Source organism: Rhodococcus sp. KB6, from assembly GCF_001445685.1.
Lineage (GTDB): Bacteria > Actinomycetota > Actinomycetes > Mycobacteriales > Mycobacteriaceae > Rhodococcus_F > Rhodococcus_F qingshengii.
The window spans coordinates 655-167,998 of the sequence record NZ_LNAK01000156.1; the positions used below are offsets into that span (position 1 = coordinate 655).

151 protein-coding genes and 2 pseudogenes are annotated in these 167,344 nt (G+C 62.5%); 78 read left to right on the forward strand and 75 right to left on the reverse strand.

The genetic code is table 11. The annotated features are described in order from the left end of the window. Nucleotides 1-1,456, forward strand: a 1,456-nt coding sequence (locus tag ASU23_RS30150) for an isopeptide-forming domain-containing fimbrial protein (RefSeq protein WP_156423210.1), incomplete at its 5' end; no start/stop codon positions are given. Nucleotides 1,457-1,534: 78 nt separating this feature from the next. Here ASU23_RS30150 and ASU23_RS30155 read toward each other — a convergent pair. Then, nucleotides 1,535-3,616, reverse strand: coding sequence for a PhoX family phosphatase (locus ASU23_RS30155; protein WP_058039323.1), 2,082 nt, complete (start codon nt 3,614-3,616; stop codon nt 1,535-1,537). Between the two features lie 234 nt (nt 3,617-3,850). Here ASU23_RS30155 and ASU23_RS30160 point away from each other — a divergent pair, with 234 nt between their 5' ends. The 7 genes from ASU23_RS30160 to ASU23_RS30190 all read left to right on the forward strand — a co-directional run bounded on the left by ASU23_RS30160 (nt 3,851) and on the right by ASU23_RS30190 (nt 9,338). After that, nucleotides 3,851-4,087 carry a hypothetical protein gene (locus ASU23_RS30160; RefSeq protein ID WP_228401538.1) on the forward strand — a complete coding sequence of 79 codons (237 nt, stop codon included), beginning with the start codon at nt 3,851-3,853 and terminating at the stop codon, nt 4,085-4,087. After that, nucleotides 4,084-5,022, forward strand: coding sequence for an ABC transporter ATP-binding protein (locus tag ASU23_RS30165; RefSeq protein WP_058039324.1), 939 nt, complete (start codon nt 4,084-4,086; stop codon nt 5,020-5,022). Before ASU23_RS30160 ends, ASU23_RS30165 begins: the two co-directional genes overlap by 4 nt. Then, nucleotides 5,019-5,810: an ABC transporter permease gene (locus tag ASU23_RS30170; protein ID WP_003946064.1), complete on the forward strand. Its 792-nt coding sequence runs from the start codon at nt 5,019-5,021 to the stop codon at nt 5,808-5,810. The genes ASU23_RS30165 and ASU23_RS30170 overlap by 4 nt, the downstream gene beginning before the upstream one ends. Before the next feature lie 21 nt (nt 5,811-5,831). Then, the gene (locus ASU23_RS30175) at nt 5,832-6,974 is read left to right on the forward strand and encodes a sensor histidine kinase (protein WP_007735262.1); all 1,143 of its coding nucleotides are present in this window, start codon (nt 5,832-5,834) and stop codon (nt 6,972-6,974) included. Further along, entirely contained in the window at nt 6,971-7,585 is a 615-nt protein-coding gene (locus ASU23_RS30180) for a response regulator transcription factor (RefSeq protein ID WP_003946002.1), read from the forward strand. The genes ASU23_RS30175 and ASU23_RS30180 overlap by 4 nt, the downstream gene beginning before the upstream one ends. A 152-nt stretch (nt 7,586-7,737) precedes the next feature. Beyond that, entirely contained in the window at nt 7,738-8,145 is a 408-nt protein-coding gene (locus tag ASU23_RS30185; RefSeq protein WP_003945999.1) for a YciI family protein, read from the forward strand. Nucleotides 8,146-8,153: 8 nt separating this feature from the next. Beyond that, the gene (locus ASU23_RS30190; RefSeq protein WP_054187259.1) at nt 8,154-9,338 is read left to right on the forward strand and encodes an RNA polymerase sigma factor; all 1,185 of its coding nucleotides are present in this window, start codon (nt 8,154-8,156) and stop codon (nt 9,336-9,338) included. Here ASU23_RS30190 and ASU23_RS30195 read toward each other — a convergent pair. The 11 genes from ASU23_RS30195 to ASU23_RS30245 all read right to left on the reverse strand — a co-directional run bounded on the left by ASU23_RS30195 (nt 9,324) and on the right by ASU23_RS30245 (nt 21,511). Next, the gene (locus ASU23_RS30195; RefSeq protein WP_003946070.1) at nt 9,324-10,070 is read right to left on the reverse strand and encodes an amino acid ABC transporter ATP-binding protein; all 747 of its coding nucleotides are present in this window, start codon (nt 10,068-10,070) and stop codon (nt 9,324-9,326) included. The two genes, ASU23_RS30190 and ASU23_RS30195, sit on opposite strands and share 15 nt — an antisense overlap. Before the next feature lie 4 nt (nt 10,071-10,074). Next, complete coding sequence (locus ASU23_RS30200) at nt 10,075-11,892, reverse strand: ABC transporter substrate-binding protein/permease (protein WP_003946057.1); 1,818 nt, start codon at nt 11,890-11,892, stop codon at nt 10,075-10,077. Nucleotides 11,893-12,043: 151 nt separating this feature from the next. After that, nucleotides 12,044-12,958 (reverse strand): SMP-30/gluconolactonase/LRE family protein, encoded by a 915-nt coding sequence (locus ASU23_RS30205; protein ID WP_042924343.1) that lies wholly within the window; start codon nt 12,956-12,958, stop codon nt 12,044-12,046. 31 nt (nt 12,959-12,989) lie between these two features. Then, the gene (gene zigA / locus ASU23_RS30210) at nt 12,990-14,189 is read right to left on the reverse strand and encodes a zinc metallochaperone GTPase ZigA (RefSeq protein WP_058039325.1); all 1,200 of its coding nucleotides are present in this window, start codon (nt 14,187-14,189) and stop codon (nt 12,990-12,992) included. Nucleotides 14,190-14,287: 98 nt separating this feature from the next. Next, nucleotides 14,288-14,926, reverse strand: coding sequence for a nitrile hydratase subunit beta (nthB, locus tag ASU23_RS30215; protein WP_058039326.1), 639 nt, complete (start codon nt 14,924-14,926; stop codon nt 14,288-14,290). A 26-nt stretch (nt 14,927-14,952) separates the two neighbouring features. Continuing rightward, nucleotides 14,953-15,576, reverse strand: coding sequence for a nitrile hydratase subunit alpha (gene nthA, locus ASU23_RS30220; protein WP_042450854.1), 624 nt, complete (start codon nt 15,574-15,576; stop codon nt 14,953-14,955). A gap of 73 nt (nt 15,577-15,649) precedes the next feature. Beyond that, nucleotides 15,650-17,215 carry an amidase gene (locus tag ASU23_RS30225; RefSeq protein ID WP_058039327.1) on the reverse strand — a complete coding sequence of 522 codons (1,566 nt, stop codon included), beginning with the start codon at nt 17,213-17,215 and terminating at the stop codon, nt 15,650-15,652. A 114-nt stretch (nt 17,216-17,329) separates the two neighbouring features. Then, complete coding sequence (locus tag ASU23_RS30230) at nt 17,330-18,736, reverse strand: substrate-binding protein (protein WP_054187255.1); 1,407 nt, start codon at nt 18,734-18,736, stop codon at nt 17,330-17,332. Between the two features lie 44 nt (nt 18,737-18,780). Next, on the reverse strand, nt 18,781-19,149 hold the full coding sequence (locus ASU23_RS30235; protein ID WP_007735244.1) for a helix-turn-helix transcriptional regulator: 369 nt from the start codon (nt 19,147-19,149) through the stop codon (nt 18,781-18,783). Nucleotides 19,150-19,264: 115 nt separating this feature from the next. Next, the gene (locus ASU23_RS30240) at nt 19,265-20,326 is read right to left on the reverse strand and encodes a phenylacetaldoxime dehydratase family protein (protein ID WP_058039328.1); all 1,062 of its coding nucleotides are present in this window, start codon (nt 20,324-20,326) and stop codon (nt 19,265-19,267) included. A 204-nt stretch (nt 20,327-20,530) separates the two neighbouring features. After that, nucleotides 20,531-21,511 carry a helix-turn-helix domain-containing protein gene (locus ASU23_RS30245; protein WP_047270147.1) on the reverse strand — a complete coding sequence of 327 codons (981 nt, stop codon included), beginning with the start codon at nt 21,509-21,511 and terminating at the stop codon, nt 20,531-20,533. Between the two features lie 176 nt (nt 21,512-21,687). On the opposite strand from ASU23_RS30245, the gene ASU23_RS30250 reads away from it, so the two are divergent. The 3 genes from ASU23_RS30250 to ASU23_RS30260 are packed head-to-tail and all read left to right on the forward strand — an operon-like array spanning nt 21,688 to nt 25,567. Next, the gene (locus tag ASU23_RS30250; RefSeq protein WP_058039329.1) at nt 21,688-22,323 is read left to right on the forward strand and encodes a TetR/AcrR family transcriptional regulator C-terminal domain-containing protein; all 636 of its coding nucleotides are present in this window, start codon (nt 21,688-21,690) and stop codon (nt 22,321-22,323) included. Between the two features lie 36 nt (nt 22,324-22,359). Continuing rightward, entirely contained in the window at nt 22,360-23,865 is a 1,506-nt protein-coding gene (locus tag ASU23_RS30255; RefSeq protein WP_030537646.1) for a class I adenylate-forming enzyme family protein, read from the forward strand. A 10-nt stretch (nt 23,866-23,875) separates the two neighbouring features. Further along, nucleotides 23,876-25,567, forward strand: a complete 1,692-nt coding sequence (locus ASU23_RS30260; protein ID WP_050655941.1) for an acyl-CoA dehydrogenase family protein — start codon at nt 23,876-23,878, stop codon at nt 25,565-25,567. Here ASU23_RS30260 and ASU23_RS30265 read toward each other — a convergent pair. After that, a complete protein-coding gene (locus ASU23_RS30265) occupies nt 25,564-26,442 on the reverse strand; it encodes a LysR family transcriptional regulator (RefSeq protein WP_003946037.1) in 879 nt (292 codons plus the stop codon). The genes ASU23_RS30260 and ASU23_RS30265 overlap by 4 nt on opposite strands. 146 nt (nt 26,443-26,588) lie before the next feature. Between ASU23_RS30265 and ASU23_RS30270 the strand changes: the two genes are divergently transcribed. The 3 genes from ASU23_RS30270 to ASU23_RS30280 are packed head-to-tail and all read left to right on the forward strand — an operon-like array spanning nt 26,589 to nt 30,900. After that, the gene (locus tag ASU23_RS30270; RefSeq protein ID WP_058039330.1) at nt 26,589-27,959 is read left to right on the forward strand and encodes an MFS transporter; all 1,371 of its coding nucleotides are present in this window, start codon (nt 26,589-26,591) and stop codon (nt 27,957-27,959) included. After that, nucleotides 27,959-29,674, forward strand: a complete 1,716-nt coding sequence (locus tag ASU23_RS30275; protein ID WP_058039331.1) for an acyl-CoA dehydrogenase family protein — start codon at nt 27,959-27,961, stop codon at nt 29,672-29,674. The genes ASU23_RS30270 and ASU23_RS30275 overlap by 1 nt, the downstream gene beginning before the upstream one ends. After that, nucleotides 29,671-30,900 (forward strand): CaiB/BaiF CoA-transferase family protein, encoded by a 1,230-nt coding sequence (locus ASU23_RS30280; RefSeq protein ID WP_058039332.1) that lies wholly within the window; start codon nt 29,671-29,673, stop codon nt 30,898-30,900. Before ASU23_RS30275 ends, ASU23_RS30280 begins: the two co-directional genes overlap by 4 nt. Here the strand turns inward: ASU23_RS30280 and ASU23_RS30285 are convergent. Next, a complete protein-coding gene (locus ASU23_RS30285; protein WP_030537640.1) occupies nt 30,822-31,616 on the reverse strand; it encodes an LLM class F420-dependent oxidoreductase in 795 nt (264 codons plus the stop codon). The two genes, ASU23_RS30280 and ASU23_RS30285, sit on opposite strands and share 79 nt — an antisense overlap. Before the next feature lie 268 nt (nt 31,617-31,884). On the opposite strand from ASU23_RS30285, the gene ASU23_RS30290 reads away from it, so the two are divergent. Next, a complete protein-coding gene (locus ASU23_RS30290; protein WP_058039333.1) occupies nt 31,885-32,493 on the forward strand; it encodes a ClpP family protease in 609 nt (202 codons plus the stop codon). Nucleotides 32,494-32,497: 4 nt separating this feature from the next. Further along, nucleotides 32,498-33,085 carry an ATP-dependent Clp protease proteolytic subunit gene (locus ASU23_RS30295; RefSeq protein ID WP_003945993.1) on the forward strand — a complete coding sequence of 196 codons (588 nt, stop codon included), beginning with the start codon at nt 32,498-32,500 and terminating at the stop codon, nt 33,083-33,085. Here ASU23_RS30295 and ASU23_RS30300 read toward each other — a convergent pair whose 3' ends face one another. From ASU23_RS30300 to ASU23_RS30310, 3 genes are read right to left on the reverse strand one after another with little or no spacing between them, the layout of a single operon-like run. Further along, the gene (locus ASU23_RS30300; protein WP_003946041.1) at nt 33,086-33,454 is read right to left on the reverse strand and encodes a helix-turn-helix domain-containing protein; all 369 of its coding nucleotides are present in this window, start codon (nt 33,452-33,454) and stop codon (nt 33,086-33,088) included. A 58-nt stretch (nt 33,455-33,512) separates the two neighbouring features. Continuing rightward, nucleotides 33,513-34,010 (reverse strand): TIGR04338 family metallohydrolase, encoded by a 498-nt coding sequence (locus tag ASU23_RS30305; protein ID WP_054781392.1) that lies wholly within the window; start codon nt 34,008-34,010, stop codon nt 33,513-33,515. Next, nucleotides 34,007-34,831: a DUF2786 domain-containing protein gene (locus ASU23_RS30310; RefSeq protein ID WP_030537724.1), complete on the reverse strand. Its 825-nt coding sequence runs from the start codon at nt 34,829-34,831 to the stop codon at nt 34,007-34,009. Before ASU23_RS30310 ends, ASU23_RS30305 begins: the two co-directional genes overlap by 4 nt. A gap of 114 nt (nt 34,832-34,945) precedes the next feature. On the opposite strand from ASU23_RS30310, the gene ASU23_RS30315 reads away from it, so the two are divergent. The 6 genes from ASU23_RS30315 (at nt 34,946) to ASU23_RS30340 (ending at nt 42,045) form a co-directional block, all read left to right on the forward strand. Further along, the gene (locus ASU23_RS30315) at nt 34,946-36,019 is read left to right on the forward strand and encodes an ABC transporter ATP-binding protein (protein ID WP_003946073.1); all 1,074 of its coding nucleotides are present in this window, start codon (nt 34,946-34,948) and stop codon (nt 36,017-36,019) included. A gap of 170 nt (nt 36,020-36,189) precedes the next feature. Next, the gene (locus ASU23_RS30320; protein ID WP_007735225.1) at nt 36,190-37,479 is read left to right on the forward strand and encodes an ABC transporter substrate-binding protein; all 1,290 of its coding nucleotides are present in this window, start codon (nt 36,190-36,192) and stop codon (nt 37,477-37,479) included. Between the two features lie 20 nt (nt 37,480-37,499). Beyond that, complete coding sequence (locus ASU23_RS30325) at nt 37,500-38,675, forward strand: carbohydrate ABC transporter permease (protein WP_007735224.1); 1,176 nt, start codon at nt 37,500-37,502, stop codon at nt 38,673-38,675. Beyond that, the gene (locus ASU23_RS30330) at nt 38,672-39,508 is read left to right on the forward strand and encodes a carbohydrate ABC transporter permease (RefSeq protein ID WP_058039334.1); all 837 of its coding nucleotides are present in this window, start codon (nt 38,672-38,674) and stop codon (nt 39,506-39,508) included. Before ASU23_RS30325 ends, ASU23_RS30330 begins: the two co-directional genes overlap by 4 nt. Before the next feature lie 25 nt (nt 39,509-39,533). Then, nucleotides 39,534-39,743, forward strand: a complete 210-nt coding sequence (locus ASU23_RS30335; RefSeq protein WP_019746112.1) for a hypothetical protein — start codon at nt 39,534-39,536, stop codon at nt 39,741-39,743. Nucleotides 39,744-39,855: 112 nt separating this feature from the next. Then, on the forward strand, nt 39,856-42,045 hold the full coding sequence (locus tag ASU23_RS30340; RefSeq protein ID WP_058039335.1) for a transglycosylase domain-containing protein: 2,190 nt from the start codon (nt 39,856-39,858) through the stop codon (nt 42,043-42,045). A 24-nt stretch (nt 42,046-42,069) separates the two neighbouring features. Here ASU23_RS30340 and ASU23_RS30345 read toward each other — a convergent pair whose 3' ends face one another. Then, nucleotides 42,070-43,368, reverse strand: coding sequence for a hypothetical protein (locus ASU23_RS30345; RefSeq protein ID WP_058039336.1), 1,299 nt, complete (start codon nt 43,366-43,368; stop codon nt 42,070-42,072). Nucleotides 43,369-43,507: 139 nt separating this feature from the next. Further along, nucleotides 43,508-44,566 (reverse strand): SDR family oxidoreductase, encoded by a 1,059-nt coding sequence (locus tag ASU23_RS30350; RefSeq protein ID WP_042926153.1) that lies wholly within the window; start codon nt 44,564-44,566, stop codon nt 43,508-43,510. A 91-nt stretch (nt 44,567-44,657) separates the two neighbouring features. Between ASU23_RS30350 and ASU23_RS30355 the strand changes: the two genes are divergently transcribed. Together ASU23_RS30355 and ASU23_RS30360 are read left to right on the forward strand one after the other, a co-directional pair. Then, on the forward strand, nt 44,658-44,969 hold the full coding sequence (locus ASU23_RS30355) for a helix-turn-helix transcriptional regulator (RefSeq protein WP_007735219.1): 312 nt from the start codon (nt 44,658-44,660) through the stop codon (nt 44,967-44,969). 150 nt (nt 44,970-45,119) lie between these two features. Then, a complete protein-coding gene (locus tag ASU23_RS30360) occupies nt 45,120-46,511 on the forward strand; it encodes an amidase (RefSeq protein WP_058039337.1) in 1,392 nt (463 codons plus the stop codon). Here ASU23_RS30360 and ASU23_RS30365 read toward each other — a convergent pair. Then, nucleotides 46,503-47,234, reverse strand: coding sequence for an MBL fold metallo-hydrolase (locus ASU23_RS30365; protein ID WP_003946042.1), 732 nt, complete (start codon nt 47,232-47,234; stop codon nt 46,503-46,505). The genes ASU23_RS30360 and ASU23_RS30365 overlap by 9 nt on opposite strands. A 97-nt stretch (nt 47,235-47,331) precedes the next feature. Between ASU23_RS30365 and ASU23_RS30370 the strand changes: the two genes are divergently transcribed. Then, complete coding sequence (locus ASU23_RS30370) at nt 47,332-47,877, forward strand: hypothetical protein (RefSeq protein WP_230691665.1); 546 nt, start codon at nt 47,332-47,334, stop codon at nt 47,875-47,877. Here ASU23_RS30370 and ASU23_RS30375 read toward each other — a convergent pair. The 3 genes from ASU23_RS30375 to ASU23_RS30385 are packed head-to-tail and all read right to left on the reverse strand — an operon-like array spanning nt 47,845 to nt 50,391. Further along, nucleotides 47,845-48,504: an enoyl-CoA hydratase-related protein gene (locus tag ASU23_RS30375; RefSeq protein WP_007735215.1), complete on the reverse strand. Its 660-nt coding sequence runs from the start codon at nt 48,502-48,504 to the stop codon at nt 47,845-47,847. The genes ASU23_RS30370 and ASU23_RS30375 overlap by 33 nt on opposite strands. Then, on the reverse strand, nt 48,501-49,160 hold the full coding sequence (locus ASU23_RS30380) for a TetR/AcrR family transcriptional regulator (RefSeq protein ID WP_003946066.1): 660 nt from the start codon (nt 49,158-49,160) through the stop codon (nt 48,501-48,503). The genes ASU23_RS30375 and ASU23_RS30380 overlap by 4 nt, the downstream gene beginning before the upstream one ends. A 43-nt stretch (nt 49,161-49,203) precedes the next feature. Next, on the reverse strand, nt 49,204-50,391 hold the full coding sequence (locus tag ASU23_RS30385; RefSeq protein WP_003946016.1) for a CaiB/BaiF CoA-transferase family protein: 1,188 nt from the start codon (nt 50,389-50,391) through the stop codon (nt 49,204-49,206). A 282-nt stretch (nt 50,392-50,673) separates the two neighbouring features. Here ASU23_RS30385 and ASU23_RS30390 point away from each other — a divergent pair, with 282 nt between their 5' ends. The 3 genes from ASU23_RS30390 to ASU23_RS30400 all read left to right on the forward strand — a co-directional run bounded on the left by ASU23_RS30390 (nt 50,674) and on the right by ASU23_RS30400 (nt 55,117). After that, entirely contained in the window at nt 50,674-51,789 is a 1,116-nt protein-coding gene (locus ASU23_RS30390) for an XdhC family protein (RefSeq protein WP_007735213.1), read from the forward strand. Between the two features lie 102 nt (nt 51,790-51,891). Continuing rightward, nucleotides 51,892-53,535, forward strand: a complete 1,644-nt coding sequence (locus tag ASU23_RS30395) for a PucR family transcriptional regulator (protein WP_007735212.1) — start codon at nt 51,892-51,894, stop codon at nt 53,533-53,535. A 148-nt stretch (nt 53,536-53,683) separates the two neighbouring features. Beyond that, a complete protein-coding gene (locus ASU23_RS30400) occupies nt 53,684-55,117 on the forward strand; it encodes a uracil-xanthine permease family protein (RefSeq protein ID WP_058039338.1) in 1,434 nt (477 codons plus the stop codon). Nucleotides 55,118-55,204: 87 nt separating this feature from the next. Here ASU23_RS30400 and ASU23_RS30405 read toward each other — a convergent pair whose 3' ends face one another. The 4 genes from ASU23_RS30405 to upp all read right to left on the reverse strand — a co-directional run bounded on the left by ASU23_RS30405 (nt 55,205) and on the right by upp (nt 60,642). Further along, nucleotides 55,205-56,716 carry a carboxyl transferase domain-containing protein gene (locus tag ASU23_RS30405; RefSeq protein ID WP_007735211.1) on the reverse strand — a complete coding sequence of 504 codons (1,512 nt, stop codon included), beginning with the start codon at nt 56,714-56,716 and terminating at the stop codon, nt 55,205-55,207. Beyond that, on the reverse strand, nt 56,713-57,939 hold the full coding sequence (locus tag ASU23_RS30410; protein ID WP_030537716.1) for a CaiB/BaiF CoA-transferase family protein: 1,227 nt from the start codon (nt 57,937-57,939) through the stop codon (nt 56,713-56,715). Before ASU23_RS30410 ends, ASU23_RS30405 begins: the two co-directional genes overlap by 4 nt. 289 nt (nt 57,940-58,228) lie before the next feature. After that, complete coding sequence (locus ASU23_RS30415) at nt 58,229-59,926, reverse strand: PucR family transcriptional regulator (RefSeq protein ID WP_003946020.1); 1,698 nt, start codon at nt 59,924-59,926, stop codon at nt 58,229-58,231. A 92-nt stretch (nt 59,927-60,018) separates the two neighbouring features. Then, a complete protein-coding gene (gene upp / locus ASU23_RS30420) occupies nt 60,019-60,642 on the reverse strand; it encodes a uracil phosphoribosyltransferase (protein ID WP_007735207.1) in 624 nt (207 codons plus the stop codon). 223 nt (nt 60,643-60,865) lie between these two features. Here upp and ASU23_RS30425 point away from each other — a divergent pair, with 223 nt between their 5' ends. Then, entirely contained in the window at nt 60,866-61,975 is a 1,110-nt protein-coding gene (locus ASU23_RS30425; protein WP_007735206.1) for a ring-opening amidohydrolase, read from the forward strand. On the opposite strand, the gene ASU23_RS34080 is transcribed toward ASU23_RS30425, so the two are convergent. Next, entirely contained in the window at nt 61,969-62,109 is a 141-nt protein-coding gene (locus ASU23_RS34080; RefSeq protein ID WP_155277953.1) for a hypothetical protein, read from the reverse strand. The two genes, ASU23_RS30425 and ASU23_RS34080, sit on opposite strands and share 7 nt — an antisense overlap. On the opposite strand from ASU23_RS34080, the gene ASU23_RS30430 reads away from it, so the two are divergent. The 10 genes from ASU23_RS30430 (at nt 62,101) to ASU23_RS30475 (ending at nt 76,570) form a co-directional block, all read left to right on the forward strand. After that, nucleotides 62,101-63,579, forward strand: a complete 1,479-nt coding sequence (locus ASU23_RS30430; protein ID WP_007735205.1) for an amidase — start codon at nt 62,101-62,103, stop codon at nt 63,577-63,579. The two genes, ASU23_RS34080 and ASU23_RS30430, sit on opposite strands and share 9 nt — an antisense overlap. Before the next feature lie 40 nt (nt 63,580-63,619). Beyond that, entirely contained in the window at nt 63,620-64,843 is a 1,224-nt protein-coding gene (locus tag ASU23_RS30435; protein WP_058039339.1) for an aspartate aminotransferase family protein, read from the forward strand. Between the two features lie 292 nt (nt 64,844-65,135). After that, on the forward strand, nt 65,136-66,575 hold the full coding sequence (locus tag ASU23_RS30440) for a uracil-xanthine permease family protein (RefSeq protein ID WP_003945984.1): 1,440 nt from the start codon (nt 65,136-65,138) through the stop codon (nt 66,573-66,575). A gap of 89 nt (nt 66,576-66,664) precedes the next feature. Beyond that, the gene (locus tag ASU23_RS30445) at nt 66,665-67,567 is read left to right on the forward strand and encodes a xanthine dehydrogenase family protein subunit M (RefSeq protein WP_047271858.1); all 903 of its coding nucleotides are present in this window, start codon (nt 66,665-66,667) and stop codon (nt 67,565-67,567) included. A gap of 2 nt (nt 67,568-67,569) precedes the next feature. After that, nucleotides 67,570-68,214: a (2Fe-2S)-binding protein gene (locus tag ASU23_RS30450; RefSeq protein WP_058039340.1), complete on the forward strand. Its 645-nt coding sequence runs from the start codon at nt 67,570-67,572 to the stop codon at nt 68,212-68,214. Then, entirely contained in the window at nt 68,211-70,733 is a 2,523-nt protein-coding gene (gene cutA / locus ASU23_RS30455) for an aerobic carbon-monoxide dehydrogenase large subunit (RefSeq protein ID WP_058039341.1), read from the forward strand. Before ASU23_RS30450 ends, cutA begins: the two co-directional genes overlap by 4 nt. Continuing rightward, the gene (locus ASU23_RS30460) at nt 70,730-71,401 is read left to right on the forward strand and encodes a carbon monoxide dehydrogenase subunit G (protein WP_007735490.1); all 672 of its coding nucleotides are present in this window, start codon (nt 70,730-70,732) and stop codon (nt 71,399-71,401) included. The genes cutA and ASU23_RS30460 overlap by 4 nt, the downstream gene beginning before the upstream one ends. Nucleotides 71,402-71,682: 281 nt before the next feature. After that, the gene (locus tag ASU23_RS30465) at nt 71,683-73,782 is read left to right on the forward strand and encodes a hydantoinase/oxoprolinase family protein (RefSeq protein ID WP_007735491.1); all 2,100 of its coding nucleotides are present in this window, start codon (nt 71,683-71,685) and stop codon (nt 73,780-73,782) included. Continuing rightward, nucleotides 73,782-75,722, forward strand: a complete 1,941-nt coding sequence (locus ASU23_RS30470; protein ID WP_058039342.1) for a hydantoinase B/oxoprolinase family protein — start codon at nt 73,782-73,784, stop codon at nt 75,720-75,722. The genes ASU23_RS30465 and ASU23_RS30470 overlap by 1 nt, the downstream gene beginning before the upstream one ends. A gap of 14 nt (nt 75,723-75,736) precedes the next feature. After that, nucleotides 75,737-76,570, forward strand: coding sequence for an NmrA family NAD(P)-binding protein (locus ASU23_RS30475; RefSeq protein WP_058039343.1), 834 nt, complete (start codon nt 75,737-75,739; stop codon nt 76,568-76,570). A 6-nt stretch (nt 76,571-76,576) separates the two neighbouring features. Here ASU23_RS30475 and ASU23_RS30480 read toward each other — a convergent pair whose 3' ends face one another. Genes ASU23_RS30480 through ASU23_RS30500 form a run of 5 tightly spaced genes read right to left on the reverse strand, consistent with a single transcriptional unit; the run spans nt 76,577 to nt 81,001 of the window. Continuing rightward, nucleotides 76,577-77,587 carry a YdcF family protein gene (locus ASU23_RS30480; RefSeq protein WP_050656900.1) on the reverse strand — a complete coding sequence of 337 codons (1,011 nt, stop codon included), beginning with the start codon at nt 77,585-77,587 and terminating at the stop codon, nt 76,577-76,579. A 22-nt stretch (nt 77,588-77,609) separates the two neighbouring features. Further along, the gene (locus ASU23_RS30485) at nt 77,610-78,419 is read right to left on the reverse strand and encodes an ABC transporter ATP-binding protein (protein WP_058039344.1); all 810 of its coding nucleotides are present in this window, start codon (nt 78,417-78,419) and stop codon (nt 77,610-77,612) included. Continuing rightward, nucleotides 78,419-79,201: an ABC transporter permease gene (locus ASU23_RS30490; protein WP_202426591.1), complete on the reverse strand. Its 783-nt coding sequence runs from the start codon at nt 79,199-79,201 to the stop codon at nt 78,419-78,421. The genes ASU23_RS30485 and ASU23_RS30490 overlap by 1 nt, the downstream gene beginning before the upstream one ends. A gap of 2 nt (nt 79,202-79,203) precedes the next feature. Beyond that, nucleotides 79,204-79,986 carry an ABC transporter permease gene (locus ASU23_RS30495; RefSeq protein WP_007735497.1) on the reverse strand — a complete coding sequence of 261 codons (783 nt, stop codon included), beginning with the start codon at nt 79,984-79,986 and terminating at the stop codon, nt 79,204-79,206. A 10-nt stretch (nt 79,987-79,996) separates the two neighbouring features. After that, nucleotides 79,997-81,001 (reverse strand): ABC transporter substrate-binding protein, encoded by a 1,005-nt coding sequence (locus ASU23_RS30500; protein WP_050656902.1) that lies wholly within the window; start codon nt 80,999-81,001, stop codon nt 79,997-79,999. 195 nt (nt 81,002-81,196) lie between these two features. On the opposite strand from ASU23_RS30500, the gene ASU23_RS30505 reads away from it, so the two are divergent. Genes ASU23_RS30505 through ASU23_RS30515 form a run of 3 tightly spaced genes read left to right on the forward strand, consistent with a single transcriptional unit; the run spans nt 81,197 to nt 83,217 of the window. Then, on the forward strand, nt 81,197-81,979 hold the full coding sequence (locus tag ASU23_RS30505; protein ID WP_003946023.1) for an IclR family transcriptional regulator: 783 nt from the start codon (nt 81,197-81,199) through the stop codon (nt 81,977-81,979). Continuing rightward, nucleotides 81,976-82,788 carry an alpha/beta fold hydrolase gene (locus tag ASU23_RS30510; protein WP_050656903.1) on the forward strand — a complete coding sequence of 271 codons (813 nt, stop codon included), beginning with the start codon at nt 81,976-81,978 and terminating at the stop codon, nt 82,786-82,788. Before ASU23_RS30505 ends, ASU23_RS30510 begins: the two co-directional genes overlap by 4 nt. Nucleotides 82,789-82,830: 42 nt before the next feature. Beyond that, nucleotides 82,831-83,217, forward strand: coding sequence for a RidA family protein (locus ASU23_RS30515; RefSeq protein WP_050656904.1), 387 nt, complete (start codon nt 82,831-82,833; stop codon nt 83,215-83,217). Between the two features lie 13 nt (nt 83,218-83,230). On the opposite strand, the gene ASU23_RS30520 is transcribed toward ASU23_RS30515, so the two are convergent. The 9 genes from ASU23_RS30520 to ASU23_RS30560 form a co-directional block, all read right to left on the reverse strand. Next, a complete protein-coding gene (locus ASU23_RS30520) occupies nt 83,231-84,481 on the reverse strand; it encodes a reverse transcriptase family protein (RefSeq protein ID WP_082661502.1) in 1,251 nt (416 codons plus the stop codon). A 240-nt stretch (nt 84,482-84,721) separates the two neighbouring features. Continuing rightward, the gene (locus ASU23_RS30525; protein WP_054187226.1) at nt 84,722-85,663 is read right to left on the reverse strand and encodes an ABC transporter substrate-binding protein; all 942 of its coding nucleotides are present in this window, start codon (nt 85,661-85,663) and stop codon (nt 84,722-84,724) included. Nucleotides 85,664-85,704: 41 nt separating this feature from the next. Beyond that, complete coding sequence (locus tag ASU23_RS30530) at nt 85,705-86,412, reverse strand: class II aldolase/adducin family protein (RefSeq protein WP_054187225.1); 708 nt, start codon at nt 86,410-86,412, stop codon at nt 85,705-85,707. Then, complete coding sequence (locus ASU23_RS30535; RefSeq protein ID WP_007735501.1) at nt 86,409-87,563, reverse strand: LLM class flavin-dependent oxidoreductase; 1,155 nt, start codon at nt 87,561-87,563, stop codon at nt 86,409-86,411. Before ASU23_RS30535 ends, ASU23_RS30530 begins: the two co-directional genes overlap by 4 nt. Continuing rightward, nucleotides 87,560-88,669, reverse strand: coding sequence for an LLM class flavin-dependent oxidoreductase (locus ASU23_RS30540; protein ID WP_058039345.1), 1,110 nt, complete (start codon nt 88,667-88,669; stop codon nt 87,560-87,562). Before ASU23_RS30540 ends, ASU23_RS30535 begins: the two co-directional genes overlap by 4 nt. Continuing rightward, nucleotides 88,666-89,706, reverse strand: a complete 1,041-nt coding sequence (locus ASU23_RS30545; protein ID WP_007735503.1) for an ABC transporter substrate-binding protein — start codon at nt 89,704-89,706, stop codon at nt 88,666-88,668. The genes ASU23_RS30540 and ASU23_RS30545 overlap by 4 nt, the downstream gene beginning before the upstream one ends. Continuing rightward, a complete protein-coding gene (locus tag ASU23_RS30550; RefSeq protein WP_030537943.1) occupies nt 89,690-90,532 on the reverse strand; it encodes an ABC transporter ATP-binding protein in 843 nt (280 codons plus the stop codon). Before ASU23_RS30550 ends, ASU23_RS30545 begins: the two co-directional genes overlap by 17 nt. Next, the gene (locus tag ASU23_RS30555; protein WP_058039346.1) at nt 90,529-91,386 is read right to left on the reverse strand and encodes an ABC transporter permease; all 858 of its coding nucleotides are present in this window, start codon (nt 91,384-91,386) and stop codon (nt 90,529-90,531) included. Before ASU23_RS30555 ends, ASU23_RS30550 begins: the two co-directional genes overlap by 4 nt. Nucleotides 91,387-91,390: 4 nt before the next feature. Then, nucleotides 91,391-92,443, reverse strand: coding sequence for an NrtA/SsuA/CpmA family ABC transporter substrate-binding protein (locus tag ASU23_RS30560; RefSeq protein WP_058039347.1), 1,053 nt, complete (start codon nt 92,441-92,443; stop codon nt 91,391-91,393). A gap of 247 nt (nt 92,444-92,690) precedes the next feature. On the opposite strand from ASU23_RS30560, the gene ASU23_RS30565 reads away from it, so the two are divergent. The 4 genes and pseudogenes from ASU23_RS30565 to ASU23_RS30580 all read left to right on the forward strand — a co-directional run bounded on the left by ASU23_RS30565 (nt 92,691) and on the right by ASU23_RS30580 (nt 96,137). Next, nucleotides 92,691-93,440: an IclR family transcriptional regulator gene (locus ASU23_RS30565; protein WP_058039380.1), complete on the forward strand. Its 750-nt coding sequence runs from the start codon at nt 92,691-92,693 to the stop codon at nt 93,438-93,440. A 118-nt stretch (nt 93,441-93,558) separates the two neighbouring features. Continuing rightward, on the forward strand, nt 93,559-94,029 hold the full coding sequence (locus ASU23_RS30570; RefSeq protein WP_007735511.1) for an NfeD family protein: 471 nt from the start codon (nt 93,559-93,561) through the stop codon (nt 94,027-94,029). Further along, nucleotides 94,026-94,841: a slipin family protein gene (locus ASU23_RS30575; RefSeq protein ID WP_003946040.1), complete on the forward strand. Its 816-nt coding sequence runs from the start codon at nt 94,026-94,028 to the stop codon at nt 94,839-94,841. The genes ASU23_RS30570 and ASU23_RS30575 overlap by 4 nt, the downstream gene beginning before the upstream one ends. 58 nt (nt 94,842-94,899) lie before the next feature. Then, a pseudogene (locus ASU23_RS30580) lies at nt 94,900-96,137 on the forward strand (DUF222 domain-containing protein). A 65-nt stretch (nt 96,138-96,202) separates the two neighbouring features. On the opposite strand, the gene ASU23_RS30585 reads toward ASU23_RS30580, so the two are convergent. Then, nucleotides 96,203-96,910, reverse strand: coding sequence for a pyridoxamine 5'-phosphate oxidase family protein (locus ASU23_RS30585; RefSeq protein WP_007735513.1), 708 nt, complete (start codon nt 96,908-96,910; stop codon nt 96,203-96,205). 97 nt (nt 96,911-97,007) lie between these two features. On the opposite strand from ASU23_RS30585, the gene ASU23_RS30590 reads away from it, so the two are divergent. After that, nucleotides 97,008-98,393: a PLP-dependent aminotransferase family protein gene (locus tag ASU23_RS30590; RefSeq protein ID WP_007735514.1), complete on the forward strand. Its 1,386-nt coding sequence runs from the start codon at nt 97,008-97,010 to the stop codon at nt 98,391-98,393. Between the two features lie 59 nt (nt 98,394-98,452). After that, the gene (locus ASU23_RS30595; protein WP_058039348.1) at nt 98,453-100,570 is read left to right on the forward strand and encodes an FAD-dependent oxidoreductase; all 2,118 of its coding nucleotides are present in this window, start codon (nt 98,453-98,455) and stop codon (nt 100,568-100,570) included. A gap of 7 nt (nt 100,571-100,577) precedes the next feature. Here the strand turns inward: ASU23_RS30595 and ASU23_RS30600 are convergent, their stop codons facing one another. From ASU23_RS30600 to ASU23_RS30625, 6 genes are all read right to left on the reverse strand, one after another. Further along, nucleotides 100,578-101,636, reverse strand: a complete 1,059-nt coding sequence (locus ASU23_RS30600; RefSeq protein ID WP_253741551.1) for an isopenicillin N synthase family oxygenase — start codon at nt 101,634-101,636, stop codon at nt 100,578-100,580. A gap of 143 nt (nt 101,637-101,779) precedes the next feature. After that, nucleotides 101,780-102,883: an inositol-3-phosphate synthase gene (locus ASU23_RS30605; protein WP_003945979.1), complete on the reverse strand. Its 1,104-nt coding sequence runs from the start codon at nt 102,881-102,883 to the stop codon at nt 101,780-101,782. After that, on the reverse strand, nt 102,876-103,439 hold the full coding sequence (locus ASU23_RS30610) for a PadR family transcriptional regulator (RefSeq protein ID WP_003946014.1): 564 nt from the start codon (nt 103,437-103,439) through the stop codon (nt 102,876-102,878). The genes ASU23_RS30605 and ASU23_RS30610 overlap by 8 nt, the downstream gene beginning before the upstream one ends. Nucleotides 103,440-103,555: 116 nt before the next feature. Then, entirely contained in the window at nt 103,556-104,326 is a 771-nt protein-coding gene (locus ASU23_RS30615; RefSeq protein ID WP_054827438.1) for a DUF1707 domain-containing protein, read from the reverse strand. 9 nt (nt 104,327-104,335) lie between these two features. Next, nucleotides 104,336-105,157: a DUF1707 domain-containing protein gene (locus ASU23_RS30620; protein ID WP_058039349.1), complete on the reverse strand. Its 822-nt coding sequence runs from the start codon at nt 105,155-105,157 to the stop codon at nt 104,336-104,338. Between the two features lie 9 nt (nt 105,158-105,166). Continuing rightward, nucleotides 105,167-106,006: a DUF1707 domain-containing protein gene (locus ASU23_RS30625; protein ID WP_058039350.1), complete on the reverse strand. Its 840-nt coding sequence runs from the start codon at nt 106,004-106,006 to the stop codon at nt 105,167-105,169. Nucleotides 106,007-106,134: 128 nt separating this feature from the next. On the opposite strand from ASU23_RS30625, the gene ASU23_RS30630 reads away from it, so the two are divergent. The 3 genes from ASU23_RS30630 to ASU23_RS30645 all read left to right on the forward strand — a co-directional run bounded on the left by ASU23_RS30630 (nt 106,135) and on the right by ASU23_RS30645 (nt 110,881). Beyond that, the gene (locus ASU23_RS30630; protein ID WP_042448217.1) at nt 106,135-106,554 is read left to right on the forward strand and encodes a DUF5318 family protein; all 420 of its coding nucleotides are present in this window, start codon (nt 106,135-106,137) and stop codon (nt 106,552-106,554) included. Nucleotides 106,555-107,116: 562 nt separating this feature from the next. Beyond that, a complete protein-coding gene (locus tag ASU23_RS30640) occupies nt 107,117-109,264 on the forward strand; it encodes a transglycosylase domain-containing protein (protein ID WP_007735524.1) in 2,148 nt (715 codons plus the stop codon). A gap of 39 nt (nt 109,265-109,303) precedes the next feature. Continuing rightward, on the forward strand, nt 109,304-110,881 hold the full coding sequence (locus ASU23_RS30645; RefSeq protein WP_030537124.1) for a glycosyltransferase family 87 protein: 1,578 nt from the start codon (nt 109,304-109,306) through the stop codon (nt 110,879-110,881). Between the two features lie 2 nt (nt 110,882-110,883). Here the strand turns inward: ASU23_RS30645 and ASU23_RS30650 are convergent, their stop codons facing one another. Next, nucleotides 110,884-111,183: a LuxR C-terminal-related transcriptional regulator gene (locus tag ASU23_RS30650; protein WP_003941253.1), complete on the reverse strand. Its 300-nt coding sequence runs from the start codon at nt 111,181-111,183 to the stop codon at nt 110,884-110,886. Nucleotides 111,184-111,369: 186 nt separating this feature from the next. Between ASU23_RS30650 and ASU23_RS35010 the strand changes: the two are divergent. Together ASU23_RS35010 and ASU23_RS35015 are read left to right on the forward strand one after the other, a co-directional pair. Continuing rightward, nucleotides 111,370-112,715: pseudogene (locus tag ASU23_RS35010) on the forward strand (helix-turn-helix domain-containing protein); the annotation flags it as partial. 3 nt (nt 112,716-112,718) lie between these two features. Further along, nucleotides 112,719-115,211, forward strand: coding sequence for a WD40 repeat domain-containing protein (locus ASU23_RS35015; RefSeq protein ID WP_234552212.1), 2,493 nt, complete (start codon nt 112,719-112,721; stop codon nt 115,209-115,211). 6 nt (nt 115,212-115,217) lie between these two features. Here the strand turns inward: ASU23_RS35015 and ASU23_RS30660 are convergent, their stop codons facing one another. Genes ASU23_RS30660 through ASU23_RS30670 form a run of 3 tightly spaced genes read right to left on the reverse strand, consistent with a single transcriptional unit; the run spans nt 115,218 to nt 117,982 of the window. Further along, on the reverse strand, nt 115,218-115,997 hold the full coding sequence (locus tag ASU23_RS30660) for a DUF4190 domain-containing protein (protein WP_003941240.1): 780 nt from the start codon (nt 115,995-115,997) through the stop codon (nt 115,218-115,220). Between the two features lie 45 nt (nt 115,998-116,042). Next, nucleotides 116,043-116,627, reverse strand: a complete 585-nt coding sequence (locus ASU23_RS30665) for a GNAT family N-acetyltransferase (RefSeq protein WP_058039352.1) — start codon at nt 116,625-116,627, stop codon at nt 116,043-116,045. Next, nucleotides 116,627-117,982, reverse strand: coding sequence for a glycosyltransferase family 87 protein (locus ASU23_RS30670; RefSeq protein WP_058039353.1), 1,356 nt, complete (start codon nt 117,980-117,982; stop codon nt 116,627-116,629). Before ASU23_RS30670 ends, ASU23_RS30665 begins: the two co-directional genes overlap by 1 nt. Nucleotides 117,983-118,192: 210 nt before the next feature. Between ASU23_RS30670 and rpsF the strand changes: the two genes are divergently transcribed. From rpsF to dnaB, 5 genes are all read left to right on the forward strand, one after another. Then, a complete protein-coding gene (rpsF, locus tag ASU23_RS30675) occupies nt 118,193-118,480 on the forward strand; it encodes a 30S ribosomal protein S6 (protein WP_003941237.1) in 288 nt (95 codons plus the stop codon). A gap of 64 nt (nt 118,481-118,544) precedes the next feature. Beyond that, nucleotides 118,545-119,069: a single-stranded DNA-binding protein gene (locus tag ASU23_RS30680; protein ID WP_003941248.1), complete on the forward strand. Its 525-nt coding sequence runs from the start codon at nt 118,545-118,547 to the stop codon at nt 119,067-119,069. A gap of 39 nt (nt 119,070-119,108) precedes the next feature. Then, the gene (gene rpsR / locus ASU23_RS30685; protein WP_003941245.1) at nt 119,109-119,351 is read left to right on the forward strand and encodes a 30S ribosomal protein S18; all 243 of its coding nucleotides are present in this window, start codon (nt 119,109-119,111) and stop codon (nt 119,349-119,351) included. 18 nt (nt 119,352-119,369) lie between these two features. Continuing rightward, on the forward strand, nt 119,370-119,825 hold the full coding sequence (gene rplI / locus ASU23_RS30690) for a 50S ribosomal protein L9 (protein ID WP_007735531.1): 456 nt from the start codon (nt 119,370-119,372) through the stop codon (nt 119,823-119,825). Nucleotides 119,826-120,333: 508 nt separating this feature from the next. Further along, complete coding sequence (gene dnaB / locus ASU23_RS30695) at nt 120,334-122,991, forward strand: replicative DNA helicase (protein WP_058039354.1); 2,658 nt, start codon at nt 120,334-120,336, stop codon at nt 122,989-122,991. A gap of 98 nt (nt 122,992-123,089) precedes the next feature. Here dnaB and ASU23_RS30700 read toward each other — a convergent pair whose 3' ends face one another. The 7 genes from ASU23_RS30700 to ASU23_RS30730 form a co-directional block, all read right to left on the reverse strand. Continuing rightward, nucleotides 123,090-123,431 carry a hypothetical protein gene (locus ASU23_RS30700; RefSeq protein ID WP_233272429.1) on the reverse strand — a complete coding sequence of 114 codons (342 nt, stop codon included), beginning with the start codon at nt 123,429-123,431 and terminating at the stop codon, nt 123,090-123,092. 163 nt (nt 123,432-123,594) lie between these two features. Next, nucleotides 123,595-124,056, reverse strand: a complete 462-nt coding sequence (locus ASU23_RS30705; protein WP_042448063.1) for an Hsp20/alpha crystallin family protein — start codon at nt 124,054-124,056, stop codon at nt 123,595-123,597. A 1,254-nt stretch (nt 124,057-125,310) separates the two neighbouring features. Beyond that, the gene (locus ASU23_RS30710; protein WP_024487875.1) at nt 125,311-125,751 is read right to left on the reverse strand and encodes a DUF1931 family protein; all 441 of its coding nucleotides are present in this window, start codon (nt 125,749-125,751) and stop codon (nt 125,311-125,313) included. Between the two features lie 13 nt (nt 125,752-125,764). Further along, nucleotides 125,765-126,619, reverse strand: coding sequence for an NAD(P)/FAD-dependent oxidoreductase (locus tag ASU23_RS30715; protein WP_301336409.1), 855 nt, complete (start codon nt 126,617-126,619; stop codon nt 125,765-125,767). 49 nt (nt 126,620-126,668) lie between these two features. Next, nucleotides 126,669-128,261, reverse strand: a complete 1,593-nt coding sequence (locus ASU23_RS30720; RefSeq protein ID WP_058039356.1) for a succinic semialdehyde dehydrogenase — start codon at nt 128,259-128,261, stop codon at nt 126,669-126,671. A gap of 38 nt (nt 128,262-128,299) precedes the next feature. Beyond that, nucleotides 128,300-129,211, reverse strand: coding sequence for an acetoacetate decarboxylase family protein (locus ASU23_RS30725; protein WP_058039357.1), 912 nt, complete (start codon nt 129,209-129,211; stop codon nt 128,300-128,302). 125 nt (nt 129,212-129,336) lie between these two features. Beyond that, on the reverse strand, nt 129,337-130,629 hold the full coding sequence (locus ASU23_RS30730) for an NADH:flavin oxidoreductase/NADH oxidase family protein (protein WP_058039358.1): 1,293 nt from the start codon (nt 130,627-130,629) through the stop codon (nt 129,337-129,339). Nucleotides 130,630-130,690: 61 nt separating this feature from the next. Between ASU23_RS30730 and ASU23_RS30735 the strand changes: the two genes are divergently transcribed. Both ASU23_RS30735 and ASU23_RS30740 read left to right on the forward strand, forming a co-directional pair. After that, a complete protein-coding gene (locus ASU23_RS30735) occupies nt 130,691-131,266 on the forward strand; it encodes a TetR/AcrR family transcriptional regulator (RefSeq protein ID WP_058039359.1) in 576 nt (191 codons plus the stop codon). Between the two features lie 35 nt (nt 131,267-131,301). Continuing rightward, nucleotides 131,302-131,994 carry a type 1 glutamine amidotransferase domain-containing protein gene (locus tag ASU23_RS30740; protein WP_054827898.1) on the forward strand — a complete coding sequence of 231 codons (693 nt, stop codon included), beginning with the start codon at nt 131,302-131,304 and terminating at the stop codon, nt 131,992-131,994. 1,003 nt (nt 131,995-132,997) lie between these two features. On the opposite strand, the gene ASU23_RS30750 is transcribed toward ASU23_RS30740, so the two are convergent. The 6 genes from ASU23_RS30750 to ASU23_RS30775 form a co-directional block, all read right to left on the reverse strand. Further along, entirely contained in the window at nt 132,998-133,981 is a 984-nt protein-coding gene (locus ASU23_RS30750; RefSeq protein ID WP_058039361.1) for a nitronate monooxygenase family protein, read from the reverse strand. An 80-nt stretch (nt 133,982-134,061) separates the two neighbouring features. Continuing rightward, nucleotides 134,062-135,198 carry a CaiB/BaiF CoA-transferase family protein gene (locus tag ASU23_RS30755; RefSeq protein WP_007735579.1) on the reverse strand — a complete coding sequence of 379 codons (1,137 nt, stop codon included), beginning with the start codon at nt 135,196-135,198 and terminating at the stop codon, nt 134,062-134,064. Next, nucleotides 135,195-136,292, reverse strand: a complete 1,098-nt coding sequence (locus tag ASU23_RS30760) for a hypothetical protein (protein ID WP_054188348.1) — start codon at nt 136,290-136,292, stop codon at nt 135,195-135,197. The genes ASU23_RS30755 and ASU23_RS30760 overlap by 4 nt, the downstream gene beginning before the upstream one ends. A gap of 51 nt (nt 136,293-136,343) precedes the next feature. After that, nucleotides 136,344-137,300 carry an ABC transporter substrate-binding protein gene (locus ASU23_RS30765; protein ID WP_054188347.1) on the reverse strand — a complete coding sequence of 319 codons (957 nt, stop codon included), beginning with the start codon at nt 137,298-137,300 and terminating at the stop codon, nt 136,344-136,346. 90 nt (nt 137,301-137,390) lie between these two features. After that, nucleotides 137,391-138,164, reverse strand: coding sequence for an ABC transporter ATP-binding protein (locus ASU23_RS30770; protein WP_037126877.1), 774 nt, complete (start codon nt 138,162-138,164; stop codon nt 137,391-137,393). A gap of 11 nt (nt 138,165-138,175) precedes the next feature. After that, nucleotides 138,176-139,048: an ABC transporter permease gene (locus ASU23_RS30775; RefSeq protein ID WP_058039362.1), complete on the reverse strand. Its 873-nt coding sequence runs from the start codon at nt 139,046-139,048 to the stop codon at nt 138,176-138,178. 234 nt (nt 139,049-139,282) lie between these two features. Here ASU23_RS30775 and ASU23_RS30780 point away from each other — a divergent pair, with 234 nt between their 5' ends. From ASU23_RS30780 to ASU23_RS30790, 3 genes are all read left to right on the forward strand, one after another. Next, nucleotides 139,283-140,173 carry a LysR family transcriptional regulator gene (locus ASU23_RS30780; RefSeq protein ID WP_058039363.1) on the forward strand — a complete coding sequence of 297 codons (891 nt, stop codon included), beginning with the start codon at nt 139,283-139,285 and terminating at the stop codon, nt 140,171-140,173. Beyond that, nucleotides 140,170-141,096 carry a LysR family transcriptional regulator gene (locus ASU23_RS30785; RefSeq protein WP_058039364.1) on the forward strand — a complete coding sequence of 309 codons (927 nt, stop codon included), beginning with the start codon at nt 140,170-140,172 and terminating at the stop codon, nt 141,094-141,096. Before ASU23_RS30780 ends, ASU23_RS30785 begins: the two co-directional genes overlap by 4 nt. 186 nt (nt 141,097-141,282) lie before the next feature. Further along, the gene (locus ASU23_RS30790; protein WP_021346076.1) at nt 141,283-142,143 is read left to right on the forward strand and encodes an acetylxylan esterase; all 861 of its coding nucleotides are present in this window, start codon (nt 141,283-141,285) and stop codon (nt 142,141-142,143) included. Between the two features lie 63 nt (nt 142,144-142,206). On the opposite strand, the gene ASU23_RS30795 is transcribed toward ASU23_RS30790, so the two are convergent. Together ASU23_RS30795 and ASU23_RS30800 are read right to left on the reverse strand one after the other, a co-directional pair. Then, nucleotides 142,207-142,695 (reverse strand): hypothetical protein, encoded by a 489-nt coding sequence (locus tag ASU23_RS30795; protein ID WP_007735590.1) that lies wholly within the window; start codon nt 142,693-142,695, stop codon nt 142,207-142,209. Between the two features lie 67 nt (nt 142,696-142,762). Continuing rightward, nucleotides 142,763-143,662, reverse strand: coding sequence for a LysR family transcriptional regulator (locus ASU23_RS30800; RefSeq protein ID WP_058039382.1), 900 nt, complete (start codon nt 143,660-143,662; stop codon nt 142,763-142,765). A 119-nt stretch (nt 143,663-143,781) separates the two neighbouring features. On the opposite strand from ASU23_RS30800, the gene ASU23_RS30805 reads away from it, so the two are divergent. Together ASU23_RS30805 and ASU23_RS30810 are read left to right on the forward strand one after the other, a co-directional pair. Beyond that, complete coding sequence (locus ASU23_RS30805) at nt 143,782-145,008, forward strand: MFS transporter (protein ID WP_058039365.1); 1,227 nt, start codon at nt 143,782-143,784, stop codon at nt 145,006-145,008. A 38-nt stretch (nt 145,009-145,046) separates the two neighbouring features. Further along, on the forward strand, nt 145,047-146,510 hold the full coding sequence (locus ASU23_RS30810) for an amidase (RefSeq protein WP_058039366.1): 1,464 nt from the start codon (nt 145,047-145,049) through the stop codon (nt 146,508-146,510). 1 nt (nt 146,511) lies between these two features. On the opposite strand, the gene ASU23_RS30815 is transcribed toward ASU23_RS30810, so the two are convergent. Beyond that, nucleotides 146,512-146,928: a VOC family protein gene (locus tag ASU23_RS30815; RefSeq protein WP_003943122.1), complete on the reverse strand. Its 417-nt coding sequence runs from the start codon at nt 146,926-146,928 to the stop codon at nt 146,512-146,514. Between the two features lie 323 nt (nt 146,929-147,251). On the opposite strand from ASU23_RS30815, the gene ASU23_RS30820 reads away from it, so the two are divergent. The 8 genes from ASU23_RS30820 to ASU23_RS30855 all read left to right on the forward strand — a co-directional run bounded on the left by ASU23_RS30820 (nt 147,252) and on the right by ASU23_RS30855 (nt 159,279). Further along, complete coding sequence (locus tag ASU23_RS30820) at nt 147,252-150,590, forward strand: DUF4132 domain-containing protein (RefSeq protein ID WP_172827112.1); 3,339 nt, start codon at nt 147,252-147,254, stop codon at nt 150,588-150,590. Next, nucleotides 150,587-151,675 carry an AAA family ATPase gene (locus ASU23_RS30825; protein WP_058039368.1) on the forward strand — a complete coding sequence of 363 codons (1,089 nt, stop codon included), beginning with the start codon at nt 150,587-150,589 and terminating at the stop codon, nt 151,673-151,675. Before ASU23_RS30820 ends, ASU23_RS30825 begins: the two co-directional genes overlap by 4 nt. Next, nucleotides 151,630-153,882: a DUF5682 family protein gene (locus ASU23_RS30830; protein ID WP_156423207.1), complete on the forward strand. Its 2,253-nt coding sequence runs from the start codon at nt 151,630-151,632 to the stop codon at nt 153,880-153,882. Before ASU23_RS30825 ends, ASU23_RS30830 begins: the two co-directional genes overlap by 46 nt. After that, complete coding sequence (locus ASU23_RS30835; protein WP_003943008.1) at nt 153,879-155,096, forward strand: VWA domain-containing protein; 1,218 nt, start codon at nt 153,879-153,881, stop codon at nt 155,094-155,096. The genes ASU23_RS30830 and ASU23_RS30835 overlap by 4 nt, the downstream gene beginning before the upstream one ends. Next, the gene (locus ASU23_RS30840; protein ID WP_037130464.1) at nt 155,093-157,018 is read left to right on the forward strand and encodes a hypothetical protein; all 1,926 of its coding nucleotides are present in this window, start codon (nt 155,093-155,095) and stop codon (nt 157,016-157,018) included. The genes ASU23_RS30835 and ASU23_RS30840 overlap by 4 nt, the downstream gene beginning before the upstream one ends. A gap of 198 nt (nt 157,019-157,216) precedes the next feature. Next, complete coding sequence (locus tag ASU23_RS30845; protein ID WP_058039370.1) at nt 157,217-157,735, forward strand: MarR family winged helix-turn-helix transcriptional regulator; 519 nt, start codon at nt 157,217-157,219, stop codon at nt 157,733-157,735. A gap of 121 nt (nt 157,736-157,856) precedes the next feature. Next, the gene (locus tag ASU23_RS30850) at nt 157,857-158,357 is read left to right on the forward strand and encodes a hypothetical protein (RefSeq protein ID WP_058039371.1); all 501 of its coding nucleotides are present in this window, start codon (nt 157,857-157,859) and stop codon (nt 158,355-158,357) included. A 10-nt stretch (nt 158,358-158,367) separates the two neighbouring features. Continuing rightward, nucleotides 158,368-159,279, forward strand: coding sequence for an NmrA family NAD(P)-binding protein (locus tag ASU23_RS30855; protein ID WP_253741554.1), 912 nt, complete (start codon nt 158,368-158,370; stop codon nt 159,277-159,279). Between the two features lie 42 nt (nt 159,280-159,321). On the opposite strand, the gene ASU23_RS30860 is transcribed toward ASU23_RS30855, so the two are convergent. Then, complete coding sequence (locus tag ASU23_RS30860) at nt 159,322-159,567, reverse strand: DUF3253 domain-containing protein (RefSeq protein WP_021346052.1); 246 nt, start codon at nt 159,565-159,567, stop codon at nt 159,322-159,324. Between the two features lie 108 nt (nt 159,568-159,675). Between ASU23_RS30860 and ASU23_RS30865 the strand changes: the two genes are divergently transcribed. Beyond that, entirely contained in the window at nt 159,676-160,302 is a 627-nt protein-coding gene (locus ASU23_RS30865) for a class I SAM-dependent methyltransferase (RefSeq protein WP_007735599.1), read from the forward strand. A gap of 128 nt (nt 160,303-160,430) precedes the next feature. Then, the gene (locus ASU23_RS30870; RefSeq protein ID WP_020971317.1) at nt 160,431-160,898 is read left to right on the forward strand and encodes a hypothetical protein; all 468 of its coding nucleotides are present in this window, start codon (nt 160,431-160,433) and stop codon (nt 160,896-160,898) included. A gap of 19 nt (nt 160,899-160,917) precedes the next feature. On the opposite strand, the gene ASU23_RS30875 is transcribed toward ASU23_RS30870, so the two are convergent. The 3 genes from ASU23_RS30875 to ASU23_RS30885 form a co-directional block, all read right to left on the reverse strand. Beyond that, entirely contained in the window at nt 160,918-161,355 is a 438-nt protein-coding gene (locus ASU23_RS30875; RefSeq protein WP_007735601.1) for an SRPBCC family protein, read from the reverse strand. A 96-nt stretch (nt 161,356-161,451) separates the two neighbouring features. Next, nucleotides 161,452-162,138, reverse strand: coding sequence for a hypothetical protein (locus ASU23_RS30880; RefSeq protein ID WP_058039373.1), 687 nt, complete (start codon nt 162,136-162,138; stop codon nt 161,452-161,454). Continuing rightward, entirely contained in the window at nt 162,135-163,055 is a 921-nt protein-coding gene (locus tag ASU23_RS30885; RefSeq protein WP_058039374.1) for a LysR family transcriptional regulator, read from the reverse strand. Before ASU23_RS30885 ends, ASU23_RS30880 begins: the two co-directional genes overlap by 4 nt. A 95-nt stretch (nt 163,056-163,150) precedes the next feature. Here ASU23_RS30885 and ASU23_RS30890 point away from each other — a divergent pair, with 95 nt between their 5' ends. After that, complete coding sequence (locus tag ASU23_RS30890) at nt 163,151-164,290, forward strand: YbfB/YjiJ family MFS transporter (RefSeq protein WP_058039375.1); 1,140 nt, start codon at nt 163,151-163,153, stop codon at nt 164,288-164,290. Between the two features lie 284 nt (nt 164,291-164,574). On the opposite strand, the gene ASU23_RS30895 is transcribed toward ASU23_RS30890, so the two are convergent. Beyond that, a complete protein-coding gene (locus ASU23_RS30895; protein ID WP_156423208.1) occupies nt 164,575-164,781 on the reverse strand; it encodes a hypothetical protein in 207 nt (68 codons plus the stop codon). 110 nt (nt 164,782-164,891) lie between these two features. Between ASU23_RS30895 and ASU23_RS34550 the strand changes: the two genes are divergently transcribed. Both ASU23_RS34550 and ASU23_RS30905 read left to right on the forward strand, forming a co-directional pair. Further along, a complete protein-coding gene (locus ASU23_RS34550) occupies nt 164,892-165,509 on the forward strand; it encodes a Fic family protein (RefSeq protein ID WP_058039376.1) in 618 nt (205 codons plus the stop codon). Beyond that, the gene (locus ASU23_RS30905; protein WP_058039377.1) at nt 165,506-166,069 is read left to right on the forward strand and encodes a recombinase family protein; all 564 of its coding nucleotides are present in this window, start codon (nt 165,506-165,508) and stop codon (nt 166,067-166,069) included. The genes ASU23_RS34550 and ASU23_RS30905 overlap by 4 nt, the downstream gene beginning before the upstream one ends. Nucleotides 166,070-166,447: 378 nt before the next feature. On the opposite strand, the gene ASU23_RS34095 is transcribed toward ASU23_RS30905, so the two are convergent. Next, on the reverse strand, nt 166,448-166,993 hold the full coding sequence (locus ASU23_RS34095) for a putative Ig domain-containing protein (RefSeq protein WP_058039378.1): 546 nt from the start codon (nt 166,991-166,993) through the stop codon (nt 166,448-166,450). Nucleotides 166,994-167,344 lie beyond the last annotated feature (351 nt).

The window sequence follows — 167,344 nt, forward strand, 5'->3', positions numbered from 1 at the left end:
CGATCCTGCGTCGGGTACCAATGTTGCTGCGGGTCAGACGATCACGTATACGGTGACGGGTGCGAACACGGGTAACACGACTCTTGATCCGGTGGTGTTGACCGATGATCTGTCGAAGGTTCTCGACAACGCGACGTTAGTGGACGGTTCGCTCAAGGCGACTGTCGACGGTGTCGACGGTGCTGCTCCGACCCTGTCGGGCACCACGCTCACCTGGACCGGTGCATTGGAAGCCGGTAAGTCTGTTGTCCTGACCTACCAGGTGAAGATCAACGACGGTGTTGCCGGCGGGGTTCTGATCAACAACAAGGTCACCGGTACTGCGAAGCCGCCGACCGGTCCGGAGATCACTCCTCCGCCGGTGACGACCGAGCATCCGGTGGATGGCACACCCGCGATCGAGGTACTGAAGTCCTCTGTTCCGTCCACCACGAACCGTGTGGTTGGCGGCCAGGAGATCACGTACACGCTCACGTTCAAGAATGTGGGCACCGCGGATGGTGAGATCAGTTTCTACGACGATCTCACCGACGTTCTCGACGATGCAGTAATGACGAAGGATCCGGCTACCACTTCCACGCTGGTTGTTTCGGGTGTCGTCGACAACGTCTTCACGGTCACCGGAAAGCTGGCCAAGGGCGAGACCGCGACAGTGACGTACACCGTCAAGGTCAATCCTGAGATCGGAACGTTGTCAGGTCCCGGATACACTCCGGGTGTCCTGAACAACTACCTGGTGGTTGGTGGCGAGAACCCGCCAGTGGACTGTGTCCCGGGCGACGCTCTCTGCACCGAACACCCGATAGACCCGCCGGAGACCACCACTACGGTGCCGCCGACTACCACCACGACGCCGCCGGTCACGACGGAGCCCTGTGTTCCTCCGACGACGACCACGCGGATGGTTCCGACGACAACGGTTGCGACGACGACGGCTAGCGCGATCACTGCCGGTGACGCTGATGTGACCGGTACGGAGGAATCCACCACCGCGGAGGAGACCACCACAGAGGAGACCACGACAGAAGAAGTTGTCGCGGAAGAGATTGTGGATCCGTGTGGCGTGACGACAACGACGCCGCCGACGACAACGCCGCCGGTCACGACAGTTCCGCCGACCACGACGGTTCCGAACACGACGGTGCCGGTTACACCGACGATCATCATTCCCCCGATCGTCGTTGTGCCTCCGATCGTCGTACCGCCGACGGTTCCGGGTCAGCCGGTTCCGAGCACGGTTCCGGGACAGCCGAAGCCGCCGACAGCAAACCCGGGTCAGCCGGGTCAGCCGAAGCCGTCTGCTCCTCAGGGCGGGACGATCAACTCGGGTGGTGGCGCTGGTGAGAGTGGCGTGAACACCGGGTTGCTCGCAGCAGGTGGATTGGTTCTGCTGCTGGCGCTGGGAACGGGTGTTGTTCTCCTGACGCGTAAGCGTCGCGAGGACGGTGACAACTGATTCTCTTGAGAATCTGAGGTAAACGACGTGGGGCAGATCGCAGAGTATGCGATCTGCCCCACGTCGTTTTCATGTGTGTTACGAGCCGAGCCGAGATCCGTCCTTCTTCCAGGCTGCAACTACCGACGGGCGAGGCTGGGCGGAACCACCGTCGGGCCAATGGGATGCGGGGCTTTCGATGCTGGCGTCGTCGGTCTCGCCGGGGTGCTGGACGCAGACGATGACGCGCTTCTCGTCCACGATGGGGCCGCAGGTTTCGGCGCCGACGGGAACGGTGAGGAACTGCTTTGTCTCACCGCGGTTTTCGCCTTCGAGGACAACGCTGAACAGCCCGTCGTTGGACTTGAGTGCGTTGCCGTCGGTGGAGATCCACAGATTGCCGTGCGGGTCGAAGGCAAGGTTGTCCGGGCATGAGATGGGGCTGACCTTGCTCTTGTCGAACCCGCCGAAGTAAGTATCGGCTGTGGCCGGATCTCCGCAGACGAGAAGAAGATTCCAGCCGAAGGTGGTGCCGGCGTGGTCGTCGGTGATTTCGAGGACCTGGCCGTTCTTGTTGTTGTTCCTCGGGTTCGCCTCGTCGGCCGCGGCGCCACCGTCGACTCCGCGCTTGGTGTTGTTGGTCAGTGCGACGTAAACCTTGCCGCTCTTCGGGTTTGCCTCGAAGTCCTCGGGGCGATCCATCTTCGTTGCCCCGACCTTGTCACCGGCCTGGCGGGTGAAGACGGCGACCTCTTCGGCGCTCATACCGTCTACCAGCGATTCGCCCTTGCCGTCTTCGCCGGTGCGCAGGATGGCTACCCACTCGCCGGTTCCGTCGAACTTGCCGTCCGACGGAAGTTTGCCGCTGCCGTCGATCTCGCCGGCGGAGTTTCCGCTGAGCTTTGCGACGTACAGTGTTCCGGCGTCGAGCAGAGTCATGTTGTGGCGCATGGCTGCTTGACTCTTGCCGTCCTGCATCTTTCGGCTGGAGACGAACTTGTACATGTAGTCGAAGCGCTCGTCGTCGCCGCTGTAGGCGACGACGGTGCCGTCCGCCGTGATGTAAATGGTGGCGGCTTCGTGCTTGAAACGTCCGAGCGCTGTGTGCTTGATCGGAGTCGACGACGGATCCCAGGGATCGATCTCGACGACGTATCCGAATCGGTTGACCTCGTTGGGTTCTGCGACCAGATCGAACCGCTTGTCGAAGCGTTCCCACTTGCGCTCGGAAGCGGCACCGGCAAGACCGTAGCGCTTCAGCCGTGCTGCCACCGTGGGATCGGTGACACCCTCGGCGTTCGCGAAGTACTGGTTGAAGTTCTCTTCGCCGGAAAGCACTGTGCCCCAAGGGGTGACGCCGCCGGCGCAATTGTTGAGGGTGCCGAGCACTTTGGTTCCCGTGGGATCGGCACTCGTCTTGAGGAAGTCGCTACCTGCAGCGGGGCCGGTCACGACAAATTCCGTGGTTCCGGTGATGCGGCGGTTGTTCGATCCGATCTCCGGTACCAGCTTGCCGTTGTCGGATTCGCCCTTGACCTGCACGACCGACAGTCCGTGGCTGGCGAGGCCGATCTTGAACTGCTCCTCGGTCGGGTTCTCCGCATCGTAGCCGCGGAACATCGCCGGCTCGGTGGAGTATTCGTGATTGACCACGAGTAGGTAGGTGTTGGGCTGCCCGTCGACCGGGAGCAATCCGGCGAAGTCGTTGTTGAATCCGAACTGCAGTTCCTGCGCTGCCGCAGTCTGCTTGTCGAAGTCGAAAGCCGGGGCGCCGGCGAGAACGGCGTCACCCCAGCGAATCACGACGGCTTGATCGTATCCGTCAGGGACGGTGACCTTGTCTTCCTTGTTGGGCGCGACGGCGCCGAAGTTCGTCCCCGCTGGTGTCGATCCGCTGCTGCTGCCGCTCGTCGATCCGGTTCCCGGTTCGGCACTTGCGGATTCGTCCGAACAGGCAACGAGGGCGCTGCCCGCTCCCACCGCGAGGACTGCCATGCCGCTGCCCCGGAGCAAGCCGCGACGACTCAGCGCTGTGCGTGCGATGTCGCGGAAGTACTCGCCGCCCGAGGTGTTGGGGACCTCGTGAGAGCACGCGTTTCCGCACTTGTACTGGCAGGTGATCGACGCGCGCGCAGACACGCCGTCGTGTTTGACGAACAAGGCCAAAGGCTTGATAGCCACCGTGAACTCCCGAGATTCGATGTACGGACTTCGGGAACCGTAGAAGCTCTAAGCAAGGGTAAAGGAACGTAAAAATGAACGGCAAAACAACGAGGTGACCCTTACCCGCGGTTTACGACGCGTCCCCGCGGGGACGTCGCATGACATTTGTCATCGCTGATCCGTGACGGTGTCACCGCAGGTGATGACGCAGTGCACTGTTTTCGGCTCTGACTTCCGGCGAAGCTTGGATGCATGAGAGAACCACATGAGGGAAGCCTCCTGACGGACCTGATGGACATCGGACCCGCACCCACGATGGGCCGCGAACTTGTTGTGATCGTCGTGAATATTGCGATCATCGGAGTGCTGTTCGCGATCATCGGCTCCAATCCCGTGTTCTGGATTCTTGTTGCCGCTCTCGCTGTCTATGCGGGTATCCGATTCGTGATCGGACTGCGCGGCTGGAACCGAGCGGAGGCGCAGCGATGAAGGGCGATCCCGTGATCGACGTAGTCGGAATGTCGCGGCGTTACGGCTCCGGTAAGGAGGCGTTCGATGCTGTTCGCAATCTGGATCTGAGTGTTCAGGAAGGCGAGCTGTTCGGCCTCCTCGGAACCAATGGTGCCGGCAAGACGTCCACTCTCCAAGTGATTCAGGGTCTTTCACGATCCAGTGCCGGAACGGTGCGCGTTCTGGGCATGGATCCGGTGCGCAACCGCAAGCAGATTCGCCCGTCGCTTGGCATCATGCTCCAGAAGGGTGGCTTGCCCCAAGACCTGACTGCTCGTGAGAGTTTGGCGATGTGGGCCGGAACCTGCTCGAATCCGCTGCCCGTGGACGAGGTGCTCGAGCGCGTGGACATGCGTGACCGTGGTGATACCCGCGTGAAGTTCCTCTCGGGAGGTGAGGCGCGGCGACTGGATCTGGCGTGCGCGATCATCGGCCGGCCACTCGTCCTGTTTCTCGACGAGCCGACTACTGGTTTGGATCCCGAAAGTCGACGTAACACTTGGCAATTGATCGCTGACTTGAAAGCGTCGGGCGTCACCATCATGTTGACGACGCATTACCTGGACGAAGCCGAGTCCCTGTGCGACCAGTTGGCGATCATGCACCGAGGATCGGTGGTGCGCAGCGGAACCGTGGCGGACGTCGTTGCGGATCATCCCGCTCAGATCAAACTGCACCGTCCCGGTCTTCCGCTCCCGGCCCTGGCCGGCGCCGAGGTACGCGTCGAAAACGATCTGGTGGTGATCACCACTCGCACAGTGCAGGAGACGCTGACGGAACTGCTGCTGTGGGGACAGCACAACAACATCCTGCTGACCGGACTGGATGCCCGCGCGGCATCCCTGGAGACCGTATTCCTCTCCATTGCAGACCAATTCGATCATCACGCAACTCTCGAAGGAGCGTCGGCATGAACCGCATAGCAACCCTGTCTCGTTCGGAGTTTACGCTCCTGGGACGAAATCGACTGTTGCTCTTCAACGCAATCGTCCTCCCGTTGATCTTTCCCGTGGGGATGCTGTACCTGTCGCGCGATGGCGGGTTGTCGGACAAGTCGGTGTCGGCAGGCCTCGAGGTGTTTGCACTCTTCCTGCTCGTGTTCGTGGTCTTCTACAACCTCCTGTCGGTGTACGCGACGCGTCGTGACGAGTTGGTTCTCAAGCGACTACGGACAGGGGAATGCAGCGACGCCGAGATCCTCGCGGGCCCGGCAGTGCCGTCGTGGGTTCTCACCGGCCTGTTGACGGTGGTGATCGGAATCGCCGTGATGGTTCTGGGCGGTAGTGCTCCGGTCAATCCGGTCCTGGTGCTGGTCGCGGTGATCGGCGGCGCCGCGCTCTTCACGGCGCTGGCGTTGATCACTTCGGCTGTAACGCGAAATGCAGAGGCGGCGCAGATCACCTGCATGCCGATTCTGATTCTGGCGACGGCAGGTATGTCTTCGATCAGGAATGTCGTGCCGGACAACGTTGCTCGCATTCTCGATTTCACTCCGCTGGCCGCGGTAGTCGACCTTCTCAATCTCGGATGGCTGGGGCGGACCACTGGCGAACTGGCTGATCTGGGCGATGCGCCCGGTGCGGCAGCGGGATTTGTCGACACCTTCGGTTCGGCTGCGCAACCGTTGTTGGTCATGCTGGCGTGGATCGTCGGTTCGGTTCTGATCGCGAACGTCCACTTCCGCTGGGAACCGCGTTCGTAGAACTCTGAGAAGGTAATGGGCATGATCGCGCAGAACTTCGGACGCTGGAATCCGAGACGGACGTGGCGAACCGCGTCGAACGTCGACAAGGTTCGCCTCTACACGCGGCAATCGTTCATCATGGTCGCAGTGGTTTTCGGTGGCTTCGGTGCGGTCACCGAGATAGTTGCGGATCGGTACCTGTCGGGTGTCTTCCTCGGAATCAGTGCCGTTGCGTGCGTCATCGCCGTGTCTCGGATGCCTGATCTGGGCGGAGTCGTGGCCAAGCCCGTCCAGATTCCTCTTGCCGTGATGACGTTGTCGGCGTTCTGCTCGGCGGGAATTGCCTTGGGAAGCAATGGCGAGAACGGCCCGTACTTCTGGCTGGCGGCAATCCTTGTCGTGCCCCTTGCGGGGTTGACGTCGTTGCGCTGGCTGATCGTGGGCTCGGTGGCCGCCGGGGTTGTACTGGGACTGCTTGCGGGTCCGGAAAGCGGCGTGTCCGTCGGAATCGTCGCCGCCTTCATGGGGCTGACCGTCTACATGTCGGTGTGGCTGCTGCGGATGGTCACCGAATTGGACGAGGCACGCGGAGCCGCTGCCGCTCTGTCCGTCGCCGAGGAACGGTTGCGATTTTCACGCGATCTCCATGACGTCGTAGGGCGGGCACTGTCTGCAATTGCGGTGAAAAGTGAACTTGCAGCTACTCTTTCACGACGCGGCGACGATCGTGCCGCCGCGCAGATGGACGAAGTACGCGAACTTGCGCAAGATTCACTCGACGAAGCGCGCGAGTTGGTTCGGGGATACCGGTCCATCGCCTTGGCGTCCGAGCTGGCCGGTGCGCAGTCTCTGCTCGAGGCCGCCGGAATCTCCACCGCGATACGTGGATCGGCAGATCAGCTGCCGGTGGAACTGGCCGAAGCTGCCGCCTGGGTCGTCCGTGAAGGCGTCACCAACATTCTCCGGCACTCCAGTGCCGAGAATTGCAGCATCGAAGTGTTCGCGGACGGCGTCGTGATCGCCAACGACGGCGCACGGATCGCAGAGCCGAACAACGGAACCGGCCTGAACGGATTGCGCGAGCGCGTCGGCGCCGTCGGAGGAATTGTCGAAACCGTGCAGGACGAAGATCGCTTCACCCTCACCGCCCACTTTCCGTCCCGAACGAAGGAGTCTCGGTGACCGAGCCGATCAAGGTACTGCTGGCCGACGACGAGAACCTGATCCGCTCGGCTCTGGCCATGATGTTGTCGCTCGAGGACGACATCGTTGTCGTCGCGGAAGCCGAATCCGGCGAGGATGCCGTGGTCGCTGCTGCAAAACATCAACCTGACGTAGCCGTGCTCGACCTTCAAATGGCAGGTATCGACGGCATCGAGACGGCGCAACAGATTGCGCAGACGGTCTCGGGGTGCGTCTCGATCATCGTGACGAGCCACGGGCGTCCCGGGTATCTGAAGAAGGCACTGTCAGCAGGCGTCCGAGGATTTCTGCCGAAGACGACGCCTGCGGCGACGCTCGCCGAGGTGGTCCGCAGCGTCCACGCGGGCGGGCGGTACGTCGATCCGTCGTTGGCTGCCGAGGCGATCGGCGCCGGCGACTCACCGCTTACTCCGCGCGAGGCGGACGTACTCGAATACGCGGCCGACGGGGCATCCATCGAGCAGATCGCTTCCCGGGCACACCTGTCTGCGGGTACCACCCGAAACTATTTGTCGTCAGCTGTCACCAAACTCGGTGCTGCCAACCGGCACGAAGCAGCGGTGATCGCCCGCCGGCAGGGGTGGATTTAGGGCCCTCGGCCCCGTGCGCCTTTCTGGTTGCGGGCACTACCAAAAAGGCGCACAGGGCCGAAGGCCCCGCGATGTCGAGAATCCCCGACTTGCTTCGTCCCTGTAGTGAAGTGCGACCAGAATGGGTGGCACCGACACAGAGGAGATTCACGATGGCCAAGTACTTGCTGCTCAAGCACTACCGCGGCGCTCCGGCTGCAGTCAACGACGTGCCGATGGACCAGTGGACGCCGGACGAGATCACTGCCCACGTGAAGTACATGCAGGACTTCGCGGATCGGCTCGAGAAGGCGGGCGAGTTCGTCGACGGTCAGGCTCTCGCTCCTGAGGGCACCTTTGTCCGATACGACGGTGAGGGTCGCCCCCCGGTCACCGACGGTCCGTTCGCGGAAACCAAGGACCTCATTGCCGGCTGGATGGTGATCGACGTCGACAACTACGACCGTGCCGTCCAATTGGCCGGCGAGCTCTCGGCCGCGCCCGGCGCAGGCGGGAAGCCGATTCACGAATGGCTCGAACTGCGCCCGTTCCTGACCGAGCCGCCGACCATCACGGACTGAAACCTGTCATGGACGACGCCCTGCTTCGGAGTCTGACTCCGAGCGTGCTCGGCATCCTCGTCCGCCGCGGAGCAGATTTCGCGTCGGCCGAGGACGCCGTGCAGGACGCTCTGCTCGAGGCGGTCAGGGTCTGGCCGGACAACCCGCCGCGGGACCCGAAGGGCTGGCTGGTCACGGTGGCCTGGCGGCGGTTCCTCGACGGGATCCGTTCGGATGCGGCTCGCCGTAAGCGGGAGTTTCTGGCTGACGAGCAGCCAGGCGAGCGGCCGGTCAGCGGGTCGGTGCCGGGCGTGGACGACACACTCCAGCTCTACTTTCTGTGCGCGCACCCGTCGTTGACGCCGTCGTCCGCCGTCGCACTCACGCTGCGCGCTGTCGGCGGGCTGACCACCCGCCAGATTGCGCAGGCCTACCTGGTGCCCGAGGCGACTATGGCTCAGCGCATCAGCCGAGCCAAGCGCACGGTCTCCGGCGTCCGGTTCGAGCAACCCGGCGATGTCGCCACCGTCCTGCGTGTCCTTTATCTGGTCTTCAACGAGGGGTACTCCGGCGACGTCGACCTGGCTGCCGAGGCCATCCGGCTCACCCGGCAGTTGGCGGCCGCGATCGATCACCCCGAAGTCGCAGGGTTGCTCGCACTGATGCTGCTCCATCACGCTCGTCGAGCCGCGCGAACTGCCGCGGACGGCAGTCTGGTTCCGCTAGCCGAGCAGGATCGCAGCCGGTGGGACACCGATTCGATTGCCGAAGGAGTCGCAATCCTCCAGTCAGCTCTCGCCCGCGACCGGCTCGGTGAGTTCCAGGCCCAGGCCGCCATTGCCGCACTCCATGCCGACGCTTTCACAGCAGACGAGACCGATTGGGTGCAGATCGTGGAGTGGTACGACGAACTCGCAGCCCTGACCGACAGCCCGATCGTCCGGCTCAACCGAGCGGTGGCGGTCGGCGAGGCGGACGGGCCACGCGCCGGATTGGCAGCTCTTGCAGCGCTGGACGATTCACTTCCACGCCATGCCGCAGTCGAGGCCTATCTGCGTGAACGCGACGGAGACCTGGAGTCGGCGGCGAGGTTGTATGCCGATGCAGCGCACAAGGCATCCAACCTCGCCGAACGCGACCATCTGATGCTTCAGGCGTCGAGGATCAACGCCCGTCGATCCCCTGCAAGCGCCCCTGAGTCAGAGAACCTGTGAGAGGAACGCCTGCAGTCGATCTGTTTCGGGATCGTCGAAAAGCTGTTCCGGAGTACCGGTTTCGACAACGGCGCCGCGATCCATGAACAGCACCTTGTCGGAAACGGAACGCGCGAAACCCATTTCGTGCGTCACGACGACCATGGTCATGCCGGACTTCGCGAGATCGGCCATCAATGCCAGAACACCCTTGACCAGTTCGGGGTCGAGAGCTGACGTCGCCTCGTCGAAGAACATGACCTCGGGCTTCATCGCCAGGGCGCGGGCAATGGCGACGCGCTGCTGCTGACCACCCGAAAGGTTGCCGGGCCGCGAGTCGGCCTTCTCCCTGAGCCCCACCAGATCCAGCTGCTCGAGCGCGAGCGCCCGAGCTTGCTCCTTCGACAAACCCTTGAGCTTGTTCGGCCCGAGTGCGATGTTCTCGGCGACGGTCTTGTGTGGGAACAGGTTGAAGTGCTGGAACACCATGCCGATCCGCTGGCGTAGCTCGTCGGGGTTGTCCTTCAGGACGGACTTCCCGTCGAGCAGCACGTCACCCTGCTCGGGCTCGTGCAGACGGTTCAGCACGCGCAGGAGCGTCGACTTGCCCGAACCGGAGGGCCCGATGACGGTGACGGTGTTTCCGGCGTCGACGTGCAGGTTGACGCCGCGAAGCACCTTGTTGGTGCCGAAGGACAGATGCAGGTCCTTGCCGGTGAGCGATACGGACTTCAGTTCAGAGCTGGTGGTCATGTCCTCAGCCCCTTTCCACGACGATGGCCTGCTCGAGCGGATCCAACGTGCCTGAAGTGTCGGCGCGTCCGGTCCGGAGTCGGTTGTCGATGTAGTTGACGAGGTGCGTCAGCGGGATGGTCAGAGCAAGGTAGAACAAGCCTGCCGCAACGAGCGGGGACAGGCTGCCGGTCTGGGCGTTGAGATCACGTCCGACGGCAAAGAGTTCCCGCTGGGTGACGAGGAGACCGAGGAAGTAGATCAGCGACGAGTCCTTGATCAGCGAGATGAACTGGTTCATCAACGCCGGCAGAACGCGTCGTACACCCTGCGGGATGACGACCAGCGACATGGACTTTCGGTAGCTGAAACCGAGGGCACGTGAAGCCTCGAGCTGCCCGGACTCGACGCTCTGGATTCCGGATCTGAAGATCTCACCGATGTATGCCGACGCGAGCAGTGACAGCGCTGCGACACCGAGCCAGTACGGATTGCTACCGGTGATTCCCTTGACGATCGGTCCGACGCCGAGCCCGATGATCAAGATGATGACGACTGCGGGCAGGCCACGGAAGATGTCGGTGTAGACGCGGGCCGGCCAGCGCAGCCAACGGGTGCGCGAGATACCGGCGACAGCGAGCAGCATGCCGAGGATCGTGCCGATGATGCCGGACGCGAGCGCAAGGATCAGGGTGTTGGGAAGACCGGTCTTGAGGAGATCGGGGAATGCCTTCTTGTACAGATCCCAGTCGAAGAACGTGTCCTTGAGCTGTTCGAGCGTCGACTTCGGTTGGTACGACGCGGTATCGCCACCGTCGCCGTTTGCTGCGTTTTCCGCGGCAATGGCTGCGAAGTCGGGCAGTTCCGGAGTGGCCGCGGCCTTGGATCCGGGCTTCCAGCCTTCAGGGAGTTGGCGCGGTACCCAGTCGGCGTACAGCTGAGACCAGGTTCCGTCGTCGATGACTGCGTCGAGGCCGGAGTTGAGGGCGTCGATCAGCGGCTGGTTTTCCTTGTTCACCGCCCAGCCGACGAAGTTGTTGACCGAGAAGGTGTTCTGGATGATCGAGGTCGGATCACCGGGAGCGATTGCACCTTCGGCCTGCTGAGACGGAGCTACCCAGGCGTCGATCTGTCCGGACTTGAGGTTCGCGTACGCCGTGGCGTAGTCGGGAAACTTCACGGGATCGAGCTTGAGCGTGTTCACGACGTAGTCGTCCTGCACGGTTCCCTGTACGACGCCGATGCGCTTTGATGCGTCCAGGTCTCCGAAGCCGGTGATCGGGCTGCCGTTAGGCACGACGAGGGAGAAGTATCCGAAGTCGTAACCGTTGGTGAAGCCGACGGTGTTGCGACGGTCGTCCGTGGTGGTGATGGACGACGAGCCGACGTCGAAGCGTCGACCGGCAACCTGGGCGAGAAGCCCGGCGAACTCGGTGCCGACGAACTCGACCTTCAGGCCCAGCTTGTCCGCGACGGCCTTCAACAGCTCGTTGTCGTATCCGGTGTACTGATTCTCGGAGTTGACGCAGATGCTCGGGGGCGCGTCACCGAGCGTGCCGACCGTGATGACCCCGGGTTTGATCAGATTCAGCTTCGAGGTGTCGATCTGATCGACCGGGGTGACGGTGGCCGTGGTGTAGCGGTCTTCGGCGCCCGCACCCGCTGCCGCGTCCAGATTGGTGGGCGCCGCGGTTGCAGCTCCCACTCCTGGAGGTGCACACAGGTCTGTGGGGGCTGCCGACGAATCCGAGCCACTCGAGCACGATGACAGAGTCAGCGCCAGGAGGGCAGTGAGGAGCAGTGCCACCACCAGGCGGATCTTCGCTGCGACGGAAGAAAACATGCGTGCAGCGTAAACCTAAGGGTAGCCATTTCTCCGTGTAGAACTGTTGACAGTTTTCGGACAAGGGGCCGTTGCGCTGCGGGCATGCCTTCAAATCAGCGTGATTTTAAGTATCGCCAGGTCGGGGAATCTCGTGCCGAAGAGATCGGCGTCAGCGGACGGGTGCGAGTTCGACGCCCGACGGAGGTACCAGGCGACGCAGCGTTCCGTCGAAGCCGGTGACGTAGAGCGCCCAGCCGTCGCCGTCCTGTCCTATACGCACTGAACTCGGCCCGTTCCACCCATTCGACAGACCCGAAGCGACGACGCAGGAAGTGCCGGTTTCAGGGTGTACGCGATAGATCGAGCCTTCGACGTGAGCAGCGGCGTAGAGCATTCCATCCTGCGACATGGTCAGATCGTCGAGTCCGGGTATCAGGCTCGGGACCGTCGCTACAACTGTCCACGCGTCAGGGGTATCCAAGGGCACTCGAATGATCTGACCGGTGAACAGGTCATCGGTGTACACGGCTCGATGATCCGGACTGAGCGCGAGTCCCTCCGAACGCGGCACTGTCGACCAATTGGGAACGACGGCTCCGGAGTCGTGCAGATAGCGCGAGACGCCCTTTGGCGGACCGCCTTCTGTTCCGACCCACGTGGTCAGCAGATCGCCGTCGGGAAGCCGGAGCAGGCCGTTGCCCGCGAAGTCGACGGGTGCGGACAGCTGATCCGTCGAGGTGTCCAGGTGCCACAGCTTGCCGTCCTGTCTGGTGAGGAAGGACAGCCTCGAACCGTCGAGTTGCAAACCGCCAGGGGCAGCCATGTCGTCGAGGACAGTTCGTACCTGTCCTGCGGCGTCGACGTGATAGATCTTCGACTCGCCGGAGAGGTAGAACCCGCCGTTGTCATCGGGCTCGAGGTTTTCGAGCTGTTCCAACCCTTGCGCTACGGTTTCGACCCGCCACTCGCCGCACATCGGCGCGGTTGTCCAGGTGGCCCCCGCCGGCGTCACCGCGGCCACGGTCCCGGCTGCGATCGCCGCGACGATCAACAACGCCCGAGTTCGGTTGCGTGATACCCCCATTGCGCACAACTTACGGCAAACCGGACCAATATCAAACGGTCTGGTCGGTATAGCCGCCGCCCAGGGGGTCGCTCCAGGTGGTCCACACGTCTGGCCCGAGTTCGATCTCGGCTGTGGTGAGTAGACACGCGTCGAGTTCTCGGTGCAGTCGAGACGGGTCGATGGATTGGCCGATGAAGACGAGTTCTTGTCGGCAGTCTCCGACGGGTTCTTCCCACTTGTCGAGGATTCCGTCACGACGGTAATCGTCGGCCGGCCACTCGTCACGGGGTAGAAACTTCCACCAACGGCCGACGTATCCGTGGCGAATGAGATGACCGGCCTGAGAAATACTCCCGATCTCGGTGAACCGACCGGCATTCCAGTAGTAGCCCTTGGCTCGAAGCAACTTTCCGTTGGTCCACTCGCTGCTGAGGAAATCATGCAGGCGTTGGGGGTGGAAGGGCGCGCGCTCGCGGTACACCACCGAACCGATTCCGTACTCTTCGGTTTCGGGGGTGTGTTCACCTTGGAGTTCTTGTAACCATCCGGGGGCCTGTGCAGCCTTTTCGAGCGAGAACAAACCGGTGTCGAGAATCGTGTCGAGTGGGATGCGACCGAGCGTCATCGGAACTATCGCAGCGGATGCGTTCAAAGAGCGCAGGACTGCGGTCAATTCGACCAGGTGCTGGTGCGAGACGAGATCGGCCTTGCTCACCAGGATGACGTCGGCAAATTCGATCTGATCGACAAGCAGATCCGCGATGTCTCGTTCGTCTTCCGGGGCATCGGCTTCGACGCGGCCCCCAGCCGTGTAGTCGCGCAGAAAACTGTGGCCGTCGACGACGGTGACCATGGTGTCGAGTCGGGCGACGTCGGCGAGGGCGTGGCCGTCGGTATCGATGAATGTGAACGTCTCTGCGACGGGAAGCGGTTCGGAGATGCCGGAAGATTCGATGAGTAGGTAGTCGAATCGGCCATCGGCGGCCAAGGCACTGATCTCGGAGAGAAGATCCTCTCGCAGAGTGCAGCAGATGCAGCCGTTCGTCATCTCGACCAGTTTCTCCTCGGAGCGACTGAGCGAGATCTCACGCTCGACTTCTGCACTGTCGATGTTGATTTCGCTCATGTCGTTGACGATCACCGCGACCCGCCGACCCTCTCGATTTCGCAGGATCTCGTTGAGTAGTGTCGTCTTCCCGGCGCCCAGGAAACCTGACAGCACCGTGACCGGAAGTCGTGTGTCGACCATGATTTCCAGTGTCCTTCCGAATGAGAGAATTGCTGTGATCAGGCGGCGGTCACGCGAAACGCTGTGATCGCGTGACCGCCGCCCGGAATGTTGGACGATCAGGCCGCAGGCTCGAGGTAACCCTCGAAAAGGTCGACTACGACGCTGCCGCCGTCGGTGTCGCTACCGAACAATTCCTCGGCGGCGAACTTCACGTGGTACGTCGGTTCTTCGCCGGCGTCGTTGCGCCCGTGGCCGATTGCGTCGGGAAACGGCCACTTCTCGCTAGTCCGATGAGAGATGGTTCCCACTCGTCCGCGGCAGTACGCAGGCATTCGAATATGCCCCGGAACGTACTCGTCGCGCACGCGTACTCGCTGACCGATTTCGAAGGTGGTCGTCTCGGCGGGTGCCGGCCGCCCTTCGGATTCGCTGGGCCGCGACAGTGGGAACGGTCCCCCTGCAAGGCTTTCGAGTTCTTCCTGCGTCAGGATTCCCTTTTCGACCATCAGTGTCGCGACGCCGATGACGTACCTCTCGTAGTACGGGGTCATCATGTAGTGGCGTGGTTCCATCCGCTCGACGACGTATCGAACTTCGTCGACGCTGAATGCCCCGAGTTCGGCGACACCGGCGAACATCAGGCTGTACGGCAGGTGTTCCCACTCGGCGTGGAAGGTGGGGCCGATGTCGGCGTTGACGGTATGCGGGACTTTGCCGAAGCCTTGAACTCCGGCAAGATCGTGTACTCCATCCATGGTGTGCTTCTTTCTTGTCGGGGTGATCAGACGGTGGGGACCTGCGGGACTGCGACGCCGATCAGGCAGTCCTTGGTGACGATCTCTTGAAGCTGTTCCTGGCTCCAGCCTTCGGTGCCTGCGGGACGTTGCGGGAGAACCATGTAGCGAGTTTCGGCGGTGGTGTCGTAGACGCGGATCTCGACGTCCGACGCGATCTCGGTTCCCATCTCGGAGAGAACCTTCCGTGGCTCACGTACCACTCGCGCACGGTATTCGAAACTCTTGTACCAGGTAGGGGGCAGGCCGAGAATGGGCCACGCGGTGCATGAACACAGCGAGCACACGATCACGTTCTTGAGGGTCGGGGTGTCTTCGACTGCCACGATGTATTCGCCCTGGGGGCCCAGATATCCGTACTGGGCAACCGCGGCGGTACCGTCGGTGAGAAGCAACTGCCGGAACTCGGGGTCGGTCCACGCCCGCGCGACCAATTCCGCTCCGCGCCTTGGACTGAAGTCCTCCTCGAAGGTTTTCTTCCATCCTTCGACGTAACCGTCGGGTACCAATCCCTTACCGTCGAGTGCGCGGAACAGTGCCCACGCCCGGTCGGAGACCGGCGCCTGGGCCGGTGCGGCGTTCTCCGTTGTGTGGTCGATCGTTACTGACATCTGGTTCACCTTTTCTATGCGGGCTGATCATGTGTGAATCGGTGGAATTTGTTGTGCAAGTGCGGATACAGAACTAGGTGAGGCTGAGTTGTGGTGCAGAGTCGGAGATGTGGTCGGCAGGCGTCGGAAACGCGCCGCGAAGCTTTTCGAATGCGCGCCCGACCCGGAGGACCGTCGCATCGTCGAAGGTCTTGCCGGTGATCATCATTCCGACCGGAAGCCCGTTCACCAGGCCGGCGGGAACGGACAGGGACGGATGTCCGGTCACGTCGAACGGTGCTGTGTTGGCGATCATCCCGAGAGCCTTCGTGATGAAGGTTGCACGATCCACGTCGTTCGCCGGCAATTCGGATGCGACGTAGGGCAGTGTGGGCATCACCAGGACGTCGAATTGTCTCAAGGCAGTGTCGTAGGCGGCGCGGGCGAGCGGTACGAGGTTCCGGGCTTTGCCGTAGCTCGCGCCGCCGAGGGTGGTGATGCCGTGGTGGCCGGTCAGAGCCACCAGTTTGACGGTTTCGGACAGAGCGTCGGCGTGCTGAAGGCGTCGAGAAGCAAAGTGTGCCATCAGTTCCGGATCGTACAAACCTTCGGCGTTCATGCCGTATCCGTTGCCGTCCAACATCTGGTAGGCACCACCGTCCGTGGCGATCACGTTCCAGATGTGGAAAGCATGTAGGTGCCACGGGATGTTTACTTCCTCTACCGTGCAACCGATTTCGGCCAGACTGTGTGCCGCTGCGCGGACTGCGTCGTCGACCTCGGGCTGTGAGACCGCGTGCCCGAAACCTTCTCGAACGATCCCGATTCGCAGACCATCCACATCGGAGTCGAGGGTGGACAGATAGTCACCTGCTTCGACGCTGTCGGCTTGGCGTGGGTCGTTACCGTCGCGACCGGCGATGACCGAGAGCATCAGTGCGGCATCGTGGACCGTGCGTGTGATCGGGCCGAGATGGTCGATTGTTCGCTCGATGGGAAATGCACCGGTATACGGGACGAGCCCGAACGTCGGCTTGTGTCCGACGACGCCGCAGAATGCCGCCGGGATCCGGATCGATCCACCCTGATCCCCGCCGATGGCAAAATCGACGTCACCGTTTGCGACGAGAGCCGCACTGCCACCGGATGATCCACCTGCTTCACGCTGTGGGTCCCATGGATTGCGGACCGGTCCGCTTGCCGGTGTGAAGCTCGAACCGGAGAAACACAGGTCCTCACACACAGCTTTGCCCGCGACGGTTGCACCGGCCGCCAGTAGTCGAGTGACCACAGTCGCGTCGCGAGACGGAGTGAACCCCTCTACTGTCCGAGACCCGTTCATCATCGGAACTCCGGCCACGGTCACGTTGTCCTTGATCGCCACGCGTCGGCCGGTCAGGACGCCGTCCGACGTCGGCGGGATGCTTGTGGTCACATACCAAGCGCTCAAAGGATTTTCGCTCGCTGTTGGCACCGTGTGCTCACGTGACGTGGTCGGCGGGGTTGCCTCGTCGGCGTACAACTCGTCGACGACGTCGTAGGAGCCCAGTGCTCCGTCGATCAGTGCCGGCCACTCGAGCCGGGCTGACTGGTCGAGAGTGATGCCGTAATGCCTTGCGGCGGTGTCTATTGCATTGTCGTCAGGTCGGATTGTCGCCATGAGAAGTGTGCTCCTGATGTGATCGGCTTCACTTGTCTTTCAGACTAGGGCCGGATCCATAATTGCGTCAATAGGTATCGACATATTGACTCGTTAAGTTCGGGTTACGCGCGCTCAGAGAGAGCGGGGGTACAGGCGCCCACGGCGTGATTCAGCGAGCAGAATCGGTCGATGCAGTGGAACGCCGTTGTTCGTAGAGCTTTTCGATGTCGTGACAAGCTGCCGAAGTACTGTTTCCGGATCGCCTGCCGACGTTCGTTCGACTGCGCGTGCGTAAGCGACGATCGCTTCGTACGTTGTCTCCGACAGGGAACTGAGCGGAGGCAGGAGTTCGTTCGAGCTCGCGCTGTATCGCTTTTCGAGGTCGTGATCGCCGGCTGCGGATTGAAAGTAGCCGAATGCCGCCCAGACTCCGTCGGCATCGGAATTGCCGATGAGCTGCTGAGTGGCCTCGTCGAGGACCAATGCAAACGTCCGCGTGGTGGCCCGCAGTCCGTGCTGGGCGCATTGTCGTTCGAAGAAGACCTCGTCATGGCCCACCAGGGTGGAAAGAATCAGTTCGGCCCCGGAGTCGGCTATCGACTCGATGATGCGTGAGAAGTCGGTTGTCCCCAACGGTACGTAGACTTCGCCGGCCACCGAACCTGTGGATTCGGCGATCACACGCCGGGCCGCCCAATGCGCTCCGAACGACCACGAATACTGCTGGCCGACCAGGAACCAAGTGCGAGAACCGGTCTCGGACATCATTGCGGGTATACCTGCTCGCGTCTGGTCGAGTGGTCGCTCACCCAATCGAAGGACTCCCGGACGCGATCGACCTCCCTCGTTGAGAACTGTGTGCACCAACAGCACACCGGTGTTCTGCAATGCAGATGCAGCGGCATTGAAGGTCGACGATGTCACGCACGCGAAAACGGCGCGACATCCGCTTTTCACCAATCGCAGTGCGGTCGCCGCTCCGGCCGCCGAGTCGGAAGCGTCATCGCCGATCACCAAGTCGACGAGAACGCCGCCGATGCCGCCGTCGGCATTGATTTCTTCCACGGCCAGGGCTGCGAGTGTTTCTGTCGCCTGGGCGAATACAGCTGCCGGGCCGGATTTGCTGACCAGCAGCCCGATCCGATGTCGGTCGGAACGCGGAGGTTCGGGTGGAGCGAATCCGCGCTTGTTGGCAAGCCAGGAAATGCCGTCCTGATCGAGGCTGGACTCGAGAACGATCCGGGTCCCGGCGCCGTCGGGAAAGAACCGGATCGTCAGGCGGCCGCGCCACGGTTGGTGGTGCACGATCACGACCGATCGGCCCCGCTTCACGCCGGCGACGTATCCCAACAGCGTGATCGGCATTCCGACTGGATCTGCGCGTGCGCCGTCGCCGACGGGAAGGGAGATGGCGGCAGCGGCCCCGACCGTCAGTTGCTCACATTCGAGTTCGAGCAGTTGCCCCGTTTCGAGGCGCTCGAAGGCTGACCCTGGTGGGTCGGTCGTTACGATCTGTGCCGTTACGGAGAGACCTGGCACGTTCTACTTCCTGCCTGAAATAGGTGCTGGGGCTCAACAAGGCCTCACGCTCGGCGACGCACCGATGCGACGTCTGAATCCTCAGTCGCAGTGGCCGGCAACTCGGAGGCGTTCGAACCTGCTTCCAGCGCTCGCCCGAGGACGTCGCGCAGGAACTGGAGTGCATCGTTGGCGGGCCCCGATGGATCTATCGAGAACAGGCGATGACGTCCTTGACGCCGTTCGACGATCACGCCGGACAACCGCAGCGCCTTGAGATGTGTGGATACCGTGGTGCGACCGACCGTCGAAATTTGATCGCTGATGAAGCCCGCGTTGCACTCGCCGTGTGTAGCCAGCGTGTCGAGAATCTGTCGACGCACTTGGTCGGCCAGCACAGCGAACGCCAACTCTTCGTTTCGTTGAGTAGTCACTGTCTGCTGTCCGCGCTTCCTCGATGGTCTCTACTGAGATATGTCGACACCCGTCAACATATCTCGAGTTGCCTCCGAGGGAAAGAATGTGGCCGAAGATTGCCGGCGACTTCGGTCAGTGCTCGGCGGTGATCACGGCGTCGCGCAGCATTCCGGTCCCGGGATGGCAATTGATGTACTCGTAGAGCTGATCGGCGGCATCGAATACCGAGACCTCATGGTAGAGACGCAATTTCGACAGGCCCTCGGCCACCCGGAAGAACGTCGTGAAGATCCGTAGATGGGTCGGGTGGGATTCCGACCACCGTTCGAGTTGGTCGAGGGAGGCCCAGTGGCCGATGTTGTAGCTCAAGTCGAGGAAGTTTCCGTCGATGTCGATATTGCGTACGAATCGGTTGCTGTAGCACCCGACGGCCGGGCCGTTGTCGCGGAGGAAGTCCATGCCCGATTGAAGAGTGGGCAGGATTTCGTCCAGGTAGAGGCTGCGCTCGTCTGCTTCCGCGTCGGCCCAGTCCTGCCCGGACCTGATCAGTGCGATGTTGTCGTGTCCCTGCACTACTACGCGTCCACCTACGGCGGGGTCACCGGCGACGACCCGCAGTTCGCCCGAGGCCTGCATCCAGTCGGTTTGGGAGATCGGAAACCGCTCGCGCATCGAACCCCAGTAGCCGTGCTCGTTGATTTCGCCGCTGACACCGTCCATGACAGCTCCCACCCCGGGGAGGTCGTCTTGGAACGCGTAGAGCGTTTCGAATTGTTCGGCTCTCGGTGCCACGATCTCGCGGAAGAACCCCAATCCGTCCGACAGGCGGTCTTCGGACTCCCACCAGGAGGACACTGGAGGTGATGTGCTCCAACGATGTTGGGAAGAAACATCTTTCCAGTAACCGACCACGATCAGGTTCTCGTAGCCCTGGTTGTCGATGTGATGGGTGAGATCGTGGTGTGCCGGTCCGTCCGGCAAGTCGAAGCCGGCGACGATATCCCGCATCGCCCGCAGTGCTGCCGGGCGCTGATCCTCGCCGCGGAACTGCACGCCGAGATAGCCCATCACGACCTGGTGCAATGTGTCGTCTGCGCGCCCGACCCACATGGGAAACGGTGGCGTATAGGTATCCGGGACCCGCCTGGTCAGAGTGCGCGGGCATTGAAGGTGTTCGCCGATTGCAGATTCCATGAGTGCTCCCTGTGATGTAGGTGGTCGAATCGGGTGCCTGGCACTTGGCAACGCCGTGCCGAAAATCTACGCCCGCTCAGCCGAGCAAACTTGGCCGTCAGCGCCCGATGCTTGGCCTACCGTGCCAAGAACTGTGGATACGCTTCGGCGACAGAAAATTTTGAACACCATGTTCAATGGGTAAGTGTCCGAAGATGTTACAGATCAGCGGGTAGTACTTGTGGGGGCCGCTGCTTGCGACCGGTACCGCCGCGGGCTGATCCCGAATTCCGCCTTGAAGGCTCGACTGAAGGCGGCCAGGTCGGTGAATCCCCAGCGGTGAGAAATCTGGGTCAGCGACCGCTCTACTCCGTGTCGTTGCACGATCTCACGACGGCAACCGTCGAGTCGACGGCTGCGAATCGACCGTGACACCGTCGTGCCGTGTTCGGCGAAGGCTCGGTGCAACTGCCGAATGGAGACTTTGACCGATCCCGCGATGTCCACCGGAGACAGGGCCGGGTCTGCGATGCGGGCGTCTATGACCGACAGGGCGGATTCGTAGAGGCTGGTTCGCCGCGAGGTGATCGGTCGCGCAGTTGTGTGAAGAACGGACTTGACCAGGTTGCCGATCTCGTTGACGACTTCCTCTTCGTCTCCGCTTGCGTCGGACGTCATGCGGACGGAGGCAAGATCGTGAAGAAAGCGACCGAGCAGGCCACTCAGGCCCGCGTGTCCGTCGAAGGCGATGGCGGTCAGGCTCGTGACCTCCGCGTCGCTGAGCGACAGGTACGACCGTGGCCAGGTGAACACCTCGAGTCCCCAGATGCCGTCGTGTGCGTGTCCCTCGATCTGCCAATCGAAGGGGCGCGTGGTGTCGTACAGGACGTAGTCGCCACGTCGCAGGACGCATTCGCGGTCGTCTTGGCGCACTACCGCGCTACCGCGGCGGATCATCCCGATCTGCAGATAGTCCGCGCCGTCGCTTTTGATGAGGCTGTTGCTACGGACTATTCGTTGTTCCATCGATTGAACTGCGGATACCCGAACGTGTGCGAGTTGGGCCGAGTGGACGGCCCCGCTGAATCGATCGCCGTCTCCGATATCGGATACGTCGAGCGCGACAAAATGCTCGCGCAACAAATCTGCCCAGTCGCCCGTGAGAGTCGTGCGTGTGGGCAGGGAGAAGCCGGATCGCGCGAGCATTGCAGGGCGCCTCCTCGCAGAAAAGCCGAAGTTCTCGGGTGCTCGATGTTCAGAGAGTAATCCCGCACATCAGACATGTCGATAGAAGTCGACATGTCATCGCGTCGGGAAGAAATTGTTTGCCATACAAACAACGCCGAGTTATTGTTTGTCGTACAAACAAGTAGGAGTTCGTGATGGCCACCGAGGCAGTTCCCGCAGCGCGCGCGACGCGTGAGTCGGGCAATCAGACGCGCATGGCGCTGTTCAACGCCGCAACCGAGCTGTTCCTCGAGCACGGCGACAGCGTCTCCATCGCGCAGATCTGCACGGCCGCCGGCGCCCATCCCAACCAGGTGACCTACTACTACGGCTCAAAAGAGAAGCTCTTCGTCGAGGTGGCGTGCGCGGCCGTTCTGCGCGCAGGCAAGCGTGCCGAGGTCGATGCCGCCGACGCCGACACCGTGGGCGACTACACCAAGAAGCTGGTCGGATCACTCCTCGGCTCGGGCGCTCCCAGTGTCGAACTGTTCGTGGAAGCGATGATGATGACGGGTCGTCGTGGTGAACTCCGCGATCTGATCTCCGAGACGCTTCGCACTCTGCATTCCTCGGGCGAAACCGCCCTCCTCCGTACCTTGATCCGCACCGGCTGGCAGCTGCGCGCGGGCATCGACGTCGAGTCCAAGGCCTTCTGGTCTGCGATCTTCGGGCTCGTCATCCAGAAGACTGCCACCGGCGAGAGCTTCGGCTACTCCCTCGAGGAGGCGGTTGCCGTCATCTTCGCCACCCTCCAGATACCCGACGCCGTACTCAACAGCTCGATGGAATGAACTCTCTTCGAGCGTGATTCTCCGACAAGGACTTCGATGAATATCGTTCGCGTATTCGACAGCAACGTCACCAAGACCCCGGACAAACCCTTCCTGATATTCGACGGTCACGATCACACGTACTCCCAGGTTCAGGACGGAAGTCGACGCGCCGCAGGCTATTTGCAGTCGCTGGGCGTGCAGCCGGGCGACCGCGTCGCGCTGATGTGTTACAACACTCCGGGATTCGTGTACGCGATGCTCGGTGCCTGGCGCTTGGGCGCCGTCGTGGTCCCCATCAACCACAAGATGCAGACTCCGGAAGTTGCCTACGTGCTGGGACACGCGAAGGTGTCGGTGTGCGTCTTCGACGGTGAGTTGGCGCCGGTTGTCGGTCGACTGGAGACAACGGCCAAGCTGATCAGCACGGACTCTGTCGCAGACGGTTTCGACTTCTTCGACGACGCCATCACCCGCCAGGACGGCGTTGACGGTATCGACATCGACGAGAACGATCCGGCCGAAATCCTCTACACCTCGGGGACTACCGGCTCGCCCAAGGGCTGCGTCCACAGCCACCGCAACGTCGTCGGTGTTGCCGTCACCGCGGCCCTCGCCGTGTCGACGACTCGGGACGAGCGACTGCTCATGGCCGTCCCGATCTGGCACGCTTCCCCGCTCAACAACTGGTTCATGTCCACGCTCTACATGGGCGGAACCGTCGTGCTGCTGCGCGAGTACCATCCCGTCAAATTTCTGGAAACAGTTCAGGAACAACGCATTACCCTCTGCTTCGGCCCGCCGGTCATCTATACCACCGCACTCAACCTCGTGCCGAACTTTGCCGACTACAACCTCGGAAGCGTTCGTGCGTGGTTGTACGGCGGGGGACCGATCGGCGCGGATGTCGCTCGGCGACTGGTGGAGTCGTACGGCACCACCGAATTCCGGCAGGTCTACGGCATGACCGAGACCGGGCCAGTGGGCACCGTGCTGTACCCCGAAGAGCAGTTGAGCAAGGCGGGCTCGATCGGCCGCGTCGCGCTGGCCGGCGTCGACCTGCGCCTGGTTGCCGATGACGGCACCGACGCGGAGCCCGATCAGATCGGTGAGATCTGGCTGCGCGCCGACACCGTCATGCAGGGGTACCTCGACGACCCCGCTGCCACGAAGGCTGCATTTGCCGACGGCGGTTGGTATCGCACCGGCGATCTGGCGCGCAAGGATGCGGACGGCTACCTCTTCATCGTCGACCGCGCGAAGGACATGATCATCACGGGCGGTGAGAACGTCTACTCCAAGGAGGTCGAGGACGTGATCTCCGGCCACCCGGACGTCGTCGACGTCGCCGTTGTCGGAAAACCCAACGAAGAATGGGGCGAGACCGTCGTCGCGCACGTCGTCTGGCGTGAACCGGATGTCATCAGCGCCGACGACATCAAGGACTACCTCTCGGACAAGTTGGCGCGCTACAAGATTCCGCGTGAAGTGGTGTTCGCGACGATTCTTCCGCGTACACCGACCGGCAAGATCCAGAAGCACCTCATCCGCGCAGCGAGCTGAAAGGCCTGTCATGACTGATATTTCCGAGAAGACCGTCACCCACCCGGCTCCGCATCGCACCCATGCAGTGCTCAACCAGTCGGTACCGCGCACGGACGTCAACGAGTTCCTGCTCGATACGGTCCTGGCCGAAGGCGTCGCGCGTCACGACGCCGATTGGGCCACCAGTGAACTCACCGATATCGGTGAACTGGTCGGCAGTGCCGGGTTCCAGCACGACGCCGAGCTGGCCAACACGGTGATCCCCGAATTGAAGACCTTCGATCGCTGGGGAAACCGCATCGACGAGGTCGAATACCATCCGTCGTATCACCGGATCATCTCTGCCGCCGTTGCGCACGGTGCTCACACCTCTGCCTGGGCTGACCCCAAGCCGGGTGCCAACGTGGCTCGGGCCGCGGCATTCATGCTGTTCTCCCAGGTCGAACCGGGCCACGCGTGCCCAATCTCCATGACGCACGCTGTGATCCCCTCGCTCGAGCTGCAACCCGATGTAGCCGCCATCTGGACCCCGCGTGCCCTTTCTCGGAGTTACACCCCCGAGTTGGATGCTCCCGGAAAGGCATCCGCGATCTTCGGAATGTCGATGACGGAAAAGCAGGGTGGCTCCGACGTGCGAGCCAACACGACCATCGCCAAGCCGGCCGGACGTGGCGGCCCGGGTGCGGACTACCTCCTCACCGGACACAAGTGGTTCTGCTCCGCGCCGATGTCCGACGCCTTCCTGGTTCTCGCTCAGGCCGAAGGTGCTGCCGGCGAGGGACTTTCCTGCTTCCTTCTCCCCCGCATCCTGCCCGACGGCACACGCAACGTCTTCCGTATCCAGCGTCTGAAGAACAAGCTGGGCAACAAGTCCAACGCGTCGTCCGAGATCGAACTCGACGGCACCGTCGGCACCATGATCGGCGAACCGGGTCGTGGCGTGCGGACCATCATCGAAATGGTGTCCCAGACGCGACTCGACTGCATCCTCGGCAGCACGGCAGGTATGCGTCAGTCGGTGGCCGAAGCGGTGTGGCATGCACGGCACCGCAGCGCTTTCGGTGCCGTCCTGGCAGATCAGCCGGCGATGACCTCGGTGCTTGCCGATCTGGCTCTCGAATCCGAAGCCGCGACCATCACCGCACTGCGATTGGCCCGTGCGCAGGACGAGGACGCGAATGAGCAGGAAAAGGCGTTCCGCCGACTCGCGACGGCTGTTGCGAAGTACTGGATCTGCAAGCGCGGCCCGCACCACTCCTACGAAGCCCTCGAGTGCCTGGGCGGCAACGGTTACACCGAGGACTTCCCGCTTGCCCGTCGCTACCGTGAGCAGCCCGTCATGGCCGTGTGGGAGGGGTCGGGCAACGTCATCGCGCTCGACGTCCTGCGCGCGATGACCCGTGAACCCGACTCCGTTGCCGCCTTCGACCACGAGATCAACCTCGCCCGCGGCAACAACCCGGTCCTCGATCAGCACCTCGATCGGGTACGACGCCAACTCGGTGAGCTCGCCACGATGGCACCTGCCGACGCTCAACTCCGCGCTCGGACCGTCGTCGAGGCTATGGCGTTGGCACTGCAGGCTTCGCTCATGGTGCGCCACTCCCCGGCCGCCTCGTCCGATGCGTTCATTGCCGCTCGCCTCGGCGCCGACCGTGGTCACGAGTACGGAACTCTGCCTGTGGGAACAGATTTCGCCGGAGTTCTCGCGAGAGCCTAAGGCTGCTCCCTCAGTACCCTGGTGACGGTGTGTACTGCCGGCGTCGGATTGTTGGGTCGCCATGCCATCGCGATTTTCAGCGTGGGCGTGGCCCCGGCGATCGGCAGGTACACGACCCCGTCCATGGACAGATGCGCCGTCGACTCCACGACGACGGCAATCCCGACCCCCGCTCCGACCATGGCCAACAGGCTGTACGGATCGGGGGCTTCGTGCGCGACGGTGGGCGTGAAACCTGCTGTGGCGCACACGGACAACGTCGCATCGCGCACCACCGAGCCGTGCTCGGCGGGATACATCACGAATCGCTCGGTTGCCAGGTCTTCCGGTGACACCGAGTCATGCGCACCGAGGTGATGCCTGGCAGGAACCGCGACCATCAAGGTTTCCTCCCGCACAGTGTGAGTCTCGAATCCGCGCGGAATGGGCAGGCCGACTATGCCCATGTCCAGTGCTCCGCGTCGGAGAGCGTCGAGCACCTCACCCGAGTACATCTGCGGCCGTAGTTCCAGTTCGATTCCCGGATGGGAGTCGGCCAAGGACCGTGTGAGGGCCGACAGGACGGTGTAGCCGCCTGTTCCGCCGAAACCCACTGTGACACGGCCCGTCTCGCCAGTCGACGCGGCCGATGCGATTTCTCGTACCACGGCGATCTGCGCTTCGATGATCCGTGCGGGCGTGACCAAGGCTTCGCCGGCGGCGGTCAGTTGCACTGATCTGGTGGTCCGGACGAACAGGTCGGTGCCCAGTTCACGCTCGAGCGCCCGAATGGTCTGGCTGAGCGGGGACTGCCCGATGTGGAGTCGCTCGGCGGCCCGGCCGAAATGAAGTTCGTCGGCGACTGCGAGAAACGCGCGCAGTTGACGCAGTTCCACGTCGCTCCTCCCGGGTTTCATTATGTGGGTCTCCCACATAAATAAGTCGAACTAAGTCTTGGACTCTACATGGATTTCGGACGATAGTGATTCACGCCTCACATTGCATCCCTTGGTGATGCCCGACGCGAGAATCAGGGAGAACCGTGGATCAACACCCAGGTCAAGACACCAATCCGCCTGAATACAACACCAAACAGGCACGCAAGGCCGGAATCACGGCGTTTGTCGGAACGACCATCGAATGGTTCGACTTCTACATCTACGGAACCGCATCCGCCTTGGTGCTCGGCCCGCTGTTCTTCCCGGATGCGTCGCCGGCGGTGGGGACACTCGCAGCCTTCGCGACTTTTGCCGTGGGATTCGTGGCTCGTCCGGTCGGCGGAGTGGTGTTCGGTCATTTCGGAGACAAGTTCGGTCGCAAGAACGCCGTGATCATCACCCTCGCGCTCATGGGCTTGGGAACTGTCGGTGTCGGCCTCCTCCCTACGTACTCCCAGATCGGGATCTGGGCGCCGATACTGCTTGTGGCACTGCGTGTTCTCCAGGGCATCGCCATGGGCGGCGAATGGGGTGGCGCCGTATTGATCGCCACCGAGTTCGCTCCCCCGAAGAAAAAGGTGCTCTACGGTGCGTTTGCGCAGCAGGGTTCACCGGTCGGCAACCTGCTCGCGACGCTGGCCTTCCTCGGCCTGACGTTGATGTCGGATTCCGTGTTCGAGTCGTGGGGTTGGCGTCTGCCGTTCCTCGGATCCGCAGCTTTGGTGATCGTCGCTCTCTACATCCGTCTGCACATCTCCGAGACACCCGAGATGAAGAAGGCTGTTGCGGCACAGGAGCGTACACGGATGCCGCTGGTCGAAGTGTTGCGGTCGCATCCCGTCGAACTTGCCCTCGGCGTCGGCGCTGTGGTTGCCGGTGTTGCCATCACGTACGTCAAGACAACCTTTGCGCTCTCTTGGGCGACAACGGATCTCGGCTTCGAGCGTAGTGACTTCCTCCTCGTGATCACCGTGGCACTGGTAGCCCAGGCGCTCGTACAGCCTTTCGGCGCTGTGCTGGCCACGCGGATCGATCCGTCGAAAGCGGTCCGTTGGATGCTGCTTCCGGAGATCGTGCTCCTACCACTGATGTTCGTGCTGGTTCAGACGGGCTCCGTGCCCTTGGCGATTCTGGGTATGGTCCTCGCGACGGCGCCTCACGCAATGTATTACGCCGCGTTGGCCGGCATCCTGGCGCAGGTGTTCCCCACCACTGTTCGGTATACCGGCATCTCTCTGTCGTACCAATTGTCGACCGCCATTTTTGCCGGAACGGCCCCGATGGTCAGCCAGTATCTGCTGACGCGAACCAACTCGATCTGGCCGGTCGTAGCTCTAGGGCTCGTGTATGTCGTTCTCTCCCTTGTCTGTATGACTGCATTGTTGCGCAGGAGTGCGCTGCACGGGCAAGGGCTGGAGTCGACGAGCTCCTCGAACATGACCGATGCTTCCACCCTGAAAGGCGTTGACCACTGATGAACTTTGCACACACCGACCCCGCTCTGACAGCGGTAGTGGACAGATGGACCGCCGGGGCGGACCGAGAGACGTTGAACGGATTGCTCGACCGACTGGGCCGAGATGCAGCCGGCCGTTTGTCCGAGCTTGCCGACATCGCAGACAAGAACCCGCCGGTGCTGCAGCAATTCGAGAAGGCCGGTGACCGCGTCGACCGGATTTCCTATCACCCGGCCTACCTGGAACTGTGCCGGGCGGCGTACAACGAGTACGGCCTGTCCGCCATGTCGCACCGAAAAGGGTTGCACGGATGGGACTCCGTGCATCCGCCACTCGCGAAGTACCTCGCGTCGTACATCTTCGTGCAGGCAGAGTTCGGGCTGGCCTGCCCGGTGTCGATGACAGATGCTGCTGCGCGGACCCTGCGTATGTTCGGTGATCCGGCCGTGTTCTCGCCCTGGATCGACGCGTTGACGTCGACGGACCCCGAGCAGGCGAAGACGGGTGCGATGTTCATGACCGAGATTCAGGCAGGCACCGACATCGCCTGCACCGAAACACGCGCCGAGCGCGACGGTGACGGATGGGTTCTGACGGGCAAGAAGTGGTTCGCCTCCAACCCGGATGCCGATGTGATCATCACCCTCGCGAGATTCCCGGGCGGACAGGATGGTTCGACGCGTGGAGTCGGAATGTTCATGGTGCCCAAGACCTTGGGATCCGGCGAGCGCAACAACCTCACGATCGATCGTCTCAAGGACAAGCTGGGTACGCGTTCCATGCCGAGCGGCGAGGTGACGCTGAACCGCGCGCACGCACTCCAGGTCGGCGAACTCGATCGAGGATTCCGCCAGATGGCGGAGATGGTCAACACGTCTCGCCTGTCCAATGCGATGCGTTCGAGCGCTCTCATGCGCCGAGCAGTCCGCGAAGCCGTCGAACATTCGAAGAGTCGAGTCGTGTTCGGTAAGAAGCTCTTCGACCAGCCGCTGATGCGGGCGACGCTTCTTCCCCTTGCACTCGATGCCGAGGCTTCGCTGGCCCTGGTCGCGTACAGCGCACAGTGTCTTCAGGCAGCAGACGGCGGCGACGAACAGGCGCGCGCACTGATCAGGGTGCTGACACCGATCGCCAAACACTTTGTCTGCAAACGCGCGCGGGTGGTCACCGGCGAGGCCATGGAGGTGCGCGGAGGAAACGGCTACATCGAGGAATGGGCCAACGCGCGACTAGTGCGGGATGCCCACTTGGGCTCGATCTGGGAGGGCTCGAGCAATGTCATTGCGCTGGACGTACTTCGGTGCCTACGCAAGTTCAACTCGCACCGCACGGTCGCGGAAGCGATGACGGACATCTTGTCCACCGTCGGACCGGATTGCGAAGCCGGGGCCGGAGTTCTGTTGCGGCGCTGGGAGGAACTGGTAGAGGAAGGAGATCGTCTGATCTCCGGATCTGACGATGCCGCGCAGGCTGCGAGTGCAAGGTACTCCGACGAGTTGGCTCGTACCGTCATGGCGACCCTGCTCTTCGACCTTGCGGATCACGGCATCCGACACGGTAATGGGTACCGGTCACTGCTGGTGGCGAATTCCTACCTGGCCGGTCTTGTGGGGAAGGTGCCGTCGGCTGCACTCGGCAATCTCGACGTGATCACCGACGGCGGTGACGTCGAGCTGGATGATGCACGTGACGTCGTAGCCGAGTTCCTCTCCGTAGCAGGGGTTCACCAGTGAATTCTCCAACAGGCCCCACACCCTTGGCTGGTGTCCGCGTGCTCGATCTGTCGAAGATCCTTGCCGGGCCGTACGCAACCATGTCGCTTGCCGATCTCGGAGCCGACGTCACCAAGATCGAACACCCTGAAGGCGGCGACCCCACGCGTTCGTGGGGGCCTCCCTTCGTCGGCGTAGATGCCGCCTACTACCTCGCGATCAACCGCGGCAAGAAGTCGGTCACGATCGACCTCAAGTCCACCGAAGGACAGGAGATCATCCACCGCATGCTCGAAGAGACCGATGTGGTCGTGGAGAACTTCAAGCCGGGCAGCGGATTACAGAAGATCTTCGACTACCAGGCACTGTCCGAGCGATACCCGCATCTGATCACCCTGCACATCTCTGCCTTCGGTGAAGAAGGACCGCTGCGCGACGAACCGGGGTACGACATGATCGCGCAGGCCGCGGGTGGGCTCATGTCGCTCACCGGTGAACCGGGTGGTGCTCCGATGAAATCCGGGTTTGCGTTGGGAGACTTGGGCGCAGCGCTGTTCGGACTGGTCGGTGTCCTGGCTGCATTGGTCGAGCGAGGCCGGACCGGGCGCGGACAGTACGTGACCACGTCGCTGTACGAGTGCCAACTCGCGATGCACGTGAACTGGGCGACCAGTTACTTCGCCACCGGTGAGCGCCCGACTGCGTTGGGCTCCGGTCATCCGAATCTTGCTCCGTATCAAGCATTTCCTGCCAGCGACGGGTACTTCGTCGTCGCTGTCGGCAACGACGCGATGTGGGCGTCGCTGGCCGAGGCCATCGGAAGGAGTGAACTGGTCACCGATCCGCGTTTTGCCCACAACCGCGACAGGGTGGAGAACCGCGAGAGTCTGGAACGAGAACTCGCCAGCGCCTTCGCATCGGAGACCGTCGAACACTGGTGCGCTCTTCTCGCCGAACGCGCCGTACCGGTCTCACCGATCCGGCATCTCGACGAGATCTACTCCGATCCCCACACCGCCGCGCTCGGCATGGTCGGAACCGTCGACCATCCGACGCTCGGACCGTTGAAGCAAGTGGCCTTTCCGGTCAACTTCTCCGGCCAGAGGCCACGTCTGACGTCGGCGCCGCCCGTTCTCGGCGCCGACAACGACGAAGTCCTTGGTACCGCTCAGGCCAGCCCGCTCAACGCAGGCGGCGTGTTGTCGTCGCGCCAACCGATGGCCTCGGCAAGCGTCGTGAGGTCGTAGTCCGGTCCGCTGACGCCGACGGTGAAGAGTGAGACACCGTCGGCGACCAGGTCGGCTGCATTTTCGAGCCCAGGCCACGGAACCGAGTGCTCTACTTCCAGCGGGTTCCGGCCCACGTCGGCGCAGTGGTCGGAGAGGATGTCTGACTTGCGCAGGTGTGTCTCACGGTCGCCGAAGCTGTGCCAGACGTCGGCGTACTCGGCGACCAAGCGCAGGGTCTTCTTCTCGCCGCCACCGCCGATGAGGACCGGGATGTTGCGCGTCGGCGGCGGGTTGCCCTTCGCCAGGCGGCCCGTGATGCGGGGGAGGTATTCGCCAAGCAGTTTCAGCCGTGAACCGGGAGTGCCGAAGTCGTATCCGAACTGGTCGTAGTCCTTCTCGAACCAGCCGGCACCGATACCGAGGATCAGGCGCCCACCGCTGATGTGGTCGACGGTTCGCGCCATGTCGGCCAGCAGATCCGGATTGCGGTAGCCACCACCGGTGACCAGGGCGCCGATCTCGACGCGTTCGGTCTGCTCCGCCCAGGCGCCGAGCATGGTCCAGCATTCGAAGTGTGCGCCGTCGGGATCGCCGGTCAACGGGTAGAAGTGGTCCCAGTTGAAGACGATGTCCACCCCGGCGTCCTCGGACCGCAAGACGGCGTCGCGTATCAACCCGTAATCGGGTGCGTGCTGGGGTTGGAGTTGAACACCGATGCGTACCGGACGAGTCATGCCACGCTCCTGACGAGAGGAATGGTTGTCTTCTCCCATCATGGCCGGGTGTGCGCGGTACCGCTACCGCCGCCGTCGGTGACGGGTTTGCCCGATCTTGTGCCCACCCCTTTTCGAGCGAACGGTACTTTCGGAGCCTTAGATCGACTGAACGTGCCGTTCGCTCAAACAGGGGGGCAGGCAACAGGGGGGCGGGTAAAAACAGGGGTGGTCTGCCCACAGCAGACAAGCGGGGCCGCGGCACTGCCGCGCCGGTAGGAATGGATTCATGACTACTGAAGCGCCCACCGATACCGGCTACCGTGACCTGTTGACAGACAGGCTCTTCCGACAGCGAACCATTCTGCTCACCGGCGAGGTCAACGACGCCATGGCCGAACGTGTGTGTTCGGAACTGGTGCTCCTCGCCACCACCGACCCCAAGCGCGACGTCGTGCTCTACATCAATTCACCTGGCGGATCGGTGTTTGCCGGCCTGGCCATCTACGACACGATGAAGCTCATCCCCAATGACGTCGTGACGGTCGCGATGGGCTTCGCGGCCAGCATGGGCCAGGTGCTCCTCTGCTCCGGCACCCACGGCAAGCGAATCAGCCTGGCGCACAGCCGCATCATGATGCACCAACCTTCGGCAGGTATCGGTGGCACTGCGGTGGACATTGCGATCCAGGCCGAGAGCCTCGAGCTGATGAAGCGTCAATCGCAGGAAATCCTCGCCGTCGAAACGGGCCGGACCGTCGAAGAGATCGAGACCGACAGCGATCGGGATCGCTGGTTCACCGCCGAGCAGGCGCGCGAGTACGGAATCGTCGACCGCGTCGTTACGTCCTTCGCCGAGATCGCACCGCAAGCCACCTTCCCCAAGATCGGATTGTGACGTCATGTCCCAGTACACGATTCCCAGTGTCATCGAGCGAACACCAACGGGTGAGCGATCTTTCGACATCTTCAGCAGGCTGCTCAACGAGCGCATCGTCTTTCTCGGCACAGAGATCGACGACGGCGTCGCCAACGTCGTGATGGCTCAGATGCTGCATCTGCAAGCCGACAACCCGGATCGCGAAATCGGTTTGTACATCAACTCTCCCGGCGGTTCCACCACGGCGATGCTCGCGATCTACGACACCATGCAGTTCTTGAAACCGACGATTTCGACGTACTGCATGGGTCAAGCGGCTTCGGCTGCTGCAGTGCTTCTGGCCGCCGGCACTCCAGGCCATCGGCATGTTCTTGCCCATTCGCGGGTGCTGCTGCACCAACCGTCGACGCAAGGTAGCGGCACCATCTCGGACCTCGCGCTTCAAGCAGCCGAGATCCTGCGAATCCGGGAGCAGACCGAGGCGATTCTGAGTAAGCACACCGGTCAGAGCGTCGAGCGGCTCCGTAAGGACACCGATCGCGACAGGATCTTCACTGCCGACGACGCTATTTCCTACGGACTGGCCGACACCCTCATCGAAGGGAACTGACTAGGCCGCCATCAGGACGGGACCCGAGATCGGTGCGGGAGAGTGCCCGAAGGTGAGGGAGTTGAGTGCAACGATCCGGTTGCCCGCTCGGAACAGTAGATGCTCGAGCGGCATCCCGAGCGCTTCGCAGATGGCGCGCAGAATTTCCGACGACGGTTCCTTCTTGCCCCGTTCGATCTCGGAGAGGTATTGCTTCGACATCCCGACCTTTGCGGCTACGTCGTCGAGAGTTCGGTCCTGATCGCGTCGAACCTCCCGCAGCACTCGTCCGTAGGCTTCACGAATCAGTGGGGGTTTGCGCACGGCAACAGCCGGATCGGGGAGTTCCGACTCACCCTTGACCAGGACCAGTCTGCGCGGCGCATCCATAGGCCGAGTATTCCAGCCGACCGGTACGGACACCACCGGGTTCGCCGAGGGCTGACATCTAGTCCGTTCGAACACCACCGGCAAGGAACATCGCTCGAAGAACGAAGGCCGCCTCGGGCCCGATGATCTCGCCGACAAGGCTCGTGTAGCGGTCGACGAACTCGGGCCCGTGGGAAGCCTCGTCGGAGGCGGGGTCGCCGAGGTGGTGCGCAAGTTCGTGCAAGACAACGAATTCGCGTAGCGCCCACCGGCCGTCACGGTCGTCCGGGACGGCGATGACGTCGTTCGAGTAGTGAGCGGCGGCATTGCCGCCGCGGGAGCGTACGGACACTGGAATGGTTGCGCGAGTCCAGGTCTCCCGTACCCAATTCAGCCCGAGTAGCTGATCGCAGTACGCCTGGACCGACTCCACGGAACCGAATTTGCGCTCGACCGGCAAGGTGATGGTGGAACCCATGACCTCGACGCTCCGAAGTCCACGCTCGTCGGCGCGATCGAACATGGTGCGCACCAACGTCTCTGCCTCGTAGACGGCGCTCCGCTGCGTATCCCTCACGAGTCGAGCTGCCCGCGTACCCCGCCGATCTCCGGAAGGTTCCCCAGACGTGCGGAGCGCGCCGCCCGATCACCCGCTCGTCGAGCATGTGAGGAATGCCCGGCGCTTGCGCGGCCGCCGCCCCGCCACGTCCCACGCGCTTTGGAGTTGGACGAGTAGTAGTCCTTCAGCTCGATTTCCTTGTTACGCAGCACGAGTGCGGTTTCGGAAGACGACGTGGCAGATTCTGCGATCGCGGTCTTCTCCGTCTCCTGCTTCGTCTCGGCCAACCGCGCGCCGATGCGGGACGCGTACGCCATCTGGAAGTTCAGGCGCGCCGTCACTCCGGCCACCGGCTTGCGGACCTGCGTGCTGACGCGTCGTCGTCCACGAGTTTCGACGACGGTCCGCACGGACGTTTCGCCGCGGTACGCCCCGGAACGCACGTACGCGTCGGAGTCACGCACCATCTGGAAGAGCAGGCTCGAATACAGGGCCTCGCACACGTCGATGTCGCCGGCGAACCCGTAGGCGTAGATGACGGCCGACGTCTGCGCGATGTCGCATTGCACGTCGTTGGCAGCGGCGATGGCGATGAACAACTGGGCGTACGTTCGCAGCCCGCGCTTGCCCGGTTCGCCGATGGTGATGAGCCGTTGAGTGGGCGTCGCACGCTTTTCCGAAGACGCGGTGTGCGCACGCGCGACCGCCAGGTCGATCGCGGAACTGGTGGCCAACCGCTGAGCGGCAGCCATGAAGGCTTCACCTTCGTGTGGATTGTCGGTGGACTCCGCTTGGCGAAGCAGCGCACCGATGCGGGTCAGCATCTTCTCCGAACTCACCGTGAAAGACTACGCTCGCGCGCCGACACGGACGTTTATGCTGCTAGCGCACACGCTCACCCTCGACTTGGATCGTCCGGCACGTTCCTGCCGGTAGAAGGGATCAACCCCGTCATGGCTTCAGTGACTTTCGAGAGCACCACCTGCCTGTTCCCCGGATCGAACACTCCGGCAGTGGACAAGCTCGACCTCGAGATCGAGGACGGCGAGTTCCTCGTCCTCGTCGGACCCTCCGGCTGCGGAAAGTCGACCACCCTGCGCATGCTCGCCGGGCTCGAAGACGTCCACAGCGGACGGATCCTCATCGGCGACCGCGACGTCACCGGTCAGGAGCCGAAAGAGCGCGACATCGCGATGGTCTTCCAGAACTACGCGCTGTACCCGCACATGTCGGTGGCCGAGAACATGGGTTTTGCGCTCAAGCTCGCCGGAACCAACAAGACGGAGATCCGCGCCCGCGTCGAAGAGGTCGCGAAGATGCTCGATCTCGAGCCGTACCTCGATCGCAAGCCCAAAGCGCTGTCCGGTGGACAGCGTCAGCGAGTGGCGATGGGCCGCGCCATCGTCCGCCAGCCGCAGGTCTTCCTGATGGACGAGCCGCTCTCGAACCTCGACGCGAAACTCCGTGTGCAGACACGTACGCAGATCGCTCAGCTGCAACGACGCCTCGCGACGACGATGGTTTACGTGACCCACGACCAGGTCGAGGCCATGACGATGGGCGACCGCGTCGCCGTCCTCGAAAAGGGAATCCTGCAGCAGTGCGCCTCGCCGCGCGAGCTCTACAACAAGCCGAAGAACGTCTTCGTCGCCGGCTTCATGGGTTCACCCGCGATGAACCTGTTCACCCTCCCCGTCGTCGACGGCGGCGTCGCATTCGGTGACGGGATCGTTCCGGTTCCGCGCGAGACGATGAACGGTGTCGTCGAAACCGAGGTTGTTCTGGGTATTCGCCCCGAGCACCTCGAGATCGCCGCCGAAGGCCTGCCGATGGAGGTCGACGTCGTCGAGGAACTCGGTTCCGACGCCTACGTCTACGGCCGGACCACGATCGGCGGACGGTTGCAGCAGATCGTCTCGCGTGGTGACTGGCGCAATCCGCCGCAGAAGGGCGAGCGAGTCAACCTGCGCGTGGACCCCGAGAAGGTGCACATTTTTGCCACCACCGACGGGCGTCGCCTGGGTTAGGTGGACCTGTCAAACGACACATGACCGATTCAGGTTCGGCGTAATACCCACAAGTAGGGGTGTCTCGTGCCACAGTAGGGGCCGATGCCGGGAGCCGGCACCCATGGCGCATGCCGTGAGCCGGCTCTCGGTGACCGTCTATTTGTCATACACATACGGGGAGCGAATCCATGGTTCTGAACTCGAAGGCGATGCGCCGCGCTGCAATTGCAGCCACGGCAGCGTCCATGCTGGTACTGGCAGGCTGTTCGTCCGATTCGGACAAGGACAGCGGAACCAGCACCACGGCCGCATCCGGGGGATCGTCCTCGAGCGAAGGCCGCGGACCCATCACGATCGTCGAGGGGCAGGATGCCCTGAACGAGGCGCTCGAAAACATCATCTCCGACTGGAATGCCGAGCATCCGGACGAGAAGGTCACGCTCAAGCCGCTGGCGAAGGAAGCCAACGCGCAGGTCGACGACATCACCCAGCGCATGCAGGCCAAGAGCGACGAGTACGACCTCATCGGCGTCGACGTCGTCAACACCGCCCAGTTCGCCGCAAACGGTTGGCTGCTGCCGCTCGAGGGTGACCTCGCGATCGACGAGTCCGGCCTCCTGCCGTCGACCGTCGCTTCGGGCACCTACAACGGCAAGCTCTACGCAGCGCCGAAGAACACCAACGCCGCATTCCTGTACTACCGCAAGGACCTCGTCGAGAAGGCCCCCACCACGTGGGCCGAGCTCAAGGAAAACTGCCCGAAGGCTGTCGAAGCCGGCATCTCCTGCTACATCGGTCAGTTCAAGAACTACGAGGGCCTGACGGTCAACACCACCGAGATCACCAACGCCTTCGACGGCCCGTGGGTCGGCCCGGACGGACTCACCCCGGCCATCGACGACAAGACGAAGGCAGGCGTTCAGTCGATCGTCGACAACTTCGCCGACAACACGATCCCGCAGGAAGCGCTGACCTACTCCGAGGGCGAGTCGCAGACCGCGTTCGGCGACGGCAAGGCACTCTTCATGCGCACGTGGTCCGGCTTCTCGGTCGACGGTGAGAAGACCTCGGTTGCCGGCAAGTACGGCTACACCGTTCTTCCGGGTGTCGACGGACCGGGCGCTTCGACCGTCGGCGGCTACAACGTCGGCATCAGCGCGTACTCGGACGCACCCGCCACGGCTCGTGACTTCCTCGAGTTCATGCAGACCAAGAAGTCGCAGACGTACTTCACCGAGGTCGGCGGCGCACCCGTCCTCTCGGCTGTCTACGACGATCCGGCAGTGCTCGCTCAGTTCCCGTACTTCGCGACCCTGAAGGAAGCACTCGCCACCGCTCAGCCGCGCCCCGTCACGCCGTACTACACGCAGGTGTCGAAGTCGATCTCCGACAACACCTACGCTGCTATTCGCGGCGAGAAGACCGTCGAGCAAGCCTTGGCGGACACCAAGGCCGGCATCGAAACCGCCGGTAACTGATCTACCAGGAGCAATAAGCAATGGCAGAACCGCAGGATCCTTCCGCGGCTGTGCCTACCAACCCCACGGTCGGGGCCGGTTCAACCGGTCCCGACCGTTCGGGCGTTGGTGGGAGACACCGTGCACCGGAACCGCTAGAAGAGCCGTCGGCATCCGAGGCAGCAGGGACATCTCTGACCAAGGTTCTGCCTGACCTTGCAGCTACTCCACCCCCGCCGACCTCGCCCCCGCCTGCGTCGGCCGACAAGCCGAAGAAGCGTCGACGAGTTCCGGTGTGGGCGTTCGTCGCACCGTCGCTGATCGTTCTCGCCGTCATCATTCTGTATCCGCTCGGACGAGCGATCTGGATGTCGATGCACAGCGACGGCAAGAAGCTCGATCCCGAGACCGGCATGTTCGTCACCGGTCAGTTCACGTGGTTCGACAACTACAAGAACTGGATCACCCAGTCCTGCAACACCGCCAACGGCTCGATTCCCTGCCCGCCCGGCACACTCGGATCGCAGTTCTGGCAGTCGATCGGAAATACGTTCGGCTTCACCGTCGTCACCGTCCTGCTCGAGACGGTGATCGGTCTGTCGATGGCGTTGATCATGGCCAAGACGTTCCGCGGACGCGGTTTGCTCCGCGCTTCCGTGCTGATTCCCTGGGCCATCCCCACCGCCGTCACCGCGAAGCTCTGGTTCTTCATCTTCGCCAACGACGGCATTGCCAACAAGATCCTCGGCACCAACATCCTGTGGACGGCGGACCCCTGGCCGGCGCGATTCGCGATCGTCGTCGCCGACGTCTGGAAGACCGCGCCGTTCATGGCGTTGCTGATCCTCGCGGGTCTTCAGATGATTCCCGCCGACGTCTACGAGGCCGCCAAGGTCGACGGTGCGACGGCGTGGCAGCGGTTCCGCATGATCACGCTTCCGCTGGTCAAGCCCGCACTCATGGTGGCGGTGCTCTTCCGCACGATGGACGCGCTGCGCATGTACGACCTGCCCGCGATCATGATGGGATCCAATCCCGCCACCTCCACCATCTCGGTTCTGGTGGTCGATCAGATGCGCGTCGGCGCCAATTCGGCGTCGGCACTGTCCACCATCACGTTCCTCATCATCTTCGCTGTGGCCTTCATCCTGGTCCGATTCCTCGGAGCAAATGCGGTCAGCACGCAGGAAAAGCAGCGGAAGGGGGAGCCGGTATGAACAAGGCACTACGCGGCAAGATCGGCACCTACATCGGCGTCGTACTGATCATCGTGTGGGGACTCGCTCCCTGCTATTGGATGATCGTGACGGCGCTGCGCGACCCGGCGGACACGTTCTCGACGTCGCTGTGGCCCACCAATCTCACGCTGTCCAACTTCACCGCGGCGCTCGATCCCGACGCGAAGGTGAACTTCACCCGTGCACTGATGAACAGCCTCATCATCGCGGGCGCGACCACGCTGATCGCCTTGGTCATCGGCGTGTTCACGGCGTACGCGCTCTCGCGTTTCGACTTCCGTGGCAAATACTTCGTCACCGGAATCATCCTCGGCGCGTCCATGTTTCCGGTTGTCGCCCTCGTGACTCCGTTGTTCCAGTTGTTCACCGACATCGGCTGGATCGGCAGCTACAAAGCGCTGATCATCCCGAACATCTCGTTCGTGCTGCCGCTGACGGTCTACACGCTGACGTCGTTCTTCTCCGAGCTTCCGTGGGAGCTCGAGGAGGCGGCGCGTATTGACGGCGCCACCCGTGGCCAGGCCTTCCGTCTGATCATGCTTCCGCTCGCCGCGCCGGCACTGTTCACCACCGCGATCCTCGCCTTCATCGCAACGGTCAACGAGTACCTGCTCTCGCTCCAACTCTCGAGTGACAAGACCGCACCCGTCACCGTGGCGATGGCCAAGTTCTCCGGAACGGACCCATTCGTCACGCCGTACACCTCGATCATGGCCGGCGGAACCCTCGTGATGGTCCCGCTGGTCATCATGGTTCTCATCTTCCAGCGACGCATCATCGCCGGTCTGACCGCAGGCGGCGTCAATTCGTGATGCGGGCTTCGGGCGCACGGTTTCGATGAGGCGGGCTTCGCGCGCCCAGCGCATGGAGCTGATTGCCGGCTTCATCTCGGTCTTCGCCCTCATGGCGTTGATCGGCGCTGTGGTCGCGATCGTCAAGGGAGACCCCGGCGTGATGCCGTCTTTGGTGCTGCTCGGTTGCGTCGTCGCTCTCGGGCTCGCGTTCCGCGGATATCGGAACGCGGTCCGAGCAGAACGTCGCGAGTAGCCAGCCCGGTAGGGTGACATTTCGGTATCGCAGTTGCCGGGAGTTATCTGATCGAGATATCACCCTGGTGGAATGGTGCCGGTAAGTCCGGATCCACGACCGGGAGTGTTGAGTGAGTCCATCGAACAGATCGAGTGCGACGGGTGGCGATCAGTCGTCGGCTCGATCGGGCAAGTCGGCTAATTCGCCCCGGTCGAACAAGTCGGCCAAGCCCGCGAAAAAGCAGCGCTCGAAGTGGCGGTTCGTCCGGCGGACCATCTACGTGCTCGTGCTCCTGATGGTCATCGTGCCCGCGTCGGTTTTTGCTGTCGCGTACAGCCGGACCGACGTCCCGCGCCCCTCTGACATGCAGACCAATCAGGTGTCCACCATCTACATGGCCGACGGCACGACCGTGCTCGGCAAGGTAGTGCCGGCGGAGGGAAACCGCACCGAGGTCGCGTTGTCGGCCATCCCGATTCACGTCCGCGATTCGGTGCTCTCGGCGGAGGATCGTAACTTCTACACCAACCCCGGATTCTCGATCTCCGGATTTGCTCGCGCTGCCCGCGACAACGTGATGGGCAAGGAAAGCGCCGGCGGTGGTTCGACGATCACTCAGCAATACGTGAAGAACGTCTTGGTCGGTGACAAGCGCAGTATCGACAGGAAGCTGCGTGAGCTCGTCATCTCCGCCAAGATGGCGCGCGAATGGTCCAAGGACGACATTCTTGCCGCGTATCTCAACACCATCTACTTCGGTCGCGGTGCGTACGGCATCGCCGCCGCGTCGAACGCGTACTTCGACAAGCCGGTCAGTGAGCTGAGTGTCGAGGAAGGCGCAGTTCTCGCGTCCGTCATCCAGAGCCCGTCGTTCCTGGACCCCGAGACCAATCTGTCCGCGCTGCAAGCGCGCTGGGACTACGTTCTCAACGGCATGGTGGAACTGGGCAGCCTGACCAAGACGGATCGCGACGCGATGCAGTTCCCGGTCGTCGCCCCCGCCAATCGGCCGACCGATCTGAACCAGGCGCCAGGACCCGAAGGCCACATCAAGACCCAGGTACTCAAGGAACTGGCCGAGGCCGGTATCAGCGATCAGACGCTGAACACCGCTGGTCTGCAGATCACGACGACCATCGACCCGGTTGCGCAGGAAGCTGCGCTGAACGCCGTCAGGCGGAATCTCGAGGGCGAGCCGGAAGACCTGCGGACCGCAGTAGTGTCCATCGACCCCAAGACCGGTGGCGTCGACGCCTATTACGGCGGTGACGACGGAGCCGGCTTCGACTACGCCCAGGCGCCGCTGCAGACCGGTTCAGCGTTCAAGGTCTTCGGTCTGGTCGCAGCATTGATGGAAGACATTCCGCTGTCCGCACGGTTCGACAGTTCACCGCTCACGATCAACGGCGTGACCATCGGAAACGTCGGCGGCGAATCCTGTGGTCGATGCACCATCGCCGAGGCACTCAAGCGTTCGCTGAACACCAGCTTCTACCGGTTGATGCTCTCGATGGAGAACGGTCCCCAGAAGATCGCCGACGCCGCCCACCTGGCCGGCATCCCCGAGCACATTCCCGGACTCGACTACCCGACGCTCACACAGGAGGGTGGTCCGCCGGAGAACGGTATCGTGCTCGGCCAGTATCAGTCTCGCGTTATCGACATGGCGTCCGCTTACGCGACGCTCGCCAATTCCGGTGTGTACCAGCAGCCGCACTTCATCCGGAAGGTCGTGACGGCCGAAGGTGAAGTCCTGCTCGATCGCCCGGTCTCTCCCGGTGAGCGTCGTCTCGATGCTGCCGTTGCCGACAACGTCACGCAGGCAATGCTCCCGATCGCGTCGTACTCGAACGGTCACGCGCTTGCCGGTGGACGCCCGTCTGCTGCCAAGACCGGCACCGCGCAGTTGGGTGACACGGGGCAGAACAAGGATGCGTGGATGGTCGGTTACACGCCGTCGCTGTCCACCGCGGTGTGGATCGGAACTTCCGACGCTCAGGCCATCACCAACTCCTACGGTGGTTTGATCTACGGCTCCGGAGTGCCTGCGGACATCTGGAAGAGCACGATGGACGGCGCGCTGAAGGGATCCGACTGGGAGAGCTTCCCGTGGCCGGACCCCATCGGCGGGCAGGCCGGCGTTCCCGCGAACTCCGGCGTGACCTCGGGGGACGGGACGGGCACGCCCACGACGGGCGCGGTCGCTCCCCCGGCGCCCATCGAGGTGCCCGGCCTACCGCCGATCGAAGTGCCGCCGCTCCCCCAGTTGCCGCGTCAGATCGAGATCCTGCCGGGCATCGTCATCCCACTACCGGGCTGACAAGCAGCGCTCGATTTCCGGTTCTCAGGCCTGGTCGTCGAAGAGACCGAGTTGGGTGGGCGCTGCATCCTTGGCGGGCAGTACGACGACGCGCAGTCCGCGCCTGAGGTTGCGGATCGCGTGCGTCCACGCGCGCTTCTCGCCCGCACACAGGTCGGTGTCGTCGTCCTTGCGCCGGATGGACTCGGTCAACGCCTCGTGCCAGGCAGTCTCCTGCTCCTGGCTGATCCGCAGGTAGTCGAGAATGGTGTCGCGGTCGTGCTCACAGATCACGGCAACCTCTTCGGCGCTGAGCTCGCCCGTTCCGTCTGCGTCGAGTTCGAGGAGCGCCATGAGAGCCGGAGGAAATTCGTGGCACTCGTGTGACTCGTATTCGGCACCGGGATCTTCGTGCTCGGAGGCCATGCCGTCGTTGAAGGCGGTGTCTCCGGTTGCGCGGATGGGTTGCCCGCCCAGTTCTTCGGCGAGTTCGTCGGATGCTTCGGCCAGTTCGGCGAACGAGCGCAGAGCCCGCAGCAGGTGCTCGGCGACGAAGGGTGCGCCGTCCACGCGGACCACGCCCAGCACACTCTGCTCGACGAGAATGAGCTTGATGGTCGGCCATTGCCGATTGAGCTGAGCAAGAATTACAGCAGCGTTCTCGAGGTTCTCCACCGAATGCACGACCCGCGAGAACACCTCTACGTACTCGTCGTCCTCGAGGACACGAACATAGGTGACCTGCTCACCGCGGACCAGCGGGATATCGCCGTCGTCGTCACGCTTGGGCGGATGACCGAGAAGGCGCTCGACGGCCCCGTCGACCAGGATCCGCAGCATGTCGCCCGAACCCGAGGGAGCGTGAGACGGCGTCGTGGCGAACGCCGGCGTCGACTCGCGCCCACTGGCGCTGGCACGCAGGAACGACGGGTGCGCAATGCTCCACATTTCACGGAAGACGCGCAACACCTTTGTCACCAGCTCCTCGGGACGAGCGCGGTCGACGTCGATGTAGAAGGACATGGACCCATTGCCCTCGGGTTCGTGCTCGCACAGATCGGGAGCGTTGAACCCCATGTCGAGCAGCGCTGAATGGTCTTCCGGTTCGAGCATCCGCAGTGGATGCAGAAACCTGTTGGAAGGAACTTCACAGCGCACGGAGGTCTGGTTCCATGCGAAGAACTGGATGCACGCGGGCGCGTCGGCCAGTTCGTCCATGCTGTCGTAGTGCGACTCCACCACGAGGGTGTCGTCGTCCTCCATCACGGAGATGTAGCGAGCGAGATGAGTCTCGAAAGTAGTCCAGGCACTCAGGATTTCCAGATCGAAAGTATTGTCCGACATCGTCGCTCCTCTGGTCCGGGGGCGCATGGGGCCCTACCGACGACTCGCCGAAACCCCTGCTTTTCAAACCCCGCCTACGACGTTAGTCGTGGGGTCCGACAGTGACAGTGTTCGTAGGATCCGGGTGACCGTGTTTCAGTCAGGGGATTATCTTCCGAGCTTGCAGATTGGCGAAGATGTCGAGGAACATCGCTTCGGTGTCGACGTGGCGGTGAAATCCGAACCGCCGAGCTTTCGATCCGTCAGCGAAAAAGTCGTAGTCCCATCCGAATACGAAGTCACCGAACCCCCAGGACGAGACATCGGAATACGGGGTCCGAGCAAGTTGGTGTTCCTCGACGAGTTCATCCCACACCGACTCCTTGTCCGCCATTGCGACGTCGAGGGACATCGGGAGCGGAGGCGCGACGTCCATGTCGAAGAAGGCTGCGATCTTCGGCCACATCTCCTGCCAGCGGAACAGGTCGCCGTTGTTGATGTTGAACGCCTGATTTGCGCACTCGGGGTTGGTCGCGGCCCAGACCGTCGCTTCGGCCAGGAGTCCGGCGTCGGTCATCTCGATCAAGCTGGTGTACGCGCCGGGTTTGCCGGGGAATCGGAGTGGGACACCCAGTTTCTTCGAGATGGTCGCGTAGACGGCGATGACCATCGCGAGGTTCATCGGGTTACCCAGTGCGAATCCGGAGACGACCGAGGGTCTGATCGCCGACCATGTCCACGACTTGCCGAGCTGCCTGCGTTCGAGGAACTGCTGTTGGTCGACGTTGAACTCGGGTGGCATGTGCGGTGGATCGCTCTCGCGGGCCGGAGTTTTGAACGGTCCGAGGTGTGCCCCGTAAACCTTGTAGCCCTGCATCAGGCTGACGTGCTCGAGTCCGCCCGCAACGGGCTCGATGGCGTCGAGAGTGTTGACCAGCATCGCCAAGTTGGGCGGAACCAGCTCGGCCCATGTCGGGCGGTCTTGATAGGCGGCGTAGAAGACGTGAGTGACGTCGCCCAGTCCGCTCAGTGCCGCTGCAGTCCGGTAAGGATCGAGCAGGTCGACTGCGATGTGTTCGACCCGGTCGGTGTCCGTACCGCCTCGCCGCGAGAGTCCGATGATCTTCCATTCTCCGGTCGACTCGAGGTGATCGATCAAGTTCCCACCGATCACGCCTCGGGCTCCGACCACGAGTGCCACTTTGTCGTGCTGCACCATTTCAGCCTCCCATTGGTATATCGCGATGTTGCGATATAGGGAGTGAACCACACATATCGGCATTTCGCGATCTAGCGGTATGCTCACGAACATGGAAGACGCAACAACCGAGTGGGAAACGGCGTTCAAGGCGCTGGCCAACCCGATGCGTGTGCAAATCCTGCAGTGGTTGAAAGACCCCGGGAGCTTTCCCCCTCAGCTCGAGCCTGCTGAGGAGGTCGGAGTGTGCCTCAAGCACATTCAAGCGAGGGCGAAGGTGTCGCAATCGACGGCGTCTCAGTACATGGCCGCACTCCAGGCCGCGGATCTGGTGACCACCACACGAATCGGTCAGTGGCGGCATTACAAACGAAACGAGCAACAGATCGAGAAGCTTGCAGCATTCATCAGGCAGGGTTTGTAGGTACCAGCACCTGACCGATCCCTCCGGGGCAGCCAACGTTGTGGCAAAACCTCACATCGCCGAAGCCGTCGGTATGTGCATTGTGGTCGTTTCTCGGGTTGCTCGTTGTCCTTACGCTCGGCAGAGGGTACTGGCAAGGAGAGGCGTGCGATGAGTCGTGAGAGCTGGGTGGGCCGTGATGCCCGATCCATCGCCGAGGCCGTGCGGTCGGGTCAGGTGTCGGCGCGGACCGTCGTCGAAGAACATCTCGCACGGGTCGACGAATGCAATGTCGAACTCAACGCACTGGTCACCGTGTGCGCCGAGGAGGCTCGCACGGCCGCGGATGCCCTGGACGAGCGACGCCTTCTCGGTGAGACACTCGGCCCCCTTGCCGGGGTTCCGTTCACGGTCAAGGACCTGATCGCCACTGCCGGCGTGCGCACCACTGCCGGTTCTCGCACTCTGGCGGACAACGTCCCGGCCGTCGACGCCCCGGCCGTCGCGGCATTCAAGGCTGCCGGTGCGATTCTGATCGGCAAGACCAACACCCCGGAATTCGGCGCGTGCGGCCTGACTCGAAACGAACTGTTCGGAACCACGGCCAGTCCGGTGCGACCGGACGGCGTCGTCCGGTCCCCCGGCGGATCGAGTGGCGGCGAGTCCGCGTCGGTTGCTGCCGGAATGAGCGTGCTCGGACTCGGTACGGATTTTGGTGGCTCGGTGCGTTGGCCCGCCCACTGCACCGGCCTCACTTCGGTTCGCCCGACGCTCGGCCGTATCGACCCTGAAGGGCAATACCCCGGCGTGCTTTCGGATGGACGGGTACTCGCCAATCCTGCGACGATGCACGGCACGATCCAGACCATCGGCCCACTGGCCCGCAACCTCGGTGATGCGGCGCTTGCGTTGCGCGTCCTGTCGATGCCGCATTTCTCGTGGAGCGAGCCTGATTCGGTCGACGTCGACGACCTCGACATCCGCTGGGCCACCGGCGAGGGAACGATTCCCGTCGACGAAGAAATCCGGTCAGCGGTTCGGACGGTGGCGATCAGCCTGGACGCGAGCGAGTACGACGGTCTGGCCCTGTCGCGGGCCAACGCGCTTTTCGGTGCGTTGCGATCGGTCGAGACCCACGCGGACATCTACTCTCTCGCCGCAGGTTCAGCGCACTCTTTCGACGCGGACATCACCGCCATGCTTGCGGCAGGCCGTGATCGCAGTTCCGCCGAGGTGGAAGCGCTGTGGGCGGATCGTGCGATGTCGATCGCCGACTTCCTCGGCGAGATGGGCGACGTCCTGATTCTGCCGGTTGCGTCGGTGCTCGCTCCGCCGCTCGGTGTGGAGAGCTTCGAGGTGGGCGGTCGCAAACTCACGTGGATGGACGCGCTCGCGAGTTGCCGGGCGATCAGTGTGCTCGGCCTTCCGTCGGTCGTGGTTCCGGTAGGACTCTCCCGCAACGGTTTACCGGTCGGAGTGCAAGTGGTGGCCCGGCCGTTCCACGAGCATGTTGCGCTGTCCGTGGCGGCGCGAATCACGTCGAATGCGCAAGCTCTAGTCTGACTTCCATCTTTCGGTTTCGGCTGCGAAACGTGTTGCGTACGAGTCGGCCAGGTCGTGAAGCGTGGTGACGCAGTCGCCGTAGTACGTCGGTGCATGCATGGTAGCCAGAATCCGCGGCTCGAGGTCGGCCAGGGCGCGGATCGTGGGTTCGAGATCCGGGGTGAGGCAGGTGGCGTGGCCCAAGTCCTCGGCTTCCAAAGCGGGACCGACGATTTCGTGCTCGGTGGTCGCGGGGTGGTGCCCGAACGCAGTGAAGAGATCTCCGCAGAACAGCGTCGACGTCGTCTCCTCGAACATCAGACCCGCGTCCCAACCGTGTGGGACGTGTGGGGTGTCGATGTGCCGGACTCGGCGGCTGCCGGTTTCGAGTACGTCGCCGTCCTGCAAGGGAAGTGGCGCCCGATCGGCCAGATCGTTGACCTGGACGAAGCACCCCATCGCACCGTGTGCAACTTGCGCTTCGGGGGCCGCCGCAAGCCAGGAGTTCATGGACCCGCATTCGTCGGCCTCGACGTGACCGAACGTGATCCATTTCAGACGGTCGATGTCGATCAGCGTGGAGAGTGCGTCGGAAGCCGAGGTGAACAACGCTCGCTGCCCGGTGTGGAAGAGCAAGGGTTCCTCGCCGTCGACGAGAAACTGGTTCATCGTGAGGTTCGCTTCGTCCACGAAGGTCGACAGTCGGTAGATGTCCGGCGCGATTTCGGTGATCGTGGTGGTCATCGCTGTGCTCCGATCAGGGCTGTTGTACACGTCAATCTGTCTTCTTCAGCCTTCTCGCCGCCCCGCGCCTGCACAAGGCTCTGGAATAGTGGAGGACGTGTTCGTACTACTGCTGACAGGCCCGCCGGGCGCGGGGAAGAGTTCCGTGCTGACCGCGCTTCACGATCGACTCGGCGAGGCCGGGGTGAGCAACGCGATGATCGAGGTGGACGAACTCGAGCGGTGCTATCCGCCGCTGGGGGCCGAACGGGCAATCTCACACGTCGGGATGCTGTCCGCGTCGTACCGGGAAGCGGGGTACGGACTCCTGTTTCTCACGGCGACCGTCGAAGACGACGACTACGGGCGCGCCCTGCTGGCCGCGACCGGCGCCGAGGGGCACCTGCTGGCGCGCCTCGAGGCCGATCCGGATACGTTGCGTACCAGAATCATCGAACGTGAACCGGCCGGCTGGGCCGGGTTGGACGAGTTGGTGGAGGCGTCACAACTGCTGGCCGGTTCGATGCCGACGCTCAGTGGAGTCGACGTGGTTCTGAGCACCGAAGGCCGCGATCCCGAGAGTGTTGCCGACGATCTGGAAGCGGCTCTGCGAGAACACAGTCCGTCGCTTCTAGCCGTCGGTGTTCAGAGCGGTGACCACTGAAGCGAACATCGTCGACTTGATTGCCCCCAGTGTGCCCGCATTCTTCGGGCCGATCGGTGCAACCATTTCGATGGCCTTGGCGGTCAAAGCGTCGACGGATGCGGTGAAGTCCACCAAACCGGCTGCGAATGCGTCACTTCCGCCGTATCGCCGCCCCGTGGTCATGGCGACGATTGCCGACGCCGGGCTGAGCTTGGCCTGGATGAGAGCTGCCATTCCTTCGGTGAAGGGGATGTTGATGTCCACCTCCGGGAAGCAGTAGTAGCCGCGATCATCGCGCATGACGCGGTAATCGTGCGCGATGCCGAGCATGGCGCCGGCTCCGAAGGCGTGGCCGTTGATCGCCGCGACGGTGGGCATCGGGAACGTCAGCATCCGAGCGAACAGCGACTGCACCTGCTGCACATACCACTTCGCCTTGTCGCCGTTCGCGCCCAGCCAGTCGAGGTCGAGTCCGTTGGAGTAGAACTTGCCCGTCGCCGTGGTGACCAGGGCATGTGCGCTTTCGCTCAAAGCCTGGTCGAGTAGCTTGTCGACGGAATCGAGCCACTCCGGCGAGAATCGATTCTCGTCCTCGCCGAGATCGAGAACGGCGATCTTGTCTTCGAAGCGCAGAGTTGCGGTCATGATTGGCCTTTCCTGTTGCGTGGCTTGGGCAGTGGTGGGTCGAGATGCAGAACCGCTCGAACGGCGGCATCCAACCGCGCGCGTGCTGCGGCGTCGGGGACTCGCCAACCGTCGGCGCGTTTGGCGGGATGGATGAGCAGTCCGGTAGGCAGGCCGACAACACAGGCCTCGATTGCCTCGACGGCTCTGCCGTCCTTGCGGCCCCAGAGCGCGGTCGACAACCGGATGAACAACTCGACCAGAGACCGGTCGAGTTGTGTGAGTTGCTCGGCGATGTCGGCAGGGACGTCGGTGCCGAGCAGTTCGTCGCGCTGGATCGTCAACAGCAGCAACGCGGATTGTGGGTAGTCGAGCGCGAAGACAGCCGGAACTTCGGCGGCCGCGACGACGGCGGAAACCGCCGAAGTCGGCGACGGGTCCGCGAGAGCGTCGTCCACTCTCGATTGTTGAAGCGCGAGAAATCGTCGCGCAGCACGCAGCCAGGCGCTACCGACCAGTCCACTGCGAGAGCCGAATGCGTGATAGATCGCCCCGTTGGATACACCGGTGGCGTCGGAGACTGCCCGGACCGTGACAGCGCTCGGTCCGGCAGTGGCGGCAAGTTTTTCGGCAGCGTCGAGCAGGGTGTCGAGGTCGTGGACGCGTGGCCGAGGCATGAACGCACAGTAACAGAGCGTCTGCTCTGTTACTAGGCTGCGGTCAGATCACCGAATTTGCGCGAAGATCCTCGATCTCCTCCGGGCGCAGGCCGAAGTCGGTGAGTACGTCGTCGGCGTCACCGCCGAGAGTCATGGGTGGCGCATTCCTGACGGGAAGGGTCTTGCCGTCCACCCAGAACGGTCCGCGGACAACGGGAATCGACGTTCCGTCGGCGCTCTGGGTCTGCTCGACCATCTGCAATGCCTCGACCTGCGGGTCGGAGAACACCTGATCGATCGAATGGATCGGGCCGCAGGGGATTCCGGCACCGCGGATCTCGGAGATCCATTGCGCCGCGCCCTTCGTGGTCAGTAGGTCCTCGAGTTCTTTGGTCAGTTGGTCTCGGTGCGCCAAACGTTCTTTACCCGTGGCATATTCGGTACGGAAGGCGAGCTCGGGGTCACCGAGTACCGAGCACAGTGCGATCCAGTGCTTGTCCGAGCCGGTGGCAATGTTGATCGGGAAGTCGGCAGTGTCGAAAGCGCCGTACGGCGTGATCGTCGGGTGCGTATTGCCGTTCGGCGTCGAAACCCGCCCGGTGCTCAGGTAGTCCTGCGCCTGGAAGGTCATGATCGAGATCGCGGATTCCAGCAACGAGGTCTGCACGCGGTGCCCACGACCGTCGCGTCCGCGCGAAGCCAGTGCCGCCGTGATTCCCAGTGCCGCGTAGATGCCCGAGACCGTGTCGATGATGGGGATACCGACCCGCATCGGGGTCTGTTCCCCGGCACCGGTGACCGACATCAGCCCGGACATGCCCTGGGCCACCTGATCGAGTCCGGGCGCGAACTGGTCCGGGCCCACCGGGCCGAAACCACTGATGCTCATCACGACGAGCCCTGGATTCTCCTGCTCGAGCGAGTCGGGATCGAGCCCCATGTCGGCCAGTACTCCCGGACGGAAGTTCTCGACCAGCACATCTGCGTCGAGGGCCAGGCTGCGAAGCAGTTTCCGCCCGCGGTCACTGCGCATGTCGATGGCGATCGACCGTTTGCCGCGGTTCACGGAAGCGAAGTAGAGGCTTCGATCGCCGTCGAACGGCGGCCACTGACGCGAACTGTCGCCGGAGCCACGGGTTTCGACCTTGACCACGTCGGCGCCGAAGTCCGAGAGCAGCGACGTGCACAGAGGCCCCGCGAGAGCACGGGTGAGGTCGAGAACTTTGATACCGCTGAGCAATTGGTCCATGGGAGAAACCTCGGTTCTGTGGTGTGCAACGTCGCCCACTCGATCCGTCGCACCATCTGCGTGAATTGCCGCTGCAGTGATCGTCGGAGAGGGGAAGAATGAAGGTCAGGCCTGCTTTCGGCTGGGCTCGGTGACAACACTGGTCGAGAGCGCACGGTGATGCGACGGCGACATTGCACAACTGCAGGGCCCGGATTTAGGCGCATTGTGTGACAGGCAGGATTGCGGTGGGCCGATACCGTGAACTCTCTACGGACGGCGATGCAAGCGGGAGGCGAGGCGATGCGCGACATTTCCACTCAGCTGGCGCAGTGGCACGCCCGCGGCGAGGATTTTGCACTGGCGACGGTTGTCCGTACCTGGCGATCCTCACCGCGCATGCCCGGTGCTTCGATGGCCGTCTCACGCTCCGGCGAGGTGGTCGGCAGCGTCTCGGGCGGGTGCATCGAGAGTGCACTGTACGAGATCGCCCAGGAGGTTCTCGCCGACGGCACCAGTCGCGTCGAGGTCTTCAGCGTCTCCGACGACGACGCCATCGGAGTAGGGCTGACCTGCGGCGGAACCATCGAAGTGTTCGTCCAGGCCGTCGGAGCCGATTTCGTCGAGTTCGGTCAGGTTTGTGAACGGATCGAGGCCGATACGCCCGTCGTCGTGGTCACCGAAGTGCGTCCGGGAGCACCGGCACGGCACCTCGTCGTCGAGCACGGCCGACGCAGCGGAGATCTGGATGCCACGGAGGACGAGGTGTCCATCCTGCTGCGCACGATGGACACCGGTGAGTCCGTCGCTTTTGTCGCGCCGGCGGGAACTCTCATCGATTCGCAGCACGACCTGCTGGTCGAGATCTTCGCGCCACTACCGCGGATGTACGTGTTCGGGGCCATCGACTTCGCGGCATCGATGTGTACATTGGGCGCCTTTGCGGGTTACCGAGTGACCGTCGTGGACGCACGGCCGGTCTTCGCGACACGGGCGCGTTTCCCCGACGCCCACGATCTGGTCGTCATGTGGCCACACAAGTTCCTCGAAACCGCACCGATCGACAACAAAACCGTCCTGGCCGTGCTCACGCACGACGAGAAGTTCGACATCCCCCTGCTCGAGATCGCGCTGCGTTCGCCGGCTGCGTACGTCGGCGCGATGGGAAGTCGTGCGACGCATGAGCGTCGGGTGGCGCTGTTGAAGGAGCGAGGCGTCACCGACGCCGAGTTGGGGCGTCTGCACTCACCGATCGGGTTGGATCTCGGCGCGAGGACACCGGAGGAGACTGCAGTGTCGATCCTCGCCGAGATGACCAAGACCCTTCGCAATGCCTCCGGTTTGGAACTGCGGGATCTGCAGGGGCCGATCCACCCGCCACCTCAGGAGAATCCGACCGCCCTGCATCGAACGGCCTGAGTCGACTGCGCTGAATTCGGACATCTTGTGTTCGGTGGGGATAGGATCGTTTCTTTCGTGAACCATCTTCCGTGATCCGAATGAAATCGAGGTGCCTGCCAAGTGGCAAACCCGGCCGTACCGGCATCCGAGGTGAATGCTGTTCTCTCCGAACTTCTTCGAACCCAGCTCCTTCCTGGTGTTCGAAAGGTCGCCGGCGGCTGCGAAGACCCGACGGTAGCCCGGGTGGGATTCATGGCGGTTCCGGACATCGGACCGTGGCTGCGGCACGGACAGTTGCTGATCACCACGCCGGAAACCCTCGCCAGGGTCACCGAAACCTTCAAAGCATTTGTCGGACGGTTGTCGACGCGAGGTGTTGCGGCACTTGCCGTCCAATTCGGCGCAGACGGGGACACTCTCGCGCCGGAGCTGGTCGACGCGGCCGAAAGCGCCGGCTTCCCGCTCCTGGTTTTTCACGGTGCGTGTGATCACCCTGCGGCGAGAGACCGTGAGCAGACGGAGTCGGCCCAGATCGACGCCATGTTCGGGGCCGAGCGCTTGCGACGGCTGCTGGTCGACGTCGTGATGGGCGGCGGCGGCCTCCCGCAATTGACCGAAGTCATCGCACGGGAGATGAAGGGCGCCGCCCTGATCACCACCTCGGACGGACGCGAGATCTGCCGCGCCGGGGACGCCGCGGAGCGCAAGCATCTGTCTGCCTGTCCCGCCGTCGATTCCACCGGTCGTCTGCGGACCGACACCGTCGAGGGCGGATTGGGTCTGCACGAGTTCGACGGTCAATTCATCGCGGTGTCCGCGATTTCCGCCAATCACATCGACCACGGGCGTCTCGCGTTGTTCACCGGTGAGCGCGTGATGACGAGTTACGACCAGTACCTGGTCGAGCGGGCCGCGTCGGTGTGTGCGTTGGTCATCACCCGCGAACAAGCCGTGGCGTCGGTGGAGGAACGCCATCGCGCCAACTTCGTTCACGACCTGCTCCTCGGTCGGGCCGGGGACCACGATCACGTTGTCTCCCATGCCAAGACATTCGGTTGGGACTTCGACCGCCCGCTGGTGATCGTCTCGATCGAGCCGGACCCGATCGACGAACCGGCCTCGGCGGCGCCCGCTCGGCTGCCCGTCGTCGATCGCCAGGCGATGGCGTTCTCCGGGGCGATCGCCCACCGTGATCCCGGTGCGGCGGTGACCGCGCTGACGGGCGAGACGGTGATCGTGATGGGCGTCGGCACTGACACGATGGCATTGGTGCGGGACCTCGTCACGGTCGTTCGCGGTGAAGGTGGCGGCGGGAGAAGGCCGTTCAGTGTCGGGGTGTCCCGGCCGACAGCGGCGATCGACGCCGTCCCCGCGCTCTACAGTCAGGCGCGCACCGCACTGACCGTCGGACGCCGGATCTCCGGTCCGTGGACGGTGACTCAGTTCGACGATCTCGGTGTGTACAGACTGCTCAGTCTGGTCGAGGACGAAAACGAGCTGGAGACGTTCGCGCGGGAGACACTGCGGGAACTGACGGAGGAAACTGCCGAAGCGCAGGACATGCGCAAGACATTGGAAGTCTTGCTCGCGACCAACATCAACATCGCCGAGACAGCGCGCAAGCTCCACTTCCATTACAACACACTGCGTTACAGGGTCGTTAAGCTGGAGAAAATGCTTGGACCCTTCACGGCGCAACCCGAGCTCCGGCTGGATCTGTCTCTAGCACTGAAGATAACCGCGATGCGCGGCATCAATCACTAATATTGCCAATCCGAGTCCGTGGGTTCTGGCAGATTGTCATCACGTCGATACCCCTGCGCTGTAATAGCGTTTCACTCCAGTCACGGTGTTTTGTGAGCTGGAGCACACTCAGCGTTCGGACACCTTCCTCTGCACGAAAGGTCCCATCATGCCGATTTGGACGTTGCACGGAGATGGAAAGAACATCAGACCGGGTGAAGTGGTCGCTCCCGGCGAGCGGCTCAGCTGGGGAAGAACCATCGGGCTGGGCAGCCAGCACGTGGTGTCGATGTTCGGCGCGACGTTCGTCTTCCCGATCATCATGGGGCTCAATCCTCAACTTGCCGTGATGATGTCGGGCTTTTGTACGCTCTTCTTCCTGCTGGTGGTCAAGGGACGCATTCCTAGCTACCTCGGTACGTCGGCGGCCTTTGTCGGCGGTATCGCCGCCATTCGTGCCCAAGGCGGAACGTCCGCAGAGGTGACCGGCGCGATCCTGGTGTCCGGACTGGTCCTGGCAGCCATCGGTATCGCGATCCACTTCCTCGGTGGCCGGGTCGTATTCAAGGTTCTTCCCCCGGTGGTGACCGGCGCAGTGGTGATGCTGATCGGATTCAACCTGGCACCCGTCGTCGCGGGGCTGTACTGGCCACAGGACCAGTGGGTGGCTCTGATCGTCATGGTGGCCCTGATCGTCATGAGTATCGCGCTACGAGGCTTCATGGCGCGCATCGCCATCTTCCTGGCGCTGATCTTCGGTTACGTCCTCTCCTGGATCCTCGACCGGGTCTCGGGGACGATCACCTCCTACGACGCAGGCACCGGTCAGATCACCGAGCACTTCCGCGTCAACTGGGATTCGGTGCAGTCGGCGTCGTGGTTCGGCCTTCCCCCGTTCTCGGACGAGGCCAACGGAATCGTCGGCATCCACGCTCCGTCGTTCAGCCTCACGTTCATCATCCTGGTCCTTCCGGGTGTCATCGCGTTGATCGCGGAGAACGCGGGCCACGTCAAGGCCGTGGCCGAGATGACCGGGGACGACCTCGACCCGTACATGGGACGTGCGCTCGCCGGTGACGGTTTCGCCACCGCTATCGCCAGCAGCGTCGGCGGTTCGCCCACCACTACGTACGCCGAGAACATCGGTGTCATGGCAGCGACCCGTGTGTACTCCACCGCCGCCTACGCGGTTGCCGGCATCGTCGCCATGATGCTCGGCTTCTCCCCCAAGTTCGGTGCCGTCATCTCGGCGACGCCCGGCGGTGTTCTCGGCGGAATCACCGTGGTGCTCTACGGCATGATCGGCCTTCTCGGCGCCAAGATCTGGAAGGAGAACGGCGTCGACTTCGGCAATCCGCTCAACCTCATGCCGATCGCGGCCGGCCTCATCATCGGTATCGGCGACACGGCCCTGAAGTTCAGTGACACGTTCTCGCTCAGCGGCATCGCGCTCGGCACCATCGTCGTGATCGGGATGTACCACCTGTGCCAGTTCATCGGTTCGAAGAACCCGGAACTGAATGCGAAGAATCCGGAACCGAACAAGCCGGATTCGAAGACTCCCGGCGGCGAGCGGGAGGAACCCGCCAAGCAACTCACGTGACGCTTGGCTGAGTGTGCTCGATCGACGAAGGCCGGACATCCTCCGCGGAGGATGTCCGGCCTTTCCGGTGTTCTGGGTACTGATCGATCAGACGGAGGTACTGGCTTCGACCAGGCCGATACGGTCGATGCGTTCGGTGCGGGTGTTGAGCCGTTCAGTCGCATCGGTAGCACTGAGCACGCTCAGCTCGTAGTGCAGTACCGCTCCGACTCGAGTGCAGAAGGCGGCGGATTCGTCCGCGGCATCGGGAAATTCGGGGATGACCCGATCGACGATGCCGCCCGCGAGCAGATCGAAGGACCTGATCCCTTGACTGGCTGCCATGTCCGGCGCGTGCGTGACGTCGTGGAACATGATCGCGCTCGCACCTTCGGGAGGTAAGGGCGAGAGCCAACCGTGGCGGGCCGCCAGCACTCGATCGGCCGGAATCAGTGCCAGGGCGCCGCCGCCCGTGCCCTGCCCGAGCAGGAGGGAAATGGTGGGGACCTCGAGTGAAATCATGTCGGCTATGCACCGAGCGATCTCGCCCGCCAGTCCGCCTTCTTCGGCCTCCTTCGACAGTGCCGCGCCCGCTGTGTCGATGATCGTCACCAGCGGCAGGTCGAGTTCTGCGGCCAGCCGCATACCTCGCCGAGCCTCCCGCAGAGCGCCGGGGCCGAGTGGGGAGTGAGCAGTCTGTCCGCGCCGGTCCTGTCCGAGAAGGACGCAGGGCATGTCGCCGAAGCGAACGAGCGCGAGCATGATGCCGGGATCGTTCTCGCCTTGGCCGGTTCCGTTGAGCGGGAGCATGTCCGAGGCGGAATTGAGCAACACTTCCCGTATCCCCGGTCGGTCTTCGCGTCGGGATGCGACGACGGATTCCCACGCCGACGTATCGGGTGGGCAATCGTACGAGCACGGGTCACTGGGCAATAAGTACCCACGATGCGCCCCGGTGATGATGCGCAATGCGCGTTCGACGATTTCGGCGAGCTGGTCTGGCGGCCTCACTGCATCGATGAGTCCGTGCTCGTGAAGGTTCTCCGCTGTCTGGACACCGGCGGGGAAAGGTGAGTTGTACAAGGCCTCGAACACTCGAGGGCCGAGGAATCCGACGAGGGCCCCCGGTTCCGCGATCGTCACGTGACCGAGTGATCCCCAGGACGCGAATACGCCTCCGGTGGTGGGGTTTCGGAGATAGACGATGTAGGGCAGGTGCGCTTCTTTGTGCTTGATGAGCGCCGCGGTGATCTTGACCATCTGCAAAAACGCCGTCGTCCCCTCCTGCATACGCGTTCCCCCGGACGTGGGAAGCGCAAGAAGGGGCAGCTGCTCTTGGGTGGCTCGACGGATGGCGACGACGAGGCGTTCTCCCGCCGCCACGCCGATCGAACCACCGAGAAAACCGAACTCGCAGACGATGATTGCCACACGGCGGCCTCGGACGGAGGCGCTTCCGGTCAGGACGGACTCGTCGAGCCCGGTCTTCTCCTGGGCCCGCAGAAGTGCTTCGGCGTAGTCGGAGTCGGTCGCGACGGGAATCGGAGGGGTATCCCACGATTCCCAGGTGCCGGCATCGATCACCAGGTCGAGCAAGTCGCGAGCCGTCAGGCGGTTCATCGGGTGAATCCTTGTAGCCACGACATGATTTCGTCAGTGTCTTCACCGAGAACCGGAGGTGCAGTGTGGCGGGTCTCCGTCACCTCGGTTCCGTCCGGATCGAAAAATCGTAGCGGTGGACCGGGCAGTGTGATGTTTCCGAGCGTGCTGTGGTCGACGTCGACGAGCAATCCCTGTGATCGGGTCTGCTCCCATTCGTACACTTCGGAGATCGTCCGAACCCGTCCTGCCGGTACTCCGATGCGGTCGAGTTCGGTCAGAAGCTCGTCACGCGAGTACGGCTTGAAGGTACGTTCGATCAATTCGACGACCTGGAAATGATTTTCGACGCGTTCGGCGTTTGTTGCCATACCCGGGGCGTCAGGGTCGAGGTCGAATCCTTCGCAGAATCTTCTCCACAGGCTTTCGCTGCCGACCGAGATCTGCACTGCGCCATCGCCGGTACGAAAGAGTCCGTACGGTGCGATGGAGGGATGGTGGTTGCCCTGCGCTGTGCCTACCTCGCCGGCGACGGTCCACTTCGTTCCTTGAAACGCGTGAACACCGACCACGCTGGCCAAGAGCGACGTTCGGACAACGCGGCCTCTCCCCGTCTGCTCGCGTTCCTTCAAAGCCGCGACGACACCGAACGCCCCGTACATTCCGGCGAGAAGATCGGCGATCGGAACTCCGACTCGTTGAACGTCGTCCGGACTCGAGCCGGTCAGCGACATGAGTCCGGCTTCCCCCTGGGCGATCTGGTCGTAGCCGGCGCGACCGCCTTCCGGGCCGTCGTGGCCGAAACCGCTGATGGACAGAACGATCAGTCGAGGATTGAGTTCGGCCAGCCGCTCGGTCGAGAATCCGAGTCGATCGAGAACTCCGGTGCGGAAGTTCTCCATGAGAACATCGGCGCGGCAGACGAGATCTTCGAGGGTCGCGCGCCCACTGTCGGATTTCAGATCGAGCGTGATCGACTTCTTGTTCCGGTTCGTGGACAGAAAATACGTCGATTCCCGTTGCGTGTTCGGTGGTTCCAACGTGGGCTCCACAAAAGGCGGCCCCCACCCACGGGTGTCGTCGCCGCCGTGAGGTGATTCGACCTTGATCACGTCGGCACCCAGATCGCCGAGCATCATTGCCGCGTGAGGACCCGCGAGTGCGCGCGTGAGGTCGACGACTATCACGTCGTGTAACGGACCACTACGAGCACTTGTGTTGTGAGGCTTCGAAGTCGAGTTCATGTCGCACCGCCGTGTTCTGGTGTAATTGGCTGAGCCAGTTGGTGGTTGAGGCCTCCGTAGTTCGGTCGACTCCGGTCCGCTGGACCGAGAAACCGGCCAGGGCCACCGAAGGAGGTATGTGCGGCCCGTCTTTCGAACCGTAAGCGGGCACCGGTGAACGGCACATGGGTAACCTTGCCGACGACGGGTGTCAGTGGTGGGTAAGAAGTGACGAACGCTCACCGGGCGGCGCGATTGCGGTTGTATCGAACCGTTATCGGGACGTTCTGTCAGCTCATATCGTGCGAAGTCATGACATTTCGTGCATCTTCATGACCTGCAGGGCGAGTGAGACGTTCAATCGAAGGACGGGGTCGTCGGTGAACGATCCGACGACGCTCTCCAGCTTTCCGATTCTGTATCGCAAAGTGTTGTAGTGCATGTGCAGCGCCCGGGAGGCCTCGGCGACATTGCAATTGCAGTCGAGCAGGGTCTGGAGTGTCAGACGCAGGTCAGCGGCTTCGGCGTTGTCCGCCGACAAGGACTTCAGAACGTCATCGGTGAACGAACGCAGTTCGCTCTTGTCCGTCTGGAGCGAGAGGAGTCGGTGTACACCGAGTTCGTCGAAGTGTGCGATCTGCCCCGGCCCGTTGATACGTCGGCCGACGACCACGGCTGTACAGGCTTGGTCGTAGGCCGCGGGTAGATCGGCCAGGGAGTAGATCACCCGGCTCACTCCCGTGCTGAAGGATCGGCGGCCGCTGGTGCGATCGCCGGCAACCTTGCGCACCAACCCTTCGATGTCCCGAACCGCACGGTCGGTGCTGGTCGGGAAAAGCGTGACCACCTCGTGTCGAAACCCGACGGACGGCGCCGTCCGCTCGTGTGTTCGTACCACTTGTTGCCAGCCGTCGCTGAGTCGATCTTGGTCCGTGCGAGTGGAATTCGCGTGCTGGGATTCCGGGTGATCGACGTCGAGTTCTGCAACCACAACGGCAAGTGGACGAGTGACATCCCACCCCAACTGGGTGAAGTGCGCGCTCACTTCCGCCGGCGAGCCGGCTTCGCCTATCAGTGCGTCGCGGAGGAAGTCGCCGCGGAACTTGGATTCCACTGCCGCAACTGCCAGCTGTTTGGTGACGGCCAGCGCGGCAACGGTGGCCGCTCGCTCCAGCGCTTGAACGACAACTGCGCCGAGTTCGTGGGTGCCGGCGTACGCCACCATTCGGCCGTGGTCGGTGCCGCCGGCCACCACCCGGGTGAGCGCCAACTGACCAGGAAATCCTTTGGGCGCGTTCTGTAAACCGACAGCGACCCGTTCGGTCAGGAACCGACCGGTGCTTTCGAACAACGGAAGCGCGTTCAGCGCGGCTGAATCTCCGGCCTCCGTCAACACTCTTCCGTCCGGCGAGCAGATGAGAACGCTGACGTCGAAAAGCGCGGCGAATTCTGCGGCAATCTGAGGTAGATCGCCACCTTCCAAGACGATCGACGTCAACGAGCGGTGAAGTCGATCGGCAATGTCGAGTGCCGCGGACTGCTTCGCCACCAACTTGGTGAAGACCTCCGAGATCACCTCGTCGAATCCCGCGGTGACGGGAAGAACCAACAGCGGAAGCCCTCGCTGCTCTGCCATGTGCAGCATCGCCTCGGGCAGCTCGTCGAGATAACGGCCCGTTTTCACGGCAAGTGCCGCGACTCCTCGACGTGCAAGACCGTCGACGAGGTCACTGAGATCTGTGTCGTCGAGAAGCTCGCCGGTTCGCCCGTAGCGCAGCGGGAACCCGGTTGTCACCAACAACTCGTTCGGCTTCACCCAAGCGAGGATGTCCGGTACTTCCATCACGTTCACCGATTGAACGAGGTGGCGCAAGCCCCCGTGCCCGGCAAGGACTTCGGCTCCACGCAGACTGGGCAGCTCGAGGACATCCCGAACTGTGAGTCTGTAGTCGCCACCTTCTGGCAAATGTTGAAGCTCTTCGCTCGAATATTTGGCAGATCTATCCATGTCGCGAGACTACGCTCGATCACGCGACGAACATTGTCAACAGTTGACGAAAATAGCCTCTCGGAATGAGCGGTTCTCCGTATGTCTGCCAACTACCGCGGCCCGAATTGGCGATCGCCCGCGTCTCCGAGTCCAGGTATCAGGAAAGCATTTTCGTTCAGGCCGTCGTCGATGCTCGCTGTGAGGAGCCGGACCGGATGTCCGGAGTTCTTCAGTGCTTCGATCCCTTCCGGAGCCACGACGACACATATTGCAGTCACATCGGTGGCTCCGCGTGCAATGAGCAGATCGATTGTGCGGACGATGGATCCACCGGTCGCCAACATCGGATCGAGGACGTAGACGGGGGTGCTCGACAGATCAGCTGGCAGGGACTCGAGATACGGAACCGGCTGGTGTGTCTTCTCGTCTCGTGCCATTCCCACGAAACCGACGCCTGCCTGCGGAATAAGGGCACTCGCCTGTTCGACCATGCCGAGGCCCGCTCGCAAGACCGGGACCAGGAGCGGTGGATTCGCCAGCCGCACCCCCAGCGTCGGAGCAACTGGCGTCTCGATGTCGAACTGTTCCAGTTCTGCGCCGCGCATGGCCTCGTAGACCAACATATGGGTCAGTCTGCGCAAGGCGGACCGGAACGTTGCGTTGTCGCTGCGAGCGTCGCGCATGGTCGTGAGCAGCGATGCCGCCAGCGGATGGTCGACAACAGTGGTGTCCATGGTCGAATCGTAAGTGAGAACCGATGTGGCGGCGCACAACCGGTGAATCGGAGTCGAAATAACCAATCGCGGTTTTCGTTTGGGCAAGTATTGACGATGCCGATGGGTTCGAGTCGTCATAGCGTGGTCGACACGGCAGTTCCGAACCGCTCGGCTGGACTGAGCGCCCGGAGCTGTCAAGGCCCAATTTTGCCTCCACGATTCCCTATACAAGGAGATGCCAATGCCCGAAGCAATCGAGGTCCGTAAGGTTCCGCTACACAGCGTCTCCGACGCCAGTGAGCTCGCCAAGCTGATCGACGACGGTGTCCTCGAGGCCGACCGCGTCATTGCAGTCATCGGCAAAACCGAGGGTAACGGCGGCGTCAACGACTACACGCGCATCATCGCGGACCGAGCGTTCCGAGAGGTTCTCTCCGCCAAGGGTAATCGCAGCCCCGAAGAAGTGGCGGAGGTGCCGATCGTCTGGTCCGGCGGCACGGACGGCGTGATCAGCCCGCACGCGACGATCTTCGCGACCGTGCCGGCAGACAAGGTCACCAAGACCGACGAGCCGCGACTGACCGTGGGTGTCGCCATGAGTGAGCAACTGCTGCCCGAGGACATCGGCCGTACGGCCATGATCACCAAAGTTGCTGCGGCAGTGAAAGACGCGATGGCCAATGCCGGCATCACCGATCCCGCCGACGTGCACTACGTACAGACCAAGACTCCGTTGCTGACAATTCACACCATCCGTGACGCCAAGAGCCGCGGCAAGACTGTGTGGACCGAACAGACTCATGAGTCGATGGACCTGTCCAACGGCGGAACGGCTCTGGGGATCGCGGTTGCGCTCGGCGAAATCGACATGCCGACCGACGAGGATGTCATGCACAGCCGCGAACTCTTCTCCTCTGTCGCATCCTGCTCGTCCGGCGTCGAGTTGGACCGCGCGCAGATCGTCGTCGTCGGTAACGCACGTGGCGTCGGCGGACGCTACCGGATCGGCCACAGCGTGATGAAGGATCCGCTCGACCAGGACGGCATCTGGGCGGCGATCCGTGACGCCGGACTCGAACTTCCGGAGCGGCCGCACTCGAGCGACCTGGACGGTCAACTCGTCAACGTGTTCTTGAAGTGCGAGGCCAGTCAGGACGGAACGGTCCGTGGCCGTCGTAATGCGATGCTCGACGACTCCGACGTGCACTGGCACCGCCAGATCAAGTCGTGTGTCGGCGGAGTCACGGCAGCTGTCACCGGCGATCCGGCAGTGTTCGTCTCGGTATCGGCAGCGCACCAGGGTCCCGAGGGCGGCGGCCCAGTCGCTGCCATCGTCGATCTCGGTCAGTAGTAGGCAAGAACCTCGCTGGAAACCTCGACAGTCGCGCCGCCACCGGCAATTCGTCCTCGAATCAGTTGCCGGTGGCGGCGAGTCCGCCGCGGCGTACCCCACTTCACTGCTTGAAAGGATTCACGATGGTTCATGCTGCTGACCCTGTCGACGAGAGCGTTTCCGGTGCGCCCGAGAATCGCGAACTCGTCATGGCCGATGCGGTCACGCTCAGTGGTCTGATACGCAGGCGTGAAGTGTCGTGTGTCGAGGTGATGGACAGCTTCCTCGATCAGATCGAATTACATAACCCGGCGGTGAACGCGATTGTCGCATTGCGGGATCGGGAAGCGTTGACGGCGGAGGCGCGCGAGCGTGATTCGCAGTTGGCGAGTGGGGAGTATCTCGGTTGGATGCACGGGTTTCCGCATGCGGTGAAGGATCTTTCGGCGGCCAAGGGTCTGCCGTTCACGTCCGGGTCGCCGATGTTCGCGGACCGAATCGCCGAAGATGACGAACTGTTCGTCAAGCGGATCAGGTCTGCCGGTGCCATTGTGATCGGCAAGACGAACACACCGGAGTTCGGGCTCGGATCCCAGACGTACAACCCGGTGTGGGGTACGACGGTGTCGCCGTACGACAATTCGCGCACTGCCGGCGGTAGCAGCGGTGGCGCCGCAGCGTCGTTGGCGCTCCGCATGTTGCCGGTGGCTGACGGAAGCGATTACATGGGTTCGCTCCGAAACCCGTCGGCATTCAACAACGTTGTTGGGTTTCGACCATCCTGGGGTCGGATACCGGAGACGGGATTCATCGCTCAGGGCGCCGTTGTGGGCCCGATGGGCCGAACCGTCACCGACGTGGCTCACCTGCTTTCCACGATGGCGGGGCCGGATGCTTATGCACCGTTGGGGATTCGTGAGGATCCCGCGGTATTCACCGAAAGCCTCGCACGTGATCTGAAGGGCTCTCGGATCGCATGGGTCGGTGACTGGAACGGTTACCTGGCAACCGAACCTGGAGTTCTCGAGTTGTGCGAATCCTCGTTCGAGGTCTTCGAACAGTTGGGGTGCCGCGTCGAGGCGGCGCTTCCCGACTTCAAACCCGAGGACATCTGGCAACTGTTCTTGCGGTGGCGTTGGTGGGCACAGCTCGGCTTGATCGATCAGTACAACGATCCGAGCTTGCGCGAGTTGATGAAGCCCGAACTGTTGTGGGAACTCGAGCACGCGGTCACACTGTCGGCTCTCGACGTGACCAAGGCCGCGGAGGCCCGCAACGGCTGGCTGTCGGCCATTACCAAGATGTTCGAAACCTACGACTACATTCTTGCGCCCAGTGCCCAGGTGTTTCCTTTCGACAAGAACACTCACTGGCCCGAGACCGTCGACGGCCGATCGATGGACACGTATCACCGGTGGATGGAGACGGTTGTTCCCTGGACGATGGCCGGGGTTCCGGTTGCGGGGATGCCGGTCGGCTTCGACGATCGTTCGCTTCCCATGGGTATCCAGATCATCGGTCGGCACGGAGCCGACTTGGACGTACTCCAACTCGCCTACGCATTCGAGCAGGCAACCCAGTGGGTCGAGCGGGTTCTTCCGCCCGCACTCCGCGTGAACTGACCGATCTATTTCGAACGTATCCAGTTGGGAGAGAAAGACGATGGCTTCGGCATTGTGGCACGGGTTCGCGGACATGGGCGCTGTGGAGAAGAACGGCGCGTTTGTCGTCTCTCGCGGTGAGGGCGCGTACATCTGGGACCGCGAGGGCACGCGGTATCTGGATGCGACGGCGGGCCTGTGGTTCACCAATGTCGGGCACGGGCGCACGGAGATCGCGGATGCGGTAGCGGCTCAGTTGTCGAAGATCGCTCATTTCTCCAACTTCGGTGATTTCGTTCCCGAAACCACGCAGGTGTTGGCCGAGCGGTTGGCGGCCATCGCGCCGGTTGCCGGGAGCAAGATCTTCTTCACCTCGGGTGGTTCGGATTCGGTGGACACTGCGGCGAAGCTGGCTCGCCGGTACTGGCACGAGGTGGGGCAGCCGGAGAAGACGATCATCGTCGGACGCCAGAAGGCGTATCACGGAATGCACGTTGCCGGAACGGCTCTCGCTGGTATTCCGGTGAACCGTGAGGGGTACGGCGAGCTGATGGCGGATGCGGCGACCGTCGGCTGGGACGATGCGAAGAGCCTGCTCGAGTTGATCGAGAAGATCGGTGCGAACAAGATCGCTGCGTTCTTCGCGGAGCCGATCATCGGTGCGGGTGGGGTGTATCTGCCGCCGGAGGGGTATCTGGCCGAGGTGCGTGACATCTGCCGTGAGCACGACATTCTGTTTGTCGTCGACGAGGTCGTGACCGGTTTCGGCCGGATCGGTGGTGAGTGGTTCGCGTCCACCCGTTTCGATTTGCAGCCCGACATGATGACCACGGCAAAGGGTTTGACGTCGGGTTACGTTCCGATGGGTGCGGTGTTCATCGCGCCGCGGGTGGCGGAGCCGTTCTATGCGGGTTCGTGGTGGCGCCATGGGTACACCTACGGCGGGCATGCCGGTGCTGCTGCGGCGGCGATGGCGAACCTCGACATTCTCGAGCGTGAGAATTTGCTCGCGGAGTCGAAGCGTTTGGAGGCGTCGTTGCATACGCATCTGCAGCCGTTGGCGGAGCATCCGCGGGTGGCGGAGGTTCGTAGTGGGCTCGGTGCGGTTGCTGCGGTGCAGTTGGCTGATCCGGCGGAGGCGTTGCCGTTCGTGAAGACGCTTCGTGAGCACGGTATTTCGGGTCGCGCGGCGGGTCAGGGTGCGATGCAGATTTCGCCGACGTTTGTGATGACCGATGATCAGGTCGCGGAGATGGCAGCAGGAATCCTCGCAGCCCTCGGCTAGGTACCTCGTTTTCCGTTGACAGACATCGTGTTACGGAATCATTAAGCCGAAGAAAATGTTTGGGCCCTTCGTGGCGTGGTCCTCATTTCGGTCGAAACTGCCTCCAGCACTGACGATGACCCCTGCCCGCATCATCTGTCACCATTGTTGCCAATCTCGGTGAGTGGGTTCTGGCAGATTGTCATCACGTCCAAATCTCGGTCCTGCATTAGCGTTTCACTCCAGACACGGTGTTTGTGAGCTGGGGCACAAAGCATTTCGAACACCTTCCTCCTTTGCGAAAGGTCTCGTCATGCCGATCTGGACGTTGCACGGAGACGGAAAGAACATCGGAGCCGGTGAAGTGGTCGCTCCCGGCGAGCGACTCAGTTGGGCGAGAACCATCGGGTTGGGCGGCCAGCATGTCGTGTCGATGTTCGGCGCGACGTTCGTCTTCCCGATCATCATGGGCCTCAATCCTCAACTTGCCGTGATGATGTCAGGCTTTTGTACGCTCTTCTTCCTGCTGGTGGTCAAGGGGCACGTCCCCAGCTACCTCGGAACATCCGCAGCTTTTGTCGGTGGCGTTGCCGCCATTCGTGCCCAAGGTGGAACGACGGCCGAAGTGACCGGTGCGATTCTGGTGTCGGGGTTGGTTCTGGGATTCGTCGGCATCGCCATCCACTTTCTCGGCGGTGGCGTCATCAGTAAAGCGCTACCGCCGGTGGTCACCGGCGCTGTGGTGATGTTGATCGGCTTCAACCTGGCGCCTGTGGTCGCGGGGTTGTACTGGCCGCAGGATCAGTGGGTGGCACTGATCGTGATGGTTGCCCTGATCGTGATGAGCGTTGCGCTACGCGGCTTCCTGGGACGTATCGCCATTCTCGTCGCCCTGGTTTTCGGCTACATCTTCTCGTGGGTCCTCGACCGGCTCTCCGGTCCGATCACGTCCGCCAGTGGTAGTGGCGCACCCACCGAGCACTTTCGTGTCAACTGGGATTCGGTGCACTCGGCGTCCTGGTTCGGGTTGCCGCCGTTCTCGGACGAAGCCAACGGGATCGTCGGTATCCACGCTCCCTCGTTCAGCCTCACGTTCATCGTTCTGGTGCTTCCCGGTGTCATCGCACTGGTCGCGGAAAACGCCGGACACGTCAAGGCGGTCGCCGAAATCACGGGCGACGATCTCGACCCGTACATCGGACGCGCCATTGCCGGTGACGGTTTTGCCACCGCCATCGCCAGCGCAGTAGGCGGCTCCCCCACTACGACGCATGCCGAGAACATCGGTGTCATGGCTGCCACGCGGGTGTACTCGACCGCCGCGTACGTGATTGCGGGTTTCATCGCGATCCTGCTCGGCTTCTCGCCCAAGTTCGGAGCAGTCATGGCGGCGACGCCCGGTGGCGTCCTGGGCGGAATTCTTGTGGTTCTGTTCGGCATGATCGGTCTGCTCGGCGCCAAGATCTGGAAAGAGAACGGCGTCGACTTCGGGAACCCGCTGAATCTGATGCCGATTGCCGCCGGTCTGATCATCGGTATCGGCGACACGGCGCTGAAGTTCAGTGACACGTTCTCGCTCGGAGGTATCGCGCTCGGCACCATCGTCTTGATCGTGATGTACCACCTCTGCCGGCTCGTAGGGTCCTGGAACCCTGAACTGAACAGGCCGAAGTCCGGCAGGCGGCCGGGCGCAACGCCGGGGGCGAATGCGTCAGATGACGAACGCGAAGAGCCCGTGGCGCAGCTCACGTGATGCCAAGTTGAATGTATGCCAGGTATGACCCGTGACCGTTGTCACATCTGCACAAAACGTGAAGTGACTCATAGAGGCAGGATTGAGTAATGAAACCGTCGCCGCTGACTTATCACCGACCGTCCTCGGTCGAGGACGCGTGCCGAATCCTCTCCGAGGTCTCTCACGAGGGGAAGGTGCTCGCCGGTGGGCAATCGCTTGTGCCGCTGCTGTCCATGCGCCTCGCCGCGCCCGCCCACATCGTCGACATCGGATCGATCCCGAACCTCGCCTCGGTGACCTCGTCCGAAGACGAAGGAGTGCGGTTCCAGGCCCTGGCCACGCACTCGGTGCTGGCGGCCGACGAAGGTGCTCGTCGAGTCCAGCCTCTGCTGAACCGTGCTCTGCAGTTGGTAGCGCACCCCACGATCCGTAACCGCGGGACGAGCGTCGGCTCCATCGTCCATGCCGATCCGTCGGCGGAGATGCCGGCAGTCCTGACGCTGCTCGGGGGCAGCGTGACCGTCCAGTCGGTGCGTGGCACCCGCGAGATCGCGTCGACGGATCTCTTCGCCGGCCCTCTCGAGTCGAGCCTGGAATCAGACGAGATCGCGGTGTCGGTGTCGGTGCCCGCCGCCGAACCCGGCGTGGGAACCGCCATCGACGAGATCGCGCGTCGTCACGGTGACTATGCACTGGTCGGCGTCGTCGCCCGGATTCGCGTGGTCGACGGTCTGGTGGCCGAAGCGCACATGACGTACGTGTCCGCCGGAGAGCTGGGGCAGGTCGTGGACTACACGAACGTGCTGGCGGGGGCGTCCGCGACGGATCAGCGAGACCCGCGGTGGCGCACCCTCGGGGAATGCGCCCGCGCGCAGATAGATACCGAGGCAGACATTCACGGGACGGCGGCGTACCGCTCGCAGTTGGTGTCCGCGCTCACGGCGCGGGTCGGCTTCGCGGCGGCAACGGATGCTCTCAGTGAGAACGCAGTACTGGCAGGAAAGTGGTGACAATGTCCAAAAACGATCGCTCCATCGATGATCAACTTGCCGAGTTGGCAGCAGACACCGGTGAGCACCATGTAGCTGTCACGTTCACGCTCAACGAGGTGACGAACACCGTCGTTCATCCCTCCCGCACTCTGGCTTCGGATGCCATTCGTCACCACCTCCGTAAGACGGGCACGCACGTGGGTTGTGAACACGGCGTGTGTGGTGCGTGCACCGTGCTGCTCGACGGAAAGCCTGTTCGATCCTGTCTCGTCCTCGCGGCCAGCCTCGAAGGTCGATCGATCACCACCGTCGAAGGCCTCGTCGAGCCGGACGGCACTTTGCATCCGGTTCAGCAGGCGTTCAAGGATTGTCACGGTCTGCAGTGCGGATTCTGCACTCCGGGATTCGTGACGACCATCGCGGCATTTCTCGAGGAGAACCCCAACCCCACGCGGGAGGAAGCTACCGACGCGATAGCGGGAAACCTCTGCCGTTGTACGGGGTACCAGAACATCAGGGCGTCGGTTTTGCGCGCAGCCGAGATCAAGCGTGAACGGGCCGGGCAGTTCCCGCTCGGAATCGACGACGCGTCCACTCGGGAGGCGTTGGATCGCAAGGTGCGGGGAACAACGAATCCTGTCGGAGGACGGGCGGGTAAGGCATGAGTACTCCGGTCAAACCAGCAAAGCGCAACGGGGCGAAGCACCCCGCTTCCGATCATTCGACGGCCGATCATTCGGTTGCCGACGACGGCAAGTTCTTCGGTAAACCGATTCCGCGCGAGGAAGATACGCGTCTGCTCAGCGGTCAGGGGCGATACCTCGACGATCTGGGCCACAACGCGCTGATCGCGGCATTCGTCAGGTCGCCGCACGCTCATGCGCGAATCATCGACATCGACATCGACCAGGCGCTGGAAGTGCCTGGTGTGCATGCCATCTACACCTACGAAGATCTCCTGGCCGACACGCCGGAAATGGCGGAGAACCTGCCACTGCTCATTCCGCATCCGGGAATCATCGCTCCGCGCAACGGGTATCCCCTCGCGAAGGACGAGGTGAAGCATGTCGGCGAAGCCATCGCCATGGTGGTCGCCGACAACCGGTACATCGCCGAGGACGCTTGCGCGAAGATCGACGTCACCTACGAGGCGCTGAAGCCTGTAGTGGGGATCGACGTCGCTCGCACCGCCGCGAACGCCGTCCACGCAGACGTTCCGGACAACGTCGCCGCTCACCTGCAGCACGGGTTCGGAGATCTGGATGACGAACTGGCCGCCGCGCCGCACCGACTGACGCTGGATCTCGAAATCGAGCGTTCGGCTTCCATGCCGATGGAGGGCAAGGGCGTCTACGCACGTTGGGACGGTGACGAGAACACCCTCACGTTCTGGACCTCCACCCAGACGTCCACGTCCGCCCGCGCCGCAATCGCCGCGCGATTGGGGATGGCGCTGAACAAGGTTCACTGCATCGCTCCTGACGTCGGCGGCGGATTCGGCGTCAAGATCGTTCACCCGTGGCCCGAAGAAGTCATGATCACGTGGGCCGCTCGACGCCTCGGCCAGGCCGGTATCTCCTGTGAGGTGAAGTGGGTCGAGGATCGCCGTGAGCACTTCATCTCGAGCGCACACGAGCGCGGGCAGATCCAGAAGGTCGACATCGGATTCGACGACGATGGTCGTCTGTTGGCGTTCGACTTCACGTTCTGGCACGACAACGGTGCTTACCTGCCGTACGGGATCATCGTCATGATCAACACCGCGACGCAGGTTCTCGGGCCGTACAAGCCGAAGTCGTTCCGGGTCAACGCCTATTCGCTGTACACCAACACCGTGATCGTGACCCCGTACCGCGGCGCCGGACGTCCGCAGGCCGTGTTCGCGATGGAGCGATCCATGGACGCCATCGCCAAGTACCTGAACAAGGACAAGATCGCGGTGCGGGAGGCGAACTTCATTCGCCCCGAGGACATGCCGTACGACTTCGGCCTGATGTTCCAGGACGGACGCCCGTTGATCTACGACACGGGCGACTACCAGGCGGGCATCGACAAGCTCAAGAAGCTCATCGACTGGGACGGATTTCCCGAGTACCAGAGGAAGGCTCGTGCCGAAGGTCGGTCGGTCGGCATCGGTATCGGCGCGTACGTCGAGGGAACCGGACCCGGACCCTACGAGGGTGCGCACGTCGTGGTCGAGACGTCCGGAAAGGTCAAGGCCGCAACAGGCCTGACGACGCAGGGTCAGGGCCACCAGACCGCGTTCGCCCAGATCGTTGCGGACGACCTCGGAGTCAAGGTCTCCGACGTCGAGATCGTCACGGGTGATACCCGCCGGTTCGGTTATGCCGTCGGCACTTTCGCCTCGCGTGGTGCGGTCATGTCAGGTTCGGCCTTCCACGTCGCAGCGCAGATGGTCGCGGAGAAGGCGAAGAAGATCGCGTCCGGAATCCTGGATCTGCCGGAAACCGAACTGGAACTCCGGGAAGGCCACGTGTGCAAGATCGGCACCGAAGCCGGAGTGGAGGGTACGTCCGTACCGCTGAGTGTTGTTGCCGTGCTGTCGAACCCGCTACGATATGCGTTCGACCGTGAGTCGAAGCTGGCCACCGGTTTCGCCAAGACCGACACGGACATGTCGAAGCCGCCGATTCCCGAGGGTGAGCAGCCCGGTCTGGAAGCAACCGGCTACTACTCGCCGCCCAGTTCCACCTTCGCTTCGGGAGTGCACGCGGCGATCGTCGAAACCGATCCCGTGACAGCCGAGATCACGGTCCGTCGTTACGTTGTCATCCACGACTGCGGAAACGTGATCAACCCCCGCATCGTCGAAGGTCAGGTCATGGGCGCCGTCGCGCAAGGTATCGGCGGCGCACTCTACGAGCGGATCGTCTACGACGAGCACGGGCAGATGCTCAACGCGTCGTACATGGACTTCTTGATGCCGTTCGTCACCGAGATGCCGGATTCGCTCGAGATGGATCACACCGTCACGCCGTCGGGACTCAACCCACTCGGAATGAAGGGTGCCGGTGAGGCGGGTGTGATCCCCACCAGCGCCGTCATCGCGGCTGCCATCGAGGACGCCGAAGGAATCTCGATCACGTCCATGCCCATTTCACCGTCCGAACTGTTCGAACTTCGACTCGCACACGCGGGTTCGTCATCAGAGGAGAATGCATGAGAATCGCCGGCACCGCGCAGCTGACGGCACCTCGCGAAGAGGTCTACGACAAGCTCCAGGACGGTCGTGTACTGGCCGCGACCATTCCCGGTGTGCAGTCGCTCGAGCAGCTCACGGACAATCACTACAAGCTCTCCATCATGGCGGGGGTCGCGTCGATCAAGGGCGTCTACGACGGCGAGGTTGTTCTGTCGCAACAGAATCGGCCAAATTCGTTTGTCATGACGGCTTCGGGGGCGGGTGCTCCCGGCACGGTGAAGGCGGACGTCACGGTCACCTTGACGGAGAACGAGGGTGGCACGCTGCTTTCGTATGACGCCGACGCCGTGGTCGGCGGGATGGTCGGCGGCGTCGGGCAGCGCATGATCACCGGTGTAGCCAAGAAGATGGCCGGGGTGTTCTTCAAGAGCATCGACGGCGTCATTGCCAACGGCATCCCCGAGAAGGTCACTGCCGCCGTGGCGGCGGCGGTACCGGCAGTGGCGGTCGAAGGCGCGCCGGTAGTTTCCGGAGCTGTCGCGGCACCGGCGGTTCTCCCGGCCGCTGCACCGACAGCGGGCGGCACAGATGCTCGCACGGTGATGGTCAGCGCCGTCGTCGGCGCAGCCATTGCTTTGTCAGGTGTTGCTATAGGCGGATTCCTGGCGCGTTCTGGTTGTCGCGAGTAGTTCACTCAGGTGTCAACAGCTGATTTGCGATGAGGGAAACGCCCCGAACCGACCAGGTTCGGGGCGTTTTTCACGTCCGCGTAACCCACTGGGGCGCCGGCGAAGATCCGCTCGTGATCGTGCGCCGAACCTTGGTCCCCCGATTCGGCGAATTGTGACAAAGAATCCGCTCTTCCGAACCTGTGGAATAGCTCTACACGTCAGGTACGAGCCACTTACCGGCTAGGCCGCAACCGTCGATCGGTACCAGACGAGACGAGCCAAAGATCTCAGGAGGAAGCGTGGAACCCAGGAAGATTCGGGTCGGTATCGATACCGGCGGAACGTTCACCGACATCGTGGCAGTGGACGACGAAACCGGCGCCATCGTCACCACCAAGACCCCGTCCACCCCGGCGGACCCCGCCGAGGGCTTTCTCGCCGGTATCGAGAAGGTACTCGCCAAGCTCGGTGAGAGTGGCGACTCCATCGGTGCGGTCAGCCACGGCACGACCGTAGCGACGAACAAGCTGCTCGAAGGCAAGGTCGAGAACCTCGGCTTCATCACCACCGAGGGCTACGAGCACGTTCTCGAGATCGCTCGTCAGTCGGTGCCGGACGGTTACGGCAACTCGTACTTCTGGGTCAAGCCCGAACGCATCGTCCCCGCCGATCGTGTACGCACCGTCGGTGGACGCCTTTCCTTCGACGGCAGCGAGATTCGTCCGCTCGACGAAGAGAGCGTTCGCAGCGCAGCGCAATTCTTCAAGGACCGCGGGATCCGGACCATCGGCGTCTGCCTCATGCACTCGTACGCCGATCCGACGCACGAGGAGCGCGTACGCGACATCCTCTTCGAAGTTTTCCCCGATGCGACGGTGAGCATCTCGAGCCAGGTGCTGCGTGAGTACCGCGAATACGAGCGGTCCATCACCACACTCGTGGACGCCGCGGTCAAGCCGAACATCCGCAACTACGTGAACAACATCGCGAATCGTCTGCGTGAGTTCTCGACCACCGACGGTGAACCCCGCGACATCCCGTTCTACGTCATGAAGTCCAACGGCGGTGTCCTGTCGGCCAAAGAGGTTGTTCACCAGCCTATTACGACAGTCCTGTCGGGACCGGCCGCCGGAGCCCTCGGTGCTGCGCTGATCGCCGACGCCGCCGGCGTCGAGCAGGTGTTGACCTGTGACGGCGGCGGAACGTCGACGGATGTCACCGTCGTGGTTCGCGGCGAGCCCGCGCTGACCACCGAAGGGCGAGTGGGCAACTACCCGTCGAAGATCCCGATGATCGACGTCGTGACCGTCGGCGCCGGTGGTGGGTCGATCGCGTGGATGACGCCGGAACACACCCTCCGAGTCGGCCCTCAGTCGGCCGGCGCCGATCCCGGACCGTTGTGCTACGGCAAGGGCGGCAGCGAACCGACCATCACCGACGCGCACGTCCTGCTCGGTCGCATCCCACCCCACCTGCTCGGTGGCGAGATTCCTCTCGACACGGAATTGGCACGCAAGGGCCTCGAAGAGCTTGCAACACAGCTCAGTCTGGGCTTCGAGGAGTGCGCGGTCGGCGTCCTCGAGGTCTCGGCGTGGAACCAGGCCAACGCCCTGCGTCAGATCACCGTCAAGCGTGGCCTCGACGTTCGCGACTTCACCCTCGTGACGTTCGGCGGCTCCGGCTCCTTGCTCGCCTGCCGTCTCGTCGACATCCTGGGTCTGAAAGACGTTCTCGTCCCGCTCAATCCGGGTAACGTCTCCGCGTTCGGTCTGCTGACGGTCGATGTCCGCAACGACTACGTCCAGACGCATGTCAGTCGTCACGACCGGTTGAAGGCTGAAGACCTGCAGAGCCAGTTCGACGCGCTGGCCGGCGAAGCCGAGATTGCGCTTGCCGAAGAGGGTTTCGACGAGACGCAGCGTAAGTACTCTCGTACTGCGGATCTGCGCTACCTTGGTCAGGCATTCGAGGTGCGCGTCCCGGTGGCGGAAGGTACCGTCACGACGCAGATCATGGACGACGCGGCCGAGGCGTTCCACCAGGCGCACCGCGAGCTGTACGGCTACGACTTCCGGGGAGACCCGTCGCAGCACGTGGAATGGGTCAACCTGCGCGTGAGTGGCATCGGCCCGATCAAGCGTCCGACGCTCAAGGAGATCCCGGCCGGCACCGGCGCCGACACCGCTCGAACCGGTTCGCGTCAATCGTATTTCGACAGCTGGGTCGAAACGGCCACCTACGATCGCACACTGCTCGGTGCGGGTGACGTCATCGAAGGACCGGCCGTGATCGAGGAGTTCAGCTCGACTGTCCCGATCCATCCCGGATTCTCGGCACGTATCGACACCTTCGGGAACATTCGTATCTCGAAGTCTTCCGACTCGAACGGAGTGAAGTGATGACCGCCATTCTCGATGCTGCTGCTGCCACCGCGGCCAAGCCGTACCGACTCACCGCTACCGACGGCACGTCACCTGATCCGATTCTGGTCGAGATCGTCGCCGGTTACCTCGCCAGCGTGGAAATGGAAGTCGAGACCTCCATTTCGCGCACCTCGCGTTCACCGATGATCCGTGACGCTCACGACTTCCGCGCGGGTATTCACGACCGGAACCTCCGCAAGCTCACGGGCCGTTCGTATTCCGCACTGGTTCATCCGATCGCCCGGGACTTCCCGCTCGAGACGATGAAGCCGGGAGACGTGTACTTCCACAACGACGTCTACCTGTCCGAAGGTGGCATCGGCCATCTCCCCGACCTCTGCGTCACGGTGCCTGTCTTCGCCCGCGTCACTCCCGATGCCGAGCCGAAGGTTGTTGCGTTCGTTCAGGCATTCGGTCACCACGACGACATCGGCGGTTGCTGCCCCGGCTCCATGCCGTCCGGCGCGACCACGGTGTACGAAGAGGGACTGATGGTTCCGCCGATCAAACTGTGGGACCAGGGAGTTCCCAACGAGGCGGCGCTGCGCATCATGACGCGTAACTCCCGCATGCCCGACGCTCTCGCAGCCGATCTCGACGCCGAGTGCTCGGCGTGCCTGATGGGTGCGCGTCGACTCACCGAATTGTTCGAGCGCTACGGCGTCGACACCGTCGAGTCGTGCTTCGACGCGATGATGGACGCGACCACCGAGACGTACCGCCGCGAGATCCTCAGCAAGATCCCGGTCGGTGAGTACACGTGGGAGGACTACGCCGAGCACGACGGCGTCGACGAGCCGATGCTCCACATCCAGCGCATCACGCTCACGAAGACGCGGCCGGAGGACGAGGGTGGCGAGCGACTCATCCTGGACTTCAACGGAACCGGACCGCAGGCAAAGGGCCCGATCAACCACTGTGGTGACTACGCGGACGGAAACTTCCTCATCAAGTGGTTGGCCCCGATTCTGCGTAACCTCGCGGACACCCCGGAGCGCATGGCCGAACTGGATGTCAACGAGGGCGTCGTACCGCTGATCGAGATGAAGTTCCCCGAGAAGGGAACACTGATCACCCCGATCTTCCCCGCTCCCACCAACGCTCGCACGTTTGTCATCCTCCGTCTGCTCGGAGTGCTGGCCGGCGTCGTGGCCAAGGCTGTGGACGGCAACATGCCCGCCGATCAGGAGACCATCAGGTACACCGGTGTTTACGGTGAGGACTTCGAGGGTCACTCGTATCTCATGCGTGAGGTGCTCGGCGGCGGTTCGGGCGGACGCTACTACGCCGACGGTGAGGACACGATTCACGTCGTTCCCGATTCACGGAACCTGCCGACCGAGTTCACCGAGAGCCGTTTCCCCTTCATCGTCGAGAAGCTCGGTCTGGCCATGGATTCGGGCGGAGCCGGACGTTACCGCGGCGGTCTGGGATACGAGAAGCACATCCGGATGCTCAAGGATGCTCACTTCATGTCCATTGCGGATCGTTCGATCCTCGCCTGCTGGGGAGTCAAGGGCGGCAAGGCCGGTCGGCCGTTCTCCGTGGTCCTGGATCCGGGTGGACCGAACGAGCGTGAGTTCGACGCGCTGACCGATGCCGAGCCGATCAAGGCCGGCGAGGTCGTACGGATTCGCACCACCGGTGGTGGCGGTTGGGGAGATCCACTGGAGCGCCCGATCGAGGAGGTCTTGCGAGACATTCAGTGGCGCAAGGTTTCCGTAGAGGGTGCACGCGACGACTACGGTGTTGTCGTGATCGAGGGTGACGAGCCGACCGTCGACGAGGCTGCTACCACGGAGTTGCGGGATCAGTTGCGCTCGGAGCGCGGTGAGAACGAGCCCTTCTTCGATCGGGGTCCGGGCTACGCGCAGCTTTCCGGTGGCGCCACCTCAGCGGTCTACGACTACGTCTAGGACGGAAAACTCTCATGGAGAACGGAATTGCTCGCGGCGCCGACATCGCGGTGATCGGCGCCGCGGGTAAGACCGGTGAGGCCGTCGTCGCCGCACTGCCGCCGAGCGTGACAGTTCGGCGACTGGTGCGAAAGGCGCGTGTCGACGGGGACTTCGAGGTAGAACTGGAAACCGGAAGCGGACTGCGCAAGGCGCTCGCCGGGTGCCGAGGCGTGTACTTCATTGCCCCGAACGTCCATCCCGACGAGCCCGCACTGCTTCGCAATGCGCTGACGGCAGCGGCTTCGGCGGGAGTGGAGCACTTTGTCTATCACTCCGTCGCGTGGCCGTTCAGCCCGTCCATGCCGCATCACCTGGACAAAGCCAGGTGTGAGGACGAGCTGCATCGTTCACCCTTGAAATGGACTGTGCTGCAACCGTGTGCGTACGCGCAGAATTTCGAGGCGGTACTCACGGGCCGATCTGACACCATCGTCCTGCCGTACAGCGCGGAAACGAAGTTCTCGTTCGTGAGTCTGGCGGACGTGGCGGCTGTTGCCGCGGTCGTACTGAGCGAGGGCTCGGGTGAACATCACGGAGCGACGTACGAGGTGGGCGGCCCGCAAGCTCTGAGCGTCATGGAGGTGGCACAGATGGTGGAAAAGCAGACGTCACGGACCGTCGCGATAGATCAGATCAGCGTGGATCAATGGCGCGAACAGATCGGCAGCAGCCTTGGCGTCAACGCCAGCTCGCGTCTGGCGGCGATGTTCGAGTTCTACAACCACCACGATTTTCTTGCCGGCAGCGCGGCCGTCGAACTGCTTCTGGGTCGCCGACCGATGGCCGTCGAGAACCTGATTCGCTGAATCCGGCTACGAAATGCCTCCTGCCGCCCAGACCACCAGTGGGGGCAGGGCGGCCAGGATCAGGCAGACCGTTCCGTTGAGCCACTTGTGCTCCACCGTGACGGCGGCGAACTCGCGCAGAATGGCGCTCGGCAGGTAGTACCGGGCGGTGTGGGAACCGATGACTTCCGCATCCAGATCGAGGCTTCGGGCAAACGTCGCAGTTCGGAGGATGTGGAAGTTGCTGGTGACCAGCACCATTCGAGGCTTCGTGGTGTTGGCACGGAGAAGGTCCCTGGTGTACTCGAGGTTCTCGAGCGTGGTGGTCGAGCGGTCCTCGAGAATCACGCTCTCGCGCGGTATCCCGTGATCGACGAGGTAGACGCACATTGCCTCCGCCTCGCTGACCACCTCGTCCGAACCCTTCCCACCGCTCACGACCAACAGTGGTGAACGTCCTTCGCGGACCTCGGCGCGAAAGACGTCGGCCGCCTTGTCCAGACGGCTGGCAAGCAGGGGTGTCACGTCGGCGCCCGAAAGCCCGGCGCCGTGCACCACTATCGCGTCCATCCCGGGCTGGTACTTCTGGCGTCCGTAGACGTAGGAGTAGAGCAGAAAGCTCGTGAACAGAAACCCCAGGTACGACGCGACCAGGCTGAACGAACCGAGAACGACTGCGAGCCAATATCTCTGCGTAAGCAGCGCTGATGCGAGCAACACGTAGGGAACGAGCAGGCCGAGTCCGGCGACGAGTGAGAGCAGATTCGCGACGCTGAATCCCTCGCGCCGCAGCATCGTGACTCCGTTGACGATCAGGAATCCTGCAAGCATGAGCACCAGCAACGGCGAGAGCAGAGCGATCGTCGCGATGACGAACGACGGGACCTCGGTTCCCGGCGCACCCGACTGCAACATCCACAGACCGGTGAAGATCAGTCCGAGAAGTAGGTAGACGCCGTTGCTCAGCCTCCGTCGATCCTGCCTGAACCGGTAGCCGCAGAATCCGAGCAGCGCGAGGCCGATGAGGAGAAGGATCACGGAGCCAGCCTAGGCGAGGCGCTTACGACACGGGCGCCACCACCTTCGACTGCTGGATCGCGGACAGGACCCTGGTACGGCACTCGATGAACAGTGGGTCTGCCTTGGTGGTCAGTTGATCTCGAGCTCCGGTCAACGGGACGTCGACGATGTCCTGCGTCAATGCCGGAGTTCCGCCGAGGACGACCACTCGATCGGACAGGTACACCGATTCGTCGACGTCGTGGGTGACGAGGAGGACGGTGATGCCAAGATCACGCTGAAGCGTCAGCAGCAGGTCTTCGAGTTCCGCGCGGGTCTGCGCATCGACCGACGCGAAGGGTTCGTCCATGAGGAGTACCTGCGGCCGATAGGCGAGAGCGCGAGCTATCGCCACTCTCTGCTGCATTCCGCCGGACAACTGCCAGGGGTAGGAACGCGCAGCACCGCCTAGACCGACAACGGCAAGTGCATCGCTAACCCTCTCGTTCTGAACCTTCCGCGCCAGACCGTTGCCCCGTAGCGGCAGGCGAACGTTCTCGCCCACTCGAAGCCACGGCATCAGTGTGCGTCCGTAGTCCTGTGACACGAGAGCCAGCGTGGCCGGCGGTGCATCGATCGCGATCCCGGCGATGCGGACCTCACCAGTGGTCGGCTTCTGCAGACCGGCGATGCAACGAATCAGCGTGCTCTTGCCGATGCCGGAATGGCCGACGATGCAGACGATTTCTCCGGGTGCAACGGACAGATCGATGCCGCGGAGCACTTCGCGGCCGGTGGGACCGCCGTAGGTCACCCCGAGGCCGCACAGTTCGACTGCGGGTTTCGATGCCGCAGATTCTGTGGATGACATCAGTTTCCTTTCACTGCGAGAGCGTCGTGGGTCCGCGGCTGCCATCTGAGCAACCATCGTTCGATCACGCCGTATCCGAGGTTGAGCACGTATCCGATGATTCCCAGCAGGAGAATTCCGGACCACATGTCGGCGATCGCGAAGGTCTGTTGCGCGACGATCACGAAGTGACCGATTCCTGCAGTGGAGACGTACATTTCGCTTCCGACCATGATGACGACACCGATCGCGAGACTGGTGCGGATACCGACTGTTATCTGCGGCATCGCTCCGGGGAGGAGTACCTGCGTCACGAGGAGGGGTGTACGGATCCGGTAGCTGCGCGCCACCAATCGGATACTCGGGTCGATGGAGCGAATGCCGTCGAGGGTGTTGAGGAGTATCGGCCAGACCGCGCCGAAGGCGATGGCGGCAACGTTACCCGTCGAACCGGTTCCGAAAACGATGAAAAGTGCGGGTAATACGGCCAGCGCCGGAATAGCGCGGAAGAACTGGAGAAACGGATCGGCAATGTCGGCAGCCAGCGGGAACAGCGCCAGCAGGAGACCGGCACCGACGCCGACCGCCAGTGCCACGGCGAGACCGAAGGCAAGGTTGGTCAAGCTCGGTACGACGTCGTGGGCGAATCCCGGACCGAACCAGTTGTCCACAAACGCTTTCCAGATACGTGACAGCGGCGGGAAGTAAGGCGACTTGCTCGACTCCGAACCGAAGTACCATACGACGACGATCAAGATCGGCAGCCACAACTCCCACGCGAGGAGTCGAAGTCCTGACATCATCTTCACGTCGTCATCCTCCTCGGGATGTAATGCCAGGCAAGTAAACGATTCTCGATCGCCATCACGGCGAAGGCGAGCAGCATTCCGAGTAGTCCGGCGACGATGATCAGTGCGAACATTCGATCGGGAACGGATTGGCTCAGCAGGATCTCCTTACCGAGTCCCGGCACGCCCGCGATCAATTCTGCACCGATGGTCAGCAGCAAGCTCAGTGTTGCCGAGATGCGAATCCCGGTGAAGATGTAGGGCATCGACGCCGGTGCGACGACGAGAGCGAGCCTGCGCCACAGTGGAAGTCGGAAGGATCGTGCGGTGGCCAGCAGTTCCGGGTCGACGTTGCGCACACCGTGAATCGTCTGGAGCAGAATCGGCCACACACTTACTGCCACGATCAGTGCCACCGCCATCCGTTGCGTCGGGCCCATGATCAGCAGAAAGAGCGGAATGATTGCGAGCGGCGGAACGGTTCGGCAGAAGTCGATGACGAAGCGGGAGGAGACCGTCAGGAACGGGTGCGCGGCGAGCAGCAGCCCTGCCGGGATTCCGATCACCAGGCACAGCGCCAATCCGATCGCCGTGGTGGTCACCGTTTGTCCCAGTGATGTCCACAACGAGGACGTGCCGAGCTCGTTCACAAAGGCCACTGCCACGTCGCTGAACTTCGGAATACCTTTGACGTCCTCGTCGCCGAGCATTCCGAAGATCTGCCAGGCGGCTGCCAACGCGAAGAGCGTCAGCAGCCGACCGAGCAGAACCTGCCTGCGGCGAGTCTGCAGGGTTGTCAAGGCGGACAACTCAGTTGGCCGGGGTCAGCAGGGATTCGGCCTCGACCGAATCCGTCAGTACCCCGTACTTGACCAGCAGTTCGATCTCCGTGCCGAGAGCACCCGGTTCCACTACTGCGACGAACTGAGGATTCTTGCTGTTGGCCAGCATTTCGAGCGGAATCTTGGCTTGTGTCGAGAGTGCAGCCTTGACCGCGCCCGGATTCTGATTGGCGTAGTCAACTGATTTGGCAAGCGCGGTACGGAATTTCGCGAGTGAGTCAGGGTTCGCATTGACAAACGATTCCGAAGCGACCAGCGAGGTCCCCGGTACACCGGGTGCGGCCAAGGGGAAGGGGTGGCCGAGGATCTTCAGCCCCGAGTCGGTTGCTTTACTCAGGAACGGATCGATGAGGAATGCCGCGTCGGCCCCGCCGGTGGAAACCAGGTCGCCGAGGTTGGGCATGGGCGCCTGAATGAACGAGACCTTGTTCGCTGCTCCGCCGGATTTCTCCACCGCGGCAGAGATGACTGCTTCGCTGACGGACTTCAAACCGCTGATCGCGACGGTCTTGCCTTCGAGGTCACGGAAGCCGCTGATGGAACTGTCCTTGGCGACCACGAGACCGGACTGGTCGACGCTGTCATTTGCGGCAAAATTCGTGAGCCCGCCGACAATGGTGACGGGCATGTTCTGGCTCCGTGCCTGAATTGCGGCAGCGGCAGTCGTGGCTGCCATATTTGCATTTCCGCTGAGCAACAACGGAATTTGAGCCGAGGAACTAGCGCCGCCCTCCACGAGTTGGATGTCGAGTCCCTCATCGGTGAAGTACCCCTGCTCCATGCCGAGCCAAATCGGTGCGAAGTCCGCGATCGGCTGAGGTGCGATTCGAATCGTGGTGGTCTGGGTGCCCCCGTCGTCGGAGGCCGTGGCGTCGCTCGAACAGCCTGTCAGTGCCAATGCCGCGGTCGCGACTGCGGCCAGGGCAACAACTCTGAACCGTGGTGTCGACCGAAGGGTAAGTCCAACCGTCATGTCCGAAAACCTCTCGCTGGGAAAGATATGACTTCCTTGCCGGTAATCCGGTGGGAAGGTGAAGACGCTCAAAGAATTCCGTACGCCGGAACGATTGTTGTGACTATAGTAATTTCCTAGGCGAATGCCAAGGGTTTTCCAAGAACACGAGATTTCGGATCGCCGGGTACATCCACGGCACCGGGAGGGGATCGGATGACGAAGGGTTCTGCGTCCGCCGTCGACAAAGCGCTGGATCTACTCGAGGCCATCGCGCGCTCGACCACGCCGATGAAGCTCAGCGAACTGGCAGAAGAAGTCGGGATGCTCCGCCCGACTGCGCACCGAGTGCTCGGAGAACTCGCGAACCGTGGTTGGGTCTTCCGCTACGACGGTCGCTATCTCCCCGGCCCGGCTGCACTGCAGGTTTCCCACGAAGCGGCAGCGCATTCGTTGGCGGCCTTGTGCGATCCGACCATGCGGGTGCTGTCCGAGAGCACGGACATGATGGTGAATCTGCAGGTTCTCGAGAGCGGCGGGACGCGGATCATCGCGGCGCTGCGTCCCGAGCGACTCAAGATGATCACTCGTATGCTCGGGGATCTGCTTCCGCCGCACCGGTTCGCGGGTCCGCTCGCGTTGGTGGCGGCACTCGAGGACAACACCCGGGCGCCCTACCTGGCGATGGTGGAGAAGAGTGGCTATCCACTGGAAGGACCCACCGGCTTTCTCGCCGACATCGCCGAGACGCAGAAAACCGGATTCGCCGTTGTCCACAAACGATCTCAGGACATCATCGGTTCGGTCTCGCGTGCAGTGTCTTCCCGCAAGGGGTCTCCGCTCTGTGCGTTGACGGTGATCGGTTTCGATACCGACTTCGATGCGAAAACGACGCGAATGGTCGAAGAACACCTGCTGCGGGCCACCGATGAAGTGCAGCAACTCCTCACTGACCACACTTCGGGCAAGCGCCCGTCCGACACAGGAGAACAAGGATGATTTCAAGGACCGAGGGCTTCATCACCGTCGCAGACGGCGAACGGGTCTGGTACGAGACTGCCGGCGAGGGCCCGGATCTGATTCTCACGCACGGTCTCGGCGGAAATGCGGCCGTCTGGTACCAGCAGGTGCCCTACTTCGCTCAGCACTATCGGGTGATCAGCTGGGATCAGCGAGGATTCGGCCGCTCTACCAACGAGAACGGCAACCACGGCCCGGTAGCGGCAGTCTCTGATCTGATCGAAATCATGGACCTGTTGGCGGTTGATCGAGCGCACGTGGTCGGCCAGTCGATGGGCGGTTGGGCCGCATTGGGGACCGCGATCGCTGTTCCGGACCGGGTGGAGTCGGTAGTCCTGGCCTGCACGACCGGCGGCATTCCCGTCGGATTCGGTCCGGACAGCGCACCTCCCCTCACCGCAGCACCCGTCACCGCGCGGCCCCTGGGGGAGCATCCCGCTGTGGGCGGACGGTTGCCGAGCTTGGACATGGCGAGGGCATACCTGTACCAAGCTCTCGGCACCTTCGGTCATCGCCCACCTGACACCGAGTTCTTCCGAATTCTCAAGGCCCACAACTACTCGCCGAGCGATCTTGCCGCGGTGACGGCGCCGGTTCTGCTGATCGCGGGTGAGCTGGACGATTTGATGACACCCGAGCGGATTCGCAGCGCCGCCGAGTTCCTGCCCCACGCCGAAGTGGTCGAACTTGCCGACCGCGGCCACTCCCCTTATTTCGAGGACCCACACGCGTGGAACGAGTTGGTGGCGCACTTCCTGGCCGATGTTCGTGCGCGCCCAGTGCGCTGAAACGCCAACTCGTCACGCATATTCTAACTCCGAGGAGATCTAATGGATTCATCTCAGACCGTCGAGTTCATCCCACCCGCTTTCGATACGCCGTTCTCCACCGGAGTGCGCGTCGGAGACGTTCTGTATCTGTCGGGTCAGATCGGCATGCTCCCGGACGGGACTTTGGCCGACGGCTTCGAAGCGCAGGCTCGTCAGACCATGGAGAACATCGTGGCTTCGCTGATCGCTTACGGTTCCGGCGTCGAAGCAATCTTCAAATGTACTGTCATGCTTGACGACATGTCTCGTTGGCAGGAGTTCAACAAGGTCTACCTCGAGTACTTCCCGGCGTCGAGACTGCCGGCCCGCAGTGCGTTCGGAACAGACGGACTGGCACTGGGTGCGCACATGGAAGTCGAATGCATGGCCTACACCCCGCGGTTCTGACTGCTCGCGGGCACTAACCGTCCCAATCCACACGTTCAGCCAGGCGCAGCAATGTGCGTCGGCGTGTAGTGCTGGTTTCGCCGATGTGCGCGATCCGGCCGTAGATGTGGGCGCGGAAGTTCTCCACGCCATCCCGATTCTGTTCCTGCGCAGAAGTGCTGGCGGCATTGTGCAGCAGGGCGCGCAAGCGATCGTAGTCGTCGCGCGGATACGAGGGTTGGTCGTTGATCACCAGCCCGGTGAGGTGTTGGCGTCGATGAGGGCGCATCACCTTGGTCTTTCGTGGATGGATGGCAAACCCTTCGTCCCTGGCGATCTGCTCGACCGTCCAGAGGAGGGTGCCGACGTCGGCTACTTCGATTCCAGAGAACGCGAGGTCGTCGGCGTATCGGGTGTAGGTGAGCCAGTTCGCTTGTGCGAGTCCACTCAAGCGGATGTCGAGTTTGCGTGCGACGAGATTCGCCAGTGCAGGCGAAGTTGGCGCGCCTTGCGGAAGATGCGCGGTGCGTAGCTGTGATGCCTGTGCATACGGAAGGCCGCGCAGGGTATCGGCAGGTGTTGCAACAGTGCACAATCCGGTGAGAACACCTGCCACTGCGGGTGGATAGCCGAGGGCTGTGAAGACGGCGTGAACGCGGCTGCCGCTGATCGAGGGGAAGAACTGCGCGAGGTCGACGCCGATCACGATTTCCGACTGTGCGTGCGGCGCTGCAAAAGTCAGAGGGCTTCGACCACGGACAAATCCGTGTGCCGCGTCGTGCGGGGGCACCAGGTCGAGGATGCGGCGCAGGATCTTCCGCTGAATTTCGCGCAATCGGGGTTTCGGTACCTCGAGGAGGCGAGCGCCGGCCTTCTTGCTGATCTGCATCGGCCGGTAGTGGCGTAGCGGTCGGGGTTTCGTGCGGAGCCATTCCCCTCGGTCGGCGAACCACTCGAGTTCGGAGATCGTCAGATCCAGTGAACGAGCCAGGTCCACACTGGTGTTGTAGCGGGGAACGTCGAACCGCCACACCGAGGTTTCATTGGTGTCCAGTGAGAGAGGAACAGGCCGCAGGCGAGGTAGTTCGCGAAGCAATCGATACAGAGTCTGCGGTTCGAACGGTGGAGCGGGCATGAGGTCGAGAACGCGCACGGCCAGGAGCGTCGGGGAAACGTCGAAGACGGTTCCGAATGCCTCCTCGAGGCCGCTGAGGGTCCACGGAGCGTCAGCGGCCGCAACGGCCAGACGACGCGCCAACTCGGGATCGAGCTCGAAGTCACGCATGATTCGACTCCGGGATGCGACGGGGCGGGGTGACCAAATCCTTTGTCCGGTGCGGCGGCAAGCACGCGGAGCGTGCCGAACGCCGGTGGACGCAGTATCCAATTCTTCTGGCCGACCCAGGGGTTACCCCTGAGACTGGTCGCGTGGACCAACTCTCACCCACGCGCCGCCGCATTCCTTCACAATGGCAGACCGTTCGGTATCTGTCACGTGTGAAGCGGATCTGTCAGGAGTGGGTCCTCAGATCGACGAACGATCCGAACCGACGAACTCGCTGATCCACGGCACGACTGCTTCGCGGACGGTGACTGCCTTCGGCAGTAGTCCGTTGCTCAGCAGGAGATCGGCCGCGCGCTGCTGCTCGTCCAGGAACTCGTCGGTGACAGGGTTGACACCGAAAGGACGTCCGCGCAGTGCAGCTTCCCAGGCATCGAGGCTCGCGGACCCGCCACGCTTCTCGACGTCGTCGACGAAGACCTGGGCGGCTTCGCGGGGGTTGGCTTCGATCCAGGCGTCGGATTCCTGCAGGGCCTCGATGATCGCCTGGAGGGCCTCCGGGTTGGTATCCGCGAAATCGCGCCGGGTGAACCACAGTGAGGGGTGGCTGAAGAGTCCGTCGGTGGCGATCAGCGTGCGCAGTTCGTGGTTCGCTTCGATGTCCGTCAGCCCCGGGTACGCGCCAACCCAGGCATCGATGGTGCCGTCGACGAGGTCCGCTCCACCACCGCGTACGTCGGTGTCGACAGGGACGATGTCGGACCAGGTCAGCCCCGCCTGATCCAAGGCGAACAACAAAAGTGTGGTCTGCCACGATCCGTGCGCGATGCCGACGCGCTTGCCACGCAGGTCCTCAACCGTGTTGATCTCGGACTCTGCCTTGACTACCAGGCGCCCGTTCTCCACGCGGGGGCCGGAGATTCCGATGTAGACGAGATCGCGGCCCTGGGCCAATCCGGTGACGGGCGGCGTGAATCCGGTTCCGATCACGTCGTATCCGCCCTCCTCGAACAGCCAGTCCGAGTGCAGGGTCGGCAAGGCGTTTTCCGGGTTCACTGCAGGCTTGGCGGGAAGCTCACGCAGGTCCACCCACTCGACATCGGGGAGACGGCGTTCGAGGAATCCGGTGTGGCGCAGTACGAACAGCGAATTGTTGTGTGGGAAGTATCCGACGCGAACGGTCATGAGATCTACGGTTTCCTGTTCTGAATCAGTGATGGGGGTGGCTAGATGAGGCCGCGTCGACGCGCCTCGTCGGCGAGTCCGCTACGGCCCCACTGCACGACGAGGTTGGATGGATCGAATTCAACCGAACCGCCGAGGGATTCGGCGATCGCCTGGAACTGGGCGCCTTCCTCGAGGAGGACGACGAACTTCGCGAGGTCGAGCAACCCGCTGCGGCCGATGACGTTGACCCCGCCGTTGGCTTCGAAGATCGCCACCAGATCGGGATCGTGTTCGAGACGCTCGAGAATGAAATCGCCTGCAGAACGGGACCGATCGATGTGCGGCGGAATCTCTCGGGAGAGCGTCAGCCTCTGCGAAGCCGCATAGCGGATGGGTAGCGTCCGATGTGTCTGTGCCCAACCGCCGAGCCACGGTGTGTGGATGTGGACAACGCTGGTGATTTCCGGATGCTGACGGAAGACCGATGCGTAGCCGGTGACAAATCCGGCCGATCCGTTGCCGGACAGCACCTCTCCATCGAAGGTGGCGACAACCGGTGACACCGACGGATCGTTCGCCCACGGTCCCGGATCGTTCAGGGCGACCGCGATTTCGGTGCCGGGTACTCGTTCGACGAAGTTGACGGTCCCGTTGGCTGCAACCGTTCCGGTCTTGCGGAAGACGTCGAATGCCTTGTCTGCTGCTTTGCGAGCTTCTTCGACGAATGCTGCGGTTTCGGTGTCGAGTCGAGTTTCGGTGGTGGTCATCGAGTCTCCAGTCCAGAAGGTGTGATCGGGGTGCGCTGCAGGAGGGGAAGAACTTCTTCGCCGACGCGGTATGCCTCTTCGAGATGCGGGTTACCGGCGAGGATGAAGGCGTCGACGCCCAGTTCGCGCAGCTCGTCGAGTCTTTCGGCGACCTGCTCGTAACTGCCGACCAGTCCGAACGCCGGTCCGCCGCGGATGAGGCTGAAGCCGCACCACACGTTGGGTTGCACTTCCAGATCTCGGTAGCCGGTGATGTGTTCGGGTACCCAGCCTTTGATGCGGGCGGCGCCCACCGAGTCACCCTGGGCTGCACGGTCGGCGGCCCCCTTGTCGACGAAGGCCCAGCCTTTCTCGATCTCGGCCCACGCGGCTTCTTCGGTGTGCCGGGCTACGACGTCGATGCGTACGGCGAATTTCGGCGTGCGTCCCAGTTTGGCTGAGTTCTCCCGCACTCCGTCGATCTTGGCTCTCAGATCGGCGTACGGCTCCAGCCAGGAAAGGTAGTAATCGGAGTGCAGTCCGGCGGCGGCGACGGCTGCGGCCGAAGATCCGGAGAAGTACACCTCGGGAAACGGTTGGCCGGCCAGTCCGGTTGGCAGTGCGGCGCCGTGGGTTTGGAAGAAGCGACCGTCGAAGTCGAAAGGTTCGCCGTCCCACACACCCTTGAGGACATCGAGGAATTCGGACGTCCTGGTGTAGCGATCGTCGTGGTCGACTTTGTCGCCCCACCACAGCTGAGGCGCTCCGCCTCCACCACTGATGATGTTGTAAACCAGACGTCCGCCGGTTGCTCGCTGCAGACTGGCCGACATCCGCGCTGCCTGTACCGGGTGAAGGAACCCCGGTTGGAACGCAACCATGAAACGGTAGGTGGTGGTCTCGGCGGCCAACGCTGCTGCGGTCGCCCACGGATCCTCGGTCATCGGGAAAGACGGCAGCAGTCCACCGAGGAACCCTGCGGACTCGGAAGCCTTTGCCACCGCTGCCATGTGGTCGATGTAGCTGTATCCGTCCAATTCGCCGCCGCGGATCGCGGGAGCAATGTTGCCCGGCCCGTATCCACCGGCATCGCCGCGGTTGTAGCGACGCGGAGTACGCAGCGACGCGTGGTCGCCTTCCATCCCGATCCGCCAGTAGAAATCGATGCTCATGCGGTGGCCTTCTCTTCTGTGGTGGCCTTCTCTTCCTTGCGAATCCGACCCTCGGGATCGACCAGGTGCAGGAGATGCTCGCCCGCCCGGTGCAACTCTTCGATGTGTGGCCGACCGGACAGGACGAAACCGTCCACGCCGAGATCGCGATACGACGACAATCGCTGCGCCACTTCCTCGTAGCTTCCGACGAGGCCGATACTGTGCTCGTAGCCGATGCGGTCGAATCCGGACCACAGGATGCCGCCACGATCGATCTCGAGTGCCGCGGAATCGGATTCTCTCAGTTGCCGTTCGACGCGAGCCCAGGCTTCGTCGGCTGTTTCCCTCGCGATGATCGGGATGCGCAGGACCTTCTCGACGGTCCTGCCGAGTTCGGATGCTCGGTCGTCGAGGGTGGTGATCCGTGTCGACAACTCGTCGCCGGCAAGGGTGAACTGATGGACATCGGCATGGTGGGCCGAGAGTTCCAGAGCTTCCGGTGAGTCTCCGGTCAGATGTACTCGGGGAAAACGGAGTCCCGACAAGATGCCTCGGAATCCGCCGCCGAGTACGTCGTAGTATTCGCCGTCGAAGTCGTAACCCGTGCCGCCGAATCCGCCAGGGAGAATCTGCTCCTCGTTCCATACGCCACGGGCGACGGTCAGGAACTCCGCGGCGCGCGCGTAGCGGTCGGCTCCTCGAACCACGTCGCCGCGAGCAGCGGCGTCTTCGGGGTCCGTCTCTACCTTCACTCGCCATTCGAGACGACCTGCCGACAGGCGCTGAAGTGTCGCCGACATTTTGGCGGCGTAGACGGGGGTGCCGAAAGTGGGGTGAAACTCCACGACCACTCGCGAATGACGCGTCTGACGTAGGGCGGCGGCAGCAACGGTCCAGGATTCTTCGCCATTCGGATCGTACGGTGCGACAACGCCGTCGACGCCCGACAGTTCGGCTGCGAGAACGATCTGTGCCAATTCGTCGAAGGGCCCGAAGTTTCCGGGGCGAACATCGGTCGCGACGGTAGTCGGTCGCTGTGGCCCGAAGCCGCCGCGACTGTTCAGCGCGGCCACGGCCCGGCGTCCGTCACCGCGCGAGGGCAGCTCCCAGTAGACGTCCGTCATTCTGCTGTGCCCTTCTGCGCAACAAGGTTGCGTGCCTGTTCCAGTGGTTCGTGCGCCACCCAGGACTGCAGGTCGAAGTCGGCGGCAAGGAAGCCGTGCGCATACAGGAATTGCTTCTGCACCCCGAGCAGGTCCACACGCTCGTCAGACAGGCTCAGATGCAGTCCGGTGTGGAAGTTCTCGCCGTATGCTGCCACCACACCTTCGGGCCCCGACTGTGTTTCGGTTTGCAGAACGGCTCGGACCTCGTCGATGTTGGCCGCGGCCCAGTCCGCCGCTCTCAGGCTCTCGGCAAGGAAACCCACGACGATGTCCGGGCGCTGTTCGAGTAGATCGGCGTGAACCGTGATCGGTCGTGGGGTGCCGTTGTTGACGCGATCACGCAGGGAAGCAGTGGAATCGAGATCGACGGCCACCGCGAGACCGTGTTCGCGGGCAACTTCCTGGGCTCGGGCGCCCTTGACGTAGATTGCGTCGACGTCGCCGCGTAGCAGGGATTCGACGCCCCACGTCGTGTTGCGGGTGGACGAGGCGGTGCGGACCTCGGGGGCCGCCGTCGTCGCAACCTCGACGAGAGTGACGTCGGCAAAACTCAACTCGCCGAGTCGAAGTGCGGAGGCGAAGCCGTGCAGGGCCATGGCACGAGGAAAGCTCCTGGCCTGATCTGCCGCCCAGGCCGGGATGCCGATCCGAGCGCCTGCCAGAAGACCGGCTTCTCGGATGTCGGAGTCTCCGCGCACCAGGATTGCCTGGGCCTCGTCGATCCAGGTGAGCCCGATGAGCCTCGTCGGAGAACCACTGGCACGCGCGGCCAGTGCGGGGACGTTGCCGCCTTCGCGAATGAGTCCGGAGAGGTGGTGATCGAAATGGCGCACTGCCAATTCCGGTCCGGCATCTTGCAGTACGCCGAAACGCACTCCGGATTCGTTTGCCGTCCGGTCGAGCCAACCGAGACTGTTGGCGAGGCCGCTGGCGGTGGGAACGGGGCAGCGGGTGTACCAGAGTGTGTCGATTGCGGAATCAGCGATCAATGTCATGACTGTCCTGTCCGTCGGGGAAGGTGCGACCGACGCCGAGTTCCTTCAGGAAACTCGCTCGGTAGCGCAGAGATTCGGGATCGTTCCGATCGCGGGGGCGTGGCAGGTCGATGTCGACGTCCACGGCAAACCCGCCCTTGTCGAGGATGAGCACACGGTCGGCAAGTCGTACGGCTTCGTCGACGTCGTGCGTGACGAGCAGTACTGCCGGACGGTGGCGGGCGACCAGATCGCCTACCAGGTCTTGCATTTGGAGCCGTGTCAGAGCGTCGAGGGCTGCGAACGGTTCGTCGAGTAGCAGCAGTTCAGGTTCACGGACGAGAGCGCGCGCCAATGCGACGCGTTGGGCCTCGCCGCCGGAGAGGGTGGCCGGCCAGGCGCGGTGCTTGTCCGCGAGGTTGACCTCGGCGAGTGCGTTGCGTGCATTGTCGGTCACCTGACGTGACCGTTTCTGTCCGACTGTGACATTGGCCAGAACTCGCTTCGACGGTATCAATCGCGGTTCCTGGTAGACGACCGTGCGGTCGCGTGGGACCAGCACATCACCGCTGTCCGGTGCTTCCAAACCGGAAAGCACTCGCAGCAGGGTCGTCTTGCCGGTACCGCTGGGGCCGAGGAGAACGACGAACTCGCCGCGCGTGATCTCGAGGTCGATACCACCTAGAACAGTCTTGTCACCGAACGACTTACGCACTCCGGTGAGCGAGACCGCTACCGGTGATCCGGCACGTCGCTCGGCCGCGGTGGTGCCGGTCCGCTCACGGGCTGCCAACGGCGGCAGAGGTGCTTCGGTGGATGGCAGCGAGCCGATGGTTGTATTCGTCATCGCGCCACCGACAATCTCCGCCACGGCATGGAGTACCGCTCGATCAGTCTGACGATTGCGTCGAAGATGAGTCCCAGTGCCGCGTACATGACGATGCACAGAACCATGTAGTCGGTGCGGTTGTATTCCTGCGCCAGGGTGACCAGATATCCGATGCCCTCACGTGTGCCGACCTGCTCGGCGGCGATCAATCCGGTGATGCTGAGCGACAGGCAGATTCGAAGCCCCATCAGAACACCGGGGAGGGCGGTCGGAAGAATTGCTCCGAACACCAGTCGCCAACCCGTCAGGCCGAAACCTTGTGCCGCTTCCACCATCTTGCGATCGACTCCGCGCACTCCCAGGTAGGTGTACGCGTACATGGGGGCGACGGTCGCGACGGCGATCAGGACTACCTTGAAGGTTTCGTCGATACCGAACCAGGCGATGAACAACGGAACGAGCGCGAGGAACGGAACCGCGCGGTTGATCTGCATGGTCGAGTCGATCAGTTCTTCGCCGAGCGAGGAGAGACCGGACAGAACCCCGAGCACCAATCCGACGATCACACCGACCGAAACACCGAGTGCGGCACGTTGAAGCGACGCGAGACCGAAGTCGACCAACTGACCCGACTGGTACAGCTCGGCGAATGCCGTCCACACCGCCGGAGGTCCGGCCAGGACCTCTTCGCGGATCAGTCCGGTAGCGGATCCGATCCACCATCCGGCAACCAGCAGCGCGGGCACGAGGAAGCGGAGTGGGATCGAGACCCACTTGGGCCTGCTGCGATTGCGGCGGTAGCGGGGCGTTTCGAGTTGCGGATGCTCCACTGACGGCGACGCAGTTCGTGCGGGCCGGGTCAGCGTCACCATCGGGTCACTTCCCCTCGGTGGTGGGTGCTGCCGCTGCCGAACCTGCCACAGCACCCTGGAGGTCGAAGATCACGTCACTGCCCTTGATCGGCTGCTGGATCACCTTGTTGTCGGCGAACAACGTGGAGATCGATTCGAGGTCGGTAGCGTCGGCTGCAGTCGGGTAGCGGAAGTTGGTGATCTGGCCGCCCAGGGTGATCGCGTCGTCGAGTCGCTGTCCGGAGAGTGCGCGCGGACCGGTCTGTTCGAAGACGTTCTCGAATGCTGCCGGGTCGGCCTGCTGCTTCGCGGTGAGTTCCTGGGTGACCTCGAGGAACTTCTGGACTACCTCGGGATGCGCTTCGAGTACTGCGGTGCGGCCGGCGATGATGGTGCTGTCCACGGAGTCGATGCTCGCCTCGGTTGCGATCTCGACCGCGCCCTTGGCCTTGGCCTCCTGATACGGAATCAGGAACGATGCCCACGCGTCGACCTGCCCGGTGGAGAACGCCGACGCCGCGTCAGCCTGTTGCAGCGGAACACGTTCGACGGAATCGATCGGCACTCCGGCCTGTGTCAGAGCCTTGAGCGTGATGTACTCGCCCTTGCCTGCAGGGTTGACGGCAATGCGCTTGCCGGCCAGATCTGCGACGGTCTTGATGCCGGACTCCGGAGTGGCGATGATGCCGGCCTGGTCCTTGTTGTACGGGTCGGACGTGGCGAAGATGCGGACACCCACGTCCTTGGACAGTGCGCCGACGACGGGACTGTATGCGCCGGTTTGGATGTCGAGTTCACCGCTGTTGAAGAGTTTGAGGTTGGAGCTGAATCCCGGTGTGGTCTTGACCCATTCGATCTTCGCGCCCAGCGGTGCCAGCGCCTCGTCGTAGGTTCCGTCACGCTTGCCGACGGCGATGGCACCGGAGTTTCCGGGATCGAAAACTTTGAGCGTGAAGTCGGCGCTGGAATTGCCTGCGGCGCTGTTGGAATCGGAAGACCCACACGCCACCGCCAACCCGGCCAGCGGGATCATGGCGAGCGCAGCGGCAGCTCGTGGCAGTCGGCGGAAGCGGGACATGTATGTGGCTCCTTCAGGCGTTGAATCGTCAGAACTGACGACGATGACGCTATTGGGTGCTTGTCCGTTTTACCCCCGTTTGTTTTCTGGAGATTGGAAATCTTGACAACATCGGAAGTCTGTTCATCTGGGCTTTTGCAGGTCCACGTTCGGTTCCTTTCCATCTGATGGAAAGGATGGCCGGACTGCTGGGTCCGTGTTAGCGTCCGATTCTCAGGTCGATCAGGCCACAGCGAAAGGATCGTTCGTGACGGACGCACGCGGCGCGGGAGTTCAGACGGTAACCCGTGCCCTGACCATGCTCACATGTTTTCGCAGTGGCGAAGAACTGGGAGTCTCGGAAGTTGCGCGGCGACAAGAGCTTGCGGTCAGCACCACGCATCGATTGCTGCAGTCGCTCGTCGACGCGGGATTTCTCGAGAAGGACGACGCAACCAGTCGGTATCGCATCGGCGCGGCGCTGGCGGCTTACGGACAGGTCTCCTACCGGCAGCATCGGATCTATCTGTCCGAGCCCTATTTGGAGCAATTGGCCGCGACGACAGGAGCATCCGCTTCCCTGGCAGTGCGAAGCGGAAGTGAGGTGGTGTTGCTCGGATTCAGTCGGTGGCGCGAGGCCGACGGGCACGTGCTGCAGGGTGTCCGCCTTCCCTTGCATGCGAGCGCACTGGGGAAAGCCTTTCTGGCTTGGTCCGATGTCGACGATTCCGAGCTGGCTGCGCTGCCACGTGAAGCGACCACTCAGCGTGCGATCACCGATGTCGCCGGTATCCGCCGGGAACTGGAACTGACTCGTGAGCGAGGATACGGATTCAACGACGAGGAGTTGACCCCGGATTTCCGAACGATCGGAATTCCGATAATCGATGGATCTGGCACTGTGCGTTACGCTCTCGGGCTTCGTGGTCCGGTCGAGCTGATGATCGACGAACGGATTCCGTTCCTCGCGGATCTTGCCAAGGTGACTACACGACAGATCGGTGAGGTCCTTCTCTGACGTGATGTGAAAGCGCTTGTGGCAGATCCGGCCGAACGTGATTACCGTTGAAGTCGAGGGCGCGATCGCACAATGGCTACGCGACGTGACCGCGTCCTCGCGAGCGTGGAGACGAGTGATGACGACGATCGGTGTCGTTGCCCTGTTGCTGGGCGTCCTGTTGATCGTGGTCGAGGCGCATGCCCCAACCGCGGGGGTGCTCGGTGCGCTTGGAGCACTCATGATCGGTGCCGGCGTGTGGATGCTCTTCACGTCCGACGGTATCGGGCAATTGATCGCGATCCCGGTGACGGCGGGGGTCGCGGTAGTCGGCCTGGGCGTGGTGGCGGTAGCGAGTCGAAAAGCGCTTACCGCGCGCCGCGCTCCCGTGCGTACGGGGACGGAATCTCTTGTCGGCTCGGACGCGACCGTTCGCAGTTGGACCGGTGCGCAGGGTCAGGTCGAGCTCGACGGCGGATTATGGCGTGCTCGAATGGAATTCGGGTACGACGATTCTGTGCCCGCCGTGGGCGAATCCGTCGTCGTAGAGCAGGTTCGAGGCCTGACTCTGAAAGTGCGCCGTCGTGAACCGTGGGAGCTGCCGCTATGACCACCGTGCTTGTCGTGTTGTCCGTGTTTGTCGTGCTGATTGCAGTCCTTGTGGGCATGTCGGTGAGAGTTCTGCGCGAGTACGAGCGCGCGGTGGTGTTCCGCCTCGGTCGACTGATCACCTTGAAGGGTCCTGGTCTGGTGATTCTGGTGCCGGCGATCGATCGCATGGAGCGGGTCAGTCTGCGAACCGTCACGCTGAAGATACCGGTCCAAGAAGTGATTACCCGCGACAACGTTCCTGTGAAGGTCACCGCCGTCACGTACTTTCGGGTCGTCGACGCTGACCGTTCGATAGTCGAAGTCGAGGATTTTCTGGCCGCCACCTCACAGATCGCCCAGACCACACTGCGCTCCATCCTCGGTAAAGCTGAGCTGGACTCGCTGCTATCCGAACGTGAACGCCTCAACGAGGATCTGCAGAAAGTCATCGACCAGCAGACCGAACCGTGGGGCGTCAAGGTCACGACCGTCGAGATCAAGGACGTCGAGATTCCGGCCAACATGCAGCGCGCCATCGCCAGGCAAGCAGAGGCCGAACGAGAGCGGCGAGCCAAGATCATCAACGCCGACGCCGAGTTTCAGGCTTCGGCCAAGCTCGCCGAGGCGGCCGAGGTGATCAGCCGCAATCCGACCACCCTGCAGTTGCGATATCTGCAGACACTTCATGAGATCGGTAGCGAGAACAACTCCACCGTTGTCTTCCCCTTGCCGCTGGATCTTGTCCGGCCCTTTATCGGTGGCGGAGTTGCGGCAACTCCCGCGACCCAAGAACCTGCCCGTTTCGCCTGGAATGCGAAAGTTGTTGATTAGCATCTAGTTTCGGTTATCCGCCCCTGTATTCGAAACTATGTTCGATTAGACTTTCGGCATGGACAGTCGGGATGCATGGCAACTGGATAGCGAGGACCTCAAGAGTGAGGTCCTGGATCTGGTGCGCGCCCGGCACGAATTGCAGTCGCGGATGGTGTTGCTGATCGTGGAGATGTTTTCCCGGGAGGTTCTCGGCGGGAAGGGTTTTCGGGCGATCGCACAGTGGTTGCACGGGTCGACGAATCTGGAGATCGGTGAGTGCAGCCTGCTGGTCGGCTTGGCGCGGTTGTTGATGCTCGAACCGGTTGTGGGCGATGCGTTTCATCGTGGTGACGTTGATGCGTTGAAAGCCCGTCAGGTGGCGTCGTTTTGTCAGCATCCGCCGAAGAACATGACCCTGGCGGATGTGGACAAGCTCGCGGGATCCTGTTGGGTTTGGCGTCGAAGAACATTGCGGATTGTGATGCGGTGCGGGCGGCGATCCGGCGGATCGAGAAGCAGTACGGCAAGCGTGAGGACGGTGTTCCGGTGGGTGAGGATTCGGAGCGTAACGAGTTCTATGCCTCGAAAGGTTTGTACGGGCGTGTGTCGGTGAAGGGTGATTTGGATGCGGTGAACGGGGCCCGGTTGATCACGTTGTTGTCGAGTCTGTCGGCGCCGACGCCGGAGAAGGACGGTGTCAAGGACACGCGTACGCCGGCGCTGCGGCGGGCGGACGGGTTCTGCGAGTTGTTGCGGCGGTACGAGCGGGCGGGGTCGGGTCCGATCGAGGGCGGGGTGAAACCGCACATCACGGTGACCGCGTCGGCAAAAGATATGACGGACCTTAAAGTTCTGAAAGACCTCCTGCCGTCCACTGAGGAGTTGGGGTTCGCGTGGACGGATTGGGTGGGCCCGATCAGTATCGATACCGCCCGGATGTTGGCGTGCGACTGCACCGTGACGCGAATTTTGTTGGATGAGAATGGTGTTCCGCTCGACTGCGGTAAGGAAGCGAGAACGGCGACTGTTCCGCAGCGGCGGGCGTTGGCGGTTCGTGATGGTGGGTGTGCGTTTCCGGGGTGCGGGACACCGTCGGGGTGGTGCGATGCCCACCATATTGTTCATTGGAACGATGGTGGCCCAACGGATCTCGATAATCTGGTCTTGTTGTGTGGTCATCATCATCGGACGCTGCACCACACCGAATGGCGGGTGGAGATCGAGCCGGATCGGAAGACAGTGTTCTATCCACCGATGTCGATCGACCCGTATCAACAGCCGATCGGCGGGAACAGCCCACCCACAGCAGCCTGAACGGGCGCAACTGAATACGTACACACCGGGGCTTAGCCATGCCCCGGTGTGTACGGCGTGTGCGGTCAGAGCATCGTCGAGATATGGTCCGGCAGCGCGACACCGGAGTCGAGATCCTCGGACGGGATCGGTTCACCGAAGTGCGTAGCTGCGGGAACTACTCCAGCCCAAACGGTTTCGATACCGATGTCGGCGGCATCGTCACCGGGGCCGCCGGTGCGAGCCTTGACGGAAGCCTCGTACAACGGCAGCGCAAGAACGATGGTTGCCACCATTTCCTTGCGCGTGTGATCCCGCAAGTGTTGGGAACGTCCGGGAACCACCTGGTCGACGATCAGATTCAAAGCCTTCACGCGTTCGTCGCCGTCGGTCACGACTCGAGGTGATCCGATGATGACGCCGCTGCGGTAGTTCATCGAGTGGTGGAAGCCCGACCGAGCCAACACGAGCCCGTCGAGGATCGTGATGGTGATGCAGATTTCGCTGTCGGGAGCCAAGCTCCGTGAAGCGACTGAACCGTGAACATAAATAGATCCGCCGCGGTCGGGGCCGTCGAGGTCGAACCCGTAGGCGGTGGGAAACACCATGGGAACTCCGCCGACGGTCACACCCATGTGGCACAGCTTCGCGGACTGCAAGACGTCGACGAGTGCCGCGCGTTCTGCGACGCCGTGGTGGCGGGCGCGCTTGTGCGTCGTACGTGCTGTCGGGGACAGCGGAACAGGTGCAGTGGGGGCAGGAGCAGGGGCAGCAAAGACAACGGAATCTGTCATGCAGACAATGCTGGTGGCAAAGTGGCTTCAAGTCATGGTCCAATCAGTGGAGACTTCGATAGGCCACTTCGATTTGCCACTTCCGGGAGGGTTCTGAATGTTTCTGCCTTCGGCGGTAGCCGTGGTCCTCGATCGGACAGATCGGCGGGCGCTCCCGGTCCAGATTGCCGACCACCTGAGAGCTGATATCCGCAGTGGTAAGGCGGCAGTGGGTCTGAGGTTACCCAGTTCCCGGAAGCTGGCGGCGGAGCTCGAGGTGGCGCGGGGCGTCGTGGAACGGGCGTATGAGCAGTTGATCGCCGAGGGTTGGCTTGTCGCTGTGCACGGCTCAGGCACCTTCGTTGCCGAGGCGCCCTCTCCCGCGCCCTCTCCCACGACTACACCGAAGAAGGCCGCCGACAAGATGTCACCCAGAGTGCAGCTCCGGCCGGGCGTGCCGTGGACGCCGCCGCGTGCATCGGCAGCGTGGCGGCGGGCGTGGCGTGACGTCGGGTCCAAACCGCCACCTTTCGAGGATCCCGATCCTGCGGGTGACTACGAATTGCGTTCGGCACTATCGGAATTGCTGGCAAGAGCCCGCGGAATGTCGGTTGAACCCGAGAGAATCCTGATCACCTCAGGTGCCACGCATGGTCTCGGCCTCGCCCTGTCGGCTCTGCGTACCCGTGGTGCTGTTCTGGCGATGGAAGATCCCGGATACCGGTATGCGTCCTCGGCCGCTACAGCCTGTGGATGGTCGCTGCTCGACGTGCCCGTCGACGCTCATGGTCTCTGTGTCGACCAACTCGAAACTGCGTCGGAGAGCGTCCGTGGCGTGTATGTGACACCGTCCCATCAGTATCCGACGGGTGGGCTGCTTCCGGTAGGTCGGCGCAACCAGTTGATCGAGTTCGCCCGCGTCCGCGACGTCGTCCTGTTCGAGGACGACTACGACTCCGAATTCCGTTACGACGTAGCGCCTTTGCCTGCGCTTGCCCAGTTGGCTCCTGATCGGGTGGTGTATCTCGGAACAGTTGCAAAGACGCTCGGCGCCGGAATTCGTTTGGGCTGGTTGGTAGCTCCCCTCGACCTGGTCGACCGCATAGCAGTACACCGCCAGCGAATCGGCGACTTCCCGTCGGTTCCGCTGCAGCAAGCACTCCTGTCCCTGCTCCGTGACGGCGAATGGGATCGAGCGGTGCGTACCGCCCGGCGCAGGTACCGGGAGCGTGATCGGGCGGTCGAGGAAGCGCTGTCATCGTTCGGTGAACTGCGGGGTCTCGGCGCCGGCATGCACACGACGCTCATGCTCGACGCGGATCTGGCAGCCACCGTCGCTCGCGAGGCACTTGAACACGGCGTCGAAGTGCCCACCCTGGTCGAGTCCACCCGAACGCACGGAGACCCCGGCGGATTGGTCATCGGCTACGGGCGAGTGGAATCCGCGGACCTCGAATATGCGCTCGAGGTGATAGCCGAGTGCCTCGCACGTCACAGCGCTTGAAGTCTCGTTGATCGGGAGTGCGGCAACGGATGGGCGTGGTCCGGTTCTAGCGTCTGCTCGTGACGATCCGAAGCCAGACCTTTCCGCACCTGCTCGCACCAGGCACCATCGGCCCGATGACCGTGCCCAATCGCGTGGTTCTCCCTGCGATGGACATGAACCTGTGTGAAGACGGGGAAATCGAAAAGGGCGACATCGACCACTTCGTGGCGCGTGCAGCTGGTGGAACGGGTCTGATCATCACCGGTTGCTGCGCTGTTGCGTATCCGCTGGGCTGCACCAGCCGCAAGGAACCGGGGCTTTCGGAAGACCGGTTCATCCCCGGTCTCAAGGCGTTGGCCGACGCAGTCCACGACGCAGGCAGCAAGCTCTGTGTGCAGATGACACACCACGGCAAGGTGGCGCGCATCGATACCCTCGACGGCCGACCGCAGTTGGTCCCGTCCACGCCGAAGCCGCCGGGTGACATGAGCGCGATGGCCGATTGCACGCCCGAAGAACTGGGCAAGATGGCTGCCATCAACGAGGGCAAGAGGGCTACGTACCACGAGGCAACCGAGGAAGATCTTGATTGGCTGGTCCGCATGTTCGCCGAGGCTGCCGGACGGGTGAAGGCGGCGGGCGGCGACGCCGTCGAGATTCACTGTGCCCACAACTACGTCCTCGGAGCGTTCCTGAGTCGGTACACGAATCAGCGCAGCGACGAGTACGGAGGTTCCATGGAGAACCGTGCTCGCCTCGCTTGTGAGGTCATTCGGGCGGTCAAGGAGGAGGTCGGTGGTGCGCTTGCCGTCATCGTGCGTCTGGCCGGTCAAGAGTACGGCGAAACCGACGGGCTGACGGTCGACGAGGCTGCTGCGGCCGCGAAGATGTTCGAAGAGGCCGGAGCTGACGCCATTCATGTCACCGGTACCGCGCTGAATGCTTTTGCCAACTTCACCGACGGACCACTGCCCGACAAGGTCGGCTACTACACCGACAATGCAACGCGAATCAAGCAGGCGATATCGATCCCCGTGATCACCGTCGGACGTATGCTCCCCGAGGTCGGCGAGAAGATGATCGCGGAAGGTCGCACGGACTTCGCCGCAATGGGCCGTCAGCTCCTGGCCGATCCACAGCTGGTGAACAAACTCAAAGACGGTGTACCCGAGCGGGTTCGGCCTTGCATCAATTGCTACGTCTGCGTGCAGGAGAACTTCTGGGACGAGACCCCGCTGTGCGCGGTGAACCCTGCCCTGGGCAACGAAGCGCTGCTCCCCTTCGTTCGGACCAGCACTCCGAAACACGTTGTTGTGGTCGGAGCGGGCCCCGGTGGTCTCGAAACGGCTCGCGTGGCCGCTGAACGTGGGCACCGAGTCACGGTGTTGGACAAATCCGATCGCCTCGGCGGCACCCTGTGGTTCTCGAGCCTCACTACCCCGGACAACGGGCGTCTGCTCAGCTGGTTGAAAGTGGAAATCGAGCGTCTCGGTGTCGATGTTCGACTGAAGACCGAAGCCTCGGTTGCTTCGATCCGGGCACTGAACCCCGACGCCGTAGTCGTGGCCACCGGTGCGGTTCGTGAGCGGCCTAGCGTTCCGGGCGGTGATCTCCCGCACGTGCACACCGGTGATTCGTTGCGCGCGTTGATGACCGGAGCGGGAGACGTCTCACAGGTACCGCCGTTCCTGCGGACGATGGCCAAGTTGGGCAAGCTGTCCGGTATCACCAAGAGCCCCGCGGCGATCCGAGCTGTGACCCGCAAGTTCCTGCCCATGGGTAAGGACGTTGTCGTGATCGGTGGTTCGCTTGTCGGACTCGAGCTTGCGGAGTTCCTGGCCGAGCGAGGTCGCACTGTGACGCTGATCGAAGAAGGCCAGCAGTTGGGCATTCCGATGGCGATGCCGCGCCGCTGGACGGCGGTGCGCCACGCCAAGCATGTCGGTGTGAACATTCACCGCAATTCAACGGTGCAGCGCATCACCAAGGAGCACGTCGAATTCCGTTCCGGTGAAAAGACACTGACCGCTCCGGCCGACATGGTTGTCGTCGCCTCGGGAGTGTCGGCGCAGGCGCCACTGGCCGATTCTCTGATCGGCGTCGTCTCCGACGTGCACGTGGTCGGTGACGCGGTGAACGTCGACTACATCGAGGGCGCGATGCACACGGCGTGGAAAGTCGCGATGGATCTGTAGTTCAGCGTCAGGTAGCGCTTTGTGCCGCAACGATGTCCGGCCACCAGCGGGCCGCGACATCGGGGTGCGCACGTAGTCGACTCTTGAGGGCATTCGCCCCGTAGGAATCGTGGATCGGGTTGTTCGCGTCCACGGTGACGCCGGTGGCGCGCGCCGCCAGCTCGGGAGGTAGGTCGAACTCCGGGATCTGCGCTGCGTAGTTCGGGTTGAAGAAGAACGGCACCGAGATACGCGCACCGTCGCCCTCGGGTGAAACTACCCGGTGCACAGTCGCTTTCAAGTAGCCGCCGGTAGCGACCTCGAGCAGTTCGCCGATGTTGACCACCAGCGCCCCGTCGATCGGCGGCGCGTCGATCCAGTCGCCGTCGTGCTCGACCTGCAGACCACCCTTGCCCGGTTCGACATAGAGCAGAGTCAGCACACCCGCGTCCTTGTGCCCGCCGACGCCCTGGGAGCCGGCACCTTTCGGGCGGCCCGGGTAACGCACCACCTTGATGAGGATCGACGGATCGTGAGCGAACGCGTCGTCGAAGATGGTCGCATCCTGGCCCAGGGCTACCGCCCATTCGCGTAAGAGGCTCAGTGCGATCGAGGTGAGCGTGTCGTTCCACTCGGTGATGACGTCGCGAAGTTCGGGAAGGGCGTCGGGCCACTGGTTGGGGCCCTGCAGGATCTCCCAGGCCGGTGAGGTGTCGGTGCGCTCGGCCGCGGGCTGTTCGGCCCCGATGTCGATCTGCTCGCGCCAGTCCTGCTTGCCTTCGGTCAGTTCGCCGCCGAGCCGGGTGTACCCACGGAAGTGCGGGCTGCGGACGTTCTCGATCGCGAGCTTCTCGGCAGTCGGCAGCGCGAAGAACTCGCGGGCGACGGCGAGGAGGCGGCGCTGCAGTTCGTCGGGAATTCCGTGGCCGACCAGGTAGAAGAATCCGACCTCGTGGGTGGCCTCGCGGAGCTGAGTGCGGAACTGCTCGGCGGTGTCGGGGTTCTGCGCAAGCGACAGATCGAGCACTGGCAGCGACGTAATCGACATGGGGTCCTCGATCCGTGTGATGGTTCTGATGTCCATCATTCCACGCTGAGCGGCACCCGGACCCGCACGGCAATTCGGCAGCCGCAGGCGTGATTACCCGCGCGGATGCGGAAACACCCTGCGGATAACAGAATCGGGGCCTTGCGCCATTGGCGCAAGACCCCGAATCAGTGTGAGTCGAATTAAGCTTCGTCAGCGCCGATGATGAACGCTTCGAGCTCGATGCGAGCCTTGTCGTCGGCCATCTGGACCGGCGGGGACTTCATCAGGTAAGCGGAAGCCGGGTAAACCGGTCCACCGATGCCGCGGTCCTTGGCGATCTTGGCTGCGCGGACGGCGTCGATGATGATGCCGGCAGAGTTGGGCGAATCCCAGACCTCGAGCTTGTACTCCAGGTTCAGGGGAGCGTCACCGAAGGCGCGGCCTTCGAGGCGGACGTATGCCCACTTGCGGTCGTCGAGCCACTCCACGTAGTCCGAGGGACCGATGTGGACGTTGCGGTCGTGAACCTTGCCGGCAAGTGCGCCGGTCAGGTTGGACGTCACGGCCTGGGTCTTGGAAACCTTCTTGGACTCCAGGCGATCACGCTCGAGCATGTTTTTGAAGTCCATGTTTCCACCGACGTTGAGCTGGTAGGTGCGGTCCAGCACGACGCCGCGGTCTTCGAACAGCTTCGCCATCACGCGGTGGGTGATGGTGGCGCCGACCTGGCTCTTGATGTCGTCACCGACGATCGGGACGCCGGCGTCCTTGAACTTGGCAGCCCACTCCGGGTCGGAAGCGATGAAGACGGGCAGAGCGTTGACGAATGCCACGCCTGCGTCGATCGCGCACTGTGCGTAGAACTTGTCAGCGTCGTCGGAACCGACGGGCAGGTAGGAGACGAGGACGTCGACCTGAGCGTCCTTGAGTGCCTTGACGACGTCGACGGGCTCGGCGTCGGACAGCTCGATGGTCTCGGCGTAGTACTTGCCGATGCCGTCGAGGGTCGGGCCACGCTGAACGGGAACGTCCAGGGGCGGGACGTCGGCGATCTTGATGGTGTTGTTCTCGCTCGCGAGGATCGCCTCGGAGAGGTCGAAGCCGACCTTCTTGGCGTCGACGTCGAACGCAGCGACGAACTGCACGTCGCGGACGTGGTACTTACCGAACTTGACGTGCATGAGGCCGGGGACCGTCTGGGTCTCGTCGGCATCCTTGTAGTAGTGGACGCCCTGAACCAGGGACGAGGCGCAGTTACCCACGCCCACAATGGCTACGCGCACCGCGGTGCTGTTCTCACCCATGGTCGGGTTCTCCTTCTTTCCGGGATGTTCCTGTTGTCGATTGCTCGGCTGCGATCAATTCGTTGAGCCAACGCACTTCGCGTTCACTCGATTCGAGTCCGAGCTGATGGAGCTGACGGGTATAGCGGTCCAGCGATCCGCTGGCCCGACCGACGGCCTCGCGGAGCCCCTCACGGCGCTCCTCGACCTGACGTCGCCTGCCTTCGAGGATCCGCATCCGCGCTTCTGCGGGGGTGCGGCTGAAGAAGGCGAGGTGAACGCCGAAACCGTCGTCGGTGTAGTTCTGCGGCCCGGTGTCGGCGACCAGTTCGGTGAACCGTTGCCGACCTTCCGGAGTGAGCTGGTAGACGCGACGCGCCCGACGCTTGAGCGTGCCGGTGGCAGTGTCGACGTCTTCTGAGATCAATCCGTCGGCTTGCATGCGCCGCAGTGCCGGGTACAGCGATCCGTACGAGAACGCGCGGAATGCGCCGAGCAGACCAGTGAGCCGCTTACGCAGCTCGTATCCGTGCATCGGTGACTCGAGGAGCAGCCCGAGGATTGCGAGTTCGAGCAACTGACAAACCTCCCGAGTCGTTGAACCTAACCGCTTGATGCGATAACCAACTATATCGCGCCGATATATAAAACCACACTGCGGCCCGATACGTGTACCAAGGTGTCACGGCTAGATCAGGGGGTGAACGGGTAGATCGACATGATTTCGCCATCGAGGGCAGCGGTCAGGTACCCGCTCTCGTCGAGGTCGTTGCCGACGTGAATCTGGATGGTCGGAACATTTTCGGTGCTGTCGACAGAGACGTACCGAGTGGTCGGATTTTGCACCGACGTCGTTGTTCCGGCGCCGTCGAGAAGGGCGATCACGATGCGAGGATCGAGCTGTCTGACGTCGATCTGTGTCACGTCGGGTTCGCGTGATCCTCCTGAAGTCGTGTCCTCGAGGTCGCCTCGGTAGTAGCTGTCCAGGCTCTTGCGCGGCGCGGCGGGATCGGCGCGCGTTACGCGTGCATAAGTGGGATAGATGGTCATCTCGTCGACCAGTCCGCTGCCGTACTCCGTTTCGATGGCATGGAACATCGCCCCCAGGCCGTCGACGGTGTGTAACTGTGGCTCGGGGCTCGAGAAGATCGTGACGTCGGACGCGGCGTATTTGATTCCGAAACCGACAGCCGAGACCAGTGACAGCGCGATGATCACAACGGCGATCCAACGCGTGTCCAGCGAAGGTTCTTTCCGAAGAATGGGTAGGGACGCCTCGGTCTGCAGATCGGACGTCAAATCTTCGAGATCGCCGAGAGTGACTGCCACCGCGGCGAGTTCGGTCAATTCGTCGTGCTCGGTCGCCGTGAGTTGTCCGTCGGCGAAGGCGGAGTCCAGCACTGCGCAGGTAGCCTCGCGATCGGCATTGCGAGCGCGGGTGGTCCTGGTCAGATCGTTCGGCATGTCCGGGGCCTATCGAGGAGTGAAGGGAGACAAGCGGATCGGGCGGCCATCCGGGGTCAAATCCATTGAGCCGCTCGCGCCGAGGTTGTTGCTGGCGTAGATGGAGACGCGTGGATCGTCGCTCGACGAACTCATGCTGATGTGTGTGATCTCGGCGTCGGGGACGTTGAGATTTGCGGACACTCCTGCCAGATATCCGGCGAGTTTGTCGATGTCGACGGCAGCGAGGTCGAAGGTGACGGTGCTGGCTGCTCGAGTCGACGTGCTGTCGCGTGGTGTGAAACCGCCTCGAAAGTCGATGTCTTCCTCCAGGTTCGGCGAGACAGCGGCGGCGCGAGTGACGCTTGCATAGCCGGCGTAGAAGTTGGCGGAATCGATTATCGTCGTGCCGTACTTGGCGCTGTATCTGGTGATGAATTCCCCGATCCCGCTTGCGGTGACCGTGTTCAACGTCGAACTCACAATGGGGGCAAGCGGTTCGACGTTTTCGGCTGTCGCCGGTGGAGGCGGTGGGGGTGAAGGGTCGGCGGACAAGGTGAGGTACCCGATCAGGCCGGCGAAGATAGTCGATGCGGCTGCGAGGTACCAGATCTTGTCGATACGGCGAACTTTGGCGACGGCGTTGCGCAGCGTTGCTTTCTGCAGATCGCGGACCAGCAGATCGAGCTGTCCGAGCGTGGTCGCGGTCATGGCCGATGCCGTTCGGTTCGCATGCTCGTCGACCGTGATCTGTCCGTCGGACAGGGCGGAGTCGAGAACGGCGCAGGTGTCGGAACGGTCGACGTCGCGCGCGCGGGTGCGCGTAGAGGTAGTAGTCGGGGACCCACTCACCGGCTCACCCTAGCTCCCGTACGGGTAGGAACGAGAGATCTCGCCCCACGGCGTGACCTCGATGCGTCCTTGGTGGCCGAGTCCGTTCTCTGCATAGATCGCGATCTCCGGGACGCCGTAGTTCGCGTCCACGATCAAGTGGGTGATCGCGGCGTCCGAAACATTGACATAGTCGCCGATGTTCACCATGTACGGCGCGAGCTTGTCGATCTGGATGGAACCGAGGTCGAAGGTCGGCTGGCCCGTTCGCCGCGGAATGGACGTCACTTCCCTCTCGAAGCCGTCGCGAAAACTGATGGACTCGGTGAGAGCGGGAGCATCGGGGACCGCCCGGCTCACTGATGAGTAGTCGCCGTGGAAGCTGGCGTCGTCTACGAACATGTCACCGAACTCTTCTCGATACCTCTCGATGAATGCGCCGATTCCTTCCGGCGTCAACATGTCGATGTGTGCGATCAGGATCGGTTCGACGGTCGGCTCCGGCACCGGGGTGGTGGTCGGCAACGGCGGAGCGAGGGAAGTAGTGCTGGCATAACTGGCTGTGATGTCTTCCGAGGGCGTCAACGGTGACCGACTCCACGCCACTGCTGCGATCGCGCCGACGACGATCAGAGCAGCAGCACCGACGAACACGGCCTTTCGTGCCGTCGACGTCCGAGGCACCGTTTTGGTCTCGATCTTCGGCACCTGCAGATCGTTGACCAGGCGTGCGAGAGCGAGCAGGGTCTTCGCGGACTTCGCCTTCTCGGTCCGGTCGAAGTAGTCCTCCGCGCTCAACTGCCCTTCGGCGTACGCGGCGTCCAACACATTGCACGTTTCGACGCGATCAAGATCACGAGCGCGCGTCATCGGAGAACGAGAAGACTTCACAGGAAGTGATCGTAATGGCTGGTCGCCATGCCCCCAGCCCCCGAAATGTGTTCATCGTGACCCTCCCGAACCGTCCGTCGCGGCACGGACGCACGTACGCTGGTCAGGTGCGGATACAGCGGCAAGTTGTGGACTACGCGCTCGCGCGTCGGTCTGTGCTGGCCGAAGTGTCTGCGGGTCGGACCGACGTCAAGCAAGTGTGTGACGCCGATCCGTACCTACTCAGAGCCGCGAAGTTCCACGGCCGGGGCAGCGACGTCGTCTGCCCCATTTGTCGCAAGGAACAGTTGACGCTCGTGTCCTGGGTGTTCGGCGACAAGCTCGGTCAGGTTTCGGGATCGGCCCGAACCTCGGACGAGCTCGCTCGGCTTGCGGAAACAGCAGAGGAGTTCACGGTGCACGTTGTAGAGGTGTGCCGTACCTGCAGTTGGAACCACTTGGTGCAGTCCTATGTGCTCGGCGCAGTACCTGCGCCGCCGCGACCGCGGCGAGCACGCCCACCAAGCCGGCGCACCGCCAGCGAGTAACGCCACACCCGAAGAAGGGCCCGATCGAAGTCTGCACGTGATCGGTCCGTGACCACTGGAGATTTGATTCGTGAGTTCCCCCAGCAACAACAACCCGGGCGGCAACAACCCGGGTGGCCGTCCCGTCGGTCCCAACCGTCCCGCCGGACCTCCTCAGGGTCGTCCGCCGCAGGGACGTCCCATGGGCCCACCACCGCAGGGACGCCCTCCGATGGGTCCGCCCCCTCAGGGTCGTCCGCCGCAAGGTCGTCCGATGGGACCCCCGCCCCAGGGTCGTCCGCCGCAAGCCCGACCTTCGGGCCCGCCTCCTCAGGGCCGCCCCGCCGGTCCCCCTCCTCAGGGTCGTCCGCCGCAAGGCCGACCTGCCGGCCCGCCGCCTCGAGATCGCGCCGTAGGCGCTCAGGCGAACGAACCGACCCAGCGCGTCGCGGCAGCAGCAGCGACCACCCGTAGCAACGCGGGCACCCGCCCGCCGGTCGGACCTCCACCGACGAAGCCACCGACAGGTGGCTCCGGTGGCGGTGGCAACGACGGACAACCCCCGAAGGGAAGAAAGAGCACCGTGAAGAAGAAGTCCAAGTGGCGCACAGTTCGCCGCTCGGCCTACGTCTTGGTGGCGCTCGGTCTTGTTCTGCCCGTCCTTGCCTTCATGGCGGCGTACATCGTGCAGGACGTCCCCAAGCCCGGTGACCTCAAGACCAATCAGGTGGCGACGGTCTTTGCCGCCGACGGCACCACGGTGATCAGCACTGTCGTCCCGCCAGATGGCAACCGCGTCGAGGTCTCGCTCGATCAGGTACCGCCGCACGTTCGTAACGCTGTTCTGGCCGCAGAGGACCGCGATTTCTACTCGAACCCGGGCTTCTCGATCTCCGGTTTCGCACGCGCGGCCCGAGACAACGTCCTCGGTCGCGACAGCGCCGGTGGTGGCTCGACCATCACGCAGCAGTACGTCAAGAAGGCGCTTGTCGGCTCGGAGCGTTCGCTGACGCGAAAGATGAAGGAACTCGTCATCTCCTCGAAGATGGCCAACGAGTGGTCCAAGGACGACATCCTCGCCGCGTATCTGAACACCATTTACTTCGGTCGCGGCGCATACGGCATCGGCGCAGCATCCAAGGCTTACTTCGGTAAGCCCGTCGACCAGCTGTCCATCGAAGAAGGCGCCGTCCTGGCGTCGTCGATCCAGCTTCCGTCGCTCCTCGATCCCGAGACCAACCCGACAGGCGCGAAGTCCCGCTGGGATTACGTGCTCGACGGCATGGTGTCTGCAGGCACGCTGGATCAGGCCGCGCGCACGCCGATGCAGTACCCCGCTTACATCCCGCTCGCCCAGGTCGACAACAGCAGCCAGGGCTCGACCGGACCCGAAGGCCTGATCAAGCGTCAGGTGCTCAAGGAGATCGGCGACGCTGGAATCAGCGAGCAGTTGCTCAACACCGAGGGCTTGCAGATCACCACGACCATCGACCCGCAGGCTCAGGCCGCAGCGGTCGAGGCAGCCCGTTCCAACATGGAGGGTGAGCCGGAGAATCTGCGTACCGCAGTTGTCTCGGTCGATCCGAAGACCGGAGCCGTCAAGGCGTACTACGGCGGTGAGGACGGCGCGGGATACGACTTCGCGAATGCCGGACTTCAGACCGGTTCCTCGTTCAAGGTGTTCGGCCTCGCAGCCGCCCTGGATCAGGGAATCCCGCTCTCGCAGATGTACGACAGCTCACCGCTGACCGTCAACGGCATCTCCATCGGCAACGTCGAAGGTGAAAGCTGCGGCACCTGCACCATCGCAGAGGCGCTCAAGCGTTCGCTGAACACCAGCTTCTACCGTCAGATGCTCAGCCTCGACGGCAACGGCCCGCAGGAAATCGCGGACATCGCTCACAAGGCAGGCATCCCGAAGGACATCCCGGGCGTCGGCCCGTCGCTCACCGAGGCTGACGGTTCCGGCCCCAACAACGGCATCGTGCTCGGCCAGTACCAGGCCCGCGTGCTCGACATGGCGTCGTCGTACGCGACACTCGCCGCGTCCGGTACGTATCACGCACCGCACTTCGTGCAGAAGGTCGTCGCGGCCGACGGCACCGTGCTGCTGGACCGCGGCGCGCCCGCCGGTGAAGACCGCATCGACGCTGCCGTGGCGGACAACGTGACGGCTGCGATGCAGCCGATCGCGGCGTACTCGCGCGGCCACAACCTGGCCGGCGGACGTCTGTCGGCGTCGAAGACAGGTACTGCGCAGCTCGGTGACACCGGAGCCAACAAGGACGCGTGGATGGTCGGCTACACGCCGTCTCTCTCGACCGCGGTCTGGGTCGGAACTCCCGACGGTGAAGCGATCACCAACTCGGGCGGCGCGATGATCTACGGCTCGGGTCTGCCTTCGGACATCTGGAAGGACACGATGGACGGCGCCCTCGAGGGCACCGACAACGAGAAGTTCCCGACGCCGGGCAAGATCAACGGTCAAGCCGGTGGTGTTCCGGAGTACACGGCTCCCGCACCGCCCAAGACGTCGGCGCCGCCGACCACTGCGCCGACTACGACGGAAACCACTCCGCCGCCCGTGGTGACAACGACGCAGGTCGAGGTTCTGCCGGGCATCACGATCCCGATTCCGGGCATCTCCCGGCCGACGACAACCACGCCACAGGTACCGGGGGCAGGCGAGACCACCGAGGAAGAACCGGCAGGTGTGAGCCCCGGCCAGTAGTTGGAGGGTGGTCGGTTCGAAAGACGGTAACCTCGCGGAGTGGCCGCGAATGCTGATGATGCCGAACCGACCTCCCCCGCTCCGCTGGCCGAAGATCTTCGTTCGGCGGATTGGCGGGACGTTCCCAGTCGCAACGACGCGATGGTGTCTGCGCTGTCGGGAACCGTCGGCGGTCCGGTAGGTCGTCACGCACTGATCGGGCGCACTCGCTTCTTCACACCGATGCGAGTGATCCTTCTGCTCGCCGTGGTGTTCTTGGCTTTCGGCTGGTTCGCCAAGGCGGGCTGTATTCAACAGGCGCCGGTCGGCGAGAGCGGGCAGGTCGGCCTCGACTGGAGTGGCAGCCGTCAGTACGTGGCGATGTGTTACTCCGATACCGTTCCGCTGTACGGAGCCGAGCGCCTCGATCAGGGAGCATTCCCGTACAAGACGTCGTGGGAAGAAGTACGCGGCGACGGTTCGATCCAGATGCGGTACATGGAGTATCCGGTCATCTCGGGGCTCTACCAGTACGGCGCAATGAAAGTCGCGAAGGCGTGGGATTCGATCACCTGGCTGCCGGGCGCGATTCAGGTGGCGCTCTATTTCAACGTCGTGGCGTTCGGGTTGGCGTTGGCGTGGCTGGTCACCGTGTGGGCGAGCACCCTGCTGGCCGGACGACGAGTGTGGGACGGCGCTCTCATCGCGTGTTCCCCGTTGGTGATCGTGCACGTGTTCACGAACTTCGATCCTCTGGCGACGGCGTTCGCGGCGGGTGGGTTGTTGGCATGGGCACGCAAGCGGCCCGTGCTCGCGGGAATCCTGCTCGGCCTGGGCGGCGCCGCGAAGCTCTACCCGCTGCTCCTACTGGGACCGCTCTTGGTCCTGTGTCTGCGCGCGGGCAAGACGAGGGACTGGCTGGTGACCGCTCTCAGCGCGGTCGCGGCATGGCTTGCGGTGAACCTGCCCATTGCCGCGCTGTACCCCCATGGTTGGTACGAGTTCTTCCGGCTCAACTCCGAACGCGGGGCCGATCCGGATTCGCTCTACAACGTGATCGCGTCGTTCACGTCGTGGAAGGGCCTCGACGGTCCTCTCGCACAGGGTGAGTCACCGTCGAATCTCAACGCCGTCTCTCTGCTTTTGTTCGTGGCCGTCTGCATCGGTGTCGGATACGTCGCCCTGACGGCGCAGCGTCGTCCGCGAGTTGCGCAGCTGTGCTTCCTGTTGGTGGCGGGCTTCCTGCTCACGAACAAGGTGTGGAGCCCGCAGTATTCTCTGTGGCTGGTGCCGCTGGCCGTGTTGGCCTTGCCGCACCGCAGACTCCTGCTCGCGTGGATGACCATCGACGCCCTGGTCTGGGTTCCACGAATGATGTATTACCTCGGTGTGTCCAACAAGGGGCTGCCCGAGCAGTGGTTCACCGGAACCGTCGTGATCCGGGACATCGCGGTACTCGTTCTGTGCGCGCTGGTGCTCCGGCAGATCTACCGGCCGTCGGAGGATCTCGTGCGGTACGGGTTCATCGACGATCCGGCGGGCGGTGTTCTCGATCAAGCACCGGACAAACAACCTGCCTGGCTACCCGGTTGGCTGAAGCCGTCCAAGGCGAAGGAACCGGAACCCGTCACGGTCTGAGGTCACCACTCGTCGAGGGTGGTGTACCCGTCCTGGACCGCGCGGGCAAACAATGCTGCCTTCGTGGGAGCCGGCCGCCCGACGTCGCTGTACTTCGTGCGGATCCGAGTGATGTGTGTGTTGACGGTGCAGACGCGTAGGCCGAGTGTCTCGGCGACCTCGGACTTGGAATCCGAACGTAGCCAGGCAAGAAGTACTTCGATCTCGCGGACGCTCAGCTTCGGCTTGTGCTTGCCGTGCTTGGGGTTGCCGACTCGGGACACGTTTGCCTCGATCTTCGGAGAAATGCCGATTGAAGACATGCGAGTAGCGCCTTTCGACGGAGGGGATGGGCGTCGACTGCCGTATTTGCAGAAGGGCTGCTGGCTCAGGGTGCGACTGAGACGAGTATTTCGATCGAGGTGTCTCAGTGGAACGGGTGCAACTCTCTCGATACAGAGTCCATACAACGGACAAATCCCCTACCTGCCCCGATAGAGTGCGTCGCTATGAACTCGAAGGCAGAAGCCGGTACGCACAATCAGGTCGATCCCGCCCGGATCGAGTCGCGTGGGCAGTTTGCTGAGACGCTCACTGCACTGCGGAACGCAGCCGGACTGACGGTCCGCGAAGCCGTCGAGCGTTCGGGTGGTTTGCACGGAACCGTCAGCGGATGGTTTGCCGGCCAACACCTGCCGACGCCGGCGAGTACCCCGATGTTTTTCGCGCTCCTCGAGGCCTGCGGCGTCGATTCCGAGGATGAGCGGCAGCGCTGGATCAGTGCGGTGCAACGAGTGAGACAGTTGACGGCCAGACGACGCGGCGACGCCACCGTTCCGTATCGAGGTCTCGAGTCGTTCCGGCAAGAGGACGCCGAGTGGTTCTTCGGTCGAGACGAACTCACTGCCAACTTGGTTGAGCGGGTGGCGTCGGCGATACGAGGTGTCGGTCGCCGTCAGTTCATGGTGATCGGTGCCTCCGGATCGGGTAAGTCGTCGTTGCTGCGGGCCGGGCTCGCCCCCAAGATCGCCGGGGACGATCCACGGTTCGACGGTTGGCGGGTGGAAACCCTGCAGCCGGGTACGGGAGGAATTCCGTCGTCGATCTCCGACGAACCAACCGTCTTTATCCTCGACCAGTTCGAGGAACTGTGGACGCAGTGCGACGGTGATCGGCGCGAGGAAATACTGCGGACACTCGCGGAACTCGGTGAGAACACCATCGCCGTCATCGGAATGCGCGCCGACTTCTACGGGCTCGCGGCGGAGGAACCGCTTTTGGTGCCGCTGCTCGACGATTCGCCGATGGTGGTCGGGCCACTGACCGACGAACAATTGCGCGAGGTGATCGTCGAGCCGGCGATCAAGGCCGGGATGACCGTGCAGAGCGAATTGGTTCAGGTTCTGGTCTCCGAGCTGACACCACGCGGCTCGCGTACGGCGAGCGACCCCGGAGCTTTGCCCTTGCTGTCACACGCACTGTTGGGGACCTGGCAACGGTCGACGCGTAAAACTCTGACCGTCTCGGATTACTACGCCACCGACGGGATTGCCGGAGCCGTCCAGCAAAGCGCGGAGGAAGTGTACGGCGAGCTCACAGAGAGGCAGCAGCAGTTGGCGCGCAGGATCTTCCTGCGATTGGTCAACGTCGACGAAGTGACGCAGACGCGTCGGCGGGCACCGCGCACCGAACTCTTCCTCGGTGACGACGTCGACGACGTGAATACCGTCATCGACCGGTTCGCCTACGCCGCCTTCTCACCGTCGACGAGGAGACCGTCGAGGTTTCGCACGAGGTCTTGCTGTCCGCGTGGAGTCGGCTTCGCGATTGGATCGACTCGGACCGCGCCGGCCTGGCGGTGCATCGCCGGTTCACCTACGCGGCGCAGGTGTGGGAAGACAGTGGACGCGACCCCGGCGCGCTGCTCGGACCCGCACGTCTTCATCTGACGGAAGAATGGCTGCGTTCGGGCGAACTCGGGCTCCCACTGGAACCGAGTCGGACCCGCGCCGCCGACCTCAATGCCACCGAGCGGGAGTACCTCGCCGCGAGCATCGAGCATCGTGATCAGCAGGAATTTGCCGATCGCCGACGTACACGCGTGCTACGACGGCTCGTGACTGCGCTGGCAGCCGCGTCGGTGATCGCTCTGGTGTTGGCGGTGGTTGCCACCGTCGCCGGTATCGGCGCCAATCGTCAACGTGTCCAAGCAGATACTGCGCGCGACGAGGCGATGTCGCGTCAGGTGGCCACCGAGTCGATCAGGATGCGTGAGCGGGATCCGTCGCTGGCGTCGCAGCTTGCTCTGGCGGCATTTGCGGTCAACGAAACGACCGAAGCCCGCTCGGCATTGCTGGATGCGTCGGGCGTTCATTCGGCTACTCGCATCATCGGACCGCCCGGCGCGATGAAGGCCCGGATCAACCCAGCTGGAACTGTTGTGGCGGTGGGTGGTTCGGACGGGAAGGTCAGGCTTTATCCGATGGTGGACGGTGTTGCCTCAGCCGTTCCGCAGGCGGAGTTCCTCGGAGTCTCGGAGGGCACGGCCCTCTTTGCCGTCGCCTACAGCCCGGACGGACGGCTCCTTGCGACCGGTGGTGCCGGCGGCGCTGCACTCTGGGATGTGTCGGACCCGAAGAATCCGGTCCGTGGAACACTTCCCGTCGACGGTGAACGCGTAGTGCAGGACATGGAGTTCAGCCCAGACGGAACCAAGCTGGTCGCCGGTACCTCGACGCCCGACGTCCTGCGATGGAACATCGACACCTCCACGAATGCCGTTGCTTTGCCTGCTCTTCCGCATCCAGCTGACGGCATTGTCACCGCGACGTTCAGCCCCGACGGACGTTTCCTCGTGGCGGGCGGGCGTCAAGCGACTCTGCGCGTGTGGGACGTCGCGAAGTGGGGTGAGGAACCGGCGCCGATCTTCGCGACCGAGCCCAACGGCACCACCGTCCACTACCTCGGCGTTGCCTTCAGCCCGGACGGACGTGAGCTCGCGGCGGGAACCACTGGCAGGGAGGTGGTTCGGTGGGACATGAGCGATCCGGCGCGCCCCACTCCCCTGCAGGCACTGACGGGATTTTCCAGCTACGTCAACGAACTGAACTACGGCAAAGACGGAACACGTCTTGCCGCAGGAAGTTCCGACAACTCCGTGCGCGTGTGGGACCCCCGAACCGGGGCATTGATCGAAACACCTCCGGACAGTGGGGCGGTGACCACAGTCGACTACAGCGATGACGGCCGCAATCTGGTCACCGGGGGACTCAACGGTGTGACTCGCGTGTGGGCTCTTCCGGGTCCGGTCTGGGCGGGAGCTCGGGACACGATCTTCACCAGTCCCTTTGCCGCGGACGGCTCGCGTCTGGTGGCCGGCGTCGGTGCCAGGGGTGGCGCGATGTTGGCTTGGAACACCGAGGATCTCGATCGCCCCGCGGTGATGCCGGAGTTGAAACCGCAAGGGGCCGACACTTTCAGCGGTGCGTCGGCGGTGTCGGCAGACGGGAACCTGGCTGTGAGCGGCACCGGCGGCGGCGGTGCATATCTTTGGGACCTGACTGATCCGGCGTCGCCACGTATCTACGGCGAGCCTGCGGTATATGTGAAGGGCATCGTGGCGGTTGTCGCACTGAATCCCGCCGGAGATCTGCTGGCGGTGTCCTCGCAGGACGACAACAGTATTGCGTTGGTCGACGTTTCCGACCCGTCGGCTCCGAAACTGTTGTCGTTGACCGATGTCGGCTCCTACCCGCAGATGATGGCCTTTCAGCCAGGTACCGAGATCTTGGCGATCGCGAACGCCAAGAACGAAGTGGATCTGTGGGACGTGTCGAACGCAGCGTCGCCCCGGGTGGCGGCGACGGTGGGTGGATTCGAAAGCTACGCATTAGCAGTGTCTTTCAGCGCTGACGGAACGCTGTTGGCCGCTGGAAGTGCGGATCATGGTGTCGCCGTGTGGGACGTACGCACACCGTCGGCACCCGAGGAACTCGCTCGTCTCGTCGGCCCCGAGGGCGCAATCTATTCGATCTCGTTCAACCGCGCCGGTGATCGGCTCGCTGCCGGTGTCGGCGACGGAACCGTCTGGCTCTGGGATATCGAGACGCCCTCGCAGTCAACACGATTTGCGACGCTGTCCGCCTACCCGGGTCGCGTCAACGACGCTCAGTTCGCCGGCGAGAGTGACATGATCGCGGGTAGCGGGTCGGACAAGACCGTTCGCTTGTGGGGAATCGACCCCGACGGCGTCGTTGATCGATTGTGCCGCACCGCAGGATCTCCCATCACGGAAGCCGAATGGGAGCGGTACCTGCCCGGTGTTCCCTATCAGGATCCGTGTGCCGGCTGACGCGCTTCAGTTCATCCAGAACTCGAGCGCCGGTTCCCGACCCAGCTCGCCTCCGCTGCCGGTGATCACCAGTCCGGCGGAGGTGAGCTTGTACGTCACGTCCTTGTTGGTGACGGTGAATCCGTTGCCGGTGGGCGTCGGATCGTCGAGTTCGATGGTGGCGCCGTCGCTCAGCCGTTGACCCTTGTAGTAGTAACGCCCGACTCCGGTTTCGCAGATGACGATTCGTGATCCGGTCGTGACGGCGATGGCGACGGCAGGATTGGTGGAGTTGCAGCTGGGGCCGCCGGAGATGAAGCCCTGACGGTTGGTGCCCGAGACGGTCGGCGCTGGTCCGATCGAGGTTGTGACGCGTGGGGGCGTCGTCGTTTTCGGCGCTGTGGTGGGTGCACTCGGTGCCCGAGTCGTGGTCGTGGAGTACGAGTACGGCGTCGTATAGGTGAGACTCCGCGAACTCGCCTCGTTCGCGGCGTTGCCGAAAGCGGCGGCGAGCAGCCCGAAGAACGCGATCCACACGATCACGGCCAGGATGCCGAGTGCGGTGAAGATGTAGCCGATGATCAGTCCGGCAAGGGCGAGTCCGTCGCCTTCTTCGCCGGTCCGTTTGATCTGGCCGCGAGCGATGTGCCCGAAGACGATCCCCAACGGCGCGATGAGGAACGCGAAGACGAGGGCGAGCACCGCGAGTGTGTTCGTCGGCCGCCTGCCGTACGGATCGGGCTGCCCGTACGGAGACGGTTGCCAATTCTGATTGCCCTGGTACCCGTACCCACCCTGATCGCTCATGAGGTGAATCTTGGCATGGACTTGGCCGAAGAGTGCAGGTGATCGCTAGTTTCGGGTACGTGTCTCGAGCTGAGGTGCGATGGTCGGCCAATCGTCGTCGGTCATCGCGAACAGCGCTGTTGTACGCCAACTGCCATCGGCGCGGCGTCGGTGCTTGCGCAGCAGGCCCTCGAACTGAGCGCCGAGCTTTGCGATCGCGGCCCTGGACTGTTCGTTGAACTCGTCCGTGTGCCACTCGACGCGTACGGCTTCGAGCTGGTCGAAGGCGTGACGAAGCAGGAGCAGCTTCGATTCGGGATTGATCCCGGTTCCCTGAACCGATCGCGACAACCACGTGTATCCGATTGCAAGACTGCGGTTTACCGGGTCGATCTGGTACATGGACGTGGTGCCGACCACGGCGTTCGTCACGATGTTCACCTGCGCAAAGGCGATCCGATTAGGGTCGTCGGTTGCTGCAGCGATGTACTTCTGTGCCTGTTCCCGATCGGTGATGGGCGATGCGGTCCAACGAAAGATCGCCGGGTCGTCGGCCGCCGCGAGCAGAGCGTCGGTGTGCGCGACGCCCAGGGGTTCGAGTCGGACACGATCACCGGTCAGCGTCGGTGATTCGAACCATGATGCAGTCATCAGGCGTGCTCCCGTGAGTGAGTCGGAAGGTTGTTGTCGGAGTTGGCAATCTGATCGGTCCCACCGGCAAGCGGATACCGCAACGGGACTCGCAGGAACAAGAAGAAGAACACGGCGAGCAGGACGACGTGGCCCCACACGCTCGCCTGGACGACGGCCTCGTACTTGCTCGGATCGAGATTCATGTCCAGTTGGTAGAAGTACCGGAAGATGCCGATACCCAACGCTGCGTCGGCGATCAGATAGGCGACGATCCAGAACCACCGGATCTTGAACAGTACGAGGAAAGGCAGGATCCACAGTGTGTACTGCGGTGAATTGACCTTGTGCAGCAACACGAATCCGCACAGCATCGCGGCACTGACTGCAATCCACGGAAAGTAGCCGTCGCGGACGTAGCGGCGCCAACCCAGATACATCGCGAGCGCGAACGACAACAGGATCATCACCGGAGACAGGATGCTCACCAGTGCGTCGTAGTCGGCGTTGAGTTCGCGAACTCCGAAACCGTAGAAGGGGCGCAAACCCCAGAACCACACCGAGTTGGTGGTGATGTCGGCGCTTCGCTTCTCCTGGAAGCTGAACGACGCGCGCCAGCCTTCGTAGGAAATGAGGGCGAACGGCAGGTTGACGAGGACGACGGTGACGATCGCCGCGCCCGCCGTCATCAGCGCTCCACGAACGTCGTAGCGCTTGCCTTCGGTGCTGCGTAGAAGCACGTAGGCCATGAGCGGCAGCACGAACATTCCCGGGTACAGCTTCAAACAGAAACCGATCGCCAGGATGACGGCCGCCAGAACCGCGCGAGTTCGCAGCGGGATCCGCTCGAACGTCATCAGAAAGATCGCGCCGACGCTGGTGGCCACCACCGGGAGCTCCCAGTTGTGGAATGCGTACAGAACCAGGGGCGGAGTCGCCGACCACACGAGCGCGTACGCGCCGCTCATCTTGCCGAGCATCCACGCCGTGAGCAGTCCGAAAGGAGCCAGGATCAGGGCCGAGTGCAGAAGGAAATCGGTGTCGGTGTGTGAGCCGATACCGCCCAGCCACATCAGAATTCCGCTGAGCACCGGGTATTCGACGGTTCCGCCGGTCAGGAATCCTTCGGGCGTTATCCCTCCGGTGACGAAGGGGAACAGATGCTGATCGATACCTCGTCCGAGCCAGAGCAACTGAATGTCGGAGTAGCAGACGTCGATGTTCTTGTTGACGTCGAAGTTCAGGCTTCGTCCGTCGGGCGCGAACGGTGCACCGCCGCATCTGGCCTTGTTGAAATAGCCCAGCGCCATCGTCAGCCCGCACAATCCGACGACCAACGCCAGGATCGACGCCGGGGTCTTGCGGTCTGTTCGCATGATTCTCACCCTAGGGGGCGCAGTGGCTCGCGGGGTGATGCGTCTGCACCACGCGTCGCGCATCGATCTGGTGGTCTTCCCGGAGGGCCGGGACGATTTCCCTGGTCAAGGCCCCTCGTGTAACCTACGAGGGTTGCTGACGCAACGACCCTCCTGCCACGGATAGTCCGTGGCCGTTTTCACTTAGTCCACAGGAGGTGATGAGGTCTTATGCGTCATTACGAATTGATGGTCATCCTTGACCCCAGCCTGGACGAGCGCACTGTTGCTCCTTCACTGGATACGTTCCTCAATGTTGTGCGCCAGCACGGCGGCACGATCGACAAGGTCGATGTCTGGGGTAAGCGTCGTCTCGCCTACGAGATCCTGAAGCATGCTGAAGGTATCTACGCGGTGATCGACATCAACGCCACTCCCGCCACCGTCGCTGAGCTCGATCGTCAGCTCGGTCTGAACGAGTCGGTTCTGCGCACGAAGGTTCTGCGCCACAACAAGTAATTACTGTCGGTAGCGAGCTCTACTCTCGCGCCCAACGGTCTTACATCAATGCAGGAGGAACCACATGGCTGGCGACACCATCATCACCGTCATCGGAAACCTGACGGCTGATCCTGAACTTCGTTTCACCCCGGCGGGTGCCGCGGTTGCAAACTTCACGGTTGCTTCCACGCCCCGCACCTTCGACCGTAATTCCAATGAATGGAAAGACGGCGATGCGCTGTTCATGCGTTGCAACATCTGGCGCGAAGCAGCCGAGAACGTCGCGGAGAGCTTGACCCGTGGTTCACGAGTAATCGTGAGCGGCCGGCTCAAGCAGCGTTCGTACGAAACTCGCGAGGGCGAAAAGCGAACTGTCGTCGAGCTCGAAGTCGATGAAATCGGTCCTTCACTGAAGTACGCCACGGCAAAGGTCAACAAGGCCAACCGTGGTGGCGGCGGTGGAGGCGGCAACTTCGGCGGTTCCTCCGGCGGATCGGGTGGCGGACGTCCGAGCGCTGCACCTTCGGGTGGAGACGATCCTTGGGGCAGTGCGCCTCAGGCTTCGGGCTCCTTCGGTGGTGCGGGCAGCGACGAACCGCCCTTCTGATCCGTACCTGATCAGGAACATCCAGAAAAGAGCAAAGACATGCCGAAGCCGCCCTTGCGCGACAAGGTTATGAAGAAGAAGGTCTGCACCTTCTGCAAAGAGAAGAACACGCAGATCAACTACAAGGACACGACGTTGCTTCGTAAGTACGTCAGCGATCGCGGAAAGATCCGTGCTCGCCGTGTCACCGGCAATTGCGTCCAGCACCAGCGCGACGTTGCCATTGCCGTCAAGAACTCACGTGAGGTAGCACTGCTGCCTTACGCCACCGTGGCTCGCTAAGGAAAGGGAGGAAAGAACATGAAGCTCATCCTCACCGCTGACGTGGACAACCTCGGTGCGCCTGGCGACACCGTGGAGGTCAAGGACGGCTACGGCCGTAACTACCTGCTCCCCCGCGGACTGGCAATCGTCGCCACCCGTGGCGCCGAGAAGCAGGTCGAGGGCATCCGTCGTGCACAGGAAGCGCGCGCTGTGCGCGGCCTGGATCACGCCAAGGAGCTCAAGGCAGCTATCGAGGGCCTCGAGTCCGTAACGCTGACGGTCAAGACCGCCGGTGGCTCGGGCAAGCTCTTCGGTTCGGTTACCGTCGCTGACGTCGCTGCTGCGATCAAGGCTGCCGGTGGACCGGTTGTCGACAAGCGCTCCATCGTGTTGCCGAAGGCTCACATCAAGAACACGGGCAAGCACGCCGTGGTCGTGAACCTGCACCCCGATGTGGTTGCCAAGTTCAACCTGAACGTCGTCGGCGCATAGTCGACTGTTCGTCTCGCCGGGCCCCGCACACTTCGGTGTGCGGGGCCCGACGTTTTGTTTCGGGGTGCGGTGTGCCGCCTGACAGCGTCCCGAATCGGACCTGGGGATAACTCTCACACTGTGATGTTCGACTTGGTGATCAGTGACGAATCGGGCGAGGCAACACGCCCGACACACCGACGCGCCGACTGTGGAAAAACTATTTTCATCAACAGGCCTGTGAAATTGTGGATAGCCATCTACCTGGTCTTTTGTAGTTACTAAGCAAAGTAGTCCCCAAATGCTCCACAGGCGGTGCACACCGTGGGGCGGGAGTTTCCACAAAGCATCCACAGCTTTATCCACAGTCCGGTTTGTATGCGGACCTACTAGTCCCTAACGTCATCTCGGCGTCTATCTACAGCCCGGCCGAATGCGGCTAGGGGATGTCGGTGGGGGCAGGTACAAATGATGAGGGCGCTGCGGTTTCTGGCAGTGTCGTCGAGTGTTTTACGGGAAGGTCTCGCTTGTGGCTGTTGTAGATGATCGAGGACCTTCCGACTTCTCGGGGCCGGACTACCCGGGCCCTCCCGAGGCCGAGCCCGACCAGGAGTTCGGACGCCAGCCACCTCAGGACATGACTGCCGAGCAGTCGGTGCTCGGCGGCATGCTGCTGAGCAAGGACGCCATCGCTGACGTCCTCGAGGTACTGCGCCCGGGTGACTTCTACCGGCCCGCTCACCAGTCCGTCTACGACGTGATCCTGGACCTCTACAGCCGTGGCGAGCCCGCCGACCCGGTGACGGTCTCCGCCGAGCTCGACCGTCGAGGTGAGCTCCGCCGTATCGGTGGTGCTGCCTACCTGGTGACGCTGACCCAGACAGTGCCCACAGCCGCCAACGCCGCCTTCTATGCCGAGATCGTGGCCGAGAAGTCCGTGCTGCGTCGTCTGGTCGACGCCGGTACGCGCATCGTCCAGTACGGCTACGCCGGCACCGAGGGCCAGGACGTGGCCGAGGTTGTCGACCGCGCGCAGGCCGAGATCTTCGAGGTCACCGAGCGTCGAACCACCGAGGACTTCGTACCCCTCACCGAGCTCCTCCAGCCCACGATGGACGAGATCGACTCCATCGCCAGCCGCGGCGGAATTTCCCTCGGTGTGCCCACCGGATTCAAGGATCTCGACGAGATCACCAACGGCCTTCACGCTGGTCAGATGATTATCGTCGCGGCCCGTCCTGGTGTGGGCAAGGCGCTTGCCCTCGATACTCCCCTCGCGACGCCCAGTGGCTGGACCACGATGGGTGACGTTGCTGTCGGCGATCTGTTGATCGACAACCACGGCAAGCCGACGCGGGTTGTTGCCGCTACCGACGTGATGGTTGACCGTCCTTGCTACGAGGTCGAGTTTTCCGATGGAACAGTGTTGGTGGCCGACGAGCAGCATCAGTGGTTGACGGAGACGCGTGCTTCGCGCCGTTCAGCGCAGAACGCCAAGACAGGTTACAACCGCTATAAGAATCAAAAGACATTCGCCGAGGTCCGAACCACGGCGGAGATCGCATCGACGGTGCGATGCGCAACGGCGGATGGCCGCGTTAATCACTCTGTCGTGAATGCCAAGCCGCTCGACCTACCAACGCAGGATCTCCTTGTCCCGCCATACACACTTGGCGCTTGGCTAGGTGACGGTTCTACTGCCTGCGCACAATTCACCACTGCTGATCCTGAGATCATCATGTTGATCGAGGCCGAAGGCTTGGTTGCAGTTCCGTCCAGGTCGGCGCATTTGCGCTACAGCCTTCAATTAGCCCCGGAAGATCCCGTCGCTCCGCGCGATTGCGTTGTGTGCGGAAAGAGCTTCGTGCCGTTCACCAGTCAGGTGCGAACGTGCGGTCAATCATGCGGCGGCAAAGCACGTTTCATGTCTGACCCTGTACCTGCGCCAACTTGTTCACACTGTGGTGGACCTTCGATCGGGCTGCGACTGTGCCAGAAGTGCCGCAATGAGTACGGCACGGTTCAAGGACGCCTACGTACGGTCGGTGTTCTGGGCAACAAGCACATCCCTGTCCAGTATCTCCGTGGGTCAGAGGCGCAGCGTCGTGCGGTTCTTGCGGGGCTTCTCGACACTGATGGAACTGTGACTGCCGGTGGCTCCGTTCAGTTTTCGGTAACCAACGAGCGCCTCGTCCGCGATGCCCAGGAATTAGTGGTTAGTCTTGGCTATCGCTGCCAAATGAGCACAAAGCGAGTCAACGGTCGCACCGAGGCTTCGTCGACTGCATTCACCTTGACCTTCTCGACTGATGACGAAGTGTTCGGTCTTACGCGGAAAGCGATGCTGCACAAGGAGCGTCGAGCGAGTAAAAGCACTGCGCGCAGCGGGTCGCGCTACATTGTCGATGTTCGACCAATTGCGAGTGTTCCGGTTCGCTGCGTCGAGGTCGACAACGCCGACCACATGTACCTGGCCGGTCATTCGATGGTCCCGACGCACAATTCCACGCTCGGAATGGATTTCCTGCGTTCCTGCTCCATCACGCACGGCATGGCCAGCGTCATGTTCTCCCTGGAAATGAGCAAAACCGAGATCGTCATGCGTCTGCTGTCCGCAGAGGCAAAGATCAAGCTCGGCGACATGCGCTCCGGAAAGATGACCGACGACGACTGGACCAAGCTCGCGCGTCGCATGAGTGAGATCAGTGAGGCGCCGCTCTTCATCGATGACTCCCCCAACCTCACCATGATGGAAATTCGCGCAAAAGCGCGGCGGCTCAAGCAGAAACACGACATTCGCCTGATCGTCATCGACTACCTCCAGCTGATGAGCTCCGGTAAAAAGGTCGAGTCCCGTCAGCAGGAAGTCTCCGAATTCTCACGTAGCCTAAAGCTTTTGGCGAAGGAGCTCGAAGTTCCGGTTGTCGCGATCTGTCAGCTCAACCGTGGTCCCGAGCAGCGAACCGACAAGCGTCCGCAGGTCGCCGACCTTCGTGAGTCCGGATCGCTCGAGCAGGACGCCGACATGGTGATTCTGCTGTACCGCCCCGACGCGACCGAGCGAGACGATCCCCGTGGCGGTGAAGCCGACCTGATTCTGGGTAAGCACCGTAACGGCCCGACCGCGACAATCACTGTGGCGCACCAACTTCACCTCTCGAAATTCGTCGATATGGCGCGGGGATAGTGGCTGCCGCCATCGCCTGAAGGTGGGACGGATTTCAGATCTTGTGAGATCCTGCTACAAGCACCAATTCGATTCCACTAGTGCAAAATTCGGTTTTTCTACAGGTGGGGTAGTGCTGCAGTGAGGAAGACGGCGCCGAAGGCGATTCCGGCAATGCCGGTGAGGATCCCGACCACGCCGGCGGTGTTGTCGCCCAGATCGCGTCCGGGGGTGTCGGGTCGGCGCGCTACCAGGGCGGTTCCGATGGCGGCGGCACCGAGGAGGATGCCGAGGCCGAACATCCAGAACGTCAGTATCGAGAGTGCACCGAGCATCAACGCCATGTCGCTGTATTCATCGCTGGTGATAGGACGGTGGTGATCCCACCAATCGGGTGGAGTGTGCGCGCGGGATTCGGTGTTGTCGGATTGCTCGTGCGGGGGGATGGTGGATGCAGTCATGGCAGCTAAAGGGTTCTCGCGCTGATTCTTTCGTGTGGTGGATGGACCGGTGTGCGCCACGGGTGTGCAGTGGGAGATCGAAGCGATGGTGGGTGAGGCCCGAGAACCCATCGCGTGTCCTCGGGAGTCACCCCACAATCAAGCGGTGTTCGGGCCAGGCGGATCAGGCTTCGATCTGCACCTGTGTTGTCGATCCGGCGTTATCGGTTCGGGAGGGTGGTCCGGAGGAGACCTCGATCCTCCGCGGTTTCGCCTTCTCTGCGATCGGCAACGTCACCGTCAACACGCCGTTGTCGTACGAGGCCTCGATCTGTTCGGCGTCGATGTCGTCGCTGATGGACAGCTGCCGTTTGTATGTTCCAGCGAAACGCTCACTCGCCAGCCAGCTCACACCCTCTTCGGAGAGGGCGGTGCGGTGCGCGGTCAACGTCAGAGTCGAGCCGTCGATGCGGACGTCCACTGATCCTGGGTCGACGCCGGGAAGATCGGCGTGCAGGACGTACTGGTCCTCGACCTTGTAGAGGTCCATCGGCATGAACCGTGGACTGCGTCCGTTGCCGGTTCCCGCGGCGAGTACGGACTTGGTGATCGCGTCGATGTCGGTGAAAGGATCGAAACGAAGCACAGCAACACACCTCCCATGTCGTGAAAAGAAAAGTCACCGCCACTGTGGCGGTTGACCGAACTTACTGTGCGAGAACATGATAACCACACGAATTAGCACTCTGCAACCGAGAGTGCCAGAAGCTTTGGGGAAGTGTTCCGGTCCCTGAAGATCGCTGCTTTGCCTGGTCCCGACAAAAGCGGTGGCCGCCTTCGGCCTCGATTCGAAGCGGGCGGCGCGGTACGGCACTTCGTCAGTAGCGGCGGTGCGGCAACGGATCCGCCGGAGCCCCGACTCTGCGTGTGCGAGTCGGGGCGTATGACCGACGTCGGCATTGAGCACACAACACCGATGACCCACTATCCGTGCGAAGTCGACGTTCATGTCGTCCGCACATCTTCAACCATAAACAGTGCGATCGGTATAAATCATGTTCAGTCGCCTTCGATGCCAAGAAGTGACATGGCCGTTTGCATGGCAAGGTGAACATCTTGGTCGTCACGCTAGCGGCGCAGTAGCCGCGGTGCCTGGAAAGGTGACCCGTGCCTGGTATTTGGTTTGCAGACGTCTGTTCCGAATGCTTTTGCAAAATAGGTCTTTTCCCGATGTTTCCGGGTGGATCGGGCATCGAACATCGCGGGTGCTCGTTCGTCGGAGTCGCTGCGAACGATGTCGGTGTTCGTGCACACACCGAACCGGCTGTAAGGGAGAACACTTCGGCTACCGTCAAAGCTTGCTCATCACAATGGAACTGGGACTTTCGACCCTGTCGTCTACAAGCAGTGCGCAATAACCTTCGTCGGGTCGGGGGCACCCGTTCCGTTCGAGGGGGCAAACAATCGGGCGGGTGTTCGTCAAGGCAAGGCCATACCACCCTCACTGGTCTCCTTGCCGGGCCTTGAGCTGTGCGCGCCCAGAAGTGCTCAGGGCCCGCCCGATGCGGGGATCGAGAAAGTGAAGACGAAAGGTTCTCAGATGAGCCGAAGGAGTGATCGGCGATCGACAAGTTCTGCTCGCCGCCTGGCCACGCGGACTACCGGTGTCAGAGGTTCGGCGTGTAAGCCGAACTCGCTCACGGCAGAGGATCTGAGGGCTGTAATCGAGTCCCTCACTGGAGTTCTCGCTGCTCGAGAATCGAGCGCGGAAACCGCACCTCTCGCCGGAAATCATCCGTCGTCGACGCCAACTGACAGGCAGTTCTGAATCGCACCGGTATTTTCGCAGCCGGACAGCATATTCGAACTCAGACGCGCTGTCAGCCGGGACGGGTGGTAATCACAGAAGTAGGTGGAAGATGTCGAAGGCGACTGTCCATTGGGCTGTGCCGGGGTTCTTGCGGTCCGGTTCGACCGTGGCGAAGGTTTGCGCCAGCGCTACGCTCAACCCTCCTGCGATCAGCGGCAGTCGTTGCTCTGTCTCCTCTGAGAGGGCCACGTCCAAGGGCGGGCGGGCCGTGAGCTGATCGAGCAGCGGTTGAAGTTCGATCTCCTCGTCGAGTTTTTCGAACCGGTGGATGCTCTCCTGTAATCCCTTGGTGATCGGCAGGTCCCACGGTTCGATCACGTCGCGCAAGTTTGCTTTCGCGGAGGCTTTCCCGATCAGGATCACGTCGTAGATCTTGTCGTCGATGAAATCGGTATAGCGCTTGAGATCGTTCCGGTCGACCTGCAGTCCGGCCGCTGCCCTGAAGAACCGCTGGAATTTCACGGTGCCCATTACTGGCATGTCGTCAGCTCCTTTCGAAGTATTCATGGATTTGGCGTACGGCCATCGCTCCTTCACCGACGGCGGATGCGACTCGTTTCACCGAACCGCGGCGGATGTCGCCCGCCGCGAACAGGCCGGGCAGGCTGGTTTCGAGCGTCCTGGACAGGCCGCCGTTGATTGGCAGGCTGCCGTCCGCTCGTGCGTGGATCGCGTCCACACCGGTGAGGACGAAGCCGTGGTCGTCGAGTGCGATCGCGTCGGCAAGCCACCCTGTGTGCGGTACCGCCCCGATGAAGACGAACAGGGCGCGCACCCGAATCGTGTCCTGGTCGCCGGTGCGATTGTCCTCGACTGCAATTGCTTCGAGGTATTTCTCGCCGTGGACCGCACGAATCTCGGTGTGCCGGTGCACGGTGACCCGCGGATGGTGTTCGATCTGGTCGACCAGGTATCGGGACATGCTCTTCCCGAGGTCATCGCCGCGGATGAGCAGGTGCACCTGTGAGACGTGCTCGGCGAGGAAGACGGCGGCCTGGCCGGCGGAGTTGCCGCCACCGACGATGGCTATCGGGTCGGTGCCGCATATCCGTGCTTCCTGATGCGTTGCGGCGTAGTACACGCTTGTTCCTTCCAGCGCCTCGATCCCCTGAACGGCCAACTTGCGGTACCGCGCCCCGGCGGCGAGCACAACGGCCCGGGCGTGCACCGACCCGCCGTCCCCCTGCCGTTGCATCACGTCACCGCGGTTGATACCGGCGGCGGCAACGCGAATCAGGACCTCGCCAGGTGCGGGCGTTGGGGTTGGTACTTCCTCTACGGCGAGGTTCTTCTTATCGTCGACGACGATCGCTCGCATGGTGGGGGTGACGGTGCTCATCTTGCCTCTCCTGTGGTGGTGGTCGAAATCGGTTGGCAGGCGGTGTTTGTCAGCGTGCGCCGATGGTTTTCCAGATGCGTAGCGCGGCGTTCACCACGGGTGCCCATGCGTTCCAGGGGATTCCCGCTGGTGGGTAGAAACCGAATCGCGACTGGTGGGCGATGGTTTGGGCTTCGGTGTATTTGAGGATGCCGTCGATACCGTGCCGACGCCCGAGGCCGGAATCGCCCATTCCGCCCATCGGCGAGTCGATGCTGCCCCATGCCGCGGCGAAGGCGTCGTTGATGTTCACGGTCCCCGAACGCAATCGGGCAGCGACTGAGCGGGCGCGGGTGGCGTCGCGACCCCACACGCTGCTGTTGAGTCCGTAGACGGTGTCGTTTGCCCGTGCAACTGCCTCGTCGTCATCTGCGACGGCGTAGATCGAGACGACCGGACCGAACGTCTCGTCCGTGTGCAACGTCATCTCTGGTGTGACGTCGGCGAGGATGGTCGGCTCGTAGAACAGCGGCCCCAGGTCCGGACGTGGCTTCCCTCCGGCCAGAAGGCGTGCGCCCTTCGCGACGGCGTCGTCTACATGAGCCGACACTGTCTTCAGTTGTTTGTCGGTGGTGAGGCTCCCGACGTCGACCCCGTAGTCGTAGGAGGCTCCGATGGTCAAGGCAGAGGTTCGCTGAACGAACTTGGCAACGAACTCGTCGTGTACGGACTCGGCGACATACAGGCGCTCCACCGAGACGCACAATTGTCCTGCCGACGGGAACGCAGCGCGCACGGCCCCTTCGGCCGCCCGATCGAGATCTGCGTCGTCGAGGACGAGCATCGCGTTCTTGCCGCCCAGTTCGAGTGACGCCCCGATCAGCCGCTGGCCCGCGCCGCGGGCGATGTCTCGACCGGTCGCCGTGGACCCTGTGAACATGATGTAGTCCGCGTTCGCCAAGAGTGGGTCCCCGATCGAACTGCCTCGGCCGATCACCATCTGCCACACATCGGCCGGTAGGCCCGCTTGGTACATCAGGTCCATGGCCCACAAGGCGGTCAGCGCGGTCTGGGTGTCGGGCTTCTGCACCACAGCATTTCCGGCCATCAGTGCGGCGATGGCGTCCGTCGCCGCCATCGACAGTGGATAGTTCCATGGCGAGATGATCGCCACCACCCCTTTCGGGTGGTGCAGCTCGGACGTGCGGGTGAGAAAGGGCAGAGCCCCCCGGCGACGTTCGGGTTCAAGAACTTTCGGTCCGGTGCGGCCGTAGTAGCGGGCGGCGATGGCAGCGTCGGCGATCTCGAGGTACGCATCGCGACGAGTCTTGCCGTTCTCAGCCTGCATCAGGTCGAGCCCGGTGTTCTGATTCTTCAGGACCAGATCATGGAAACGCAGTAACACGCTGGCACGCTCCGCTACGGAAGTCGCTGCCCATCTCGCCTGGGCGCGGCGGGCACGAACGAATGCTTCGTCGACGTCAGCCGGGGCCGAGACCGGGAAGTCTGCGAGTGGTGAACCGGTGTACGGGGCAGTGGTGATCGAGCGGGGAGCGTCGGGCGAGGCCGTAACTCGTTCTGTCAGCCGTTCGAGTAATCCTGTGGTCAGTGTGGCAGGCAGCGCCGCGCGGGGATCTGTGGAGGTGTCGGTCGTTGTGGTCATGTCGGTGTACTCCTGAGATGTTCGGTCGATACGAGGTGTCAGCGAACCGAGACCGGGACCGGCATGTGCAGAGCGGCCTGAGCCGAGGTGGTGGCATCGAATCTGATCGTGCGGATGGGCCGGAGTGCGCGTAGGTCGTCGGACATCCTGCCCTCGCCGAGAGTCAGATCGAATCCGCGAGGAAACAACGACGTTCCGCTGGCGAGGACGTTGGTTTGGTTGAGGGTCGAGTGCCAGGATCCGTCTCGCTTCGTGTACGAGGTGAGGGTGGAGACGTTCGTGCCCGTTTCGAACGTCTTCTGCTCCGGGGTGGGGGCGGAGAAGGCGATGTCGACGCCGCCGTCCGCGTTGGCGATGCGGGCCGTGGTGCGTGCGTGGTCGATGCCGACATCGAGATCGGTGACCCACTTGGGGAACCCGTACCCGTCATGGCCGCGCACCTGGGCGATGTCGGTGTTGACCGGAAGTGAGAGCACATAGGAGTGCAGGTGATCGTCACCGAGGGCGGCAACCAGATCGGCAGCGGCCGTGGTAAGTCCGCCGTGGCGCGCCGGGCGAACCGCCACACCCACAGCCGCCTCGGTGTAGAAATCGATGTCGCACACGTCGTAGCGGAACGCCATCACTGACACCAGCCCGAACCCGGGTGCGATTTCCAGCGGCGCCAGCTCCTTTGGGATCCGCTTACGGATCGCCCTGCTCGGGGCCACCATGGTCAAACGCGCGGAGGACATCGCGTAGTAGAAGTTCGGTGTCCTTGTCGTGCCGATCGGCGATTGGACCTGCGTTTTCGGAAGCGTGCGGAAGAAGTCGACACTCGGGACCCGCGGGTCGGCGGCGACCTTGTCGAGCGGCACATCCATCCGGTAGCGGTCGAACAGGCCGTCCTTCGGGATTTCGACGGTCCGGCAGCCCAGATCGACCTTGACGGTTGTCGCTGTGTTCGTCATTTTCATGCTTCCGTTCGTTCTGTCGACCATTCAATGTTTACATTGCTTACATCAGGCTAAGGGTGAATGTAAGCACTGTCAACACTGTCTGGGTTCGCCGCCGAAATGACGGGAAACTGTCCGCATTACCCGATCGAGGGGGTGCGGTGCTGTAACCAGCGGCGATACCGCCGGAGCGCGCGGCGCTGCAGCAGCTGCTCTTTCAATAGTGCGACCACAGGGCTGGCCGTCGGCCGCGTGGACTTGCCTCGGCCTAATCGTCGAAGCTGCTGTCGCACGCGAGCCATGCTCGCCGCCGACGCCATGGCCTTGTCCTTGATGGTCACCGGGGCTAATTCGACGGAGGCTGCGGCATCGAGGCGCCACCGATTCGGCAGATCGGGATCGATCGCCAACGCACTGCCCATGCCGACCAAATCCACACCGCTCGCCAGGACCTGCTCGGCAACAGGTCGCCGAACCACACCGCCGGTCAACATCAACGGCACCGGGCTGGCCTCGGCCAGTTCCTCTGCAAGAGTCAGAAAGTAGGCCTCCCGAGCGAGGGTGCGATCGTCCGGGCCTTGGCCGGTCATGGCCGGTGCTTCGTAGCTCCCTCCGGACAGTTCGACGACGTCGACACCGAGTGGTGCGAGCATGGCGATCACTTGCGCTGCGTCGTCGGAGTCGAATCCTCCGCGCTGGAAATCCGCGGAATTGAGTTTGACGGCAACCGTGAACGTCGGGTCGACAACCCTGCGCACTGTGCGGACGATGTCGAGAAGCAATCGCGCTCGGTTCTCTAGGGTGCCGCCCCATTCGTCGGTGCGCTGATTGACCAACGGAGAGAGAAACTGCGAGAGCAGATAGCCGTGTGCGGCATGGATTTCCACGCCGTCGAAACCAGCTTCCTCTGCGCGACGTGCTGCTGTTGCGAAACGGTTGACGGTGTCGTTTATCTGCCGTGCGGTCATGGCCTGGGGATGCGCAAATCGCTTGCTGTTCTTGCCGAGTTCGACGCGAGTGGCCGACGGAGACCATGCGACACCGGGCATGTCGGCTTGAATCTGCCGACCGGGGTGATTGATCTGCATCCACACTTTCGCACCTCCGCCCTGTGCGGCATCCGCCCATTCGCGGAACGGCCCGATTGGGGATTGTGCGTCGAGAACGACGCCGGCCGGCCCGGTCAGCGCCTCCGCGTGAACCATGACGTTGCCGGTGATGATCGTTCCCACCCCTCCTCGGCTCCAGCGGTGGTACAGCTCGAACAGCTCTTTGCCGGGGAGCTGTCCAGCTGCGGCCATGTTCTCCTCCATGGCTGCCTTGACCATCCGGTTGGGGAGTGTCGCCCCACTGGGAAGAGTGAACGGGGCGAAGACCGGAGAGACTGTGCTGTCAGTCTCCAACTTGTCGGGTGCAGGGTCGGTGAATGGCATCGGCGCTCCTGAATGCGGTATGTTTACATTGCTCACATGAGCGTAGAAAGGAAAGTTAACGGTGTCAACATCAGTCAAGGGTGGCTACCATCACGGTGATCTGAAGGCCTCGCTGCTGGCGTCGGCGATGCGCATGCTCGAGGCAGGTGAGCCGTTTTCGATGCGCGCGATCGCGCGCGAGGTCGGTGTGTCGGCGACTGCGCCGTACCGACATTTCGCTGATCGTGAAGCGCTCGAATCTGCTCTCGCCGCGCAAGGGTTGCGCGATCTGAAGGCGGACCTGACAGACGGCCGCGAGCTACCGTCGACGTCGGCGGATCTTGCCGAATTCGCAGTCGCCTACGTCGAGTTCGCGCTGCGGCGACCGGCGCTCTTCCGGTTGATGTTCGGCAACGAGTGCGACACGGGTAACGACGAGCGCGTGCAAGCGGCTGGAGAGATTCATCTGCTGATGCAGATGGGGATGACGCTTGTCTTTCCTGATGCAGATTCCGAGGCGTTGGCATCGGCGGCATGGGCATTGGCGCACGGTTTGGCTTGTCTGCATCTCGACGGCAAAATGTCGACGGCCACGGCCGGTGAGGCTGCAGATCGGGTGCGAGCAGCTTTTGCTGCGATTCTGGCGGTACAAGGGTGAGATCCACTGACCAAAGCGATCGAGAGAAGAGTTCGATGACCAAGCGAATCTTGAACGTAGTCACCAACGTCGGCCACTACGACGATCCGTCTCATAAGACCGGGTTGTGGCTGTCCGAGCTCAGCCATGCCTGGCAGGTTTTCGACGACCACGGTTTCGAGCAGACTTTAGTCAGCCCCGAGGGCGGAGCGGTGCCCTTGGAACCGCGATCGCTCAAGTTCCCGAACTACGACAAGAGCGCAAAGGCATGGCGGTCCGACCCTGCTCGGATGGCGCTACTCGACTCCACCGCCAGCCCCGAACAGGTCGACTCCGCTGACTACGATGCGATCTTCTTCACCGGCGGGCATGCAGTCATGTACGACTTTCCCGGTAGCGAAGGTCTGCAACGCATCACCCGGGAAATCTTCGAACGCGGCGGGATCGTGTCGTCGGTGTGCCACGGGTACTGCGGACTTCTCGACACCACACTGTCCGACGGCAGCTACCTCATCGCCGGCCGCAAACTCACCGGATTCGCCTGGCGCGAGGAAAAACTCGCCCGCGTCGACAAACTCGTACCCTACAACGCCGAGGAAAAAGCCAAAGCGCGTGGTGCACTGTACGAAAAGGCGAAACTGCCCTTCGTGTCCTACGCAGTCGTCGACGGAAACCTCGTCACCGGCCAGAACCCAGGATCCGCAAAGGAAACCGCAGAGAAAATTGCAGACCTCCTGCTGAAGGCCTAGCGGAGCTCTCGATGGCGACCGTCCTGGACCGAACGGAGGGGCGTCGAGATTGTGTGCTCAACGCCGATGGCGACTAGCTGCCCGGCCCGACGTGCACGGTCTCGGTTGCGCCGCTGCCAAATCGCCCTGACTGACAGGGTTGCAGACCTTGTGGGATCTTTGGGACAGGTATAACAACGGTTTCGTCGGTGGTTCGGTGGTAACCCCGACCCACCGCTAGGGAACGGGCCCAGGTACGCGCCCGCGGTCCCTGAGTCCGGACAGTCGATACCGGTCGAGCGGGAGTAAAGGGTTGTTCTTGTTGCGGGGAATCAGGTTTGGCGCCGTTCGAGAGCGAACACAGAAAGATTTCATGCCGCGCATGTCTTGTACACCGATCACGTAGGGTTGTACTCGACGAACCGTTCGAAGGCGCTCTCCGCCTCTTTCCCTGTCAACAGGGTTGTGTTCACAGAAATCTTTTCACTTCCGATGGTCACCGTCGCCTCCCGATTGGCCAACATGTTCTCGGACCACGCTGGGTGGTACTCAGTCGAAGCCAAGAAGTGTCGGCGTGGCGTGGGGAAGCTACTTCGGACCGACGGTGATGTTATGCGCGTGCTGGCCGACTCATACCGAATCTGGATGTGCACAAGAACTATTGGAACTCTGGCAACAGTGCGTTGATCGCAATGGCGCGGGTGACAACAGGGTTGGTAGCACCATGGACACAACATTGAGTAGGTCGTGCTCGGTGCCGATCGAAATCCTTGCGGTTGTCACTCTGATGACCGCAAGCAATTCGGAGTACACCTCCTTTCCTCGTCCTGGCGTCAATGATCGTCGGGATGCACCCGAAACGATCGAGCGGCGATGGCGAGCCGCGAGGCGATCTGGAAGAGCTCCCCGTCACCGCACGACGCATCGAGGACGAGGTATCGGCGGCACGCGGGTCGACGAGCGCAACGGCAGGGGCATTCGCGAAGAACTGGCCGACGGTAGCGCCCAGTGGGTTCGGACGTAGTCAGGCGCTGAGAGGATCCAGGAGGCCGGTAAGCCGTCCGGCAATCAGTGCTTCGGCCTCTGTGACAATTCGTTCCACCAATTCACCCACTGTGGGGATGTCGTGAATCAATCCTTGCACAGTGCCAGCCGTCCAGATGCCAGCCTCCTGGTCGCCGCTGTCGAACACCGCTCGGCCCCGCGCACCGGCCACAAGATGTCGAACGTCTTCGAATTTGCCACCACTGGAGAGGATTTCGACAACTTCTTGGCTGATGCTGTTGCGTGCTACGCGAGCGGTATTGCGCAGTGACCTGAAAATCAGTTCCGTGTCGACCTCCGAGGCAGCGACTATCGCCTGCTTGATGTTGTGGTGAATCGGGGACTCCTCGGTACACATGAACCGAGTGCCCATGTTGATGCCGTCGGCGCCAAGCGCCAGGGCGGCCACCAATCCTCGCGCGTCGGCAAATCCACCGGACGCGATCATGGGAATGCTGATCCGCTCTGCTGCTGCAGCGATGAGGACGAGACCCGGTACGTCGTCTTCCCCTGGATGCCCGGCACATTCGAACCCGTCGATGCTGATGCCGTCGACACCGAGGGCCTGGGCTTTGACCGCGTGGCGGACGCTGGTGCACTTGTGGAGAACCTTGATGCCTGCGCCGTGAAAGTGCGGCAGATGGGGCGCGGGAGACGATCCAGCTGTCTCGACGACTTTCACTCCGCAGTCGATGATCACGTTGCGATACTCATCGTAGGGCGGAGGTGTGATCGTCGGGAGGATTGTGAGGTTGACCCCGAAAGGTTGATCGGTGAGCTCGCGCGTTCGGGATATTTCTCGGGCAAGATCGTCAGGTGTCGGCTGTGTCAGGGCAGTGAGCATGCCGAGCGCGCCGGCGTTTGCAACTGCCGCTACGAGTTCTGCTCTCCCCACCCATTGCATGCCGCCCTGCACGATTGGGTGGCGAACTCCGAATGTCTCGGTAAATGCGGTGGTCAGCACTGGACATCTCCTCGATGGTGCATGGCTATCTGTTTGTCAGTTACGTTGGTGCAAAGTCAATTTCGACCCGAACGGCGCATTCAGCGCGTCGATGTTGTCCACTCGTTCAAGGCCGGAACCTGTGAAAGTTCAGTTCGTGCCATCGGAGGTTCGGCGCGATAGGGCATGGCAGGCGTCAAATACTGTTCGCCATGTTCGTTGGTGCCGGGGATGAAGGTACGGTTCGCAATCACATCGTCGGCGCAAATTACCTGGTCGTAGTCACGCACAACTGCGGCAACCACTCCGGCCGCAGTGAGATGCTCTACTGCCTCAGCGGCGCTGCGGTAGCACAGCTGCTTCTCGATCGTGGCGACGAGGTCAACACGGTTTTCCACGCGCAGCGCGTTGGTGGTGAACCTCGGGTCGTCGGCCAACTCGGGTAGGTCGATCGCCTTGCACAGTTCGATCCATGCGCGCGGTTGGTATCCGCTGATCACCAGCTCGCCGTCGGCGGCGCGAAAGACGTCTGCCGCCGGTGCGACGCTTGGTTGTCCGTTCCCTTTGCGACTCATGGGCTTTCCGGATACCTGCCACTCGATCCAGTTGGCGGTCTGCAAGTGGATTGCGACGTCCAGCAGGGAGACTCGGACGGACGATCCTTTGCCGGTGCGCTCACGTCGAAGTAGCGCTGCCAGTGCCGCCTGCGCGACGACATAGCTCGTTGCATGGTCTATGACCGGTGCGCCCACACGTTGTGGCGGGCTATCCGCCTCACCCGTCACCGACATCAGTCCGCTCTCTGCTTGCGCAGCGATGTCGAGCCCCGCGCGGGTGGCGGACGGGCCTTCCGCCCCGTACCCGCTCACCGAGACGGCGATGATTTCCGGTCGCAGGCGTTGAAGTTCGGTAGAGGAGAATCCCAATCGATCGAGGGTTCCCGGGCGAAGATTGTGCAGCAAGATGTCGCTCGATGCGATCAGATCCCGAGCTCGCTGCAGATCGGCGGAGTCTTTGAGGTCGAGGCAGATTGAACGCTTTCCACGGTTGTACCCGTAGAAGATGCCGCGCGCGTAGTCGGCGTCGATTTGTCGGGCCGGTTCACCACCTGGAGGCTCGAGCTTGATGACCTCGGCGCCGAGATCGGACAACTGCTGCCCGGCGCTGGGTATTGCGATCAGTTGACCGATCTCCACTACTCGGACACCTGCCAACGGCAGGTCTACTTCGTCGGTCATCGAATGATCTCCACATGAGGCGAAGTGACATCCTCAGCGGGCTCCAGGCAGCGCGCCAACAAGATGCCTTCGGTGTGGTTGCAGGGGTTCAGTCGGTTTCTGTCGCCTTCTACTCCCCCGATTCGGATCGTCACGGTTCCATCGTCATTGCGCTCGAAGTGTGCGTCGTTGAGGTTGACGGTGTGGTCGCGGTACTCGAAGGACTCGAACCAGTGGTTGTACAGCATCACTCCGAAGTAGGTGCAGTCGGGGATGGTGAACGTAATGTCGACGGCAGTAGCGTCTTTCAGTGACCACCAGCCGGCAACGTATTGGTTGGAGCTGGTGCCGTAGAAGTCTCCCCACCCTCGCTGCTCCGAGGTCACGCGAATCTCGTTGGGAGACTGACTGAGTGTTTCGATGAGCTGAAGACTGCGTCGAAGGCTCACGTCCATGCCACGAGCAAGTTTCGTGAGGCGCTGGGTCAGCCACGCCGTGTCGAGATCGGGGCGTGCACCAGGCGGCGGACCGAGGCGCTCGATGTGGAGAACAGGATCGATCTCCGCGTTACGCGTCTTGTGATACACACGCACTACTACGTCGAAGCAGCGCTCATCCAGCCGAATGCCGCTGCGCCCCTCCAGCTCTTGTGCGACGAAGATCTCGAAGTTGCCGTCCGCGTCACACACCTTGTCGTCGATGACGATGTTGTCGGCGACCCTGTCGGTCCCAGACGCGCCCACACGATTGGCGAGGACGGCGACGTAGGGCACTGTGCCACGGTTACCGTGAATGCGATATGTCTCGTTGGGGTCGATCATCGCAGTCCAGTAGTCGACGTCGATGCCGTCTCCCCAGAACTTTCGCATCGGTGACATCAGGGTGAAGAGTTCAGGCCGGAGTACGTCTTGGCGCTCGATGTTCATCTCGGCGAGGTATCCGAACAGACGAAGTGCGTGCCGTACACCTTCGGCGCTGTCCAGCGGCGATCCGGTAGCGGCAGCGGTCGAACCGAATGTCGCAAGGCTGTCGGTGACTGCAGACCAAGCCTCGGTGAGCTGCCGGCGATCGTGCTGGGACTCGGATTGTGTTGACTGGTCAGCGAGTTGTGTCATCGTTTCTTCTCTTTCGTGGTAGACGAACTGGATTGTGTTTGGGGGCGTTGGTCAGCAGAGGGGGTCGAAGGGAACGTCTGCGTCGGACTTGCCCGAGGTCTGGTTGTTCACCCATGCGACGTTCTGGGTCCATCGGTCGGCCGAAATCTGCACAGGCCAGAGACTCTTCTGCGAAGCCCACACCTGGTTGGCTTTGTCAGCAGGAACATTCATTCGCTCGGTGAGAAGTTGAGCTCCTGCTAGCTCGTTCGCAGGATCGGCTATCCACCCTGCTGCGGCCTCGAGCGCCGCACACACGGGGGTGGCAGCATCGGATTCAGCGAATGTGGCTGTCGTGACGAGCACCGTGCCCAGGCCGTATGAACTCACGCCGTCAGAGCCCACCGGGTCTACTTCTGTAATCGCCGTCATCGGTATTCCTTGAGCGTCGAATACGGCCTGGCTGGCAGCGGTGAGAACGGCGGCATCGATGTCGCCCTTTCGTGCGAGTGGTATCTGACTCGCGGTGGGTGCCGCTGCGATGAATTGCACCGTGGAGGCGTCGATGTTTCGTTCTGCGAGAAGCTGATTGACGAATTGCTCGGCCGCGCCGCCACGTGACGGTATGGCGATCCGCTTGCCGGGCAAATCCTCGATGGTGGTGATGCCGCTGTCTTTCGTCACGGCGATGGCAAGATCGATCGACCCGTACGGGGACAGTGGCCGCAGACTCTGCCCTTGCTCTATGGCCGGCACGACGGTTCCGGGTGCACCGACCGCGAGATCGGTTGTGCCGCCGATGAGACCGCTGATGAGTTCGGGCCCGTTCTTTCCGTCGATGAGCTCGACGTGGAGGCCTTCCTTGTCGAACATTCCTTGTTGGACGGCGACGTAGACAGGTAGGGACAAAGCACTCGCAGGGTAGACCCCGATGGCGACGCTACCGTCGTTCGGACGCCCTCCCCCTCCACACGCGGAAAGCAGTAGGGCCGCTGCAATGACTGTGCCGACAAAAGGTCGAAGTTTCATGGGATTCCTGTTCCTTGATGGCTGGGCGCATCAGAAATCAAGCTGAGTTGGCTGGGCACATCAGTAATCAAGCTGAGTTGGCTGGGCACATCAGTGGTCGAGCTGACCACGCAGCCGATTGAAGATTTCGATGTATCGAGGTTCGGCGGTGAGGGTTTCGAGTTCGCGGGGGCGTTCGATGTCAATGCTGACGTCGTCGATCACTCGGCCGGCCCCGAGCAGCAGAACGCGGTCGGAGAGACAGATGGCTTCGCCGAGGTCGTGGGTTACGAAGATGACCGTCCGGCCTACCTGGGATTGCCAAAGCTCGAGGAATTCTCGCTGTACTTCGACTCGGGTTTGCGCATCGAGGGCGGCAAAGGGTTCGTCCATCAACAAGATGTCCGGATCCAGTGCCCACGTTCGGGCCAACGCGACACGCTGGCGCATCCCTTGGGAGAGTTGCCAAGTCCACAGCCGTGACGCCTCGGACATTTGAACGGCCGCAAGCCAGCGCGCTGATTGAGTTCGTCTCTCCGCCTTGGGTACTCCCCTCAATTCGAGACCGTACTCCACGTTCTTCTGCGCTGTTCGCCACGGGAACAGCGCATCTCGGGCCATCATGAAGCCCATCCGAGAACGAGCGTCGAATGGTGTTGTGCCGAGGACCTCGGTCTTCCCTTCTGTTGCGTCCACCAATCCAGCGAGCGCGTTGAGCAGAGTGGTCTTTCCGCAACCGCTCCTGCCGACCAAGCTCACGAACTGTCCGCGAGGGATGGTGAGGTCGAGATTGTCGACCACAGTTTTCGTCGACCCGTCGGGTGAGGGGAAGGATATCGTCAGTCCGTCGAGTTGTACGGCGGGTGTAATCACGTTGGTATCCATGATGATTCCTGTCATCGTCGAGCCGGCGGCTGCCACCGAAGGAGGTAGCGCTCGGCGAAGTTCATGACCTGGTTGAGGACGACTGCGACGATTGCGAGAAGTATGAGGATCGCGTAGACCGCTTCCATCCGGAACTGGGCCGAGTAGATCGACACAAGCTGGCCCAGCCCGTCCCGTGACGAGATCAGTTCCGAACCGACAACGCCAAGTAGCGAATAGATCAGCCCCAACCGAAGACCGGCAAAAATGCCAGGTGTTGCGACGGGGAGGAGGATGTGCCAGAACACCTGTGTCTTACTGGCATTCAGGACAGTGGATAGTCGGAGCCATTCGTCGTCCACTGACTTCACACCGGCTCGTGCACTCGAGCAGACGATGAAGAAGACGAGTGTGAACGCGAGAGCGACCTTCGCCGTCATCGTGATCCCGAAGATGACGATAAGCAGAGGCGCCAGCGCAAGACGTGGCATGGCATTCGCCGCATCCAGGAACGGACTCATGATGCGTTCGAGGGTCGGAAGCAGTCCGAGAGAGAGTCCGACCGCCACCCCGACTGCGCTAGCGAGGATCCACGCGATCACGACGGCAGTCATCGTGGCACGCAAGTTCGACGAAATCTCGCCCGACTGCACCGCTGCGGTGAAGTAGGCCCAGGCCTCGCCTGGCGTTTTGGCCAGAACTGGCTCGATCCAACCGTGCGATGCGACGAGCTGCCACGCTCCGAGTAGGACCAGAAGCAGCGCGACCTGGGCCAGTCGTACCCCGATGGTGAGTCGCGTACCGGATCGACGCTGTCGAGCGGGCTTCGGCTCAGAGCGCGCCCGCCTCGCAGAACGGGGTGACGTAGCACCGGATGGCGAACTTGCGGTGATGGTTTCGGTCATTTCGGCGCCTCCTCCGTAGTGCTCGCAGGCGGCGATAGGTGCTCGACAAAAGCAGACGGGCGCCTCTGGTCGAAGCTCCCCGGGTTGTTGCTCACTGCGTTCATATGTGAAGCAGATCACGGGATTCTTCTTCCCGTCTACGCCACATTCGAGAGGTATGCCATAGGGTTTCCCTATGGCTGACGGGCGCAAAATCGGGCGCGCGCGAGGACTGCCACGAGAAGGGAACCCCGAATGGACCGGCGTCATCTGGAATACTTTCTCGCCCTTGCTGATCGGGGCAGCATTTCCGCTGCGGCTCGCGGACTGGGGGTCAGCCAGCCGACAATCTCGGAGGCTCTCGCCAGAATGGAGAAAGAGTGCGGCCTGACGCTCGTCCGCCGTGGCTCGCGGGGAGTCAGCCTGACCGACGCTGGACGCGATCTCACAGGTCCGGCGGCCCAAGTACTTCGGGCATACCGGGATTTGGATCACGCTTTGCATCCATTGAACGTCGTGCAGCGGGGTCGGCTGACGGTCGTGTGTCCGCGAACATTGGCGCGTGATCCAGCGGCCACGGCCCTGGGTGCGTTCAAAAGCAAATTTCCGAACGTTGCGGTGACGATGCTCAGCAATGACACCGACGGAATCGGAACGGTGGTCGCCTCGGGTCAGGCTGATATCGGCCTCGGGGTGGACGAGGTGTTCGACGAGGGCGTTGAACGTATCCTTCTCGGCCGGCAACAAATCGTTGCGCTGGTGCCGGCCGCACGAAGTGAAGGCGAGGGGGCAGCGGCGTTGACGGATCTGTTGCGAATCGGATTGATCACCAGCCCGCGTGACGATGTCACTCGGCGACTGTTGGCGGAACGCCTGGGCGAAGGCACTGTGGACGAGGCGGTGGTTGCGGAGACTATCTCTGTGGCTTCGATGATCCCACTTGTACGCGCGGGAGTCGGCGTCGCTTTCCTTCCCGAATCTGTCGCCGATACAGTCGGAGAAGGTGTGGTGTTGTGTCGTACTCGGCCCCCGCTCACTCGTGATATCTGGATGTTCCACGGTTCGACGCCATCGCCTGCGGCACAAGCGTTTATCGAGACGACCAGTCGATTACGTGACGAAGGTGGAATGGGGAACGCCGGATGAGCAAGTTCGGAGAGTCCGCAACCCCGCGAATCGATCCGCGGCAGCTACAAGACTTCCTTGCCGTCGTCGAACACGGCAGTATCACGGCGGCAGCGGCAAATCAGTTCACGGGAACATCGAGCGTCTCTCAATCAATTGCGCGGCTCGAAAGACGCGTCGGAGGACGGCTTTTCAATCGAGGCCGGACCGGCGCGACGCTGACGGCGCGCGGACGGAATCTCATCGATCCAGCACGCGAAGCGCTGGCCGCGCTCGACCGATTAGTGGTCGACAGCGAGTCCTTACTGCCAGCAGTCCCCCGCCTCAGTGTTGCCACGACAGCGAGCCTTGCGGACGATCCCGCAGCGGTACTGCTCGGAGCGCTGCGCACGGAGGTGCCGAACCTGAGGATCACTATCTCGGATCCACCTGGGTCATCCGTGGCCGATGCGATTCACCCGGTCATGGCAGGCACCGCTGACGTGGCAATAATGGAGTCGCCGCCCACCGGTGTTCCCGGGACGCGCACGGTGCGCCTTCCGGACCACAAGTTGCGGCTCGTCTGCCCGCCCGGTACCCCGTCACCGGTGGACGGGGTATTCATCGGCGAAGATCTCATGCGCATCGGCTTGGTTGTCGCACCACGGTTCGAAACTTCCGATGTCTATCGCCATCTGCGGTCGATCGAACCGCGAATCGACCACGCATTCGTGATGAGGTCACAGCACCGCGATGCCTTCGCGGATTTCGCGTACGAAGGGATCGGTGCTGTCATCCTCGAACTCTCCAGTGCCGAGCGAGCATCCGAACGCGGGTGCACTGTGGGCGAGATATTCGAACTGCCCCCACGGAAGATCGCAGCCGTGGCAAGGGACGGCCCGAACACGCAGATCGTCGAACATTTCCTACGGCTGTGTGCCGAGCAATCCGCGCGGAAGCCGTAGGCCGAGGCGATCTCGACCTTGCGCTCTGGGTATTCGCGTCGCCCGGGCATCCACCGAGAACGATGATTTTGTCCACAGACACAACACTTCTGGGATAGTCCGTTTCCTGAAACAAAGCCGACGGGTTGCCTTCCCGTGAATATGTAATACACGTCACTCCGGATCAACTTCGAAAGGTTGACTTTCATGCGAAAGTCTCTGAAACATTTCGTGAATGCTGCAGCGGCGGTTGCGTTGTGCGCGACGCTAGGACTCACGGGCGCAACCGGAACAGCGGCTGCCGATGCGCCCGGCATCCCGAGCGTCGGGCACGATTGGGCGAGTGCAGGGCCGTACACCCCGAACGTCTCGATCGGGCTGGTGCACACTCTGTACTACCCGCGCCAGCTCGGCGCGCGCGGCGAGAAGCACCCTGTTGTGATCTGGGGGAACGGTACCGGTGTGCTCCCCGGTGCGTACACCTCCTTGTTGCGCCACTACGCCAGCCACGGATTCATCGTGGTCGCCGCCAATACACCGGCAAGCAATTTCGCCATCACCATGCGGTCGGGAATCGACCTCATCGCGGACAAAGCGGCCAGCCCGTCGAGTGTCTTCTACGGCAAAGTCGACCTGGAACACATTGGTGCGGTGGGGCACTCGCAGGGCGGGTCTGCGGCGATCAACGCGGCGATCGACGACCGCGTCGACACCGCCGTCGCGATCCAACCAGGCCCGCTCAATGATGTCGATCTCATCGACGAGCCCGTTCTCTATCTGGCCGGCCAGGCCGACGCAATCGTTTGGCCGGCGATCGTGCGGGCGATGTACGAGGACGCAGACCACGTGCCTGCCGAGTATCTGGAACTGCGCGGCGCCACGCACTTCGGTACGGCGATCAACGGCGGCGATATGCGCGGGCCGAGCACGGCGTGGCTGCGGTACTGGCTACTCGACGATCCGAACGCTCGCACCGAGTTCTTCGGAGCGAGCTGTGGATACTGCACTGACACCCAGCAGTTCTCCGATTTCGACCGCAACGATCTGGCCATGCAGATCCCGGGGTGACGGTCAGATCCGGAGTTGTCGAAGACGAACAGCCTTCCAATCAGGTCGGCGGAGTTGCGAAGCTCAGATGACGACGTAGCCGTACATCCGTTCGCCCTGAGCCACAGCTCTGGTCGCTAGTTCGGCGAAGGCGGTCAGGAACGGCACTGAGTCCTCCGACGGTTCACTCGTCTCGTCGATTGCCCAGGCCGCCGCAGCGGCGGCGACACCGTCAGCGTTCAATTCCGCTAGTGCATCGCGTAATTCGTCGGTAACCGTGAGCACGAGGGTGTCGCCGTCGTCGCTCATCGCGACGAGTTTCCCGCAGCGTGGACCTTTTGCAACTTCGTCGTAGGGGCGAGCGGTGAGGGCTGCTTCCAGTCGGCCGAGCGCGACAACTGGATCGACGCCTTTCGCCTGCAGAACTGGAGTCCCACTCGCAGCCAACTGGACCCGCGGGCGAGAAGCTGCGTTCGCCTCCATCACCTCTGGTTCCAAGTCGACGAGTCCCGCGAGGGCAGAGGTGGCATGCTCATCCGTGCGCGCGGTGAAGTAGTCGGTGATCGCAGACATGGCGCGATCATCTCACACACGATGCATCTCAATGCCCCGGACTCCTTCCGCGACTTACTGATCGACGTCAGGAGGGACAGGTGTGCGCTTCCTCGATCGCTTTCGCGAAAGCGCGAAGTCGTGGGCTTTCGAGATCGGTACGCCACACGAGACCCAAAGCAGATTCGGGTAATCCGTTGATCGGTACGAATGTGATGTCCGAGCGCTGGCTGTATGCAGCGGTCGCAGCGCAGAGGATGAGGCCGACCTGACTGAATGCGACCTGCGACAGGCCTTCCTGAACGGTGCTCGCCCCACCCTGCGTGGGAATCGTGGCTCCGCCCGGCGTCGTGCTCGGGGAATTCACACGCTGCCAATAGTCGGGGGCGGGGCCGGTGATGGGTACCAGGCAGATCTGCGCCAACTGCTCGGCGTCGATCACGCTCAGTTCGCTGAACGGGTGATGGACTGAGACGGCGAGGGTCTGGGGCTGTCGAGAAAAGACGAGCCCGGTTGTCAGTTCCGGCTCATCTACGGGGAGAAGGGCCACTGCCGCATCGATTCGCCCGGCGAGTACATCACTGAACGGATCACCCAGGGGTAATTCTTTGATGGTCACGCATGTTTGCGGATGTTGTATTTCGAAACGAGAGACAGCAGCCGCGATCGAATCGTAAATTGCTCCTTGGAAACCCACCCGAAGCGGCGCCGGCATGTTCCGTGCTCTTGACTGAGCGTCCTCGATTACTCCGACAAGCGCACGATGCGCGGGAGCCAACGACGCAAGAAAATCGGCACCGAATTCAGTCAGGTGAACGCGGCGACTGGTGCGCGCCACCAGGCTGGTGCCGATACGACGCTCCAACGCGCTGATCAGCTGACTCACTCGGCTCTGGGAGATGAACAGCCGCTCGCCGGTGCGACCGAAGTGCAGTTCTTCAGCGAGAACGAGGAAGCACTCGATCTCACGCATCGGAGGCTCCGACATTTTCACTCCGACCTTCGACTCATTCGACCACTCCATCATGGCTCATCGATGAATTGAGCTAATGGTTGGATGAGCGATTCGCCGTTGATCCATCGGCGTGCAGGAGCTTCTCTGGTTACATGCCCCACTCCGCATCTGCACAGAACAGCCCTGCGTCCACGTCCTCAACCCACGCACACACCATTGAGAACCACTGGGCTGCGGTCGCGCTGATCGCAGCGTCCACCTTCGTCGTTGTCGCGGCAGAGATGATGCCGGTCGGGCTACTCACCCCGATCGGTGCTGCTCTGGTGGAAAGTGAAGGGACCATCGGGCTCTCACTGGCCATTACCGGATTGGTGGCAGCGGCCACTGCCCCGTTTGTGCCCATCGTGACCCGGCGCTTCGATCGTCGGTCGACGCTTATCGTTCTGATGCTTGTAGTCGCCGCGGCGAACGCCCTCACGGCCCTTGCTCCGAGCTTCGTTTTCCTCGCTGTGGCTCGCGTCCTTCTAGGCGTGAGCATGGGTGGAGTCTGGGCACTCGCAGCTAGTCTGGCACCCAAATTGGTGGGTTCCAGATCCGTCGGGTTGGCGACCACGATCATCTTCAGCGGAATCGCTGTTGCCTCAGTTCTTGGTGTCCCTGCTGGGACGTATATCGGGGCAGTCGCCGGATGGAGCGTGGCGTTCTGGACTCTCAGCTGCGCGGCGACGCTGATCGCGATCGCCATGATCGCTGTCCTACCCACGATGCCAGCTGATCGGGCCTTGTCGCTCGGGAGTCTCGTGGCGGCCTTTCGGAACCCAGGAGTCCGGGTCGGATTCGCGATTACCGCGCTCATCGTCACCGCTCATTTCGCGGCGTACACCTATGTGCGTCCGGGGCTGGAGTTCTTCGCGGGGTTGAACGCTTCGCAGGTCGGCACAATGCTCCTGATCTACGGTGCATTCGGTGTCGTCGGCAACTTCATCGCCGGGCCGTCCGCTGCAAAGTCCCCGAAGGCGGTGGTCGTCAGCCTCAGCGTGGGAATAGCGGTCACACTCGCCCTGTTTCCGATCTCGGCTACCACCTTGATCGCAGCTGCTCTGCTCATGGCGGCTTGGGGCCTCTTCTACGGTGGTGCATCGGTGAGTACTCAAACATGGATTGCACAAGCAGCTCCCGTTCACCGCGAGGCCGCTTCTGCTCTGTGGGTTGCAGTCTTCAATGCAAGCATCGCGCTCGGTGCGTTCGCGGGCGGACGCATTCACGACCACTCTGGTTCCGAAACGGTCTTCTGGACAGCCGCGGGAATCGCAACTCTGGCAATGCTGCTCGCGACATTCCGCAGTCCCGTCGTGGCAAAGCGCGAACTGACAAACTAGTCGCCCACACAAACCTTTATAGAGGCAGGACAACAGATATGCACCAGACACCCGTTTCGGCATTCATGGATGTGGCCGAGATGCTCGAACGCTATCGGGACAAATCGCTTTCTCCGGTGGACGTGCTCGAGTCCACCATCGAACGTATCGAGGCGCTCAACCCGACCTTGAACGCATTGGGACACACTTTCTTCGATACTGCACGAGCACAAGTGAAGTCAGCGGAACGCCACTACGCCCGCGGCTCGGATGTCAGCCTTCCGCTCGCCGGTGTTCCCGTTGTGGTGAAAGAGGATGAACCGGTGCAAGGACAACCTTGGACTCAAGGGTCCAAGGTCTATGAGGATGTGATCGCCACTCACACTTCCACTTTCGTGCAGCGAATCATCGACGCCGGTGCGATCGTCCACGCGCGATCGACGGCGCCCGAATTCTCCTCGGCCGCGTTCGCACAGTCCGAGTTGTGGGGCGTCACTCGCAATCCGTGGAACACGAAATACTCCTCCGGCGGGTCTTCCGGTGGATCGGCAGTCGCACTTGCCACGGGGATGACGCACTTGGCTACCGGTTCCGATGTTGCAGGATCGATCCGAACTCCGTCGTCGTTCAACGGAATTGTCGGGTTCAAGCCACCACACGGCCGTGTCCCGGTCGATCCTCCCTTCAATCTCGATCGCTACTGCCACTGCGGTCCGATGGCGCGCACCGTAAGTGATTGCCTCACACTGCAGTCGGTCATCGCGGGACCGAGCTCCACTGACATTGCCTCGCATGTGCCGGCATCGCCGCTGCCCGGCCTCGCAACGCATTCGTTGACAGGAATGCGTATCGCCGTGATCCCCGCGTTGGGTGACTGGCCGGTTGATCCGGACGTTGCCGCCAACACCGCCAAGTTGGTGGACACCCTCACTGCGCTGGGCGCACGCGCGGAGATCATCGAAGTCGACTTGTCACGCGCTGCAATCATGCGTGCGGCCGCCATTCACTACGATCACGTGTTCGGTGCATCGATCTCCGCCGAAGCGTCCGCGCACCCCGACAAAGTCACGGAGTACGCGAAGGAATTCGCGCGATGGGCACGCCGCACCCGTGGTGACGCGACTTTCCTCGACGGACTCGCGATCGAAGCCGAACTGTATTCGTCGATCGGATCCCTGTTCGACACCTATGACGCGTTGATCACTCCGGCAGTGGCGACGGAGGGCTTTCTTGCCGGCGACGACTACGTGGGGCACGGAATCAATGTGGCTGGAACAGAATTGGAGTTCTACCTCGAGGCTGTACCGGCCATCACCTTCAACATCCTGAGTAGCTGCCCGGTGCTGACAATCCCCACAGGTTTCGCTCGGAACGGAATCCCCACGGGCACACAGATAGTTACGCGACCGTACGACGACCAGACGGCCTTTGCGATTGGGCTCGCCCTCGAGAAGGTCCTGCCGTATCCCGGCAATCACCCGGATTGTCGTGCCTTCTCGCGAGAATTTCGGGCAGGCGGGTGAATCACGCCACGCAGAATTCGTTGCCCTCGGGATCGGCCATGATCACATGGTGACCCTCGAATCTTTCCAATTCTGATGCGCCCGCGCGTAGTAGCCGTTCGACCTCGCGAAGGATTGTCGCCCACTTCTGAGTCGGGGTTCCGTCTCCGGATACCCGGAGATCGAGATGTAATCGGTTCTTGGCCACCTTGGATTCAGGAACCTGTAGAAGGCAGAGGCGAGGAGCCACTCCGAGCGGGTGGTGCAACCAAGCTCCGCCCATCCCGTCGTCTTCGTCGTCGAAAGTGGCAAGCCACTCCTCGCGAGTCGAAAAAGGCTGCGGTGGTGGCTCATCGACGTATCCAGCGGCTATCTTCCAAAACGTAGCCAAGCGGTCGGGGTCTGTGCAATCCATCGTCAGATCGACGCGAGTGAGCATCTGTCGATGTTAACGCCCAAGGCAATCGAGTGCCGGGAGGGAGGAAGCTTGCGGCATTCTTCGGAACCAAGCTGCTCGCCGCTATTTCCGCGTGCGACGTGGGCAGTCCACCGGTCCGTCGGCTGCTCGATTGTCAGCAGCAGCAGATACTCGACCAGTCGCTTGTAGCGTCGATCCCGTATTCGGCCCTGTGCCAATGTGCAGGAGGACGTCACCGCAACCGCTGTCGGGGGCCGCGTTCGGGAATGTCGAACAAGCCGATCGTTCGGATCGCTATCATTCTGGCTACGCCCGCCGACCGGGCCGGGATCTCGAGGAGACGCGTGAACCACACCACGACCGAATCTACTGCCGTGCCGCCCGCGTCATGGTTGCCGATGAAGTACCCCCGGCGCGGCGGTTTTGCCGCCGACGTGGCACCTGTCGATCCCGCAGCCGGTGCCGAACTCGATCGACAATTCGACAGCGACGACCAGTTTCGCGAATTCAGTTCGGCGTATTTGGTCAATGATCCTGATCCTGACGAGCTCACCCTCGCCGCCCGGAAGTATCAAGCCGGTGAGATCTCCGCTGTCGGTGCAGCTGCTTTGTACTGCATACTCGGCCGCTACGCAGATAATGACCGGCAACAATCGACAGTTCTCGTGGACGGGTTGGTGGCACGGCACGGGTTGGTCTTCGCGGTCGAAGCACTCTTGGAATGGGCCGACCTGCGGTTCGTTCATGTTTCGGTGCCTGTGTCAGAGCTGGGACCCGACGCGGTAATTGTAGTGGCGAACATCGGCGGTGAGTCGCCAGCTGCGGGATACAAGATGCCTGAGTATGTACTGCGCGAGCATCTCGGGCGGACGGACGAACCTGATGCGCAAGTGGTCCGCGAGCACATGCTCGACCGTATGCGCGGCCTGTTGGCGACAGCCTCTGACGAGGACTACGCCGCAGCCCGAGAGGTGGCGTCGTCGATGCGCACCAACAGCACCCGCCGTTTGACGGCGTCGTACATCTTTCCGACCGAGGAAGGGTGGTCGGAAGAACTCATCATGGGAATGCGCGCTCGGTGGTATCACTGGAACACTCAGCTGACGGTTTCGTCGAACACGGTACAGCAGCTCGAACGGGTGACCGACTCACACGCAATGCGCAGTTGGCTCGAGGACGAGGCGATGATTGCCGCAGTAGTTGACGGCATAGGTGCAGGTCTTACCGGACTGTTGGTCGATGCGTTCGACAAACCAAACCAGTACGGACACATGAGGGACGAGGCGACACTGCTCCGAATCCTCTGGGCGCTCTCGGCGATACCCACCGACGAAGCGTTCACTGCTCTGGTTGAACGTCGCCACGTGAAGAGTGCGTTGCCCGCGGTCCTACACGCAATGCAACATTACCCACGTCGAGCATTGAAGATATTGGCAGAGAAGGATATCGACCTGTTGGACCGTCACGTGCGGGCGAATCCCGACATCGCCGCCGAGCTGTCGCCTACACTTCCCGAGCCTGCACGGCGAAGGATCGCCGAATTGTCGACGCCGACGCCCGAGGCCACGGATCTTCCGCCCATTCTCGTCGCGCCGCCGTGGTCGAACAGAAAGAAAGCGCTCGACGTCGCGGTGATCGGTGATCTCGTTGCTCCTGAAATCAGCCGAATAGTCTGGCTTCCAGGTGAACTCGAACAAATCAAGAACACTCCGAGCGACTACTCCTACACCACGTGGGAAAATTACAAACAGTATGTGCAGGATGTATCACCGCGTTCCACCCATGACTGGAACACCTGGGTGATTTTTCTACTGGCCCCAGACGAAATCGCGCGCCCGTTCCTGACGGACTGGCCCGGAACCTCGCTCAAGGATCCACTTCGGGTTGTCGCTCGCTACGAACTCGATGCGCTGCCGCTGATGCTTCGCTTCACGCGCGCTCATCCAGGTGCCGCGGCGCCATACTTGATGCCATATGTCGATATCGATGTCGCGCGCGTGCATGCGACGATGTTCGCCACCAGGAAGAATCTCCGCAAACCTGCGATGGCGTGGCTGGTTCGACACGCTGAAGATGCAGTGGCACTACTCGTTCCAGACGCAGTGGGTCCGGCAGGTGCTCAACGTGATCATGCTGCCGCCGCCCTGCGTGCGCTCGCCAGAACAACCTCACGCGAGACAGTGGTCGACGGAGCGAACCGGTACGGCCCCGAAGCCGGGCAGGTAGTCGCCGGCATTGTCGATCTCGACCCGCTCGAGATGTTGCCCAAGCGGATACCGAAAACTCCGGTTTGGGTGGATGTCTCTTCACTTCCGCTGATTCTGAACGAGAATCGATCGGCCGCACTGCCGACGTCGGCGGTGTCGACGATCCTGACGATGTGCGCAATCGGAACCGCGGACGCTCCTTACGCCGGACTCGATGTAGTAACTGCGTATTGTGACCGATCGTCGCTCGCCGAGGCCGCGTGGGAACTATTCGAACGATGGTGGGGTGCCGGCGCTCCGTCGAAGGACAACTGGGTGATTCTTGCGCTGGGTTGGCTCGGCGACGATTCGACAGTGGCAAGATTGGCACCCCTCGTCAGACGGTGGCCAGGTGAGAATGGTGCAGCACGAGCACAACTCGGTCTCGATGCACTGGCTGCACATGGGTCAGCCCGCGCGTTGACAGAACTCGATCACATCTCCCGAAAAATGAAGTTCAAGTCGTTGAAGAACGGAGCGGCACAACGCGTCGCAGAGTTGGCCGACAGTCTCGGGCTCGATCGAGAACAGCTGGCCGACCGGATCGTTCCTGATCTCGATCTGACGCCGGACGGCACTATGAACTTCGACTACGGGACGCGGATGTTCACCGTTGGTTTCACGGAGGCTCTCGTGCCTTATGTGCTCGACGGAGGAGGTAAGAAGACGTCAGGACTGCCCAAACCCACCAGAAATGATGACGTTGTTCTCGCCGAGAGTGCGAAGAAGCGATTCACCGAGCTTAAGCGAGAAACGAAAGCTGTTGCTGCCGAGCAGATCAAACGCCTGAACCGTTCGATGGTTACCGGGCGCCGCTGGACTAGGACAGAATTCGACGACTTCGTGCTCGGCCATCCGCTGCTGATTCACGTTGCACGGCGACTGCTGTGGGCATCGTTCGATGACAGCGGTCTGCCTACAGTCGTGTTCCGGGTCGCGGAGGACAGTACCTTGGCCGACATCGACGACCAGACCGTCGAGCTACCGGAGGGCCGTATCGGGCTAGTACACCCCGCGCACATACCCGATACGGTGGGCGCGTGGTCCGACGTGTTCGCCGACTACGAAATCTTGCAGCCTTTCCCACAGTTGGGTCGTGCTGTCCACGATCCGCTACCCGATGACGTCGACGGGAGTGGACTGAGTCGATTCACCGGAGTAACCGCCAGCCCCAGTCAGGCACTGCGGTTGACGTACAGAGGATGGGAACCGGTGTGGGAGAACCCAGCTTCCTGGGGACAAGGCCTGCTGTACCAGCTCAGCGATGACGTGTCTGTTCTGTTGGGGTTGGAGCCCGGGATGGGGACGGGAGACCCCTACAACGGGTACCCCGATCAGAAGCTCGTTTCGGTGGAACTCCGTGGGGGGACTTTGAACGATGTCGATCGTGCGACGGTCTCCGAACTCATCGCAGACTTGGCAGGGTTCGCCTCGTGACTTCACGAGTCCAGCGCCCACCGGCTGAGGAGCGGTTTGCCGAGGAACTTGCGCGTTTGGCCGAAGAAGACACTGGGCCGCGACCACCGGGGTGGCGTCTAACCCTCACGTCGGCGCGGACGTTCGTCATGGGCGACGTCGAGCTGGGAATAGCGCCGAAATACGTAGGCAACGCATCGCTCGTCGAACGCTCACTCGTCACCTTGGCGACGACACGTGGATTGATGCTGGTCGGAGAACCTGGTACTGCCAAATCGACACTGTCAGAGCTCATCGCCGCTGCCGTGAGCGGGGATTCGACCCTCACGATCCAGGGCGGTGCCGCCACGACCGAGGATCAGATCCGGTATTCGTGGAACTATGCACTGCTCGTCGCGGAAGGCCCCTCGACTCGATCGATGGTTCCAGCGCCGATGATGCGTGGAATGGCCGAGGGACGCGTCGTGCGGTTCGAGGAGGTCACGCGGTGTCCGCTCGAAGTGCAGGACACTCTGTTGTCGTTGCTGTCCGAACGGGTGCTGGCAGTCCCGGAACTTTCCGGAGACGACGCAATGGTCTATGCCCGTGAGGGTTTCAATGTGATCGCCACCGCAAACACCCGCGACCGTGGCGTCAACGAGATGAGCGCCGCACTCAAACGGCGCTTCAACTTCGAGACCGTGCACCCGATCGCCGATTTCGACACCGAAGTCGAACTCGTGCGAACAGAATCGGCGGCCTTGCTGCGTGCTTCCGGTGTAGCTGCAGAACAAGATCCGGCAGTGTCCGAGTTGTTGGTCACGCTGTTTCGTGACCTACGTACAGGATTCACCGCGAACGGATCGCCGGTCGAGCGACTGTCATCGGTGATGAGCACGGCTGAAGCGGTGTCCCTTGCGCATGCCACCGGTATTCGTGGGTGGTTCTTGCGAGGAGACGCCGGTACCGTCACCGACCTCGCCGAGTCCCTGGCCGGTACGGCGACGAAAGACAACAGTGAGGATGCTGCCCGGTTGCGCCGCTACGTCGAGAAAGTAGGGTCGCAGCGGACGAGTGCGGCATGGCAAGAGCTACGCCGGGCGCACGCACGTCTGACCGGACCGTGAGCGTCGCTGTGGTGGACGCTGGTCGCGACGTCGTGGTGATCGGGATTCGGCACCACAGCCCTGCGTGTGCTCGGATCGTGGCGGAGACCATTGAACGCCTGCAGCCGACGCATGTCTTGATCGAGGGACCCGCAGACTTCACCGATCGAATCGATGAACTGAGACTCGATCACAAGTTGCCGATCGCGCTGTACTCCCACGTGCGACGAGGAGCGCACACGCGCGTGACATGGGCTGCCTTCACCGATTGGTCTCCAGAATGGATCGCCCTTCGGTCGGCCTCCAAGGTGTCGGCGGAGGTTCGGTTGATCGATCTTCCCGCCTGGCACCCCGCTTTCGACGGGTCGCCGGACGAGTACAGTGTGGCTGCAACAGTATTGGCGGCCGGACTGGGACTGGACACGGTCGACGCGATGTGGGATCACGTCGTCGAGTCGCGCGCCGATACGCTCACTGTCGGGGAATTGACTGCCGTCCTCGACGACTACTTCGATGCGATCCGGGTAGGTGACGCCACAGTATCCGAGCGCGAACAGTACATGGCATCGTGGATACGGGCCGCTCGAGAGCGCCCCGGAAGCGGTGCGGTCGTTGTCGTCTGCGGCGGGCGTCATCGGCCGGCGATCATGTCCGAACTGGCTCGCGGTAGACCGACCGACGGATTCTGGCCCGCCGTTCCGACCGCGGGCCCTGATGTCGACATCGGCAGTTACCTGGTCCCCTATTCCTACAGTCGTCTCGACCTGGAATCCCCATGGTGGTACGAGAAGCTCTGGCAGAAAACGACATCGGCCGGGGAGGTTGCAGCCGCGGCGATCGTCCGTGATTTGCGATCCCGGAATCAACGCGTCTCGACAACGGATTTCATCGGATTCCGTACGCAGATCCTCGGACTCGCCGCTATCCGTGGTCACGCGCTGCCGACGCGACGAGATGTATTAGATGCTGCAGCAAGTACATTGGTGGGTGAGGCGTTGGCGTCGCCGCTGCCTTGGACACTCGCAGGGGAACCTCTGGGGCCCGAACCCGACCCCGTCATCTCGGCCTGTATGCGCACGATGCGAGGTGATCGGCGGGGCACGCTACACCCTGATTCACCGGTACCGGGATTGGTTTGTCACGTCGATATGCTCCTCGAGGAGTTCGACCTCTTGCCCGGCCCTGTTGCACTCGACTTGGCCGACGAGCTTAGTCGTCAGCGTAGTCGTGCATTACATCAGTTGCGTGTGCTGGGAGTGCCAGGATTCGAGCGAACTGCAGGTCCAGGCAGTGGTTCTGCAGTGGTGTCGACAGAACGGTGGATGATTGTCGACTCCGCAGACCGCCTCCCGGCGCTGGTCGAGGCTGCAGCCAAAGGCCATACTCTGGTAGAGGCAGCTGGGGCCACCCTGGAATCTTCGCTGACTTCGGCTGCGGCTGATGTCGAGCGTCTTGCACACATTCTGTTCGATGCAGTTCTTTGTGGACTCGACTCGGTGGCTGACCGAACCGAGTCGATCGCATCCGAATCATTGAAGGGCGTAGGAGATCTCGGGGGCACAGGCCTGCTGCTTCGAGCCGCTCTGGACCTGTGGCGGCACGACTCACTCTTCGGGAGCCGAGGGTCCACACTGCTCGGGGCGATAATTGATTCGGCGTCCTCGCAGGTCGTTGCGTTGGCGCACCGAGTTCGGGCCACGACCGGTGGCGCTGATCTCCTCCGGATATCAGCTCTCGCAGCGTTATCCGATGCGATGGAGTATGCGACGGAGATCCTCTCGACTGATCCGGCCGACGAACTGACCGCTCTGGCACGTGACAATGGTGCCGCGGTCGACATCAGGGGATCGGCCCTGGGAACGTCCTGGGATCGAATTCCCCCCGATGCAGCAGTCGACGCCGTTCGATCGATTCCTGCAGAACACCTCGGTGATTGGTTGTGCGGACTGTTCGGAGTAGCACGTGAGCGTTTTCTGGACGCGGAATCCAGCGACACAGTGTTGACCGCCGTCGATGAAATCGTGAGCAGACTGTCCGAACACGAGTTCCTGACAGCACTTCCCGCGCTACGGCAGTCCTTCGAATTCTTCCCTCCCCATGAACGCGACATCATCGCGCGCCGCCTGACAACGTCGACACCAGAGGTTGCAGTCGTGAACTCCCTGGATGTCGGAAGGCAGCTCGACGCCCGGGTGGACGACGCGCTTGCCCAGATCGGTATGCGATGAACATCGAACGATGGCGGCTGATTCTGGGTGATGCGTCGGCCGGAGTACTCGGTGATCCAACGGGCGATGCGGCTGAACGCGACGACGCGTTGGAGTGGCTGTACGGCCGTGACCCGGCTCGCAGCGCGCAGGGCGTTCGCGCTGGAACTTCCCGACTGCAGGGGACCGACTCCGTAACGACTGGAGACAACCCGGGTGGCGGAGATACGCCCGGTTCCCCGGGTGCGGTTCCGCCGAGTCGCAAGGATGGGCGGTATCGCCCCAATGGGCTCGGCGAAACGACGGTGACGGCCGTGGACTGGCTCGACGACATCCACCGTCTTTTTCCTCGCGAGACAGTTCATCGACTCGAACGCGACGCCGTGGAGAAATACGAAATCACCGAAGTGGTGACAGATTTGGAAGCGTTGCAGCGTATCGAGCCCAGCGTGACTCTGCTTCGAGCAGTGCTGCGTACCAAACACCTGATGGATCCCCGAGTTCTGGCGATGGCAAAAAAGGCTGTCGACAATGTCGTACGCGAGTTGATCGAGAGGCTCTCGGTGGACGTCCGCAGGACCTTCCACGGCAAACGTAGCCGGCACAGAACAGCGTTTCGTAATTCGCGCAATTTCGACTTCGAGGCAACGGTTCGCGCCAATCTGCAGCATTGGTCACCGCAAACACGCAAGATTGCTATCGAAAAGCCTTTGTTCACTTCGCGAACTCGTCGGCACACGGATACGTGGACGTTGATTCTGTTGGTCGACCAGTCCGGATCGATGATCGACTCTGTCATCCACTCGGCGATCACCGCTGCATGTTTCTGGAATGTCCCCGGATTGAGGACTCACCTCATTGCATACGACACCAATGTCGTCGATCTCACGTCCGAGGTTCTCGACCCGGTCGAGCTCTTGATGAGCGTCCAATTGGGAGGCGGGAATGACGGTGCAAAGGCCGTCGATTATGCCGCGCAACTTGTGGATACGCCGCAACGAACGATTGTTGTCATCATCTCCGATCTGTACGAAAGTGCACCGGATCGGTTCGTCCGGAGCGTTGCCGGTCTCACGGACAATGGTGTGCGTGTCCTGGCGCTTGCTGCGCTCGACGATGCTGGTGACCCTGATTACGACCGTGAAATTGCCCGTCGCTTGACGCGACTGGGTGTGCACGTCGGTGCGATGACTCCCGGAGGGCTGGCCGAATTCGTGGCCGGTTGTATTCGATGACGTCCCGGCCTGATCTGGCTGCGCTCACCGACGATGCGCTTGCGCTGGTCGCCAATCGCGGGCTCGTCAAGCGAGCCGCGCGTATGTTCGCCGAGGAAACGCCTGAACTCTTGGTGACGAGCGAACGGATCCTCGTCAGGTACGGCGACGGTGTCGAAACCAGTCTTCCTGCCGGCATTCCATTCTCGGAAGCGTCGTGCACGTGTGGCGCCAGCTCGGTGTGCCGGCACCGTGTCGGTCTCGTTCTCGTTTATCGGGCGAATCACGGGTCGAGCTTCGATCACATAGACTGGACGCCAGGGGAATTCGATGACGAGGCGCTGGAGGCATTCCTCGGAGGGGCGGTACTGGCACGGGCGAATCGGACCAGGCTGCAGGGCTACCAGGCAACAGTGCATCGAGCTCGAGGTACAGATCCTGTTGTGCGAGTCGAACTCCCGCATTGCACGGTCCGGTTCTTGGTCCCACACGAACTGAGTCACGCCCATTCTTCGGCATCTGCGCACACGACGGCAGAAGCGATAGCACTTGCCGTGTGGGCGGTTCGGGCGGCGGACGAATCCGGAACCGACCATGTGCACGTGGGTCGGAGTTCAGTCGTGCGAGATGCTGATCGAAGTGCTCTGGCAAGGGCCTTGGCGCGGACGATCCTCGTGGACGGTCTGTCCACCACAACGGCGGTGCAACACGCCACTGCCGTCAGAGACACGCGCACAATTGAGGCAGGTTCCGCAATCTGGTTGGCCGATGCGTGCATAGAACTGACTGACCAGATCGAGGCCTATTCGATGCGGCATGCCGGGCACAGTCGCACACGAGTGGCGATGATCATCGCCGAGATTCATGCGAGGGTCGAACTCGGTGAATCGGTCGATTCATCGCTTGCCGGGACAGTACTGGGGACCGAGACTCCCGGTGAAACTCCGCTGCGTCGTTCACGTTTGATCAGTCTCGGCGCGAGGGTGACGGCGACTGGCGATTCGACTACCGCCGATATCTACTTCGCCGAACCAGATTCGGATGCAGTTTTTCTCATGAGTCACGATTGGTCGAGTGAATCCGACGAGGCACTCTCCGGGTATGCGATCTCGACTCGCCGAATTGCCGGTTCGACGGTCGCCGCTTTGGCTTCATCGACAGTGCTCACAGAATCAGCGGTTCGCCGTGCCAACCACAGAATCCGCCTCGGGCGTAAAGGGATCGGGCGTACTTCCATTCTCCCTCTTGGTGTCGACGCGTGGGAAAAATCGATTGACGTGGTGGACGATTACGCCGAGATGCATCGCCGGTTCATCGAGCGCCCGCCGTCGTTTGCCCGAGCCCGGCTGACTACCGATGGCGTCGGTGTGATGCGAATAGATTCTGTAATCAGCACCGATTACGCTCCTGCAGAACAGATATGGACAATGCGGGTCGGAGATGGGCGTGGCAACCTGGCGCAGGTGAGCGTCGTACATCGAGCGCAAGCGCCCGGTGCAATCGACGCGATGGTCCGGGCAATGTCGGCCCGGCCGAGGGCCGTGAGCGGTCGGCTGACTGTCCGTGCCGGTGCGTTGTGGATGACACCATTCGCTGTTGCATGCGACCTGGGCGTCATCGTTCCCGATCTCGAAGAAGGCCTCGGCAGTGCGACGATGACTCGCGCAGTCACGACGGGCGGTGTGGACGCCATCGACAGTGCGCTGGAGGGAGCTCTATCCGTACTCGCGGACATCGCTCACCGCGGGCTGAGAAATGCGGCTGAGCCTACTATTTCTGCGCTTCGTCGTTGTGCAGCAGGGGTAGTCATGGTCGGTATGGATTCAACGGCGCGAGCCTTGGAGTGCGTAGCCGATGCGATTTCGTTCGGTGAGCTGGAGACGTCGGCAGATGCGTGGGTTCATGCTGTGATCCGGATCGTCACGGCCATCGAATCACGTTGAGACACCCGGCTTTGCAACCCTTCCAGTGATCAGCCTGCCTGCAGGCTTCAATTCTGACGGGCTGCCAATGGGTATACAGGTTCTGGCTCGCAGTCATGCCGATCTGGACCTGTTGCAACTCGCGCACGGCTTCGGCAGCGTTGACACTAGCTCTGGTGGAGGGTTGACCAGAATGTAGTTAGGTGCCATATTAGTTGCATGGCAGTGGACGGAACCGATCGCGACTCACCCACTTTGGATCAGGCGCGGCGGCAGTTGGAGCATTACGGCCTCGGGTCCGATCCGCAGGCGGTGCTGGTTGCGGTGCGGTTGATCTCGGCGGGCGCGCGGCTCGGTCGAGCGACTGAGGTTCACTTCGCGAGGTATGGACTGTCGACCGGCCGTTACCGACTGCTTGCGGATCTGGAAGACCACGACGGGGAGAAATCTCCCTCACGTCTGGCGGCTGATCTCGGCGTCTCGCGAGCCACGGTCACCGGCTTGGTCGATGGGCTCGAGCAGGAGGGTTTGGTCGCTCGACGTCCGTCCGCGGAGGACGGGCGTGGTGCGGTGGTCGTCCTGACTGCTCGTGGCGCTCAGCGGTTACGTGACATGGCGCCCGAACACTTTGCTCGTCTCGAGGAAATGGTCGACGAGCTCACTGTCGACGAGCGAGCGGTTTTTTTGGATCTGCTCTCGCGGGTCGTTCGCGGTATCGGTGCGCTGACTGCGGAGTAGTCGGCTGGGATTCCAAGTATTCGCGTAGCGATTCGAATCGTCGTCAATTCTCGACAGAGACTTCTCTTTTCATGCCCAAATAGTTAGCCACCTAATTATAATCGGAAAGTTGGTCTCCTTCATGTCCGGACTCACCCCACCGATCCGTCGCGAAAACAAAAGGGAGATAACCGATTCCAATCGATTCGACTCGGTTGCCGATCGTCGCGGCGCACGACCTTTCATCCTGTGGAGAGAGGTGCTGGTCGCCTACCTTGCCCCTGCGCTGATGGCGGGTGCGGGCGGAGTCGCATCCGGCCAATCGGGCCTCACGATGGCGGCATTTACGTCCATCGCGGGCACGTCGGCAGTGGTGGCGTTGCTGATCGGCTCCTGGCTGCTGCGTCGCGGGAGGTCACGGCCGTGGACCACGGCCCTGCCTCGCATCATGGTGGCGGCAATTCTTGCCGTCGGAGCCGCTGTGATTGCTGGTCTCGTCGGGTGGTTCGCCTCCCGTTGGCTACCAGCTCACACGAGCGTGGTCGACACTGCTTGGCTTGCTCGCCTGCAACTCGATCTACCGATATCTGCCGCTGTCGCTGCCGTCATCGTCAGCTGGCGATGGCGCCGTCAGAATCCCTGACAGACAACACATGTCAACGATCCCCGGCTTCCCGGGGAAGACCGAAAGGAACACGATGATCGTCATCATGGGAGCGTCCGGAACCACAGGCGGCGCGTTGCTACACAGTCTCGCATCCTCGGGTGTGCCGAGCCGAGCGCTGTCCCGCGACCCGGACAGGCTGAGCGCCCACCTCGGCGACTTGGCCGACGGTTTGGTCGAAGTAGTGCCGGCCGATGCCGCAGACCCAACTTCGCTACGGACGGCTTTCAAAGGGGCCGAACAGCTTTTCCTCGCCATGGCCAACGGACTCGAACAGGTCGAGCTCGAAACGCGTGTGATCGACATAGCCGCCGAGAGCGGCGTCGAACACATCGTCAAGATCTCCGACCCCGCCGCCGCGGCCGACTCCCCCATCGCTCTCTCCCGCGGCCACCATGCCGTCGGCGAACACCTGCGTGCATCCGGGATCCGCCACACTCTGCTCCGCCCTTATGCGTTCATGCAGAATCTGTTGCTCCTGGCTCCGGCGGTGGCTGCGCAAGGGGTGATTCTGGGCGCGATGCGGGACGCGCCGTGCAACTGGATCGACTGCCGAGACATCGGTGACGTCGCCGCGGCCGTGCTCACACGCGCCGACCTCGCCGGCGGCACCTACGTCCTGACGGGCAGCGAGGCAGTCGGCTACGGCGGCATCGCCGATTCTCTGACCCGCATGCTCGATCGCCCCGTCCAATACATCGACCTTCCACCGCACGAACTTCGGCAAAACCTCGTCGATCATGCCCACATGCCTCCGTGGCTGGCCGAGCACATTCTGGAGATCCAGCAACTTGCCGTCTCGCGCCCGGAGTCACCCACCGACACGGTGGCACGTGCCCTGGGGCGTGAGCCACGAAGCCTGGATGCGTTCCTGCGTGAGCATCTGGACCGTTTCCGCTGATTCACGCTGCGAGAGCAGTGCCGCCAGAAGTCACGCGGTTGATCAACGAGCCCACCGAATCCTGATCGGACCTCGTACGGATTCCGGGTCGACGACTTCGCCGCCTTGGGTGATCTGCACTTCGCCGTGGGCCACCATGTGGCGGGCAGCCTCTCGGACGGGTTCCATCAGCGGACGCCAATTGTCGGGTGCTGCTGCGCGGGCCACGTCGGAGGGGCAGATGCTCGACTCGGCCGATCGGGCACTGAGTAGTTCGCGGATCTTCGCCGCCAGTTCTTTCTCTTCCACCGTGTGACCTCAGTTTCCGGTCGTGACCGTAGGCCTTCAACAGAGTATGAACCTTCGGTTCGGCGAGTTGTGGCGAAGGAATGGTGCACATCGATAATCATTGACGGCGTGGAGAATTCGAGTGCAACGCGCCGCGACGTAGTCCGAAAGTCGTATTCGGCCAGATCCCAGGAGTACACGGACCTCTTCGGCTCGATGGATTCGACGCACGTATCTGATCGGGCCCTGGTGACCAGCTGGGCTGCCACTTTGACCGGCCCCGTGCTCGACGCCGGGTGCGGGCCGGGGCAGTGGACAGACTTCCTGGCCCAGAGCGGGCTGGCTGTGAGCGGGATCGATCTCGTGCCCGAGTTCGTCGAACGAGCACGCAACCAATACCCGGATCTTTCCTTCGAGGTCGGGGGCTTCGAGGCGTTGGACGCGAAAACGAATTCACTGGGCGGCGTGCTGTCCTGGTACTCGCTCATTCACCATCACCCGCAAGATATCGAGGCACCGCTCGCTGAATTCGCGCGCGTGATCCGCCCAGGTGGTGGGTTGCTGGTGGGCTTCTTCGAAGGCACAACGGTAGAGCCTTTTGATCATGCCGCGACGACTGGTTATCGATGGCCGGTGACCGAACTTGCCGAGGTGCTGGTCACAGCGGGTTTCGACGTGATCGAGACCCATACCCGGACGGGGAGCGGCTACAGGCCGCACGGCGCAATCACTGCCAGCCGGCGCGGCGTCGAATAGCGGATCGAGACAGCGGATCGAGACAGGGCGAGCAATTCTCTTTCATTCATTTCGTGTGAGTGGTGTGCTGGATGAGTCACTTCCCGGCTTTTTCAGCACCGGATCATCCACAGTTGAAAGAAGGCGCCATGACCACGATCCATCTTCACAAGACGACCACTGCGACGCCCGAACAGGTCCTTGCCGGCCTGACCGACTTCGGCCCGGGCCGTGAGGAAATCTTCGGCCGCAGTGCGGACAGCTACCTGAAAGTGCACCAACAAGGACCCCACGATGCTGATGTCACCGAGGGCTCCAGTGGTATCTGGGAGCGTCTGCACTACGACTGGACCGACCCGCACCGCGTCGTGATGACAACCACCGACTCCAACCTGTGGGGCGGGGCGTCGAGCCATACCTACACGCTGACCCGGCAACCGACGGGTCTGACCGATGTCGATGCCGTCGTGGTCCGGGACGGCAAGAACCTCAAGGGAAAGCTCCTGGCGTCGGTACTCGGACTCGTCGGCACCCAAGTGCTGGGAAAGTCGTTCACGAAGTCCATCGATGCCATCGAAGCTCGCAACGGTGGCGCGAGCGGCGGCAACACACAGTGACAAGAACCTGACGGACTTGTCAGAGCGCTTCGAGGGCTTCCGTCATCTTCTTCACCGTCTCCGGTGCCACTTTGGCTTCGAATCCCGCCTTCAGGAGAGGCGACGCAATCTTGGCGGCACCGTTGAACTCGACGTTCGCGTGATATTCGATCTCGGTCGAGTTCGGACCCACCGAAGTCAAGGTGATGTCGTCGGTACTGGTGGCAGTCTTGTTCTTTCCTTCGAGAACAACGTGATTCAGCTCGTCGGTCACCAGCGTGTACGTCAGTTCCGTGGTGACGCCGAACAGCTTGGACACGTTGTGCCACTGGGTTCCGACGCCGACAGGACCGTCGGAGATCTGCGTGCAGCTCTCGGTGCCCGGATCCCACGTCGGCGCATTGGCGAAGTCGCGGAGAAACGCCGCAGCCTTTTCGATCGGTACCTCGGCGGTGAATTTGCGGGTGACGTCAACCATGCGGTGGGCCTTTCGGTTCATTTTTCGGCGGTAGTGCCGCGGTGAGAGTTCGTTCCGACGCCCGGGCTACCCAAACTCGACAAACGGTAACCGTCTTCAGAGGACTGCGCGGTCCAGTGGACGCGGAAGCGGATCGAGTGCGCCGGTCTCGCGCAGGCGCTCGTACGCCCGAACGACCCCATCGACGGCCCCGATCTGTAGCAACACGCCGCCCGGTAACGCGGCAACGCCTGCTGCGAGGTCACCCGGGATCGCGTCAGCGCGAGCGGACGAGAGGTAGCCGACTCGGCCGATCACGGGATCACCGACGCGATAGTCGGACTCGTCTTCGAGAGCGTCGAGGATGTCGTCGTCGGTGACATCTCCGAAGTCCGGTTCCCACACCGCGGCGAGCATCCGAAGTAGTTCTGTCTCAGGAACTTCGGCGGTGTCCGGCGCGCTGACGGCAATAATCATCGACTGAAGGACGATTTCAGGTTCGCCGCCCGCCAAGCCGGAGAGTTCGAGCCCCCATTCGGGCCCTCCACTGGCTACGAGCCTCAATCCGATTCCCAGACGATCCGACCAGTCTTCGGCGGCCTGCGCGTTCTCGAGGGCCTGTGCCAACTGGTCGACGGTCACGGCAGTAGCAGGTCCAGCGGAATGGATCTGTTGCCACGACCCGTCGACCACCTCGGGCAACAGGAATTCGACTTGCTCCAACGTCCGACGCCACCGGGAGGCCACGGCCTGCGCCGATTCCGGCCGTCGTCCCCAGAAAACTCGAATAGCGCGTCGTGTCATCGAGTCCTCCGGTAAGGATCGTCCATGGGTAGCCATCTCCCGTCCTCGTGGATTCCGAGATCAGTGACGCCGCGGGTGAGAGCGTCGACGGCCGCGAGAACGGCAGGGCGCGTTTCGTTCTCACGACACAGGAGTGACCACGTCCAGATTGTCGCCGGGTCGATCATCGGGCGTGCCGTGAGATCGCTCGGCAGCGTGATGGTCTGCCCTTTGGGCGAGTTGACGACCGGACGGCCGACGGCACGGACGTGATCGAAGAATGCCGGGCCGGTGATACCACCGTCGTTGATGCGCATGATCTGTGCGCCGGTATCGCGAGCGAATTCTTCGGCGAAGACGTTCCACGAATACCAGGAGGTGGTGTCGTCGTCGACGAGCACGACGACGTCGCGTGCCCGCACCGGTGTGGTGTCCTCTCCGGTGGAGACGGCGTAGAGCCGATCCGCACCGAGCAGTCTGGCGCTCAGAGCATGTTGGGCGACATCGTATTTCCGTACCCAGGCGATCGCCAGATCGAGGCTGCCGTCTGCCACCCGCGCGGCCTGTGCGTGTGATGGCACCACCCAGGCGTCGACGTGCAGTTGCGCGACCCCTGAAGTGCGCGCGATCAGATCCGTGGGGAGCCAATTGACGTAGCCGATCCGGACGGGCTCCGCTCCGGACAGACGCTCCGCGCGGCGCCGCAGATTCTCGGCATTCTCGAGTAGCGCACGGACATCGGGGAGCAGCGCCGCGCCGGCTGGCGTCAGAGCGACGGAACGGCGGTCGCGGACGAACAGCTTGACGCCGAGATCGCGCTCGAGTGCCATGATCTGCTGCGACAATGACGGCCCGGCTATCAGTAGTCGTGCCGCGGCTCGGCCGAAGTGCAGTTCCTCGGCGACGACCTCGAAGTATCTCAGCTGACGCAGCTCCACGATCCTTCATGCTACGTGCGGTGGGAGGTTGCGCCTATCAGTCAGGAGCAAAGCGGTCGTGGCGGTCCGGCGCGGCCGGGGCACACGATAAGACCATGAGCACAGTCCACAACGGCGTCTCCCCACGAGCGCACGCTGTCCAAGCTGCCGCTGCGCTGGCGGCGAGCATGGGAATCGGTCGATTCGTGTACACACCGATTCTGCCGTTGATGCACACGCAGGCCGGTCTGTCCGCCTCGCTCGGCGCAACCTTGGCGACAGCGAACTACCTCGGGTACCTCATCGGCGCGCTCGCGGGAATCCTCATTCCCGGCGTGGTGCGCTCGGCAGCGGTGATGCGTACGTCGTTGGTGGTCCTCATCGCGACTTTGGCGCTCATGCCCACTACCCACGACGGATCCATCTGGTTCGCCTTGCGGCTCGTCGCAGGCATTGCCAGTGCCCTCGTCTTCATGATCGCCGTCAGCGCTTTGCACGCGCACCTTCGGGGGCAGTCCCAATTCCTGGCCGGATGGGGATTCGGCGGAGTTGGGTTGGGTATCGCCCTGTCCGGGGTCCTCGTGTTGGTCGTCCGCTTCGTCGGCACCTGGAGCACTGCCTGGCTGGCATCTGCGGCCCTTGCAGTGGTGTGTGCGGTCGCAGCCTGGGGATTAACGCTGGAACCGCGTCCGGTCATCACACCGGACGCGCCGAGAACTCCCACTCCCCAACGCGGGTTCACTGCCTTGTTCATCAGCTATTTCCTGGAAGGCATCGGCTACATCATCGCGGGCACGTTCCTTGTTGCCGCAATCGATCTCGCCGCTCCAGAATGGGTCGGCAGCGGCGCTTGGATAGTGGTCGGTCTGGCCGCATTTCCCTCGTGCGCCCTGTGGGCTTGGCTCAGCCTGCGTTGGTCGAGGCCGACTCTGCTTCTCGTTGCCCTGTTGATTCAGGCGGTGGGCATAGCGCTTCCTGCTGTGATCGGAGGCGTCGGCCCCGCACTGATTTCAGCTTTCCTGTTCGGTGTCACCTTCCTTGGTATCGGGTCAATTGTGTTGGCAATCGGCGCGCACCTGCAGTTCCCACGCGCCGTGGCGTTGCTGACCGCTGGATACAGCGTCGGTCAGATTCTCGGCCCACTCGTTGTCACTCCGTTGCTGCGAGACGGGTATCGCGACGCTGGCTGGCCGGAATTACCGTGCGTGTCACCGATGCTGGCGGAACCAATCTCGTCGAAATCGACATGCTCGTGACCGCCGACGCCATCACCGAAGTGCCGGCCACCGTTTGAGCCGGGCAATTACGGGCACGCGAAAAGGGCCGGTGAGCAATGCGCTCATCGGCCCTACGCGTACGAACTCGACCGATGTCACCAGTTCTGGAGGATGTAGATGTTGTTGTTCCAGATCGCAGGATCTGTGAGCGAGAAGGAGATTTCACCGCGGTGGGACGCCGTTTCCTCGACCAACTGATCGATGCTGGCGTAGACGTACTGGCCGTCGCCCTTGTAGATCGAGCCTTCGCCGAGGGCGATGCTCTAGTAGTCGTTCGGAACAACCTCGAGGAAATCCGCGGCATTGGTGTCGGCAATGAATTGAGTTTCGTTCGGATCGAACCGAACACCGACATACCCGTTGCCGGAGTAGGGGGTTGCGGCAGATGCGGCACCCGCACCGAGGAGGGCGACAGCACCGGCTGCGACAGGGACCAGCAGCGCAGCTACGGCCATACGTGAACGGGACATGGAAACCTCCTGTGACGCGAAGGCTGCATCGGCCGCAACCCACTTTGATGTAACTGACGGTATCGCAAAATCGAGTAACTGAACATTTGCGACAAGATGACCTCGGTCACGTGGTCGAGGGACCGGAAGTCCGGCATTCGTGCGTCAACCACCACAGCCACGAAGCGTTCGTCCAGGACCTCGCCGGCCACTGGGGAGACCTGACCAGCGTCCACCCGTTCGTCGACGGAAACTCCCGCACCCAAAGGGTTTTCTTCGACCAACTCGCCCGCGACGTCGGATGGGCCATCGAATGGCGCGAACTCAGCGTCGACGCCGTCCAAGCCGCCCGCAACTTCGCCTACATCGACGGCGGAACCATCCTCGCCGACGTCCTACGGCCCGCGATCAAACCCGTCACCGAAGTGCCCGCGGACTCCATCGCCACATCACCCCGCGGCACCACCATGACCTTCCCCGAGCACTGGCAGGCCATGATCGAGCACTACGACACCATGCCCGAACAGACCTACACGTGGGCTAGCCAGATCAAACCCGAAGCACCACAACATGAACCACAAGTGACCGAGATTCGGCCAACACTTGAGCCCGTCGCTCCGGAGCGGGAACTAGCCGACCTCGATACCACCAAGTTCCACACCCACTGGAGCCCCGAAGTCGATCACCAACTCCTGAACAGCCGCACCATCCCACAACACAGCAGCAGACCAGAAGGACCGAGACTGTGAGCATCATCGGATACGCCCGAGTCTCCACCCTCGAACAAAACCCCGAACTGCAAGAACACGCCCTCCGACAAGCCGGCGCAATCCGCATCTTCACCGACTTCGAATCCGGCTCCAAAACACAACGTCCCCAGCTCACCGAATGCCTGAACTACCTCCGCGACCACGACGGTGATGTCCTCGTCGTCTGGAAACTCGACCGCCTCGGACGATCCGTCCGCCATGTCATCGACACCGTCCACAACCTCGGCGAACGCGGCATCGCATTCCGCTCCCTCACAGAAGGATTCGACACCACCACCGCAGGCGGCGAATTCCTCTTCCACATCATGGCAGCCCTCGCCCAAATGGAACGCCGCATGATCGTCGAACGCACCCACGCCGGCCTCGAAGCCGCCCGCCGGCAAGGCCGACATGGCGGCCGCCCGACCGTCATGACACCCGAACGCACGGAACTCGCCCGCACCCTCCGCGAACAAGGCAAAAGTCTCGATGCGATCGCCTCGACACTCGGGGTCGGCAGATCCTCGGTCAGCCGCGCACTCCTGACGGACGCTCAATAGATCGATTGGGATCTCTCTACCCTCCCGCTCGCCCGAATCACCGAGTAACTAGCCTAGGAAAAACCATGACATTGCGTCATGAGGAACCAGCCTTTCTCGATGACCCGAAGGTCATATCCACATGTCCCTCGAAGAGGGGCATGACCGACAGCAGAGCGGTGATCGGCCAGCCGAATCACCGTCATATGTTCGAGATGTTGCCGCTAGTTACCTCCCCACATCACGACCCCGACACGCTGACACCCGTTGCTCCTCCCAAGTGCTTCCCTTCCTTGTTCGCATTCAGGTACAACAAGAGCAGTGGCCGTCCACCCGAGGTCGGGTGGACGGCCACTGTGCGCAGCTGGCGGGAAGGGCAGGCTGGTCAGAAGGTCCAGTTCAGTGAGTCACTGCCCAGCGATCCGAAGGCCCCGCCGGGGGCGTGGTGGCGGTGATGTCGAGCACGACCGGCAGCACCGCAGCATCGCCGATGCCGTTGGTGGCGGTGACCGTTAACTCGAATCGACCACTGGTGGTGGGGGTTCCGGACAGAACACCCTCCGCGGACAGAGTCAGGCCATCGGGCAGAGCGCCGGCGGTCACGGCCACGGTGGGGGCGGGCCGGCCGGTGACGGTGAACGCGTGACGGTAGGGCTGACCGACGACACCGGCGGCGGGTAATCCGGTGAGGGTCGCAGATTGTTCGGTCTCGATCACCGACACCGAGTTGCTGCCCTGGTTGGTGAAATAGGCGTGGCCGCCGTCGGGGGTGATCGCCACCCCGACCGGACTCACGCCGACCGGGACGGGGGCGCCGACGACGGTGTCCGCTGATGCCGGACCCGCCGCGGCGACGAAGGCGGTGACTGCCAACGCGGCAGCACCGGCGCACGCGAACAGTCGAGCCCGCCGCGTCGGTGACATCGATCGATGAAGAATGGCCATACCAGTGTGCCCTTTTCCGGATGTATTCCGCACCCTCGGCGAAGCGCGCGGCGCGGCCACGGGGAAGCGTCCACAACACCAGAACATAACGGATGGTCACCCGGAAACAGGTCGCAACGGCCCGAATTCGGACACCGAAAAACTACGGACACGACTGCCCGTCCGGTCAGCATTGCGGGGTTAACGCGATCCTAACCATTCGATGTGAGTGGTCCGATTCGCGTGAGGAGTGCGCAAACCTGTTCCCGCACCGGATGCGATCTCGCCGACCTCGATCGCTAGTCCTCGTCCTCGTACTCCGGTTCGGGCTCATCCACCCATGCCTGATACCCCGGACTCGTCAGACGCAAG

What these genes read in the sequence shown, in the direction of transcription:
- ASU23_RS30160 (WP_228401538.1), top strand. Translation starts at nt 3,851, where the DNA reads ATGAGAGAACCACATGAGGGAAGCCTCCTGACGGACCTGATGGACATC.
- ASU23_RS30165 (WP_058039324.1), top strand. Translation starts at nt 4,084, where the DNA reads ATGAAGGGCGATCCCGTGATCGACGTAGTCGGAATGTCGCGGCGTTAC.
- ASU23_RS30170 (WP_003946064.1), top strand. Translation starts at nt 5,019, where the DNA reads ATGAACCGCATAGCAACCCTGTCTCGTTCGGAGTTTACGCTCCTGGGA.
- ASU23_RS30175 (WP_007735262.1), top strand. Translation starts at nt 5,832, where the DNA reads ATGATCGCGCAGAACTTCGGACGCTGGAATCCGAGACGGACGTGGCGA.
- ASU23_RS30185 (WP_003945999.1), top strand. Translation starts at nt 7,738, where the DNA reads ATGGCCAAGTACTTGCTGCTCAAGCACTACCGCGGCGCTCCGGCTGCA.
- ASU23_RS30190 (WP_054187259.1), top strand. Translation starts at nt 8,154, where the DNA reads ATGGACGACGCCCTGCTTCGGAGTCTGACTCCGAGCGTGCTCGGCATC.
- ASU23_RS30195 (WP_003946070.1), bottom strand. Translation starts at nt 10,070, where the DNA reads ATGACCACCAGCTCTGAACTGAAGTCCGTATCGCTCACCGGCAAGGAC.
- ASU23_RS30200 (WP_003946057.1), bottom strand. Translation starts at nt 11,892, where the DNA reads ATGTTTTCTTCCGTCGCAGCGAAGATCCGCCTGGTGGTGGCACTGCTC.
- ASU23_RS30205 (WP_042924343.1), bottom strand. Translation starts at nt 12,958, where the DNA reads ATGGGGGTATCACGCAACCGAACTCGGGCGTTGTTGATCGTCGCGGCG.
- zigA (WP_058039325.1), bottom strand. Translation starts at nt 14,189, where the DNA reads ATGGTCGACACACGACTTCCGGTCACGGTGCTGTCAGGTTTCCTGGGC.
- nthB (WP_058039326.1), bottom strand. Translation starts at nt 14,926, where the DNA reads ATGGATGGAGTACACGATCTTGCCGGAGTTCAAGGCTTCGGCAAAGTC.
- nthA (WP_042450854.1), bottom strand. Translation starts at nt 15,576, where the DNA reads ATGTCAGTAACGATCGACCACACAACGGAGAACGCCGCACCGGCCCAG.
- ASU23_RS30225 (WP_058039327.1), bottom strand. Translation starts at nt 17,215, where the DNA reads ATGGCGACAATCCGACCTGACGACAATGCAATAGACACCGCCGCAAGG.
- ASU23_RS30240 (WP_058039328.1), bottom strand. Translation starts at nt 20,326, where the DNA reads ATGGAATCTGCAATCGGCGAACACCTTCAATGCCCGCGCACTCTGACC.
- ASU23_RS30245 (WP_047270147.1), bottom strand. Translation starts at nt 21,511, where the DNA reads ATGCTCGCGCGATCCGGCTTCTCCCTGCCCACACGCACGACTCTCACG.
- ASU23_RS30250 (WP_058039329.1), top strand. Translation starts at nt 21,688, where the DNA reads ATGGCCACCGAGGCAGTTCCCGCAGCGCGCGCGACGCGTGAGTCGGGC.
- ASU23_RS30255 (WP_030537646.1), top strand. Translation starts at nt 22,360, where the DNA reads ATGAATATCGTTCGCGTATTCGACAGCAACGTCACCAAGACCCCGGAC.
- ASU23_RS30260 (WP_050655941.1), top strand. Translation starts at nt 23,876, where the DNA reads ATGACTGATATTTCCGAGAAGACCGTCACCCACCCGGCTCCGCATCGC.
- ASU23_RS30275 (WP_058039331.1), top strand. Translation starts at nt 27,959, where the DNA reads ATGAACTTTGCACACACCGACCCCGCTCTGACAGCGGTAGTGGACAGA.
- ASU23_RS30285 (WP_030537640.1), bottom strand. Translation starts at nt 31,616, where the DNA reads ATGACTCGTCCGGTACGCATCGGTGTTCAACTCCAACCCCAGCACGCA.
- ASU23_RS30290 (WP_058039333.1), top strand. Translation starts at nt 31,885, where the DNA reads ATGACTACTGAAGCGCCCACCGATACCGGCTACCGTGACCTGTTGACA.
- ASU23_RS30295 (WP_003945993.1), top strand. Translation starts at nt 32,498, where the DNA reads ATGTCCCAGTACACGATTCCCAGTGTCATCGAGCGAACACCAACGGGT.
- ASU23_RS30300 (WP_003946041.1), bottom strand. Translation starts at nt 33,454, where the DNA reads ATGGATGCGCCGCGCAGACTGGTCCTGGTCAAGGGTGAGTCGGAACTC.
- ASU23_RS30315 (WP_003946073.1), top strand. Translation starts at nt 34,946, where the DNA reads ATGGCTTCAGTGACTTTCGAGAGCACCACCTGCCTGTTCCCCGGATCG.
- ASU23_RS30320 (WP_007735225.1), top strand. Translation starts at nt 36,190, where the DNA reads ATGGTTCTGAACTCGAAGGCGATGCGCCGCGCTGCAATTGCAGCCACG.
- ASU23_RS30325 (WP_007735224.1), top strand. Translation starts at nt 37,500, where the DNA reads ATGGCAGAACCGCAGGATCCTTCCGCGGCTGTGCCTACCAACCCCACG.
- ASU23_RS30330 (WP_058039334.1), top strand. Translation starts at nt 38,672, where the DNA reads ATGAACAAGGCACTACGCGGCAAGATCGGCACCTACATCGGCGTCGTA.
- ASU23_RS30335 (WP_019746112.1), top strand. Translation starts at nt 39,534, where the DNA reads ATGAGGCGGGCTTCGCGCGCCCAGCGCATGGAGCTGATTGCCGGCTTC.
- ASU23_RS30345 (WP_058039336.1), bottom strand. Translation starts at nt 43,368, where the DNA reads ATGTCGGACAATACTTTCGATCTGGAAATCCTGAGTGCCTGGACTACT.
- ASU23_RS30350 (WP_042926153.1), bottom strand. Translation starts at nt 44,566, where the DNA reads ATGGTGCAGCACGACAAAGTGGCACTCGTGGTCGGAGCCCGAGGCGTG.
- ASU23_RS30355 (WP_007735219.1), top strand. Translation starts at nt 44,658, where the DNA reads ATGGAAGACGCAACAACCGAGTGGGAAACGGCGTTCAAGGCGCTGGCC.
- ASU23_RS30360 (WP_058039337.1), top strand. Translation starts at nt 45,120, where the DNA reads ATGAGTCGTGAGAGCTGGGTGGGCCGTGATGCCCGATCCATCGCCGAG.
- ASU23_RS30365 (WP_003946042.1), bottom strand. Translation starts at nt 47,234, where the DNA reads ATGACCACCACGATCACCGAAATCGCGCCGGACATCTACCGACTGTCG.
- ASU23_RS30375 (WP_007735215.1), bottom strand. Translation starts at nt 48,504, where the DNA reads ATGACCGCAACTCTGCGCTTCGAAGACAAGATCGCCGTTCTCGATCTC.
- ASU23_RS30380 (WP_003946066.1), bottom strand. Translation starts at nt 49,160, where the DNA reads ATGCCTCGGCCACGCGTCCACGACCTCGACACCCTGCTCGACGCTGCC.
- ASU23_RS30385 (WP_003946016.1), bottom strand. Translation starts at nt 50,391, where the DNA reads ATGGACCAATTGCTCAGCGGTATCAAAGTTCTCGACCTCACCCGTGCT.
- ASU23_RS30390 (WP_007735213.1), top strand. Translation starts at nt 50,674, where the DNA reads ATGCGCGACATTTCCACTCAGCTGGCGCAGTGGCACGCCCGCGGCGAG.
- ASU23_RS30400 (WP_058039338.1), top strand. Translation starts at nt 53,684, where the DNA reads ATGCCGATTTGGACGTTGCACGGAGATGGAAAGAACATCAGACCGGGT.
- ASU23_RS30405 (WP_007735211.1), bottom strand. Translation starts at nt 56,716, where the DNA reads ATGAACCGCCTGACGGCTCGCGACTTGCTCGACCTGGTGATCGATGCC.
- ASU23_RS30410 (WP_030537716.1), bottom strand. Translation starts at nt 57,939, where the DNA reads ATGAACTCGACTTCGAAGCCTCACAACACAAGTGCTCGTAGTGGTCCG.
- ASU23_RS30415 (WP_003946020.1), bottom strand. Translation starts at nt 59,926, where the DNA reads ATGGATAGATCTGCCAAATATTCGAGCGAAGAGCTTCAACATTTGCCA.
- upp (WP_007735207.1), bottom strand. Translation starts at nt 60,642, where the DNA reads ATGGACACCACTGTTGTCGACCATCCGCTGGCGGCATCGCTGCTCACG.
- ASU23_RS30425 (WP_007735206.1), top strand. Translation starts at nt 60,866, where the DNA reads ATGCCCGAAGCAATCGAGGTCCGTAAGGTTCCGCTACACAGCGTCTCC.
- ASU23_RS30430 (WP_007735205.1), top strand. Translation starts at nt 62,101, where the DNA reads ATGGTTCATGCTGCTGACCCTGTCGACGAGAGCGTTTCCGGTGCGCCC.
- ASU23_RS34080 (WP_155277953.1), bottom strand. Translation starts at nt 62,109, where the DNA reads ATGAACCATCGTGAATCCTTTCAAGCAGTGAAGTGGGGTACGCCGCGG.
- ASU23_RS30435 (WP_058039339.1), top strand. Translation starts at nt 63,620, where the DNA reads ATGGCTTCGGCATTGTGGCACGGGTTCGCGGACATGGGCGCTGTGGAG.
- ASU23_RS30440 (WP_003945984.1), top strand. Translation starts at nt 65,136, where the DNA reads ATGCCGATCTGGACGTTGCACGGAGACGGAAAGAACATCGGAGCCGGT.
- ASU23_RS30445 (WP_047271858.1), top strand. Translation starts at nt 66,665, where the DNA reads ATGAAACCGTCGCCGCTGACTTATCACCGACCGTCCTCGGTCGAGGAC.
- ASU23_RS30450 (WP_058039340.1), top strand. Translation starts at nt 67,570, where the DNA reads ATGTCCAAAAACGATCGCTCCATCGATGATCAACTTGCCGAGTTGGCA.
- cutA (WP_058039341.1), top strand. Translation starts at nt 68,211, where the DNA reads ATGAGTACTCCGGTCAAACCAGCAAAGCGCAACGGGGCGAAGCACCCC.
- ASU23_RS30460 (WP_007735490.1), top strand. Translation starts at nt 70,730, where the DNA reads ATGAGAATCGCCGGCACCGCGCAGCTGACGGCACCTCGCGAAGAGGTC.
- ASU23_RS30470 (WP_058039342.1), top strand. Translation starts at nt 73,782, where the DNA reads ATGACCGCCATTCTCGATGCTGCTGCTGCCACCGCGGCCAAGCCGTAC.
- ASU23_RS30475 (WP_058039343.1), top strand. Translation starts at nt 75,737, where the DNA reads ATGGAGAACGGAATTGCTCGCGGCGCCGACATCGCGGTGATCGGCGCC.
- ASU23_RS30485 (WP_058039344.1), bottom strand. Translation starts at nt 78,419, where the DNA reads ATGTCATCCACAGAATCTGCGGCATCGAAACCCGCAGTCGAACTGTGC.
- ASU23_RS30490 (WP_202426591.1), bottom strand. Translation starts at nt 79,201, where the DNA reads ATGATGTCAGGACTTCGACTCCTCGCGTGGGAGTTGTGGCTGCCGATC.
- ASU23_RS30500 (WP_050656902.1), bottom strand. Translation starts at nt 81,001, where the DNA reads ATGACGGTTGGACTTACCCTTCGGTCGACACCACGGTTCAGAGTTGTT.
- ASU23_RS30505 (WP_003946023.1), top strand. Translation starts at nt 81,197, where the DNA reads ATGACGAAGGGTTCTGCGTCCGCCGTCGACAAAGCGCTGGATCTACTC.
- ASU23_RS30510 (WP_050656903.1), top strand. Translation starts at nt 81,976, where the DNA reads ATGATTTCAAGGACCGAGGGCTTCATCACCGTCGCAGACGGCGAACGG.
- ASU23_RS30515 (WP_050656904.1), top strand. Translation starts at nt 82,831, where the DNA reads ATGGATTCATCTCAGACCGTCGAGTTCATCCCACCCGCTTTCGATACG.
- ASU23_RS30520 (WP_082661502.1), bottom strand. Translation starts at nt 84,481, where the DNA reads ATGCGTGACTTCGAGCTCGATCCCGAGTTGGCGCGTCGTCTGGCCGTT.
- ASU23_RS30525 (WP_054187226.1), bottom strand. Translation starts at nt 85,663, where the DNA reads ATGACCGTTCGCGTCGGATACTTCCCACACAACAATTCGCTGTTCGTA.
- ASU23_RS30530 (WP_054187225.1), bottom strand. Translation starts at nt 86,412, where the DNA reads ATGACCACCACCGAAACTCGACTCGACACCGAAACCGCAGCATTCGTC.
- ASU23_RS30535 (WP_007735501.1), bottom strand. Translation starts at nt 87,563, where the DNA reads ATGAGCATCGATTTCTACTGGCGGATCGGGATGGAAGGCGACCACGCG.
- ASU23_RS30540 (WP_058039345.1), bottom strand. Translation starts at nt 88,669, where the DNA reads ATGACGGACGTCTACTGGGAGCTGCCCTCGCGCGGTGACGGACGCCGG.
- ASU23_RS30545 (WP_007735503.1), bottom strand. Translation starts at nt 89,706, where the DNA reads ATGACATTGATCGCTGATTCCGCAATCGACACACTCTGGTACACCCGC.
- ASU23_RS30550 (WP_030537943.1), bottom strand. Translation starts at nt 90,532, where the DNA reads ATGACGAATACAACCATCGGCTCGCTGCCATCCACCGAAGCACCTCTG.
- ASU23_RS30555 (WP_058039346.1), bottom strand. Translation starts at nt 91,386, where the DNA reads ATGGTGACGCTGACCCGGCCCGCACGAACTGCGTCGCCGTCAGTGGAG.
- ASU23_RS30560 (WP_058039347.1), bottom strand. Translation starts at nt 92,443, where the DNA reads ATGTCCCGCTTCCGCCGACTGCCACGAGCTGCCGCTGCGCTCGCCATG.
- ASU23_RS30570 (WP_007735511.1), top strand. Translation starts at nt 93,559, where the DNA reads ATGACGACGATCGGTGTCGTTGCCCTGTTGCTGGGCGTCCTGTTGATC.
- ASU23_RS30575 (WP_003946040.1), top strand. Translation starts at nt 94,026, where the DNA reads ATGACCACCGTGCTTGTCGTGTTGTCCGTGTTTGTCGTGCTGATTGCA.
- ASU23_RS30585 (WP_007735513.1), bottom strand. Translation starts at nt 96,910, where the DNA reads ATGACAGATTCCGTTGTCTTTGCTGCCCCTGCTCCTGCCCCCACTGCA.
- ASU23_RS30590 (WP_007735514.1), top strand. Translation starts at nt 97,008, where the DNA reads ATGTTTCTGCCTTCGGCGGTAGCCGTGGTCCTCGATCGGACAGATCGG.
- ASU23_RS30600 (WP_253741551.1), bottom strand. Translation starts at nt 101,636, where the DNA reads ATGATGGACATCAGAACCATCACACGGATCGAGGACCCCATGTCGATT.
- ASU23_RS30605 (WP_003945979.1), bottom strand. Translation starts at nt 102,883, where the DNA reads ATGGGTGAGAACAGCACCGCGGTGCGCGTAGCCATTGTGGGCGTGGGT.
- ASU23_RS30615 (WP_054827438.1), bottom strand. Translation starts at nt 104,326, where the DNA reads ATGCCGAACGATCTGACCAGGACCACCCGCGCTCGCAATGCCGATCGC.
- ASU23_RS30625 (WP_058039350.1), bottom strand. Translation starts at nt 106,006, where the DNA reads ATGACGCGCGCTCGTGATCTTGATCGCGTCGAAACGTGCAATGTGTTG.
- ASU23_RS30650 (WP_003941253.1), bottom strand. Translation starts at nt 111,183, where the DNA reads ATGTCTTCAATCGGCATTTCTCCGAAGATCGAGGCAAACGTGTCCCGA.
- ASU23_RS30660 (WP_003941240.1), bottom strand. Translation starts at nt 115,997, where the DNA reads ATGAGCGATCAGGGTGGGTACGGGTACCAGGGCAATCAGAATTGGCAA.
- ASU23_RS30665 (WP_058039352.1), bottom strand. Translation starts at nt 116,627, where the DNA reads ATGACTGCATCATGGTTCGAATCACCGACGCTGACCGGTGATCGTGTC.
- ASU23_RS30670 (WP_058039353.1), bottom strand. Translation starts at nt 117,982, where the DNA reads ATGCGAACAGACCGCAAGACCCCGGCGTCGATCCTGGCGTTGGTCGTC.
- rpsF (WP_003941237.1), top strand. Translation starts at nt 118,193, where the DNA reads ATGCGTCATTACGAATTGATGGTCATCCTTGACCCCAGCCTGGACGAG.
- ASU23_RS30680 (WP_003941248.1), top strand. Translation starts at nt 118,545, where the DNA reads ATGGCTGGCGACACCATCATCACCGTCATCGGAAACCTGACGGCTGAT.
- rpsR (WP_003941245.1), top strand. Translation starts at nt 119,109, where the DNA reads ATGCCGAAGCCGCCCTTGCGCGACAAGGTTATGAAGAAGAAGGTCTGC.
- rplI (WP_007735531.1), top strand. Translation starts at nt 119,370, where the DNA reads ATGAAGCTCATCCTCACCGCTGACGTGGACAACCTCGGTGCGCCTGGC.
- ASU23_RS30700 (WP_233272429.1), bottom strand. Translation starts at nt 123,431, where the DNA reads ATGACTGCATCCACCATCCCCCCGCACGAGCAATCCGACAACACCGAA.
- ASU23_RS30710 (WP_024487875.1), bottom strand. Translation starts at nt 125,751, where the DNA reads ATGGGCACCGTGAAATTCCAGCGGTTCTTCAGGGCAGCGGCCGGACTG.
- ASU23_RS30715 (WP_301336409.1), bottom strand. Translation starts at nt 126,619, where the DNA reads ATGAGCACCGTCACCCCCACCATGCGAGCGATCGTCGTCGACGATAAG.
- ASU23_RS30720 (WP_058039356.1), bottom strand. Translation starts at nt 128,261, where the DNA reads ATGACCACAACGACCGACACCTCCACAGATCCCCGCGCGGCGCTGCCT.
- ASU23_RS30725 (WP_058039357.1), bottom strand. Translation starts at nt 129,211, where the DNA reads ATGACGAACACAGCGACAACCGTCAAGGTCGATCTGGGCTGCCGGACC.
- ASU23_RS30730 (WP_058039358.1), bottom strand. Translation starts at nt 130,629, where the DNA reads ATGCCATTCACCGACCCTGCACCCGACAAGTTGGAGACTGACAGCACA.
- ASU23_RS30740 (WP_054827898.1), top strand. Translation starts at nt 131,302, where the DNA reads ATGACCAAGCGAATCTTGAACGTAGTCACCAACGTCGGCCACTACGAC.
- ASU23_RS30755 (WP_007735579.1), bottom strand. Translation starts at nt 135,198, where the DNA reads ATGACCGACGAAGTAGACCTGCCGTTGGCAGGTGTCCGAGTAGTGGAG.
- ASU23_RS30760 (WP_054188348.1), bottom strand. Translation starts at nt 136,292, where the DNA reads ATGACACAACTCGCTGACCAGTCAACACAATCCGAGTCCCAGCACGAT.
- ASU23_RS30765 (WP_054188347.1), bottom strand. Translation starts at nt 137,300, where the DNA reads ATGAAACTTCGACCTTTTGTCGGCACAGTCATTGCAGCGGCCCTACTG.
- ASU23_RS30770 (WP_037126877.1), bottom strand. Translation starts at nt 138,164, where the DNA reads ATGGATACCAACGTGATTACACCCGCCGTACAACTCGACGGACTGACG.
- ASU23_RS30775 (WP_058039362.1), bottom strand. Translation starts at nt 139,048, where the DNA reads ATGACCGAAACCATCACCGCAAGTTCGCCATCCGGTGCTACGTCACCC.
- ASU23_RS30780 (WP_058039363.1), top strand. Translation starts at nt 139,283, where the DNA reads ATGGACCGGCGTCATCTGGAATACTTTCTCGCCCTTGCTGATCGGGGC.
- ASU23_RS30785 (WP_058039364.1), top strand. Translation starts at nt 140,170, where the DNA reads ATGAGCAAGTTCGGAGAGTCCGCAACCCCGCGAATCGATCCGCGGCAG.
- ASU23_RS30790 (WP_021346076.1), top strand. Translation starts at nt 141,283, where the DNA reads ATGCGAAAGTCTCTGAAACATTTCGTGAATGCTGCAGCGGCGGTTGCG.
- ASU23_RS30795 (WP_007735590.1), bottom strand. Translation starts at nt 142,695, where the DNA reads ATGTCTGCGATCACCGACTACTTCACCGCGCGCACGGATGAGCATGCC.
- ASU23_RS30800 (WP_058039382.1), bottom strand. Translation starts at nt 143,662, where the DNA reads ATGTCGGAGCCTCCGATGCGTGAGATCGAGTGCTTCCTCGTTCTCGCT.
- ASU23_RS30805 (WP_058039365.1), top strand. Translation starts at nt 143,782, where the DNA reads ATGCCCCACTCCGCATCTGCACAGAACAGCCCTGCGTCCACGTCCTCA.
- ASU23_RS30810 (WP_058039366.1), top strand. Translation starts at nt 145,047, where the DNA reads ATGCACCAGACACCCGTTTCGGCATTCATGGATGTGGCCGAGATGCTC.
- ASU23_RS30815 (WP_003943122.1), bottom strand. Translation starts at nt 146,928, where the DNA reads ATGCTCACTCGCGTCGATCTGACGATGGATTGCACAGACCCCGACCGC.
- ASU23_RS30830 (WP_156423207.1), top strand. Translation starts at nt 151,630, where the DNA reads ATGGCAAGAGCTACGCCGGGCGCACGCACGTCTGACCGGACCGTGAGC.
- ASU23_RS30835 (WP_003943008.1), top strand. Translation starts at nt 153,879, where the DNA reads ATGAACATCGAACGATGGCGGCTGATTCTGGGTGATGCGTCGGCCGGA.
- ASU23_RS30840 (WP_037130464.1), top strand. Translation starts at nt 155,093, where the DNA reads ATGACGTCCCGGCCTGATCTGGCTGCGCTCACCGACGATGCGCTTGCG.
- ASU23_RS30845 (WP_058039370.1), top strand. Translation starts at nt 157,217, where the DNA reads ATGGCAGTGGACGGAACCGATCGCGACTCACCCACTTTGGATCAGGCG.
- ASU23_RS30850 (WP_058039371.1), top strand. Translation starts at nt 157,857, where the DNA reads ATGTCCGGACTCACCCCACCGATCCGTCGCGAAAACAAAAGGGAGATA.
- ASU23_RS30855 (WP_253741554.1), top strand. Translation starts at nt 158,368, where the DNA reads ATGTCAACGATCCCCGGCTTCCCGGGGAAGACCGAAAGGAACACGATG.
- ASU23_RS30870 (WP_020971317.1), top strand. Translation starts at nt 160,431, where the DNA reads ATGACCACGATCCATCTTCACAAGACGACCACTGCGACGCCCGAACAG.
- ASU23_RS30875 (WP_007735601.1), bottom strand. Translation starts at nt 161,355, where the DNA reads ATGGTTGACGTCACCCGCAAATTCACCGCCGAGGTACCGATCGAAAAG.
- ASU23_RS30880 (WP_058039373.1), bottom strand. Translation starts at nt 162,138, where the DNA reads ATGACACGACGCGCTATTCGAGTTTTCTGGGGACGACGGCCGGAATCG.
- ASU23_RS30890 (WP_058039375.1), top strand. Translation starts at nt 163,151, where the DNA reads ATGAGCACAGTCCACAACGGCGTCTCCCCACGAGCGCACGCTGTCCAA.
- ASU23_RS30895 (WP_156423208.1), bottom strand. Translation starts at nt 164,781, where the DNA reads ATGTCCCGTTCACGTATGGCCGTAGCTGCGCTGCTGGTCCCTGTCGCA.
- ASU23_RS34095 (WP_058039378.1), bottom strand. Translation starts at nt 166,993, where the DNA reads ATGGCCATTCTTCATCGATCGATGTCACCGACGCGGCGGGCTCGACTG.